The organism is Pseudomonas sp. MDV22-iso1, assembly GCF_058145095.1.
The window spans coordinates 88899-299781 of sequence record NZ_JBYVMF010000005.1 but is presented as its reverse complement, the minus strand read 5'-3'; the positions used below and the strand labels follow the sequence as shown (position 1 = coordinate 299781).

194 protein-coding genes, 8 tRNA genes and 3 pseudogenes (1 of these 205 running past the window's edge) are annotated in these 210883 nt (G+C 58.5%); 140 read left to right on the top strand and 65 right to left on the bottom strand.

Annotated features, from left to right (window positions below; translation table 11 throughout):
• The 3 genes and pseudogenes from AC3ZVB_RS09270 to AC3ZVB_RS09260 all read right to left on the bottom strand — a co-directional run.
• A partial coding sequence (locus AC3ZVB_RS09270; RefSeq protein WP_490146350.1) for a response regulator occupies positions 1-347 on the bottom strand: 347 nt, incomplete at its 3' end.
• 17 nt (positions 348-364) lie between these two features.
• Positions 365-733, bottom strand: coding sequence for a hypothetical protein (locus AC3ZVB_RS09265; RefSeq protein ID WP_490146349.1), 369 nt, complete (start codon positions 731-733; stop codon positions 365-367).
• Between the two features lie 81 nt (positions 734-814).
• Positions 815-1091: pseudogene (locus tag AC3ZVB_RS09260) on the bottom strand (chemotaxis protein CheB).
• 104 nt (positions 1092-1195) lie between these two features.
• Between AC3ZVB_RS09260 and AC3ZVB_RS09255 the strand changes: the two are divergent.
• The 4 genes from AC3ZVB_RS09255 (at position 1196) to AC3ZVB_RS09240 (ending at position 6412) form a co-directional block, all read left to right on the top strand.
• Positions 1196-2800, top strand: a complete 1605-nt coding sequence (locus tag AC3ZVB_RS09255) for a response regulator (RefSeq protein ID WP_490146348.1) — start codon at positions 1196-1198, stop codon at positions 2798-2800.
• Positions 2797-3489, top strand: a complete 693-nt coding sequence (locus AC3ZVB_RS09250; protein WP_490146347.1) for a sensor histidine kinase — start codon at positions 2797-2799, stop codon at positions 3487-3489. Before AC3ZVB_RS09255 ends, AC3ZVB_RS09250 begins: the two co-directional genes overlap by 4 nt.
• 228 nt (positions 3490-3717) lie before the next feature.
• The gene (locus tag AC3ZVB_RS09245; RefSeq protein ID WP_490146359.1) at positions 3718-4959 is read left to right on the top strand and encodes a glutamine synthetase family protein; all 1242 of its coding nucleotides are present in this window, start codon (positions 3718-3720) and stop codon (positions 4957-4959) included.
• Positions 4960-5029: 70 nt separating this feature from the next.
• On the top strand, positions 5030-6412 hold the full coding sequence (locus AC3ZVB_RS09240) for an MFS transporter (RefSeq protein ID WP_490146346.1): 1383 nt from the start codon (positions 5030-5032) through the stop codon (positions 6410-6412).
• Positions 6413-6477: 65 nt separating this feature from the next.
• On the opposite strand, the gene AC3ZVB_RS09235 is transcribed toward AC3ZVB_RS09240, so the two are convergent.
• From AC3ZVB_RS09235 to flgA, 4 genes are all read right to left on the bottom strand, one after another.
• Complete coding sequence (locus AC3ZVB_RS09235) at positions 6478-7224, bottom strand: flagellar brake protein (RefSeq protein ID WP_490146345.1); 747 nt, start codon at positions 7222-7224, stop codon at positions 6478-6480.
• A gap of 92 nt (positions 7225-7316) precedes the next feature.
• Complete coding sequence (locus AC3ZVB_RS09230; RefSeq protein ID WP_162437929.1) at positions 7317-7784, bottom strand: flagella synthesis protein FlgN; 468 nt, start codon at positions 7782-7784, stop codon at positions 7317-7319.
• A 48-nt stretch (positions 7785-7832) separates the two neighbouring features.
• Complete coding sequence (gene flgM, locus AC3ZVB_RS09225; RefSeq protein ID WP_162437930.1) at positions 7833-8159, bottom strand: flagellar biosynthesis anti-sigma factor FlgM; 327 nt, start codon at positions 8157-8159, stop codon at positions 7833-7835.
• A gap of 169 nt (positions 8160-8328) precedes the next feature.
• Positions 8329-9090 (bottom strand): flagellar basal body P-ring formation chaperone FlgA, encoded by a 762-nt coding sequence (gene flgA, locus AC3ZVB_RS09220; RefSeq protein ID WP_162437931.1) that lies wholly within the window; start codon positions 9088-9090, stop codon positions 8329-8331.
• 83 nt (positions 9091-9173) lie between these two features.
• Between flgA and AC3ZVB_RS09215 the strand changes: the two genes are divergently transcribed.
• The 6 genes from AC3ZVB_RS09215 (at position 9174) to flgE (ending at position 14194) form a co-directional block, all read left to right on the top strand.
• Positions 9174-10106: a chemotaxis protein CheV gene (locus AC3ZVB_RS09215; RefSeq protein WP_162437932.1), complete on the top strand. Its 933-nt coding sequence runs from the start codon at positions 9174-9176 to the stop codon at positions 10104-10106.
• 46 nt (positions 10107-10152) lie between these two features.
• Positions 10153-10980, top strand: coding sequence for a protein-glutamate O-methyltransferase CheR (gene cheR / locus AC3ZVB_RS09210; protein ID WP_490146344.1), 828 nt, complete (start codon positions 10153-10155; stop codon positions 10978-10980).
• Between the two features lie 258 nt (positions 10981-11238).
• A complete protein-coding gene (gene flgB / locus AC3ZVB_RS09205) occupies positions 11239-11649 on the top strand; it encodes a flagellar basal body rod protein FlgB (RefSeq protein ID WP_194693137.1) in 411 nt (136 codons plus the stop codon).
• Between the two features lie 3 nt (positions 11650-11652).
• Complete coding sequence (flgC, locus tag AC3ZVB_RS09200) at positions 11653-12096, top strand: flagellar basal body rod protein FlgC (protein ID WP_007937507.1); 444 nt, start codon at positions 11653-11655, stop codon at positions 12094-12096.
• 15 nt (positions 12097-12111) lie between these two features.
• Positions 12112-12837 (top strand): flagellar hook assembly protein FlgD, encoded by a 726-nt coding sequence (gene flgD, locus AC3ZVB_RS09195; RefSeq protein ID WP_162437934.1) that lies wholly within the window; start codon positions 12112-12114, stop codon positions 12835-12837.
• A gap of 31 nt (positions 12838-12868) precedes the next feature.
• The gene (gene flgE / locus AC3ZVB_RS09190; RefSeq protein ID WP_194693136.1) at positions 12869-14194 is read left to right on the top strand and encodes a flagellar hook protein FlgE; all 1326 of its coding nucleotides are present in this window, start codon (positions 12869-12871) and stop codon (positions 14192-14194) included.
• Positions 14195-14445: 251 nt separating this feature from the next.
• Here flgE and AC3ZVB_RS09185 read toward each other — a convergent pair whose 3' ends face one another.
• Positions 14446-17340: a ribonucleoside-diphosphate reductase subunit alpha gene (locus AC3ZVB_RS09185; protein WP_162437936.1), complete on the bottom strand. Its 2895-nt coding sequence runs from the start codon at positions 17338-17340 to the stop codon at positions 14446-14448.
• 737 nt (positions 17341-18077) lie between these two features.
• Between AC3ZVB_RS09185 and AC3ZVB_RS09180 the strand changes: the two genes are divergently transcribed.
• Both AC3ZVB_RS09180 and AC3ZVB_RS09175 read left to right on the top strand, forming a co-directional pair.
• The gene (locus AC3ZVB_RS09180; protein ID WP_162438007.1) at positions 18078-18791 is read left to right on the top strand and encodes a response regulator; all 714 of its coding nucleotides are present in this window, start codon (positions 18078-18080) and stop codon (positions 18789-18791) included.
• Positions 18788-20398 carry an ATP-binding protein gene (locus AC3ZVB_RS09175; RefSeq protein ID WP_490146343.1) on the top strand — a complete coding sequence of 537 codons (1611 nt, stop codon included), beginning with the start codon at positions 18788-18790 and terminating at the stop codon, positions 20396-20398. Before AC3ZVB_RS09180 ends, AC3ZVB_RS09175 begins: the two co-directional genes overlap by 4 nt.
• A 42-nt stretch (positions 20399-20440) precedes the next feature.
• Here the strand turns inward: AC3ZVB_RS09175 and AC3ZVB_RS09170 are convergent, their stop codons facing one another.
• Both AC3ZVB_RS09170 and AC3ZVB_RS09165 read right to left on the bottom strand, forming a co-directional pair.
• Entirely contained in the window at positions 20441-21166 is a 726-nt protein-coding gene (locus tag AC3ZVB_RS09170) for a 4'-phosphopantetheinyl transferase family protein (protein ID WP_490146358.1), read from the bottom strand.
• Positions 21167-21300: 134 nt separating this feature from the next.
• A complete protein-coding gene (locus AC3ZVB_RS09165) occupies positions 21301-22092 on the bottom strand; it encodes a dienelactone hydrolase family protein (protein WP_490146342.1) in 792 nt (263 codons plus the stop codon).
• Positions 22093-22238: 146 nt separating this feature from the next.
• Between AC3ZVB_RS09165 and AC3ZVB_RS09160 the strand changes: the two genes are divergently transcribed.
• From AC3ZVB_RS09160 to AC3ZVB_RS09150, 3 genes are all read left to right on the top strand, one after another.
• On the top strand, positions 22239-22841 hold the full coding sequence (locus AC3ZVB_RS09160; RefSeq protein WP_490146341.1) for a hypothetical protein: 603 nt from the start codon (positions 22239-22241) through the stop codon (positions 22839-22841).
• A gap of 120 nt (positions 22842-22961) precedes the next feature.
• A complete protein-coding gene (locus AC3ZVB_RS09155) occupies positions 22962-23639 on the top strand; it encodes a response regulator (protein WP_490146340.1) in 678 nt (225 codons plus the stop codon).
• Positions 23636-24982 (top strand): ATP-binding protein, encoded by a 1347-nt coding sequence (locus AC3ZVB_RS09150; RefSeq protein ID WP_490146339.1) that lies wholly within the window; start codon positions 23636-23638, stop codon positions 24980-24982. The genes AC3ZVB_RS09155 and AC3ZVB_RS09150 overlap by 4 nt, the downstream gene beginning before the upstream one ends.
• A gap of 47 nt (positions 24983-25029) precedes the next feature.
• On the opposite strand, the gene AC3ZVB_RS09145 is transcribed toward AC3ZVB_RS09150, so the two are convergent.
• Positions 25030-26028 carry an AraC family transcriptional regulator gene (locus AC3ZVB_RS09145; protein WP_194693129.1) on the bottom strand — a complete coding sequence of 333 codons (999 nt, stop codon included), beginning with the start codon at positions 26026-26028 and terminating at the stop codon, positions 25030-25032.
• Between the two features lie 339 nt (positions 26029-26367).
• Here AC3ZVB_RS09145 and AC3ZVB_RS09140 point away from each other — a divergent pair, with 339 nt between their 5' ends.
• Both AC3ZVB_RS09140 and AC3ZVB_RS09135 read left to right on the top strand, forming a co-directional pair.
• Complete coding sequence (locus tag AC3ZVB_RS09140; protein ID WP_194693128.1) at positions 26368-27702, top strand: dicarboxylate/amino acid:cation symporter; 1335 nt, start codon at positions 26368-26370, stop codon at positions 27700-27702.
• Positions 27703-27844: 142 nt separating this feature from the next.
• A complete protein-coding gene (locus AC3ZVB_RS09135) occupies positions 27845-29026 on the top strand; it encodes a CaiB/BaiF CoA transferase family protein (protein WP_490146338.1) in 1182 nt (393 codons plus the stop codon).
• A 120-nt stretch (positions 29027-29146) separates the two neighbouring features.
• Here the strand turns inward: AC3ZVB_RS09135 and AC3ZVB_RS09130 are convergent, their stop codons facing one another.
• The gene (locus tag AC3ZVB_RS09130) at positions 29147-29641 is read right to left on the bottom strand and encodes a SprT family zinc-dependent metalloprotease (protein ID WP_490146337.1); all 495 of its coding nucleotides are present in this window, start codon (positions 29639-29641) and stop codon (positions 29147-29149) included.
• A gap of 156 nt (positions 29642-29797) precedes the next feature.
• Positions 29798-30400: a Yip1 family protein gene (locus AC3ZVB_RS09125; RefSeq protein ID WP_162437947.1), complete on the bottom strand. Its 603-nt coding sequence runs from the start codon at positions 30398-30400 to the stop codon at positions 29798-29800.
• A 265-nt stretch (positions 30401-30665) separates the two neighbouring features.
• Here AC3ZVB_RS09125 and ttcA point away from each other — a divergent pair, with 265 nt between their 5' ends.
• Positions 30666-31490: a tRNA 2-thiocytidine(32) synthetase TtcA gene (ttcA, locus tag AC3ZVB_RS09120; protein ID WP_490146336.1), complete on the top strand. Its 825-nt coding sequence runs from the start codon at positions 30666-30668 to the stop codon at positions 31488-31490.
• A gap of 144 nt (positions 31491-31634) precedes the next feature.
• Positions 31635-32309, top strand: a complete 675-nt coding sequence (locus AC3ZVB_RS09115) for a DNA-3-methyladenine glycosylase I (RefSeq protein ID WP_162437949.1) — start codon at positions 31635-31637, stop codon at positions 32307-32309.
• Between the two features lie 100 nt (positions 32310-32409).
• Here AC3ZVB_RS09115 and AC3ZVB_RS09110 read toward each other — a convergent pair whose 3' ends face one another.
• Genes AC3ZVB_RS09110 through arsC form a run of 3 tightly spaced genes read right to left on the bottom strand, consistent with a single transcriptional unit; the run spans position 32410 to position 33783 of the window.
• Complete coding sequence (locus AC3ZVB_RS09110; RefSeq protein WP_162437950.1) at positions 32410-32835, bottom strand: DUF2069 domain-containing protein; 426 nt, start codon at positions 32833-32835, stop codon at positions 32410-32412.
• Position 32836: 1 nt separating this feature from the next.
• On the bottom strand, positions 32837-33433 hold the full coding sequence (gene wrbA / locus AC3ZVB_RS09105) for an NAD(P)H:quinone oxidoreductase (protein WP_027923973.1): 597 nt from the start codon (positions 33431-33433) through the stop codon (positions 32837-32839).
• Positions 33430-33783, bottom strand: coding sequence for an arsenate reductase (glutaredoxin) (arsC, locus tag AC3ZVB_RS09100; protein WP_162437951.1), 354 nt, complete (start codon positions 33781-33783; stop codon positions 33430-33432). Before arsC ends, wrbA begins: the two co-directional genes overlap by 4 nt.
• 114 nt (positions 33784-33897) lie before the next feature.
• On the opposite strand from arsC, the gene AC3ZVB_RS09095 reads away from it, so the two are divergent.
• Positions 33898-34365, top strand: coding sequence for a TlpA family protein disulfide reductase (locus AC3ZVB_RS09095; protein WP_162437952.1), 468 nt, complete (start codon positions 33898-33900; stop codon positions 34363-34365).
• Positions 34366-34556: 191 nt separating this feature from the next.
• On the opposite strand, the gene AC3ZVB_RS09090 is transcribed toward AC3ZVB_RS09095, so the two are convergent.
• The 4 genes from AC3ZVB_RS09090 to AC3ZVB_RS09075 all read right to left on the bottom strand — a co-directional run bounded on the left by AC3ZVB_RS09090 (position 34557) and on the right by AC3ZVB_RS09075 (position 39435).
• A complete protein-coding gene (locus tag AC3ZVB_RS09090; protein ID WP_162437953.1) occupies positions 34557-34961 on the bottom strand; it encodes an META domain-containing protein in 405 nt (134 codons plus the stop codon).
• Positions 34961-35395, bottom strand: coding sequence for a hypothetical protein (locus AC3ZVB_RS09085; protein ID WP_162437954.1), 435 nt, complete (start codon positions 35393-35395; stop codon positions 34961-34963). Before AC3ZVB_RS09085 ends, AC3ZVB_RS09090 begins: the two co-directional genes overlap by 1 nt.
• A gap of 77 nt (positions 35396-35472) precedes the next feature.
• On the bottom strand, positions 35473-36465 hold the full coding sequence (locus AC3ZVB_RS09080; protein WP_162437955.1) for a 2-hydroxyacid dehydrogenase: 993 nt from the start codon (positions 36463-36465) through the stop codon (positions 35473-35475).
• A gap of 216 nt (positions 36466-36681) precedes the next feature.
• Positions 36682-39435 carry a response regulator gene (locus AC3ZVB_RS09075; RefSeq protein WP_194693125.1) on the bottom strand — a complete coding sequence of 918 codons (2754 nt, stop codon included), beginning with the start codon at positions 39433-39435 and terminating at the stop codon, positions 36682-36684.
• A gap of 214 nt (positions 39436-39649) precedes the next feature.
• Here AC3ZVB_RS09075 and AC3ZVB_RS09070 point away from each other — a divergent pair, with 214 nt between their 5' ends.
• The 7 genes from AC3ZVB_RS09070 (at position 39650) to AC3ZVB_RS09040 (ending at position 48092) form a co-directional block, all read left to right on the top strand.
• Positions 39650-40372 carry a response regulator transcription factor gene (locus AC3ZVB_RS09070; protein WP_162437957.1) on the top strand — a complete coding sequence of 241 codons (723 nt, stop codon included), beginning with the start codon at positions 39650-39652 and terminating at the stop codon, positions 40370-40372.
• Positions 40359-41777 (top strand): histidine kinase sensor domain-containing protein, encoded by a 1419-nt coding sequence (locus tag AC3ZVB_RS09065; RefSeq protein ID WP_490146335.1) that lies wholly within the window; start codon positions 40359-40361, stop codon positions 41775-41777. The genes AC3ZVB_RS09070 and AC3ZVB_RS09065 overlap by 14 nt, the downstream gene beginning before the upstream one ends.
• A 167-nt stretch (positions 41778-41944) precedes the next feature.
• Entirely contained in the window at positions 41945-42847 is a 903-nt protein-coding gene (gene cysM / locus AC3ZVB_RS09060) for a cysteine synthase CysM (protein ID WP_162437959.1), read from the top strand.
• A complete protein-coding gene (gene rlmD / locus AC3ZVB_RS09055) occupies positions 42847-44199 on the top strand; it encodes a 23S rRNA (uracil(1939)-C(5))-methyltransferase RlmD (RefSeq protein WP_162437960.1) in 1353 nt (450 codons plus the stop codon). The genes cysM and rlmD overlap by 1 nt, the downstream gene beginning before the upstream one ends.
• 121 nt (positions 44200-44320) lie before the next feature.
• Positions 44321-46564 (top strand): GTP diphosphokinase, encoded by a 2244-nt coding sequence (gene relA, locus AC3ZVB_RS09050; RefSeq protein ID WP_162437961.1) that lies wholly within the window; start codon positions 44321-44323, stop codon positions 46562-46564.
• A gap of 123 nt (positions 46565-46687) precedes the next feature.
• The gene (gene mazG, locus AC3ZVB_RS09045; protein ID WP_162437962.1) at positions 46688-47521 is read left to right on the top strand and encodes a nucleoside triphosphate pyrophosphohydrolase; all 834 of its coding nucleotides are present in this window, start codon (positions 46688-46690) and stop codon (positions 47519-47521) included.
• 28 nt (positions 47522-47549) lie between these two features.
• A complete protein-coding gene (locus tag AC3ZVB_RS09040; RefSeq protein ID WP_162437963.1) occupies positions 47550-48092 on the top strand; it encodes a DUF2058 domain-containing protein in 543 nt (180 codons plus the stop codon).
• Positions 48093-48174: 82 nt separating this feature from the next.
• Here the strand turns inward: AC3ZVB_RS09040 and AC3ZVB_RS09035 are convergent, their stop codons facing one another.
• From AC3ZVB_RS09035 to AC3ZVB_RS09010, 6 genes are all read right to left on the bottom strand, one after another.
• A complete protein-coding gene (locus tag AC3ZVB_RS09035) occupies positions 48175-48363 on the bottom strand; it encodes a hypothetical protein (RefSeq protein ID WP_162437964.1) in 189 nt (62 codons plus the stop codon).
• Positions 48364-48805: 442 nt separating this feature from the next.
• Positions 48806-50026, bottom strand: coding sequence for a beta-ketoacyl-ACP synthase I (gene fabB / locus AC3ZVB_RS09030; RefSeq protein ID WP_054054895.1), 1221 nt, complete (start codon positions 50024-50026; stop codon positions 48806-48808).
• 11 nt (positions 50027-50037) lie between these two features.
• Positions 50038-50553: a 3-hydroxyacyl-[acyl-carrier-protein] dehydratase FabA gene (gene fabA, locus AC3ZVB_RS09025; protein WP_010211704.1), complete on the bottom strand. Its 516-nt coding sequence runs from the start codon at positions 50551-50553 to the stop codon at positions 50038-50040.
• 247 nt (positions 50554-50800) lie between these two features.
• The gene (locus AC3ZVB_RS09020) at positions 50801-52702 is read right to left on the bottom strand and encodes an ATP-binding protein (RefSeq protein WP_490146334.1); all 1902 of its coding nucleotides are present in this window, start codon (positions 52700-52702) and stop codon (positions 50801-50803) included.
• Complete coding sequence (locus tag AC3ZVB_RS09015; protein WP_162437967.1) at positions 52699-53631, bottom strand: ABC transporter substrate-binding protein; 933 nt, start codon at positions 53629-53631, stop codon at positions 52699-52701. The genes AC3ZVB_RS09020 and AC3ZVB_RS09015 overlap by 4 nt, the downstream gene beginning before the upstream one ends.
• A gap of 1 nt (position 53632) precedes the next feature.
• The gene (locus AC3ZVB_RS09010) at positions 53633-55756 is read right to left on the bottom strand and encodes a TonB-dependent receptor plug domain-containing protein (RefSeq protein ID WP_490146333.1); all 2124 of its coding nucleotides are present in this window, start codon (positions 55754-55756) and stop codon (positions 53633-53635) included.
• A 195-nt stretch (positions 55757-55951) separates the two neighbouring features.
• On the opposite strand from AC3ZVB_RS09010, the gene AC3ZVB_RS09005 reads away from it, so the two are divergent.
• The 10 genes and pseudogenes from AC3ZVB_RS09005 (at position 55952) to AC3ZVB_RS08960 (ending at position 64083) form a co-directional block, all read left to right on the top strand.
• The gene (locus tag AC3ZVB_RS09005) at positions 55952-56977 is read left to right on the top strand and encodes an NAD(P)H-dependent glycerol-3-phosphate dehydrogenase (RefSeq protein ID WP_162437969.1); all 1026 of its coding nucleotides are present in this window, start codon (positions 55952-55954) and stop codon (positions 56975-56977) included.
• 43 nt (positions 56978-57020) lie between these two features.
• On the top strand, positions 57021-57368 hold the full coding sequence (locus AC3ZVB_RS09000; protein WP_162437970.1) for a DUF4389 domain-containing protein: 348 nt from the start codon (positions 57021-57023) through the stop codon (positions 57366-57368).
• Positions 57365-57817 (top strand): phosphohistidine phosphatase SixA, encoded by a 453-nt coding sequence (sixA, locus tag AC3ZVB_RS08995; RefSeq protein ID WP_162437971.1) that lies wholly within the window; start codon positions 57365-57367, stop codon positions 57815-57817. Before AC3ZVB_RS09000 ends, sixA begins: the two co-directional genes overlap by 4 nt.
• Positions 57818-57974: 157 nt before the next feature.
• Complete coding sequence (locus AC3ZVB_RS08990) at positions 57975-59642, top strand: AMP-binding protein (RefSeq protein ID WP_490146332.1); 1668 nt, start codon at positions 57975-57977, stop codon at positions 59640-59642.
• Positions 59643-59674: 32 nt separating this feature from the next.
• The gene (locus AC3ZVB_RS08985; protein ID WP_162437973.1) at positions 59675-60118 is read left to right on the top strand and encodes a hotdog fold thioesterase; all 444 of its coding nucleotides are present in this window, start codon (positions 59675-59677) and stop codon (positions 60116-60118) included.
• Positions 60119-60267: 149 nt separating this feature from the next.
• Positions 60268-61074: an alpha/beta fold hydrolase gene (locus AC3ZVB_RS08980; RefSeq protein ID WP_162437974.1), complete on the top strand. Its 807-nt coding sequence runs from the start codon at positions 60268-60270 to the stop codon at positions 61072-61074.
• A complete protein-coding gene (locus tag AC3ZVB_RS08975; RefSeq protein ID WP_162437975.1) occupies positions 61071-61925 on the top strand; it encodes an alpha/beta hydrolase in 855 nt (284 codons plus the stop codon). The genes AC3ZVB_RS08980 and AC3ZVB_RS08975 overlap by 4 nt, the downstream gene beginning before the upstream one ends.
• 50 nt (positions 61926-61975) lie before the next feature.
• A pseudogene (locus tag AC3ZVB_RS08970) lies at positions 61976-62095 on the top strand (thioredoxin domain-containing protein); the annotation flags it as partial.
• Positions 62096-62157: 62 nt separating this feature from the next.
• On the top strand, positions 62158-62964 hold the full coding sequence (locus AC3ZVB_RS08965; RefSeq protein ID WP_490146331.1) for a DUF4892 domain-containing protein: 807 nt from the start codon (positions 62158-62160) through the stop codon (positions 62962-62964).
• Between the two features lie 66 nt (positions 62965-63030).
• A complete protein-coding gene (locus tag AC3ZVB_RS08960) occupies positions 63031-64083 on the top strand; it encodes an AI-2E family transporter (RefSeq protein ID WP_162437977.1) in 1053 nt (350 codons plus the stop codon).
• A gap of 22 nt (positions 64084-64105) precedes the next feature.
• Here AC3ZVB_RS08960 and AC3ZVB_RS08955 read toward each other — a convergent pair whose 3' ends face one another.
• Together AC3ZVB_RS08955 and AC3ZVB_RS08950 are read right to left on the bottom strand one after the other, a co-directional pair.
• A complete protein-coding gene (locus tag AC3ZVB_RS08955) occupies positions 64106-65119 on the bottom strand; it encodes a sensor histidine kinase (RefSeq protein ID WP_490146330.1) in 1014 nt (337 codons plus the stop codon).
• Positions 65119-65877: a response regulator gene (locus AC3ZVB_RS08950; protein WP_490146329.1), complete on the bottom strand. Its 759-nt coding sequence runs from the start codon at positions 65875-65877 to the stop codon at positions 65119-65121. Before AC3ZVB_RS08950 ends, AC3ZVB_RS08955 begins: the two co-directional genes overlap by 1 nt.
• 283 nt (positions 65878-66160) lie before the next feature.
• Here AC3ZVB_RS08950 and pyrF point away from each other — a divergent pair, with 283 nt between their 5' ends.
• On the top strand, positions 66161-66859 hold the full coding sequence (gene pyrF / locus AC3ZVB_RS08945) for an orotidine-5'-phosphate decarboxylase (protein WP_162437980.1): 699 nt from the start codon (positions 66161-66163) through the stop codon (positions 66857-66859).
• A gap of 85 nt (positions 66860-66944) precedes the next feature.
• On the opposite strand, the gene AC3ZVB_RS08940 is transcribed toward pyrF, so the two are convergent.
• A complete protein-coding gene (locus AC3ZVB_RS08940) occupies positions 66945-67949 on the bottom strand; it encodes an NADP-dependent oxidoreductase (RefSeq protein ID WP_490146328.1) in 1005 nt (334 codons plus the stop codon).
• Positions 67950-68185: 236 nt separating this feature from the next.
• Here AC3ZVB_RS08940 and AC3ZVB_RS08935 point away from each other — a divergent pair, with 236 nt between their 5' ends.
• From AC3ZVB_RS08935 to AC3ZVB_RS08925, 3 genes and pseudogenes are all read left to right on the top strand, one after another.
• On the top strand, positions 68186-68947 hold the full coding sequence (locus AC3ZVB_RS08935) for an SDR family oxidoreductase (RefSeq protein ID WP_194693114.1): 762 nt from the start codon (positions 68186-68188) through the stop codon (positions 68945-68947).
• A 397-nt stretch (positions 68948-69344) separates the two neighbouring features.
• A pseudogene (locus tag AC3ZVB_RS08930) lies at positions 69345-70610 on the top strand (HAMP domain-containing methyl-accepting chemotaxis protein); the annotation flags it as partial.
• Positions 70596-71309 (top strand): methyl-accepting chemotaxis protein, encoded by a 714-nt coding sequence (locus AC3ZVB_RS08925; protein WP_442966326.1) that lies wholly within the window; start codon positions 70596-70598, stop codon positions 71307-71309. The pseudogene AC3ZVB_RS08930 and the gene AC3ZVB_RS08925, both read left to right, overlap by 15 nt.
• Positions 71310-71382: 73 nt before the next feature.
• Here AC3ZVB_RS08925 and AC3ZVB_RS08920 read toward each other — a convergent pair whose 3' ends face one another.
• Positions 71383-72141 carry a hypothetical protein gene (locus tag AC3ZVB_RS08920; protein WP_490146327.1) on the bottom strand — a complete coding sequence of 253 codons (759 nt, stop codon included), beginning with the start codon at positions 72139-72141 and terminating at the stop codon, positions 71383-71385.
• Positions 72142-72534: 393 nt separating this feature from the next.
• Between AC3ZVB_RS08920 and AC3ZVB_RS08915 the strand changes: the two genes are divergently transcribed.
• The 5 genes from AC3ZVB_RS08915 to AC3ZVB_RS08895 all read left to right on the top strand — a co-directional run bounded on the left by AC3ZVB_RS08915 (position 72535) and on the right by AC3ZVB_RS08895 (position 74505).
• Positions 72535-72610 (top strand) — tRNA-Glu (locus tag AC3ZVB_RS08915).
• 3 nt (positions 72611-72613) lie between these two features.
• Positions 72614-72689: transfer RNA gene (locus tag AC3ZVB_RS08910), tRNA-Gly, on the top strand.
• A 104-nt stretch (positions 72690-72793) separates the two neighbouring features.
• Positions 72794-72869: transfer RNA gene (locus AC3ZVB_RS08905), tRNA-Glu, on the top strand.
• Between the two features lie 3 nt (positions 72870-72872).
• Positions 72873-72948, top strand: a tRNA-Gly gene (locus AC3ZVB_RS08900).
• A gap of 201 nt (positions 72949-73149) precedes the next feature.
• Positions 73150-74505, top strand: a complete 1356-nt coding sequence (locus AC3ZVB_RS08895; protein ID WP_218576857.1) for an MATE family efflux transporter — start codon at positions 73150-73152, stop codon at positions 74503-74505.
• A 107-nt stretch (positions 74506-74612) separates the two neighbouring features.
• Here AC3ZVB_RS08895 and AC3ZVB_RS08890 read toward each other — a convergent pair whose 3' ends face one another.
• On the bottom strand, positions 74613-75251 hold the full coding sequence (locus tag AC3ZVB_RS08890) for a LysE family translocator (protein ID WP_490146326.1): 639 nt from the start codon (positions 75249-75251) through the stop codon (positions 74613-74615).
• 167 nt (positions 75252-75418) lie between these two features.
• Entirely contained in the window at positions 75419-76045 is a 627-nt protein-coding gene (locus tag AC3ZVB_RS08885; RefSeq protein ID WP_490146325.1) for an alanyl-tRNA editing protein, read from the bottom strand.
• Positions 76046-76133: 88 nt separating this feature from the next.
• Between AC3ZVB_RS08885 and AC3ZVB_RS08880 the strand changes: the two genes are divergently transcribed.
• Positions 76134-77120: a LysR family transcriptional regulator gene (locus tag AC3ZVB_RS08880; RefSeq protein WP_490146324.1), complete on the top strand. Its 987-nt coding sequence runs from the start codon at positions 76134-76136 to the stop codon at positions 77118-77120.
• 184 nt (positions 77121-77304) lie between these two features.
• Here the strand turns inward: AC3ZVB_RS08880 and AC3ZVB_RS08875 are convergent, their stop codons facing one another.
• On the bottom strand, positions 77305-77712 hold the full coding sequence (locus tag AC3ZVB_RS08875; RefSeq protein WP_162437989.1) for a PA2817 family protein: 408 nt from the start codon (positions 77710-77712) through the stop codon (positions 77305-77307).
• Positions 77713-77786: 74 nt separating this feature from the next.
• Positions 77787-80234 carry an acyl-CoA dehydrogenase gene (locus AC3ZVB_RS08870; RefSeq protein ID WP_162437990.1) on the bottom strand — a complete coding sequence of 816 codons (2448 nt, stop codon included), beginning with the start codon at positions 80232-80234 and terminating at the stop codon, positions 77787-77789.
• 249 nt (positions 80235-80483) lie between these two features.
• On the opposite strand from AC3ZVB_RS08870, the gene AC3ZVB_RS08865 reads away from it, so the two are divergent.
• The 4 genes from AC3ZVB_RS08865 to AC3ZVB_RS08850 all read left to right on the top strand — a co-directional run bounded on the left by AC3ZVB_RS08865 (position 80484) and on the right by AC3ZVB_RS08850 (position 83651).
• On the top strand, positions 80484-81143 hold the full coding sequence (locus AC3ZVB_RS08865) for a transglutaminase-like domain-containing protein (protein ID WP_194693107.1): 660 nt from the start codon (positions 80484-80486) through the stop codon (positions 81141-81143).
• Between the two features lie 43 nt (positions 81144-81186).
• On the top strand, positions 81187-81810 hold the full coding sequence (locus AC3ZVB_RS08860; protein WP_490146323.1) for a glutathione S-transferase family protein: 624 nt from the start codon (positions 81187-81189) through the stop codon (positions 81808-81810).
• 132 nt (positions 81811-81942) lie between these two features.
• Complete coding sequence (locus AC3ZVB_RS08855; RefSeq protein ID WP_162437993.1) at positions 81943-82875, top strand: ABC transporter ATP-binding protein; 933 nt, start codon at positions 81943-81945, stop codon at positions 82873-82875.
• Positions 82872-83651, top strand: coding sequence for an ABC transporter permease (locus AC3ZVB_RS08850; RefSeq protein WP_162437994.1), 780 nt, complete (start codon positions 82872-82874; stop codon positions 83649-83651). Before AC3ZVB_RS08855 ends, AC3ZVB_RS08850 begins: the two co-directional genes overlap by 4 nt.
• Before the next feature lie 57 nt (positions 83652-83708).
• Here AC3ZVB_RS08850 and AC3ZVB_RS08845 read toward each other — a convergent pair whose 3' ends face one another.
• Positions 83709-84224, bottom strand: coding sequence for a DUF2062 domain-containing protein (locus AC3ZVB_RS08845; RefSeq protein ID WP_162437995.1), 516 nt, complete (start codon positions 84222-84224; stop codon positions 83709-83711).
• A 135-nt stretch (positions 84225-84359) separates the two neighbouring features.
• Here AC3ZVB_RS08845 and AC3ZVB_RS08840 point away from each other — a divergent pair, with 135 nt between their 5' ends.
• The 12 genes from AC3ZVB_RS08840 to AC3ZVB_RS08785 all read left to right on the top strand — a co-directional run bounded on the left by AC3ZVB_RS08840 (position 84360) and on the right by AC3ZVB_RS08785 (position 95832).
• The gene (locus AC3ZVB_RS08840; protein WP_490146322.1) at positions 84360-86594 is read left to right on the top strand and encodes a DNA internalization-related competence protein ComEC/Rec2; all 2235 of its coding nucleotides are present in this window, start codon (positions 84360-84362) and stop codon (positions 86592-86594) included.
• Between the two features lie 98 nt (positions 86595-86692).
• Entirely contained in the window at positions 86693-87328 is a 636-nt protein-coding gene (locus tag AC3ZVB_RS08835) for a MotA/TolQ/ExbB proton channel family protein (RefSeq protein WP_162437997.1), read from the top strand.
• On the top strand, positions 87325-87756 hold the full coding sequence (locus AC3ZVB_RS08830; protein WP_162437998.1) for an ExbD/TolR family protein: 432 nt from the start codon (positions 87325-87327) through the stop codon (positions 87754-87756). The genes AC3ZVB_RS08835 and AC3ZVB_RS08830 overlap by 4 nt, the downstream gene beginning before the upstream one ends.
• Positions 87756-88766 (top strand): tetraacyldisaccharide 4'-kinase, encoded by a 1011-nt coding sequence (gene lpxK, locus AC3ZVB_RS08825; protein WP_490146321.1) that lies wholly within the window; start codon positions 87756-87758, stop codon positions 88764-88766. The genes AC3ZVB_RS08830 and lpxK overlap by 1 nt, the downstream gene beginning before the upstream one ends.
• A 25-nt stretch (positions 88767-88791) precedes the next feature.
• The gene (locus AC3ZVB_RS08820) at positions 88792-88977 is read left to right on the top strand and encodes a Trm112 family protein (RefSeq protein ID WP_007945752.1); all 186 of its coding nucleotides are present in this window, start codon (positions 88792-88794) and stop codon (positions 88975-88977) included.
• Complete coding sequence (gene kdsB / locus AC3ZVB_RS08815; RefSeq protein ID WP_194693102.1) at positions 88974-89738, top strand: 3-deoxy-manno-octulosonate cytidylyltransferase; 765 nt, start codon at positions 88974-88976, stop codon at positions 89736-89738. Before AC3ZVB_RS08820 ends, kdsB begins: the two co-directional genes overlap by 4 nt.
• The gene (locus tag AC3ZVB_RS08810; RefSeq protein ID WP_490146320.1) at positions 89738-90202 is read left to right on the top strand and encodes a low molecular weight protein-tyrosine-phosphatase; all 465 of its coding nucleotides are present in this window, start codon (positions 89738-89740) and stop codon (positions 90200-90202) included. Before kdsB ends, AC3ZVB_RS08810 begins: the two co-directional genes overlap by 1 nt.
• Positions 90199-91218 (top strand): UDP-N-acetylmuramate dehydrogenase, encoded by a 1020-nt coding sequence (murB, locus tag AC3ZVB_RS08805; RefSeq protein WP_490146319.1) that lies wholly within the window; start codon positions 90199-90201, stop codon positions 91216-91218. The genes AC3ZVB_RS08810 and murB overlap by 4 nt, the downstream gene beginning before the upstream one ends.
• Positions 91219-91464: 246 nt before the next feature.
• Positions 91465-91935 carry a (2Fe-2S)-binding protein gene (locus AC3ZVB_RS08800; RefSeq protein WP_194693099.1) on the top strand — a complete coding sequence of 157 codons (471 nt, stop codon included), beginning with the start codon at positions 91465-91467 and terminating at the stop codon, positions 91933-91935.
• Complete coding sequence (locus AC3ZVB_RS08795) at positions 91932-94262, top strand: xanthine dehydrogenase family protein molybdopterin-binding subunit (protein WP_490146318.1); 2331 nt, start codon at positions 91932-91934, stop codon at positions 94260-94262. The genes AC3ZVB_RS08800 and AC3ZVB_RS08795 overlap by 4 nt, the downstream gene beginning before the upstream one ends.
• Positions 94262-95245, top strand: coding sequence for an XdhC family protein (locus AC3ZVB_RS08790; RefSeq protein WP_490146317.1), 984 nt, complete (start codon positions 94262-94264; stop codon positions 95243-95245). The genes AC3ZVB_RS08795 and AC3ZVB_RS08790 overlap by 1 nt, the downstream gene beginning before the upstream one ends.
• Positions 95242-95832, top strand: a complete 591-nt coding sequence (locus tag AC3ZVB_RS08785; RefSeq protein ID WP_490146316.1) for a nucleotidyltransferase family protein — start codon at positions 95242-95244, stop codon at positions 95830-95832. Before AC3ZVB_RS08790 ends, AC3ZVB_RS08785 begins: the two co-directional genes overlap by 4 nt.
• Before the next feature lie 96 nt (positions 95833-95928).
• On the opposite strand, the gene rne is transcribed toward AC3ZVB_RS08785, so the two are convergent.
• Complete coding sequence (gene rne, locus AC3ZVB_RS08780; RefSeq protein WP_490146315.1) at positions 95929-99153, bottom strand: ribonuclease E; 3225 nt, start codon at positions 99151-99153, stop codon at positions 95929-95931.
• Positions 99154-99852: 699 nt separating this feature from the next.
• On the opposite strand from rne, the gene rluC reads away from it, so the two are divergent.
• From rluC to sppA, 3 genes are read left to right on the top strand one after another with little or no spacing between them, the layout of a single operon-like run.
• Positions 99853-100815, top strand: coding sequence for a 23S rRNA pseudouridine(955/2504/2580) synthase RluC (rluC, locus tag AC3ZVB_RS08775; RefSeq protein ID WP_162436435.1), 963 nt, complete (start codon positions 99853-99855; stop codon positions 100813-100815).
• Complete coding sequence (locus AC3ZVB_RS08770) at positions 100802-101464, top strand: HAD-IA family hydrolase (protein WP_194693094.1); 663 nt, start codon at positions 100802-100804, stop codon at positions 101462-101464. The genes rluC and AC3ZVB_RS08770 overlap by 14 nt, the downstream gene beginning before the upstream one ends.
• Positions 101465-101488: 24 nt before the next feature.
• Positions 101489-102478, top strand: a complete 990-nt coding sequence (gene sppA, locus AC3ZVB_RS08765) for a signal peptide peptidase SppA (protein ID WP_490146314.1) — start codon at positions 101489-101491, stop codon at positions 102476-102478.
• Between the two features lie 48 nt (positions 102479-102526).
• On the opposite strand, the gene AC3ZVB_RS08760 is transcribed toward sppA, so the two are convergent.
• On the bottom strand, positions 102527-103105 hold the full coding sequence (locus tag AC3ZVB_RS08760) for a Maf family protein (RefSeq protein ID WP_490146313.1): 579 nt from the start codon (positions 103103-103105) through the stop codon (positions 102527-102529).
• A gap of 105 nt (positions 103106-103210) precedes the next feature.
• Between AC3ZVB_RS08760 and AC3ZVB_RS08755 the strand changes: the two genes are divergently transcribed.
• The 31 genes from AC3ZVB_RS08755 to AC3ZVB_RS08605 all read left to right on the top strand — a co-directional run bounded on the left by AC3ZVB_RS08755 (position 103211) and on the right by AC3ZVB_RS08605 (position 134540).
• Positions 103211-103738: a YceD family protein gene (locus tag AC3ZVB_RS08755; RefSeq protein WP_004371317.1), complete on the top strand. Its 528-nt coding sequence runs from the start codon at positions 103211-103213 to the stop codon at positions 103736-103738.
• A 13-nt stretch (positions 103739-103751) separates the two neighbouring features.
• Positions 103752-103934 (top strand): 50S ribosomal protein L32, encoded by a 183-nt coding sequence (gene rpmF, locus AC3ZVB_RS08750; RefSeq protein WP_008152339.1) that lies wholly within the window; start codon positions 103752-103754, stop codon positions 103932-103934.
• A 4-nt stretch (positions 103935-103938) separates the two neighbouring features.
• On the top strand, positions 103939-104949 hold the full coding sequence (plsX, locus tag AC3ZVB_RS08745; protein WP_162436431.1) for a phosphate acyltransferase PlsX: 1011 nt from the start codon (positions 103939-103941) through the stop codon (positions 104947-104949).
• A 125-nt stretch (positions 104950-105074) separates the two neighbouring features.
• Positions 105075-106013 carry an ACP S-malonyltransferase gene (gene fabD / locus AC3ZVB_RS08740; RefSeq protein WP_162436430.1) on the top strand — a complete coding sequence of 313 codons (939 nt, stop codon included), beginning with the start codon at positions 105075-105077 and terminating at the stop codon, positions 106011-106013.
• 16 nt (positions 106014-106029) lie between these two features.
• Positions 106030-106773 carry a 3-oxoacyl-ACP reductase FabG gene (gene fabG / locus AC3ZVB_RS08735; protein WP_162436429.1) on the top strand — a complete coding sequence of 248 codons (744 nt, stop codon included), beginning with the start codon at positions 106030-106032 and terminating at the stop codon, positions 106771-106773.
• A 191-nt stretch (positions 106774-106964) separates the two neighbouring features.
• Positions 106965-107201, top strand: coding sequence for an acyl carrier protein (gene acpP, locus AC3ZVB_RS08730; protein ID WP_003175607.1), 237 nt, complete (start codon positions 106965-106967; stop codon positions 107199-107201).
• 108 nt (positions 107202-107309) lie between these two features.
• Entirely contained in the window at positions 107310-108554 is a 1245-nt protein-coding gene (gene fabF / locus AC3ZVB_RS08725; RefSeq protein ID WP_162436428.1) for a beta-ketoacyl-ACP synthase II, read from the top strand.
• Complete coding sequence (gene pabC / locus AC3ZVB_RS08720) at positions 108554-109369, top strand: aminodeoxychorismate lyase (protein WP_490146357.1); 816 nt, start codon at positions 108554-108556, stop codon at positions 109367-109369. The genes fabF and pabC overlap by 1 nt, the downstream gene beginning before the upstream one ends.
• A gap of 3 nt (positions 109370-109372) precedes the next feature.
• Positions 109373-110587 (top strand): endolytic transglycosylase MltG, encoded by a 1215-nt coding sequence (gene mltG, locus AC3ZVB_RS08715; RefSeq protein ID WP_162436427.1) that lies wholly within the window; start codon positions 109373-109375, stop codon positions 110585-110587.
• Between the two features lie 19 nt (positions 110588-110606).
• A complete protein-coding gene (gene tmk / locus AC3ZVB_RS08710; RefSeq protein WP_162436426.1) occupies positions 110607-111239 on the top strand; it encodes a dTMP kinase in 633 nt (210 codons plus the stop codon).
• Positions 111232-112218 carry a DNA polymerase III subunit delta' gene (locus AC3ZVB_RS08705; RefSeq protein ID WP_490146312.1) on the top strand — a complete coding sequence of 329 codons (987 nt, stop codon included), beginning with the start codon at positions 111232-111234 and terminating at the stop codon, positions 112216-112218. Before tmk ends, AC3ZVB_RS08705 begins: the two co-directional genes overlap by 8 nt.
• Positions 112219-112260: 42 nt before the next feature.
• Positions 112261-112617, top strand: coding sequence for a PilZ domain-containing protein (locus tag AC3ZVB_RS08700; RefSeq protein WP_490146311.1), 357 nt, complete (start codon positions 112261-112263; stop codon positions 112615-112617).
• Positions 112618-112632: 15 nt separating this feature from the next.
• Positions 112633-113418 carry a TatD family hydrolase gene (locus AC3ZVB_RS08695; RefSeq protein WP_490146310.1) on the top strand — a complete coding sequence of 262 codons (786 nt, stop codon included), beginning with the start codon at positions 112633-112635 and terminating at the stop codon, positions 113416-113418.
• A 342-nt stretch (positions 113419-113760) separates the two neighbouring features.
• Positions 113761-114399 (top strand): TetR/AcrR family transcriptional regulator, encoded by a 639-nt coding sequence (locus AC3ZVB_RS08690; protein ID WP_162436422.1) that lies wholly within the window; start codon positions 113761-113763, stop codon positions 114397-114399.
• 139 nt (positions 114400-114538) lie between these two features.
• Entirely contained in the window at positions 114539-115507 is a 969-nt protein-coding gene (locus tag AC3ZVB_RS08685) for a GTP 3',8-cyclase MoaA (protein WP_162436421.1), read from the top strand.
• Between the two features lie 116 nt (positions 115508-115623).
• On the top strand, positions 115624-116232 hold the full coding sequence (locus AC3ZVB_RS08680; RefSeq protein ID WP_162436420.1) for a DUF4823 domain-containing protein: 609 nt from the start codon (positions 115624-115626) through the stop codon (positions 116230-116232).
• A 17-nt stretch (positions 116233-116249) separates the two neighbouring features.
• Positions 116250-116810 (top strand): DUF1285 domain-containing protein, encoded by a 561-nt coding sequence (locus AC3ZVB_RS08675; RefSeq protein WP_490146309.1) that lies wholly within the window; start codon positions 116250-116252, stop codon positions 116808-116810.
• Between the two features lie 101 nt (positions 116811-116911).
• Complete coding sequence (locus AC3ZVB_RS08670; protein WP_162436418.1) at positions 116912-117628, top strand: FadR/GntR family transcriptional regulator; 717 nt, start codon at positions 116912-116914, stop codon at positions 117626-117628.
• Between the two features lie 35 nt (positions 117629-117663).
• On the top strand, positions 117664-118539 hold the full coding sequence (locus AC3ZVB_RS08665) for an SMP-30/gluconolactonase/LRE family protein (RefSeq protein ID WP_490146308.1): 876 nt from the start codon (positions 117664-117666) through the stop codon (positions 118537-118539).
• Between the two features lie 196 nt (positions 118540-118735).
• The gene (locus AC3ZVB_RS08660) at positions 118736-119554 is read left to right on the top strand and encodes an SDR family oxidoreductase (RefSeq protein ID WP_490146307.1); all 819 of its coding nucleotides are present in this window, start codon (positions 118736-118738) and stop codon (positions 119552-119554) included.
• 105 nt (positions 119555-119659) lie between these two features.
• A complete protein-coding gene (locus AC3ZVB_RS08655; RefSeq protein WP_162436415.1) occupies positions 119660-120664 on the top strand; it encodes a substrate-binding domain-containing protein in 1005 nt (334 codons plus the stop codon).
• Positions 120665-120728: 64 nt separating this feature from the next.
• Positions 120729-122270: an L-arabinose ABC transporter ATP-binding protein AraG gene (gene araG, locus AC3ZVB_RS08650; protein ID WP_490146306.1), complete on the top strand. Its 1542-nt coding sequence runs from the start codon at positions 120729-120731 to the stop codon at positions 122268-122270.
• Positions 122271-122282: 12 nt separating this feature from the next.
• Entirely contained in the window at positions 122283-123251 is a 969-nt protein-coding gene (gene araH / locus AC3ZVB_RS08645) for an L-arabinose ABC transporter permease AraH (protein ID WP_162436413.1), read from the top strand.
• A gap of 148 nt (positions 123252-123399) precedes the next feature.
• Positions 123400-125961, top strand: a complete 2562-nt coding sequence (locus tag AC3ZVB_RS08640) for a type VI secretion system Vgr family protein (protein WP_490146356.1) — start codon at positions 123400-123402, stop codon at positions 125959-125961.
• Positions 125958-127991 carry a T6SS effector phospholipase Tle3 domain-containing protein gene (locus tag AC3ZVB_RS08635; protein WP_490146305.1) on the top strand — a complete coding sequence of 678 codons (2034 nt, stop codon included), beginning with the start codon at positions 125958-125960 and terminating at the stop codon, positions 127989-127991. Before AC3ZVB_RS08640 ends, AC3ZVB_RS08635 begins: the two co-directional genes overlap by 4 nt.
• Positions 127988-129664, top strand: coding sequence for a type VI lipase adapter Tla3 domain-containing protein (locus AC3ZVB_RS08630; protein ID WP_490146304.1), 1677 nt, complete (start codon positions 127988-127990; stop codon positions 129662-129664). The genes AC3ZVB_RS08635 and AC3ZVB_RS08630 overlap by 4 nt, the downstream gene beginning before the upstream one ends.
• Positions 129661-129930 (top strand): PAAR domain-containing protein, encoded by a 270-nt coding sequence (locus tag AC3ZVB_RS08625; protein ID WP_162436410.1) that lies wholly within the window; start codon positions 129661-129663, stop codon positions 129928-129930. Before AC3ZVB_RS08630 ends, AC3ZVB_RS08625 begins: the two co-directional genes overlap by 4 nt.
• Before the next feature lie 264 nt (positions 129931-130194).
• Positions 130195-130908 carry a GntR family transcriptional regulator gene (locus AC3ZVB_RS08620; RefSeq protein ID WP_490146303.1) on the top strand — a complete coding sequence of 238 codons (714 nt, stop codon included), beginning with the start codon at positions 130195-130197 and terminating at the stop codon, positions 130906-130908.
• The gene (locus tag AC3ZVB_RS08615; protein WP_490146302.1) at positions 130905-131912 is read left to right on the top strand and encodes an ADP-ribosylglycohydrolase family protein; all 1008 of its coding nucleotides are present in this window, start codon (positions 130905-130907) and stop codon (positions 131910-131912) included. The genes AC3ZVB_RS08620 and AC3ZVB_RS08615 overlap by 4 nt, the downstream gene beginning before the upstream one ends.
• Positions 131913-132151: 239 nt before the next feature.
• The gene (locus tag AC3ZVB_RS08610) at positions 132152-133618 is read left to right on the top strand and encodes a purine-cytosine permease family protein (protein ID WP_162436407.1); all 1467 of its coding nucleotides are present in this window, start codon (positions 132152-132154) and stop codon (positions 133616-133618) included.
• Positions 133611-134540 carry a PfkB family carbohydrate kinase gene (locus AC3ZVB_RS08605; protein ID WP_490146301.1) on the top strand — a complete coding sequence of 310 codons (930 nt, stop codon included), beginning with the start codon at positions 133611-133613 and terminating at the stop codon, positions 134538-134540. Before AC3ZVB_RS08610 ends, AC3ZVB_RS08605 begins: the two co-directional genes overlap by 8 nt.
• Positions 134541-134671: 131 nt before the next feature.
• Here the strand turns inward: AC3ZVB_RS08605 and AC3ZVB_RS08600 are convergent, their stop codons facing one another.
• The 3 genes from AC3ZVB_RS08600 to AC3ZVB_RS08590 all read right to left on the bottom strand — a co-directional run bounded on the left by AC3ZVB_RS08600 (position 134672) and on the right by AC3ZVB_RS08590 (position 136599).
• Positions 134672-134926: a hypothetical protein gene (locus AC3ZVB_RS08600; protein WP_162436405.1), complete on the bottom strand. Its 255-nt coding sequence runs from the start codon at positions 134924-134926 to the stop codon at positions 134672-134674.
• Positions 134927-134970: 44 nt separating this feature from the next.
• Positions 134971-135309 (bottom strand): hypothetical protein, encoded by a 339-nt coding sequence (locus AC3ZVB_RS08595; RefSeq protein WP_162436404.1) that lies wholly within the window; start codon positions 135307-135309, stop codon positions 134971-134973.
• Positions 135310-135393: 84 nt separating this feature from the next.
• A complete protein-coding gene (locus AC3ZVB_RS08590) occupies positions 135394-136599 on the bottom strand; it encodes an MFS transporter (protein WP_162436403.1) in 1206 nt (401 codons plus the stop codon).
• 178 nt (positions 136600-136777) lie between these two features.
• On the opposite strand from AC3ZVB_RS08590, the gene AC3ZVB_RS08585 reads away from it, so the two are divergent.
• The 6 genes from AC3ZVB_RS08585 to AC3ZVB_RS08560 all read left to right on the top strand — a co-directional run bounded on the left by AC3ZVB_RS08585 (position 136778) and on the right by AC3ZVB_RS08560 (position 142654).
• Complete coding sequence (locus tag AC3ZVB_RS08585; protein WP_162436402.1) at positions 136778-137260, top strand: GNAT family N-acetyltransferase; 483 nt, start codon at positions 136778-136780, stop codon at positions 137258-137260.
• A gap of 180 nt (positions 137261-137440) precedes the next feature.
• Positions 137441-138433, top strand: a complete 993-nt coding sequence (locus AC3ZVB_RS08580; RefSeq protein ID WP_490146300.1) for a 2-dehydro-3-deoxygalactonokinase — start codon at positions 137441-137443, stop codon at positions 138431-138433.
• Positions 138434-138452: 19 nt separating this feature from the next.
• Complete coding sequence (locus AC3ZVB_RS08575) at positions 138453-139073, top strand: 2-dehydro-3-deoxy-6-phosphogalactonate aldolase (RefSeq protein ID WP_162436400.1); 621 nt, start codon at positions 138453-138455, stop codon at positions 139071-139073.
• Positions 139074-139134: 61 nt separating this feature from the next.
• Positions 139135-140283 (top strand): galactonate dehydratase, encoded by a 1149-nt coding sequence (gene dgoD / locus AC3ZVB_RS08570; RefSeq protein ID WP_090186690.1) that lies wholly within the window; start codon positions 139135-139137, stop codon positions 140281-140283.
• 196 nt (positions 140284-140479) lie between these two features.
• A complete protein-coding gene (locus AC3ZVB_RS08565) occupies positions 140480-141790 on the top strand; it encodes an MFS transporter (protein ID WP_194692999.1) in 1311 nt (436 codons plus the stop codon).
• A 60-nt stretch (positions 141791-141850) separates the two neighbouring features.
• Positions 141851-142654 carry an IclR family transcriptional regulator gene (locus AC3ZVB_RS08560; protein ID WP_490146299.1) on the top strand — a complete coding sequence of 268 codons (804 nt, stop codon included), beginning with the start codon at positions 141851-141853 and terminating at the stop codon, positions 142652-142654.
• Here the strand turns inward: AC3ZVB_RS08560 and AC3ZVB_RS08555 are convergent.
• The gene (locus AC3ZVB_RS08555; protein ID WP_194692998.1) at positions 142651-143703 is read right to left on the bottom strand and encodes an NAD(P)-dependent alcohol dehydrogenase; all 1053 of its coding nucleotides are present in this window, start codon (positions 143701-143703) and stop codon (positions 142651-142653) included. The two genes, AC3ZVB_RS08560 and AC3ZVB_RS08555, sit on opposite strands and share 4 nt — an antisense overlap.
• A 192-nt stretch (positions 143704-143895) precedes the next feature.
• On the opposite strand from AC3ZVB_RS08555, the gene AC3ZVB_RS08550 reads away from it, so the two are divergent.
• On the top strand, positions 143896-144786 hold the full coding sequence (locus tag AC3ZVB_RS08550) for an AraC family transcriptional regulator (protein WP_162436396.1): 891 nt from the start codon (positions 143896-143898) through the stop codon (positions 144784-144786).
• A 90-nt stretch (positions 144787-144876) separates the two neighbouring features.
• On the opposite strand, the gene AC3ZVB_RS08545 is transcribed toward AC3ZVB_RS08550, so the two are convergent.
• Positions 144877-146541 (bottom strand): electron transfer flavoprotein-ubiquinone oxidoreductase, encoded by a 1665-nt coding sequence (locus tag AC3ZVB_RS08545; RefSeq protein ID WP_490146298.1) that lies wholly within the window; start codon positions 146539-146541, stop codon positions 144877-144879.
• Between the two features lie 546 nt (positions 146542-147087).
• Here AC3ZVB_RS08545 and AC3ZVB_RS08540 point away from each other — a divergent pair.
• The 10 genes from AC3ZVB_RS08540 to AC3ZVB_RS08495 all read left to right on the top strand — a co-directional run bounded on the left by AC3ZVB_RS08540 (position 147088) and on the right by AC3ZVB_RS08495 (position 156690).
• Complete coding sequence (locus AC3ZVB_RS08540) at positions 147088-147837, top strand: electron transfer flavoprotein subunit beta/FixA family protein (protein ID WP_162436394.1); 750 nt, start codon at positions 147088-147090, stop codon at positions 147835-147837.
• Positions 147838-148767: an electron transfer flavoprotein subunit alpha/FixB family protein gene (locus AC3ZVB_RS08535; protein ID WP_490146297.1), complete on the top strand. Its 930-nt coding sequence runs from the start codon at positions 147838-147840 to the stop codon at positions 148765-148767. It begins immediately after the preceding gene.
• A gap of 192 nt (positions 148768-148959) precedes the next feature.
• Positions 148960-149784: a substrate-binding periplasmic protein gene (locus AC3ZVB_RS08530; protein ID WP_490146296.1), complete on the top strand. Its 825-nt coding sequence runs from the start codon at positions 148960-148962 to the stop codon at positions 149782-149784.
• Between the two features lie 9 nt (positions 149785-149793).
• Positions 149794-150150: a DUF4398 domain-containing protein gene (locus AC3ZVB_RS08525; protein WP_490146295.1), complete on the top strand. Its 357-nt coding sequence runs from the start codon at positions 149794-149796 to the stop codon at positions 150148-150150.
• Positions 150147-150959 (top strand): OmpA family protein, encoded by an 813-nt coding sequence (locus AC3ZVB_RS08520; protein ID WP_490146294.1) that lies wholly within the window; start codon positions 150147-150149, stop codon positions 150957-150959. The genes AC3ZVB_RS08525 and AC3ZVB_RS08520 overlap by 4 nt, the downstream gene beginning before the upstream one ends.
• 199 nt (positions 150960-151158) lie before the next feature.
• The gene (locus AC3ZVB_RS08515) at positions 151159-152598 is read left to right on the top strand and encodes an aminotransferase-like domain-containing protein (protein WP_162436389.1); all 1440 of its coding nucleotides are present in this window, start codon (positions 151159-151161) and stop codon (positions 152596-152598) included.
• A gap of 102 nt (positions 152599-152700) precedes the next feature.
• Complete coding sequence (locus tag AC3ZVB_RS08510; RefSeq protein WP_162436388.1) at positions 152701-153171, top strand: translation initiation factor 2; 471 nt, start codon at positions 152701-152703, stop codon at positions 153169-153171.
• Positions 153172-153336: 165 nt separating this feature from the next.
• Positions 153337-153591 (top strand): YkgJ family cysteine cluster protein, encoded by a 255-nt coding sequence (locus AC3ZVB_RS08505; RefSeq protein ID WP_194692993.1) that lies wholly within the window; start codon positions 153337-153339, stop codon positions 153589-153591.
• 41 nt (positions 153592-153632) lie between these two features.
• Positions 153633-154235, top strand: a complete 603-nt coding sequence (locus tag AC3ZVB_RS08500; RefSeq protein ID WP_490146293.1) for an START domain-containing protein — start codon at positions 153633-153635, stop codon at positions 154233-154235.
• Positions 154236-154596: 361 nt separating this feature from the next.
• Positions 154597-156690 (top strand): LTA synthase family protein, encoded by a 2094-nt coding sequence (locus tag AC3ZVB_RS08495; RefSeq protein WP_490146292.1) that lies wholly within the window; start codon positions 154597-154599, stop codon positions 156688-156690.
• A gap of 61 nt (positions 156691-156751) precedes the next feature.
• Here AC3ZVB_RS08495 and AC3ZVB_RS08490 read toward each other — a convergent pair whose 3' ends face one another.
• A complete protein-coding gene (locus tag AC3ZVB_RS08490) occupies positions 156752-156904 on the bottom strand; it encodes a DUF3309 family protein (RefSeq protein WP_010461760.1) in 153 nt (50 codons plus the stop codon).
• Between the two features lie 286 nt (positions 156905-157190).
• Between AC3ZVB_RS08490 and AC3ZVB_RS08485 the strand changes: the two genes are divergently transcribed.
• The 3 genes from AC3ZVB_RS08485 to csrA all read left to right on the top strand — a co-directional run bounded on the left by AC3ZVB_RS08485 (position 157191) and on the right by csrA (position 158734).
• Positions 157191-158006 (top strand): SDR family oxidoreductase, encoded by an 816-nt coding sequence (locus tag AC3ZVB_RS08485; RefSeq protein WP_194692991.1) that lies wholly within the window; start codon positions 157191-157193, stop codon positions 158004-158006.
• A gap of 64 nt (positions 158007-158070) precedes the next feature.
• Positions 158071-158403 (top strand): YnfA family protein, encoded by a 333-nt coding sequence (locus tag AC3ZVB_RS08480; protein WP_162436383.1) that lies wholly within the window; start codon positions 158071-158073, stop codon positions 158401-158403.
• Positions 158404-158554: 151 nt separating this feature from the next.
• Entirely contained in the window at positions 158555-158734 is a 180-nt protein-coding gene (gene csrA, locus AC3ZVB_RS08475) for a carbon storage regulator CsrA (protein WP_194692990.1), read from the top strand.
• Between the two features lie 53 nt (positions 158735-158787).
• Here csrA and AC3ZVB_RS08470 read toward each other — a convergent pair whose 3' ends face one another.
• The 4 genes from AC3ZVB_RS08470 to AC3ZVB_RS08455 all read right to left on the bottom strand — a co-directional run bounded on the left by AC3ZVB_RS08470 (position 158788) and on the right by AC3ZVB_RS08455 (position 163969).
• Positions 158788-159015, bottom strand: coding sequence for a YheU family protein (locus AC3ZVB_RS08470; protein ID WP_007945785.1), 228 nt, complete (start codon positions 159013-159015; stop codon positions 158788-158790).
• 65 nt (positions 159016-159080) lie between these two features.
• Complete coding sequence (locus tag AC3ZVB_RS08465) at positions 159081-160271, bottom strand: osmoprotectant NAGGN system M42 family peptidase (RefSeq protein WP_162436381.1); 1191 nt, start codon at positions 160269-160271, stop codon at positions 159081-159083.
• A gap of 173 nt (positions 160272-160444) precedes the next feature.
• Positions 160445-162193, bottom strand: coding sequence for an N-acetylglutaminylglutamine synthetase (gene ngg, locus AC3ZVB_RS08460; protein WP_490146291.1), 1749 nt, complete (start codon positions 162191-162193; stop codon positions 160445-160447).
• 3 nt (positions 162194-162196) lie between these two features.
• Positions 162197-163969, bottom strand: a complete 1773-nt coding sequence (locus AC3ZVB_RS08455; RefSeq protein WP_162436379.1) for an N-acetylglutaminylglutamine amidotransferase — start codon at positions 163967-163969, stop codon at positions 162197-162199.
• Between the two features lie 296 nt (positions 163970-164265).
• Here AC3ZVB_RS08455 and AC3ZVB_RS08450 point away from each other — a divergent pair, with 296 nt between their 5' ends.
• Complete coding sequence (locus tag AC3ZVB_RS08450; protein WP_490146355.1) at positions 164266-169080, top strand: NEL-type E3 ubiquitin ligase domain-containing protein; 4815 nt, start codon at positions 164266-164268, stop codon at positions 169078-169080.
• A 5-nt stretch (positions 169081-169085) separates the two neighbouring features.
• Here the strand turns inward: AC3ZVB_RS08450 and mnmC are convergent, their stop codons facing one another.
• The gene (mnmC, locus tag AC3ZVB_RS08445) at positions 169086-171068 is read right to left on the bottom strand and encodes a bifunctional tRNA (5-methylaminomethyl-2-thiouridine)(34)-methyltransferase MnmC2/FAD-dependent 5-carboxymethylaminomethyl-2-thiouridine(34) oxidoreductase MnmC1 (RefSeq protein ID WP_490146290.1); all 1983 of its coding nucleotides are present in this window, start codon (positions 171066-171068) and stop codon (positions 169086-169088) included.
• A 213-nt stretch (positions 171069-171281) separates the two neighbouring features.
• Here mnmC and pap point away from each other — a divergent pair, with 213 nt between their 5' ends.
• On the top strand, positions 171282-172796 hold the full coding sequence (pap, locus tag AC3ZVB_RS08440) for a polyphosphate:AMP phosphotransferase (protein ID WP_490146289.1): 1515 nt from the start codon (positions 171282-171284) through the stop codon (positions 172794-172796).
• 102 nt (positions 172797-172898) lie between these two features.
• Positions 172899-174083 carry a thiolase family protein gene (locus AC3ZVB_RS08435; RefSeq protein ID WP_490146288.1) on the top strand — a complete coding sequence of 395 codons (1185 nt, stop codon included), beginning with the start codon at positions 172899-172901 and terminating at the stop codon, positions 174081-174083.
• Between the two features lie 138 nt (positions 174084-174221).
• On the opposite strand, the gene AC3ZVB_RS08430 is transcribed toward AC3ZVB_RS08435, so the two are convergent.
• Positions 174222-174416, bottom strand: coding sequence for a DUF6316 family protein (locus AC3ZVB_RS08430; protein WP_162436374.1), 195 nt, complete (start codon positions 174414-174416; stop codon positions 174222-174224).
• 209 nt (positions 174417-174625) lie between these two features.
• On the opposite strand from AC3ZVB_RS08430, the gene AC3ZVB_RS08425 reads away from it, so the two are divergent.
• Positions 174626-175588: a DMT family transporter gene (locus AC3ZVB_RS08425; protein ID WP_162436373.1), complete on the top strand. Its 963-nt coding sequence runs from the start codon at positions 174626-174628 to the stop codon at positions 175586-175588.
• Between the two features lie 105 nt (positions 175589-175693).
• Here the strand turns inward: AC3ZVB_RS08425 and AC3ZVB_RS08420 are convergent, their stop codons facing one another.
• Complete coding sequence (locus AC3ZVB_RS08420) at positions 175694-177088, bottom strand: class II fumarate hydratase (protein ID WP_490146287.1); 1395 nt, start codon at positions 177086-177088, stop codon at positions 175694-175696.
• Between the two features lie 192 nt (positions 177089-177280).
• On the opposite strand from AC3ZVB_RS08420, the gene AC3ZVB_RS08415 reads away from it, so the two are divergent.
• From AC3ZVB_RS08415 to AC3ZVB_RS08395, 5 genes are all read left to right on the top strand, one after another.
• A complete protein-coding gene (locus AC3ZVB_RS08415; RefSeq protein WP_064676461.1) occupies positions 177281-177802 on the top strand; it encodes a DUF2059 domain-containing protein in 522 nt (173 codons plus the stop codon).
• Positions 177803-177814: 12 nt separating this feature from the next.
• Complete coding sequence (locus AC3ZVB_RS08410) at positions 177815-178114, top strand: BolA family protein (RefSeq protein WP_014337210.1); 300 nt, start codon at positions 177815-177817, stop codon at positions 178112-178114.
• Positions 178115-178405: 291 nt separating this feature from the next.
• Positions 178406-179347 (top strand): oxygen-dependent tRNA uridine(34) hydroxylase TrhO, encoded by a 942-nt coding sequence (gene trhO, locus AC3ZVB_RS08405; RefSeq protein ID WP_162436371.1) that lies wholly within the window; start codon positions 178406-178408, stop codon positions 179345-179347.
• Positions 179348-179351: 4 nt separating this feature from the next.
• Entirely contained in the window at positions 179352-179990 is a 639-nt protein-coding gene (locus AC3ZVB_RS08400) for a DsbA family protein (RefSeq protein WP_162436370.1), read from the top strand.
• The gene (locus AC3ZVB_RS08395) at positions 179983-181800 is read left to right on the top strand and encodes an ABC transporter ATP-binding protein (protein WP_194692980.1); all 1818 of its coding nucleotides are present in this window, start codon (positions 179983-179985) and stop codon (positions 181798-181800) included. The genes AC3ZVB_RS08400 and AC3ZVB_RS08395 overlap by 8 nt, the downstream gene beginning before the upstream one ends.
• Position 181801: 1 nt before the next feature.
• Here the strand turns inward: AC3ZVB_RS08395 and AC3ZVB_RS08390 are convergent, their stop codons facing one another.
• Positions 181802-186382, bottom strand: a complete 4581-nt coding sequence (locus tag AC3ZVB_RS08390; protein WP_490146286.1) for a hypothetical protein — start codon at positions 186380-186382, stop codon at positions 181802-181804.
• A gap of 349 nt (positions 186383-186731) precedes the next feature.
• On the opposite strand from AC3ZVB_RS08390, the gene AC3ZVB_RS08385 reads away from it, so the two are divergent.
• Both AC3ZVB_RS08385 and AC3ZVB_RS08380 read left to right on the top strand, forming a co-directional pair.
• Positions 186732-189191 carry an EAL domain-containing protein gene (locus AC3ZVB_RS08385; protein ID WP_490146285.1) on the top strand — a complete coding sequence of 820 codons (2460 nt, stop codon included), beginning with the start codon at positions 186732-186734 and terminating at the stop codon, positions 189189-189191.
• A gap of 75 nt (positions 189192-189266) precedes the next feature.
• Entirely contained in the window at positions 189267-190028 is a 762-nt protein-coding gene (locus AC3ZVB_RS08380; RefSeq protein ID WP_208525847.1) for an iron-containing redox enzyme family protein, read from the top strand.
• Positions 190029-190105: 77 nt separating this feature from the next.
• On the opposite strand, the gene sugE is transcribed toward AC3ZVB_RS08380, so the two are convergent.
• From sugE to rdgC, 3 genes are all read right to left on the bottom strand, one after another.
• Entirely contained in the window at positions 190106-190420 is a 315-nt protein-coding gene (gene sugE / locus AC3ZVB_RS08375; protein ID WP_162436365.1) for a quaternary ammonium compound efflux SMR transporter SugE, read from the bottom strand.
• Positions 190421-190539: 119 nt separating this feature from the next.
• A complete protein-coding gene (locus AC3ZVB_RS08370) occupies positions 190540-191505 on the bottom strand; it encodes a bile acid:sodium symporter family protein (protein WP_490146284.1) in 966 nt (321 codons plus the stop codon).
• 177 nt (positions 191506-191682) lie between these two features.
• Positions 191683-192603 (bottom strand): recombination-associated protein RdgC, encoded by a 921-nt coding sequence (gene rdgC / locus AC3ZVB_RS08365; protein ID WP_045061665.1) that lies wholly within the window; start codon positions 192601-192603, stop codon positions 191683-191685.
• Positions 192604-192763: 160 nt separating this feature from the next.
• Here rdgC and AC3ZVB_RS08360 point away from each other — a divergent pair.
• The 9 genes from AC3ZVB_RS08360 (at position 192764) to AC3ZVB_RS08320 (ending at position 196302) form a co-directional block, all read left to right on the top strand.
• Positions 192764-192839 (top strand) — tRNA-Val (locus tag AC3ZVB_RS08360).
• 19 nt (positions 192840-192858) lie between these two features.
• Positions 192859-192935: transfer RNA gene (locus AC3ZVB_RS08355), tRNA-Asp, on the top strand.
• Between the two features lie 189 nt (positions 192936-193124).
• A tRNA-Val gene (locus AC3ZVB_RS08350) sits at positions 193125-193200 on the top strand.
• A gap of 19 nt (positions 193201-193219) precedes the next feature.
• Positions 193220-193296: transfer RNA gene (locus AC3ZVB_RS08345), tRNA-Asp, on the top strand.
• Between the two features lie 297 nt (positions 193297-193593).
• The gene (gene bamJ, locus AC3ZVB_RS08340) at positions 193594-194310 is read left to right on the top strand and encodes a BamJ family beta-barrel-assembly machinery protein (RefSeq protein WP_162436363.1); all 717 of its coding nucleotides are present in this window, start codon (positions 193594-193596) and stop codon (positions 194308-194310) included.
• Positions 194311-194602: 292 nt separating this feature from the next.
• Entirely contained in the window at positions 194603-195058 is a 456-nt protein-coding gene (locus AC3ZVB_RS08335; protein ID WP_162436362.1) for a YkvA family protein, read from the top strand.
• A 114-nt stretch (positions 195059-195172) separates the two neighbouring features.
• On the top strand, positions 195173-195514 hold the full coding sequence (locus AC3ZVB_RS08330; RefSeq protein WP_162436361.1) for a helix-turn-helix domain-containing protein: 342 nt from the start codon (positions 195173-195175) through the stop codon (positions 195512-195514).
• Complete coding sequence (locus AC3ZVB_RS08325; RefSeq protein ID WP_003223109.1) at positions 195511-195882, top strand: hypothetical protein; 372 nt, start codon at positions 195511-195513, stop codon at positions 195880-195882. Before AC3ZVB_RS08330 ends, AC3ZVB_RS08325 begins: the two co-directional genes overlap by 4 nt.
• A complete protein-coding gene (locus AC3ZVB_RS08320; RefSeq protein ID WP_162436360.1) occupies positions 195883-196302 on the top strand; it encodes a tetratricopeptide repeat protein in 420 nt (139 codons plus the stop codon). It abuts the gene before it with no gap.
• Positions 196303-196309: 7 nt separating this feature from the next.
• On the opposite strand, the gene AC3ZVB_RS08315 is transcribed toward AC3ZVB_RS08320, so the two are convergent.
• A complete protein-coding gene (locus AC3ZVB_RS08315) occupies positions 196310-198094 on the bottom strand; it encodes a bifunctional diguanylate cyclase/phosphodiesterase (protein WP_162436359.1) in 1785 nt (594 codons plus the stop codon).
• A 131-nt stretch (positions 198095-198225) separates the two neighbouring features.
• Positions 198226-200307: a carboxy terminal-processing peptidase gene (locus tag AC3ZVB_RS08310; RefSeq protein WP_178114274.1), complete on the bottom strand. Its 2082-nt coding sequence runs from the start codon at positions 200305-200307 to the stop codon at positions 198226-198228.
• Between the two features lie 140 nt (positions 200308-200447).
• On the opposite strand from AC3ZVB_RS08310, the gene AC3ZVB_RS08305 reads away from it, so the two are divergent.
• Entirely contained in the window at positions 200448-201410 is a 963-nt protein-coding gene (locus tag AC3ZVB_RS08305; protein ID WP_490146283.1) for a zinc-binding dehydrogenase, read from the top strand.
• Positions 201411-201532: 122 nt separating this feature from the next.
• Here AC3ZVB_RS08305 and AC3ZVB_RS08300 read toward each other — a convergent pair whose 3' ends face one another.
• From AC3ZVB_RS08300 to AC3ZVB_RS08275, 6 genes are all read right to left on the bottom strand, one after another.
• A complete protein-coding gene (locus tag AC3ZVB_RS08300) occupies positions 201533-202186 on the bottom strand; it encodes an HAD family hydrolase (RefSeq protein WP_162436356.1) in 654 nt (217 codons plus the stop codon).
• 34 nt (positions 202187-202220) lie between these two features.
• Positions 202221-203225, bottom strand: a complete 1005-nt coding sequence (locus tag AC3ZVB_RS08295) for an ABC transporter ATP-binding protein (protein ID WP_490146282.1) — start codon at positions 203223-203225, stop codon at positions 202221-202223.
• Positions 203222-204022 carry an ABC transporter permease gene (locus AC3ZVB_RS08290; protein WP_162436354.1) on the bottom strand — a complete coding sequence of 267 codons (801 nt, stop codon included), beginning with the start codon at positions 204020-204022 and terminating at the stop codon, positions 203222-203224. Before AC3ZVB_RS08290 ends, AC3ZVB_RS08295 begins: the two co-directional genes overlap by 4 nt.
• Complete coding sequence (locus AC3ZVB_RS08285; RefSeq protein WP_162436441.1) at positions 204009-204845, bottom strand: ABC transporter permease; 837 nt, start codon at positions 204843-204845, stop codon at positions 204009-204011. The genes AC3ZVB_RS08290 and AC3ZVB_RS08285 overlap by 14 nt, the downstream gene beginning before the upstream one ends.
• A 5-nt stretch (positions 204846-204850) precedes the next feature.
• The gene (locus AC3ZVB_RS08280) at positions 204851-205657 is read right to left on the bottom strand and encodes an alkaline phosphatase family protein (protein ID WP_162436353.1); all 807 of its coding nucleotides are present in this window, start codon (positions 205655-205657) and stop codon (positions 204851-204853) included.
• Between the two features lie 143 nt (positions 205658-205800).
• The gene (locus AC3ZVB_RS08275; RefSeq protein WP_194692974.1) at positions 205801-206865 is read right to left on the bottom strand and encodes an ABC transporter substrate-binding protein; all 1065 of its coding nucleotides are present in this window, start codon (positions 206863-206865) and stop codon (positions 205801-205803) included.
• A 348-nt stretch (positions 206866-207213) separates the two neighbouring features.
• Between AC3ZVB_RS08275 and AC3ZVB_RS08270 the strand changes: the two genes are divergently transcribed.
• On the top strand, positions 207214-207927 hold the full coding sequence (locus AC3ZVB_RS08270) for a UTRA domain-containing protein (protein WP_162436351.1): 714 nt from the start codon (positions 207214-207216) through the stop codon (positions 207925-207927).
• Positions 207928-207960: 33 nt separating this feature from the next.
• On the opposite strand, the gene AC3ZVB_RS08265 is transcribed toward AC3ZVB_RS08270, so the two are convergent.
• A complete protein-coding gene (locus AC3ZVB_RS08265; protein ID WP_490146281.1) occupies positions 207961-208728 on the bottom strand; it encodes a DODA-type extradiol aromatic ring-opening family dioxygenase in 768 nt (255 codons plus the stop codon).
• A gap of 102 nt (positions 208729-208830) precedes the next feature.
• Here AC3ZVB_RS08265 and AC3ZVB_RS08260 point away from each other — a divergent pair, with 102 nt between their 5' ends.
• Complete coding sequence (locus AC3ZVB_RS08260; RefSeq protein WP_490146280.1) at positions 208831-209487, top strand: thiopurine S-methyltransferase; 657 nt, start codon at positions 208831-208833, stop codon at positions 209485-209487.
• 87 nt (positions 209488-209574) lie between these two features.
• Here the strand turns inward: AC3ZVB_RS08260 and htpX are convergent, their stop codons facing one another.
• Together htpX and AC3ZVB_RS08250 are read right to left on the bottom strand one after the other, a co-directional pair.
• Entirely contained in the window at positions 209575-210462 is an 888-nt protein-coding gene (gene htpX / locus AC3ZVB_RS08255; protein WP_162436348.1) for a protease HtpX, read from the bottom strand.
• Between the two features lie 316 nt (positions 210463-210778).
• Positions 210779-210883, bottom strand: the final stretch of a protein-coding gene (locus tag AC3ZVB_RS08250) for a pyridoxal phosphate-dependent aminotransferase (protein WP_490146354.1). 1107 nt of this gene lie beyond the right edge of the window; 105 of the gene's 1212 nt are visible here — the last part of the coding sequence; its start codon lies beyond the right edge, outside the window — the gene reads right to left on this strand; the stop codon is at positions 210779-210781.

Here is a 210883-nt window from a genome sequence, read left to right as displayed (position 1 = left end):
CGAAACCCCTGTTTGCTAACGCGAACAGGGGTTTTGTTTTGTCCGCAGGAAAGTGCCAATACCACAATCATTTGCGCCGACGACCTACATTGGAAAGTCAGTAACCTCTGTGCCTTACTCCATAGACCATTCATGGAGCGAAAATGATGTGGCAGCTGACGCAAAGCGCTCATCAATTCGTGACCGTTCATAACCGGCATACCCAAGTCTGAAATGATGAAGTCGAAGCGGCTACTCTTGGCCGCGTCCAGCGCCGTCGCCGGACGATCGAACGCGGTCACCTGTGCATCTTCCATCTCCAGGAGCATCTTCAAGGTTTCCAGCACATCCGCAGAGTCATCGACCAACAGAGTCGTTAATCCGCTCAGTCTTCCAGAGACCTCTTCAACCTGCTCCGGCGCCTCAGCGTCATACCCAGTGCCCAACCCTGCTGAACTGACCTCAACCGTGCCTCGTTGCGCTCCAACGCCTCAAACGCTTCGCGATCACGGAAGAAGTTGGTCACGCCAATAAGCATATCCTCCAGCAGCGACTTGGTTTCCCTAGGATTGTCTTGAAGGTAGCGGTAGTAGCCACTCAGGTCCGGCTGGCCGGTGACCTGCATCCGTCGTTCGATCCGGCGTAACACCGCGGCACGCTTGTAATGTTTGAAGTCATGACCGGTGCCGGTGCGCAGTTGGATCAGGAAGTCGTGAAGCAGCTGCTCGGCCAGCGCCGCATCACGCTCGAACACAGTGGCAATAGCCTGAAGTTCCGGGTCGTTCGCCGTCGGCAGGCGAATTTCGCAAGAGTTGCAACACAGTTCCAGTAGTTTTTACGGCATCTCTACCACCGGCAGCACTAGATCGACCATCCGGGTTTCAACGGCGGCGCGAGGCATTCCATCGAATTCAGCGTCTTCCGGTGCTTGATCGAGCGTAACCCCCGTATTCCTTGATACGCGACAAACCGACGGCGCCATCAGTGCCCGTGCCCGACAAAACGATGCAGAACGCGCGCTCTCGGTGTACTTCGGCCAAATCGCGGAAGAACAGGTCGATCGACGCGTAGCAGAAACGCAGGATTAACCTGTTTGATCGTTGCACCTTCATATATTTAACCCGTAATTCAATGACTACCGTCTCAAGGGAATGGCACCTCAGGCCGATAACACTGACGGTCCCAGAAATATCCTTCAATTGCCTGGAAATCTTCGATGCTGTCGTATCACCAAAAGCGTTTCCTGATCGTTGATGATTTCTCGGATTTCCGCAGCTCCGTCAGGTCAATGCTGCGGGAGCTGGGCGTCAAGGATGTCGATACTGCGGACACTGGTGAGCAAGCGCTGCGCATGTGTTCGCAGAAGGCCTACGATTTTATCCTGCAGGATTTCCATCTGGGCGACGGCAAGAAGAACGGTCAACAGGTCCTCGAAGACCTCATGGTCGATAAGCTGATCAGCCATGAAAGCGTGTTCGTGATGGTCACTGCGGAAACCAGCCAGGCCATGGTGTTGAGCGCTCTGGAACACGAGCCTGACGCCTATCTGACCAAACCATTCAATCGTGCCGGACTGGCCCAGCGGCTGGAACGGCTGGTGCAGCGCAAGACCTTGCTCAAGCCGATCCTGCAAGCGCTCGATCGTGGGAAACCGATAGAAGTGCTCAACGCTTGCATCGCCTTGTGCAAGCAGGACATCCGTTACTCGCCGTTGTGCTTGCGCTATCGCGCCGACGCCCTGCGTGACCTCAATCAAAACGAAGCGCTGGAGCGTTTGTACGACGGCATCATCGCTGATCGGCCGCTGCCCTGGGCGTTTGCCGGGCTGGGCAAATTATTGTTCAAGCGCGGGCAAGTCTTACAAGCCAAGGGCGTTTATGAAAAAGCCCTAAAAGTGTTTCCGATGATGCCGGCGCTCTACGACGGCATGGCCGATGTTCTGGTTTCTGAAGGTGACACCAAGGCGGCTCAGCGGGTGCTGGAAGAGGCCGTTCGCATTTCGCCCCTGGCGGTGCGTAGGCAGGCGCAGCTGGGCAAGCTGGCGATGACCAACGAGGATTTCGATACCGCGTCCAAGGCTTACCGCCAGGCCGTGGCACAAGGTGCCCAATCGCGCTTCAAGGACGCAGAAAGCAATCTCGGCCTGGCCCACGCCTTGATCAGCAAAGGCAGTGAGAAGGGGCTTGATACGCGGACCCGTCTGGAGATCAACACAACATTGAGCGCCGTCGCCAAGGAAAACCCCTCTGATCCCGGTCTGCAGATCCGTGCGCGATTGATGAAAGCCACCAGCATGTTGATCAACGACGCGGAAACCGCCGAGAAGCTCACCGAACAAGCCATACAGCGGCTCGACGGCATGGAAAACTTCATGAGCGCCGAAGCCGCGCTGTTAGTGGCAAAGCAACTGCAAATGCTCGGGCAGCCCGAGGCCGGCGCATCCATGTTGAAAAACTGCGCGGAAATTTACGGTGACGACCCGACGGTAATGAAGGGCATCGCCAAGTTGACCGATGACCCGACCATTCTCAATGCCGGCAACGTCGCTGCTGATCTTAATCGCATAGGCGTGCGGATCTACAAAACCGGCAACCTGGTCGAAGCGCGTACGGTGTTCCGCAAGGCCCTGGCGCTGCAGCCGAAGAACATCAGCATCGCGCTGAACCTGGCGCAGTCATTGCTGCATGGCACCGATACCAGCGTGCCGTCGGCCGAACTGGACGAGTGCCAGACCTGCTTGAAGATGGTTGGCTTGATGCCTGACACGGACGTGCGTTCTGCGCGTTATCAGAAACTGAAATCAAAGGCGTTCGGCGGATGAACCAAGACGACCCGGCACTGGACTTTTCCACGGTGATTGCTTCAACCGTACACGACATGAAGAACTCACTGGCCTTGGTGATGCAGGCCCACAACCAATGGTTGGCCCGTTTTCCCGCCCCTGTTCGGCAGTCGCCGGAGCAGGGTGTGATCGAGTTCGAGTTTGCGCACCTCAACGCTATGCTGGTGCAGTTGCTGGGACTGTACAAACTCGGTGTCAACCAGATGCCGTTGCAGCCGGCTTACCATGAACTGGACGATTTCATCGAGGCGCAACTGGCGTGTCACCAGGACGTATTCGTCAGTCGCTCGATCATGGCGACCTATGAAGTCGACCCGTTGAGCCCGCTGGGTTTCTTTGACCGAGAGCTGATCGCCACAGTGCTTGGCAACTGCATCAACAATGTGATCCGTTACGCGCGGCATGCGGTGTTGATCAGCGCCAGCGATGTCGCCGGGCAGTTAGTCATCACCGTCAATGACGATGGCGAAGGTTATTCCGCTGAAATGCTCGAGCGTCAGGCGGATTACGTGCAGGGCATCAACCACACCACGGGCAGTACGGGGTTGGGCTTGTACTTCGCCGGTCGAATTGCCGCGCTGCATCAGCGCAATGGTGTGGGTGGTCGCACCGAAATCAGCAATGGCGGACCACTGGGCGGCGCGGTGTTCAGTCTTTATCTCCCGTGAGAAGTACGGCCCGGCAAGCGCCGCTGAAGCCTACATTTTTTTGAGCGCTGCTTGATATTCCGAACACGCGGAGCCTATTTTGTACGGGTCGCCGTTCGCGGCTCGCACAATAACAAGGATAGCGTCATGACAACCCAGGGCCAGGGCTCACTCGCACAGCGATTGACGGGCATTGATGAGATTGAGTGTGTCACACCGGATTTGAATGGCGTACCCCGTGGCAAGGTGATGACCGCCGAGGGTTTTCTCGAAGGCCGCCGTTTGCAACTGGCGCGCGGTGTGCTGCTGCAGTGCATCATGGGCGGATACCCGCCGGCACGCTTTTATGGCAGTGATGATGGCGATCTCGCGCTGGTGCCTGATTCTTCGCAGGTCTATCGCTTGCCGTGGAGCAAGCAACCACGAGCCTTCGCCATTTGCGATGCGGACGAACTCACCGGCGAAAGCTCGAATCTATCGACCCGCGGCCAGCTTAAAGCGGTCATTGCCCGCTACACCGCCCTCGGTCTGGCGCCCGTCGTGGCGACCGAGCTGGAATTTTTCATATTTGCGCCCAACACCGACCCCACTCAACCCTTCCAGCCACCCATTGGCCTGGACGGTCGACGTGAAGACGGGCAGTCGGCGTTCAGTGTCAGTTCCAACAACGGCTTGCGGCCCTTCTTCAATGAGGTCTATGAATGCATGGCAGCGCTTGGCCTGCCGCGCGATACGTTCATGCACGAAATGGGCGTCAGCCAGTTCGAGATCAACCTGCTGCATGGCGATCCGCTGCTGCTGGCCGACCAGACGTTCCTGTTCAAGCATCTGCTTAAAGAAGTGGCCCTCAAACATGGCCTGACCGCAGTCTGCATGGCCAAGCCGTTGGCGCACACGCCGGGTAGTTCGATGCATATTCACCAGAGCATCGTCGAGGTCGACACGGGAAATAACGTGTTCAGCGACAAGGCTGGCGAACCGACCCCGATCTTTCGTCATTTCATCGCCGGTCAGCAGGCAGGCATGGCCGATTTCACCGCGCTGTTCGCGCCAAATGTGAACTCCTACCAGCGCTTGTGCCATCCCTTCGCATCGCCGAACAATGCTTGCTGGTCCCACGACAACCGAGCCGCCGGGTTGCGCATCCCGGCCAGTTCGCCGGTCGCTCGTCGGGTTGAAAACCGTTTGCCAGGGGCTGACGCCAATCCCTATCTGGCGATTGCGGCCAGCCTGGCAGCCGGGTTATATGGCATTGAAAACACATTGGAGCCCAGTGAGCCAATACAGGGTGAATTCGAGGTGCCGGACAATCTTTCATTGCCGTGTACCTTGCATGCCGCTCTTGAGCGTCTGAAACGTAGCCAATTGGCGAAGGAACTGTTTGGCAAGGAGTTCATCGAAGGCTACATCGCTTCGAAGTCCATGGAGTTGACCAGCTTCTATGATGAAATTACTCCCTGGGAGCGACGTGTTCTGGCAGCCCAGGCCTGACGAATCATCGTCATCGGGCTATCTTTTCGGATAGTCCGACACTTACTGCAAGGAGCCGCTCGGAACGCCGATGCGCCAAATCTGGAAATCCTTTCGAGCGTTGTATTTCGCTTCGCTGATGATGTTGATCGGCTCGGGCTTGTTGAGTACCTACCTGGCCTTGCGCCTGGCAGCCGACAACGTCGACAGTTTGTGGGTCGGTGCCTTGATGGCGGCCAACTACTTCGGCCTGGTGCTGGGTGGGAAGATCGGTCACCGATTGATTGCCCGTGTCGGGCATATTCGGGCTTACGCAGCGTGTGCCGGTATCGTCGGCGCGGCCGTGTTGGGACACGGATTGGTCGACTGGCTGCCCGCCTGGCTGTTCCTGCGGGTCATCGTCGGTTTGGGCATGATGTGCCAGTACATGGTCATCGAAAGCTGGCTTAACGAACAGGCCGAAGCCAAGCAGCGCGGCCTGGTGTTTAGCGGCTACATGATCGCCTCGTACCTTGGCCTGGTATTGGGTCAGTTGATTCTGGTCATGCACCCGGCGCTCGGCCTCGAGCTGCTGATGCTGGTCGCCTTGTGTTTTGCGCTGTGCCTGGTGCCGGTGGCCTTGACCCGACGGATTCACCCTGCACCCTTGCACCCTGCGCCGATGGAACCACGGTTCTTTATCAAGCGCGTACCGCAGTCGTTAAGTACGGTGCTGGGGGCGGGGCTGATTGTGGGTTCGTTCTATGGTCTGGCGCCGCTGTATGCCTCCCAGCAAGGACTGTCTACCGAGCAAGTGGGCTTGTTCATGGGTAGCTGCATTTTTGCTGGCCTGCTGGTGCAGTGGCCGTTGGGATGGTTGTCCGACCGTTATGATCGGGCGCTATTGATCCGTTGCTTCGCGTTCAGCCTGGCGGTGGCTGCATTGCCGCTGGCGATCATGAAGCAGGTGCCGCTGGAAGTGCTGTTTATCACCGGTTTCTTCTGCTCCCTGGTGCAATTTTGCCTGTATCCCTTGGCAGTGGCTTTTTCCAACGACCACGTCGAAGGCGATCGCCGGGTGTCTCTGACAGCGATGCTACTGGTGACCTACGGCGTGGGTGCCAGTATCGGGCCGTTGGTTGCCGGGGTTCTGATGAAGCTGTTCGGCAGTCAGATGCTCTACGCGTTCTTCAGCTTCTTCGCGTTGGTACTGGTCTGGCGGATTCGTCCGAAAGCCGTCACCAACCTGCATCAGGTGGACGATGCGCCGCTGCATCACGTGGCCATGCCGGACAGCATGTCGAGTTCGCCATTGGTAGCGGCCCTTGACCCTCGAGTTGATGAGCAGGTGGTGCAGGATCAGATGCAGAACCCGATCACACCAGAGCCGGAACCGGAACCAGAATCAGAGCTGCAAGAAAAACCTGAGACCGACCCGTCGCCGCCAGACCCTGACGAAGGCCGCGAGCAGAGCTTCACCGAAGCTAGGCCCTGAGATTCACGCACAAAAAAAACGGGCAGTTCCCAAAAGGACTGCCCGTTTTTTATTGAAGCGTTAACTCAGAGGTCGTCTTTGTCGAAACGCCGTGCTTCGCGCTGAAGCTGATAGACGAATCTTTCGACCTGACGCTGCACCAGCCCGCTCATGTTATGAAAGCGAACACCGGCGAAGGTGGTGGAAATCTTTTCTTCGAAATGCAGGTAACGCAGTTCGACGGGGGCCGTCATTTTGCCGAAGGGCAGGGCGGCAGCAAATCGGTCGTAGACCTGCCCCAGTTGCAGGCTCGAGCTGATATCGCCGTCGAAGCGCAATTTGCAGCCAGTAGCAGAGATGTCCAGCAGCTTTCCGCTGATCGGTGCCTTGAGCTTTTCACCGTCCAGATCGACGCTAACCAGCTGTGCCAGTTTAAGAGCAGCGCGGAATGCGTTACGGCGCTGGTGATAAACCACTTCGTCGGGCATCGGACCGTGGTAGCAGCGAGTGCCAGCCGTTTCGTCGATGGTCAGCGCGCCATTGCTTTCCCAGGCGATGCGAACACCATCGTGGAAGCCTTCGACCTTGAACGGTTCGCCGGCGAGCAGGAAGCGTTCACCGTCCCGTGGAATCATTTCGTCAAGCGAGATCGTGCCGCTGTCACGGTCAATACCCACCAGATAGCTCTGGAAGCGCTGGCTGCGCTCATGGAACGTAATGATCAGAGGGTCGTGGCTGTCTTGCAGCTGACGTAGGGTGCCGGAGATCTCAAGGGGCGTTGCGAGCACCTTGGGTGGCTGCGGAGCATCTTCCGCGCTTGAGGCATTGAACACGGTTCATCAATCTCCAGACAAAATTTGACTGCGGCTAGCCAGCATTTTGCCAGCATGTTTCTCGTCTTGATAGTGCGGGCTCATCGGCGGGTTCAAGCCTGACTGAGAGGCCCCCGCTTCGCGAGTACAGAGGTCGATCCGCGGGCGTCATAAAGCGCTGGTGTGTCGCCGCCGTGGAGGATTTTCAGCTGGGTAGCCGTGGCAGCCTGTTGCATCATGATGGACTGGCCATTGCTGACGTTGGTGCTCTGGCACTGGGCCAGTAGATCGGTGAGAACATCACTCTGAGCCAGCAACTGATCGCCAATGCTCGATTGGGCGGCCAATTGCTCCAGACCCTGGCGATTGATCGGCAGGTTGAGGCTGGCGAGGATCGCACTGCGCTTGCGGCCATGCTGTTCAAGCAAAATGATCAATGCCTGCTTCTGCGCCAGAATGTCTTCGAGCAGTCGCATGTCGCGACCATGCAACGCGATGGCCTCGGTTTGCAATAACTCGAGCAATTGTTGCGCTGGAGCAAAGTCGTCGATGATCAGTTGCAGTAAATTAGTATCGTGCATGGCTGGCCTTGGGTTTTAAGCGTCCAAAAGCCTCGCGCAGACCGGAGCCTAGCGCTGGGCTTCGAAGTTGAGCAGTTTGCTGGCTACACGGTTGCTGTCGACTTTATAGCTGCCATCGGCAATCGCTGCTTTCAACTCTGCCACGCGGGCATTATCGACAGCGGGCTGATCGCGCAGCTTGTCAGTGACCTTTTGCAACTGCTGAGCCTCATTGCTGAGGTGTACCGATTCCCCGCTTTTGACGGTAGTGGCCTCTGCGGCCGGGGTATTCAGCGGCGCGGACTTGGCGGCTTCGGCCGTGTCCTTGCTGGCGCTGGTACGTGTACTGCCCGTAAGTGACGAGGAGCTGTTAAGACGGCTGAAATCGATGACCATGATCAAAAAACCTCTGGGTATTTGGACGCTTGCCATGTTTTCGGCCAAACCCTGGAAAACTTTAGACTCATTTATCAATGAGCTTGCGCGCGTCAGCACTTGCCCTGGATGAGTAACAGTTTAGGGAACAGTCGAGCGGCGCGCCATCTAAACACCAATACCCGAGGTACTACATGGCGACTTCCACCTGGCCGGGCGCGATAACTTGCGCCTTGATGACCCGCTGGGAATTCAGGTTTTTTACGCGTATCTGGTCTCGCAAACCACCGTTGGACAGCGCTTCTCCCGGCATGCGCACGCTGAGTGTGCCGCTACGGGCGGTAATCACCACCTGATCGCCCTTGGTGATGACTTCCGCCTGCTCGATGTTCACCAGCGTGATCAGTTGATCGGCGACCATTGGTCGGGTCAGTTTTTGCCCGATCGCCTGATCCAGCGAAGTCAGGTAGCCCTGGCTGATCAGGCTGATGTCACGCTCGCGCAGGATCACATCGTCGGGTTCGACAACACCGAGGCGACGCAGCGGTCGGGTGGTGGTAACGACGTCGCGGAACAGCCGGACTTGAGCGGGTACGAACACGGTCCAGGGGGCGGCGCCCTCGCAGCGAACCTTGACCGTAACACGCCCCAATGGCTTGGCCGGACTCTCCAGGCTCGCTGTCAATTCCTTGTCGCACATTGGCATGCGCAGACGCGGATCGAGCTGGCTGACCTGGATCTCATAACGACCTTCAGTTTGACTGGTCGCCAAATAGTCTTCTACGGTGAATTCAAGAAAGCCCTGGGTGACGCCGATAAGCATGTCAGGCAAGGTAACCGCATCAGCAAGGGCAGGGCTGCCAGCGTTGAACAGGCAAACGGCCGACATCGCGCAAAGCGATTTGCGAAAGTTTGAGGTCAGGCGTCGGAAAAATGTCGGTTCTGTGTTCATACGAGTTAAAAAGCAAGCGCCGTGCCGTTTAGCAATGAATGTGCGTCGCAACACACTGAAGCGTTGGTAGTAGGAGTCTGGGCATGGCTGGTGTAATGGATTCAGTAAACCAGCGCACGCAACTGGTAGGGCAGAATCGCCTGGAGCTGTTGTTGTTCCGTCTTGACGGCCCGCAGCTCTATGGGATCAATGTATTCAAGGTTCGCGAGGTGCTGCAATGCCCCAAGCTGACCGTGATGCCCAAGTCCAATCCTGTCGTGTGCGGTGTGGCGAGTATTCGGGGGGCGACCATTCCGATTATGGATCTGGCAATGGCGACCGGTTCAGGTCGATTGCTGGATCAGAGCAATCCGTTCGTGATCATCACGGAGTACAACACCAAGACCCAGGGTTTCCTGGTGCGCTCGGTGGAACGCATCGTCAACATGAACTGGGAGGAGATCCATCCGCCGCCCAAGGGCACTGGACGCGATCACTACCTCACGGCAGTGACCCGCGTTGACAATCAGCTAGTCGAAATCATCGACGTCGAGAAAGTCCTGGCGGAAGTGGCGCCGACACCGGAAGCGATTTCCGTGGGCGTAGTGGATGTCGAAACCCAGCACAAGGCGCTGTCCCTGCGCGTGCTGACGGTCGACGACTCGTCGGTGGCACGCAAGCAGGTCTCGCGTTGTCTACAAACGGTCGGCGTCGAAGTGGTGGCGCTGAACGACGGTCGGCAAGCGCTGGATTACCTGCGCAAGTTGGTCGATGAAGGTAAAAAGCCGGAAGAAGAGTTCCTGATGATGATTTCCGACATCGAGATGCCGGAAATGGACGGGTACACCCTCACCGCCGAGATCCGCAGTGACCCTCGCATGCAAAAGCTTCATATCATCCTGCATACTTCGTTGTCGGGGGTGTTCAATCAGGCGATGGTCAAGAAAGTCGGTGCCGATGACTTCCTTGCCAAATTCCGCCCTGATGACCTGGCATCCCGGGTAGTCGACCGGATCAAAGCAGCAGATATCAGCTAGGGGCCTTTTGTCCCTGGCGGTCAACACGAGTTAAGAGGCGGCATCATTGTCTACGGGTAATTTGGATTTCGAACAGTTCCGGGTATTCCTGGAAAAAGCCTGTGGCATTTTGCTTGGTGAAAACAAGCAGTACCTGGTATCGAGCCGTCTCAACAAACTGATGGAGCAGCAAGGTATCAAGTCCCTGGGTGAGCTGGTCCAGCGCATCCAGACCCAGCCGCGCAGTGGTTTGCGCGAGATGGTGGTGGATGCCATGACGACCAACGAAACCCTGTGGTTTCGTGACACCTATCCGTTTGAAGTCTTGAAGAACAAGGTACTGCCGGAAGCGATCAAGGCGGCGCCCGGCCAGCGCCTGCGAATCTGGTCGGCCGCGTGCTCGTCGGGTCAGGAACCGTATTCGCTGTCGATGTCGATCGATGAGTTCGAGCGGGTCAACCTGGGGCAATTGAAGATGGGTGTGCAGATCGTTGCCACTGATCTTTCCGGCACCATGCTGACCAACTGCAAGATTGGCGAGTACGATAGCCTGGCAATCGGTCGTGGTCTTTCGCCCGAGCGTCTGCAGCGTTATTTCGATCCCAAGGGACCGGGACGCTGGGCCATCAAGGCGCCGATCAAGAGTCGGGTGGAGTTTCGCTCGTTCAATCTGCTGGACAGTTACGCGGCGCTTGGCAAGTTCGACATCGTGTTCTGCCGCAACGTGTTGATCTACTTCTCCGCCGAGGTGAAGAAAGACATCCTGTTGCGCATCCATAGCACGTTGAAACCGGGGGGCTATCTGTTCCTCGGCGCTTCCGAAGCGCTGAATGGATTGCCGGATCATTACCAGATGGTCCAGTGCAGCCCGGGGATCATTTACCAGGCGAAGTGATGCAATTGCGGCAGACATAAAAAAGGAGTCCTCAGGGGCTCCTTTTTTTGTATGCCGCAATTGCAGCTCCTACACGGATAGGTGTTGTCCTTGGAAAGCGGCAGAAAAGCGGCAGGCGGCGGAAGTCGATTGCCGCTTTTCTGTCATTGCCACACTTGCCACTGCCCGCAAACCCACTGTTTGCGGGGTTTCTCCAATTGGCACGCGGCTTGCTAAGTTCACCGTACGAAAAATCAGGTCACCCGAAGGTTTCCCGACATGAGCATCAGCTTCGATAAAGCGCTCGGTATTCACCAACAGGCTCTCAACTTCCGCGCACAGCGTGCCGAAGTCCTGGCCAACAACATCGCCAACGCGGACACCCCGAACTACAAGGCTCGGGATCTGGACTTCTCGAAGGTGCTTGCCGAACAGAGCGAGAAAACCAAGAGCGGCGGCGGTTTCGCGCTGAACATGACCAACAGCCGTCATATCGAGGCCCAAGGCTTGGACAGCGGTGACGAGTCATTGCTGTATCGCACGCCGATGCAACCGTCGATTGATCAGAACACCGTGGACGCCCAGCTGGAACAGTCGAACTACGCGGAAAACTCCGTCAACTTCCAGGCCAGCTTCACCTTGCTCAACAGTAAATTCAAAGGGCTGATTTCAGCCCTGCGCGGAGAATAATTCATGTCCCTGTCCAGTGTTTTCAACATTGCCGGTAGCGGCATGAGTGCCCAGACCACTCGCCTGAACACCGTCGCCAGTAACATCGCCAACGCCGAGACCGTCTCGTCGAGCATCGATCAAACCTACCGCGCGCGTCATCCGGTGTTCGCCACCATGTTCCAGGGTGGCCAGAGCGGCGGCAGCGATTCGCTGTTCCAGAATCAGGACGCGGCGGGTCAGGGTGTGCAAGTGCTGGGTGTGGTCGAAGACCAGAGCAACCTGGAGGCTCGCTACGAGCCGAACCATCCGGCTGCTGATGCCAAGGGCTATGTCTACTACCCGAACGTCAACGTCGTGGAGGAAATGGCCGACATGATTTCCGCGAGCCGGTCCTTTCAGACCAACGCCGAAATGATGAACACGGCCAAAACCATGATGCAGAAGGTCCTGACTCTCGGTCAGTGATAAGGGGCGACTCAGATGAGTGTTACCGATACGACAAGCGGTTTGAGCCTCAACGACATCCTGGCCAACTCCTCGATCAAGAACACCTCCACCACCAGTGATGGCCTGGCGTCGGCAACCAATAGCGCTGCCGGCAAAAAAGCCCTGGGCAAAGACGCGTTCCTGCAGTTGCTGGTGACCCAGCTGAAAAACCAGAATCCGCTCGAACCGCAGGACAACGGCGAGTTCGTCGCCCAATTGGCGCAGTTCAGCAGTCTGGAAGGCATCACCACACTCAACGATACGGTGAGTGGCATTGCCGGTAACTACAACTCGTCGCAGGCTTTGCAGGCCTCGTCGCTGGTGGGGCGCTCCGTGATCGCGCCTAGCGATAAAGCGGTTGTCGATACCTCCAAGAGCATGACCGGTACCGTGGCCATTCCGGGCTCTGTCCCTGCTGTCGCGCTGAAGATTTCCGACAAGGACGGCAAGGTCGTCCGCACCATCGACATGGGCAGCCAGACTGCCGGCAATGCCAGCTTTATCTGGGACGGAAAAGACAGCGCGGGTAATACGGTCGAGTCGGGTACTTACACCTTCGCGGCGACGGCCACCATCGACAGCCAGGCTGTATCGCTGGTCACCAACCTGCCAGCGACGGTCAATAGCGTGACCATCAGCCAGACGGGCGGTGAGTTGATGCTCAACCTCGCCGGGCTGGGCAGCATCGCCCTGTCCAAAGTACAAACCATTGGTATGTAAAGCCGACTAACCCGGCATAAAGGAGTGAAACATGTCTTTCAATATCGGCCTTAGCGGTCTCTTTGCAGCCAACAAACAACTGGACGTGACCGGCAACAACATCGCCAACGTCGCGACCACCGGTTTCAAATCGTCCCGTGCGGAATTCGAAGACGTCTACTCGGCCACCAAGCTGGGTACCGGAAGCAAGGTCGTCGGCAGCGGTGTGCGCCTGGCCAACGTTTCCCAGCAATTCACCCAGGGCGATATCAGCAGCACCGGTAACGTACTGGACATGGGCATCAACGGCTCCGGTTTCTTCGTGCTCAATAACAGCGGTTCGCTGTCCTACACCCGCGCCGGTACGTTCAAGGTCGACAAGGACGGTTATGTCACCAACACCGACGGCACTTCCCGCCTGCAGGGCTACGGTGTGGATGCCAGCGGCAAGATCCAGAACGGTATGTTGACCGACCTGCGTATCGACACCTCCAACCTGGCTCCGAAGTCGAGTAGCGCGGTGTCGTCGACGATTAACCTGAACTCCACGGATAAGGTCATTGACCAGACCGTTGCCACCAACAAATTCGATCCAACCAAGTCTGAGACCTATAGCAAGCAATTCAATACGCCGATCTACGACAGCCAGGGCAATCAGCACGAGATGAATCAGTACATGGTGAAAACCAGTGCTAACACGTGGGATACCTACACGCTGATCGATGGACGCAACATGGACGGCAGCCTGCCGACCAACCCGGTTCCTTCGACCATGACATTTGACTCGGCTGGCAAACTAACCCAAATCAGTACGCCAGTGACTCCGCCGACGACTCCGCCGACTTCGACCATCAGCAATGAGCTGAAGGTGACCAACTGGGTTCCAGGTACTGTGACCGACGGCGTGTGGAAGGCCAACGGCGCCAGCTCCAACCCGGATGGCGTGACCATCGCCATGGGCAACACCACCCAATACAACGCCGACACCGCACGTTCGATTCCGGTACAGAACGGCTACGCCACTGGCCAGATCACCAACCTGACCATTGATGGCAGCGGCGTACTGCTGGCGAATTTCAGTAATTACCAAACCAAGCCGATCGGCCAGATATCGTTGGCCAGCTTTACCAATGAACAAGGCCTGCAAGCGGTCGGTGGCACTGCCTGGAAAGAAACCTACTCATCGGGTATTCCGGGCTACGACTCGCCGGAAACCGGTAGCCTGGGTACGATCCGCTCCAATTCCCTGGAAGAGTCCAACGTCAACGTGACCAATGAACTGGTCGACCTGATCAAGGCGCAGAGTAACTACCAGGCGAACGCGAAGACCATCTCCACCCAGAGCACCATCATGCAGACCATCATTCAGATGACCTGATGCTGGTTGGGTTGTAGCGTTAAACAAAAACCCCTCGGAAGAGGGGTTTTTTATATCTGTGTGTATATCAAGATCAAAAGATCGCAGCCTCGTTACACTCGACAACTCCTACAAGGAATCACGCTCCCGGCCTGACCCTGTAGGAGCTGTCGAGTGAAACGAGGCTGCGATCTTCTGATGTTTAAAGACCTGAAAAAGAAAACCCCCGACACGCCTGAGGCCTGTCGGGGGTTTCGTTTTACCGGCTCAGCTTATTGGCAAGCTTCGCAATCCGGCTCGTCGATGGCGCAAGCCTTCGGCACTGGAGCTGGACCGGCTGGAGCTGCCAGAACCGAATCTTCACCGTGGTTGCCGCCGCTCGAAACAGCGTTCAGCTTGCCCGTGTTGATGGTCGACTTCTCGGTGCTGGTCGCTGCCAGGGCACGGAGGTAGTAAGTGGTTTTCAGACCACGGTACCAAGCCATGCGGTAGGTGACGTCGAGCTTCTTGCCCGAAGCGCCAGCGATGTACAGGTTCAGCGACTGAGCCTGGTCGATCCACTTCTGACGACGGCTTGCCGCGTCAACGATCCACTTGGTGTCCACTTCGAACGCCGTTGCATAGAGCTCTTTGAGTTCTTGCGGGATACGCTCGATCTGCTGCACCGAACCATCGTAGTACTTCAGGTCGTTGATCATGACCGAGTCCCACAGACCGCGAGCCTTCAGGTCGCGAACCAGGTACGGGTTGATCACGGTGAATTCGCCCGACAGGTTCGATTTCACATAGAGGTTCTGGTAGGTCGGTTCGATCGACTGCGAGACGCCAGTGATGTTGGCGATGGTCGCGGTCGGTGCGATGGCCATGATGTTGGAGTTACGAATGCCTTTCTGTACACGGGCGCGAACCGGTGCCCAGTCCAGGGATTCGTTCAGGTCAACGTCGATGTACTTCTGGCCACGTTGCTCGATCAGGATCTGTTGCGAATCCAGCGGCAGGATGCCCTTGGACCACAGCGAACCCTGGAACGTCTCGTAGGCACCGCGCTCGTCAGCCAGGTCGCAGGAAGCCTGGATCGCGTAGTAGCTGACCGCTTCCATCGACTTGTCGGCGAACTCGACGGCAGCGTCGGAACCGTAAGGAATATGCTGCAGGTACAGCGCGTCCTGGAAGCCCATGATGCCCAGACCGACTGGACGGTGCCTGAAGTTGGAGTTCTTCGCTTGGGGCACCGAGTAGTAGTTGATGTCGATAACGTTATCGAGCATGCGAACCGCGGTGTTCACGGTGCGTTCCAGCTTGGCGGTGTCCAGCTTGCCGTTGACGATGTGGTTCGGCAGGTTGATCGAGCCCAGGTTGCAAACGGCGATCTCGTCCTTGTTGGTGTTCAAGGTGATCTCGGTGCACAGGTTCGAACTGTGAACCACGCCCACGTGCTGCTGCGGGCTGCGCAGGTTGCACGGGTCTTTGAAGGTCAGCCAAGGGTGGCCGGTTTCAAACAGCATGGACAGCATTTTGCGCCACAGGTCTTTGGCCTGAATGGTCTTGAACAGCTTGATCTTGCCCGGGTACTCGGATAGGGCTTCGTAGTACTCGTAACGCTCTTCGAAGGCCTTGCCAGTCAGGTCGTGCAGGTCCGGTACTTCGGACGGCGAGAACAGGGTCCATTTGCCGTCATCGAAGACGCGCTTCATGAACAGGTCAGGAATCCAGTTGGCAGTGTTCATGTCGTGGGTACGACGACGATCATCACCGGTGTTCTTGCGCAGCTCGATGAACTCTTCGATGTCCATGTGCCAGGTTTCCAGGTAGGCACAGACAGCGCCTTTGCGCTTGCCACCCTGGTTAACGGCAACGGCGGTGTCGTTCACGACTTTCAGGAACGGAACAACGCCCTGGGATTTGCCGTTGGTGCCCTTGATGTAAGAGCCCAGTGCACGAACCGGTGTCCAGTCGTTGCCCAGACCGCCTGCAAATTTCGACAACATGGCATTGTCGTGAATCGCGTGGTAGATGCCCGACAGGTCATCCGGCACGGTGGTCAGGTAGCAGCTCGACAGCTGTGGACGCAGGGTACCGGCGTTGAACAGGGTCGGAGTCGACGACATGTAGTCGAAGGACGACAACAGGTTGTAGAACTCGATCGCACGGTCTTCTTTGTTCTTTTCTTCGATGGCCAGGCCCATGGCCACGCGCATGAAGAAAATCTGCGGCAGTTCGAAGCGGATACCGTCCTTGTGGATGAAGTAACGGTCGTACAGGGTTTGCAGGCCCAGGTACGTGAACTGCTGATCGCGCTCGTGGTTGATTGCCTTGCCGAGTTTTTCCAGGTCAAAGGTGGCCAGGACCGGGTTCAGCAATTCGAATTCGATACCCTTGGCGATGTAGGCAGGCAGGGCCTTGGCGTACAGGTCGACCATCTCGTGGTGGGTCGCGCTTTCTGCAACGTTCAGGAAGCTCAGGCCTTCGGCACGCAGGGTGTCCATCAACAGGCGAGCGGTCACGAACGAGTAGTTCGGTTCACGCTCGACCAGCGTACGGGCGGTCATCACCAGGGCGGTGTTGACGTCGGTCAGGGCCACGCCGTCGTACAGGTTTTTCAGGGTTTCGCGCTGGATCAGGTCGCCGTCGACTTCTTCCAGGCCTTCGCACGCTTCGGTGACGATGGTGTTCAGACGGCCCATGTCCAACGGGGCAAAGGTGCCATCGGCGCGGGTGATGCGAATCGACGGGTGAGCGTTGACCGCTTCTTCGGCCGGAGCATGGGCAGCGCGTTCTTTCGAACGACCGTCACGGTAGATCACGTAGTCGCGGGCAACTTTCTGCTCGCCGGCACGCATCAGGGCCAGTTCAACCTGGTCCTGGATTTCTTCGATGTGGATCGTGCCGCCGGAAGGCATGCGACGCTTGAAGGTCGCGGTGACCTGCTCGGTCAGGCGGGCAACGGTGTCGTGAATTCGCGACGAAGCGGCAGCGGTACCGCCTTCAACTGCGAGAAACGCTTTGGTGATAGCGACGGTGATCTTGTCATCGGTATAAGGAACGACAGTGCCGTTACGCTTGATCACGCGCAGTTGGCCAGGCGCGGTGGCGGACAGATCCGAATTCGAATCAGCGGCCTGCGGCAAGGTGCCCTGCGGGTTCTCGCGAGTTGTGTCGGTTTGCATGGGGGGTTGTCTCCACATTCTCTATGTTTGTTTGGGCACCGTCTCGGTGCCCACCGTTCCGTCCTGAAGCACTACAACCGGCGGGGGCCGGGCATACCAACTTCGGGACAGATCAGGAAGGGGCAATTGGGGCGCCGCTTCCATGCCGAAGTCTTTGGTCGCAGGCCTGGAGCCTGAAACCGAATTCCTTTTGGGTGACAGCAATTGACTGCAACACCCGTACCGTTTCGCCGTTTACGGCCCAAAAACAGTAGCCATCCGCACGAGCGGTTTGGTCTTTCGAAAATACGTTTGGTTCAACCAGAAAGAGGCAATAAAAGCGCTTGAAATTGGTGTCTGGTTTGTGTTTGGTTTTTTGTGCAAAACCCTACATGTAGGGTTTTTTTCGCGCCGGGGTACAAGATAGTGCGTTTTGGAGGGTGTTGCAACGTACTACCTGTGGATAAGCCTGTGCGTAAATTGTGTGTGAAACCTGGAATCAGCGTGTAGCCCGCGACCCTGCTGGAGTAGACCGTTTGTCATGGGTTTTCAGCGGTCGGAAACTGTCCGGTGGTTTTTTAAGGGCGCGAACCCTACCACAAAAAATGCCCATGTCCGAACGCATTTGCCGCCTTGTGTTCTGGGCGAGCGACGTTTATACAATCGGCCCATGTGTACGCATTTTCTTATCCTCCCCAATCATTACAAAAAGACGGGTGGATCCTTCCTTATTAGTGTTTCGGCAAGCAGAGGTCACCGTGGAGCAAGAAGCCTGGCAGGTTTTGATTGTGGAGGACGACCAGCGTCTGGCCGAACTGACCCGCGATTACCTGGAGGCCAACGGCCTGCGCGTTTCAATCGAAGGTGACGGGGCACTGGCCGCGGCCCGCATCATCAAGGAGCAGCCAGACCTGGTGATCCTTGACTTGATGCTCCCCGGCGAAGATGGCTTGAGCATTTGCCGCAAGGTTCGCGACCGTTTCGACGGCCCGATTCTGATGCTCACCGCTCGTACCGACGACACCGATCAGATTCTGGGGCTGGACATGGGGGCAGACGACTATGTGTGCAAACCGGTTCGTCCTCGGCTCTTGCTGGCGCGTATCCAGGCTTTGCTGCGGCGCAGCGAGGCGCCTGAGGTCGCCCCTGAAAAACAACGGCGTCTGCAGTTCGGTCCGCTGGTGGTGGACAACGCTTTGCGCGAGGCCTGGCTGCGTGACGCCAGTATCGAATTGACCAGCGCCGAGTTTGATCTGCTCTGGCTGCTGGTGGCCAACGCCGGGCGCATACTTTCCCGCGAAGAGATCTTCACCGCACTGCGCGGCATTGGTTACGACGGGCAGGATCGTTCCATCGATGTGCGCATCTCGCGCATTCGCCCCAAGATCGGCGATGACCCGGAGCACCCTCGGCTGATCAAGACCATCCGAAGCAAAGGCTATTTGTTCGTTCCGGAAGCCTGCACCCTGTGAACTCGATCTTCCTGCGAATTTATGGCGGCATGTGCGCGGCGCTGATTCTGGTGGCGGTGCTCGGCGTGCTGGCCCTGCACTTGCTCAATCAGGTGCGCAGCGAGCAATACCGCGAGCGCCTGGCTCATGGCACGTTCTCGTTGATGGCCGACAACCTGCAACCCATGAACGAAACCGAACGCCACCGTGCCTTGCTGGTGTGGGAGCGCCTGCTGGGTATTCCGCTGGCGCTGAAGACCTTCACCCAGACCGACCTTGATCTCACCCAGCGCACTCGTGTGCTGCGCGGCCAGGCGCTGGTCGAACAAACCGGGCCGCACGCGGCGGTGGTCTATCGGTTGGTCAGCGACAAGGAACAGTTGGTGCTGACAGGGGAAGTGCAGCAGATCAGCGAGCAACTGGCCCGGGCGACCATTTACCTGCTGGCCGACGAACTGGTGCGCTTCCCGGTGGCCGACCAACCCAAGCGCCTGGCGCAATTGAAAGAAGACAAGGGCTTCGGTTTCGACTTGCGACTGGTCACGGTCGATGACGCGGACATGGATGAGGACCAGAGCCGGCGGGTTTCCGAAGGCGACACGGTGATGGCGCTGGGTAAGGGGGGCGATTCGATCCGGGTGTTTGCCGGGATGGTGGGTACGCCGTGGGTGCTGGAGATCGGCCCGCTGTACCAGATGAACCCTTATCCGCCGGAGTGGCTGGTGCTGATCGCGGCGCTGGGTTTGAGCCTGATTGGTTTGATCGTTTATTTGTTGGTGCGTCAGCTCGAGCGTCGTTTGCGCGGGTTGGAAGCGGCAGCCACGCGCATCGCCAAAGGCAGCCTGGAAACCCGAGTACCGGCACGGGGCGCGGATTCGGTGGGGCGTCTGGCGTCAGCATTCAACGGAATGGCCGAGCACTTGCAACAGTTGTTGGCGATTCAGCGGGAACTGGTGCGCGCCGTGTCGCACGAGCTGCGCACACCGGTGGCGCGCCTGCGTTTTGGCCTAGAGATGATCGGTTCCGCGTCCACACCGCAAGCGCTGCAAAAGTACTGTGAAGGCATGGATCACGACATCGAAGATCTCGATAAGCTGGTGGACGAGATGCTCACCTATGCGCGCCTGGAACAGGGCTCGCCGGCCCTGAATTTTCAGCGCATCGATCTCGATGCACTGGTCAATCAGGTGATCGAAGAGCTTGCGCCTCTGCGTTCGCAGGTGACGGTGCAACGTGGCTTGTGCCTGTCTGCGGCCGATTGCGACGATGCCTGGGTCGAAGCTGAACCCCGCTACCTGCATCGGGCACTGCAAAACCTGGTGAGCAACGCGATGCGCCACGCCACATCCAAGGTAACGGTCAGCTATCAGGTGGGGCAGCAACGTTGTCGGGTCGACGTCGAGGACGATGGACCGGGTGTGCCGGAAAACGCGTGGGAGAAAATCTTCACCCCGTTCCTGCGACTCGATGACAGCCGTACCCGTGCGTCGGGTGGGCATGGCCTGGGCCTGTCCATCGTGCGTCGGATCATCCATTGGCACGATGGACGAGCGTTGATTGGCAAGAGCAAAAGTCTGGGCGGCGCGTGCTTCAGCCTGAGCTGGCCGAGGAATCAGGAAAAGCGTTGAGCGCTCAGGTGTAAGTCAAGGCCTCTACATCCCCACAACGCTTCAAGCCTTGATGCTGACCAGACTCAACAACTGCCCATCCATGATCCCAAACTGTGCGTCCAGCTCAACCCCATTACGCCACTCATTCGACAGATCCGTCAGCAAGCGGATCCGCACATCCCCGGCCTCGCTCCATTCCAGCACTTCGGCGTGTTCAAAATAGAACCGCTGCTGCACGATCGGATACAGCGCCTTGAACAGGCTTTCCTTCACCGAAAATGTCAGCGTCACCAGCATCGCCAACTGATCTCGTCGACCCGCGGCCATTCTTTGCAACTCCGGGCCGGTGAGAATCTCACCCGCCAGACGCTCGGCCCGTTCCGGGTTGAGCAGGTTTTCCAGATCCATACCCAGACCGCGCCAATGGGTTTTCTTTGCGACAATCGCCGCGGCGCGTCCGGTGCTATGGGTAATCGAACCGGTGATATGCCCAGGCCATACCGGCGCTCGATCTTCGCCAATGGCCGGACTGAACCCCACGCCCTCCAACTGATGCAATGCGGCTCTGGCGCAAATCCGCCCGGCGAGAAACTCCGCCTGCCGCTTGGCAACGGAGCGTTGGATGCTGGAGGGCGGCTCGATCGAACTGCGGCGAAAATCATCACTGGTCAGCTGAGAACTGTCGAAGTGAGTGCTCAACAAAATCGTATCAGGTAGCGCGATTGGCAACGGCCAATGGGCGTCGAGTGGGGTGCAGCAGGCGGGTAGGGCGGGGTCGGGATTCATGTCAGGCATTTTGCCGGGTTGCCTTCGGACTGGGTAGTGTCGATAGATCGTTTGTGGCGAGGGAGCTCCCACCCAGCGCGAGCAAGCCCCCTCGCCACCGGGAGCTTTGCTGTGCTTTTGGGCGCTCGGTGTTCCTAGGAGAAAATTTTCTTGAGGAACGCCTGCATATCCGCCCACGATTTTTCATCCGCCGCCTTGTTGTAGCCGATGTCGGGTCCACCATGGTCGCCATGACTCAGCCGATCCGCATCTGGATTACTGAACCCATGCTTGGCGCCCTCCAGGCTGACAAATGTGTAGTCCGCCCCGGCCTTGTCCATTTCCGCCTTGAACGCCGTGACGTTTTCCGGCGTGACCATGCTGTCCATCGCCCCGTGTTCCACAAGGATTTTCGCCTTGACGTTGCCCGGTGCTGCCGGTGTGCTGGTTGCCAGCGCGCCGTGGAAACTCACCACACCTGCCAACGGCAATCCCTGCCGCGCCGCATTCAAAACAACACCACCGCCAAAGCAGTAACCAATCGCCGCAATTTTGTCAGGATCGGTGTGCGGTTGTTGCTTGAGCAGGTCCAGCCCTGCCTGAAAGCGTGCACTGGCTGCGGCGCTGTCCTTGAGTGCGGCTTGCATGAAGGCCATGGCGTCTTTCGGGTGTTCGGTGTTCTTGCCATCGCCATACATATCAATCGCCAGGGCGCTGTAACCCAGACCTGCCAAGTCCCGTGCGCGGCGCTTGGCATAGTCGTTGAGCCCCCACCATTCATGCACCACCACAACACCGGGCCGCGGTCCCTTGAGGGCATCGTCGTAGGCGTAATAACCGATCAGCTTCGTGCCGTCGGCGCTTTGATAGGGGATTTCCTGAGTCTTGACGGCTGCTTGGCCGAGCCCGCTCAAGGCCAGTAACACGAAGGCAAGGAACGCACGCATGGTCGGATCTCCTGCGAGAAAATCATCGGAAAAACCTGGGTGATCTGGTTCAGCTTAGGTTCAGAAGGCGTTCAGGGGGAGTTCAGGGCGGGCTCAGTAGTCTTGCCTCACACCCAACGAGCACACAGCACATAAGGAAACTCCCCATGACTGGATTCAAAAAACTGCTTCTGGCGTTCACTATTCTTGGCGCAAGCACTGCTGCATACGCCGCCGATGACACCTTCGCCAGCCTTACTCTTGGACAGACCAGCGACAAGGTCAAAAAGTCCCACGCCCTGAACGATAACCTCAACCACGTGAACGCCGACGGCGTGATCGGCAAGGACGGCACCTGGGGTGTGCGTCTGGGTAAGCAAAACACCCAGGGCCGCTACTACGCTACCTACGACAACGTGTCGGGTTCGCACAACGGCATTAAACTGCGCCAGGAAAACCTCCTCGGCAGCTATGACCTTTTCTACCCGGTAGGCGGCAGTACCAAGCTGTTTGGTGGGGTCACGGCCGGTATCACCAAGCTCACCCAGGAATCTTCAAGCTTCAGCCGCGACAGCAACATTGGTTACGCCGTTGGCGGACAATTGGGTGTCTTGCAACAGGTTTCGAAAAACACGTCGGTTGAACTGGGTTATCGTTACCTGCGAACCAACGCCAGCACCGAGATGAGCGAGCGTGGCGGCAGCAAGCAGGGATCGCTGGATTTGACCAGCAGTGCCCAGACGTATCTGTCGGCGAACTACGCTTTCTAAAAAGCACGTCGCGAAAAGTCTGCGCCGGATCAACTCAAAAGGGTGATCCGGCGTCGCCATGTTAGCCGTCGAGGCGCGCCGTTGCGTCTCTGGAGAAGTTGATTTGCCTGGGAGAGCATTATGAAACTGCTGGTCGTTGAAGATGAAGCGCTGTTGCGCCATCACCTGCATACCCGCCTGACGGATATCGGCCACGTGGTCGAGTCCGTCGCCAATGCCGAAGAGGCACTGTACCAGGCCGAGCAGTTCAATCATGACCTGGCGGTGATCGACCTCGGCCTGCCGGGTATGGGCGGGCTTGATCTGATCCGCCAACTTCGCTCGCGCGGAAAAACCTTTCCGATCCTGATTCTCACCGCACGCAGCAACTGGCAGGACAAGGTCGAAGGCCTGGCCGCCGGTGCCGACGATTTTGTGGTCAAGCCGTTCCAGTTCGAAGAGCTGGACGCTCGACTCAATGCCTTGTTACGTCGCTCCAGCGGATTCACCCAGTCAACCATTGTCGCCGGTCCGCTGCTGCTGGACCTCAATCGCAAACAGGCGTCACTCGATGAACAGCCGCTGGCGCTGACCGCCTATGAGTATCGGATTCTCGAGTACCTGATGCGCCATCATCAGCAGGTGGTCCCCAAGGATCGGCTGATGGAACAACTCTACCCGGACGACGATGAGCGCGATCCGAATGTCATTGAAGTGCTGGTCGGTCGCTTGCGCCGAAAGCTTGAAGGGCCGGCAGGCTTCAAGCCCATCGACACCGTGCGTGGTCTCGGTTACCTGTTCAATGAGCGTTGCACTTGATTCGTTCGCTACGTGTTCGCCTGATGCTCGCCGCCACCACCCTGGCGGTGTTGTTCATGCTGGCGTTGCTGCCGGCGATGCAGGGTGCGTTCAGTCTGGCGTTGCAGGACTCCATCGAACAGCGCCTGGCGTCGGACGTGACCACGCTGATCTCTGCCGCTCGGGTGGAAGACAATCGCTTGCAGATGCCGGCGCAGTTGCCCGATGAGCGTTTCAACCTGACCGAGGGCCGTTTACTCGGTTACATCTATGATCGCGACGGGCACCTGGTCTGGCGCTCCAAAGGTACTCAGGAAGAGCACATCAATTACACCCCTCGTTATGACGGGCGCGGTAACGAGTTCGCGAGAATTCGCGAGACCAATGGACAAGAGTTCTTCGTCTATGACGTCGAGATCAAACTGCTCGGCGGCAAAAGTGCAGCGTTCAGCATCGTTGCGTTGCAACCGGTGCGTGAATACGAAATCACCCTCGAAGGCTTACGGGAAAACCTCTATCTGGGCTTCGGCGCGGCCTTGCTGGTACTGCTGGCATTGCTGTGGATCGGCTTGACCTGGGGGTTGCGGGCGTTACGCCGGCTGAGCCAGGAGCTGGATGAAATCGAAGGCGGGACTCGAGGAAGCCTCAGCGAAGAACACCCGCGCGAACTGCTGCGCCTGACCGGTTCCCTTAACCGCTTGCTGCACAGCGAGCGTGAGCAACGCAGCCGCTATCGTGATTCCCTCGACGATCTGGCGCACAGCTTGAAAACTCCGTTGGCCGTCCTGCAAGGGGTCAGCGAAGACATGGCGCAACGCCCGGAAGATCGCGATCAGGCGTGGGTGCTGCAAACCCAGATCGAGCGCATGAGCCAGCAGATCAGCTATCAGCTGCAACGCGCCAGCCTGCGCAAGAGCGGTCTGGTGCGCCATCAGGTGCGCCTGCGTCCAGTGCTGCAGAGCCTTTGCGATACGCTGGACAAGGTGTATCGCGACAAGCGCGTACGGGTGGCCTTCGATCTTCCGGAACATTGTTATGTGCCGATCGAGCAGGGCGCGCTATTGGAAATGATGGGCAACCTGCTGGAGAACGCCTATCGCCTGTGCCTCGGTGAAGTGCGCATCAGCGTGCGTGATTCCCTGGGTGGCATCGAATTATGCGTTGAGGATGATGGGCCCGGTGTACCACCCAACCAGCGCGCGCGGATTCTTCAACGTGGTGAACGTCTGGATCGTCAGCATCCGGGGCAGGGGATCGGGTTGGCGGTGGTCAAGGACATCATCGAAAGCTACGCCGCCACGCTGACATTGGAGGACTCGCCAATGGGCGGAGCTGCGTTCAGGATTCATTTTTCGGCGGTTTGACCGGGAGATTTGCAGATGCTTTCACGGGCACCTTCATCCGAAAACGCTCAATTCTCCTGCGCCCGATAAGCCCCCGGCGTCAACCCCGTCCATTTCTTGAACGCCCGATGAAACGCCGAGGGCTCGGAGAACCCCAACTGTTCGGCGATCTGTTGCAACGACAGGTCCGCGCGGCTCAGGTGATAAATCGCAATGTCCCGGCGCAACTGATCCTTCAATTCCTGAAAACTCGAACCCTCTTCCCGCAGATGCCTGCGCAACGTCTGCGCGCTGATGTGCAGGTGCGTGGCCACCGCTTCCAGATCTGGCCAACGAGCACTATCGCGACTGAGCAAGCGCCGCAATTGACTGCTCAAACTGTCGCCGTCATCCGGGCGGGACAACAGGTCGGCGGGCGAGCGCTCAAGAAAGTGCTTGAGGGTTCGTTCATCCTGCAGCAGCGGCATATTCAGATAGCGACTGTGAAACACCAGGCTGCTCTGGGCCGCTGAAAACACGAGGGAGCACGGGAACAGCAAGTCGTATTCGGCGCCGTGTTCGGGCCTGGGGTAGCTGAACGTCGCCTGTTCCAGTCGGATGCGCTGGCCAATCAGCCAGCTGCCGAGGCGATGCCAAACCATCAACTGGCTCTCGGTGAGGAAATGGTCCGGGTCGCGAAACTGCGAGTCGTCCAGGCTCAGGCGGATCATTTCGTCTTCACGGCTCAGGGTCAGCCGCGGACCCTCAGGGAATAGGGAATAAAACAATAAGCCGCGATTGAGCGCCTTATCCAGGTTTCGGCAGTGGATCAAGGCATGGCACATCATCGCGAAACTGCCGGGTTTGCTGGTCGTAGGCCCGAAACCCAGGTACTCGTCATCCATCACCAGCCACAGGCCCTGAATCAACTGGGTGAACTGTTCCGGGGCAATACGTGCCCGAGGCTCGTCGAGCAACTCGTGGCTGATGTTCAGTTGGTGCAGCAGGCTTGAATAATCGTACCCGCAGCGACGCGCACCACCCAGGGCGGCGCGGGCGAAGTGACTGGCGATGGTGCGTTCACGCATAGAAGGCAAGTCCGTCCATTGAACGGCGGATAGTAGACGCGGATTCGGGTGATGGACAAGGCGGATATCCGCCAAATCCCATGAAGTGATTGAGCAGATGGGCGGAAATCCGCCACTGAAGTCATGATGCCCCGATGTAACAGAAAACCTGTAACCCTTGATGGCAAAAGGGCTCGCAGGTGATTTGGCGAAGGTGGCACGAGCCTTGCGATACAACGAGCAGATGCCTGCCGTCGCGCAGCTCGAAAAAACAAATCCCTCCAGTGCAGGAGGGTTCGCAATTCAGGTGCCATGACAACAGATGGATGTTGTTAGCCGGCACTCTTGAGGAACTTTGCAATGACGACTCGTCAGCCACTGTATAAATCCCTGTATTTCCAGGTGATCGTTGCCATCGCCATCGGCATTCTGCTCGGTCACTTCTACCCACAGACCGGTGTCGCCCTCAAGCCGCTGGGTGACGGGTTCATCAAGCTCATCAAAATGATCATTGCCCCGATCATCTTCTGCACCGTCGTCAGTGGTATCGCGGGCATGCAGAACATGAAGTCGGTTGGCAAGACCGGCGGCTACGCGCTGCTGTATTTTGAGATCGTTTCAACCATCGCCCTGCTGGTCGGTCTGGTCGTGGTGAACATTGTGCAACCGGGCGCCGGCATGCACATCGACGTCACCACGCTGGATGCATCCAAAGTGGCTCAATATGTAGCGGCCGGTGCTGATCAAAGCGTCGTTGGCTTCTTGCTCAACGTGATTCCGAACACCATCGTCGGCGCGTTTGCAACGGGCGACATCCTGCAAGTATTGATGTTCTCCGTGATCTTCGGTTTCGCCCTGCATCGCCTGGGTGCCTATGGCAAGCCGATCCTGGACTTCATCGATCGTTTCGCCCACGTCATGTTCAACATCATCAACATGATCATGAAGCTTGCCCCTATCGGTGCCTTTGGTGCCATGGCATTCACCATCGGAGCCTACGGTGTCGGGTCGCTGGTGCAGCTGGGTCAGTTGATGGCCTGCTTCTACATCACCTGCCTGCTGTTCATCCTGATCGTGCTGGGCGGTATCGCTCGCGCCCACGGTTTCAGCGTGCTTAAAGTGATTCGCTACATCCGTGAAGAGCTGCTGATCGTGCTGGGTACTTCTTCTTCGGAATCGGTCCTGCCGCGCATGCTAATCAAGATGGAGCGTCTGGGGGCGCAGAAATCCGTAGTAGGTCTGGTGATCCCGACAGGCTACTCGTTCAACCTCGACGGCACTGCGATCTACCTGACCATGGCTGCGGTGTTCATTGCCCAGGCGACCGACACCCAGATGGACATCACTCACCAGATCACGCTGCTGGTGGTGTTGCTGCTATCTTCCAAAGGCGCCGCAGGCGTGACCGGCAGTGGTTTCATTGTGTTGGCTGCGACACTGTCCGCGGTTGGCCACCTGCCCGTTGCTGGCCTGGCGCTGATCCTCGGTATCGACCGCTTCATGTCCGAAGCCCGTGCCCTGACCAACCTGGTGGGTAACGCCGTTGCCACGCTGGTTGTGGCCAAGTGGGTCAAGGAACTGGACGTCGACGTGATGCACGCCGAGCTGGCTTCCGGCGGTCGCGGTATCTCCGATGAGCGCGTTGAAGATGACCTGGGCGTCGCTGAAGGCCCAACCCCAAGCAACGTCAAATAAGACGGCTTGAAATGAAAAACCCGCTTCGGCGGGTTTTTTTTGGCTGCGATTTGAGCGCAACGGTCACTGCGGCTGACGCATCAGGTGATTGCTGCAATGCCGTTGGCTGCCTAGGCTTGAGAGATCGCACCGGAGGTTACTCATGCTTGGTCCACTGGCATCACTCAAGATTCTGGATTTCTCCACCTTGCTACCGGGGCCGTTTGCCTCGTTATTACTGGCCGACATGGGCGCTGAGGTGTTGCGCATTGAATCGCCCACACGGATGGACTTGCTGCGCGTGCTTCCACCTCATGACCAGGGCGTTTCCGCCAGCCACGCCTACCTCAACCGCAACAAACGCAGTCTGGCCCTGGACCTCAAGCAGCCTGAAGCGCTGGAGGTGATCAAGCAGCTTTTGCAAGACCACGACATCGTGCTGGAACAGTTCCGCCCCGGCGTGATGGAACGGCTGGGCCTGGGGTATGAAGCGCTGAAGGCGATCAATCCGCGGCTGATCTATGTGTCGATCACCGGCTACGGGCAGACAGGCCCCTATAAAGACCGCGCCGGGCACGACATCAATTACCTGGCGCTGGCGGGACTGGCCAGCCACACCGGCCGTGCGGACAGCGGGCCGCTGCCGTTGGGCATGCAAGTGGCTGATGTCGCCGGTGGTTCGTTGCATGGCGTCATCGGCTTGCTGGCGGCGGTGATTGCCCGGCAACGGGCGGGGCAGGGGCAGCATATCGACGTGAGCATGACCGATTGCGTATTCAGCTTGAACGCCATGGCCGGTGCAGGGTATCTGGCCTGTGGCGAAGAGCCGGGTCGTGAGAATCAGATGCTCAATGGCGGCAGTTTCTACGACTATTACCGCACCCGTGACGGACGCTGGCTGTCGGTGGGCAGCCTGGAGCCCCCGTTCATGAAGCAATTGTGCACAGCATTGGGTGTGGAGGATCTGGCGGCGTTGGGGCTGTCACCGAAGCCTGCGCAGCAAAAAGCGCTGAAAGATGCGCTAAAGATCGAATTCGAAAAACATGACTATGCCGAGTTATGTGCACTGTTTGCTGAACTCGATGCGTGCGTCGAGCCGGTTCTGAGCCTGGGCGAAGCGGTGCGGCATCCGCAGTTGCAGGCGCGGCAGTTGGTGGCGCAAGTGCCGCGAGCTGATGGGACGACTCAAGCGCAGATGGCCTGTCCGTTGAAGTTTTCAGAGGGCCTGCCTGAACCACGGCATATCGGTGCGGCGTTGGGGGCGCATACGGATGAGGTATTGGGGGAACTTGGTTTCAGCGTTCAACGGATCGAAGAATTGCGGCGTGCCAAGGTGGTTGTGTAGGGGGGCTGAAGGCTCTATCGCGAGCAGGCTCACTCGTACACTGGAAGTGTGGCGCGCCGAAGATCCAATGTGGGAGCGAGCTTGCTCGCGATGAGGCCAGTACAAACACCAAAAATCCAGCTACTCGACCCGCATCTCGCCACTGAACACCAACGTGCTGCGGCACCGTCGGCACAAATACCGCCGCCCCTGTCTCACCAATCCATGGCGCTGGGCGGAGAACGGGAAGTCGCTGTCCACGCACGGGCATTTGTAGATATAGCGGGTCACGCTTCGGCGTTTGACGTCATAGGTGTGGCAACGATTGGGTGGCAATTCGTACACGCCGCGCATGATCAGTTGCCACTCTTCGCCATGGGGCTGGATGCGGTCGCCAAATAACTGATGGGCGATCAGGTGCGCGACCTCGTGAGCCACGGTTTGCTTGAGGAAGTCTTCAGAGTTTTCCCGGTACAGCTGCGGATTGAAGCGCAACAGGTTCTCGTGCAAATGCGCGACACCGGCTTTTTGCCCGCGCAGCTTGAGGCTCACCACGGGGCGTTTGAATGGACGTTTGAAAAAGGATTCAGCGAGTAGGTAACAATCTTCGACGCGGGTATTGAGTTGCTCGGGCATGCTTGATGGGTCTCCAGAGAGGTCGAGTATGCCGCAACCCTGGGTGCTTGCGAATCGCCCAAGCGCCGAATGGTCGTCGCCGTTCTCCATCCAGGCACATCAAAAGGCCGCCTTGCGGCGGCCTGTATTGGCAGATCTTATAGTTTGTGTGCGCGGTCAGTTGGTATAGACGGGCCCCACGCCCAGTCCCCAGACAATCACAGTGAACGCCATGATGGCCACCAGGACCACCAACCCTACGGCGAGCACCGAACTTGAAAAAAGGAATCCCTCGTCAGATGGAATGTTCATGAACGTCGGTAGCCCCACGTACAGCAGGTACACCGTGTAGCAGATGGCCGCGGTGCCGACGATCATTCCGAGCCACATGTGTGGATACAGCGCCGCCAGCCCGCCAATGAACAGCGGTGTCGCGGTATAGGTCGCAAACGCTACGCAACGCGCCAGGCTCGGGTTGGCATCATAGGTGCGGGCCATCCAGTGGACGAACGCGCCCATCACGGCAACTCCGCCGAGCATCGCCAGATACGACATGACCGTCATCCATAGTGCGCTTTCCTGAGTCAGCATCACCGGCGCTCGATTGCCAATGACCCAGCCGACTTGCGTGGTGCCGATAAACGCCGACACGGCAGGAATCGCCGCCAGAATCAGGGTGTGGGTGAGATACATGTGGCTGATGCTTTCCTCCTGGTCGCCACGGATCTCCTTCCATTCTTGGTCAGGGTGGGTGAAGAGCCCCACTACGTGATGGATCATGCCAGTCACTCCTCTTGTTTTTACCGTCGCCCCCCAGTGGAGCGCCTACGGGCCAAGGTGGCCAAGTAAGTAAAGGTCTGGATATGTGTGCGACCTTATGTCGCAGTATAGAAAGGACTTACCCGTACATGTGGAAGGGGTTTAGAGCAAATCGCGCTGTAAACCCCAGTGGTAATCGCCGTTCCATCTTAGGTAGGAGCACTTCGCTCGCGCAGGGTTTTTGCGTAAAATGCCGGCCTTTCGTCACACCTCACGGATTCGCGTCATGGGCACTCTCACGGTCAACCAGAACAAACTGCAAAAGCGCCTTCGCCGTCAGGCCGGTGAGGCTGTTGCCGATTTCAACATGATTGAAGAGGGCGACAAGGTCATGGTCTGCCTGTCCGGTGGCAAGGACAGCTACACCCTGCTCGATGTGCTGCTGCATTTGCAGAAGGTTGCTCCGATCAAGTTCGAGATCGTGGCCGTGAACATGGACCAGAAGCAGCCGGGCTTTCCCGAGCACGTACTGCCGGCGTACCTGAAAGCATTGGGCATCGAGTACCACATCGTCGAGAAAGACACTTACTCGGTGGTCAAGGAGCTGATCCCGGAAGGCAAGACCACCTGTTCGCTGTGCTCGCGCCTGCGTCGCGGTACGCTCTACACGTTTGCCGATGAAATTGGCGCGACCAAGATGGCCCTCGGGCACCACCGCGATGACATTGTCGAAACCTTCTTCCTCAACATGTTCTTCAACGGCTCGCTCAAGGCCATGCCGCCGAAACTGCGCGCCGACGATGGCCGCAACGTCGTGATCCGCCCGCTGGCCTACTGCAACGAGAAAGACATCCAGGCCTACTCGGATTTCAAGCAGTTCCCGATCATTCCGTGCAACCTTTGCGGCTCTCAGGAGAATCTGCAGCGCCAGGTGGTCAAGGACATGCTGCAAGAGTGGGAGCGCAAGACTCCCGGCCGCACCGAGAGTATCTTCCGCAGCCTGCAGAACGTGATTCCGTCGCAATTGGCCGACCGTACCCTGTTTGACTTCACCAGCCTGAAGATCGACGAAACCGCGGCCTCGCGATTCGTCAACGTGGTCAACCTTTAAACACGATTAATGTGGGAGCTAGCCTTCTGGTGATGAAAGGGTGTCAGGAACATTTTTGACTGACACACCTCCCTCGCCAGCAGATTGGCGCCCACAGGTTTTGCCGCAAGTTGGCAGTTCATTTTTCATTCCTCAGGAGAGGGCATGCGCGATTACAAGTGGCTGCACGAATACTGTCTGAACCGCTTCGGTTCGGCAGCTGAACTGGAAGCCCATCTGCCCGTTCCCAAGACCCCCGCGCAATTGCGCAAGATCAGCGACGACCGCTACCTCTCCACCATGGCACTGCGCGTTTTCCGCGCCGGGCTCAAACACAGCCTGGTGGACGCCAAGTGGCCGGCCTTCGAAGAAGTGTTCTTCAAGTTCGACCCTGAGAAAGTCGTGCTGATGAGTGCTGAACATCTTGAGCGCCTGATGCAGGACGCGCGGATCATTCGCCATCTGGGCAAACTCAAGAGCGTGCCGCGCAATGCGCAGTTCATCCTCGACGTCGAGCATGAAAAAGGCAGTTTCGGTGCGCTGATCGCCGACTGGCCGGTGACCGATATTGTCGGTTTGTGGACCTACCTGAAAAAGCGCGGTCATCAATTGGGCGGGTTGTCGGCACCGCGCTTCTTGCGGATGGTCGGCAAGGACACGTTTGTGCCGAGCTACGACGTGGTGGCGGGGTTGAATGCGCAGAAGATCGTCGACAAAGTGCCGACCAGTCAGCGGGATCTGGCGTTGGTGCAGGATGTGTTCAATCAGTGGCATGAACAGAGCGGTGGGCGGCCGATGAGCCAGATATCGATGATGCTGGCGTATACCGTCAATCATTAAAGACCGAGTTGTTCCAATCGCCAGCAGGCTGGCTCCCACATTGGATCTGTGGAGCACACAAATCCCCTGTGGGAGCTAGCCTGCTAGCGATTGCAATCTGTCAGGCGGCAGAGATCTCGCCTTCGCCTGCGAGCTTGCGATTCAGCTGAAACCGCCACCGCACATACAGCAGCGCCGAGCAAAACACCGCCAGGCTCGCGCCCATCTCCAGCAAACCAAACAGCTGCCGGTTCGGGTCAAACGCCGCCAGTGCGCCCTTGATGAAATACAGGTTCACCACAAAGCACATCCAGGAATGCCCGCGCGCGCTGCCAACGATCATCCCCGGCGCCAGCAACAGCAGCGGTACCAGTTCGATCAGCAGGATCACCCATGGCCGCGCCCCGTGCAGATCGGCGACCGCCAGGTAATACACGCAGAGCAAACCCACCAAGCCCAGAAAACACAGCAGGCTGATGGCTCGCATCGCTTTGACCCGTGGTTCGAGCCATTCAATGGAAGGCAAAATCTTCGGCTTCTTGGCCACGTCAGTTCCCCAGCTTTTGCGCGGTCTTGGCCAGTCGCAAGCCCAAGGCCCGACACAGTGCGACCTCATGTTCATTCAAGCCGCTTTTGCCATCGGCGCCGGCGTGGTGACTGGCGCCATAGGGCGTGCCGCCGCCACGGGTTTCCAGCAATGCCGATTCGCTGTAAGGCAGGCCCGTAATCAGCATGCCGTGGTGCAGCAAGGGCAGCATCATCGACAGCAGCGTGGTTTCCTGACCACCGTGCAGGCTCGCGGTGGAGGTGAAAACGCCCGCCGGTTTGCCGACCAGCGCACCGGTCAGCCACAGGTTGCTGGTGCCGTCGAGGAAGTACTTCAGCGGCGCGGCCATGTTGCCAAAACGCGTCGGGCTGCCAAGGGCCAGGCCGGCGCAGTTTTTCAGGTCGTCGAGGCTGGCGTACAGCGCGCCTTCGTCCGGAATGTCCGGGGACACAGCTTCGCACTCGGTAGAGATCGCCGGCACGGTACGCAGACGCGCTTCCATTCCCGACTGTTCGACACCACGGGCAATCTGCCGGGCCATTTCGTTGGTCGAACCGCTACGGCTGTAATACAGCACCAGAATATACGGCGCGCTCACGGCAACAACTCCAGCACATTCTCCGGCGGACGCCCGATGACGGCTTTGTCGCCTGCTTCCAGAATCGGTCGCTCCATGAGTTTCGGGTGGGCAGCGATAGCGGCGATCAATTGCGCCTCGCTCAAGCTGCTGTCAGCCAGGTTGAGCGTTTTGTACTCGTCTTCACCGGTGCGCAGCAATTGCCGGGCACTGATGCCCAGTTTGCCCAGCAGGTTCTGGATTTGCGCGGCGTCCAGTGGCGTTTCCAGGTACCGGACCACGGTCGGGGTCAGGCCACGGGCTTGGAGCAGTTCGAGCGCACCGCGGGATTTCGAGCAGCGCGGGTTGTGATAAAGCGTCAGATCGGTCATGTGCGGGTCGCATCTTGCGTAAGGTGGCGGCTATTCTAACTGTGCAGCGCGTATTCCAGAACCTGGAGAGGCAATGGGTCGCGGCGGTATTCTTTTTTTGACAAGGATTACGACATGACTAGACGACTGGCAGCGGCATTGGCGATCTTCGGCACGTTACTGCTGGGGGGCTGTGGCAATGATTACGGAATCGACCAGAACGGCCAGAAAGTCGCCGCCGACCGTCTGGACAAGCAATGGCTGGTGCTCAATTACTGGGCGGAATGGTGCGGGCCTTGCCGAACCGAGATACCCGAGTTGAATACCTTGGCCGAGCAGCTCAAGGGCAAGAAGATCGATGTGTTCGGGGTCAACTTCGATAATGTGCAGGGCGAAGAGCTGAAAAGCGCCAGCGAGAAGCTGGGGATCAAGTTCACCGTACTGGCCCAGGATCCGGCCGAGCTGTTCGAAGTGCCGCGCAGCGAAGCGTTACCCGTGACCTACATCATCGATGACAAGGGCAAGGTGCGTGAGCAGTTGATGGGTGAGCAGACGGCGGCGGGTGTGATGGCGAAGCTTGAGGCGTTGCAGGCAACTAATTGATTGCGCAGATGGCAGGGGCTTTTTGTGGTACGGGGATTTTGTGGCGAGGGGATTCATCCCCGTTGGACTGCGCAGCGGTCCCTTTTTTGGGGTCGCTTCGCAACCCAACGGGGATGAATCCCCTCGCCACAAAAGCCGCTGAGCACAAAATCCCCTTGCCACAGTAAGTCAGCCGGGTTCAGCAGAGGTGATCAACCCTCTTCAAGCCACCAGCGCAGCGGCTTGCCTTCGGCGGGCCAGAAGCGCATCTGCTCGATGGGCGAAATGTCCCAACGCTGCACATTTTCCAGTGCCTGCAAAAAGCGTTTTTCCTGTTCCATCAGCGCAGGCGCACACAGTTTGCGCGTACTGCCAATCTTGCCGAAGCTCAGCTTGTCGCCTTCCAGCGTATAGGGCGCGAACCAATGGTTACAGCCGCCGTTGCCGTAGGCTCGACCATCTTCACCGAGGGTGATGGTCAAGTGGCTGTAATCCATCAGCGGACGTTCGCCAATCCATTCCAGAATGTAGCTGCGGTTCTGTTGCAGTTGCACCGGCTCGGCGGCGCAGCCCATCAGGCTGGCACCCACCATCGCGGTCATAGCGAGGCGTTTCATCACGCAGGCTCCTGGCATTTTGGGCACAGGTGCTTCTCGCCGACAGTGGTCCAGCCCAGCTCGGCAATCCGCGCGGTGGCGGCCGGTTTTTCAGCCTTGTTGCCCAGCTTGGCGTCGACGGCGAACTCAAAGCTCAGCTCTTTGGCGCAGCTGTCGCAATTGACTTTCCAGGTGTGGATGGCCAATTCGCCGAACACCGGACCACTCGCAACCGCGACCCATTGGCCCGGTGGATTGATCAAGTGGCGAACCGTTTCGACGGTCAGGCGCATGGACAGGTCCTTGCTGCCTTTGAGGGTCACGACCAGCACGTCGTTGTTGCGAATCGAACCACCGTTACCGGTGACCTGATAACGCCCAGGCACAAGGGCGCGGCATTCGGTGAGGGTGTGTTGCGGGTTCATCAGGGTATAGCGAAAATCGTGTTCGGCCATGGGTCCTCCAAATATGCGCGGCATGCTAGCACGGACATCGCCGCAGCATGGAGCGGGCAAGTGACCTTCGATCTGGTTCAGCCGGCAGCCACAAGATTCTGTGGCTTTCCATCCGCCCAGGCCGCGATGTTCTGCAGCGTGGTCGTGGCAATGGCGCCCAGTGCTTCGCGGGTCAGGAAGGCTTGATGCGCCGTGATGATCACGTTTGGAAAGGTCAGCAGGCGCGCCAGCACATCGTCTTGCAGTGGCAGGTCCGAGCGGTCTTCAAAAAACAGCTGGGCCTCTTCCTCATACACATCCAGCCCCAGATAGCCCAGTCGACCGTCCTTCAGTGCGTCGATCAGTGCAGGCGTGTCCACCAGACCGCCGCGTCCGGTGTTGATCAGCATCGCCCCAGGCTGCATGTGTGCCAGTGACTCGCTGTTGATCAAATACTTGCTCTGTTCGTTAAGCGGGCAGTGCAGGCTGATGATCTGCGCCTGGGCCAACAGTTCCGGCAAGCTCAGGTAGCGGGCGCCGAGGGCTTCGACGTCGGGATTGGGGTAGGGGTCGTAGGCCAGCAACTCGCAGCCAAACCCGTGCATGATTTTCGCGAAGGTTGCGCCGATCTGCCCTGTGCCCACCACGCCGACCGTCTTGCCCACCAGGTCGAAGCCCGTCAGCCCATGCAAACTGAAATCGCCTTCGCGGGTGCGGTTGTACGCGCGGTGCAAACGACGGTTGAGCGCAAGGATCAATGCCACCGCATGCTCGGCTACTGCATGCGGCGAATAGGCCGGGACCCGCACAATGGCCAGTCCCAGTCGCTTGGCGACGGCCAGATCGACATGGTTGTAACCCGCCGAGCGCAGGGCGATCAGTCGGGTACCACCGGCGGCCAGGCATTCGAGCACAGGCGCGCTCAAGTCATCATTGATGAAGGCGCAGACCACCTCGTGATGCTCCGCCAATGCCACGGTATCGACGCTCAATCGCGCCGATTGAAACTGCAACTCGATGCCGTCGGGCAGTTTTGCAGCGAGAAAACTCTCGCGGTCGTAGTTCTGGCTGCTGAAAAGAATGGTGCGCATGCTGTCCTCCTGGAAATTTTCAAGCTTTGACGCTTCACGCTTCGCGCTTTTGTAGCAGCTGGCGAAGCCTGCGTTCGGCGGCGAAGCCGTCGTAAAACTGGTGATCTCGGTGCTTCAGATGAACCGCATTTGACGAATTTACGACGGCTTCGCCGCCGAACGCAGGCTTCGCCAGCTGCTACAGGGAACGGCGTTAAGGCGAATACCTACGTTACATCAAGCATTGATACGCGCATGCGCGGCCAGACGGTTGATGGCCCGGTCAAGCTCCTCCAGTGCGCTATAGGCTTTCGGGTCCTGTTGCTTGAGCAGGGTTTCACTACGCTGGCAGGCGGCGCGCAATTGCGGGACGCCGCAATAACGTGTTGCGCCATGCAGGCGATGGACACGCTCGATCAAGGCATTATTGTCATCGGTATCCCGGGCAAAACGGATGGCTTCGCGGTCGGCTTCAAGCGAGGCGAGCAACATCGCCAGCATGTCAGCCGCCAGATCCGCCTTACCGGCGGCCAGACGCAGGCCCTCTTCGTGATCGAGCACCTGCAACTCGGGTGCACCAGCATGTCCGTCACCGGAACGCTCGGGCCCGTGGTTGCGCAGCGCCAGACCACTCCATTTCAAAACCACCTGGGCCAATTGCCGTTCACTGATGGGCTTGGTCAGGTAATCGTCCATGCCGCTTTGCAACAACGCACGCTTTTCGTTGGCCATGGCGTGAGCGGTCAGCGCGACGATCGGCAAGGGCGTGCAGTGCCGCTCGCTTTCCCACTGACGAATGGCCTCGGTGCTCTGGCGCCCATCCATGCCGGGCATCTGCACGTCCATCAGCACCAGGTCGAAGGTCTCGTTCTGCACGGCTTTGACTGCCGCGTATCCACTTTCCACGGCCAGCACCTTGGCGCCCATGTCTTCGAGCAAGGTTTGCACCAGCAGAAGGTTGGCGGGATTGTCGTCGACACACAGCACTTTCGGGGCGCGGCTGGACAGCGGTTCCCCCGGCTCGTTACGCACCTGGCGCGGGTTGACCAGGTCGGACAAGGCTCGGCGCAGTTTGCGGGTGCAGGCCGGCTTGGCCTGAAGCTGACTGTGCGGGTTGGGTACGGACAGATGGAACAGCGTCTGCTCGGTGGTCGGGCACAGCACGAGCACCTTGCAGCCCAGATGTTCCAGGTCCCAGATGTGTTGGTTGAGGCGTTCTGGCGGCATGTCGTTGCTGGTGATGCCAAGTACCGCCAGGTCGATCGCCTGATCGGTCTGATGCGCACCGGTAACGCCATTGGTCAGGCTTTCGAGGGTATTGAATGGCGTGACAGCGAGGCCGCAATCTTCCAGCTGATGCTGCAAGGCCTGGCGTGCCAATTCGTGATTCTCCAGGACCGCCACCCGACGCCCCAGCAGCGGTGGGCCTGGCAGGTCTTCGGCGTCGTCGCGGGTCTTGGGCAGGCTCAGGCTGATCCAGAATTCCGAACCTTCCCCCGGTGTGCTGTCGACCCCGATCTCGCCGCCCATTTGCTCGATCAGCCGTTTGGAAATTACCAGCCCCAGACCAGTACCACCGGGTTGGCGCGACAACGAGTTATCCGCCTGACTGAACGCCTGGAACAGGGCGCGCACGTCCTGGCTCGACAGGCCAATCCCTGTGTCTTGAATGCTGATGCGCAATTGCACGCTGTCTTCGTGTTCGTCCTCGAGCATGGCACGGGCGACGATGGTGCCTTCGCGGGTGAACTTGATCGCGTTGCTGACGAGGTTGGTCAGTATTTGCTTGAGCCGCAGCGGATCGCCCACCAGCGACAGCGGCGTATCCCGATACACCAGGCTCACCAGTTCCAGCTGCTTGGCGTGGGCGGCGGGGGCGAGGATCGTCAGCGTGTCCTGCAGCAGATCCCGCAGGTTGAACGGAATGTGGTCGAGCACCAGTTTGCCGGCCTCGATCTTCGAGAAGTCGAGAATCTCGTTGATGATCCCCAACAGGCTGTCTGCAGACTTTTCGATGGTGCCCAGGTAATCCAGCTGGCGCGGCGTCAGTTCGCTTTTTTGCAGCAGATGAGTGAAGCCGAGGATCCCGTTGAGCGGTGTGCGGATTTCATGGCTCATGTTGGCCAGGAACTCGGACTTGATCCGGCTTGCCTCCAGGGCTTCCTTGCGCGCCAGGTCCAGCTCGATGTTCTGAATTTCGATGGTTTCAAGGTTCTGGCGCACGTCTTCGGTGGCCTGGTCGACGCTGTGCTGCAATTCTTCCTGGGCGTTTTGCAGGGTGCCCGCCATGCGATTGATCCCGGACGCCAGTTCATCCAGTTCCTGACTGCCTAGGGGCGGCAGTCGGGTTTCCAGGTGACCGTCCTTGAGCTGGGAGACGGCTTGCTTGATCTGGCTCAACGGACGGTTGATGGTACGGCCCATGCGCAGCGCCAGCAGCGCGGCACCACCCAGCCCCGCAGCGATCAACAGCAGGCTGGCGAACAGGCTGCGGTAACCGCGCAACAGCATGCCGTTGTGTGACAGCTCCAGTTCTACCCAGCCGAGCAACCGTTCAGCTTCTGCAGGAATCACATCGCCGGCGAGGTTGCGGTGTTTGCCGAACACTGGCAGCAGGTAACGCGTCGCATCGTTGCCACTGCGGCGCAGCAATTGCGAACCGTTGCCCTGGGGCGCCTTGTTGAGCATGGTCGGGCCCGCATGGGCGAGCAGGGTACGGTCCGGCGCGAGGAAGGACACTGCGCGAACATCCGGTTGCTCCAGGGATTGCGTGGCGATGCGTTCCAGCAGTTCGTTGTTCTTGTGGCCCATGGCGGGTGCCACCAGCGGCGCCAGTTGCTCGGCGATCATTTCGCCACGCTGCATAAGCTGGGTCTGCAGGTCGGACTGCTGCATCCAGGTGAAATAGCCCCCCAGGACCAACGCCATCAGGCTGGTCGGCAACAGGGTCAGCAACAGCACGCGGCCTTTAATTCCGAGTTTCTTGAGCACGCATCTCTCCTGCATCCAGCTATTAAATGACCTGCGCTTACGTCCGGTAGGCGCCACCTGCGCAGTGTAGCGATTTGCAGGCAGCCCTTCTTCGTAAAATTGAACGGGTCAGTCGTCGGTCCGTACCGCCTGTTGGCGTCTTGGGCAAACCTTGGGTTGCCCAAGGCGAGGCAATCTTGAATAATCGCCAACTGAGAATTATTTGCAGATACTCATGACTCCCATCTCTATTGATCATCCACGCATCCTCGCCATTGAGGACGACCTCGTGCTCGGTGCATACGTGCATGAGCATTTGGGCCGCAACGGCTTCCAGGTGACCTGGTGCAAAAACGGTCAGGAAGGGCTGAACATGGCGCGCGCGCAAGCGTTCGATGTGGTGTTGATGGATATTCTGCTGCCGGGACTGGACGGATTGAAAGCGCTGACACAATTGCGCGAGAGCCACTCCACCCCGGTGTTGCTGATGTCTGCGCTTGGGGCCGAGGCGGATCGCATCAGCGGCTTTCAACTGGGCGCGGATGACTACCTGCCAAAACCCTTCAGCATGGTTGAGTTGCGGGTACGCATAGAAGCGATCCTGCGGCGTGTAGCGCTTGACCGCCGGCCCGCGCCCATCGTCGTTGCGCCTGCGACCGACAGCCTGCGTTTCGACGATCAGTGTTTTGAGGTCTTCTACTGCGACAAGGCGGCCGGTCTGACCCGTAGCGAGTTTCGGTTGCTGGAAACACTGAACCGCAACGGCGATGAAGTGTTGAGCAAAGCCTTCCTTTATCAGCAAGTCCTGCAACGTGGTTACGCGGCTCATGACCGCAGCCTGGACATGCATATCAGCCAGATCCGCCGCAAGCTCAAGGCCATCGGCTATACCGAGCGCGAAGTGCGCACGGTCTGGGGCAAAGGCTATGTATTGAGTGCCAGCGATGAAGTGGTCTGACCTGCCGGGCCGGCATTCCCTGTTCTGGAAACTGGCCTTCCTGCTGGTGGCCTTTTGTCTGCTGATGATCTGGCTCAGTTGGTCCTGGGGCCGGTACATGGAGGAGCGCAACCAATTCCTCTCGGACGACGCCCGGGGCACTTTGACGCGCTACGCCGCCGAGGCCGAGCAGGCCTGGCAGCAGGGCGGGCGGGCTGGCGTCGATAGCTTTCTGCAAAGCATGCCGCAGCGTGAATCGGGCTGGGTCGGCGTCATCAGTGGTGATTTGCAATCATTGAGCAGCCAGGAAATATCGGACAAGGACGTCCAGCACCTGACCTTTCTGCGCGGCCTCGACTGGCCGATCCACAAGAAAGGCCTGCCATGGATGCGCGTTCCCTTTCCAGAAAATTCTTCTGCCGGCAGCCTGGTGATCGAACTGCCCCAACGCTTTGTGCCCGGTCAATACCGGGTGTTTTGGCGGGTGATTACCAACGGCGTGATCCCGGGGCTGTTCACCCTGCTGCTGTGCGTCGGGTTGTATCGGCTATTGGTGGTTCCGCTGAATAACCTGCGCGAACAGGCCAATGCCTGGCGTGCCGATCAGTTGGGTGTACGCCTGTCGAGCCGCACGACCAATCGTCAGGATGAGCTGGGAGAATTGGGCAGGGCTTTCGACCACATGTCCGAGCGGCTGCAATCCACGGTGGCCTTGCAGCAACAATTGCTGCGCGACCTGTCCCACGAATTACGCACGCCGCTCAGCCGCCTGCGAGTAGCCAGCGAAAGCGAGCAAAGCCTGGCGCAATTGCGTGAGCGTATAGGCCGGGAGGTCGATGGCATGCAGCGCCTGGTGGACGACACGTTGCAATTGGCGTGGCTTGATACCGAACGCGCGCCGTTACCCGATGAGGCGATTCAAATCCAGGCGTTGTGGGAGATGCTCACGGAAAATGCCTGCTATGAAAGCTGTTGGTCGATGGCCCGGTTGCAGTGCACGGTGGACTCATCTTGCTGGGTCCGCGGCAATCTCAATACGTTGGCCCAGGCACTGGAAAATATTCTGCGCAACGCGGTGCGACACTCGCCCGTCGGCGGGGTAGTGACGCTGGGTGGTCGACGTGACGGCGAATTTTGGCTCCTGTGGCTGGAAGACGAGGGCGGCGGGGTGGCTGAAACCGATCTGGAACGAATCTTCTTGCCGTTTACCCGGCTCGACGGTTCGAGACCAGGGAATGGCGGGTTTGGGCTGGGGTTAAGCATTGCGAGAAATGCCGTGCAGCGGCAGGGCGGCGAAATCTGGGCGCAGAACAGCGGGACCGGGTTGCGGCTGAATGTGCGGCTGGTGGCTGATGCAGGGGAGGACAATGATGCCGCCTTCGCGAACAACCTCGCGGTGAACACCTGTCGATCACAGATTGTGTGATCCAGCCGACCTTGTGGGAGTGGGCTTGCCCGCGATGAGGCCCGCACATCCCGCACAAAACTTCGCCCTTATTCCTACAAGCCATAAGCACCGCACTTTGCGTGATATGGGGTTGCAAGGTTTGCCGGTATGATAGGCGCCCCCGCAGTCTGGATTGCGAATACGCCATGACCTTGCAGTACCCAACCATCGCCGATTGCGTCGGCAACACCCCGCTGGTTCGTTTGCAGCGCCTGCCTGGCGCCACCAGCAATACTCTTTTGCTCAAGCTTGAGGGGAATAACCCGGCGGGTTCGGTCAAGGACCGTCCTGCGCTGTCGATGATCACCCGTGCCGAGTTGCGCGGGCAGATTCACGCTGGCGATACGTTGATCGAAGCGACTTCGGGTAACACCGGGATTGCGCTGGCCATGGCCGCCGCGATCAAGGGTTACAAGATGATCCTGATCATGCCGGACAATTCCAGCGCCGAGCGCAAGGCCGCCATGACCGCCTATGGTGCCGAACTCATCCTGGTCACCCAGGAAGAAGGCATGGAAGGCGCTCGCGATCTGGCCCAGCGCATGGAGGCCGAAGGTCGTGGCAAGGTGCTGGATCAGTTCGCCAACGGTGACAACCCTGAAGCGCACTACACCACCACCGGCCCGGAAATCTGGCGGCAGACCGAGGGCACCATCACTCATTTCGTCAGCTCGATGGGCACCACCGGCACCATCATGGGCGTTTCGCGCTATCTGAAAGAGCAGAGCGACAGCGTGCAGATCGTCGGCCTGCAACCGATGGAAGGCTCGGCGATTCCGGGCATCCGTCGCTGGCCACAAGAGTATTTGCCGAAGATCTACCAGGCCGATCGAGTGGACCGGATCGTCGACATGGCCCAAAGCGAAGCCGAAGACGTGACCCGTCGCCTGGCTCGCGAAGAAGGGATCTTCTGCGGCGTGTCCTCGGGCGGTGCCGTGGCCGCGATGTTGCGCTTGTCCAAAGAAGTTGAAAACGCGGTGATCGTCGCGATCATCTGCGACCGTGGCGACCGTTACTTGTCGACCGGCATTTTCGACGCGCCCAACTGATGGCCAAGCACGAGAGAGGTCTGCGTTTCCAGCCGACTGGCGGCAGCAAGGCCCCACAAATCCCGACCGGCAAAAAGCAGCGCCTGACCATCGAGCGCCTGGCTAATGACGGTCGCGGAATCGCATTTTTCGAAGGTCGCACCTGGTTCGTCATCGGCGCACTGGCCGGTGAGGAAGTTGAAGCGCGCGTGTTGGGTGCCCACGGCAAAGTGGTCGAAGCACGCACCGAACGGGTTTTTCAAACCAGCGAACTGCGTCGTCCTGCTCCCTGCCCGCATGCCGGTCGCTGCGGCGGTTGCAGCGTGCAGCATCTGCCTCACGATGAACAACTCGCCCTGAAACAGCGCATGCTCGCCGAGCAATTATTGAAGGTTGCCGGTGTCGAACCTCAAGAGTGGGCAGCGCCGTTGAGCGGTCCGGAATTCGGTTACCGTCGTCGCGCGCGAGTGGCGGTGCGATGGGACATGAAAGCGAAAAAACTTGAAGTCGGTTTCCGTGCGGCTGGCAGTCAGGACATCGTTGCTATAAACGAATGCCCGGTGCTGGTACAGCCTTTGCAGCCGATCATGAACCGCTTGCCGGAAATGCTGCGGCGACTGAGCAAGCCACAGGCGCTTGGGCATGTGGAGTTGTTCAGCGGCACGAAGCTGGCGGTTCTGCTGCGGCACATGGCGCCGTTGTCCGACGCCGACATGACCATTCTCAAGGATTTCTGCGCTTTTCACGAAGCCCAGTTGTGGCTTCACGGTGAAGGCGAGCCTTACCCGGTCGAGGCTGATCAAGTCCTGGGCTATCGTCTTGAACAGTGGGATCTGGATCTGGCGTATCGGCCGGGAGACTTCATCCAGGTCAACGCGGCTGTCAACGAGGCCATGGTCGCCCAGGCGCTGAGTTGGCTTGAGCCGAAAGCAAATGAACGCGTTCTTGACCTGTTCTGTGGCTTGGGTAATTTTGCCTTGCCCTTGGCCAAGGCTGTCCGTGAAGTGGTGGCGGTAGAAGGTGTGCAGACGATGGTCGAGCGGGCAGCCGCCAACGCTGCCAGCAACAATCTGCATAACACTCGTTTTTTTCAGGCCGATTTATCCCAGCCTTTGACCGATGCCGAGTGGGCGGTCGAAGGCTTTTGTGCGGTACTCTTGGACCCACCGCGTGACGGTGCTTTTGAGGTTGTGCGCAAGCTCAAGTCCCTGGGCGCCGAGCGGTTGGTCTATGTATCGTGCAACCCGGCAACGCTGGCGCGCGATACGGTCGAATTGATCAAGCAGGGCTACCGGTTAAAACGTGCCGGGATTCTCGATATGTTTCCTCAGACGGCACATGTCGAGGCCATGGCGTTATTTGAAGCGAGCTAGGATGCTCGTCTGGTCCGACTGGTCCGCCCGTGTAGCCGCGCACCTGCCCCGACGCGGGCGCGCGGGCAACGAAGGTCAGCGATTGACGCATTGAATCTGCGTCGTAGGGAAGGTAAGCAAGATGGTACAGGTGAGAGCACACCAGCCGATCAACACCGACGGCAGTATCAATCTCGAGGCTTGGCTCGATCATGCGGTCAGTGTCGATCTGGCACTGGATCGCGAAGCCTTGAAAGAAGCGTGCGAGTTCGCTCGCGCGTCTGAACAACAGGCCAATGCGGCGAAGAATCTATGGTCCGAAGGGACCTCGAGTTTCCGTACGGGCCTTGAGATCGCCGAGATCCTCGCCGACCTCAAACTCGACCAGGATTCGTTGGTCGCAGCAATCTTGTACCGCGGCGTGCGCGAAGGCCAGATCCAGTTGCCGGCAGTCAGCCAGCGCTTCGGTCCGGTGGTCGCCAAACTCATCGACGGCGTTTTGCGCATGGCGGCAATCAGCGCCAGCTTGAGCCCTCGCCAGTCCCTGGTGCTGGGCACTCAAGGCCAGGTGGAAAACCTGCGCAAGATGCTCGTGGCGATGGTCGATGACGTGCGTGTCGCGCTGATCAAGCTGGCCGAACGCACCTGCGCGATCCGTGCGGTCAAAACCGCCGACGATGAAAAGCGCAACCGTGTGGCCCGTGAAGTCTTCGACATTTATGCGCCCCTGGCTCACCGTCTCGGTATCGGTCACATCAAGTGGGAGCTGGAGGACTTGTCCTTCCGTTACCTCGAACCCGACCAGTACAAGCAGATCGCCAAGCTGCTCCACGAGCGGCGCCTGGATCGCGAGCGCTTCATCGCCGATGTGATGAACCAGCTGAAAGTCGAATTGCAGGCCACCGGGGTCGATGCCGACATCAGCGGCCGGGCCAAACACATCTATTCGATCTGGCGCAAAATGCAGCGCAAGGGTCTGGAGTTCAGCCAGATCTATGACGTGCGCGCCGTTCGCGTGCTGGTACCGGAGATGCGCGATTGCTACACCGCGCTGGGCATCGTCCACACCTTGTGGCGGCACATCCCGAAAGAATTCGATGACTACATCGCCAATCCGAAAGAGAACGGCTACCGCTCGTTGCACACGGCGGTAATCGGTCCTGAAGGCAAGGTGCTGGAAGTGCAGATTCGCACCCACGCCATGCACGAAGAGGCCGAGTTGGGCGTGTGTGCGCACTGGAAGTACAAGGGCACCGACGTCAAATCCGGTTCCAACCACTACGAAGAGAAAATCTCGTGGTTGCGTCAGGTACTCGAGTGGCATGAAGAACTGGGTGATATCGGTGGGCTGGCGGAACAGCTGCGTGTCGATATCGAACCTGACCGGGTCTATATCTTCACCCCGGACGGCCACGCTATCGACTTGCCCAAAGGTGCAACGCCACTGGACTTCGCGTACCGGGTGCATACCGAAATCGGCCACAACTGCCGAGGCGCCAAGATCAACGGGCGCATCGTGCCGCTCAACTACAGCCTGCAGACCGGTGAGCAGGTCGAGATCATCACCAGCAAGCATGGCACGCCAAGCCGTGACTGGCTGAACCCTAACCTGGGTTACGTGACCACCTCGCGGGCCCGGGCGAAGATTGTCCACTGGTTCAAATTGCAGGCCCGTGACCAGAACGTCGCGGCCGGTAAAACCTTGCTCGAGCGCGAACTCAACCGTCTCGGTCTGCCCGCGGTGGACTTCGACAAGCTGGCTGACAAGGCCAACATGAAGACCGCCGAGGACATGTACGCCGCCCTGGGTGCCGGCGATTTGCGTCTGGCGCAGCTGGTCAATCTGGCGCAGCAACTGGTCGAGCCGGAACGTGGCAATGAACAGCTCGAGCTGATTCCGCGCAAGGCGACGGGTTACAAGCCAGGCAAGCGTGGCGATATCCAGATCCAGGGTGTCGGCAACCTCATGACCCAGATGGCAGGCTGCTGCCAGCCGTTGCCGGGGGATGCGATCGTCGGTTACATCACCCAGGGCCGCGGTGTGAGCATTCACCGTCAGGACTGCGCCTCGGTGCTGCAATTGGGCGGACGCGAGCCAGAGCGCATCATCCAGGTCAGCTGGGGCCCGGTGCCGGTGCTCACCTACCCGGTGGACATCATTATCCGCGCCTATGACCGGTCAGGTTTGCTGCGTGACGTTTCGCAGGTGCTGCTCAACGAGCGCATCAACGTACTGGCGGTCAACACCCGCTCGAACAAAGAGGACAACACTGCACTGATGTCCCTGACCATCGAGATTCCGGGGCTGGATGCGTTGGGACGGTTGCTGGGGCGCATTTCGCAGTTGCCGAACATCATCGAAACGCGGCGTAACCGCACTCCTTGAGATGATCAATGTAGGAGTGAGCCTGCTTGCGATAGCGGTATATCAGTCACGATTAATGCCGACTGACATGCCCCCATCGCGAGCAGACTCACTCCCACAGGTTTTTGTGGTGAGAGATAAATGATGTACAGCCTTGAAGACCTGCTCCACCTGATGAATCGCCTACGCGACCCGCAGTACGGTTGCCCGTGGGACATCAAGCAAACCTACGCGACCATCGTCCCGCACACCCTTGAAGAAGCCTACGAGGTGGCCGACGCCATCGAGCGCGGTGACTTCGATCACTTGCAGGGTGAATTGGGGGATTTGCTGTTCCAGGTGGTTTACTACAGCCAGTTGGCTCGGGAAGAAGGGCGCTTCGAGTTCGACGGTGTGGTCGACAGCATCACCCGCAAGCTGATTCGTCGTCACCCCCACGTTTTTCCTACCGGGGATCTGTACGCGCCGCTGGATGTTCCGCGGCTGAGCGAAGAACAGGTCAAGCAGCGCTGGGAAGAGATCAAGGCCCAGGAGCGGGCCGAGCAGTCATCAGCCCCCGAGCAGTTGTCCTTGCTCGACGACGTGCCCGCCGCACTGCCGGCCTTGTCGCGGTCGGCCAAATTGCAGAAGCGCGCCGGGCAGGTCGGTTTCGACTGGCCGGATGCTTTGCCGGTGCTGGATAAAGTCCGCGAAGAGCTTGATGAAGTGCTCGAAGCCATGGCCGACAACGACTCGGTAGCCATTGCCGATGAAGTGGGCGACCTGTTGTTTTCCGTGGTCAATCTGGCCCGTCATCTCAAGGTCGACCCGGAATCCGCACTGCGCGGTGCCAACAACAAGTTTGAAAGACGCTTCCGATTTATCGAACAGGCATTGCGCGACACCCACCGTCCCATGGAAGATTGCACCCTCGAAGAGTTGGACGCCTTGTGGGGCGAAGCCAAACGTCAGGAAAAGAATTTGCCCAGCTGCGGTTGAGCAGTTGCCTAAGTGAGTATTAAGCACCATGAGCATTTCCCTTCGCGACCAGTTGCTCAAAGCAGGGCTGGTCAATCAGAAGCAGGCCAAACAGGTCGGCAAAGAGAAGCAGAAACAGCAACGCCTGGCCCACAAAGGTCAGATCGAACTCGACGACTCGCAGCAACGTGCCGCCCAGGAAGCGTTGGCTGAAAAGGTCAAGCGCGACCAGGAGTTGAACCGTCAGCAGCAGGAAAAGGCCGAGGCGAAAGCCCGCGCCGCGCAGATCAAGCAATTGATCGAAGTCTCGCGCCTGCCCAAGCTGACGACTGAGGATTACTACAACTTCGTCGACGACAAGAAGGTCAAGCGCATCTCCGTCAACACGCTGATGCGCAACAAGCTCAGCAGCGGTTCGCTGGCAATCGTGCACCATGGCGGCGGTTACGAAGTGATCCCGCGTGAAGCCGCCCTGAAGATCCAGGAGCGCGATCCGCAGCGCATCGTGCAAATGAATGTGCAGACCGAAGAAGTCGCGACCGAAGACGATCCGTACGCGGCCTATCAGATCCCGGACGATCTGATGTGGTAAGCGCTTAAGGCTCTACAAAGACAAACCCCGCTCATTGGCGGGGTTTGTCGTTTTCAATGCTGTAATTGCTTATGAGCAGGTCCTAGGCGGACAGTTGTTCACGTTGCTGTTCCAGTGTTTCCAGTTCGCATTTGTAGTTGTGGGCATCGGTCTCGGAATGGAACATCCCCACGAGCAAGTCTTGTTGGTGCACATCCCAGATACGGATGCCGGCGGCTACGCCTTCATGAGACATATGTGAATCGTCGCGTTCAGTTACTTTTACAGTCATCTGCTAGCTCCAATCTCAGTTACCTGCACCAAGGCATGTGCAGGACTCTGTTATATGTTTGGATAGCTTGCTAAGTAAACGACCAGATTTCGTAACGGACAGTTGCAGATTTTGCAAAAGTCCTGCAATCCGCCAAATCCGCGACATTCGGTCGCAGGCCGTTAAGTTTCATGACAAAAGCTTCATGTTGGCAATGAGCAAAACTGTAGGTCACGCACGATTCTTGTAGCAGCTGGCGAAGCCTGCGTTCGGCGACGAAGTCGTCGTAAAACCAGTCGCCTCCATGAATCAAGCATACCGCGTGTACCGAATTGACGACGACTTCGTCGCCGAACGCAGGCTTCGCCAGCTGCTACAGGGGCCGTGGCGAATTTATCTGTTTGCAAAAAAAACGCCCCGAACCAGTCGGGGCGTTTTCATGTGCGGCGTAGCAGGGCGGGTATTACTTACCGGCCCAGCGCTTCAGTACCAAGGTAGCGTTAGTGCCACCGAAACCAAAGCTGTTGCTCATCACGGTGTTGATGGTGGCGTCTTCGCGAGTCTTGGTCAGGATTGGCATGTCAGCCACTTCCGGGTCCAGTTCGTCGATGTTGGCGGAACCCGCCATGAAGTTGCCTTCCATCATCAGCATGCAGTAGATCGCTTCGTGAACGCCGGCGGCGCCCAGGGAGTGACCCGACAGGCTCTTGGTGGAGCTGATGGCCGGAGCATTGGCACCGAATACTTCACGCACACCTTTCATCTCCGCGACATCGCCGACCGGAGTCGAAGTGCCGTGGGTGTTCAGGTAGTCGATCGGCGTATCGACGGTGGACATGGCCATCTGCATGCAGCGGATGGCACCTTCGCCGCTTGGAGCGACCATGTCGTAGCCGTCGGAGGTCGCGCCGTAGCCAACGATTTCCGCGTAGATCTTCGCGCCGCGAGCCAGAGCGTGTTCCAGCTCTTCGACAACGACCATGCCGCCACCGCCGGCAATGACGAAACCGTCACGCTTGGCGTCGTAGGCACGGGAAGCTTTTTCCGGGGTTTCGTTGTACTGGCTGGACAATGCGCCCATGGCGTCGAACAGGAACGACTGGCTCCAATGCTCTTCTTCACCGCCGCCGGCGAACACGATGTCCTGCTTGCCCATCTGGATCTGTTCCATGGCGGTACCGATGCAGTGAGCACTGGTGGCGCAGGCAGAAGCGATGGAGTAGTTCAGGCCCTTGATCTTGAACGGCGTGGCCAGGCAAGCGGAAACGGTGCTGCTCATGGTCCGTGTCACACGGTATGGGCCAACGCGTTTCACGCCTTTCTCGCGCAGGATGTCCAGTGCTTCCATCTGGTTCAGCGTGGAGGCACCACCGGAACCGGCGATCAAGCCAGTGCGCGGGTTGGAGACTTGCTCATCGGTCAGACCGGAGTCGGTGATGGCGTCTTTCATGGCCAGGTAGGCGTAAGCCGCCGCGTGGCCGACGAAGCGATAGATCTTGCGATCGATCAGCTCTTCGAGGGGAAGGTCAATGGAGCCGGAAACCTGGCTACGCAGACCCATTTCGGCATATTCCGGGTTGAACCGGATGCCAGGGCGACTTGCACGCAGGTTAGCGGAGACGGTCTCTTTGTCATTGCCCAGGCACGAAACGATGCCCAGACCAGTGATAACGACGCGGCGCATGCGGATAACCCTTAGAAGTTGTCAGTGGAGGTGAAAACGCCGACCCGAAGGCCTTCGGCGGTGTAGATCTCGCGGCCGTCGACACTGACCGAACCGTCGGCGATGGCCAGGTTCAGCTTGCCCTTCAGGACGCGTTTAATCTGAATGTTATACGTAACTTTTTTGGCGGTCGGCAGAACCTGACCAAAGAACTTCACTTCGCCCGAACCCAGGGCGCGACCGCGGCCCGGCAGACCTTGCCAACCGAGGAAGAAGCCGACCAGTTGCCACATGGCATCAAGGCCCAGGCAGCCTGGCATCACCGGATCGCCTTCGAAATGGCAAGCGAAGAACCACAGGTCCGGGGTGATATCCAGCTCGGCGACCAATTCACCTTTGCCGTACTTGCCGCCTTCTTCGCTGATATGGGTGATGCGATCCACCATCAGCATGTTCGGGGCGGGCAGTTGCGCGTTACCTGGGCCGAACAGCTCACCGCGACTGCAGCGCAGCAGGTCTTCCCGAGTAAAGGCGTTTTGTTTGGTCATGCGAGCTCCTCAATAATCCCATGCGGCAGGTGGGGCGAATCTTCCCGGCCGATCGAAGCGTTCATGCCTCGAATCAGCAGCCTACTCATAGACTATTGCGTTGTGGTGAAAGTCACAGCGCCAAGGACATGAATGTACACTTGTGCACTGAAATTATTTTTCAAGCCCCTTTTCGGGCCTGTTCGGGTGCCTAAGACTGCCGCACTTTCGCCTTTCACGCCAGTCGCAGATGGTCGAAAGGCCTGCACTACTGCAGCCAGCGTTGCAGAATTTGCTGTAGGTCAGTTCGTTTGAAGGGCTTGGCCAGGTAATCGTTCATGCCCGCCGATAAACAGGCTTCACGGTCGCCCTGCAGAGCGTTGGCTGTCAGGGCGATGATTGGCACGTCGCTGCAACCGGGTAATTGGCGAATCTGACGGGTCGCCTCGTAGCCGTCCATGATCGGCAACCGGCAATCCATCAGGATCGCTTCGAAGATCAGGCTCTCGGCGCTGCGCACGGCCTGCGCACCATCGGTCGCGACGCTGACGGTAAAACCCAGGCTGCGCAACATGGCTTCGATGACCGTCTGATTCACCGGGTTGTCTTCCACCAGCAGTACATTGCGGCCATTTCCGTTGTTGTTGGCCGCGGGTACTCGCGGCGCTGGCACTGGCATCTTCTGTTTGAACAGCGCCAGTGGAATTTCCAGCGTAAACACCGAACCCAAACCTTCTTCGCTCTGGGCCCGCAACGTGCCACCCATGCGTTCCGCCAGCGTTCGGGCAATCGACAGGCCTAGGCCGGTACCGCCATAGCGCCGTGAAATGGAACTGTCGGCTTGCTGAAACGCGTTGAACATCAGCTCCAGGCTTTCGGCCGAAATCCCGATGCCGCTGTCGCGAACGGTGCAGGTAAACCACAGCAGCTCATGATCCAGCGACTGCCATTGCGGCTCGATGCTGACGCGCCCGTGCTCGGTGAACTTCAGCGCGTTACCCATCAGGTTCACCAGAATCTGCCGGATGCGCGTCGGGTCGCCCTGGACCTGTAGCGTGTGCATGTCCTCGGGGATCTGCAGTGAGAGGTCGAGCCCGCGTTGCACGGCACTGTGCTGGAACGCTTGGGCGCAGCTGCTGATCAGGTCCGCGAGATTGAATGGAATATGTTCAAGGTCCAGCTCCGCACGCTCGATGCGCGAGAAGTCGAGGATGTCGTTGATCACCTTGAGCAGGTGCTCGGTGGACTCCGAGGCGAGCGCCGCATATTCGACCTGCTCCTCGGTCATTTGTGTGGTTTCCAGCAGCTGCAGCATGCCCAGAACACCGTTCATCGGGGTGCGCAATTCGTGGCTCATCATCGCGAGGAAGTCGGATTTTGCGTTGTTGGCTTTTTCCGCCTCCTCGCGGGTCTGGATCAGTTGCGCCATCGCCTGATGCTGTTCGCGGCTGGCTTGCTCGAGACCGTTTGCCAGGTTGTTGATGTGCTGTGACAGCGCGCCCAGTTCAGTGTCGTCGACAATGGGCAGCGGGGTTTTGTAGTCGCCGTCCTGAATCGCCTTCACGGCATGACCGATATCGCGAATGGGTTGGGAGAGGCTGCCCGCCAGTCGCCGGGCGATCAGGAAGGTAAACAGCAGCGCGAACAGCGCCAGGATGGCGGCCTTGAGCAGGATTTCCTGTTGGCGCTGGCTGAAGGCGTCATTGGACAGCCCCACGATGACCCGGCCCAGATAATCCTCGTTCGGGGCCAGGTTGGCGACGCGGCTGTTCTGGAAGAAATCGGTGCTCAGAGCGATCCGTTGCAACCGTACCGGCGCCTGGAACACTTCGACCTGTTGTGAGCGAGTGTGGGTTTCCGAAGGGTGCTCGACGTACACCAGAATCCGGTTGGCACTGTCCTGAACCTCCAGAAAGCGGACGTTGGGTGTGGCCAGGGTCGCCTTGAGCAGACTTTCGAGTACCTCATTGTTGCCCGAGATCACCCCGTACTCGGTGGCCGGCGCCAACTGGTTGGCGATCAACTGTCCGGTGTGGTTGAGCTCCTGGCGCAGGTCCTGGATTCGCACGAACGTGAAGAAGCTGATCAACAGCAACGTCAGCAACAGGGCAGGGCCGAGGCTGATGATCTGGGTTCGAGTGTTGATGTCCCAACGACGGTGGAATGTCACGGACGGCGTTCTCCTGCGGCCAACTGGGTTACGACAGAAGCTTCATCTATCTGTTCAACACCTAATGAACGAGCCACCTGCGGGTTACTCAATACCTTGAAGCGATTTGGATAGAGCGTGCGCGGCCACGTGGCGGGCGGGCGATCGAGCATTTGGTCGAGAATCGTCAGCCAGTCGTTCTGATCGCTGTAGGTGCTGGCAAGGCTGCCGGCCTTGACGAACGCGGCGTTGGGGCCAATCAGGGCGGTGTGCCGTGTGTAACTGCTGAGCAACAGGTTCTTCGCCGTTTTGGGGTTGTACAGGTCAGGATCGTCAAGCCCGAGTAGCACGTCGCTGTTTTTCAGCAAGGTTTGCAAGGGACGGCTGTCATTGGTGTCGTCCCAGTGCTCGGCCACAATCTCAAGGCCCAATGGCACGGCCGCCTGGCGGAGTTCTTTCAGTAGAAATGCGCTGTGCTGGTCGAAAAGGACACCAATGCGCCGGGCCTGAGGCAACAGGATTTGTGTGAGGCGCAGTTGCCGATCCAGCGGAGGATCACTCCATAACAGGCTCAGGTGCGAAGGCAGGGTGGTACCCAGTCGAAGACGCGCTTGCAGACGGCTGATCCGCAGCACCAGTGTTGGCGGCCCCTCGGTGTCTTGCAGGCGCCAGTCCAGGCTCGGCAGGTCGAGGAGGATCAAGCGCGTATTGACCGGCAGTTTGCCCGGCAGCGACAGGTTGGCCAGTGGTTCAAAACGCACAGTGTCGTGCGGGCGTGTCTCTTTCAGGGCCGTGGTGAAGGTCTGCATGCCGGGGCTGTCCTCTGCGCCGATCAGCAGAATGTCGGCAGAGTTCGCCGAAAAATGACTCAGCAGACCGGCAAACAGCAGGCACAACCCGACCAGCAGGCGGCCAAAGGTTGGCGTCTTGCGTGGCCGGCAGCGCGACATCTTAAAACTCCAGCTCCGCGCTGAAGTACATCACACGACGCTCGTCATAATTGTTATCGACGAAGGTGGTGGGTTGATGGTCGAGGCGCTGCTGCATCACGCCGGCCAGTTCCAGATGAGCCTTGCCGAACTGGATGCGCTTGGCGATACGGGCGTCGAACCTCTCGAAGCGGTAGCCGTTGAGCGCGTCATCGCCATAGTAAAAAAGTGCACTGCTCCAGCCTTTGCCCCAGTCACGCAACCAGCCGGCGGAACCACTGTTGCGCGCGGTCTGTTGCTCATCCAGCGGATTGCTCGTCTGGGCGTCGACATAGGCGTAGGTCAGGCGCAGGCGGTCGGCGCGGCTGATGTTCCAGTCGAACTGCGTTTCAGCCCCGGTAAAACGTGCCGTGTTAGCGTTGCTGGCAATGTACTGATTGTTGCGCAGGGGTTCGCTGATCATGCCGGTGATTTCGTCGTAGAAGAACTTCACATCAACGGCTAGCCCCTGTTCGGCGAAATAGCCGTTGTAGCCCAATTCTCTGGAGCGCATGTGTTCCTGGTCGAGATCACCGGGGCCGCGGGTCCTGACGAAATAGCGGGCGCTGGACTGTCCGTAGGCGCCTGGCTTCAGATTGGTCACCCGGTAGCTCCAGTTGACGTTGTTCTCGAACATGTCCGGCGATCGCACGGCTTCGGAATACACCGCCCGCAGGCCATGACGCGGATTGATCAGGTAATTGACCGCGACGCGCGGCGTCAGCGAACTGCCGCTCAACCGTGTGTCCTCGAACATCGCTCCACCCTGAAGCAGCCAGTGCTCGGTGGCGCGCCACTCGAGTTGGCCAAATGTCCGCCAGGTGGTGTCGTCGAGCGTGCCATTGAAGTAGGTATCGGAATCGGCCCGGTCGTAACGATAGTTCATGCCACTGACCAGACGCAGACTCTCGGACAGGCTAAGCGTGTCTTGCAGTTCGAGTTCGTAGCGCGATTCCCGGGAGCTTTGGTCGATGTCGCCACACAAGGTCTTGCGGGCCCCGTGCTTCCATTGATCCAGCACTTGATTGGCCAGGTCCCGTTCCTGAGCGGTCCCTGGCGCGGCGCCTTGACCGGTGAAGCGCTCGATATTGCGCGCCAGGCGTTCGGTGTAATTGGGGTTGAGCTGCCAGAGCCGGGTCAATTCCGGGCTGAAGGACAGTTCGGCATCGCAGGCGCGCCACGTCTGCTGTCGATCCCAGTGCTGGGCTGTGCCCTGGACATACAGGCTGTGATCGGGATTGATGTCCAGGTTCCAGCGCAACGAGCCCGCGTATGACTTGGCGATGGCATCGGCATTGTTACCGGCATCGGTAATCCCCGAGAACACCGGGCGGTAGGTGTAAGGCCGCTGGTTCGTCCCGTCCTTGGCATTCAATTGCCAATCGATGCTTTGTCGTTCGTCGAGTGCCTGACTGACGGCGAGATTGAATCGGTTCAGGCGACGACTGTCGCGATAATCGGCACCGTTGCGATCCGAGTCGAAGCCGTCGTCCTGCAGGCCTGACAGGGAAAGGCGCAAGTCTCCACCGTCCCAGCCGGTGCCCTGGCTGGCGTAAAAGTCGTTGATGCCGCGCTGACCCCGGGTGACTTTCATCCGTGTGCCATGGCTGTCGGCCGGGTTGCGCGTGATGATGTTGACCACGGCCATCAACGCATTGGCGCCATAGCTGACGGTGTTCGGGCCGCGGAATACTTCGATGCGTTCGATGTCCTCCATGGCGACCGCGATGTCGCTCCAGTCCACCGTAGCCAGGCCTGCGCGGTATACCGAACGGCCATCGATCAGCACCTGCATGCGTCGCGCTGCGGTAGCGTTGGTGCCGTGGTAATTCACCGCTGGCTGATTGCCGTTGATGTTACCGACCATCATCCCCGGCACCAGGCGCAGCAACTCACTGATGTCCCGCGCGCCGCTGGCATTGATCAGTTGGCTGTCGATCACCGTTATGCTGCCAGGTACCGCAGCTGGCGACTGTTTGAGCCGCGTCGCCGTCAGAATCTGCGGGAGCGGCTCGCTGTCGAGGAACAAGTCGTCAGCCATCAAGGGCGAGCTGAAGACCAGCGCCAGGACCAGCGGCGAGCGAGGTGACGTAGCGCCAATTGACACAACACATCCTTGATAGTGATTAACTGGCGCGCATGGTAACCGAGCCGATTGAATTATCCAGTCACAATGCCGGCATTTTCCCGGGTTTCATGGGTCTTCTTCCAACTGATGCGGGTAATTGTCGCGAGGGCTGGCCGCGACCCGGACGCTCCGTATAATGCCGGCATCGCCACTGTATGGATAAACGGATTACATATGACTGAACAGCGCCCAATCGCGGTACTGGGAGGCGGAAGTTTTGGTACCGCCGTGGCCAATCTTCTGGCCGAGAACGGGCACCAGGTCCGACAGTGGATGCGAGATCCCGACCAGGCCGAGGCCATTCGGGTCAATCGCGAGAACCCGCGTTACCTCAAAGGCATCAAGATCCTGCCGGCCGTGGAGCCTGTCACTGACTTGCAAGCCACGCTGGAAGCCTGCGACCTGTGCTTCGTCGCACTGCCGTCCAGCGCGTTGCGGTCGGTACTCGTCCCGCACGCCGAGCGCTTGAGCGGCAAGTTGTTGGTGAGCCTGACCAAAGGGATCGAAGCCCACACGTTCAAACTGATGAGCGAGATCCTCGAAGAGATCGCCCCGCAAGCCCGCATTGGCGTGCTTTCCGGGCCGAACCTGGCCCGCGAAATCGCCGAACATGCCCTGACCGCCACCGTCGTCGCCAGCGAAGATGAAGAGTTGTGCCAGCGCGTTCAGGCGGCCTTGCACGGCCGGACTTTCCGCGTGTACGCCAGCGCCGACCGCTTCGGCGTGGAACTGGGCGGGGCGTTGAAGAACGTCTACGCGATTATTGCCGGCATGGCCGTTGCGTTGGGCATGGGCGAAAACACCAAGAGCATGCTGATCACGCGGGCGCTGGCGGAAATGACCCGCTTTGCGGTGAATCAGGGCGCCAATCCGATGACCTTTCTTGGCCTGGCGGGCGTGGGCGATTTGATCGTTACTTGCTCATCGCCGAAAAGCCGCAACTATCAGGTCGGTTTCGCCTTGGGTCAGGGTTTGAGCCTGGAGGACGCGGTGACGCGTCTTGGGGAAGTCGCCGAAGGTGTGAACACGCTCAAAGTCCTCAAGGCCAAAGCCCAGGAAGTGGGGGTGTATATGCCGCTGGTCGCGGGGCTGCATGCGATCCTGTTTGAGGGGCGCACGCTGGAGCAGGTCATTGGGCTATTGATGCGCGGCGAACCGAAAACCGACGTCGACTTTATTTCCACCAGTGGTTTTAACTGAATTTTTCCGCAGCGACCCCATCTACAGAGTCAGGGAGCGAGACATGAACGATCCGAAAGTAGAAGCAAAATACGAGTCCATCCTGCTGCGCGTCTTGTGGATGCTCATTTACGTGCTGGTCTGGCAAGTGGCCCAGTTCATTTTGGGCGCCGTGGTGCTGGTCCAGCTGATCTATCGTTTGATCTATGGTGCCCCGAGCGCCAGCCTGATGAACTTCGGCGACAGCCTGAGCCAGTTTTTGGCGCAGATCGGTCGTTTCGGCAGCTTCCACAGCGACCAGAAACCCTGGCCGTTCGCCGACTGGCCAACGCCGCGTACTCCGGAAGGTGAAGCGCCGCACGCCGTGCCGCCAGCACCGCACCCGGTCCGAGATGAGGAACCCAAACTATGAAACTCTGGGTATTGCGTCATGGTGAAGCCGAGCCACATGGCACGCGGCCAGATTCCGAGCGAGCACTGACCGCTCATGGTCGTGAAGAAGTGCTGCGCAGCGCTGCCAAGTTGATTGGCCAGCCAATCTCAGCGATCTATGCCAGCCCTTACCTGCGAGCGCAGGAGACGGCAATGCTGGTTCGCGAAGCGTTGGGGTTCGAGCCTGAGATCCGTACTGTCGAATGGCTGACCCCCGACAACCGCCCTCAAGCGGTGGCCGAACAGTTGGTCTCCGTGGACTACGCATTGCTGGTCAGCCATAACCCGCTGGTGGGCAATCTGCTGGGTTATTTGCAGCACGGTCATGTTCAGGAACCCGAAGCGGTGAAAACCGCGGGCCTTGCAGAGCTTGAGGGTGATCTGCCAGTGGCGGGCGCAATGAAGCTCAATGGCATCAAGCACCCTTGAACGTTGAAAGATCCACCCTGCGGCAGCGCCTGGTATTTTCCCTGTAGGCGTTACCTCAGGCTGCAATCCGTTGATCCAGTTTTTGTCCTCAAATAGTTAACCAAGCAACCGCTTGGTTGACTACGCTTGCTCCAGAACAAAAACAGGAGCGAGTCGCATGTCTGCCGCTATTCGATTGCCACTGGACGTCTTCTACGAGCGTGAAGCCCATCATCCCCGCCAGCGTTTTCTGGTTCAGCCTGTGGGTGGAGGCCAGGTCGAAACACTGACCTGGGCCGACGTCGGCCATCAGGCCCGCTGTGCCGCCCATTGGCTGCGGGCGCGGGAATTGCCCCAAGGCAGCCATATCGCGCTGATCTCGAAGAACTGCGCGCACTGGATCATTGCCGACCTGGCGATCTGGATGGCCGGGCATGTATCCGTTCCGCTGTACCCCAACCTGACCGCTGAATCCGTGGCACAGGTACTGGAACACTCCGAAGCCGTGCTGGCGTTCATTGGCAAGCTCGATGACTGGCCAGGCATGTCCCGAGGTATCCAATCGGATCTGCCGACGATCAGTCTGCCGCTGCATCCTCCTGGAACCTTCGATTTCAGCTGGGCTGACTTGCAGGCAAGCTCACCGATCCAGGACGACCCCAAGCCTGCCGCCGATCAACTGGCAACCATCATCTACACCTCCGGCACCACGGGCATGCCCAAAGGTGTCATGCACAGCTTCGGCAATCTGGGGTTCGCCGCCACTCGTGGCACGCAGCTGTTTGGACTCAACGAGGCAGATCGACTGCTGTCCTATCTGCCGCTGTGCCACGTTGCCGAGCGGATGTTCGTCGAAATGGCGTCTATCTACACCGGACAAACAGTTTTCTTTGCTGAAAGCCTCGACACCTTCCTGACGGATCTGCAGCGCGCGCGACCGACTGCATTGTTTGGCGTGCCGCGAATCTGGACCAAATTCCAGATGGGCGTGTACAGCAAGATTCCGGCAAAGCGCCTCGACTTTTTGCTCGGCTTGCCAATCATCGGCAAGCGGGTAGGGCATAAAGTCCTCGCGGGGCTGGGGCTGGATGCATTGCGTATCGCGTTGTCCGGCGCCGCGCCCGTGCCCCAGAGTTTGCTGCTGTGGTACCGCAAACTCGGGCTGGATGTGCTGGAGGTCTACGGTATGACTGAAAGCTGTGGCTACTCGCACATCTGCCTTCCCGGTCAGAACAAACCCGGCTGGATCGGCAAGCCGTGCCCGGAGGTCGAGGTGCGGATAGAACCCTCGGGTGAGGTACTGGTTCGCAGCGGCGCCACCATGCTGGGCTATTTCAAGGAACCGGAAAAAACCGCTGACACCCTCACCGAGGATGGCTTCCTGCGCACCGGTGATAAAGGTGAGGAGGATGCTGAAGGCAATCTGCGCCTGACCGGGCGACTCAAGGAAATCTTCAAGACCAGCAAAGGTAAATACGTGGCCCCGGCCCCGATCGAAAATCGCCTGGCGGTGCATTCGCGGATCGAACAGGTGTGCGTGGTGGGCGACGGGCTGACCGCGCCGCTGGGGTTATGCGTGCTGTCCGCGGTTGGCCAGCAGGACGCGGGCAGTAATGCGCGTGCCGGCCTGCATTCGAGTCTGGAAAGGCTGCTGGAGGAGGTCAACGGCGCCCTCGATAAGCATGAACGCCTGCGCAGGCTGGTGGTGGTCAAGGACAGCTGGGCGGTGGAAAACGGCTTTCTGACGCCGACCCTCAAGATCAAGCGCAACGTGATCGAAGCGGCGTACGGTGCGCGGTTTGAAGAATGGAGCGAGCGCAGCGAGACCGTGCTGTGGCAGGATTGATTCACGAACAAAACCAACAAAGGATGTCAGCAATGAGCTTGTGGCGTACCACTCCCAATATCGAGCAGTTGAACGCGATCCAGAAAAACACCATTGGCGAAGTCCTGGATATTCGCTTTGAAGCGTTCGACGATGAGTCCCTGACCGCCAGCATGGTCATCGACCACCGTACTCACCAACCCTACGGTTTGCTGCATGGCGGCGCTTCTGTGGTGCTGGCTGAAAGCGTGGGATCGATGGCCAGTTACCTGTGCATCGACGCCAGCAAGTTTTACTGCGTGGGCCTGGAGATCAACGCGAACCATTTGCGCGGATTGCGCAGCGGCCGAGTGACCGCCGTGGCCAAGGCGATTCACATCGGCCGTACCACGCATGTGTGGGATATCCGCCTGAGCAGTGATGAGGGCAAGGCGAGTTGCGTTTCGCGGCTGACCATGGCGGTGGTGCCGCTGGGCGAAAATCCGCCGGCGCGCTAAGTTATTAACCGTCCCCCTGCAGCAGCGGGCGAACCTGTGGCTACACAGGGGCTGGCCGGACTGTCACTGATGCTGGCAGATACGGTCATTGCTGTAGGACGCAGTCTTACGGACAATCAACGCCTGATTTCGCTCATGGATTTGCCGGTATGTCGCAACAGATATTTTTCGCCCACGCCAACGGGTTTCCTTCCGGGACCTACGGCAAATTGTTCGCGGCCCTGGCGCCCGAGTATCAGGTGACGCATCTGGAGCAGCACGCCCACGATCCGCGTTTTCCCGCTGACGATAACTGGTACAACCTGGTGGATGAGTTGATCCACCATCTGGAGTTGCAGGCGGAACCCGTGTGGGGCGTCGGTCATTCCTTCGGTGGTGTCCTTCATCTGCACGCTGCATTGCGTCGTCCCGAGCTGTATCGCGGGGTCGTCATGCTTGATTCGCCGGTGCTGACCCGCGCCGATCAATGGGTAATTCGCGCGGCCAAGCGTTTCGGCTTTATCGATCGCCTGACACCCGCCGGCCGCACTTTGGGACGCCGGGAAGAATTCACCGATCTGGACAGCGCGCGTCGCTATTTTGCCGGCAAGACTCTTTTTCGCAGCTTCGATCCGGAATGCCTGGACGCGTACCTTCAGCATGGTTTGCACAGGGTCGGTGACACGCTGCGCCTGCGTTTCGACCCTGCGACGGAAATCAGCATCTACCGGGGTGTTCCGCACACCAGTCCCGGGCTGGCCCGGCAACTTAAAGTGCCGCTGGCGGTGGTTCGCGGGCACCGCAGTCGTGTGGTCATGCGCCATCACGCCAGCGCTGTCGGACGCATGCCATTGGGCGAGTCCCTGACGATGCCCGGAGGCCACATGTTTCCCCTCGAACGCCCTCAGGACACTGCCACACTGCTGAAAAACCTGTTCAGCCGCTGGGAAGGTCGACGTCAGCAGGATTGCGCATGAGTCATGTCGTCGAAGAAGTACGCCTGAGCCTGCCGCACATCGAGTTGGCGGCCCATCTGTTCGGTCCTGAAGACGGTTTGCCGGTCATTGCCTTGCACGGCTGGCTGGACAACGCCAACAGCTTTGCGCGGTTGGCGCCCAAGCTCAAAGGCTTGCGCATCATCGCGCTGGACATGGCCGGCCACGGCCACTCTGGTCATCGGCCACCCGGTGCGGGTTATGCCATGTGGGATTATGCCCACGATGTGCTGCAAGTCGCCGAGCAGTTGGGATTGAAGCGTTTCGCGTTGATGGGTCATTCCATGGGCGCCATCGCTTCGGTGATCATTGCAGGGTCGTTGCCTGAGCGCGTCACCCACCTGGCGTTGATCGACGGCCTCATTCCTCCTACAGACAAAAGCGAAAACGCCGCCGAGCGTATGGGCATGGCCCTGCAGGCGCAGCTGGACCTGCGGGAAAAACGCAAGCCGGTCTACAACACCCTGGACCGCGCCATAGAAGCCCGCATGAAAGGGCTGGTGGCGGTGAGTCGGGAAGCCGCAGAGTTGCTCGCTCAACGAGGGCTGATGCCGGTACCGGGGGGTTACACCTGGCGGACCGATAGCCGACTGACGCTGCCTTCGCCGTTGCGCCTGAGCCCGGAACAGGCGATGGCCTTCGTTCAGCGGGTCAGGTGTCCGGCAACGCTGGTGGTGGCTGCTGACGGCATGCTCGCCAAACACACTGAGCTCCTGGAGCGTCTACCCTTTAGCCGGGAACAGCTGCCGGGCGGTCATCATTTGCACCTGAACGATGAGGCCGGTGCCGATCTTGTCGCAGACTGTTTCAATCGGTTCTTCGCCGTTCCTTGACTTGCGCCGGGCAACTGTCGAGGCTGGGCGGGTTGAAATGGGAGACAACCATGATAGATCTCTACACCGCTGCGACCCCGAAAGGCCACAAGGTCTCTATCGTGCTCGAGAAACCCGGCATGCCCTGCTTGGCGCACGCCTTGAATATCGACAAAAAGGAAAAGAAGTCTGCGCGTTACCCTGCCAGCTTCTTCAAAGGCGCCCAGGCCATGCTGATCCGATGAGCCTTTCTATGCGTTCTTTCAGTTTTCTAGCGCTGTGCTGTTTCAGTCCTCTGTTATTTGCTGCTGATGTTCCAGGCAGTCAAGACCTGCCTATCCTGCCCCGGATGGGCGATGCGCAGATTGTCGATTATCGCCCGACAGTGGAGCTTGAACGGATCTACCCGTTGGGTTCGATCCGCAAGATCAGCGGGCAATTGCGCTTCGATGGTCAGGTCACTGCCCGGGGGCAAGCCACCTCGGTGACCTACGAGTTGCCACCGGAACATTCCTCTACTGATGCTTTTACCGCTGCACGGGAAACCTTGCAGAAACAGGGCGCCGAGCTGTTGTTCTGGTGCCAGGCACGAGATTGCGGTGAGAGCAGCCTGTGGGCCAATGAAGTCTTTGGCAATGCCAAGCTGTATGGCGCCGACGATCAGCAGGCGTACCTGCTGTTGCGCCTGGCGGCACCGCAGGACAATACGCTGGTAGCGCTCTACAGCATCACTCGCGGTAATCGTAAAGCCTATCTGCACGTCGAACAGTTCGACGCGGCGGCACCCTTGGGTGATGTATTGCCGACTTCGGCGACCTTGCTTCGTCAGCTTAAAAGCACCGGCGCGCTGGACTTCCCCAAACTGACGGAAGCGCCTGACGACACCTGGCTGCGTTTGCTGTCTCGCGGCTTGAACCTGGACACGAACCTGCGAGTCAGCATTTCCGGGAAAAATGCCGAAGCCTGGCGTCAGGCATTGGTGGGGCAGGGTGTGCGAGCGGCACGGATGGAAACCGGTAGCGTCGAAGGCTCTGGCCTGCACATCGAGCTATTGCGATAAGCTGCACCAGGCGAACGTGCAATGCGCGTTCGCCGACTCTTTCCTGACTGACTTTTCGAGACGTACATGATCAACAATGATCGGCTGTTGGTGCAGATCCTGCTCCTGGTGCTGTTTGGCGCGAGCTTATGGGTGATGGCGCCGTTTTGGTCGGCAATGTTCTGGGGCGCGGTGCTGGCTTTTGCCAGTTGGCCGTTGATGCGTTTGCTGACCCGCTGGCTCAATGGTCGCGAATCCCTGGCGGCGGCATTGCTGACCCTTGGCTGGATGTTGCTGGTGGCAGTACCGCTGGTGTGGCTGGGCTTCAACCTGGCTGATCATGTGCGTGATGCAACGGCGTTCATCAAGGATGTACAGGTCGATGGCCTGCCGGAAGCGCCGACCTGGCTGGGTTCGATTCCGTTGGTTGGCGAGCGTCTGGTCGGGATCTGGAACAGCATCGATGAGCAGGGCGCCGCCATGATGGTGGCGGTCAAGCCGTACCTGGGTCAGGTCGGCAACTGGTTGCTGGCGCGCAGTGCGCAGATCGGCGGCGGTATTCTCGAGCTGACCTTGAGTATTGTCTTCGTGTTCTTCTTTTATCGTGACGGTCCGCGATTGGCGGCGTTCGTTCATGGTCTGCTTGAGCGATTGATCGGCGATCGTGCCGGTTATTACATCGAACTGGTCGCGGGGACGGTTCAGCGCGTGGTGAACGGTGTGATTGGTACGGCGGCGGCTCAAGCCGTACTGGCGCTGACCGGGTTCCTGATCGCCGGGGTTCCCGGGGCCCTGGTGCTCGGAATTGTGACCTTCCTGTTGAGTCTGATTCCCATGGGGCCACCGCTTGTGTGGATACCCGCGACCGCGTGGCTGGCCTGGAAGGGTGAGTACGGCATGGCGGTCTTCCTCGGGATCTGGGGCACATTCGTCATCAGCGGTGTGGACAACGTGCTCAAGCCTTACCTGATCAGTCGAGGCGGGAACCTGCCGTTGGTGATTGTGCTGCTGGGTGTGTTCGGCGGGCTGATTGCGTTTGGCTTCATCGGCTTGTTCATCGGTCCGACATTGCTCGCCGTGGCTTACAGCCTGTTGACTGACTGGAGCAAGAGCCACGCCCGCGTAGACGATCGTCGCTGAGTCTTGTCTTCGGACCTGACGCTCAGGTCCGGGGCAAACGAATCACTGCGGTCAGACCGCCACCGACAGTTTCTTCCAGGTTCAATTGACCAGCCTGTCGCTCGGCCGCTTCCCGGGCGATGGTCATGCCCAGGCCGACGCCCCCCGAATTGCGGTTGCGCGAACCTTCCAGACGGAAAAACGGCTCGAATACCGCTTCTCGCTTGTCCGCCGCGATACCGGGGCCGTGGTCAACGACCCGGATCACCACGTGGTCTAGATGGTCTTCAAGGCTAATCAACGCTGCCCCTGCATAGCGCAGGGCGTTATCCAGCAGATTGTTGATGCATGAGCGCAATGCCATCGGCTGCACTTGCAGCGGAGCACAGTGGCCGCTGACTTCAACGTCGGCGCCCTGATCCTGAGCATTTTCGCTCAAGGACTCGACCAACGCCTGCACATCCATCCATTGAGGCGCCTCGCTGGTGCGTTGTTCGTGCAAGTAAGTCAGGGTGGCGTCGAGCATGCTGATCATGTCGTCCAGGTCCTGACGCATTTGCCCCTGCAGCTTCTCATCGACAATCTGTTCCAAACGCAGCTTGAGCCGGGACAGCGGCGTGCGCAGGTCATGGGACACCGCCCCAAGCATTCTCGAACGTTGATGAACCTGTTCGATGATCCGTTTTTGCATGAGGTTGAAGGTATAAGCAGCCTGCCGTGCTTCCCGGGGGCCGGACTCGTCCAGTGGCTGGCTGTCGAGGTTTTCGCTCAAGCGCTCGGCGGCCTCACTCAGACGCCGGATAGGTTGGCTCAGCAGCTTGGCGCCGTACCAGGCGGCAATGATCAGCGAGATGAACTGAAAGGTCAGGGGCACCAAAGGCCCACCAAACCAGGGTCGTGGTGGTGGCTTGTTCATCCCCTCGGAAAACGCTGGTGGCGGAGGAGGTGGGGGACCGTAATGGTGAAACCAGGCAAACGCCAACAGGTGAGCAAGGACAATGGCCAGCAACAACACGCCAAACAGACGGCCGAAGAGTGTGTCGAAGCGGGCTCGCATCAGCCGATGTCTCGTGCGTCGAAGAGGTAACCCTCACCACGAACGGTTTTGATCAATTGCGGGGCCTTGGGGTCATCCCCCAGTTTTTGGCGCAGACGGGATACCAGCAGATCAATGCTGCGATCGAACGCCTCGATCGAACGGCCGCGCGCAGCGTCCAGCAGTTGTTCGCGACTGAGTACACGGCGCGGACGTTCGATGAACACCCAGAGCAAGCGGAATTCAGCATTCGATAGCGGAACCACCAGGCCATCGGCGGCTACCAACTGGCGCAGGACACTGTTCAGGCGCCAGTTGTCGAAGCGAATGTTCGCACGCTGTTCGGTGCGATCATCGCGGACCCGGCGAAGAATGGTTTGAATCCGCGCTACCAGTTCTCGCGGTTCGAACGGCTTGGCCATGTAGTCATCGGCGCCGAGCTCGAGGCCGATGATGCGGTCGGTAGGCTCGCAGCGAGCGGTCAGCATCAGGATGGGAATGTCCGATTCGGCACGCAGCCAGCGGCACAGCGACAAACCGTCCTCACCGGGCAGCATCAGATCGAGCACCACCACATCGAAGTACTCAGCCTGCAGGGCCAGACGCATCGCGTCGCCATCGGTGACACCGCTGGCGTGAATGTTGAACCGGGCCAGGTAGTCGATCATCAGTTCGCGGATCGGGACGTCATCGTCGACGATCAGCGCGCGAATGTTCCAGCGTTTGCCATCGCCAGTCACTTTTTGATCGTCGTTCAATGGTGTCGGAGAAATGTGCATGCGTGCGTTCATCTGCCAGGAAGGCTGCCAATGGCGGCGAGATTGTGGCTTCAGCATAGGCGCCCGGCCCGGAGGCGGGAAGTGCTGGAAGGATCAGTAGCGGTGGGCGAGGGTAGCGATCAAGGATGTTGTGGGCATGTCGGCTGTGTATCGAACTCGACACAATGGGTGGACCGACTAGTCTTGCCAGAGTCTTCGGGACGATTTACCGATCATCGGGTCCCGCAGCGCCGTTGGTTCCGCTACAATGCGCGCCGATTTCGTCCTGCCTGAGAGCCCGCACATGTCCGTCTGCCAGACTCCTATCATCGTCGCCCTGGATTTCCCCACCCGTGACGCCGCACTGAAGCTGGCCGACCAGTTGGACCCGAAACTGTGCCGGGTCAAAGTCGGCAAGGAACTGTTCACCAGCTGCGCCGCAGAAATTGTCGGCACCCTGCGTGACAAGGGGTTCGAAGTGTTCCTGGACCTCAAGTTTCACGACATTCCGAACACCACGGCCATGGCGGTCAAGGCTGCTGCGGAAATGGGCGTCTGGATGGTCAACGTGCATTGCTCCGGCGGCCTGCGCATGATGGCTGCCTGCCGTGAAGTGCTCGATCAGCGCACCGGCTCCAAGCCGCTGTTGATCGGCGTGACCGTGCTCACCAGCATGGAACGTGAGGATCTGGCGGGCATCGGCCTGGACATTGAGCCACAGGAACAGGTACTGCGCCTGGCCGCACTGGCAGAGAAAGCCGGGATGGACGGTCTGGTGTGCTCGGCACTGGAAGCCCAGGCACTGAAATCGGCGCACCCGTCACTGCAATTGGTCACCCCGGGGATTCGTCCGGCGGGCAGCGCCCAGGATGATCAACGCCGCATCCTGACACCGCGTCAGGCACTGGATGCCGGTTCCGATTACCTGGTGATCGGCCGCCCGATCAGCCAGGCCGCAGATCCGGCCAAGGCATTGGCAGCAGTGGTTGCCGAACTGGCTTAAAAAAATCGCAGGCTGCGACAACGCCTACAGGGTGTACCCGATCCCGTGTAGGAGCTGCTGCAGGCTGCGATCTTTTGATGTGTAATTAGACCTTCAACACCAACTTCCCGAAATTCTCCCCGCTGAACAACTTCATCAGCGTCTCCGGGAACGTCTCCAGTCCTTCGACAATGTCTTCCTTGCTCTTGAGTTGCCCCTTGGCCATCCAGCCGGCCATTTCCTGCCCGGCAGCGGCGAACTGTGCGGCGTAGTCCATCACCACAAAGCCTTCCATTCGCGCGCGGTTGACCAGTAACGACAGGTAGTTGGCTGGGCCTTTCACGGCCTCTTTGTTGTTGTACTGGCTGATGGCGCCGCAAATAACCACCCGTGCCTTCATGTTCAGGCGGCTCAAAACCGCGTCAAGGATGTCGCCACCGACGTTGTCGAAATACACGTCGACGCCTTTGGGGCACTCGCGCTTGAGGCCAGCTTGAACGTCTTCGCTTTTGTAGTCGATGGCTCCGTCAAAACCCAGTTCGTCGATCAGGAACTTGCACTTGTCGGCACCGCCCGCGATTCCGATCACCCGGCAACCCTTGATCTTGGCGATCTGCCCGGCAATGCTCCCCACTGCGCCGGCAGCACCGGACAGCACCACGGTGTCGCCTTCCTTCGGGGCGCCTACATCGAGCAAGGCAAAGTAGGCCGTCATGCCGGTCATTCCCAACGCTGACAAATAGCGCGGCAGGGGGGCCAGTTTTGGATCAACCTTGTAGAAACCGCGTGGTTCGCCCAGGTAATAGTCCTGCACACCCAGGGCGCCATTGACGTAGTCACCGACAGCAAAGCCTGGATTGTTCGACGCTATGACCTTGCCCACGCCCAATGCGCGCATCACTTCGCCGATACCGACTGGCGGGATGTAGGACTTGCCCTCGTTCATCCAGCCACGCATCGCCGGGTCCAGGGACAGGTATTCGTTCTTGACCAGGATCTGACCCGCAGCCGGTTCGCCGACCGGTACTTCCTGAAAGGTGAAGGTCTCGCGGGTCGCCGGGCCCACCGGACGTTTGGCGAGCAGGAACTGGCGATTGGTCTGGGTAGTCATGACAGGCACTCAAGATGAATGAAGCCTTGTTGATAGACCTTCGCGGCGACTCCCGCAAGTTTGGCTGATGCGGCGAATGCACTTCGATCCAGAGCAGTGATAATTGAGTGCATGGTTCCATCACTGCAACTCATGGTCGCCCAACCGGCCTTTTGATAGTGCTGCCGTGCTGTCAGCTCCTGTGGCTAGACTGGGCCCACGCGATCTCCCGCATCCATCTCTTCGAGGACATAACAATGAGCATGACGTTTTCTGGCAAGGTCGCCGTTGTGACCGGTGCTGCCAATGGTATCGGCCGCGCGACTGCCCAGGCGTTTGCCGCAGAAGGCTTGAAGGTGGTGGTGGCTGACCTGGACACGGCGGGCGGAGAAGGCACGGTGGCGCTCATTCGCACGGCAGGCGGTGACGCGACCTTTGTGCGCTGTAACGTCACCCTGGAAAGCGATGTAAAGAATCTGATGGACGAGGTGATCACCACCTACGGCCGTCTCGACTACGCCTTCAACAACGCCGGGATCGAGATCGAGAAAGGCAAATTGGCTGAAGGCACCGTAGACGAGTTCGACGCGATCATGGGCGTCAACGTCAAGGGCGTCTGGCTGTGCATGAAGTACCAATTGCCGTTGCTGCTGGCTCAGGGCGGTGGGGCTATCGTCAACACAGCTTCGGTAGCAGGTCTTGGAGCGGCGCCGAAGATGAGTATCTACGCGGCATCGAAACACGCGGTGATCGGCCTGACGAAGTCGGCAGCCATCGAATACGCCAAGAAAAAAATCCGTGTGAACGCGGTGTGTCCTGCTGTCATTGACACTGACATGTTCCGTCGCGCCTATGAAGCGGACCCGAAGAAGGCCGAGTTTGCTAACGCCATGCACCCGGTCGGCCGCATCGGTAAAGTCGAGGAAATCGCCAGTGCAGTGCTGTACTTGTGCAGCGATGGTGCAGCGTTTACCACGGGGCATTCGTTGGCCGTGGACGGTGGGGTTACAGCATTTTAAAAAAGACCTTTCACGTATGAAAAAACCGCGCCCGTGCGTAAAGCTGTTCACTTGGACGATCTTCAGACGAGCACGATACTGTGGCGAGGGGATTTATCGGAATGCCGCACCACCCCGTCCGGCTGCGCAGCAGTCGTAAAACCCGCGACGCGGTGTATCTGATGCACCACGGATGTAGATTTTGGGGCTGCTTCGCAGCCCAGCGGCGATAAATCCCCTCGCCACAGTATTGTGCTCGCCTGAAATTTTTCTTAAGGCTACCAACCCGAATCGACCTCAAACGTTCTGAAAACGACGAGCCTGTAGCTTTTTGCCATTATTCCGACGCCAGAGACTTGTGCGGATCCTGGCCCGTTGCGAATCTGCGTCAATCGACTATGTCAGGGGACTCAGTGCAATGATTTCGGCCGCGCAAGGACGTTTTGCCAACCTCGGTATGGCGAAAAAACTGGGTATCGGGTTTGCCTTGGTGCTGGTATTGACCGCGTTGGTTGCGGCGATCGGTGTGTGGTCCCTGCAGACCATCAGCCAGCGCTTCGAAGGCCTCAAGCAGATGTCGACACTCAACAGCGGCTTGCTCAAGGTACGGCTGCTCGAGCAGGATTTTGCCTTGCACGCCAATCCGAAAACCGCCGATGCGCTGCGCGAAGGTGTGGACGCCTTGGTTGCGTTGGCGACGCAGCTCAAGTCCGAGTCTGCAAACAATGTTCCGGTGATGAACGACGTGGAGCAGTCCCTGGGGGCTTATCGCAAAGCCTTTGACGAGTTCGTCTCGCTCAGCCAGGCCAAGGACCTGTCATTGGAAATGGCCAGTTGGTCGGTGTCTAGCGTGGCGAACAATCTCGATGTGCTGCAAGCGGGCCTGGCTGATGACGGTGCTTACACATTGAAAGAAACCGAGGGCAAGGACGGCGCGCAGTTTATCGAGCAAGCCAATCAGGTCAGTCAGGTATCCCGTTTGATGTTGCAGGCCATGAACGAGGCGCGAGTGCGCCTGGACCTTAGCCGCAAAGGCGATGACAGCGCCGGTCAGGGCAAGATCGAACAGGCCGACCAGGCGTTGGTCCAGGCCGAACAGCTTAAGGCCACGGTCAAGGATGAGGGCTATCAGACCGTACTCAATGAAGTGACCGGTCACATCGGCGGTTTCAGTGAAAAGCTCGCCGAGTACACGGGGCTGCTGGCTCAGGAAAAGACGGTGTATGGGCAGTTGCACCAACGTGCGGCTGAGGTCGTGGAGCGCGTGGATCAGGCTTATGTCGCTGAAGATCAGTCGATGCAGACGGAACTGAAAAAGAATTCGCTGCTGATCATCGGGTCGTCCGCTTTGGCATTACTGGTCGGGTTGATTGCGGCGTGGGTGATCACCCGTCTGATCGTGTCGCCGTTGCGCAGTGTGATCCTTGTCGCTCGGCAAATCGCGGCGGGTGATCTGAGTGCGACGGTCGAGGTGACGCGGCGTGACGAGATCGGTCAGTTGATGCAGGCCATGCAGCAAATGGGTGCGGGCCTGAGCAGCATCGTCAGTGGCTTGCAGGCTGGCATTGAACAGTTGGCCAGTTCGGCGCAGTCGCTGTCGGCGGGGACTGAACAGACCAACCTTGAAGTCAGCAGCCAAAAGGAAGAAACCGATCAGGTCGCAACGGCAATGAATCAGATGACCGCTACCGTGCACGATGTCGCGCGTAATGCGGAGGAGGCTGCCCAAGCGGCGCAGACAGCTGATGGCAAGGTTGAAAGCGGTCAACAGGTGGTGCGTCAGAGCATGGTGCGGATCGAACAGTTGGCGGACTCCGCCACCGCAGCCAGCTCAAGTATTGAAAGCTTGAGCGCAGAGATCCAGAACATCGGTACGGTGCTCAGCGTGATCAAAAGCGTGGCTGAGCAAACCAATTTGCTGGCCCTGAATGCGGCCATCGAGGCGGCCCGGGCGGGAGAGCAGGGCAGGGGCTTTGCGGTCGTTGCCGATGAAGTCAGGGCGCTGGCCAAGCGCACCCAGCAATCCACCGAGGAAATCGAGCGTCTGGTCAGTGCCTTGCGTTCAGCGGCTCAGGCGTCGGTGCAACAGATTCAAAGCAGTGGCGAGCTGGTGAAGCTGGCGGTCAGTGATGCGCTGCAGACCGAGAGCGCGCTGGGCAGCATTGCGGCAGCGGTGTCGTTGATCCAGCAGATGAACCAGCAGATCGCGGCAGCGGCCGAGGAGCAGAGTTCAGTGGCCGAGGAGATCAATCGCAGTGTGACGAGCATCCGCGCCAGTGCGGATCAGTCTTCCCTGGCGATGCAGGGGAATGCGGCGTCGAGTATCGAGCTGGCGCAGTTGGGCGTTGAATTGAAGGGAATGGTGGGGCACTTCAGGTTGTGATATCCGCTGGGTGACAGGTTCGCGTCGAAACAAAAAAGCCACCTGATCCGGTGGCTTTTTGTTTTGCGTGGCATCAGTCGTAGATCACTTTCTTCTTCCAGTCCGCATCCGCCTCGACATCCTTGAGGCCTTCAGTCAACTGATTCACTTCGTCCTCAGCCGGTGCGGTTTTGTCCATCACCTGTGCGTTAGCGCGCGCCAGGAGCTTTTCCAGGTACTGAAGCTGCTCGGCATACACCTGCGGATCCTGCTGTTTACGCAAGTACTGCACGCCGCGTTCGAACGCCAGGCGGGCCTGCCCCGGCTGATTCTGTTGCAGGGAGTGCTGGCCAAGGTTGTTGAAGAACTCGATGTGCAACAGGACCAGGATGTGGCGAACTTCACAGATCCAGCGTTTGGCTTCATTGGTCGGCAAAAACCCGTCCTGGGAGGCGCGGGTGATCTGACCGTGAAGGGCTTCGAGCAGGAACCGTACATCTTTGGCTTTCGCTTCGGTCTGGATCGGTGCTGGCGGATTGTTGACCGGGATCGATTCGCCCTGGGCGACAAGGGTCGTCAGCTCGGCAATCCGCGTCTTGAGGCCGGCATTGGATTTTTCCAGGTTGAGCAGGCGCTGACAGACATTCAGTTCCAGTCGGGTCAACAGCAGCTTGAGCGCCGGTGTCATCAGCTGGCCGGGGAATGTCTCGGTGATTTCGCCGCAGCGACGCAGGCGATCGTTGAGCTCAACCTTGGTGCGGGCCTTTTCCAGCTTGTTGTTTTCCACCACATTGTTCATGTAACCAATGGCGATCAACAGTGCGATCCCGCCAACGACGAGCAGGGTGATCATGAGTGGCGTCAACGGTAAGACCTCTTTATGGGATTCGCGATCGAGTGTAGTGGCTTGGCATTGGACCGCATAGCGCTGTACGACCGGATGAATCGGACAGTGTTCTGCTTATATCGGCCGTCTGCGTACATATATAAGCGTTGCGCGGATGGAGTCACCTTGCCATCACCTGGAACGTGACTCGACTATAACGCCTTGATGCGAGTCAGAATATAGGTGCCAGAGACCGGACGGCGGAAACCCTGGATTGGCGCCTCAAAGCTGGGCGAAGTCATTGATTTAAATAAATTTATATCAGGGGGTTGACGACCCCTCAATCCATCCATAGAATGCGCGCCACTTACAGCGTAAAGCACACAGCGAAACGCGGTAGGGAGTGAATGTTGTACGTGTGTCCCCTTCGTCTAGTGGCCTAGGACACCGCCCTTTCACGGCGGTAACAGGGGTTCGAGTCCCCTAGGGGACGCCATTTGCGGGAATAGCTCAGTTGGTAGAGCACGACCTTGCCAAGGTCGGGGTCGCGAGTTCGAGTCTCGTTTCCCGCTCCAATTTTAAACAGCGTTGCTTTCGGGCAGGGCTGAGTGAAACCAGAACCAAGTCTCAGGATGCGGATCTGGGCACCGAAACACACACCATGTGTTCCGGGCAGCGTGTCCCCTTCGTCTAGTGGCCTAGGACACCGCCCTTTCACGGCGGTAACAGGGGTTCGAGTCCCCTAGGGGACGCCATTTGCGGGAATAGCTCAGTTGGTAGAGCACGACCTTGCCAAGGTCGGGGTCGCGAGTTCGAGTCTCGTTTCCCGCTCCATATTTAACAAAAACGCCGTTCAGCAATGAGCGGCGTTTTTGTTTGCGCGTTTTTTGTCTTCTTCCTTCCTGTTCGACAATTCCTACAGCGAAAAAGTGAAAATCGGAAGCGTCTGACATCACGATTCTGGAAGTTCTGGCATAACGATCAGCCCACCAGCCGTTGCGGCGAGTTTGCTAGGAGGTCGTTCCTGTGATGCCAATGAAGTTCCTGTCTTCAGTTTCGTTCCCGGAGGTCCGGGCAACGGCAATCTTGGCCCTGCCTCTCGTCGTGGGCCATGTTTGCGCCGGCCTGATAGCGCTTGTGGACAACCTGATTGCTGGCCATCACGGTACGGACACGCTGGCGGCAGTCACGCTGGGAACGGCGTTGTTATGGCTGCCGATGCTTGTGCCGATCGGCACCTTGATAGCGCTGACGGCCACCGTGGCACGTCTGCGTGGTGCAAATCGTCAGGAGGAAATAGGGCTGATATTTCGGCAAGCGTTGTGGTTGGCGCTTTTCATGGGCCTCCTGATGTTCGGCTTCCTCAGTCTGGCCCCCACGTTGCTCTCGCCTGCCGGCATCGCAGAGGAAATGATTCCGGGAGCGCAGGCGTTTTTGTATGCGGTGCGCTGGGGGAGTCCGGCGTTGACCCTGTTTTTTTGCATGCGCTATCTGTGCGAGGGGATGCACTGGATGCGGCCGACCATGCTGTTCGGTTTTGGTGGGCTGCTGGTGCTGGCGCCCTTGGGCTACATCCTGGCCAACGGCAAGTTGGGTTTCCCCAATCTCGGCGCCCAAGGCCTGGGAATCGCTTCGGCCACCATGATGTGGTTGCAAGCGCTCGTTTTCGCACTCTACCTGTGGCGCAGCAAACGTCTTGCGCACTTGCAGCTGTTTGCCCGCTTCGATCTTCCCTGCCGCGTACAAATCCTCAATCTGCTCAGAACGGGGATGCCCATAGGCATCGCCATATTGATGCAGGGCAGCCTCTTTATCGTGACTTCATTACTGATCGGGCGGCTGGGTTCAATCTATCTGTCGGCGCATCAGATTGCGGTCAACCTGGCCCAATTGTGTTTCATGATTCCGGTGGCTGTGGCGGAAGCGACGACGGTCAGGGTCGGCCATGCGCTGGGACGTGGAGATGCCAAGGGCGTCAGGCAGGCGGCCTGGGCGGGTTGCGTCATCGTCTTGCTGGCACAATCCGTCTCGGTCCTGGTCCTGTTGTTCGGGCATGAAGCCATCGCAAATCTCTACAGTCGGGACGTCGCTGTGACTGCGCTGGCATCGACGCTTTTGCTGTACACCGCTGCATTGCAGTTTCCAGATGGGTTACAGATGCTTTCAGCAGGGGCGTTGCGCGGATTACAGGACACGAAAGTGCCGATGTGGTTGGCGATTTTCTGTTACTGGGGCGTGGGCGTGCCGCTGGGGGCGGGGCTGGCGTTTGGATTGGGGTGGGGGCCTGAAGGTGTCTGGTCAGGATTGATTGTAGCCCTCACGTTGGCAACGGTATTGATGGGCTGGCGCTTTATTCATAGCAGTCGGCGGTCGCCAGTGGTGGTGAACTGAAACGAATAGGCCCGAGATCAACATTGTCGGGCCTTGTCCGAGGCATCGAGCCCCCAATTTCGGATGTTCAAAAACCTCGTATTTCTTCACGCGCTGCTGAAAAGTTTTTACATCGACAGAATCAATCGCCCCGCAAACAAAATCAAAATCACCCCCATCGTGCGCTCGAACCAATGCCCCATTCGCATGAACAGCAAGCGCACCCGGTTGCTCGAAAAGAACAGCGCGACGATGACAAACCAGAGCGCGTTGACGAAGCACATCCAGACGCCGTAAAGCGCCTGAACGTTCAACGGTGTGGTGGCGCTGATGAGCGTGGTAAATATCGCCAGGAAAAACAGCGTGGCCTTGGGGTTGGTGGCGTTGGTCAGGAAGCCTGTGGTGAAGGCTTTCAGCAGCGATTGTTCGATCGCGGGTTCGTCTGCAGTCTTTTCACCCTCCAACAGGGTTTTGGGTTTGCTGCGAACGAGGCTGATACCGAGGTACAAGATGTAAGCCCCGCCCACGACCTTGGCGACTGTCAGCAACCAGGGGATTGTGTGCATCAATGCACCGACGCCGAGCAAGGTATAGAGCACATGGACCGAAATGCCCGCACCTATACCGAGCGCCGTGCAGATCCCGACGAGTCGGCCAAAGCGCACGCTCTGGCGGATGGTGATCGCAAAATCCGGTCCGGGAGCGACCACCGCCAGAAAGTGAATAGTTGCCAGCGCAAGAAACTCGCCCAGGTAATTCGACAGCATTTTCAACTCCAAAAGATAAGGGGCGAGGCGATACCGCGGTGGGCGTTGGCCAGTTTTTTATGCAGGTCTCATCCAGACACTCGACGTCTGGCATCATGTCTTGGGTCCATCTGTCGGGGAGTCCAGGGAGCCCGGGATGAACGGGCTCCAGGCGATCATGCTGAGCTTCAGTCCACGCTGTAGTGCACTGAAAGCGTCCCTTTTTTCTGCGTGACGGAGGCGATCGTGACGCGACCCAGATCCTTCAGGCTGCGTACGTGGGTGCCGCCGCACCCGTAGGCGGGGAGTTCGCCGAAACCGATCTCGCGGACGCCTTCGCGCAACGATGTCAGGCGCGGCAAGTCATGGGCAATCCATTGTTCGATGCCATGCTGGACGGTTTGAACGTCGATTTCCTGTGCCGATTCGGCAGGTCGAAATTGCACGCGTCCTTCACCTGGCCAGTGATGCGCCTTGATCGGCATCCAGCCCATGGACTGGACAAGGTGACCGATCAAATGGCCGGCGGAATGCATGCGGGTATTGAATTGTCTGCGCTGCTCATCCACCCGAATCTGTGTCATGCCGGGGTTCACGGGGCGATCAACGAAATGGATGATCCGGTCCGGGTCCTGTACGACGCGCAAAACCTGGCTCTCGCCGATCCAGCCAGTATCAAAGGGTTGTCCGCCTCCTTGAGGGTGAAACAGCGTGGCCCTGAGCACCACGGCGAATTCGTTTTCTTGGGGGGTGCAGTCCAGGACCTCTACATTGGCTTTGAGGTCATCACTATGGAAAAAGAGGCGAAGCGTCATATTCCATGTCCGTCAGTATTCTGTTTTTCATTATATGAAGCGGGTAATTGCGTGATAATCCGTTCAAACATCAAAGGACTGTTGCGCCGTGAGCATAAATCTACCCCTGCCGCTACTCGGTGAAATGGCGATTTTCGTCAAGGTCGTCGAGACCGGAAGCTTCTCGGAAGCGGCTCGCCAATTGGGATCGTCGCCCTCGGCCGTCAGTCGCAGCATTTCGCGGTTGGAGAAGGCGCTGGCTACCCGCCTGTTGCAACGCACGACGCGCAAGTTGCGTTTGAGTGACGGGGGCGAGGAGGTGTTCAAGCGTTGCCAGGAGATGGTCAGTGCCGCCAAGTCGGTCATGGAAATCAGCGGCCAGTTCATCGATGAAGCTGAAGGATTAGTGCGTGTCAGCGTGCCCAAGGCGGTGGGCCGCTTCGTGATTCATCCGCACATGCCGGAGTTTTTGCGCCGTTATCCCAAGGTGGACGTGGAGCTGTTTCTCGAGGACCGCCAGGTGGATCTGATCGACGACAACGTCGACCTGGCCATCCGGATTACCGATCGCCCCCCCGCAGGGCTGGTCGGCCGTCAATTACTGACCATTGATCACATGCTGTGCGCGACGCCGCAGTACCTGGCCGAGCACGGTACGCCGACTCATCCTCATGACTTGCTTAACCACAGCTGCATCTATCTGGGAGAAACCCCGAGCGATGCGCGCTGGAAATTCAAGAAGGGCACCAAGTCGGTGACGGTGGGTGTGCGTGGGCGTTACGCCGCCAACCATACTGGCGTGCGTTTGGGCGCGGTGTTGCAGCATATCGGGATTGGCAGCCTGCCTTACTTTACTGCGCGTTATGCGCTGGAACAGGGGCTGATCGTGCAGGTCCTGCCCGACTGGACCTTCCTGGCGTCTTACCACGGTGGCGCGTGGCTGCTGCATTCGCCCACGCGCTACATGCCGCCGAAGTTGCGGGTGTTTATCGACTATCTGGTGGAGTGCCTGGAGAAAGAGCCGACCCTGGGCAAGCCGGGAAAGGCCACTGAACTGGCGGCGTATGAATTGCCCGAGAGTGACGGGTTGCTTTGACGGGCCCCATCGCGAGCAGGCTCACTCCCACAGGGATCCGCATACGACGCAAATCTTGTGTTTATCGCCGATTAAATGTGGGAGTGAGCCTGCTGCGATGGCGTCCGACCAGGCACTGCTCTATTTAGCCCAAAAAAAGGCCCGCAGGTTCAACCATGCGGGCCTTTTGTATTCTGAGCGTAGATCAGTGTTTGCTGTCGTCGTTCGACATCGCCAACAACTGCTTTTCCTGATTCCAGTCGAACGGTTCGTCGTTCTGTTCGGCTTCGAAGCGACGTTCTTCCAGCGCCTGGTACAAGGCGATTTCATCATCGGGCATGTAGTGCAGGCAGTCGCCGGCGAAGTACCACAGCAGGTCGCGCGGGACCAGGTGGGCGATTTGCGGATAACGGGTGATGACCTGGCAGAGGATGTCCTGGCCCAGGTACTGGCTTTCGATCGGATCGACGGGCAGCAATGCCCGCAGTTCGTCGAAACGCTCAAGGAACAAGGCATGGCTTTCTTCGGGTACCTGCTCGGCCTCACCCACGGCGACCAGGATGCTGCGCAAGTGGTCTAGCAAAACGAGATGATCGGCAACGATGTTGGACACGAGATAAGTCCTCAAGAGCAAAACGGGCGCGGGAGTATAAAGCTCCTGCGCCCGTTTTTATAGGTGGAACGGAATCAGCGGACCTTACCTTCGGCCAGCGCCAACTCCTCTTTGTCGAAATCATCGACGTCGATCACCTTGCGTCGCGCCGTTTCGGCATCACGCAGGGTTTGTGCTTCTACCGGCTGCAACGCACCCGCCTCCAGCGCTGCATCGATCGCGTGCTCCCCAGCGGCCGGTTTGACCTGGCCACTTTTGAGCGCCACATGCAGTTTTTTCTGCAGCGGCTGCGCTGCATTCAGCAGGTTGCACGCGTGTTGCAGAGCGCCGACGGCGTCATCGGCCGACTGCGGACGGTAGCACCCACCCAGCAGTTCCTCGAGGGTCGGATCGCCCTTGGCGCGACCAATCACAGCCGCCACTTGCGCACCGAGTTTGTCCGATGGTCCCTTGTGACGACGACCGAACGGAAAGACGATCACGCGCAGCAGACAGCCCAGCACCTTATTGGGGAAGTTGGTCAGCAGTTCATCCAGCGCCCGTTCCGACTGGCCGAGACTCTCTTCCATGGCCCAGGTAAACAGCGGGGCCATATGGTCGGGAGAATCGAGATCGTGATAACGCTTGAGCGCGGCGGAAGCGAGGTACATGTTGCTGAGCACATCCCCGAGGCGCGCCGACAAGCGTTCGCGACGTTTCAGTTCGCCACCCAGCAACATCATGCTGAGGTCGGCGAGCATGGCGAACGCGGCAGCCTGACGGTTCAGAGCGCGGAAGTAACCCTGGCTGAGCCCGTTGCCCGGCGCCCGCTCGAAATGGCCGAAACCAAGGTTCAACACCAGCGTGCTGGCGGCGTTGCTCACGGCAAAACCGATGTGCTGGAGCAGCAGACCATCAAATTCAATGAGGGCCTGATCCTTGTCCTCACGACCGGCAAGCGCCATTTCCTTGAGGACGAAAGGATGGCAGCGAATCGCGCCCTGACCGAAGATCATCAGGTTACGCGAAAGAATATTCGCGCCTTCCACCGTGATGAAGATCGGCGCGCCATTCCAGCTGCGACCCAGGTAATTGTTCGGTCCCATGATGATCGCTTTGCCGCCATGAACGTCCATGGCGTGACTGATGCATTCACGTCCGCGTTCGGTGAGGTGGTACTTGAGAATCGCCGACAGCACCGACGGTTTCTCACCCAGGTCCACGGCGTTGGCGGTCAGCATTCGCGCGGCGTCCATCATCCAGGCGTTACCGCCGATGCGCGCCATGGCTTCCTGAATGCCTTCGAAGGCTGAGAGTGGCACGTTGAACTGCTCGCGAACCTGCGCGTATTGCCCGGTCACCAGGCTGGTGAACTTCGCCGCGCCGGTACCCACTGCCGGGAGGGAAATCGAGCGCCCGACCGACAGGCAATTCATCAACATCATCCAGCCCTTGCCGAGCATTTCCTGGCCGCCGATGAGGAATTCCAGTGGCACGAACACGTCTTTGCCGGAGTTGGGACCGTTCATGAACGCGGCGCCCAGTGGCAGGTGACGGCGACCGATTTCAACGCCGGCAGTGTCGGTTGGAATCAGCGCCAGGCTGATGCCCAGGTCTTCCTTGTCACCCAGCAGATGGTCCGGGTCGTAGGCCTTGAATGCCAGGCCGAGAAGGGTAGCGACGGGTCCGAGGGTGATGTAGCGCTTTTCCCAGTTCAGGCGCAGGCCCAGTGTTTCCTTGCCTTCCCATTCACCTTTGCAGATAACGCCGGTATCGGGCATGGCCCCTGCATCCGAGCCCGCGAGCGGTCCGGTAAGGGCGAAGCACGGAATGTCGTCACCGCGCGCGAGGCGTGGCAGGTAGTGGTTGCGTTGTTCGTCGGTGCCGTAGTGCAACAGCAGTTCAGCAGGGCCGAGGGAGTTGGGCACCATCACGGTGGAGGCGAGGTCGCCGCTGCGAGTCGCCAGTTTCATTGCGACCTGTGAGTGGGCGTAGGCGGAGAAGCCCTTGCCACCAAATTCTTTTGGAATGATCAGGGCGAAAAAGCCGTTCTCCTTGATGTGGCTCCAGGCTTCTGGCGGCAAGTCCATGTCCTGGCCGATTTGCCAGTCGGTCACCATGGCGCAGAGTTCTTCGGTCGGACCGTCGATGAATGCCTGTTCTTCTTCGCTCAATTGCACTTTTGGATAGGACAGCAGTTTGTCCCAGTCCGGCCGGCCGCTGAACAGTTCACCATCCCACCAGACGGTGCCGGCATCGATGGCGTCGCGTTCTGTTTGCGACATTGGCGGCAGTGTTTTCTGAAACCAGCTGAACAGTGGCGCACTGAAAAATTTGCGACGCAGATCGGGCAGCAACAAAGGCGCCGCAACGGCTGCGATCAACACCCAGAGCACCAGCAATAACCATCCCGGCGCGTGACTGAATGCGCCCATCGCCACGACGTAGACGGCGACAATGCACAGTGCGGGGAGCGGGGCGGTTCGGCGGTGGGCCAGGTAGGCGATCCCGACAATCAGAACCAGTATCCACAATAACAGCATATTTAATCCTCCGTGAACCAGGGGCAAAACCAACCTTCAGAGCTTAGACGGCATCCGTAAAACAGGGTGATCAGAGCGAGGTGATTGAATTCGTGGGAAACCTTCAACGCGTTTTGCAGGATCAGTGGGCATCAGGGCGCGGCATTCGTTCGCTACCGGCGCGGCTATGCGTCCATGTTTGGCCGAAACGTCGTTATCTCTGTGCTGAAGCTGTCGCTAGACTCGTGGCTTCCCCAGGAGATTGTTCTCATGCACGAGTATCTGAGTCCCGGCCGCTTCATCGATAGTGACCATCCGTCCGTGGTGGAGTTCGCTGAAAAACATCGGGGCGCCAGTCGCGACCCGCTCGAGCAGGCGATCAATCTTTATTACGCGGTGCGCGAAGCCGTGCGCTACAACCCTTACACCTTCAGCCGCGACCCGCAAACCCTGCGCGGCAGTTATGCGCTGGCGGCCGGGGAGAGTTACTGCGTGCCCAAAGCCACGTTGCTGGCGGGTGCCGCACGACATTGCGGTATCCCTGCACGTATTGGTCTGGCGGATGTGCGCAATCACCTGTCGACGCCGCGGTTACTCGAGCTGCTCAAGAGTGATGTGTTCGCCATGCACGGCTATACCGAGTTGTTTTTGAACGGCCGCTGGGTCAAAGCCACGCCTGCGTTCAATCAAGGATTGTGTGAACTGTTCAATGTCGCGCCGCTGGAATTCGACGGGATCAACGACAGCGTTTTTCATCCCTTCAATCGCGATGGTGAGCAGTTGATGGAGTACCTGATCGATCACGGTCAGTTTACCGACGTGCCCGAAGCGTTCTTTTTCGAGCACCTGGAAAAATGCTATCCGCACCTTTTCAGCGATCAACTGCCGCCGTTGCTGGGTGATATGCAGGGCGATTTGAGTCGCTCCTGATCCGGCGTATGCTGCCTGCGCATTCATCCATAAAGAGGCGGTCATGCTGAAAATCTGGGGTCGGAAAAATTCGTCGAATGTCAGAAAGCCGTTATGGGCCGCCGAAGAGCTGGGCCTGGCCTATGAGGCGATTGATGCGGGCGGCGCGTTCGGGGTGGTCGATACGCCCGAGTATCGGGCGATGAACCCCAATGGCCGTGTGCCGGTTATTCAGGACGATGGTTTCGTACTTTGGGAGTCCAACGCCATCGTTCGTTACCTGATGGCCCGTCACGCCAACGACACCCATTGGTACAGGGCTGATCCGCAGGCCCGCGCGGCTGCCGACAAGTGGATGGACTGGACCACCTCAAGTTTTGCCGGCCCTTTCCGCACCGTGTTCTGGGGCGTGTTGCGCACCCCGGCAGATCAGCAGGACTGGTCCGCCATCAACGCCGCTATCAAAGAGTGCAACGGCTTACTGGCGATGGCCGATGCGGCACTGGCAACCCAGCCTTACCTGTCGGGTAACGAGATCGGCATGGGCGACATTCCGCTGGGCAGTTTTATTTATGCCTGGTTCGAGATGCCGATCGAGCGTGCGCCGCAACCCCATCTGCAAGCCTGGTACGCACGGCTCAAGCAGCGTCCGGCGTATCAGAAAGCCGTCATGACCGCGTTGACTTAATACTCACTATCGACACGCTTGACTGTACTTGTGTGGCGACGACAAGCACCATTGCCTCCATGCGCTGTGGTTGTGTTAGTCGCCGCCCGCCCTTATCTATCCCTTCCTTTCCTTCTTGGTGCGTAATCCGATATGAGTTCCGCTCTGTCCATCCGGCAGCTAACCAAAACCTACGGCAACGGTTTCCAGGCCCTGAGTGGTATCGATCTGGACGTCGCTGAAGGTGACTTTTTCGCCTTGCTTGGCCCTAACGGCGCTGGCAAATCCACGACCATCGGCATTCTTTCCACCCTGGTGAACAAGACCAGCGGCACGGTGAATATCTTCGGTCACGACCTGGACAAGAATCCTGCGCAACTCAAACGCTCCATCGGCGTGGTGCCCCAGGAATTCAACTTCAACCAGTTCGAGAAGACGTTCGACATCGTCGTCACCCAGGCCGGTTACTACGGCATCCCGCCGAAGATCGCCAAGGAACGTGCTGAGCAATACCTGACCCAGCTCGGGTTGTGGGACAAGCGTGACGTGCCATCGCGCTCGTTGTCCGGCGGCATGAAGCGTCGACTGATGATCGCCCGTGCGCTGGTTCATGAGCCGCGCCTGCTGATCCTCGACGAACCGACGGCAGGGGTGGATATCGAATTGCGTCGTTCGATGTGGACCTTCCTGACCGAGCTGAACCAGAAAGGCATCACCATCATTCTCACCACGCATTATCTGGAAGAGGCTGAGCAGTTGTGCCGCAATATCGGGATCATCGATCACGGCACCATCGTCGAGAACACCAGCATGAAACAGCTGCTCGGTCAGCTGCATGTGGAGACGTTCCTGCTCGATCTGAAGAACACGCTGAACGTGGCGCCGCAGTTGCTCGGTTATCCGACCAAGCTGCTGGACAGCCACACGCTGGAGGTCCAGGTCGACAAGGCGATGGGCATCACTGCGCTGTTCACTCAACTTGCTCAGCAAAATATCGAAGTGCTGAGCCTGCGTAACAAAACCAATCGCCTCGAGGAGTTGTTCGTGTCCCTGGTGGAGAAAAATCTGTCGAAGGTGGCGGTATGAGTTCCGAGCTGCAACCCAACCTCGTCGCCCTCAATACCATCGTTTATCGCGAGGTCAGACGCTTTACCCGGATCTGGCCGCAAACATTGCTACCGCCAGCGATCACCATGGTTCTGTACTTCGTGATCTTCGGCAATCTGATCGGTCGGCAGATCGGTGATATGGGTGGCTTCACCTACATGGAATACATCGTGCCGGGCCTGATCATGATGTCGGTGATCACCAACTCCTATGGCAACGTGGTGTCGAGTTTCTTCGGCAGTAAGTTCCAGCGTTCCATCGAAGAGTTGATGGTGTCGCCGGTGTCGCCGCACACGATTCTGATCGGCTACACCTTGGGCGGCGTGTTGCGCGGCTTGATGGTCGGGGTGATCGTGACGATGCTGTCGCTGTTTTTCACCAAGCTGCAGGTGCATCACCTGGGTGTGACCGTTCTGGTGGTGGTGCTGACGGCGACGATTTTTTCGCTGCTGGGCTTCATCAACGCAGTGTTTGCACGTAACTTCGATGACATCTCGATCATCCCGACGTTTGTGCTGACGCCGCTGACGTACCTGGGTGGGGTGTTCTACTCGATCTCGTTGCTGCCTCCGTTCTGGCAGACCGTGTCCCTGGCGAATCCGGTGTTGCACATGGTCAACGCGTTCCGCTACGGCATCCTTGGCGTTTCGGATATCAAGATCAGTGTCGCGATCACGTTCATGCTGGTGGCGACGGTTGTGTTGTATATCGGTTGTGCGCGATTGCTGGTGAGTGGGCGCGGGATGCGTACTTAACCTCAGTCCGGCACCGCAAAAACAAACGGCCTCCCAAGTGGAGGCCGTTGTGCATTCTTACATCCGTTTCTTCTTGCGCCGCTTCCACTGCCGACTGACCCACCAGCGCCAATACGTCATGGTCAGGCAGTAGGCCAGCGCGCCGAGCGCCAGTCCCGTCACTACCGAACCCAGCAAGAAGGGCTGCCACATCGTCGAAAGCTCGCCGCTGATCCATTCCCAGGTCAACTCGTCGGGCAAATGACGGGCAGGGATGTCCATGAGCCAGGCGCCTGTCTGGTAGGTGCAGAAAAATACCACCGGCATGGTGATCGGGTTGGTCAACCAGACCAGGCTGACGGCGATTGGAATGTTGCCGCGCACCATAATGGCGAGGGCCGCGGCAACCAGCATCTGCAACGGAATCGGCAGGAATGCCGCAAACAGCCCGACCGCCATCGCCCGGGCGACCGAGTGGCGGTTGAGGTGCCAAAGGTTCGGGTCATGCAGCAGGGTGCCAAGAAAGCGTAAGGACTTGTGTTCCCTGATGCTCGTCGGGTCTGGCATGTAACGTTTGAATAAGCGCCGGGGCATAGGGCTTCTCGGTCGGTTAAGGCGGCAAGTATGTCTGGATTCTATAAACCGCCCATTCAGACTTTGTGACAATTAATAACGATGACTGTGCGGTCGGCCAGCTAAGCCTAGGGGGGAACTCTCAAGGACGGGCTTATGCGCACAGGGATGTTAGCGCTGGCGTTGGGTCTGCTGACCCTGCGTTTTTTACCGGCTTTACCGCCGGTCTGGTTGTGGATGTTGTTGCCTGTGGCCGGTTTGATGGTGTTGCCCTTTCGGGCCTATCCATTGGCATTCTTTCTGTTCGGCCTGAGTTGGGCGGGGGCGAATGCGCAATGGGCGCTGAATGATCGCTTGGCACCCCGACTCGACGGCGAGACGCGTTGGGTAGAGGGGCGAGTGACAGGGTTGCCCCAAAACGCCGAGGGCGTGGTGCGCTTTGAGCTGACGGACAGCCATTCACGACGTTCGAAACTGCCAAAGCTGATGCGTTTGGCCTGGTACGACGGGCCGCCAGTCAACAGCGGTGAACGCTGGCGATTGGCAGTCAAATTGAAGCGTCCTGCCGGATTGCTCAACCCGCATGCCTTCGATTATGACGCCTGGCTGCTGGCTAGGGGCATCGGTGCAACGGGCACGGTCAAGGAGGGTGAAAGGCTCGCAGAGGCTCGCGGAGCCTGGCGCGACGGCATTCGCCAACGCCTGCAGAATGTCGACGCCCAAGGACGATCCGGGGCGTTGGCCGCACTGGTCCTGGGGGACGGTGCCGGGCTGAGCCGCGAAGATTGGCAAGTGCTGCAAGACACCGGAACCGTGCATTTGCTGGTCATATCCGGGCAGCACATTGGTCTGTTGGCGGGCGTCGTGTACCTGCTGATCGCCGGGTTGGCTCGCTTTGGCGCATGGCCGGGTCGTTTGCCCTGGCTGCCATGGGCGTGCGGCCTCGCGTTCGGTGCTGCGGTGGGTTATGGCCTGCTCGCCGGGTTCGATGTGCCGGTGCGGCGAGCGTGTGTGATGATCGGCCTGGTGCTGTTGTGGCGCCTGCGCTTTCGCCACCTCGGCGCCTGGTGGCCGCTGTTGCTGGCACTCAACGGTGTGTTGCTGATGGATCCGCTGGCGAGCCTGCAGCCGGGTTTCTGGCTGTCCTTTGCTGCTGTTGGCGTCCTGATTTTTACCTTCGGTGGTCGGTTGGGCCCGTGGAGCTGGTGGCAAACCTGGACGCGCGCCCAATGGCTGATCGCGATCGGCTTGTGCCCGTTTCTACTGATTCTAGGCCTGCCGATCAGTATCAGCGGTCCGCTGACGAATCTGCTGGCGGTGCCCTGGATCAGTCTGTTGGTACTGCCGCCCGCGTTGCTCGGTACGCTCTTATTGCCCATTCCCTATGTGGGCGAGGGTTTGTTGTGGCTGGCTGGAGGTCTGATCGACTGGCTATTCAAAGGCCTGGCGCTGATCGCCGGGCAGTTGCCGGCCTGGGTCCCGGTTGCGATCCCGTTGTGGACGTGGGCATTGGGCACTCTGGGGGCCTTGCTGCTGCTGATGCCACGTGGCGTGCCGCTGCGTCTGGCGGGTTGGCCGCTGTTTTTGTTGCTCATCTTTCCTCCCCGTCCGGAAATACCGGAAGGCGTAGCAGACGTCTGGCAACTGGATGTCGGCCAGGGACTGGCGATCCTTGTGCGCACGCGCCATCACACCTTGTTGTATGACGCCGGACCACGATCCGGTGATTCCGATCTGGGCGAGCGGGTAGTGCTGCCGACGTTGCGCAAACTGGGCGTCAACGCGATCGACCTGATGTTGATCAGCCACGCTCACGCCGATCACGCTGGCGGTGCGCGGGCGGTTGCCCGTGGCTTGCCCGTCAGGCAGATCGTCGGTGGCGAGCCTTTGCCTCTTGTGGATGGGCTGAGCGCTGAAGACTGCGAAAGTGGGCGGCAATGGAATTGGGATGGCGTGAACTTTCAACTCTGGCAGTGGGCATCGGCCCATGACAGCAACTCAAGGTCCTGTGTGCTGCAAATCGAGGCCGGGGGCGAGCGTTTGCTGCTAACCGGTGACATAGAAGGCGCCGCCGAAAGAGCACTGCTCGACAGCCCGCTGGCGGTCAGCACCGATTGGTTGCAGTCACCTCATCACGGCAGTCGCACGTCGTCTTCGATGGCCCTGCTGAACCGGTTGCAACCCAAGTCGGTGCTGATTTCCCGGGGTAACGGCAATTCCTTCGGTCATCCCCATCCAACGGTCATGGCACGCTATCGAAAAAGTGGCCTGAACATTTACGACAGCGCTGATCAAGGTGCCGTTCATCTGCAACTGGGCCGTTTCAAGCCACCCGTGACGATGCGTCAGGAACGGCGATTCTGGCGTGATCCGCCGCCGCTTCCGAAGTAACGGTGTGTGATTGACGCCCGACCGGATGCGACATCACGGTCTTCGGTGCGCGCACCCCCTATGTTAGAGTGGCGCACTTTTTCGAGGGGACTGACACTGTGTGGGAATTGGTCAAATCCGGTGGCTGGATGATGCTGCCGATCATTCTGAGTTCCATCGCGGCGATGGCGATTGTCGCCGAGCGTCTCTGGACCCTGCGAGCCAGCCGTGTGACCCCGGAGCACTTGCTCGGGCAGGTCTGGGTCTGGATCAAGGACAAGCAACTCAATAAAGACAAACTCAAGGAACTGCGCGCCAACTCTCCGTTGGGCGAGATCCTGGCCGCCGGCCTGGCGAACTCCAAACATGGTCGCGAGATCATGAAAGAGTGCATCGAAGAGGCGGCCGCCCGAGTCATCCATGAGCTCGAACGTTACATCAATGCGTTGGGCACCATCGCGGCCATGGCCCCGTTGCTGGGGTTGCTGGGGACGGTCCTGGGCATGATCGATATTTTCAGTGCATTCATGGGCACGGGCATGACCACCAACGCTTCCGTGCTGGCCGGTGGTATCTCCAAGGCGCTGATTACCACGGCGGCGGGCCTGATGGTCGGTATTCCTTCGGTCTTCTTCCACCGCTTCCTCCAGCGGCGGATCGATGAACTGGTGGTGGGCATGGAGCAGGAAGCAATCAAACTGGTTGAAGTGGTACAGGGTGATCGTGACGTGGACCTGGCTGAGGGCAAAGCGTGAAATTCCGCCGCAAGCAACGGGAAAACGTGGACATCAACCTCGCATCGTTGATCGACGTGGTGTTTATCCTGCTGCTGTTTTTCGTGGTCACGACCACGTTTACCCGTGAAACCCAATTGCGCGTCGAGTTGCCCGAGGCGGTCAGTGGTTCGCCTGCCGAAGATCAGCAGGCCAAGCAGCTGGACGTTGCCATCAGCGCCGAAGGCGTGTTTTCGGTCAACAATCAGATATTGCCCAAGAACGATCTGGCAACCCTGATGGACGCGCTGAAAAAAGAGTCCAACGGTGATACCAATCTGCCGCTGTCTATCAGCGCTGACGGCAAGACACAGCATCAGTCCGTCATCACCGCCATGGACGCCGCAGGCAAGCTGGGCTTCAGTCACCTGCGCATGACCACTGTCGAAGCGTCGGCGCCCGCGCCCTGATGGCTCTGTCCGATCGCTTGATTGCGGCCTGGTATGAAGGTCACCCGGCCCTGAAGTTGCTTCAGCCGCTGGAGTGGCTGTATCGGCGGGTCGTCACGAACAAGCGCAAGCGCTTTCTGGCAGGCGAGGGCGAGATCTATCAACCGCCCGTGCCACTGATCGTGGTCGGTAACATCACTGTCGGCGGCACCGGCAAGACGCCGCTGATTCTGTGGATGATCGAGCACTGCAAGCGTAGCGGGCTGCGAGTGGGCGTGGTCAGTCGCGGCTATGGTGCAAAACCTGCGCAATTGCCCTGGCGCGTCGAGGCGGATCAAAGCGCGGAAATGGCGGGTGACGAACCATTGTTGATCGTCCAGCGCACGGGTGTGCCCTTGATGATCGACCCGGACCGCAGTCGTGCCGTCAAAGCGTTGCTGGCGAGTGAGCCGCTGGACCTGATTCTGTCTGACGACGGCATGCAACATTATCGACTGGCCCGAGACCTCGAGCTGGTGCTTATCGACGCTGCTCGTGGCCTGGGTAACCAGCGTTGCCTGCCCGCCGGGCCATTGCGCGAACCGGTCGAGCGTCTGGAAAGTGTCGACGCGCTGCTCTACAACGGCGCGGCAGACGATCGTGAGGACGGTTTCGCCTTTCAGTTGCAACCCACGGCCCTGGTCAATCTGCACAGTGGCCAAAGGCAGCCCCTCGACCACTTTCCTGCCGGTCAGGCCCTGCATGCCGTGGCCGGGATCGGCAACCCGCAGCGTTTCTTCACGACGCTCGAAACGCTACACTGGCGAGCAGTCCCCCATGCTTTTGCCGACCACGCCGAATACAGCGCGCAGGCCTTGAATTTCACACCGTCATTGCCATTGGTGATGACTGAAAAGGACGCGGTGAAGTGCCGTGCCTTCGCCGCCGCCGATTGGTGGTACCTGGCGGTCGATGCTGTGCCATCGCCGGCCTTCGTGGCCTGGTTCGATACACAGCTGATGCGCCTGTTGCCGGCTCGTCTTTTGCCTTAACTCCGTTCTTATCCAGGGAATGCTCATGGACACCAAATTGCTCGACATCCTCGCTTGCCCGGTCTGCAAAGGCCCGCTCAAGCTCAGCGCCGACAAAACCGAGCTGATCAGCAAGGGCGCGGGTCTCGCGTACCCGATTCGTGACGGCATTCCGGTCATGCTCGAAACCGAAGCCCGCACCCTGACCACTGATGAGCGTCTGGATAAATGACCACAGCCTTTACCGTTGTCATTCCATCGCGTTTCGCTTCGACCCGTTTACCCGGCAAGCCCCTGCTGTTGATCGCCGGCAAACCGATGATCCAGCATGTCTGGGAACAGGCCAGCAAAAGCAGCGCCGAGCGTGTGGTGGTTGCCACTGACGACCCGCGCATCGTCGAGGCCTGCAAGGGTTTTGGCGCGCAAGTGGTGCTGACCCGTGAAGACCATAACTCGGGCACTGACCGCCTGGCGGAAGTTGCCACGAAACTGGGTCTGGCCCCGGACGCTATTGTGGTCAACGTGCAAGGTGACGAGCCGCTGATCCCTCCGAGTGTGATCGATCAGGTTGCCGCCAACCTCGCCGCGCATACCGAGGCGCGCATGGCCACCCTGGCCGAGCCGATCGAAGACGTTGAAACACTGTTCAATCCCAATGTCGTCAAGGTCGTCAGTGATATCAATGGCCTGGCGTTGACCTTCAGCCGTGCGACGTTGCCGTGGGCACGGGATGCTTTCGCCAAGAGTCGTGAGCAGTTGCCGGAAGGCGTACCGTATCGCCGGCACATTGGTATTTATGCTTACCGCGCCGGTTTCCTGCATGACTTCGTCAGCTGGGGCCCGTGCTGGCTGGAAAACACCGAATCCCTTGAGCAGCTGCGTGCCCTGTGGCACGGCGTGCGGATTCATGTGGCCGACGCGTTGATCGCCCCGCCGACCGGCGTGGATACCGCAGAAGACCTTGAACGCGTTCGTCGCCTGCTGGAGGCTTGATGCGGGTTTTGTTCGTCTGTCTGGGAAATATCTGCCGCTCGCCCACCGCGGAAGGCGTGCTACGGCATAAATTGCGTGAGGCCGGGTTGGCCGGTCAGGTGGAAGTTGCGTCCGCCGGTACCGGCGACTGGCATGTCGGCAAGGCGCCGGACAAGCGCAGCCAAGCGGCGGCCAAGCTGCGTGGTTACGACCTGTCGGCCCAGCGTGCCCAGCAGGTGAGCCGCGCTGATTTCGCCATGTACGACCTGATTCTGGCGATGGACAACAGCAACCTGCGCAACCTCAAGGCGCTGCAACCCGCCAAGGGCAAGGCCGAACTGGACCTGTTCCTGCGTCGCTACCAGAGCGAAATCGATGAAGTGCCAGACCCGTACTACGACGGTGACCAAGGGTTCGAGCAGGTGCTGGACCTGATCGAGCGCGCCAGTGATTTGCTGGTGATCGAATTGAAGGGGCGGTTATGAGTTTGCAAATACGGCCCCAGGTGTCGCTCAAGCCGTTCAACAGTTTTGGTGTGGATGTTCAGGCCCGCTTGTTTGCCGAAGCCCACAGCGATGCCGACGTGCGCGAAGCCCTGGCGTATGCCGCCGCGCATGACGTGCCGTTACTGGTGATCGGCGGAGGCAGCAACTTGCTGCTGACGGCGGATATCCAGTCACTGGTACTGCGCATGGCCACTCGCGGGATTCGTGTGCTGAGTGATGACGGCCGTCAGGTCGTGATTGAAGCCGAGGCTGGCGAGCCTTGGCATCCCTTTGTGCAGTCCACCCTGGCTCAAGGTCTGTCGGGACTGGAAAACCTCAGCCTGATTCCGGGCACGGTGGGCGCGGCACCGATGCAGAACATCGGCGCCTACGGTGTGGAGATCAAGGATGTGTTTGCCGGGCTCACGGCACTTGATCGACAGACCGGCGAATTGCGAGACTTCAGCTTGACTGAATGCAATTTCGCTTACCGCGACAGCGTGTTCAAACAGGAACCGGGTCGTTGGCTGATCCTGCGAGTGCGTTTCACACTGAACCGTACCGAACACCTGCACCTGGAATACGGGCCGGTGCGTCAACGCTTGACCGAACAAGGCATCGACCACCCGACCGCCACCGATGTCAGTCAGGCGATCTGCAGCATCCGCAGCGAAAAACTTCCGGACCCTGCGGTGCTCGGCAATGCGGGCAGTTTCTTCAAAAACCCGCTGGTGCCGGCGTCGCTGGTTACCCGACTCAAAGGCGAGTACCCGGACCTGGTGGCCTACGCGCAACCGGACGGGCAAATGAAACTCGCTGCGGGCTGGTTGATCGAGCGAGCAGGGTGGAAAGGGTTTCGCGAGGCCGATGCCGGCGTGCATAAGTTGCAGGCGCTGGTGCTGGTCAACTACGGCGATGCCACCGGCCTGCAGTTGCTGGCCCTGGCGCAACGCATCCAGAAAGACATATTGGAACGATTCCATGTCGAGCTGGAAATGGAGCCCAATCGGTATTGAGGCTACGCTTTCAAGACCCATACCAAAGCCCTGCACACTGATCAATGTGCAGGGCTTTTTTGTTAATACTGGGTTAACTTAGCCAGCTAACGATGCAAGTATTTGCACCACCAAAGGCCCGATGCAGACGCTGTTATCTGCGTAAGAGAGCCACATTAGCCTGAGTCAATCTGCGTGAACCCACCGCCATCCCCCCGGCGGCAGATTGCTCGACCCCATAACCGAAGCAACAATGCGGGCGTGCCCATGATTACCCTGAAGCTTAATGGCCAAGACCTACCACTCGACGTCACCGAGGATATGCCGCTGCTCTGGGCCATTCGTGACGTGGCCGGATACAACGGCACCAAATTCGGCTGCGGCATGGGCTTGTGTGGCGCCTGCACCATTCATATCGATGGCGCCCCGGCGCGCAGCTGCATCACGCCAATCGGGTCTGTGATCGGCCAGAACGTCAGCACTATCGATAACCTTCACGCTGATCCGGTCGGGCAAGTCGTTCAGCAAGCCTGGCTGGATACCGCCGTGGCTCAGTGCGGTTTCTGCCAAGGTGGACAGATCATGTCGGCAACAGCGCTGCTCAAGGTCCATCCAGACCCCAGCGAGGAACAGATCGAAGAGGCGATGGTGGGCAATATTTGCCGCTGCGGCACTTACAACCGCATCAAGACGGCTATCCGCCAGGCCTCCACGCACTTGAAGGAGGCCAAGGCATGAGCCAGCTTCCAAATGATTTCGCGCTGAGTAATCTCAGCAACCTCAGCCGTCGCGGCTTCCTCAAAGGTGTCGGTGTCACCAGCGCGCTGGTACTGGCGGCTAGCTGGGGCTGGCAGGACGCCTTAGCAGACGAAAAAGTGAAGCTGTTTGGCGCCGACGGCATGCCCAACGGCTGGATCGACGACCCCAAGGTGTACGTCAGCATCGCGGCTGATGGCACCGTGACCGTGGTGTGCAACCGTTCAGAAATGGGCCAGGGCGTGCGCACCAGTTTGAGCATGGTGGTGGCTGACGAGCTGGATGCCGACTGGGCGATGGTCAAGGTCCAGCAGGCGCCGGGAGACGAAGTCCGTTTCGGTAACCAGGACACTGACGGTTCACGCAGCATGCGTCACTGGTACGAGCCCATGCGCCGTTGTGGTGCCGCCGCTCGAACCATGCTGGAACAGGCCGCTGCCGAGCAGTGGAAGGTTCCGGTTGGCGAATGCCGTGCGCAGTTGCACAAAGTCATTCACAAACCGACCGGCCGGGAGCTGGGTTACGGCGCCCTGGCGGTCGCTGCCAGTGCATTGGCGGTGCCCGCTCGGGACAGCCTGAGGCTCAAGCAACCTTCGGAGTTTCGTTACATCGGCAAGGAAGGCGTAAAGGCGATCGACGGTGCCGACATCGTCAATGGTCGCGCCATCTACGGTGCCGATGTGCACTTCGACGGCATGCTCTACGCGACGATTGCACGGCCAGCGGTGTATGGCGGCAAGGTCAAATCCGTCAACTCCATCGCGGCGATGAAAGTCCCCGGGGTGATCAAGGTCATCCAGATCGAAGGCCGTCCGCTGCCCTCGGAGTTTCAGCCGTTGGGGGGTGTGGCAGTCGTGGCCAGCAATACCTGGGCGGCGATCAAGGGGCGCGAGGCGCTGGAGATCGAGTGGGACGATGGCCCGAATGCCAGTTACGACTCGATCGCTTACCGCAAGGAACTGGAAGCCGCGTCGCTCAAGCCCGGTAAAGTCGTGCGCAACACGGGCAGCATCGATGAAGCCATGGGCAAGGCCGACAGCACCTTGGAGGCGTCCTACTATCTGCCGCACCTGGCGCAATCGCCCATGGAGCCAATGGTTGCCATCGCCCGATTCAAGGACGGTGTTTGCCAAGCCTGGGCGCCAAGCCAGGCGCCCCAGGTCACTCGGGAGCGCATTGGCGAACGCCTCGGCATACCGTTCGATAATGTGACGGTCAACGTCACCCTGCTGGGCGGTGGTTTTGGTCGTAAGTCCAAACCGGATTTCGTCATCGAAGCTGCCATCCTCGCCAAGGAATTCCCCGGCAAGGCGGTGCGCGTGCAATGGACCCGTGAAGACGACATCCATTGCTCCTATTTCCACACCGTGTCGGCTGAGTACCTGAAGGCCAGCCTGAATGCTGACGGTCTGCCGTCCGGCTGGTTGCACCGCACCGTCGCCCCCAGCATCACCGCGCTGTTTGCGCCAGGCATGAACCACGAAGCGGCGTTCGAGTTGGGCATGGGCTTTACCAACATGGCGTACGCGATTCCTAACGTTCGTCTGGAAAACCCGGAAGCGATGGTCCATACGCGGGTGGGTTGGTATCGCTCGGTCTCGAACATTCCTCACGGCTTTGCCATTCAGAGTTTTGTCGATGAACTGGCGCACAAGGCCGGTCAGGACCCGCTCAAGTACCAGATAAAACTGCTTGGCCCGGATCGGCAGATCGATCCACGCACCTTGAGTGAAGAGTGGAACTACGGCGAATCCCCCGAGCGTTATCCAATCGATACCGCAAGGATGCGCACCGTTCTGGAGACCGCCGCCAAGGCTGCCGGCTGGGGCCGTGAAATGCCGAAGGGCCGAGGGCTGGGTTTGGCGGTGCACTACAGTTTCGTGACCTATGTGGCGGCGGTGATCGAAGTCGAAGTCAAAGACGATGGGACGCTGATCGTGCACAAGGCCGACATTGCGGTGGATTGCGGTCCGCAGATCAACCCGGAACGTATCCGGTCGCAGTTCGAAGGCGCCTGCGTGATGGGCTTGGGTAACGCGGTTCTGGGTGAAATCAGCTTCAAGGACGGCAAAGTCCAGCAAGACAACTTCCACATGTATGAAGTGGCGCGCATGTCCCTGGCACCGAAAGAAGTCGCCGTGCATCTGGTCACGCCTCCGGGTGACGTGCCGCTTGGTGGTGTTGGCGAACCTGGCGTGCCGCCGATTGCGCCGGCACTGTGCAATGCGATCTTTGCGGCTACCGGCAAGCGTATTCGCAACCTTCCCGTGCGTTATCAGCTGCAAGGCTGGCAGAAGGCTGAAGCCTGATGGACAGCGTCGACCTGAACGTGTTGCGCAGCGTGCTCGAATGGCGTCGCGCCGGTCAGCGGGTGGTGTTGTTCAGCGTGGTCCAGACCTGGGGCACAGCACCCAGGTCGCCGGGCGCCATGCTGGCCTTGCGTGAAGACGGCGTGGTGATGGGGTCGGTGTCCGGAGGTTGTGTTGAAGATGACCTGATTGCCCGCTTGCACGACGGCCGCATCCCGGCAGAGGGGCCGCCAGTGCAGTTGATCACCTACGGCGTCACCCGCGAGGAGGCGGCGCGCTTTGGTTTGCCCTGTGGCGGCACCCTGCGTCTGACGCAGGAGCATGTTGGTGATCCGACATGGGTGGCGCAGCTGCTGGCACGCTGTGAAGCCCATGAGATTGTGGCGCGCACGCTCAGTGTCGACACCGGGGAAGTCGTTCTGGAGGCAGCTGACAAAACGGACGTTCTGACATTCGATGGGACGACGCTGCGGGCCATTTACGGTCCGCGCTGGCGTTTGTTGATGATCGGGGCCGGCCAACTGTCCCGGTATGTCGCTGAAATGGCGCGGTTGCTGGATTTCGAAGTGCTGATCTGCGATCCGCGCAGCGAATTTGTCTACGGTTGGGAGGAGCAGCACGGGCGGTTTGTCTCGGGGATGCCGGACGAGGCCGTGTTGAACATCCAGACGGATGAACGCACGGCCATTGTTGCGCTGACCCACGATCCTCGTCTGGACGACATGGCGCTGCTCACGGCCCTCGACTCGAAAGCGTTTTATGTGGGGGCGCTGGGTTCCCGGATCAACAGCCTGAAGCGCCGTGACAATCTGGCTCAGCTAGGCTTGTCATCAGAGGCCATCGCGCGGCTGCATGGTCCGATCGGTCTGCACATCGGCAGTCACTCGCCCGCGGAAATCGCTTTGTCGCTGATGGCCGAGATTGTCGCGATCAAGAACGGTGTCGAGCTCAAGCAGAAGAAGTTGCTGGCGGAGGATGTATGAGTGAACCCATCGGCGTTGTCGTGCTGGCGGCAGGGCAGGGCAGTCGGTTTCAACAGTTGGCAGGTGCCGGCTCCGACAAGTTGCTGGCGGACTGTACCGGGCGCGACGGCGCCGTTCGTTCAGTGATTGAGCATGTGCTGCTGAATGTGCCTGAATCACTGGAGAAGCGCGTGCTGGTGACCACCGCGGATCGCCCACAGGTCATTCGCATGGCCCAGGCGTATGGGTTTGAAATTGTGCTGATCGAATCGACCGGGATGGGGGATAGCATCGCGGCGGGGGTCGCGGCGTGTCCGCAGCAAGGCGGGTGGTTGATTGTGTTGGGGGATATGCCGTTTATCCTCCCATCGAGCATTGAGCGGGTACTGGCGGGTATGGCTGATGACGCTATCAGCGTGCCGGTGCAGGACGGTGAATATGGCCACCCGGTAGGTTTTGCGGGCTCCTTCGGTCCAGGATTGTTGGCATTGGCAGGTGATCGTGGTGCCAAGCCGCTGTTTTCCCAGGCGCGAGTAGTTGAAGTGTCGGTGGAGGATCCCGGGGTGCTGTGGGATGTGGATGTGCCTGAGGCGTTGTTCTTCAAGTAGGTGTAGCGCGTATCCAATGGATCACGCGATGTATCAAATGCCATAAAAAAGCCCCGCACTGGATAACCAGGCGGGGCTTTTTAGTGGCTGATGGAATCAGACGAGTGGTTTAGGCTCGTGCTCTTTTTCCAGGGCCTCGTGTTGCTCTACCGCTTGTTGAACGGAGCGCGGAGCTTCGTTGAATGCGGTGTCAGCTGGTTCAGCGGCAACTTCAGCAACCGGGGCAGCCGCCTCGGTGACTTCAGCAACAACCGGAGTTTCCTCTACCGCAGCCGGGGCAGCAGCGGCAGCCAACTCGGCTTCCTTCTGCAGACGCTCGGCTTCACGCTTGCGACGACGCACTTCACGCGGGTCGTTTGGTGCGCGACCATTTTCGGTCAAGGCGCTGACAGGAGCCGCCTCGACCACCGGTGCGGCCACTTCGGCAACCACTGGCGCTTCAACGACCGGTGCAGGCTCCGCTGCAGCGACTACTGGCTCGGAAACCACGATTTCTGCCACAGGTGCAGGCGCTTCAGCAGCGACTGGTTCGGCAACCCAGTTGAACGCGGTTTGTTCTTCGCGAGCTTCACGCACCGATTCGGTCACTGTCTCAGTGACGGTTTCGACGACTGGCTCTGCAACCACTGCCGGTGTCTGGGCGACGACGACAGGATCAGCGAACGCTTCGACCTGAGGCTGTGCTTCAACCACTGGAGCCACTTCGATTTCCGGAGCGGAAGTTGCTTCTACCGGAGTAGTCGCTTCAACCACTGGCGCTTCCACTGGAGCAGTTTCCAGCGTAGCGGTGGTAGCGCGTTCGGCCTGCTCGTTGGCTTGTGCTTCAGCTGGAGCGCTGATCACGGTGCTGGCAACGGCTGCAGTAACAGCCAGGCCTGCGGCCAGTTCGTCAGTGCTTGGCGCTTCGCGGCCTTCGGCACCCTCGTTACCTTCGGCGGACTCGGATTCTTCCGAACCTTCGATCACATTGCCGTTGGCATCGCGTTGACGCTCACGACGATTGCTGCGACGACGCTGACCACGGGAGCGGCGGCGAGGACGATCACCTTCGGCGCCTTCCTGACCGTCTTCCTGCAATTGCTCTTCGTTGGACAGCAGCTCTTCTTCAGCGACCGCAGCAACCGCTTGCTCGGCACGCGGCTGGCGTTCTTCACGCGGTGGGCGTGGAGCACGCTCTTCGCGTGGCTGACGGGCTGGACGCTCTTCAGCGGTGGCAGCCACTGCGGCGGCGGCTGCAGCAACAGGTGCGGCATCCAGCGGCTCGCGCAGTTCACGAACCGGACGCTCTTCGCGATCACCACGTGGCTTGCGGTCTTCACGAGGAGCGCGCGGTGCACGTTCTTCACGAGGCGCGCGTGGAGCACGTTCTTCACGGGCTACGGCTGGAGTCTCTTCACGGGCTTCGCGTGGTTGACGCTCTTCGCGCGGTTCACGTGGTGCGCGTTCTTCACGCGGTGCACGTTCTTCGCGAGGCTTGCGCTCTTCATCGCGGCGACCGTTACGGTTGCGGCTTTGCTGGCGACCATTGCGACGTTCTTCGTTGCGGGCTGGACGCTCGGTGGTGGCTGGCTTTTCAACCACGACCGGTGCAGCAGGCTCTTCCTTGGTGGCGAACAGGCTGACCAGCGACTTCACCAGGCCTTTGAACAGACTTGGCTCAGGCACGGCGGCCGGTGCAGCAACCGGTGCGGCGACGACTTCGGTCGGGACCGGAGCGTTGGCGCGGGCCGGCGCAGTCTTGACCGCGGCTTCCTGGCGAACCAGGGTGCGGGTCGCAGCGGCTGGCTGGACTTCTTCGACTTCGGCAGCGGCAGCGGCGATTTCATAGCTGGACTGGCCTACTGCGGCTTCCGGGCTGTCATCGCGCAAACGCTGAACTTCGAAGTGCGGCGTTTCGAGGTGATCGTTCGGCAGGATGACGATGCGGGCGCGGGTGCGCAGTTCGATCTTGGTGATCGAGTTGCGTTTTTCGTTAAGCAGGAAAGCAGCCACCGGGATCGGCACTTGTGCACGAACTTCGGCGGTACGGTCTTTCAGGGCTTCTTCTTCGATCAGGCGCAGGATCGCCAGGGATAGCGATTCAACGTCACGGATGATGCCGGTGCCGTTGCAACGCGGGCAGACGATGCCGCTGCTTTCGCCCAGGGACGGACGCAGGCGCTGACGGGACATTTCCAGCAGGCCGAAGCGCGAGATGCGACCGACTTGCACGCGAGCGCGGTCGGCTTCCAGGCATTCGCGGACTTTCTCTTCCACGGCGCGCTGGTTCTTGGCAGGGGTCATGTCGATGAAGTCGATGACGATCAGGCCGCCGATGTCGCGCAGGCGCAACTGACGGGCGATTTCTTCAGCGGCTTCAAGGTTGGTCTGCAGGGCGGTTTCTTCGATGTCGCTGCCTTTGGTGGCGCGCGCCGAGTTGATGTCGATGGACACCAGGGCTTCGGTCGGATCGATAACGATGGAGCCGCCGGAAGGCAGTTCAACGACGCGCTGAAAAGCGGTCTCGATCTGGCTTTCGATCTGGAAGCGGTTGAACAGTGGAACGCTATCTTCGTACAGCTTGATCTTGCTGGCGTACTGCGGCATCACCTGGCGGATAAAGGTCAGGGCTTCGTCCTGGGCTTCAACGCTGTCGATCAGCACTTCGCCGATGTCCTGGCGCAGGTAATCGCGGATGGCGCGGATGATCACGTTGCTTTCCTGATAGATCAGGAAAGGCGCGGAGCGATCCAGCGAGGCTTCTTTGATGGCGGTCCAGAGTTGCAGCAGGTAATCGAGGTCCCACTGCATTTCTTCGCTGCTGCGGCCCAGGCCGGCAGTGCGAACGATCAGTCCCATGTCAGCCGGGGCAACCAGGCCGTTCAGGGCTTCACGCAGTTCGTTGCGCTCTTCACCTTCGATGCGGCGGGAGATACCACCGGCACGCGGGTTGTTCGGCATCAGCACCAGGTAACGACCGGCCAGGCTGATGAACGTGGTCAGGGCAGCGCCCTTGTTGCCGCGTTCTTCTTTTTCGACCTGAACGATGACTTCCTGGCCTTCGCTCAGGACGTCCTTGATGTTGACGCGACCTTCCGGGGCTTTCTTGAAGTATTCGCGGGAGATTTCTTTAAGGGGCAGGAAGCCGTGGCGCTCGGAGCCGAAATCGACAAAGGCAGCCTCAAGGCTTGGTTCGATGCGAGTAATCCGGCCTTTATAGATGTTGGCCTTCTTCTGCTCGCGTGCACCGGATTCGATGTCCAGGTCGTAGAGGCGTTGGCCATCTACCAGTGCAACACGCAACTCTTCGGGTTGAGTTGCGTTAATCAGCATTCTTTTCATGTAGTACCGTCGGTTTCCGGGCTGCCGGAAACGGCGTTCGGCACACACGACTTCTCACGGTCGGTGTCAGGTGCGTCAGGAGTGGTTGGACACTCCAGTGTCTAGCGAACCCGGCCAATTGGGCCGATGTCGCGACGTACGCGTCCTGCTTGCTGTGGCTACTTAAGCACTCAGTCAGGAGGAGGAATCAACCAGTGGCTGTGGACGAGATGAAGCGTCTTGATAAAGCCTATTGCTACACAGTCCAGCGGTTGTGCATCTCCACCCTACACGTATCCCTGATAATTCGGGTGCTGCCGCGCGCAGAATCCGCAGCGGGTTGGCATTTACCGTGAGCTCCAAAAGGGGAGGTCACGCATCATGGCTAATTTAGGCGGTGTTTCCGAAGCGTTCGCTCGGGGTCATTCGCAGCTGACTGCACTTTGTGAACTGGCCATGAATATTGGCTCGCAAGGGGGAGTGAAAACTCGGCTTTGCGGCTTGATTCAGGCCTCATGTCACCTGCGCTCGTTACACCTGCAAACTCCACCGTTACGTAGCGAAAGCTCCGTAGGACGGCCTCGCGTCCTGGTGAATTGCGTTGGTCAGGGCCGGTTTTTGACCGTTGGTCCACTGTCCAGGCCGCTTTTGGCGGCGTTCGCGACTATAGCAGTAATGATTAAGTGCTTCAATTCCATAAAAATTGTTATCATCCGCGGCATGACGACTACTGCCCCTTCGACCCCAGCCGTACAACTGCTGGAGGTCTCGCCGGAATATGCCGGCCAACGTATTGATAACTTCCTTCTCGCTCGGCTCAAAGGCGTGCCCAAGACCTTGATTTATCGCATTTTGCGCAAGGGCGAAGTGCGGGTGAACAAAGGTCGGATCAAGCCCGAATACAAGCTGCAGGCGGGTGACATCGTGCGCGTTCCGCCCGTTCGCGTGCCTGAGCGCGATGAACCGGTACCGCTGGCACAAGGCCTGCTCCAGCGTCTCGAAGCCTCGATCGTGTTCGAGGACAAGGCGCTGATCGTGATCAACAAGCCCGCCGGCATTGCCGTTCACGGTGGCAGCGGTCTGAATTACGGCGTGATCGAAGCCTTTCGTCAGTTGCGTCCCGATTGCAAGGAGCTTGAGCTGGTTCATCGGCTCGATCGTGATACCTCGGGACTGCTGATGATCGCCAAGAAGCGCAGCATGCTGCGTCACTTGCACACGGCGTTGCGCGGTGATGGCGTCGATAAGCGCTATATGGCGCTGGTCCGCGGTAACTGGGCCGCCTCGATCAAGCAGGTCCGTGCGTCGCTGGGCAAGAGCAATCTGCGTTCCGGCGAGCGCATGGTCGAGGTCGACGAGGAGGAGGGCAAGGAGTCGGTGACCGTGTTCAAGGTCCTGCGTCGTTTCGGCGACTTTGCCACCATGATCGAAGCCAAGCCAATCACCGGCCGCACTCACCAGATCCGCGTCCACACCTTGCACGCCGGGCATTGCATCGCCGGCGACACCAAGTACGGCGATGACGATTTCAGCAAGGAAATTCGTGATCTGGGCGGCAAGCGACTCTTCCTGCACGCCTACATGTTGACAGTACCGCTTCCAGATGGCGGTGAGCTGAAGCTGCAGGCGCCGGTGGATGAAATGTGGGCCAAGACCGTGGAGCGCCTGAGTGCACCCCTCTGATTACAAGCTGCTGATATTTGATTGGGATGGCACTCTCGCTGACTCCATTGGCCGGATTGTCGAAGCGATGCATGTGGCGTCCGAGCGGTCCCGGTTCGAGTTGCGCGATGATTTTGCCGTCAAGGGCATCATCGGCCTCGGGTTGCCTGAAGCGATTCGCACCCTATACCCCGACATTACTGACGCCGAGCTGATTGCGTTCCGCGAGCATTATGCGGATCACTATATTGCGGCGGAGGCCGTGCCTTCGCCGTTGTTCGAGGGTGTGGTCGAGTCGATGGAGGCGTTTCGCGCCCAGGGCTATCGCCTCGCGGTCGCCACCGGAAAAGCCCGTCGCGGGCTGGATCGGGTGCTGAAGGCTCACGGTTGGGAGGATTATTTCGATATCACTCGCGCGGCCGACGAAACCGCCAGCAAGCCCCATCCGCTGATGCTCGAACAGATTCTCGCGCATTGCGAGGTTCGTCCAGAGCAAGCGCTGATGGTCGGCGATTCGTCCTTTGATCTGCAAATGGCGCGTAACGCCGGCATGGATTCGGTGGCGGTCAGCTATGGCGCTCAATCGATCGAAGCGCTGAAAGTGTTTGAGCCGAGACTGGCGATTGACCGTTTTTCACAATTGCATGCCTGGCTGAATCAGCAGGCTTAATAGTTTTTTGCTGGGGTGGTGGTCATGACCGACGAATGGAAAGCGCCCGAAAAGTCGAGCGCAGAGAGCGGTGACGAAAAAAGCTGGAAGCTGCTGGAAAAGACCCTGCTGGCAAGTGTCCAGGAGCAGCGTCGGTCCCGTCGCTGGGGGATTTTCTTCAAGCTGCTGACCTTCGTGTATCTGTTTGGCGCGTTGATTCTGTTTACGCCGCTGATGGACATGGAAAAAAGCGCGACGCGCGGTTCTCATTACACGGCGCTGATCGACGTGACCGGCGTGATCGCCGACAAGGAGCCCGCCAGCGCCGACAACATCGTGGGCAGCCTGCGTGCAGCCTTCGAGGATGAAAAGGTCAAGGGTGTGATCCTGCGAATCAACAGCCCGGGTGGCAGTCCGGTGCAGTCGGGTTACGTCTATGACGAGATCGGTCGTTTGCGTGCGCTGCATCCGGACACCAAGGTTTACGCGGTGATATCCGATCTTGGCGCTTCTGGTGCGTATTACATCGCCAGTGCTGCGGATCAGATTTATGCCGACAAGGCGAGTCTGGTGGGCTCCATTGGTGTTACGGCGGCCGGGTATGGCTTTGTCGGCACCATGGAGAAGCTGGGTGTCGAGCGGCGTACCTACACGTCCGGCGAGCACAAATCTTTCCTTGATCCGTTCCAGCCCCAGAAGCCTGAGGAAACTCAATTCTGGCAGGGTGTGCTTGATACGACGCACCAGCAATTCATTGGTAGCGTGAAGAAGGGGCGGGGCGATCGTCTGAAAGACAAGGATCATCCGGAGTTGTTCTCCGGGTTGGTCTGGTCTGGTGAGCAGGCTTTGCCGCTCGGCTTGATTGATGGTCTGGGCAGCGCCAGTTCGGTTGCGCGTGATGTGATCGGTGAGAAAGAACTGGTCGACTTTACCGTTCAGGAGTCACCGTTCGATCGCTTCTCGAAAAAGCTCGGTGCCAGCGTGGCTGAGCAATTGGCAATGTGGATGGGTTTTCAGGGTCCGTCGCTGCGCTGATTGTTTGAGTGCATAAAAAAACCGGCCCAAGTGGCCGGTTTTTTTAAGTCAGGGAATCTGCACACTTTCAGCGAGCAGCATGTCGATCAGGCGAATCAGTGGCAGGCCGATCAGGCTGGTGGCGTCCGGGCCTTCAGTGCTTCTGAACAGGCTCACCCCCAATCCTTCCGCTTTGAAGCTGCCAGCGCAGTCGTAGGGCTGCTCGGCGTGCAGATAACGCTCGACGCGTTCGCTGTCGAGTGTGCGCATGTGGACGGTGAAAGGCACGCAGTCGACCTGGCAAACCCCGGTTTGACTGTTGAGCAGGGCCACGCCCGTCAGGAAGGTCACGCTTTTACCGCTGCAGGCCAGCAGTTGTTCCCGGGCCTTATCAAAGGTATGGGGCTTGCCGATAATGTGTTCGCCGAGGACGGCTACCTGGTCGGAGCCGATAATCAGATGAGCGGGATGGCTCTGCGCAAGTGCCTGGGCTTTCTCCGTGGCGAGTCGCTTCACCAGCGCTATGGCGGACTCACCCGAACGATGGCTTTCGTCGATATCCGGCGAGCTGCAGGTGAAGGGCAGCTGCAAGCGGGTCAGCAATTCCCGGCGATAAACCGAGCTGGAAGCGAGTAATAAAGGCAGCATGCGCAACTCCAAAAGTCAGGCGCGAATTCTAGCGAGGCTTCCAAGTGACGGACAGGGCTGAATTTCCTTTGACATGGCTGGGTGCATCCCTATAATGCTGCGCCTATGTTGAATGACCCGATTCCACCTCACGTTGACCCGCGCAAATTGGCTGACCGTGGCACCACCCTTCAAGGTGAACTGCTGCTGGCCGATTTGGAGAGACTCTGCGACCCGCTTTCCGATACTGTCGGTACGGTGCAGGCTAAATTCGTTTTTGAACGAGATGAACGTAAATCTGTGGTAATTCACAGCTTTATCGACACCGAGGTCAAAATGGTTTGCCAGCGTTGTCTTGAGCTGGTCACCCTGCCGATCCATAGCGAATGCAGTTATGCTGTGGTGAAGGAGGGTGCGAATACCCAGTCGTTGCCGAAAGGTTATGACGTGCTGGAACTGGGCGAAGATCCATTGGATCTGCAGTCACTGATCGAGGAGGAGCTTTTGCTCGCCTTGCCCATTGTGCCTGCTCATCATCCGGAAGAATGCCAGCAGCCGGCGGGTCTCGATGAGCCCGAACCGAGCGAGGACGAGGTAACGCGGTCCAACCCGTTCAGTGTATTGGCGCAGTTAAAGCGTGACCCAAACGTTTAGGAGTTAATCAATTATGGCTGTTCAGCAGAACAAAAAATCCCGCTCTGCCCGTGACATGCGTCGTTCGCACGATGCCCTGACGGCAAGCACTCTGTCTGTAGAAAAAACCACCGGTGAAATTCACCTGCGTCACCACGTATCGCCAGAAGGCGTATACCGTGGCCGTAAAGTGATCGACAAGGGCGCTGACGAGTAATCACTTGTCTGCTCAAGTCATCGCGATTGACGCAATGGGCGGGGACTTCGGTCCCCGCAGCATTGTTCAGGCCAGCCTTGCTTGCCTGTCTGCTACACCCTCGCTGCACCTGACCCTCGTCGGTCAACCCTCCCTCTTAGAAGAGTTGCTCTCCGGTCATTCGGCTGTGGATCGCGCGCGCCTGTCAATTACACCGGCCTCCGAAGTCATCACCATGGACGAGAAGCCCGCCCAGGCATTGCGCGGCAAGCCGGACTCGTCGATGCGCGTGGCGCTGGAACTGTTGCGGGATGGCAAGGTGCAGGCTTGCGTCAGTGCGGGTAATACCGGTGCGCTGATGGCGTTGTCGCGCTTTGTGCTGAAAACGTTGCCGGGTATCGATCGACCGGCGATGGTGGCGGCAATTCCGACGCAGAAAGGTTATTGCCAGTTGCTCGATCTGGGGGCTAACGTCGATTGCAGCGCCGAGCATCTGTTGCAGTTCGCTGTGATGGGGTCGGTTGCGGCGCAAGCCCTGGGTATTGTTCGTCCACGTGTTGCGCTGTTGAACATCGGCACCGAGGACATCAAGGGCAATCAGCAGGTCAAGCTGGCAGCGACCTTGCTGCAGGCTGCCCGTGGCATCAACTACATCGGCTTTATCGAGGGTGACGGCTTGTACCGTGGCGAAGCGGATGTGGTCGTGTGTGACGGATTTGTCGGCAATATCCTGCTCAAGTCGAGCGAAGGCCTCGCGACCATGATTTCGGGGCGCATCGAAGCCCTGTTCAAGAAAAATATCGCGTCACGAATGGTCGGCGCACTGGCGTTGCCCCTGATGAGGCGCCTGCAGGCCGACCTGGCTCCGGCGCGACATAACGGTGCCAGTTTTCTGGGACTGCAGGGGATCGTGGTGAAAAGCCATGGGTCGGCGGGGGTTCAAGGTTTTCAAAGTGCGATTTCCCGAGCGCTGATTGAAATCCAGGAAAATCTCCCTGAACGCATACACGGTCGTCTGGAGGATTTGTTGCTTTAGGCGTTTTCGTCGGACAATGCTTAAATGTGACCGCTCAGTTCAATTGGCCATCCAACTGTCAGTTTCTTGCGTCCCCCAGGCGGGACGTCAATTCTTCGACGACAAGATCATTAGGGGCTTGTTACATGTCTGCTTCCCTCGCATTCGTCTTTCCAGGACAGGGTTCGCAGTCCCTCGGCATGCTGGCCGAGTTGGGCGCACAACATCCAGTTGTCCTTGAAACATTCAAAGAAGCTTCCGATGCTCTGGGTTACGACCTATGGGTGCTGACCCAGCAAGGGCCGGAAGAGCAACTCAATCAAACCGATAAAACCCAGCCGGCCATCCTGACCGCCTCGATCGCCTTGTGGCGTCTCTGGCTGGCAGAAGGCGGCGCGCGTCCGTCTTATGTGGCCGGTCACAGCCTTGGCGAATACAGCGCCTTGGTGGCGGCCGGCAGCCTGAGCCTCGGTGATGCGGTCAAACTGGTCGAAACCCGTGGCAAGCTGATGCAGGAAGCCGTTCCGGCCGGGCAGGGCGGCATGGCTGCGATCCTTGGTCTGGAAGATGCCGATGTACTGGCGGCCTGTGCCGAAGCGGCGCAAGGCGACGTAGTCAGCGCGGTCAACTTCAACTCCCCTGGCCAAGTGGTCATCGCGGGCGCCAAGGCGGCGGTTGAGCGTGCCATTGAAGGATGCAAGGCGCGTGGTGCCAAGCGCGCCATGCCATTGCCGGTCAGTGTGCCGTCCCATTGCGAGTTGATGCGTCCGGCAGCCGAACGTTTCGCCGAGTCAATCGCAGCGATCGACTGGCAAGCGCCCCAGATTCCTGTGGTTCAGAACGTCAGCGCCAGCGTGCCGGCCGATCTGGAAACACTGAAACGCGATCTGCTGGAACAACTCTACAAGCCTGTGCGCTGGGTCGAATCGGTCCAGGCACTCGCCGCCCAAGGCGCAACCCAGCTGGTCGAATGCGGGCCTGGCAAAGTGCTGGCCGGTCTGAACAAGCGTTGCGCAGAAGGCGTGTCGACATCCAACCTCAATACCCCAGATGCTTTCGCTGCCGCCCGTGCAGCGCTGGCCTGAATCAGGAGAAACTTGCATGAGTCTGCAAGGTAAAGTTGCATTGGTCACCGGCGCAAGCCGCGGTATCGGCCAGGCTATCGCCCTGGAACTGGGTCGTCAGGGCGCCATCGTTGTTGGCACCGCGACCTCCGCGTCGGGTGCTGAACGCATTGCCGCTACCCTGAAAGAAAACGGTGTTCAAGGCACTGGACTGGAGCTCAATGTCACGAGCGACGAATCTGTCGCGGCAGTGTTGGCAAGCATTCAGGCGCAATTCGGTGCGCCGGCGATCCTGGTCAATAATGCCGGTATCACCCGCGATAATTTGATGATGCGCATGAAAGATGACGAATGGCATGACGTCGTCGATACCAACCTGAACAGTCTGTTCCGCCTGTCCAAGGGTGTTTTGCGCGGTATGACCAAGGCCCGTTGGGGACGAATTATCAGTATTGGCTCGGTTGTGGGTGCCATGGGCAACGCAGGCCAAGTAAACTACGCCGCAGCCAAGGCCGGTCTGGAAGGTTTCAGCCGTGCACTGGCCCGTGAGGTCGGTTCGCGTTCGATTACGGTAAACTCGGTGGCCCCTGGGTTCATCGACACCGATATGACGCGCGAGCTGCCCGAGGCACAGCGTGAAAGCCTGGTAACACAAATTCCGCTGGGCCGTCTGGGACAAGCACAAGAGATCGCGTCTGTGGTCGCTTTTCTTGCATCCGACGGTGCGGCTTACGTTACTGGGGCTACAATCCCGGTGAACGGCGGGATGTACATGAGTTAAATGTGACGGGTTGCTTCAAAAAAATGTCATACGAGCTGTCTAAAATCCGTTATAAAGCTGCAATCTATTTATAGGCAGAGGGCTACCGGGTTTGAGGAGTGAAGCTTTCAGTTGAAAAACTGAAAAGTCTTTCTATACACTTACCCACTGGCCAGCTGCCTGAATTTGTCCATTAGGAGTGAAAACAAGGTATGAGCACCATCGAAGAGCGCGTCAAGAAAATCGTTGCTGAGCAACTGGGCGTTAAAGAAGAAGAAGTGGTCAACACTGCTTCCTTCGTTGAAGACCTGGGTGCCGACTCCCTTGACACCGTTGAGCTGGTGATGGCTCTGGAAGAGGAATTCGAGACCGAAATCCCTGACGAAGAAGCTGAGAAGATCACTACCGTACAAGCTGCAATCGACTACGTTACTAGCCACCAGGCGTAATAGTTTGTAATCGTTGCTTGCTGTCATGGAAAAACCGCACTGCCATCATGGCGTGCGGTTTTTTCTTTAGGCCTCATGCAAAGTCGTCATTTGAAAAAGGAGAGTGCTGTGTCGCGTAGACGCGTCGTAGTCACCGGTATGGGTATGTTGTCGCCACTGGGCACGGATGTGCCGAGCAGTTGGCAGGGCATTCTGGCTGGCCGCAGTGGCATTGGTCTGATCGAACACACCGACCTTTCTGCCTATTCCACCCGTTTTGGCGGCTCGGTAAAGGGCTTCAATGTCGAGGAATACCTTTCGGTCAAGGAAGCACGCAAGCTCGACCTGTTCATTCAATACGGCCTGGCTGCAGGGTTTCAGGCGGTACGCAACGCCGGCCTGGAAGTGACTGATGCCAATCGTGAACGCATCGGCGTAGCCATGGGTTCGGGTATTGGCGGCCTGACCAATATCGAAGAAACCAGCCGCACACTGCATGATTCCGGCCCACGACGGATTTCTCCGTTTTTCGTGCCTGGCTCGATCATCAATATGATTTCCGGCTTCCTGTCCATCCACCTTGGAGCACAGGGGCCTAACTACGCTATTGCCACGGCCTGTACCACCGGTACTCACTGTATTGGCATGGCGGCGCGCAACATCATGTACGACGAAGCTGATGTGATGATTGCCGGCGGCGCCGAGATGGCCGCGTGCGGTCTGGGCATGGGCGGTTTCGGTGCCTCTCGTGCGCTGTCGACTCGCAACGACGAGCCGACCCGTGCCAGCCGTCCGTGGGACAAGGGCCGTGACGGCTTCGTGCTGTCTGACGGTGCCGGTGCTCTGGTTCTGGAAGAACTGGAACACGCCAAGGCCCGTGGTGCGACGATCTACGCCGAGCTGATCGGTTTCGGCACCAGTGGCGATGCCTACCACATGACGTCGCCACCGGCTGACGGCGCGGGTGCTGCCCGTTGCATCACCAATGCGCTGCGCGATGCCAAGATCAATGGCGATCAGGTTCAGTACATCAACGCCCATGGTACCTCGACCTCGGCCGGTGACCTGGCGGAAGCTTGTGCCATCAAGTCGGTGTTCGGCGATCACGCCTACAAGCTGGCCGTCAGTTCGACCAAGTCCATGACAGGTCACCTGTTGGGCGCCGCGGGTGCGGTCGAGGCGATCTTCAGCGTCCTGGCAATCAACAGCCAGGTAGCGCCGCCGACCATCAACCTCGATGAGCCGGACGAAGGTTGCGACCTCGATTTTGTGCCGCACACGGCGCGCAATATGGATATCGATGTTGTCCTGTCCAACTCCTTCGGGTTTGGCGGTACCAACGGCTCGCTGGTGTTCCGCCGGTTCGCTGAATGATGGACAGCTGGGTCGACGGTCAGCCGGCTGACGCTCTGTCGCTGAAGGATCGCGGCCTGGCTTACGGCGATGGTCTGTTTGAGACCATTGCCGTGCGACGCGGACAACCTCTGTTACTGGATCGGCATCTGTCGCGCCTGATGGACGGTTGTTCGCGTCTGCGCATCGCTACCGACCATGATCTGGTTCGCGAGGAGCTGGTGGCCTTTGCCGCGATGCTGGGCGAGGGCGTGCTCAAGTTTATCCTCACCCGGGGCGACGGTTTGCGCGGTTACGCCGCTGATCCCTTGGCCCAAGGCCGACGCATTCTGCAAGGCAGCGCTGCGCCAGCTTATCCGGTCGACAATGCCGAGCAGGGCATTCGTCTATTCCCTTGTGTGACTCGCCTCTCCAGACAACCTTTGCTCGCCGGTCTCAAGCACCTGAATCGCCTTGAGCAGGTGATTGCGCGATCAGAATGGCAAGACACCGGGCATGCCGAAGGCCTGATGCTCGATCATGCCGGACGTGTCATCGAGGGTGTGTTCAGCAACCTGTTCCTGGTGCGTGATGGTGTACTGATTACCGCTGATCTCAAGCGTTGTGGTGTCGCCGGCGTGATGCGTGCCGAATTATTGTTTCAAGCCGAGTCATTGGGGATGCCTACGCAAGTCACCGATATCACCCTCGAACAGCTGCAATGGGCTGACGAAGTCTTTGTTTGCAACAGCGTTTATGGCATTTGGCCGGTGTGTGCCTACGCTGCACTGAGCTGGCCGGTTGGGCCGCTCACCCGTAAACTCCAAACCATTGCCCGCGCGCTACTGGATGCTTGATTCGTGAGACGTAAATTCTTGCTACTGCTGGAAACCGGATTGGTTCTGGCAGGGCTGCTGTTGGGCGCTTCTGCCTGGAAAATCCATTCGGCGCTGGAACAGCCGCTGAACATCACCCAGGAAGAAATGCTGGAAGTGCCAAAAGGCACGACACCTACCCGTACCCTTTACCGACTCGAAGCCGATGGCGTTATCAAAGACGCGTTCTGGCTTCGCGTCTATTGGCGCTTCAATCTCGCTCGACAACCCCTGCACAGTGGCGAATACCGCATGTTGCCCGGCATGACCGTAGAAGGGTTGATCGACCTGTGGAAGCGCGGCGAAGTTGTCCAGTACAGCGTGACGCTGGTTGAAGGCTGGAACTTCCATCAGGTTCGCGCGGCATTGGCCAAGGATGAAAAACTCGAGCAGACCCTCGATGGTTTGAGCGACGCCCAGGTGATGGAAAAACTCGGCCACGCCGGGATCTTTCCGGAGGGGCGCTTTTTCCCTGATACCTATCGTTTCGTTCGAGGAATGTCCGACGCCGAGCTGCTGAAGACGGCCTATGAACGCCTGGACGAAGTGCTCGCCAAGGAGTGGGAGCAGCGCGCCGCTGACGTGCCTTACACCGAACCTTATCAGGCGCTGATCATGGCCTCCCTGGTGGAAAAGGAAACCGGTGTGCCACAAGAGCGTGGGCAGATCGCCGGCGTATTTGTCCGGCGCATGGCCATGGGCATGCTGTTGCAGACGGACCCGACGGTGATCTACGGGCTTGGCGACCGCTACAGTGGCAAGTTGACCCGCGCCCATCTCAAGGAAGCGACGCCTTACAATACGTACGTGATCTCGGGTCTGCCGCCGACTCCGATTGCAATGGTCGGACGCGAAGCGATCCATGCGGCGTTGAATCCGGTGGCCGGCAACAGTCTGTATTTCGTTGCGCGTGGCGATGGCAGCCATGTGTTCTCTGACGATCTGGATGCGCACAACACCGCGGTGCGTGAGTTCCAGATCAAGCGCCGCGCAGATTACCGTTCAAGTCCGGCGCCAGCTTCAGGGCCAGAAACGCAGAGTGCTGAAACGCCAGCGGGTGAAGCTCCGATCCCCGCCGCTTCACCCAATCCCGATCCCGAGGCATTGCCGCCAGAAGCGCCACAGCAGGTAGAACCGAATGAACCGGTACCTGCTCCCGCTTCCGAGCCGGATGCAACTGCGCCGCAAAGCCCGCAATGACACTGATTAAGGACTGCCTGTGACTGGCTTGTTTATCACCCTGGAAGGCCCCGAAGGCGCTGGTAAAAGCACGAATCGTGAATACCTGGCCGAGCGCTTGCGCGCCGCCGGCATTGAGGTCTTACTGACCCGCGAGCCGGGCGGTACACCGCTGGCTGAACGAATCCGCGACGTGTTGCTGGCGCCGGTCGACGAAGTCATGCACCCGGATACAGAGTTGCTGTTGGTGTTCGCCGCGCGAGCCCAGCATCTGGCTGAGGTGATACGTCCAGCGTTGGCACGTGGCGCGGTGGTGTTGTGTGACCGCTTTACTGATTCCACCTATGCCTACCAGGGCGGCGGGCGCGGCTTGTCGCTTGAGCGTATCGCGGCACTGGAAACGTTCGTTCAAGGTGATCTGCGCCCGGACATCACGTTGATTTTCGATCTGCCCGTGGAAATCGGCCTGGCGCGTGCAACTGCTCGAGGACGCCTCGACCGCTTCGAGCTCGAAGGCCGCACATTTTTCGATGCCGTGCGCGGTGCGTTTCTCAAGCGCGCGGAAGCCGACCCGGCGCGTTACGTGCTCGTCGATGCTGCCCAGCCGCTGGCGCAGGTTCAGCAGTCTCTGGACGCCTTGCTGCCGCGCTTGCTGGAGTTGACCCGTGGCTGAAGCCTATCCGTGGCAGGACGCACTCTGGCAGCAATTGGCCGGTCGCAAGCAACATGCGCACGCCTACTTGCTGCATGGTCCGGCGGGAATCGGCAAGCGCGCCCTGGCGGAACGTTTGATGGCCAGTTTGCTGTGCCAGCGTCCCAGTGCTCAGGACGCTTGCGGCGAATGCAAATCCTGCCTGTTGCTGAAGGCCGGCAGTCATCCCGACAACTACATCCTGGAACCGGAAGAAGCCGATAAGGCGATCAAGGTCGATCAGGTTCGTGATCTCGTCAGCTTCGTGGTGCAGACCGCGCAAATGGGCGGGCGCAAAGTGGTGTTGATCGAGCCGGTAGAGGCGATGAACATCAACGCCGCCAACGCCTTGCTCAAAAGCCTCGAAGAGCCTTCGGGCGATACCGTGTTGCTGCTCGTCAGCCACCAGACCAGTCGGCTGTTGCCCACCATCAAAAGTCGCTGCGTACAGCAGGCGTGCCCATTGCCCAGTGAGGCCATGAGCCTTGCATGGCTGGCAAAGACATTACCGGACTGTTCCGAAGAAGTGCGCGTCGAACTGCTGACCCTGGCCGCGGGTTCGCCCCTGGCGGCGGTCAACTTGCAGGCGCAAGGCGTGCGTGAGCAGCGGGCGCTGGTGGTCGATGGCGTGAAGAAGCTCCTCAAGCAACAGCAATCGCCGACCCAACTGGCGGAAGGCTGGAATGCGATTCCTTTGCTGCTGTTGTTCGACTGGTTCTGCGACTGGTCGAGCCTCATATTGCGCTACCAGTTGACCCAGGATGAAGAAGGGTTAGGGCTGGTGGACATGCGTAAGGTGATTCAGTACCTCGCGCAAAAGTCCGCTCAGGATAAAGTGCTGAATATTCAGGACTGGATCCTTGCCCAGCGCCAGAAGGTCATGAGCAAAGCTAACCTCAACCGGGTGTTGCTCCTCGAGGCGCTGTTGGTGCAATGGGCGTCTTTGCCTACCCAGAAGTGATCGAGTGTGCCTAGACTCTGAACATCAGCAGTGGAGGTCAGCATGAATGAACCCATCAACTCTGGACCGCGAAACGGCATCCTGTCCCTGACCATCAAGGACAAGTCGGTGCTGTACGCCGCCTACATGCCCTTCATCAAGAATGGTGGACTGTTTATCCCGACCAACAAAAGCTACAAGTTGGGCGATGAGGTATTCATGTTGCTCAACCTGATGGATGAGGCCGAGAAAATCCCCGTCGCCGGCAAGGTCACCTGGATCACGCCCAAAGGTGCCCAGGGCAACCGGGCTGCCGGTGTTGGCGTGCAGTTCAACGACGGCGACAACACGGCGCGAAATCGAATCGAAACCCACCTGGCCGGAGCCCTGAAATCCGACCGTCCCACCCATACGATGTAAGTTGCAGCCTTTTTTATGCTCGTAGATTCCCATTGCCACCTTGATCGCCTTGACCTCGCCGCTCACAACGGCTCCCTGGATGCAGCACTCGATGCGGCCCGCGAGCGCGGAGTCGGACACTTTTTGTGTATCGGTGTCAGCGTCGACAACGCCGCCGACGTCAAAGCGCTCGCTGAGCGCTATGACGACGTCGATTGTTCGGTAGGCGTGCACCCGCTGGATGTACAGCCGGATGCCGCGCCAGCGCTCGATTGGCTGTTGCGCGAGCTCAATCATCCACGTGTGGTCGCGATCGGGGAAACCGGTCTGGACTATCACTACGAGCCGGAAGCGGCAGAACTGCAGCAAGCGTCGTTCCGCCTGCACCTGCAGGCGGCGCAGCAAACCGGCAAGCCGGTCATCATCCATACCCGGGGTGCACGCGCCGACACCTTGAACCTGCTGCGAGAAGCCGCGCTGCCGCAAGCGGGCGTCCTGCATTGTTTCACCGAAGACTGGGACATGGCGAAAGCCGCATTGGACATGGGCTATTACATTTCCTTGTCCGGTATTGTCACTTTTCGCAATGCCGACGCGCTGCGCGCTGTGGCCAGTAAGGTCCCGGCAGACCGTTTGCTGGTGGAAACCGATTCTCCCTACCTTGCGCCGATCCCGCATCGCGGCAAGCCGAACCTGCCGCAATACGTGCGTGAGGTAGCGGAATTTCTGGCAATGTTGCGTGGTGAGACTTACGAGCGATTTGCCGAGCAAACGACCGAAAATTTCAAGCGGCTGTTTCCGCTGGCGCACGTGAAAGGTTAAATCGCAGGCAAAAAAAACCCGGGTTCTGGGGGGTGAATCCGGGTTAAGACCATTAGGAGTAAAACAAAGATACGCGGTCCGTTGGTACCTTTATCAGCGCGACACTTGGGGGAGATGTCCCGCCGACAGTTGAAGTATTGATCAGTATTGCGCCGAGTCCAGTTTAGCCCGTCGGGTTTTTAAACAATTTTGGAATACGGGCGCTTCGGAAGAGTTCTCATCAACGTACGACCCTGCAGGAAATCTACAAGAAACATAGATATGGTCGGATGATCCGTGCATTTTTGCGCAAGTTAGGCATAATACGCGGCTTCGAATTTTGACCCCTACAGACCTTTTCTTATGCATAAAGAACCTCGTAAGGTCCGTGAGTTTCGTCGCCGCGAGCAAGAAATTCTCGATACCGCGCTCAAGCTGTTCCTCGAACAAGGTGAAGACAGTGTCACCGTCGAGATGATTGCTGATGCCGTCGGTATCGGCAAAGGCACGATCTACAAGCACTTCAAATCCAAGGCCGAGATTTACCTGCGCCTTATGCTCGATTACGAGCGTGATTTGAACGAGCTGTTGCATTCGGCTGATGTCGACAAGGACAAGGAAGCGCTGTCTCGCGCCTACTTCGAATTCCGCATGCGCGATCCGCAACGCTATCGATTGTTCGATCGCCTGGAAGAAAAGGTGGTCAAGGGCAATCAGGTGCCTGAGATGGTCGAGGAGTTGCACAAGATCCGCGCCTCGAACTTCGAACGTCTGACCCTGCTGATCAAGGGCCGGATCAGCGAAGGCAAGCTCGAAGACGTGCCGCCTTACTTCCATTACTGCGCCTCCTGGGCGCTGGTGCATGGCGCGGTGGCGCTGTATCACTCGCCGTTCTGGAGCAATGTCCTGGAAGATCAGGAGGGTTTCTTCCAGTTCCTGATGGACATCGGTGTGCGCATGGGTAACAAACGCAAGCGCGACCCCGACACTTCTGGTAGCTGAGCCATTCATTCGCCTTATTGCGCCATGATTTTGCTACATGGCGCAGTACCGCAGGAATATACTCAGGTTTGGGACTTGCTAAAACTTGATTTGTGAGTCAAGTTTTACGCGTTCTAATATCCCATTGCCGGAGTGATCCATGATCGTTGACCGTCAAGGCAGGCGTTTTCGCAATTTGCGGATCAGCCTGACCTCAGCCTGCAACTACGCGTGTACTTACTGTGTGCCAAACGGCAAGCGGCTGGTCGCTGCGCAGGATGAGCTGTCGGCAGAGGCCATGGCACGCGGCGTGGCGTATTTGATCGAGGCCGCCGGAATCGAGCGGTTACGGATCACCGGCGGCGAACCACTGGTCAGTCCCAAGCTCGAAGCCTTCATGACAGCCGTAGGGCAGATGGGGCTGGACGATATCAGCCTGACCACCAATGGCCAGTTGCTCGCGAAAAAACTCCCGCTTTTGGTTGATGCCGGAATCCGGCGCATCAACGTGTCACTCGATACCCTCGATGCCAGCGCATTCCGCAGTATTGCTCGCGGTGGTGATCTGGCGACCGTGCTCGACGGCATGGATCAGGCCAGTTCAGCCGGCATCAAGATCAAGGTCAACATGGTGCCCCTGCGTGGACAGAATCTTGACCAGGTAATGCCGCTGCTCGATTACTGCCTTGAGCGCGGGTATGAGCTGCGGTTTATCGAACTGATGCGCATGGGACATCTGGCCAGCGACTCCAACGCCTTTCTGCAACAATTCGTCAGCCTGCAACAGTTGCTCAGCCTGATTGGTGAGCGCTACGAATACCTGCAAGCCGATGCGCCCGTTGATGCCACTGCGGTGCGCTATGAGGTTCCGGGGCTGGGCCACTTCGGCGTCATCGCCAACGAAAGCGTACCGTTCTGCCGCACCTGTTCGCGACTACGTCTGTCGTCGACGGGGTGGCTGCATGGCTGCCTGTCGTCGAGCAACCGTCACTATGTCGGCGACCTGCTGGATAAACCTCGTCATCAAGCGCTCCCAGCCTTGCAGCGACTTCTGGTGAAAGCCTTGGGCGACAAGCAGGAGGTGGCATTCTCAGGTGGTGCGACCGTCATGAAGATTATTGGTGGCTGATCTGCCTCAGGTCCGCATTTTATTTGAAAGACCCGTCATGGCCTCTTCGTGCTGGCGCGGAAGCTGCATCCAACGCCCATTCGCCGGTTTTCCGTCACCGGCCTCTGGAGGATAGGATGCGTAGCCTGGTTTTGCTGCTGGCCATTTTGGCGCTTGGTGGCTGCATGAACGTCAGCGATATGGCCGAAGGGACTCGCTACCACATGAGCGACGCCGGTCTGCTTGACCATAGCGACAGTCGCCGCGTGAATAATCTGCGTATTCAGCCGGACTCCTTCATCTACATCGCCCAGGGCGCCTTCGCGCCGCCTGGCAGCACCACCTACCCACGACCTAACGTGATTGCCGAGGTCGCCTTCGATGGCTTCATCGAGTATTTCCCCATGGTTCGCCGTGCCCGCATGCCTGAAGGTCTTGATGAAGCCATGGGCGAAGCCCGGGCTGTCGGCGCGCACTATCTTCTGTACACGCGTTTCGCCAAGTCCGATGACCGTATCGGCAACTCGGACGAATGGCTCGATCAAGAGGCCGTGGATCGGCTGGGCGTGGACACTGGCGTCATTCAGATCATGTTGATCGAGACCAGCACCCAGTATTTGATTGATACTGCACGCATCAAGAGTCGTGGCGGTTTGCTGACATTCCACGACACCAAGCCGGAAGACCTGATGGGCCCGCCACTGGAGCAATACGCGCGCAGCCTGCTGGGTCTAAGTGACCAATAATTCATAAGGAGATCGCCATGAGCGGCCCGCAAAAAGCCAACGACCTGTTGGGGCAAATCCCCAAGACCAAAGGCTTACCGCCGGTCCACCTGTGGAATCCCGACTTCTGCGGCGATATCGACATGCGCATCGCCCGGGACGGCACCTGGTATTACCTGGGCACGCCGATCGGACGTAAGCCGATGGTCAAGCTGTTCTCCACCATCATTCGCCGCGACGGCGATGATTACTTCCTGATTACCCCCGTCGAAAAGGTCGGTATCAAGGTCGACGATGCGCCGTTCGTGGCCATCGCCGTAGAGATAGAAGGCGAGGGCGAGTCCCAGGTGCTGCGCTTTACCACCAACGTCGATGAGTTCGCCGAAGCGGGCGCCGAACACCCGATTCGCGTTGTCACAGACCCCGTCACCCAAGAGCCGGCGCCTTACGTGCACGTGCGCACCAACCTTGAAGCACTCATCCATCGCAATGTGTTTTACCAACTGGTGGAGCTGGCCGTGACCCGCGAAATCGATGGGCAACATTGGTTGGGCGTGTGGAGCGGCGGAGAATTTTTCCCTATCGGTCTCGAACCCTGATCGCTCCTGTAAGGCGCTCTGCGATTTCGAAAAAATCGAATTGACACCCAATCATGTGATGATTAGCGTAGACCTCCTTAGCGAACGGTTCCGGGGTCCCCATGTCCAGCAGCTTTCACGCATCGACGGTCGACTGGCTGGGTAGCTGGATCGCCGCTGGCCAGGTCAAGCCCGGTGAAACCCTCAAGGTAGAAGCCGACCTTGGCGAGCAGCTCGGTGTCAGCCGTACCGTCATCCGCGAGGCCATCAAAACCCTGGTCGCCAAAGGCCTGCTCGAAGTCGGGCCCAAGGTGGGGACGCGGGTTCTGCCAGTGCGGCGCTGGAACCTGTTTGATCCGCAAGTCGTAGGGTGGCTTTCGCGGAACGGGTTACCGGAAAACTTTGTCGACGATCTCCTCGACCTGCGCCGAACCATCGAGCCAATGGCCGTGCGTTGGGCGTGCGAAAGGGCCACGGTCGACCAGGTGCAAGCCATCCTGCAGGCCTACAACGCGCTGGAACGTGCGGTGGAAAGCGGCATCGATTACAACCGCGCAGACCAGTTCTTTCACGAATGCATCCTCGCCGCGAGCCACAACCAGTTCATCGAACAGATGGTCCCCGCGCTCGGCGCATTATTGGCTGTCTCGTTCGAGGTGTCCGCAGCCGACCCCGACGAATTGCGCCGCACCCTGCCGATCCATAAAGACATGGCCGACGCTATCGCCGCGCGGGATGCGGCGCGCGGTGTCTGGGCCTGCATGACCCTCATCGACAATGCCGATCTGGCTATCAAGCGGTTCTACCCACAAGTCATGGCTGACCGAAAAGCCAGCTGAACGTATCGCCTAAAAACATGCATGCAGGAGGTTTCATGACGTGGACCGCAGTGACCGGACACCGCGCGCAGCTCGGCGAAGGCCCATTCTGGGACGTCCCCACCCAAGCGCTTTACTGGGTGGATATTGCTGGCAAGCAAGCGCTGCGGTTGATCGGCGCCAATGTGCAGATCTGGGAGATGCCGGAACACGTATCCGCCTTCATTCCCTGTGAAAGCGGCGATGCGCTGGTGGCATTGAGCAGTGGCGTGTATCGACTGGACCTTGACTCCCCGGGCCTTGAGCCGCGTCTGACCTTGTTCTGTGTCGCTGATCCGCAGCCGGGTAATCGTCCCAACGAAGCGCGTTGCGATGCTCAGGGCAGACTCTGGCTCAGCACGATGCAAAACAACATCGGCGAGCAGGGCGAGGACTTGCCCGTCGTGCGACGTTCCGGTGGCCTGTTTCGTATCGACCGTGATGCGCGGGTCATGCCGTTGCTCCGCGGACTGGGCATTCCCAACACCTTGCTGTGGAGCGATGACGCAACCACCGTGTATTTCGGCGACAGCCTCGACAGCACGCTCTACCGGCATTTCATCCGCACCGATGGCAACCTCGATGCCGCGCAGGTCTGGCTCGGTCCCCATGAGCGCGGCGGCCCTGACGGCTCGGCGATGGATGCCGAGGGATTCATCTGGAACGCCCGATGGGACGGCAGTTGCCTGCTCAGATTGACGCCGGACGGCACAGTCGACCGCGTGATCGAACTGCCAGTCAGCCGCCCGACCAGTTGCGTGTTTGGCGGTGCAGACTTGAAAACCCTCTACATCACCAGCGCAGCCAGCCCGCTAAAGCATCCCCTTGACGGCGCTGTTCTTTCCATTGAGGTCGAAATCCCCGGAAAATCTTGCCAGCGTTTTGTGGGATAGATCCCAAAATATGGGATGTAAAATTATATATTGAGATTGTTGGGTCGTCAGGTTTATAGTCGGCCATCAGTTACACGCACTCACACTTAAAAAAATAAAACAGGTGAAGTGATGCAGCGATTTTCCAGAAAAGCTTTCGGCCGGACATCCACAGATGCCCGGTTTTTGTCGTGCCTGCGAAAAGGAGTCTTGATCCATGGCTGAACCTTTATCCCTGCCGCCAGTTCCCGAGCCGCCAACGGGCGAGCGACTGAAAAACAAGGTCGTGCTGTTGACTGGCGCCGCCCAGGGCATTGGCGAAGCCATTGTCGCGACCTTCGCCTCGCAGCAGGCCAGGCTGGTCATCAGCGACATCCAGGTGGAGAAAGTCGAAAAAGTCGCGGCGCACTGGCGTGAAAAGGGCTTCGATGTCCAGGCCATCAAGGCCGACGTTTCACGCCAGGACGATCTGCACGCCATGGCCAGATTGGCCATCGAGCTGCACGGCCGAATCGACGTGCTGGTCAATTGTGCCGGGGTCAACGTATTCCGCGATCCGCTGGAAATGACCGAAGAGGATTGGCGCCGCTGCTTCGCCATCGATCTGGATGGCGCCTGGTACGGCTGTAAAGCGGTGCTGCCGCAAATGATCGAGCAGGGCATCGGCAGCATCATCAATATTGCCTCGACCCATTCCACCCACATCATCCCGGGCTGCTTCCCGTACCCGGTCGCCAAACATGGCCTGCTCGGCCTGACCCGAGCGCTGGGCATCGAATACGCGCCGAAGGGTATCCGCGTCAACGCGATCGCGCCGGGCTACATCGAAACCCAACTGAATGTCGACTACTGGAACGGTTTCGCCGATCCCCACGCCGAGCGTCAGCGCGCTTTCGATCTGCATCCACCGCGCCGCATCGGGCAGCCGATGGAGGTGGCGATGACGGCTGTTTTCCTGGCCAGCGATGAAGCACCGTTCATCAATGCTTCCTGCATCACCATCGATGGTGGCCGCTCGGTCATGTATCACGACTGAGTAAAACAGGTCTCAGGCGCACGACTTCGCCTGTAATCCAATCATCATACGATATGACTATTTCTCGCTTTATCGAACTCTACAAAAATAACAAGGAGTCAGCTTATGAATCGTCGTCGTGGGATCCGTTCCCTGTGCTGTGCCGCCTTGGCGGTCACTGCATTCAGTCTCGGCAGTACGTTAATGGCGGCCGAGGAAGTGAAGATCGGTTTTCTGGTCAAGCAAGCGGAAGAGCCCTGGTTCCAGACTGAATGGGCGTTCGCCGAGAAGGCGGGTAAAGAAAAAGGTTTCACGGTCATCAAGATCGCCGTGCCCGACGGCGAGAAAACCCTCTCGGCTATCGACAGCCTGGCTGCCAATGGCGCCAAAGGCTTCGTGATTTGCCCGCCAGATGTCTCCCTGGGCCCTGCGATCATGGCCAAGGCCAAACTCAACGGCTTGAAAGTGATCGCCGTCGATGACCGTTTCGTCGATGCCAGTGGCAAGTTCATGGAAGACGTTCCGTACCTGGGCATGGCGGCATTCGAAGTCGGCCAGAAACAGGGTAACGCGATGGCCGCCGAAGCCAAAAAACGCGGCTGGGACTGGAAAGACACCTACGCGGTGATCAACACCTACAACGAACTCGACACCGGCAAGAAACGCACCGATGGCTCAGCCAAAGCCCTGGAAGATGCCGGTCTGCCGAAAGACCACATCCTGTTCTCGGCACTGAAAACCCTCGACGTGCCGGGCAGCATGGACGCCACCAACTCGGCGTTGGTCAAACTGCCAGGCGCAGCAAAAAACCTGATCATCGGCGGCATGAACGACAACACCGTGCTGGGCGGCGTGCGTGCTACCGAAAGCGCCGGGTTTGCAGCGGCCAATGTCATCGGCATTGGCATCAACGGCACCGACGCCATTGGCGAACTGAAGAAAGCCAACAGTGGTTTCTTCGGCTCGATGCTGCCTAGCCCCCACATCGAGGGCTACAACACCGCCAGCATGATGTTCGAGTGGGTCACCACTGGCAAAGAGCCGCCCAAGTACACCGCGATGGACGACGTCACCCTGATCACTCGCGAGAACTTCAAGCAGGAACTGGAAAAGATCGGCCTCTGGAATTGAGGGTTGATTGATTTCGCTGGTGGCCCTGGCGACAGGGCTGCCTGATCTGTGTGATGAGGTGGTTATGCACGCGCAAACACAACTGCAACACAGTGCCGGCGGCAGCTTGCGCTTCAACGGGATCGGCAAGACCTTTCCGGGGGTGAAGGCGCTGGACGGCATCAGCTTCGTCGCCCATCCGGGACAGGTTCACGCCTTGATGGGTGAGAACGGTGCCGGCAAATCCACGCTGTTGAAAATTCTCGGTGGCGCATACACGCCAAGCAGCGGCGACCTGCAAATCGGCGATCAGACGCACGTCTTCAAGTCGACGGCTGACAGCATCGGCAGTGGCGTCGCGGTGATCCATCAGGAGCTGCACCTGGTGCCGGAAATGACAGTCGCGGAAAACCTGTTCCTAGGTCATCTGCCTGCAAGCTTCGGCCTGATCAATCGCTCGGCATTACGGCAACAGGCGCTGGCTTGTCTCAAGGGGCTGGCCGACGAAATCGATCCGCAAGAGAAAGTAGGGCGCCTGTCCCTCGGTCAGCGGCAACTGGTGGAAATCGCCAAGGCGTTGTCACGCGGCGCACATGTGATCGCGTTCGACGAGCCCACCAGCAGCCTGTCGGCACGAGAAATCGATCGCTTGATGGCGATCATCGGCCGCCTGCGGGACGAGGGAAAAGTGGTGCTGTACGTCTCCCATCGCATGGAAGAAGTCTTCCGCATCTGCAATGCCGTCACCGTGTTCAAGGATGGTCGCTACGTGCGCACCTTCGAGGACATGAGCGCGCTCAGCCACGACCAACTGGTGACGTGCATGGTCGGTCGCGATATTCAAGACATCTACGATTACCGCCCTCGGCAGCGCGGCGCCGTGGCGCTCAAAGTGCATGGCTTGCTCGGCCCTGGCTTGCGCGACCCCGTGAGTTTTGACGTGCACAAGGGCGAGATTCTCGGGCTGTTCGGTCTGGTCGGCGCCGGTCGTACGGAGTTGTTGCGCATGCTCAGCGGGCTCGAACGCAACACCGCCGGACGCCTGGAACTTCGCGGCCACGAACTGAACCTGCGCTCGCCCCGGGACGCCATCGCGGCAGGCATTTTGCTCTGCCCCGAAGACCGCAAGAAGGAAGGCATCATGCCGCTGTCCAGCGTCGCCGAGAACATCAATATCAGTGCTCGCGGCGCGCATTCCACGTTCGGTTGCCTGCTGCGAGGGTTGTGGGAAAAGGGCAACGCCGACAAACAGATCAAGGCCCTGAAAGTAAAAACCCCCGATGCGGCGCAGAAGATCATGTACCTGTCCGGAGGCAATCAGCAGAAGGCCATTCTCGGTCGCTGGTTGTCGATGCCGATGAAAGTACTGCTGCTTGACGAGCCCACACGCGGCATCGACATCGGCGCGAAAGCCGAGATCTACCAGATCATCCACAACCTGGCTGCCAGTGGCATCGCAGTGATCGTGGTGTCCAGCGACCTGATGGAAGTGATGGGGATTTCCGACCGCATTCTGGTGCTGTGTGAAGGCGCGATGCGCGGCGAACTCACCCGCGAACAGGCCAATGAATCCAACCTGCTGCAACTGGCTTTGCCACGCCACCGCGCTGACGGCGTGGCGAACTGAGAGGTGACTATGATGACAACCCAAAATAACGCTTTGCCTACCGAGCGCAAGCCTTTGGACCTGCGCCGGTTTCTCGATGACTGGGTCATGTTGCTCGCGGCCGTCGGGATCTTCGTGCTTTGCACACTGTTGATCGACAACTTCCTTTCACCGTTGAACATGCGCGGCCTCGGGCTGGCAATTTCGACGACCGGGATCGCGGCCTGCACCATGTTGTACTGCCTGGCGTCGGGGCATTTTGACTTGTCGGTGGGCTCGGTGATTGCCTGTGCCGGTGTCGTGGCGGCGGTGGTGATGCGCGACACCGACAGTGTATTTCTCGGGGTCAGCGCAGCGCTGCTGATGGGCCTGATAGTCGGGCTGATCAACGGCATCGTCATCGCCAAACTGCGGGTCAATGCGTTGATTACCACGCTGGCGACCATGCAGATTGTTCGCGGCCTGGCCTACATTTTCGCCAACGGCAAAGCGGTCGGCGTCTCCCAGGAGCAGTTCTTCGTGTTCGGCAACGGTCAGTTGTTTGGTGTGCCGGTCCCCATCCTGATCACCATCGTGTGCTTTCTGTTTTTCGGCTGGCTGCTCAACTACACCACCTACGGACGCAACACCATGGCCATCGGCGGTAACCAGGAAGCGGCGCTGCTGGCCGGGGTGAATGTCGATCGCACCAAGATCATCATCTTTGCCGTGCACGGCGTGATCGGTGCGTTGGCCGGGGTGATCCTGGCGTCGCGAATGACCTCCGGGCAACCCATGATCGGCCAGGGTTTCGAGCTGACGGTCATCTCGGCGTGCGTGCTGGGTGGCGTGTCGCTGAGCGGTGGGATTGGCATGATTAGGCATGTGATTGCCGGGGTCTTGATTTTGGCGATCATCGAGAATGCGATGAACCTGAAGAACATCGATACGTTTTATCAGTATGTGATTCGGGGTTCGATTTTGTTGTTGGCCGTTGTGATTGACCGGCTGAAACAACGCTAAAACTGATGTCTGTTTCTTCTTTAATTTCAGTAAAAAAGGAAGCGTCCTACATACAAACTATTTCATACGCGCCTTAATTCGCCGTGTTTGGATTCCGCCCAGAGCAGAAGCTCTCGGTGGAATCCCGGTCGTTTATGCCGTAGGAAATCTGTTAATGGAACTAACAAAAATATTTTCGCCACAGAACCGGCGTCTGATCAGGTTCACGTCGGCAAATAAGGGGGCGCAGGAACTGCTCCTTGAACAACTCTCCGGCACTGAAGGGTTGTCGACATTATTCAGTTTCGAGTTATCGCTGATCAGCCAGGATGCGCGACTGGAACTCAAATCGTTAATAGGGCAACCCGCGCTACTCGACGTCGAACTGGCCACCGGAGACGCCCGATACATTCATGGCTATATCAGTCGTTTCAGCCTGACGAACAGTGACGGGGGGCTTGCACACTATTCGGCCACATTGAGTCCCTGGTTGTGGATGCTGTCGCGCCGTTTCGACTCACGGATCTTTCAAGAACAAACGATTGAGGACGTCATTCGTACTGTGTTTGCACACTACGGTGCGTTGCCCTGTTTCGAGTTCCGTCTGGGTCAGCCGCTTAAATCCCGTAGTTACATCACGCAGTACCGCGAGAGCGATCTGGATTTCGTTTTGCGCCTGCTGGAGTGTGAAGGGTTGTTCTTTTACTTCGATCATACGAAGCAAGGGCATCAGCTGATCATCACCGATCACTCTCGTCATCTGGAACCGCTGGCGCAGCAACCGCAGATCCGCTATCACAGCGCCTCGGTCACGGAGACGGCCGACTCGATCACGCACTGGAGCAGCTACCGTTCTTTGCAGTCCGGCAGCATGGCGATCCAGACATTCGACTACCGGCAACCGCGCAATCCGCTGCCGGTCAGCATGCCCAGCCTCAATGATCAGGGTGAGGTCTCGCGTTACGAAATCTACGACGTTGCCGGTCATTACAGCCACGGTCTGCCCGAGGGCGGCGAGACGCTGGTTCGTCATCGGCTCGAAGCACTGGAAGTGCAGGGCAAGACGTTTCACGGCGCCAGCAACTGTCGCGCGATGTTGCCCGGCTACACCTTCGAATTGACCCAGCATTTCGATCACGACCGCGACCTGATCGACGATCGCCGTTTCCTGCTGATGAGGGTCGAGCACCACGCGCGTAACAACTACCTGTCGGATCAACCGGCAGGTTATCGAAACAGTTTTGTCTGCATCCGCCAAAAGATTCCCTATCGCCCCCCGATCACTACACCGCGCCCGTCGCTGGCGGGTTCGCTCACTGCCATTGTGGTGGGTCCCGAAGGCGAAGAGGTGTTTACGGATGCGCTGGCGCGGGTGCAAGTACGCTTCCACTGGCAGCGCGAGCAAGATCCCGCGGGCGCAACCACGTGGCTGAGGGTGGCCATGCCCAGTGCGGGGGCCGGTTTTGGTCATCAGTTTTTGCCGCGGGTGGGGCAGGAAGTGCTGGTGACTTTTCTGGGCGGTGACATCGACCGACCGCTTGTGACCTCGGTGCTCTACAACGCCGACCATTTGCCTCCGCGCTTCAGCAATGCCACGGGTTTGCCGGGTAACCGGGCGCTATCGGGCATCCAGACCCAGGAGCACAAAGGCAACGGCTTCAACGAACTGCTGTTCGACGACACGCCCGGTGCGCTGCGCGCCCGAATGGCCACGACCCATCACGCCACGGCGCTGAACCTTGGCAAACTCACCACGCCCCGAACCGATGGGCAAGCCCAGCCGAGAGGCAACGGTGCCGAACTGCGTACCGACGCTGCGATTGCCCTTCGAGCGGCCCAGGGCATGTTGTTGACCACCTATGCCCGTCACGGTGCGCAGGGTTCGCAGCTGGACCGCGATGAACTGCTCAAGCTGCTGGGCGAGTGCGGTGAACTGTTCCAGTCCCTCGGCCAGACCGCCGCGGCCCGAGGCAGTCAGCAGGTCGACACCCAAGGCATTGAAGCGCTGCGCCAGTCCCTGAATGAATGGCCTGATCCTGGCAGCAACAGTTCAGGAGCGCCGGTTGTCGCAGTGGCCGCCGAGGCGGGCATCGCCAGCGCGACACCGCGTTCACAAGTGCACTACGCCGGCGAAAACCACGACACCACGGCTCAGGACCACCTGCAATTAACCAGCGGAGCGGCGATGCGCTTGAACGCTGGCCAAGGGATTTGCGCTTTTGCGCAAGATCAAGGCATCAGCGCCATCGCCAATCGCGGCAAGGTGCTCGTGCAGGCCCAGGAGGATGACATCGCGCTCAACGCGCAAAAGTACCTGCATTTGTCAGCCGCTGAAGGTGAGGTGGTCATCACCGCGCCGACTATCCGCCTGGTGGCCGATGACGGCAGCTTCATCAAGATCGGTGGCGGCGTCGAGATCGGCACCCAGGACAAAGTCAGGGTGCATGCCAGCGACCACGACTGGGTGGGACCGAAAACCGACAGCGTTGCCATCCCGACCTTCAGCCGTGATCCATCGGCAAAACGCCTGGCTTTTCACTACCCCGGACACGTCAGCGACAGCCCTCGGATGGCGGCTGACCAGGCGTATCAGATTGAACTGGGGGATGGCAGCGTGGTGCAAGGTCTGACAAGCGCGACGGGACTGACGGAGCAAGTAACGCGAGAGGCGATGCATCGTGCGCTGGTAACGGCGACCCGTAAACCGGACCCGGCAGGAGGGGAACAATGACGGACTCAAGCGTGTACACGGTGGCACAGACGACCACACGATTAATTCCCAACTGCTCCGCTGACCACCTGTTGGAAGTACCTGGGGATCTGCCCGGCGTGGTGATTTTCTTGCATGGGGTCAATGATCCGGGGGCGTCGTATGAGTCGGTAGAGACGGGGCTGTGCCAAGGGGTGAATGAACGGCTGGATCGGCCTGATCTGAAGGCGGGGCGGTATGGGGCTGAATTCAGTGCGGCCAAAAACGCATCGCCTGAAAGTTGGCTTGGAACCGAAAAGGAGATACTCGATGACCCAGATACATACCTTTATCGCCGTGATGATGATGACCCCAAGATCCGCAGTCTGTTTATCCCATTTTATTGGGGCTACAGAGCCGAGCCCGGTGAAATCAAGCGCGACGTAAATGGTGATCCAGCAAGACTGCGGGATCAGTTCCAGGACATATTCAACAACCGGCTGGACCGTCACTTCGCAAAGGGCGGTGGGTTCTTTGCAAATGCCACGAACAATTTGCTGGATATGTATGAGGCGGGGTTCGCAGATAAGGTGCGCCATGTGGCTCAAGTGGCATTACCCAACTCCCTGTACATGGGTAAAAGTCCCCATCGACGTTATTTCGTCTTGGCCGCGACCCGGTTAGCAATGTTGGTTAGCGAAATTCGCCGCGTCTCACCGGATGAAACCATCACCATCATGGGCCACAGCCAGGGCACGCTGATCACCTTGCTCGCTCAAGCCATGCTGGTGGATCGGGGCGAACGCTGTGCGGACTGCGCAATTATGGTCGCCTCGCCCTATTCAGTAATGCCCGGGAAAACACCGAAAGATTCCAACACCCTTAAAGTGCTGATCGACCTCGTGCAACAAATCACCCAATCGCCCCATACGCAGCCGCCCCTGAGCGACGTAAGTTGTGGCGTGCCGGGCTATGGCGGACGCACCGGGCCAAGCTGGTCACCTGAACAGGGGCATCGTTTGGGGGCTGACGGCCAAACCGTGGTTTTCCCCGAGCGCGACAATCGCGGCAAGGTTTATCTGTACTTCTGCCCGGACGACACCACGGTGGCGCTGAGGGATGTGCACGGTATCGGTACTTACGGCGTACCGGACATGCTCCCTGATGGCCGGCCAGCCATGAACGCTTTGCAATCCTTGCGCTTCTATCAGCGTTTATGGACCAAGCGTGTGCGCGAAGGTGAACCCGTGCTGGTCGGCAAGGCTCCGCAACAGGATTTTATTAGAGCAAAAGGCGAAGCGCGTTATCCCGGTGGTTGGTCTGCCGCAGCAGTTGCCTCGCGAGCACCGATTCAGGACGGCCAGGAGCGCAACATCAACGCAGAGCAACTGCACCCGCCTCATGAGCCGCAGATGTTCGGTGGCGAAGCACTGACAGGCCCGACTCACAAGGCGGGCATGGATCGCCCTGATGCTGTGTCGCAAAACGCTGCACTGGGCAACCCAAGCGCAACCTTCAAATGGATATTCGTCCAAAACCTCTCCGATCGAATCGACGTGGAAGGCGTGCGCGACCGCTGGAACCATGGCAAAGAGCCGGACGATCAGACCCACGCCTTCCGCCGCACTGCTGTGTCCGGTATTGCATTGCTCGACACCAAGGACCACTACCGCTACGAACGTGAGGAAACGCCAAACGAAATTCGTGCGCGCATGGAAGTCGACCCTAAGGAGTGGAGTGACAACAGCTATCACTCGGCGGTGTTACGCAGCCCGGAAAACCATCGCTGGGTAACAGCGATGGATATCGCGATTGGGCAGGCGAAGTGTCTGGATGATCCGGTGATGCGCGAGGTGTTGGTGGCGATTGCGGATTGGAAGATGGATAAAAAAATATATTTCGAAGAAGTCGAAAAAATGAAGGGATGGTCGCGACTGACCGAGCAATCGCGGACCTTGGTGAAGGCCGGCTATCTGTATTATCAAGAGGGCCGGTTCCCTTCAAGCGATCTAGTCTCGTTAACCCCGCCAAATCTTATTTCACCCTTATCTAAAAAAGGAGCGGGTCAATGAGGGAGTGTGAACAAAGCAAATCACAGCGACCAAACCTCAAGGGCTATCTCTGGGGAGCAATGATACTCATAGCAATATGTATGTTCTTTTTATTGATCTTCATTTACTTGACACCAGCTGAAGATTTGAAGCCAAAGGAAATGGGTGCTTTTATGCGCTGGGGAATCGTGAGTGTTTTGATTGGCTTTGTGCTGGCCTACGGAGGGCATTGGTTTACCAAGCAAGTAGTGTATGAAAAGGAAAAACTTTCAGCCTACAGAATTAAAGTCTTCGCAGACTCAGCCGAGAAAAATGCGACGATTGAGCGCACTTATTCTCTGGAGATAAGGGGAGTGGGACTGGCTGTAGGTGGAGGCCACCAATCACTAATTTGGGAGCAAATCCAAAAAATAAAAAGTAATTTTACCTCCGTGTATTCGCGAAATTTTGAAGACTACAAACCCTCTGTTTCGTATCGCAGGATAGTAAGAGACATTAATACGAGGGTGGCATTCAGGCATTCAGCAAGTGACTCGGTAGCTTATTGGCCAATACCCGTTTTTGCTATCGCACCGCCCAAGCAACCTGAAGACACAGGTGCAGCGGCCAATATACTAAGCGGACGCAATGCCGCCACCTTGGGCGTGACGTTGTTTTTATGGCAGGACGCGGATAACACCACTCACGCCCAAAGAATGATTGAGCGCTTATTTATATTCTTCGACGACAATCCCATGGTGCCGCAAGCATTGATCGCGAGTGAGGATGGCGATGTCACACTAAGCGGTTATCGCGTTGCAGGTACACTAGGTTTGCAAAACATACAGGTTGTTCCAACGGTATTCGAGAGCATGACCGGCCTGCTGGTTACCCGTTCAGATCGCATAGACCGCTTTATACGTCCGTTTGCCACCAACGAATCCGAGGACAACCAAAACAAGAACTCCGACATGGGTAAGTTGTGGGCATTTTATTGGAAGCAGTCACCGTTGTTTGGAGATGTGTATGAAAATGCCAAACGCGCGGAGGGAATCAAGCACCCGAATGGCCCCGGCACCATGTCTTCCACTTACTGGCAATCGCAACTCCCCACCCTCTGGAAAACGCTGAGCAACCGAGGCCCCGGCCACTTCGAACCCTCTCCATGGCTCCCTGTACGCTGGGCCAACCATCAAGTCAAAGAGTTCGACAAAGCCCCTATCCTGGGCTATCTGCACCGCCCAATCAAAGTCCCAATGCAGGACGAAAACGGCAAACTGCTCAAGCCGGCACTTCAGGCAAAAGCCCTTCAAACCGGCTGGCAACTGGCGCTGGAAACCTTACCTGAGGGTGAAAAGCCGGTCCGCGTTTTTTACGACAGCACCGACAACACCCACGGCGAAATCGCCCTGACCCTCGCGCTGCACAGTCTCAACAACGACGGAACGGGGCTCGAAATCGGCAACGTCGAAGAGGGGTACGACATCGGCCGTCGCCTGGGTAACACCGGCGTCAGTAGCGCCCTGGTCGAGATCAACCTGGCTACCATTGCCAGTTACAAGGACGGCGGCGTCAGCGCGGTGGTCTATACGGGAGATGACGGCAGCGTCACGATACAAATGGTCCGCCCGCCGGACGAAGCGCGCAAACTAAAAAACCAGCAAACCCACGGCGTCGACCCCTTCACATTTCGCATGCCGGGGCGAACGCCATGACTCATCCCATCTGTCTAGGCGATTCCACCAGCAGCGGCGGCACGGTCGTGTTCTGCCAGTTTGAAAGTACTCATTGCATTAACGGCAAAACACCGGCGGTGGTGGGGGACAAGGCTACATGCCCACTGCATAAGGGCGAATTCGCTTTCATCGAAGGGCATTCGCACCGGCGTATGAAGGGCATACCTGTCGTATTGCAGGGGCATCTCCTGGCTTGTGGCTGTCATGGCGTGGCGAGTAATGCGCTGAACGTGAGAGTGACTTGAGCGGTAATCACGGCGTTTCGGCCCAACAAAATAAACGCGAATAATTTTGTTGTTTAGGCTGGCGTCATCGCGGGCAAGCCTTGCTCCCACAGGTTTCATGTCGGCCGCATAAATTGGCGTTCGACGCATGACCTGTGGGAGCAAGGCTTGCCCGCGATGGCGGCTGATCTGACCCATCCCGCCATCATGAAAAACTCCAACCTCCCGTCACCTCCCTGAAATACTCCTTGCTGATCCCGACCCGTTTCGGTTATCACTTTGTACATGATTAGACAGGTACGATTTGACAAGAAACAACGGGTGGTCGACGAACTCATTCGGCGGATCGAAAGTGGCCTCATGGAGGACGGCTTTCTGTTGCCGGGCGAGCATCAGTTGGCTCAGGAATTCAAGGTCAGCCGAGGGACGCTGCGCGAAGCCCTGGCCGAGCTGAAACGGCGCAACTACATCGCGACCCAAAGCGGTGTCGGCTCCATCGTCACATTCGACGGTGTAGTGCTCGATCAGCAGAGTGGCTGGGCGCAGGCATTGGCCGACAGCGGGGCGCTGGTCAATACCGAAGTGCTGCGGCTGGAGGCGGTGGACCGGCCTGATTTGTTGTCGCGTTTCGGCACTGAGAAGTTCATCACGCTTGACCGTCGCCGTCGCACCAACGATGGCACAGTGGTTTCTCTCGAACGCTCGTTGATGCCCGCCACCGGAGGCCTGGAAAGCCTGCCGCGGGTCGGCCTGATCGACAATTCCCTGACCATTACCCTGGCCGCCTATGGCTACATCGGTGACCGCGGTGATCAATGGATCGGCGCCGAACCCTTGAACGTCGAGGACGCCGAGTTGTTGGGTCGTCCGGTTGGCACCGTCTTTCTCAAGGCGCTACGCACCACGTACGACCGGCAAAATCGCTTGATGGAACAGGTCGAAAGCCTGCTCGATCCCGTGCACTTTCGCCTGCACCTGCAATTTGGAACTTCAAAATGACCACGCTCAATCGTGCCCTCGGCGCGTTTTATGGACTGGCCTTGGGCGATGCACTGGGCATGCCCACGCAATCCTTGAGCCGGTCTGAGATCAAGGCACGCTTCGGCCAGATCTCCGACCTGCAAGACGCTGGTCCGGATCAACCGATTGCGGCCAACATGCCTAAAGGGTCGATCACCGACGATACCGAGCAAGCGATCCTGGTCGGCCAGTTGATGATCGAGGGGCGGGGCACTATCGAGCCGTCGATGCTCGCTCAGCGGCTGATCGAGTGGGAAGCCGAGATGCAGGCCAAGGGCTCCCAGGATTTGCTCGGCCCTTCGACCAAGCGTGCCATCGAGATGATTCTTGCCGGCCATTCGCCGGAAGAGGCGGGGCGCTATGGCACCACAAACGGTGCGGCGATGCGCATTACCCCTGTCGGGATCGCGGCAAACGTTGCTGATCCTGAACGCTTCATCAACGCAGTGGTGCAGGCCTGTCAGGTCACCCACAACACCACACTGGGCATCTCCAGCGCGGCGGCAGTGGCGGCGGTGGTTTCCGCCGGGATCAACGGCATGGACCTGGGCGAAGCCTTGAACCTCGGCCAGCAGATGGCTCAGCAATCCGAAGGTCGTGGCCACTGGGTGGCGGGTGGGCGTATTGCTTCGCGTATCAGTTGGGCGCGGAGCATCAGCGTCGACAGCGACAAGGCCCTGCTGGCTGACCTGCTGTACGACGTCATCGGCACCTCCGTGGCTTCGCAGGAGTCGGTGGTCGTGTCGTTTGCCCTGGCCCAACAGGTGGCGATCGGCGAAATGAGCGCCTTTGAGTCGCTGTGCATGGCGGCCAGTCTGGGGGGCGACACCGACACCATCGCGGCTATCCTCGGCGCGATGCTGGGGGCCTGCCTGGGCCTTGAGAGCTGGCCGGTGGCGATGATCGATCAGGTCAAAGCCGTCAACGGGCTGGAGCTTGAGCCGTTGGTGCAGGGTCTGTTGGCTCTGCGAAGACAGGACTGACGCCATCGTCGGAGTGTCGCCCAGACCAAGCCCGCTCCCACAAGTACAGCGTGGAACCTAAGGTTTGCATCGTTCCTGTGGGAGCGGGCTTGGTCTGGGCGGCACTCCGAAGATAGGCGCGCCGTCTATTCGAATCATTCACCCGCAATGGATCGCGCAAACACGGCCCGGATGGCTGGATGTTATGTCGACTTCCGTCATTGCCGACAACCACAAAAATGGCAACAGGAGTATTTCACATGAGTTCATCAACCGCCGGGCAAAGCGCCGGCCAGCTGGAAACCCGGGGCATCGAACCGGTGCCGGAAGCGGAATGTAACGGTCATCCGCTGCAACTGTTCTGGGTCTGGTTCGCGGCCAACATTTCCATTCTCGGCCTGCCGCTGGGCGCCACGCTGGTGGCGTTTCGCGGCCTGGCGATCTGGCAGGCAATCATCGTCGCCATCCTCGGCGCTGCCGGCTCCTTTGCGGTGGTTGGCATCATTTCCATCGCCGGTCGGCGTGGCCGCGCACCGAGCCTGACACTGTCGAGGGCAATCTTCGGCGTGCGCGGCAACATCGGCCCGACGCTGGTCTCGCTGATGTCGCGCCTGGGATGGGAAACCGTCAACACCACCACCGCAGCGTTCGTCTTGCTGTCGCTGTGCTCGATCCTCTTCGGCTCGCCGGTGGAAGCCAAAAGCGCCCCCGTGCTGACCCTGATCTTCATTGCGATTTTCGTGCTGCTGACCTTGTCGGTCTCCGGCCTCGGTCACGCCACGCTGCTGGTGATCCAAAAGTGGGCCACCTACGTGTTCGGCGCGTTGAACATTGTGGTGGGCGGTTTTCTCTGCGCCACCATCGACTGGAGCGCAGTGTTCAACGCCACGCCGGCCCCGCTGAGCGCAATGATCATCGGCGTCGGCACCATGGCCGCCGGTACCGGGATCGGCTGGGCGAACGCGGGTGCGGACATGTCGCGCTATCAGCATCGCAGTGTCAAAGCCGTACGGCTGGTGGCTTCGGCCGCCTTCGGTGCGGGGATTCCGTTGGTGTTGCTGATCACCCTCGGCGGACTGCTGTCGGTGGGCAACAACGACCTGGCCTCGGCCACTGACCCGATCGTTGCGATCCGCGACATGTTGCCGACCTGGATGGCCGTGCCCTACCTGATCACTGCGTTCGGCGGTCTGCTGCTGTCGAACAACCTGTCGGTCTACTCTGCTGGCTTGACGACCCTGACCCTTGGCCTGAAGGTCAAACGGGTCTACGCCGTGGTCGTCGATATCGTCGCGATCTTCGCGGGTTCGATCTATTTCATGCTGATTGCCGACAGTTTCTACGGCCCGTTCATTACCTTCATTTCGCTGTTGGCGGTGCCGATCACTGCGTGGGTCGGGATCTTCGTAGTCGATCTGATTCACCGTCATTACTACAGCCCCAAGGACTTGCTGGACGTCAGCCCGAGCAGCGCCTATTGGTATGCCGGCGGCGTAGAGTGGCGCGCATTCGGCGCCTGGGCGCTGGCGATCGTGTTGGGCTTCAGCTTCACCACCATCGGCACCACCGAGCAAACGCTCTGGTTTCGCGGGTTCCTTTCCGACTCCTGGCTGGGACATAACGGTCTCGGCTGGATCGTGACGTTCCTGGTGGCGGGCGGAATCTACTGTGTATTGGGCGGTGCGAAAGATCGTCGCCCTGGTTTGGTCGAGAACGCTCATGCCTAGATTGCTGCATACCGGCCAGGTCATGATCGACCTGGTCATGTCCGTCGACGCGTTGCCTCTATCGGGTGGTGATGTACTGGCGCAGTCCGCCAGTTTCGAAGCAGGCGGTGGCTTCAACGTCATGGCGGCGGCCCAGCGCAATGGTTTGCCGGTGGTGTACCTCGGTCGTCATGGCATCGGTCGATTCGGCGATCTGGCGCGGGAGGCCATGAACGCCGAAGGCATTCGCATCGGCATTGCACACCCTGCCGAGCGCGACACCGGCCTGTGCGTCGCAGTGACCGAAGCGTCCGCCGAACGCAGTTTCATCTCTTATATCGGTGCCGAGGGCGAACTGACGGCCGAAGACCTGGCCAGTGTGCCGGCCGAGGCGGGGGACTATGTCTACGTCAGCGGCTACAGCCTGCTGCATGGCGGCAAGGCACAGGCGCTGGTGGATTGGGTGCTGGCGTTACCGAAAGGCATCAATGTGGTCTTCGATCCAGGGCCGCTGGTGGATTCGCCGGAGGCTCCGTTGATGCAGTCGTTGTTGCCGCGCATTGATCTATGGACCAGTAACAGCGTCGAAGCGCTGCGGTTCGCCGGAGTGTCGGAGATTGGCGAGGCGCTGACTTCGCTGGCCGACCATCTGCCACCCGATGTGCTGATGGTGGTGCGCGATGGTCCGCAAGGGTGCTGGGTCGAACAGCGTGGCGAGCGTCGGCATGTCCCGGGCTTCAAGGTCGAGGCGGTGGACAGTAACGGTGCTGGCGATGCCCATGCCGGGGTGTTTGTGGCGGGGTTGGCACAGGGATTGTCAGTGGATGACGCGGCGCGGCGCGCCAATGCTGCAGCCGCACTCGCAGTGACTCGATGGGGGCCGGCGACTTCACCTGGTGCCACTGAAGTGGATGCGTTAATCCGAGAGACTTTCGGCTGTTGATCTGGCCCTTCGCGGGCAAGTCGCTCCCACAGTGATTTGTGTTGAAAAGATCGCAGTGGCGGCAAACCCTGAATCAGCTGTAACCCGCTGCGGGCACCGACCCAGCCTGCGATCTTTTGATTTTCAGCGAATTAAACGTCCAGCTTTCGCGCCTCTTCCACGCCCGCAGCGCTGAGTTTGATCGGCAGGTGCAAAGAGTGTTCGCCGGCCTCGTTACAGGTCACATGCCCGTGGTGAATCAGGCCACGTTCCTGCAAGGCGGCGAGGGTACTGGCCACGACTTTTTCCCCTCGGTAATTGTCCAGGACCTCTTTGCCCAGCCCACTCGGGTGGGCGTGCAGCAGGCGGGTCAAGACTTCTTTTTCAAGGTTTTTATCGACGTTCATGCTTACCTCTTCATGGATGTGGATAGGTCGCTCGCGTCGGCGAACTATTGGCTGGCGCCCCCTTCGGAACCTGAACCTCCTGTGGTGGTTTTCGAACCGGTGCCAGTGTCTGCGTTGTCAGGTGTTTGAGTGTCCGGCATGTTCATTCCCCCTTGACGGCCCGCGTCGCTGCCCTGAGTCCGAGGGTCGGTGCCCGTGGAAGGCGGCAGACTGCTGTCCACGCCCGTGCCGTTGGTATTGATACCTGGGGCGCTTTGGATGGCGGGGGATTTTGGGCTTTCAACCGGGTTGGTCGGCCCCGTGCCGGTGGCGACGGTGGCGGCAAAAGCAGTAGAAGACAGCAGCGTAGCGAGTGTGAGGGCGGTCAATTTGGACATGATCATGGTGTCGTCTCCATTTGTTTAGAGTCCTTACCTGATATTGGTCCGCCCTCGATTTGGATTGGTGCCTGATGAACGACGAACGGTCTACGCGCGCTCCAGGGCTTGTGCGCTGACGAACCGGCGCCAGAGCAGGCGTCCCGCGGTGATCAGCCAGTTCAGCAAGGCCACACCCAGAACTGTGTATAAAAGTGTCGTCATCCCGTGTTCGACGATGATCTTCCCGGCGAGCAGGGGAAAACCAAACACGCCGATGAAGTACGACAGGCTGAACAGCAACAAAGCCTGCGAAGTGGTGCCGGCCGGTGCTTCGTTCGCTGCCAGACCGTTGATCACTGAATACGTCAGCCCATAGCCGATGCCGAGTATCGCCGCTGCCAGGAGGTAGCTGAAGGCGTCGTCGACGACAAAGCTGAACAGTCCGATCGAAATCAACGTCAGCGCTGATAACAGGCAGGACGCGATCAGCGGGTCGCGCTTGACCACGAAACCGGCGATCAACATTCGGCCGCTGATCGCCGCGCTCATGAACCCGAGGAAAAACAGCGAATAGTCCAGTGACCGCGCGGCTGCGTAGCTGGTTTGAAAGCTCGAAAGACCGCCGAAGATGCAACCGCCCAACCCGACCATGATGATCGGCAACACCGCGCTGGACGACAGCACTCGAGAAGTGGTGCGCCACGAGATACGCGCGGCGGGCGCTGAGGTAGCGTGAGCATTTTCGAGCTGTGCGCTCAGTCGCCAAAACATCAAGACCCCAATCAGACTCGCCAGCGCCGCGAGGTAAAAAGCAGTGGTCACGGGGTAACCCAGGGCACTGGCGGCACGACCCAACAACGGACCGCTGCCGATGCCGCTCAGCATGCTCCCCGACAACAGCGCAAAGTATTTGGCCCGTTGGGACGGTGTGACCAGGCTCGCCACGATGATCGGTCCCAGGGTGTAAAACACACCCCAGCCCAACCCCAGCAACAACCCGAAAAACAGCAACAGATTGCCAAACCCCGGCGTCAGCGCAAAGCCCAGGCTCGCAGCGACCAGCAGTACGCCGAACAGCGCAATCGAGCGGGCCGCGCCGAGCAGATCGGACAGGTGCCCGGAAACAATCACCGCCGCAAAGGTACTGAGCATTGCCGCCGAAATCACACTGCCGGCGTCATGCTCATTGCCACCGCGGGCACTGATCAGCAGCGACAGTAAAAAGGTCGAGCCGTAGGAGAGCGACAGCAGGTAACTGGCGACGCAGAACAGGCCGAATGACTTGCTGGAGACCGATGGTGTTGCCGTAGACATGTGGCTGTTCCTTGTACTTATAAACGCACTGCTCGACGTTCTACCACGCAAGGGGTTTGCGTTAGGTCCGAGGTTCACGATTTCAGCGTTAGTGCTGGCCGGAGTAACGCGATTCCCATGTGACGCGCGCGTCGAGCCGACTTAGTATGGCGTTTTCAACTTTTGACAAGGCACGTCCATGACGATCGAAATCCGCCCGGCGACCCCCAGCGATGCTCCGCAAATCCTCGCGTTCATCACTGAGCTGGCCGACTACGAACGTGCCCGGCACGAAGTCATTGCCAGCGTCGCCGACATCGAACGCAGCCTGTTCAGCGAAGGCGCCACCGCCCATGGCCTGATCTGTTTGCGTGAAGGTTCGCCGATCGGTTTCGCGGTGTTCTTCTTCAGCTATTCCACGTGGCTCGGCAGCAACTGCCTGTACCTCGAAGACCTCTACATCACCCCCGAACAGCGCGGTGGCGGGGCAGGCAAGACGTTGTTGCGCCACCTGGCAAAAATCGCCTGCGCCAATGACTGCGGACGTTTTGAGTGGAGTGTCCTGGACTGGAACAAACAGGCCATCGAGTTCTACAAATCCTTGGGCGCACAGCCACAGGAAGAGTGGGTCCGGTATCGGATGGACGGGGCGGTGTTGCGGGAGTTTGCTGGCGGTAATTAACACCGTCTAAATGATCGCACCGTTCGGCAGCACCTGCACCCCATGTAGGAGCTGACGAAGGCTGCGATCTTTTTTTACATCAATCCCTATATATGGGAGTGATATTTATATATTGAGATTTGTGCCCATCCAGGTTTATAGTCACCGCACTCACTGCCAATAAACAAAACAGGTGAAGCGATGCTGGCGCAATTGATCGCGCTCGATTGGGGGACGACCTCATTACGTGCTTACAAACTTGCCGAAGGTGGCGTGGTGCTCGAACAGCGTTCGCTGTCATCGGGGATCATGCAGTTGCCCAAAACCCCTCGAGTCATTGCCGGTCAGACATGCAACGACGGTTTTGAACTGGCGTTCGATGAGGCCTGCGGCGACTGGCTCGACGCGCAACCAGGGTTACCGGTGATTGCCTGTGGCATGGTCGGCAGCGCCCAGGGCTGGCGCGAAGCAGCCTACCGCGATACGCCGGCAAACGTCGCCACGCTCGGCACTTCCCTGCAAGTGATTCGCAGTCTTCGCGGCGTTGATGTGCACATCGTTCCGGGGGTGATTCAGCGTTCTCGTTTACCGAATGTGATGCGCGGCGAAGAAACCCAGGTCCTCGGTGTCCTGCAAAACCTGGTGGAAGGGACGAGCGGCGATCTGCTGATCGGCCTGCCTGGCAGTCATTCGAAATGGGTTGAAGTCACCGACGGCTGCATTGTGCATTTCGATACGTTCATGACTGGCGAAGTCTTCGCAGTACTCAGTGAACACAGCATTCTGGGGCGCACCCAGCAACGTGGTGCGTCTTTTGATGGCGAGGCGTTTGACCGTGGCGTGCAAGTGGCCCTGTCGACTGACGGCGAAATCGGGCCTTTGTCGACACTGTTCAGTGCCCGCAGCCTGGGCCTGACCGGTGAACTCAGCGCCACCGCACAACCGGATTACCTGTCCGGCCTGCTGATCGGCCATGAGTTGTCGGCGCTGGCAACCGTTCAGCGCCGCCGGCGTAACAGCGTTCACCTGCCGTCCATCATCCTCATCGGCAATTCCCAACTGTGTGCCCGCTACAGCCGGGCCCTCGATGCCTGCGGTTTCGCTCGCGTGACGCAGGCGGAGCAAGCCACCGAACGCGGTTTGTGGCAGCTGGCGCTGGCCGCCGGACTCGTGACGCAAAACCCATCCCGTTAAACCTGACTGGAGGTCTGACATGCTCAAGCAAGCACTGGCGCAAAACGGTCTGATCGCAATCCTGCGTGGCCTGCGCCCACAGGAAGCGGCCGCTATCGGCGAGGTCCTGTATGCCGCCGGATTTCGTGTCATTGAAGTGCCGCTCAATTCCCCCGAGCCGTACGAAAGTATCCGCATCCTTCGCAGTACCTTGCCCGCCGATTGCCTGATCGGTGCGGGCACGGTGCTGACGCCGGAACAGGTCGAACAGGTAAAAGCCGCGGGCGGCCAGGTGATCGTCATGCCTCACAGCGATGCCAAGGTCTTGCGTGCGGCCAAAGCGGCAGGGTTGTTCCTGTCGCCGGGTGTGGCGACGCCGACCGAGGCGTTCGCTGCGCTCGCCGAAGGTGCTGACGTATTGAAGATGTTCCCCGCCGAGCAAATGGGCCCGGCCGTGGTGAAAGCCTGGCTCGCCGTGCTGCCGGTTGGAACGATCCTGGCACCGGTCGGCGGCATCACGCCGGACAACATGCAGGTGTTCATCGACGCCGGCGTCAAAGGATTCGGCCTCGGTTCGGGGCTGTTCAAGCCGGGCATGACGCCCGAGGACGTGGCGCTGAACGCCAAGGCCTACGTGGCTGCCTGGAAAGCCCTTCGCTAAGACGGCATGGCGCTGCGAGCGCTGCATCTATAAGAGCTGCATCTACAAAAAGAGAGCACAGATGAAAATCACCAAACTCACCACCTTCATCGTTCCGCCGCGCTGGTGCTTCCTCAAGATCGAAACCGACGAGGGCGTGACCGGTTGGGGCGAGCCCGTGGTTGAAGGCCGCGCCCATACGGTTGCCGCAGCGGTTGAGGAATTGTCCGACTACCTGATCGGCAAAGACCCACGCAATATCGAAGATATCTGGACGGTGCTCTACCGTGGCGGTTTCTACCGGGGTGGTGCGATCCACATGAGCGCGCTGGCCGGTATTGATCAGGCGCTGTGGGACATCAAGGGCAAGGCGCTGGGTGTGTCTGTCAGCGATCTGCTCGGTGGCCAGGTGCGGGACAAGATTCGTGTTTACTCATGGATTGGCGGCGACCGTCCAGCGGACACCGCGCGCGCTGCGAAAGAAGCGGTCGAGCGTGGTTTCACCGCCGTGAAAATGAACGGCACTGAAGAACTGCAATTCCTCGATTCCTTCGAGAAAGTCGACCTGGCCTTGGCCAACGTCGCTGCCGTACGCGATGCGGTGGGGCCGAACGTCGGTATCGGCGTGGACTTCCATGGCCGGGTGCACAAACCCATGGCCAAGGTCCTGATGAAGGAACTCGACCCCTACAAACTGATGTTCATCGAAGAGCCGGTGCTCAGCGAAAACTACGAAGCGCTGAAGGAACTGGCACCGCTGACCAGCACGCCGATTGCCCTGGGTGAGCGGTTGTTCTCCCGTTGGGATTTCAAGCGTGTACTCAGCGAGGGCTATGTCGACATCATCCAGCCCGACGCCTCCCACGCCGGCGGCATCACCGAAACCCGCAAGATCGCCAACATGGCCGAAGCCTACGACGTAGCGCTGGCGTTGCATTGCCCGCTGGGCCCGATTGCGCTGGCCGCCTGCCTGCAACTGGATGCGGTTTGCTACAACGCGTTCATCCAGGAACAGAGCCTGGGCATCCACTACAACGAAAGCAACGACCTGCTGGACTACGTCAAGGACCCTCGGGTGTTCGACTACGACAAAGGCTTCGTGAAAATCCCGAACGGCCCGGGCCTGGGCATCGAGATCAACGAGGAATACGTGATCGAACGCGCGGCCGTCGGCCACCGCTGGCGCAACCCGATCTGGCGCCATGCCGATGGCAGTTTTGCCGAGTGGTGATCGTCCTCTGACCCACCGCAAATCCCCTGTAGGAGCCAGCCTGCTGGCGATATGGTCAGCACAGCCAGCATTTATGGCGACTGACACGCCGCTATCGCCAGCAGGCTGGCTCCCACAGTTTGATCTCCATGGACAGGAGATCCGCGAACACCAGTCTTCAATTCGACCTCAATAAACATAATAAGAGGCACTCCCCATGCAACCGCAAACCCTTACCGGGCAGGCGTCGTTGGTGGCACCCAGCCGCAAGCGCTTTTTCATCATGGTGCTGCTGTTCATCACGGTGGTGATCAACTACCTGGACCGCAGCAACCTGTCGATTGCCGCCCCGGCGCTGACCAGCGAACTGGGCATCGATCCGATTCATGTCGGGCTGATCTTCTCCGCCTTCGGCTGGACCTACGCGGCCATGCAGATCCCCGGCGGCTGGCTGGTGGATCGTGTGCCGCCGCGCATTCTTTACAGCGTCGCGCTGTTGTTGTGGTCGATCGCCACGGTGATGCTCGGTTTCGCCGCCAGCTTCATTGCGCTTTTCGTCCTGCGCATGGCCGTTGGTGCACTGGAAGCGCCGGCGTATCCCATCAACAGCCGTGTGGTGACCACCTGGTTTCCGGAGCGCGAGCGCGCCACGGCTATCGGTTTCTACACCTCGGGGCAGTTCGTGGGGTTGGCCTTTCTGACGCCGGTACTGGCCTGGCTGCAGCATCAATATGGCTGGCACATGGTGTTTGTCAGCACGGGTGCGGTGGGCATTCTGTGGGCCGTGATCTGGTACGCCGTGTATCGCGAACCTCGGGACTTCAAAGGCGCCAACGCAGCCGAAATCGACCTGATCCGCGAGGGCGGCGGGCTGGTGGATATCCAGGCTGAGCAAGCCAAGGTCAAGGCGAAATTCAGTTGGGTCGACCTCGGCATTGTCCTGACCAAACGCAAGCTCTGGGGCATTTACCTCGGTCAGTTCTGCCTCAACTCGACGCTGTGGTTTTTCCTGACCTGGTTCCCGACGTACCTGGTGAAGTATCGCGGCATGGACTTCATCAAGTCCGGCCTGTTGGCGTCGCTGCCGTTTCTCGCCGCCTTCGTGGGTGTGCTGTGTTCCGGGTTCTTTTCCGACTTTCTGATCCGTCGTGGCTACACGGTCGGGTTCGCCCGCAAGTTGCCGATCATCGGTGGGCTGCTGATCTCCACCTCGATCATCGGCGCCAACTTCGTCGAGTCCACACCGCTGGTGATTGCCTTCCTGGCGCTCGCGTTTTTCGGTAACGGACTGGCGTCGATCACCTGGTCGCTGGTGTCGACATTGGCCCCGGCGCGGTTACTTGGATTGACCGGAGGGGTGTTCAATTTCATCGGCAATCTGTCGGCGATTACCACGCCGATCGTCATCGGTTTCCTGGCGACGGGTGACTCATTTGCGCCGGCCATTACCTACATCTCGGTGCTGGCATTGATCGGGGCGCTTTCCTACGTGCTGCTGGTGGGTAAGGTCGAGCGTATCGAGTTGTAGTCCCAAGCATGGGGCGACCATAATGCCACCCGTTCACTCGCTCAACGGTAAAGGCTGGATATGCAGGAAGACGCCCCAAAAATCGCCAAGGACGCCGCACCGACCGGCACCCAGACCCTGCTTCGTGGTTTGGGTGTGGTTCAGGCCGTGGCCAGCGGTGCCCGTGATCTCAAGGAAATTGCCCGGTTGATCGGCACGACGCGAAGCACCACTCACCGCCTGGCCAGTTGCCTGGTGGACGAGCGCTATCTGCGCGTGGTGCCGCAAGTCGGTTATCTGTTGGGGCCGAAGCTCATCGAACTGGGCTTTCAGGCGCGTGAGGAATTGCCGCTGGTAACCCTGGCGGGGCCTTATCTGGATGAGTTGTCGGCGCTGACGGGCGACACCATTCACCTGGCGATTCGCGAAGGTGACGAGGTGCTGTACCTGCACAAGAATCCGGGGCGCAACGGCCCGGAAATGCGCTCACGGGTCGGCCACCGAATGCCGTTGGCACGCACCGGGATTGGCAAGGCGCTGATGCTCGATGACACGCAGCAGGAATGGCAGCGGCTGTACGAAGTCAGCTTGCCGGCGGGTGGGAAGAATCTGTTTTGGCCGCAGCACCCCGAGCAGTCCTGGGAGCAGTTTCAGCAGCGCATGGTCGAGTACGTGGCGGGCGGTTACGCCTTTGACCTGGAAGACAACGAACCGTCGATTCGCTGCGTGGCGGCACCGATCCGTGATGCCAGCCGGCGCATCGTCGCCGGTATCAGCATCGCCAGCACCGTGCCATACATGCCGCTGGAAAAAATGGCCGAGCTGATTCCCCTGATCAAAGGGGTCACAGCAAGGCTTTCGGCAGAACTTGGCGCGAAGGTTTAGACCTTCAAGGTCGCCATGTCGATGACGAACCGGTACTTCACATCACCGGCAATCATGCGGGCGTATGCCTCGTTGATCTGACGGATGTCGAGCATTTCGATGTCGCAGGTGATGTTGTGCTCGGCGCAGAAATCCAGCACTTCCTGGGTTTCTGCGATGCCACCGATCAGGGAACCGGCCAACACACGGCGGCTCATCACCAACTTGCCCGCATGAACCGGTGGATCGACCGGTTCGATCAAGCCCACCAGGATGTGCACGCCGTCGAAACGCAGGGTGTCGAGGTAGGGATTGAGGTCGTGCTGGACCGGAATGGTGTCGAGCAGGAAGTCGAAATGTCCGGCTGCGGCCTTCATCTGTTCAGCATCGGTGGACACGATCACATGGTCCGCGCCTTGGCGACGACCTTCCTCGGCCTTGCTCGCCGAGCGTGTGAACAGCGTCACTTCGGCGCCCATGGCCTTGGCGAACTTGATGCCCATGTGGCCGAGCCCGCCCATGCCGAGGATACCCACCTTGTCGCCCGCCTTGACGCCGTAGTGCTTGAGCGGCGAGTAGGTGGTGATACCGGCACAGAGAATTGGCGCGGCGCTGGCCAGATCGAGTTTTTCCGGGATGCGCACGACGAAGTGTTCGCTGACCACGATGCTGTCCGAATAGCCGCCCATGGTGTTGCTGCCATCGACACGGTCAGGCGTGGCGTAGGTCATGGTCGGGCCTTCGAGGCAATACTGCTCGAGGTTCGACTGACAGGCTTCGCAAGTGCGGCACGAATCGACCATGCAGCCGACACCGACCAGGTCGCCGATTTTGTGCCGGGTGACGTTTGCACCTATGGCAGTGACTTTGCCCACGATCTCGTGGCCGGGCATCAGCGGGTAAACCGCAATGCCCCATTCGTTGCGGGCCTGGTGGATGTCTGAATGGCACACGCCGCAGTAAAGAATATCGATGGCAACGTCATCAGCGCGGGGGCTGCGGCGTTCGAATTTCACGGGGGCGAGGGGAGTGGTGGCCGATTGGGCGGCATAACCGATGGCGGTGTACATAAGAAACCTCGCAGAAGCAGTGACGGGTGAGGTGGCGCATTTTGGGCGTCCTCTGTTCGCCCGGCCATGGCGATTCCTCCGCGTGTCATGCCTAATCCTCCGACATGCGCCGTTGATTGGTCATATTGGTTTGCAGACCTGCGATGATGGTTTCATCCCGTTTTCCGCCACTTTTTCTGTGAAGAGCTTTCCATGTTGTTGACCCGCCATCTCGATGCCAATGCCACGCTGGTTTCTCTGGTCCAGCCACTGACGACCCGCGACGGCTTCGCACCGACAGCGTTGCCCGGCGTGCAGGTGCTGCGTGCCAGCTGCGATGTCGCCCGTGGTCCACAGATTTATGAACCCAGCCTGGTCATCATCGCTCAGGGCAGCAAACTGGCGTATCTGGGGCCGCGGCGGCTGGAGTACGGCGCCGGCCATTATCTGATTCAGGCTCTGCCGGTACCTTTCGAATGCGAAACCTTTGCGGCGCCAGATGGGCCGATGTTGGGCGTGTCCATCGCGATTGACCGCGTGTTGCTGGGTGAGTTGGTGTTGGCCATGGGATTGGCACCGGGGCGTCATATTCCGGCGCAAACACCAGAATCCATGACCTCGGCGGTACTGGACGACGCGATGCGCGGCTGCGTGGAACGGTTGTTGCGCTGCCTGCACGATCCGCTGGAATGCCAGATCATGGGCCAGGCCCGTTTGCGTGAGTTGTTGTTCGTTGCCTTGCGTGGACCGCAGGCCGATGTGTTGCGGGCATTGGTGGAGCAGCAAGGTCAGTTCGCGCGGATTGCCGCCTCGCTTAACCACCTGCATGGTCATTACACCGAGCCATTGAATGTGGAGACGCTGGCGAGTTGCGCGAACATGAGTGCGTCGACTTTTCATGAGCATTTCAAACGCAGCACGTTGTTATCGCCGGTGCAGTACCTGAAGCGCTTGCGGTTGCTCAAGGCGCAGGCGTTGCTGGTGACCGAGGGGTTGGGCGTGGCGCAGGTCGCGCATCGTGTGGGTTATCAGAGCACGTCGCAGTTCAGCCGCGAGTACAAGCGCTACTTCGAGCGCAGTCCCGGCGACGAACGCGCCGCCTGAGTGGCAATGGTTTCTCTGTAGGCGTGTGGCTTGAATCCCGGGCAACAAAAAGGCCCCCGTTTCGGGAGCCTTGATGTTCAGGCGTTCGACTTACATGTTCGGGTAAGTCGGGCCGCCAGCGCCTTCCGGCGCCACCCAGGTGATGTTCTGCGCAGGGTCCTTGATGTCGCAGGTCTTGCAGTGAACGCAGTTCTGGGCGTTGATCTGGAAGCGCTTCTCGCCGTCTTCCTTGGTCACCACTTCGTACACGCCGGCCGGGCAGTAACGCTGGGCAGGCTCATCGTACAGCGGCAGGTTCTTGGCGATCGGGATGCTCGGATCGGTCAGCTTCAGATGGCAAGGCTGTTCTTCTTCGTGGTTGGTACCCGAGATGAACACCGAGCTCAATTTGTCGAAGCTGATCTTGCCGTCCGGTTTCGGGTAGTCGATCTTCTTGCAGTCAGCCGCGAGCTTGAGGCAAGCGTAGTCCGGCTTGGTGTCGTGCAAGGTGAACGGCAGTTTGCCGCCAAAGATGTTCTGGTCCAGCCAGTTGAAACCACCGCCGACGATCGCGCCGAACTTGTGGATCGCTGGGCCGAAGTTGCGGCTGGCGAACAATTCGTCGTAGAGCCAGCTCTTCTTGAACGCGTCCACATAAGTGGTCAGTTCTTCGGTGCCATCCTTCTCGGCGAACAGCGCTTCGGCCACGGATTCAGCGGCGAGCATGCCGGACTTCATCGCGGTGTGGCTGCCTTTGATCTTGGCGAAGTTCAGGGTGCCGAGGTCGCAACCGATCAGCGCGCCGCCCTTGAAGACCATTTTCGGCAGTGAGTTCAGGCCGCCTTTGCAGATAGCGCGGGCGCCGTAGCTGATGCGCTTGCCGCCTTCCAGGTACTGTTTGAGTACCGGGTGATGCTTGAGGCGCTGGAATTCGTCGAACGGCGACAGGTAGGTGTTGCTGTAGGACAGGTCGACGATCAGGCCGACAACCACCTGGTTGTTTTCCAGGTGATAAAGGAACGAGCCGCCGGTGTTCTCGCTGCCCATGATATCTAGTGGCCAGCCGGCGGTGTGGACCACCAGGCCTGGCTGATGTTTGGCCGGGTCGATTTCCCAGATTTCCTTCAGGCCGATGCCGTAGTGCTGGGCGTCGGCATCGCTGTCGAGGTTGAAGCGCTTGATCAACTGCTTGCCAATGTGACCACGGCAGCCTTCGGCGAACAGCGTGTACTTGCCACGCAGTTCCATGCCCGGCGTGTACAAGCCTTCTTTAGGGTGACCTTCGCGGTCGACACCCAGGTCACCAGTGATGATCCCGCGGACCACACCGTTTTCGTCGATCAATGCTTCTTGAGCCGCGAAGCCCGGGTAGATTTCCACGCCCAGGTTCTCCGCCTGCTGGGCGAGCCAGCGGCACAGGTTGCCCAGGGAGATGATGTAGTTGCCTTCGTTGTGCATGGTCTTGGGCACAAAGAGGTCAGGAATTTTCTGCGCGCTGTCGGCGTTCTTGAGGACGAAAATGTCATCGCGAGTCACCGGTGTGTTCAGCGGAGCGCCCAGTTCTTTCCAGTCCGGGAACAATTCGTTCAGGGCGCGTGGTTCGAACACGGCACCGGAGAGGATGTGAGCACCGACTTCGGAGCCTTTTTCGACCACGCAGACGCTGATTTCCTTACCGGCTTCAGCGGCCTTCTGCTTCAATCGGCAGGCAGCGGAAAGACCAGCGGGGCCGGCACCGACGATGACGACGTCGAATTCCATGTATTCGCGTTCCACAGGTTATCTCCTACTCAAGGCTCAACAGTTTTTTTTCTAATTGGAGTTTTGGTGTCGCATCCACAAATTCCTCGCAACGCGCGGAACGGACAATCGATTGACCACCTTTCTCTCTGGGTGGCGCATTATATCTACACCACTCCTAGCGTCCAATACAAACGTTTGTTTGAATTGGCTCAAAGCCAGAGAAATCAAAGTCACGCGCCGCATGAACGGCAGTTTTGGCGTATTGACCGGAATAGGTGTTCCGGTCAAGATACGGTCGGTTTTGCGCTCGCCGTAGGCTGACTGTTGGTTTCAAGAGCACCTCTAAAGACAGGGCGATGGCAGTAGAAGGTGATGCGCAGCGCTGCTTTGGCGCGCAGTTTACACGCCGCGATAATGAATGACTCGTCGGTCACCGCTGACGAACGGTCATCTTCATCATGAGCGATGGTCACTTGCTACTTTTGCCGGCGTTTTTGGAGGTGCCCTTGCGCCCGATGAGCATCAACCGCCAGGTTCGCCTAGGCGACTTTCTTTTCACCGGAGAGTAACGAGGAATCCATGAAGGTTCTTGTAGCTGTCAAACGCGTTGTTGATTACAACGTCAAGGTTCGCGTCAAGGCGGACAATTCCGGCGTCGATCTTGCCAACGTCAAGATGTCGATGAACCCGTTCTGCGAGATCGCCGTTGAAGAAGCCGTACGCCTGAAAGAGAAAGGTGTTGCGACTGAAATCGTCGTTGTCTCCGTCGGCCCGTCCACCGCTCAAGAGCAACTGCGCACCGCGCTGGCTCTGGGTGCCGACCGCGCCATCCTCGTCGAATCCGCCGAAGATCTGACTTCCCTGGCCGTTGCCAAACTGTTGAAAGCTGTTGTCGACAAGGAACAGCCTCAGCTGGTGATCCTTGGCAAACAAGCCATCGACAGCGACAACAACCAGACTGGCCAGATGCTCGCTGCATTGAGCGGCTACGGTCAGGGCACGTTCGCGTCGAAAGTCGAAATCAGCGGCGACACCGTGGCTGTAACTCGCGAAATCGACGGCGGCGCGCAGACAGTTTCCCTGAAGCTGCCGGCCATCGTCACCACCGACCTGCGTTTGAACGAGCCGCGCTACGCGTCTCTGCCAAACATCATGAAAGCCAAGAAGAAGCCTCTCGAAGTGCTGACTCCGGACGCTTTGGGCGTTTCCACCGCCTCCACCAACAAGACCGTGAAAGTCGAAGCGCCTGCTGCACGCAGCGCGGGTATCAAGGTCAAGTCGGTGGCTGAACTGGTCGAGAAACTGAAAAACGAAGCGAAGGTAATCTAAATGACTATCTTGGTTATTGCTGAACACGACAACAAAGTGCTGGCTCCGGCCACGCTGAACACCGTTGCTGCTGCTGCCAAAATCGGCGGCGACATCCACGTGCTGGTTGCAGGTCAGGGCGCTGGCGCCGTGGCTGAAGCCGCTGCACAAGTGGCTGGCGTGGCGAAAGTGCTGGTAGCCGACAACGCTGCCTACGCTCACCAGCTGCCGGAAAACGTCGCTCCTCTGGTCGCAGAGTTGGGCAAGGGCTACAGCCACATCCTGGCTGCCGCCACTTCCAACGGCAAAAACATCCTGCCGCGCGTTGCCGCTGCACTGGACGTTGACCAGATCTCCGAGATCATCTCGGTAGAAAGCGCCGACACCTTCAAGCGTCCGATCTACGCCGGTAACGCCATTGCTACCGTTCAATCGAACGCTGCGGTCAAAGTGATCACTGTGCGTGCCACCGGTTTCGACCCGGTAGCTGCGACCGGTGGTTCGGCTGCCGTTGAAGCCGTTGCTGCTGCTCACGACGCTGGCCTCTCCAGCTTCGTTGGCGAAGAGCTGGCTAAATCGGATCGTCCGGAACTGACCGCTGCCAAGATCGTCGTTTCCGGCGGCCGCGGCATGCAGAACGGCGACAACTTCAAACACCTGTACACCCTGGCCGACAAGCTGGGCGCTGCCGTGGGTGCTTCCCGCGCCGCGGTCGACGCAGGTTTTGTGCCGAACGACATGCAGGTCGGTCAGACCGGCAAGATCGTTGCTCCACAGCTGTACATCGCCGTCGGTATCTCCGGCGCGATTCAGCACCTGGCTGGCATGAAAGACTCCAAAGTGATCGTTGCGATCAACAAGGACGAAGAAGCACCGATCTTCCAGGTTGCCGATTACGGCCTGGTAGCGGACTTGTTCGAAGCCATCCCGGAGTTGGAGAAGCTGGTCTAATCCAGCCGCTTCACTTATAAAGAGCCCGACCTTTTGGTCGGGTTTTTTTTTGTTTTTTTGTAGGAGCGAGCTTGCTCGCGATGGACGTTAACGATGACGCGTGCGTTCTGGCTAAACGCGGTGCAGTTGAGATCATCGCGAGCAAGCTCGCTCCTACAGGTTATGTAACCGGGTTCAGGGGAGTGTACCGTCATGGATTTACGCCGCATGTGCAGTTGGTCAATGCTGTTGGGCCTGATGGCGTTGCCGACGCTGTCCTTGGCGGCAGGCAAGTGCGAGCGCCTGGTGGTGACCGGTAGCCCCGACGCGCCCCCGTACCTGTGGCAGGACCCGCAAAACCCCAAGCACCTGATCGGCGCCAGTGCGGACCTGTTACAGCACGTAGCCGCAGAACTGGGGATCAAGGTCGACCTGCTGTACGCCGGTAAACGCTCCCAAGCCCTGGACGAAGTGCGCAGCGGGCGCATGGATATGTTGGCCGATGCTCCGTTGACGCTCAGCGAGCTGGAATCGCTGGATTACATTCATCCTCCGCTGCTGGAAAACGATTACCTCGTCTGGACCCGAAAAGACTCGGTACTGGTCTACAACGAAGCGCAAGACCTGCACGGGCATCCCGGCGCACTGTCTGAAAAGTCGCGTCTGACACCGCAGTTCGGCACCTTCGCCGAACAGCAATTAAGCCTCACACGCACGCCCAACCTGACCCAGGCTTTTCAAAAACTGCTGTTGGGTGAAGTGGAGTTCGTGCTGGCGGGACGTTACTCGGGCATGGCCGCCGCGCAGTCGTTAAGCATGGCCAATGACCTCATCGCGCGTGCGCAGCCGGTCGACAAACCGGGGCTGTATCTGGCGGTTTCCCATAACTCCGCCTGCAACGATCCGTGGTTGCGCGGACAGTTGGCCAAAAAGATGACAGAATTGCCCGCGTCCGGACTGACGGAAGCCGCGTTGCAACGCAATATCGAGCGTTGGAAACAGCAGCAGCAACAACCCGCCAGTACCCCAAAACAGTAGGGATTTTTAGTGAGTATTCGACCTATTTTCGCTGCCCTGGCCGTTCTGGCTCTGGCGGGTTGTGCAGCCGATCCTGCGCCGAATGAACAACTGCGTCTGACGGAACAAGCGCTTGAACAAGCCAAGGCTGTGGGTGCTACCGCCGACGATGTGCCGGAAATGAAATTGGCCGAAGACAAGTACAACCGTGCCAAGGGCAGCATGAACGACCAATCCTTCAAGAATGCGCGCATGCGAGCCGAGCAGGCTGAGCTGGACGCACGTCTGGCCGAAGCACGTGTGCTGACCCTCAAGAGCGAGGAGCAGTTGAACGTCCTCAATACCCGCATCACTCGACTGCGCAAGCAACTGGGAGATGCCCAATGAGCCTTAAATCCAAAGCCTTTGGTGGCGTGATCCTGGCAAGTTGTGCAGGTCTCTTTGGGTGTGCCGGTCAGCACAGCGACGCTGCGTTGCAGCAGGCGGGGACCGACTTTCAGAAGGTGAAGGAAGATTCCAACGTGTTGCGCATCGCGCCCAAGGACGTGATCCGTGCGGGCGAGTCGCTGGCGCGCGCTGACCGTCTTTCCAGCTATTGGGGGAGCGGTTCGGATGTGCTGCATTACGCCTACCTGAGTCAGCGCTACAGCGAAATCGCTCGTGAGCACACCAATAAAGTGCTCAATGAAGAGAGTGCCGCGAAGCTGGAGCTCGAGCGTCAGCGCCTGCAGTTGGCCCTGCGCGAATCCAAGTTGCTCAGCGTGCAGCAGCAGGGCAAGTGGCTGGAAGAACAGATTGTTGCGCTGGCAACCACCCAGACCGACCGTGGTCTGGTGATGACCTTGGGTGACGTACTGTTCGACACGGGTGAAGCGGAATTGAAGAGTTCGGCAAACCGGGTGGTGTTGAAGATTGTGCAGTTTCTGCAGCTCAATCCGAAGCGCGTAGTACGCATCGAAGGCTATACCGACAGCACCGGCGGCAAGCAGGAAAATCTCAAGTTGTCCCGTGACCGCGCGCAATCGGTGGCGGACGTGCTGATGGACCTGGGCATCGACGACAAGCGAATTCAGGTCGAGGGCTATGGCGATGAATACCCGGTGGACGTGAATGCCACCGAACGGGGCCGTGCACAGAACCGTCGGGTGGAAATTGTGTTCTCCGACGAAAAAGGCCAACTCGGCGCCGCCCGATAGGGTTGCGTAGTTGGAAAGCCCGGCCTGCTCGACAGTGCCGGGTTTTTTTATGCCTGCCAACCAGCCCTCAAAACAGTACAGTTTTTGCTGACACTGCACTGTATGGTCGACTATTGTGGCAACTGTCCCAGTACACTTCTAAACTGTTCCGGTATGTTTCACACAAGAATAAAATGCCCGTGAAATCGAGTGTCGCGTCATGACCAATCTCCTGCTTTACCAACGTATTGCTCAACAGCTGGCCGAGGACATCCGCCGCGGTGTCTATCAACCGGGGGAGCGCGTGCCTTCGGTGCGCAAGATGAGCTCGCAGCTCAACGTCAGCCACGCCACGGTGTTGCAGGCCTACGCCAATCTCGAAGACCAGGGGCTGATTCGTGCCCGGCCGCAGTCTGGCTACTACGTGCACCAGACTCCCGCCCTGACCGCGCCGACACCAGACATCGCCCGGGTCGAGCGCCCCGGACTGGTGACGCGCAGCAGCATCATTCAGCAGGTCTTGGTCGAGTCGCGTCGTGAAGGCGTTTTTCCCTTGGGCGCCGCCGTGCCGAGTGTCGATTACCTGCCTGTGCGTGCGCTGCATCAGCAACTGGCCAAGGTCACTCGCTTCCATAGCCCGCGCGCCTTCAGCTACATGTTCAGCCCGGGTTTCGAACCGTTGCGCCGGCAAGTCGCGATTCGCATGCGTGATGCGGGTGTGGTGGTCGATCCATCTGAAGTGGTCATTACTCACGGCTGCGTCGATGCCCTGCAGATGTCCTTGCGCGTTCTGACCCGACCGGGCGATCTGATCGCCGCCGAATCGCCGACTTACTACGGTTTGCTCCAACTGGCCGATCTTCTGGGCCTCAAGGTCATCGAGATTCCCAGCGATCCGGCCACCGGAATGAGCCTCGAAGCCTTGCAACTGGCGGCCAACCAGTGGTCGATCAAGGCATTGGTATTGACCACTCGTCTGAGCAATCCCTTGGGCGGCACCATGCCCGAAGAGCGCCAGAAGCAATTGCTGCGCCTGGCATCGGACTTCGATATCCAGATCGTCGAAGACGATATTTACGGCGAACTGATGTTCGAACAAGGTCGCACCAAATCGCTCAAGGCCTATGACCGGCTGGACCGGGTGATCTATTGCTCAAGCTTCTCCAAAACCTTGTCGCCCGGCGTGCGGATCGGCTGGATGATTGCGGGCAAGTATCAGCAGGAAATCCAGCGTTTGCAGACCTTCAGCACCCATTCAGCGTGCAGTGTCACGCAAATGGGCATTGCTGCTTATCTGGAAAACGGCGGCTACGACAGGCATCTGCGTTACATCCGCCAGGAGTACCGCAAGAACCTCAGCGCTTTCCAACTGGCGGTTCAGCAGCATTTCCCCGAAGGCACACAGATGACCCGGCCTACCGGTGGTTTCATCCTGTGGGTGAGTCTGCCGGGACGCGTCAACACCCAGGAACTGCATGTGCGAGCGTTGCAGCAAGGTATCAGCATTGCTCCGGGGCTGATTTTCAGTAACACCGAGCAGTTCAACCACTGCATTCGACTGAACTGCGGAATCCCCTGGAACCGTGAGGCCGAGCGTGCCCTGATGACGCTGGGCATGCTTGCCACCCAGCTTTGCCAGGAAATGGGCGCCGGTATTTGACGGGGAAATTTGACGGGGAGGGCAGGTAATTCCTGCCCGTGCTTGTCTTGTGGTCTTCAACAGGCGAGCATATGGCCCTCTGCCCTGAGTGCCGTTGGGTCCATGAAACAGTTTTTCCCCGCTGCCTGTCTTTCGATCTTCCTGCTGATGACTGTTCAAGAAAGCGTCATGGCGGCTTCCGTTCAGGAAAACCCGACGGCAAGCGCTCGCGAGAAGAAAACGACACCCGCGAAAAAAACAGCGGCGGCCCAAAGCAAACAGGCGGTAGTAAAAAAACGCCCGCCGGTTGCTTCCAAGTCGAAATCCGCCAGTGAGATCGCAAAAACCCCACTACCGGCGGCCAAGCTCGATTTAAGCTTGCCCAAAGACATGGTCGAAGAGCTTGACCCGATCGGTACGGTGCCATTGCCCCGGCACGATGAACTGCTGCCACAAATGTTCGGGGACAAGGCCGGTAGCAGTCCTTTTCAGCTTAACGGACGTCTGCTCAACAATGAAATGCAGTTGCAACTGCGCAATGAAGAGCGCCGCGACGTCGAAGGCGCTGCCCTGGACTTCGAGTTCAAACAGTAAAATCCCTGATACGTGACTCACAAGCCGGACGCTTTGTCGGAGACTGGTCAGTCACACCTGTCTCATCGTAAAAACCTGCGCCCGTGTAATTTAAAACAACTGTTTAAGCGGTTACTCTGTGTCCCGTCCTTTTCATACATCGCCCGTCGCGAGGAGCTTGTCGTCATGAAATGCCGTGAGGGCTGTGGCGCCTGTTGCATTGCCCCTTCAATCAGCTCACCGATTCCCGGTATGCCCAATGGCAAACCCGCGGGAGAACGTTGCCTGCAACTGTCGGTCGAAAACCTGTGCAACATTTTCGGCAAACCGGAGCGTCCTGCGGTTTGTTCGGCGTTTGATGCCGACCCCGAGATCTGTGGCAACAGCAGCGAAGAAGCGATCAACCTGATTGGCTGGTGGGAGCAAATGACGGCGGCGTGATGTGTTTGACGAACGGAACTTCAACAATAAGGAATAAGACTATGGGTTCGCTGCATCGTATGGCTGTGCTGTGTGGGTTAACGGTTTTTCTGGCGACATCGGCACACGCCGAGGACTGGAAAGTTGCCAAGAACGAGGACGGGATCAAGGTGTCCCTCAGTGAAGTGGCCGGTTCCGACTACAAGGCCTACCAGGGTGTGACCCTGATGAAGACCACCATGGCCAAACTGCGCGCATTGCAGGAAGACGTACCGGGTGCCTGTGCCTGGATTCATGAATGCAAGATGCAGAAATTGCTCAAGCACGAAGGCGATCAAAGCTGGACCTACACGCAATTCAATACGCCATGGCCTGTCACCCCGCGTGATTCGGTCATGCATGTCACCACGACCCAAGGCGCTGATGGCAGCCTGACCCGCAAGCTTGAGAGCGTGCCGACGTACCTGCCTGAAGAGAAAGGTTTTGTGCGGGTCGCCAAGGTTGAAGGCTTCTGGAAATTCGTGCCCAAGGGCGATCAGATCGAAGTGATCTACCAGGTTCACACCGAGCCGGGCGGCAGCGTGCCGTCAATGGTGGCTAACAAGTTTGTGGTGGATGCGCCGTTCAATACGTTGAAAGCCCTGAAAGAACGCGCCGAGAAGTAATTGCATCGCTCGTGAAAAAACGCCCCGACTGGTTTGGGGCGTTTTTTATCAAGCCACAGCGCAGCCGAACGCAGGCTTCGCCAGCTGCTACAGAGTTTGCGTTGTCGATGAGGCGGCTCAGCTCGACGGTATTACCACAAAGAGCCTTTATTTTGTTTCCGGATATGCGTTGCACGAAATTTTCACAAAGCCTCCAAGACAATCCGCCCGCGCCAATACCGAACAGTAATCAATGGCAATGCTGCGGGTGATCGTGCAACATTTGCGCACCGCGCAAGCCCCGGGGCCAGTTCCTGGCCAACAGAGGGCAAGGCGCCGCTGTATTTTTGAAACTTCAACTTCCAATGGGTCCTAAAACGACATGGCAAACCCGGACGCCCTGAAACAGCAGCGAGCTTCTAGTCGCCTGCTGCAACCGACCGTCAAATCGCATCTGGCCTACACGCTGCTGTGCGCTTTGATCATGATGGTCATGTTCAGCCTGCTGCGCCTCGCGCTGCTGGTCTACAACAGCGAGATGATCCTCGATACCCCGGCCTCGACCTTCGTGGAAGCGTTCGTCAATGGCCTGCGTTTCGACCTGCGCCTCGTGGTCTACCTCAGCATTCCGCTGGTGCTGGCGCTGTTCAGTGTCCGTGCCATGGCCGCCCGCGGCTTCTTCCGTTTCTGGCTGACCGTTGCTTCGAGCATCGCGTTGTTCCTCGGCCTGATGGAGATGGATTTCTACCGCGAGTTTCACCAGCGCCTCAACGGTTTGGTGTTCCAATACGTGAAAGAAGACCCGAAAACCGTGACGAGCATGCTCTGGTACGGTTTCCCGGTCGTTCGTTACCTGTTGGCGTGGGTCGCAGGCACCATCATCCTGACCCTCGCGTTCAAGGGTGCCGACCGTGCCACTCGTCCACGTGGGCCGTTCAGCGGTGGCACCATCAGCACTCGCCAGGTCGCTCCGTGGTACACGCGCATTGCCGTGTTCGTGTTTTGCCTGCTGATCTGCGTGGTCGCAGCGCGTGGCACGCTGCGCCAAGGGCCGCCGCTGCGCTGGGGTGATGTCTACACCACCGACTCGAACTTCGCCAACCAGCTGGGCATTAACGGCACACTGTCGCTGATCGCTGCAGCCAAGAGCCGCATGTCCGAAGACCGCGACAACATCTGGAAGGCCACGCTGCCACAGCCTGAAGCCCAGAAGATTGTGCGTGACATGCTGGTGATGCAGGACGACAAACTGGTCGATGCCGACACCGCCGCCGTGCGTCGTGATTACACGCCGCCCGCTGACAAGACCTTGCCGATCAAGAACGTCGTCGTGATCCTGATGGAAAGCATGGCCGGTCACTCGGTCGGCGCATTGGGCGCCTCGGGCAACATTACGCCGTACCTCGACAAACTGTCGAAGGAAGGCCTGTTGTTCGATCGCTTCTTCTCCAACGGCACGCACACCCACCAGGGTATGTTCGCCACGATGGCCTGCTTCCCGAACCTGCCAGGCTTCGAATACCTGATGCAGACGCCTGAAGGCAGCCACAAATTGTCCGGCCTGCCGCAATTGCTCAGTGCCCGTGACTATGACGATGTCTATGTCTACAACGGCGACTTCGCCTGGGATAACCAGTCGGGCTTCTTCAGCAGCCAGGGCATGACCAACTTCATCGGTCGCAATGATTACGTGAACCCGGTGTTCTCCGATCCGACCTGGGGCGTGTCCGACCAGGACATGTTCGACCGTGGTCTGATCGAGCTCAAGGGCCGGGAAAACGGCAAGCCGTTCTATGCATTGCTGCAAACCCTGTCCAACCACACGCCTTACGCTTTGCCGACGCCATTGCCGGTGGAGCGTGTGACCGATCGTGGCAGCCTGAACGAGCATTTGACGGCCATGCGATATGCCGATTGGGCACTGGGTCAATTCTTTGAGAAAGCGCGTAAAGAGCCTTACTTCAAGGAAACCCTGTTCGTCATCGTGGGCGACCACGGCTTTGGTAACGAGCGTCAGATCACCGAAATGGACCTGGGCCGCTTCAACGTGCCGATGCTGCTGATCGCACCGGGCATCCAGGAAAAATTCGGCGAGCGCGACCACACCGTGGGCACCCAGATCGATATCGTGCCGACCATCATGGGGCGGATCGGCGGCGAAGTACGCCATCAGTGCTGGGGACGTGACTTGCTGAACCTACCTGCAGGCGACACCGGTTTCGGTGTGATCAAGCCGTCGGGTAGTGAGCAGACCACCGCCATCATCACGGCCGATCAGATCCTGGTCCTGCCGAAGGAGAAGGAAATGGCGCCGAAGGTTTACCGGTACGAGCTGGGCGCATCGCCTCGTGCGGAAGTAATTCCGGACGCACCGCGTACCGCTGAACTCAAGCAGAAACTGGAAGCATTCCTGCAGACGGCGACCAAAAGCCTGATCGACAACACCGCCGGTGTCGTTGACGGCAAGCCGGACTAACTGTTCAGGCAATAAAAAAGAGGCCCTTTTTCAAGGGCCTCTTTTTTTGTTCGCTAATTCTTTATATCTTGCCAAGTAACAGCAGGATCAACAGCACCACCAACACCACGCCGATGATACCCGACGGGCCATAACCCCAACTTCTGGAGTGTGGGAAGACCGGTAAACCGCCTACCAGCAGAAGGATCAGAATAACGATAAGAATAGTGCCCATTGTCTATTTCCTTGTTGGAAGTGTTCCGGAATGACCTAGCTTTAACTGTCAGCTGGAATGCAATAAATCCGAGCTGCTTAAAAGATCCGACTCTGGCGTGTGAGAGAAAATTCCAACTTTTTTTAATGTTTTTCGAAGACAGGCTTATTTCTTTTTATGCAGCACTAGTTGATGCGCCCACGGTCGCGGTTTGAGCAGCCCATTCAGCAATCTGATGGAGCGTGGGTCGGCCCGGGTCCTTCGCTACACTCGACAGATCTTTCCCGGAACAACAAGGCTGTTTGCTATGCAAAATCGCATGATGATCACTGGTGCAGGCTCGGGCTTGGGTCGCGAAATCGCGCTGCGCTGGGCGCGTGAAGGCTGGCAACTGGCCTTGTCGGATGTCAGCGAGCCCGGCCTGCAGGAAACGTTGAAGCTGGTTCGTGAAGCCGGTGGCGATGGGTTTACCCAGCGCTGTGATGTGCGCGACTACAGTCAGCTGACGGCATTCGCCCAGGCCTGTGAAGAGAAGCTCGGCGGTATCGACGTCATCGTCAACAACGCTGGCGTGGCGTCGGGCGGGTTCTTCAACGAGCTGTCCCTTGAGGACTGGGACTGGCAGATCGCGATCAATCTGATGGGCGTGGTCAAAGGCTGCAAGGCATTCCTGCCGTTGCTGGAAGTCAGCAAAGGCAAGATTATCAACATCGCCTCGATGGCCGCGCTGATGCAAGGCCCTGCCATGAGCAACTACAACGTGGCAAAGGCCGGCGTCGTGGCGTTGTCGGAGAGCCTGCTGATCGAACTGGCACAGCAGGAGATAGGGGTTCACGTGGTATGCCCGTCGTTTTTCCAGACCAACCTGCTGGATTCGTTCCGTGGCCCGACGCCTGCCATGAAAGCGCAGGTCGGCAAGCTGCTGGAAAGTTCGCCGATCACGGCTGCCGACATTGCTGACTACATCTATCAGCAGGTCGCGGCCGGCGAATTCATGATTCTGCCCCACGAACAAGGCCGTATGGCGTGGGCGATCAAGCAGAAAAACCCGCAACTGCTCTACAACGAAATGACCGTGATGGCCGATAAAATGCGCGCCAAGGCCAAGCAAACCGCAGGCTGAACTTGCCCGAATGCTATGCCGTCGCTAGGGTGGCCGCCATCGGTCATCCTCGCGAGACATGCACATGCTCAATTATTTGTGGTTCTTTCTCGCCGCGCTGTTCGAAATCGCAGGCTGCTTTGCTTTCTGGATGTGGCTGCGCCAAGGCAAAAGCGCTTGGTGGGTGGTACCGGCACTGCTCAGCTTGACGCTGTTCGCGCTTTTACTGACCCGTGTCGAAGCGACCTACGCCGGCCGCGCCTATGCCGCCTACGGTGGCATCTACATCATTGCTTCGATTGGCTGGCTCGCCGTGGTCGAACGGATTCGTCCACTGAGCTCGGACTGGATCGGCGTGGCGCTGTGCGTCATCGGCGCGACCGTCATCCTTTTCGGGCCGCGCTTCTCCGCTTCCTGAAGGAATAATCCTGCATTTTTCCGTTTTGTAAGAATTTTCTGAAGGTGTGGTTCGCTTGAGGTTGTAGGGCATGACTGTATTTCCTACACCGCATTGAAGACCTGTCGCGGGCGGGGCATCTTCGAGGTCCAGTCATTTTGAAGGCCCCCCCATGCTAGTGCTCAGTCGCGTTGTCCCCGAGTTGATCGCCATTGGCGACACCATTTCCATACGCATACTGGCCGTCAATGGCGACAGCGTACGAATCGGGGTCGAGGCACCCAGGTGCGTGACGGTCCATCGCGCCGAAATCTACGAGCGTATTCAATCTGAAAAAAGAGACAAGAAGTGATCATCGCCGCGGCACGGGCCGCGGGATGATGATCGTTCTTGCTCCCCTGCATTTCAGTCGAACAAATGCTTGGGCACATCATGCTTGAGCATCAACTGGCACTGCTCGCTCTCAGGGTCGAAAACAATCAGTGCCTGGCCCTTGGTCAGCGCCTGCCTGACACGTAAAACCCGTGTTTCCAGTGGGGTGTCGTCACCGTTATCGGTGCCGTCGCGGGTCACGAAGTCTTCGATCAGGCGAGTCAGGGTGTCGACTTCAAGTTGGTCGTAGGGAATCAGCATAGTCACCTCGGCAAAAACAATGTCGCGATGCTACGGCTGTTATCAACACACCACCAGCGTTCGCGCTAGCTATCGTTACGCTGCCCCACCAGGCTGTCCACCGACGGCACCCGCGTGTCGCTTTCCATCTGCGTCTCGTGTTCGATCTGATGACTGAACCGGTCCAGCGAACCCTTGGCCGGTTGCGCATCGCTGGCGAACACCGGCGGGCTGAGGATGTAGGCACCGAGCAGGCGGCTGAGGGCGGCCAGGCTGTCGATGTGGGTCCGTTCGTAGCCATGGGTGGCGTCGCAGCCGAAGGCGAGCAGGGCGGTGCGAATGTCGTGACCGGCAGTGACGGCCGAGTGGGCATCGCTGAAGTAATAGCGAAACAGGTCGCGCCGCGCGGGCAGTTCGTTGTCACTGGCCAATCGCAACAGATGTCGGGACAAGTGATAGTCATACGGCCCGCCCGAATCCTGCATCGCCACACTGACAGCGTGTTCGCTGGAGTGCTGCCCGGGAGCGACGGGCGCGATGTCGATGCCGACGAATTCACTGACGTCCCACGGCAATGCCGCCGCAGCACCGCTGCCGGTTTCTTCGGTGATGGTGAACAGCGGATGGCAGTCGATCATCAGCTCTTCGCCACTGTCGACAATAGCCTTGAGTGCCGCCAGCAGCGCGGCAACGCCGGCTTTATCGTCGAGATGACGGGCGCTGATGTGCCCGCTTTCAGTGAATTCAGGCAACGGGTCGAAGGCCACGAAATCACCGACACTGATGCCCAGCGAATCGCAATCGGCACGGGTGGCGCAGTAGGCGTCGAGGCGTAATTCGATGTGGTCCCAGCTAATCGGCATTTCATCGACCGCGGTGTTGAAGGCGTGCCCGGAAGCCATCAGCGGCAACACACTGCCACGGATCACTCCGTTGTCGGTAAACAGGCTGACCCGACTACCCTCGGCAAATCGGCTGGACCAGCAGCCGACCGGCGCCAGAGTCAGGCGCCCGTTATCTTTCACCGCACGGACGGCCGCGCCAATGGTGTCCAGGTGCGCGGAGACCGCTCGGTCCGGGCTGTTTTTCCTGCCCTTGAGCGTGGCGCGAATGGTCCCGCGGCGAGTCATTTCAAAGGGAATGCCCAGCTCTTCAAGGCGCTCGGCGACGTAGCGCACGATGGTGTCGGTAAAACCGGTGGGGCTTGGAATGGCGAGCATTTCAAGCAGGACTTTTTGCAGGTAGTTGAGATCTGGTTCGGGGATTTTGCTGGTCATGGAAACTCCTGATGAGTAAAGAACATCGATGGTTTCGATGAAGTGATTGGAAGGGACCAAGCCCGGTGTAGCAGCTGCCGAGGCACGAGGCTGCGTTGGGCTGCGCAGCGGCCCCAAAGGGCGGTCCTGCGGACACGCAACGCAGCCTCGTGCCTCGGCAGCTGCTACACCTGCTAAGACGCAGCGGGCTGGCTGTGCGGAAAAAGCAAATCCACAAACCGCTCTGCCGTCGGCTGCGGCTCATGGTTGGCCAGCCCGGCACGCTCATTGGCTTCAATGAACACATACTCAGGCTGATCCGCCGCCGTCACCATCAGGTCCAGCCCTACCATCGGGATGTCCAGCGCTCGTGCAGCCCGCACGGCGGCATCAACCAGTGTCGGGTGAAGGATCGCCGTGACGTCCTCAAGAACGCCGCCTGTATGAAGATTCGCCGTACGCCGTACGAACAGATGTTCGCCCGCCGGCAGAATGCTGCTGTAGTCGTAACCCGCCGCTTGCAACGTGCGTTCGGTTTCATGATCCAGCGGGATTTTGCTTTCGCCGCTGGTCGCTGCCTGACGTCGCCGACTCTGGGCTTCGATCAACGCACCGATGGAATGCTGACCGTCACCCACCACTTCGGCCGGGCGCCGAATTGCGGCCGCAACGACCTCAAAACCGATCACCAGGATCCGCAGGTCAAGGCCTTCGTGGAAGCTTTCCAGCAACACCCGACTGTCAAACTGGCGCGCCGATTCGATGGCTTGCTGTACGTCCTCAATGCTTTGCAAATCTACCGCCACGCCTTGACCCTGCTCGCCATCCAGCGGCTTGACGACCACCCGTGAGTGCTCGTCAAGGAACGCCAGATTGTCATCCGCGTTGCCGGCCAGTTGTTGGGAGGGCAAGTTCAGTCCGGCAGCTTTAAGCACCTTGTGGGTGAGGCTTTTATCCTGGCAAAGGCTCATGCTGATGGCGCTGGTAAGGTCGCTCAGGGACTCGCGGCAACGCACTCGACGACCACCATGAATGAGCGTGAACATCCCGGCGTCGGCGTCATCGACCTGTACTTCGATGCCACGGCGATGAGCTTCCTCGACGATGATTCGCGCATACGGATTGAAGTCGGCTTCAGGGCCCGGGCCCAGAAACAGCGGCTGATTGATGCCGTTCTTGCGTTTGATGGCGAAGGTCGAGAGGTTGCGAAAACCGAGCTTGGCGTAAAGACTTTTCGCCTGCCGATTGTCATGCAACACCGACAAGTCCAGGTAACTCAGCCCACGACTCATGAAGTGCTCGATCAAGTGCCGCACCAGCACTTCACCTACACCGGGCCGCGAGCATTGCGGGTCCACGGCGAGGCACCACAGGCTGCTGCCATTTTCCGGATCGTTGAATGCCTTGTGATGATTGAGGCCCATGACACTGCCGATGATCGCGCCGCTGTCTTCATCTTCGGCCAGCCAGTACACCGGGCCGCCCAGATGTCGCGGGGTCAGCAAACTGGCATCGATCGGCAGCATTCCGCGCGCCTGGTACAGATGATTGATCGCCTGCCAGTCCGAGTCGCTCTGGGCCCGACGGATGCGAAAACCGCGAAATACGCGCGTGGACGGGCGGTAATCGCTGAACCACAGGCGCAGGGTGTCGGAGGGATCCAGAAACAGCTGCGCAGGCTCCAACCCCAATATCTGCTGAGGCGCGGCAACGTACAGCGCAATATCGCGCTCACCGGGCTTTTCGTTGAGCAGTTCCTGAGCAAGGCTCGCCGGGTCCGCAAAGGTGTGGCCGATCAGCAGTCGGCCCCAGCCGCAATGCACCGCGATCGGCGCAGCGCCGAGCTCACTGCCGTCTTCGGCCAGGCGCGCTTGCAAACGTTCATAGGAAGGAGCCTGACCGCGCAACAAGCGTTGGCTATAAGCCGTGGCGTGGGGTTTCATCGATCAGATTCCTTGTTCACTGAGCCACAGGTTCAGCGCCGCCAGTTGCCACAGCTTGGAGCCGCGTAACGGGGTCAGCTGGCCTTGCGGATCGGTCAGCAGGCGGTCAAGCATCGCCGGGTTGAACAGGCCGCGATCCTGGCTTGGATCAAGCAGCAACTCACGCACCCAGTTCAACGTATCGCCCTGCAGATGCTTGAGGCCGGGCACCGGGAAATAACCTTTCTTGCGGTCGATGACTTCACTTGGAATGACCAGTCGCGCCGCTTCTTTCAAGACTTGCTTGCCACCGTCCGGCAGTTTGAATTTGCCCGGCACACGTGCCGACAATTCCACCAGTCGATAGTCCAGGAAGGGGGTTCGTGCTTCCAGGCCCCACGCCATGGTCATGTTGTCGACGCGTTTGACCGGGTCATCCACCAGCATCACGGTGCTGTCCAGACGCAGCGCTTTGTCCACCGCTGCGTCGGCGCCCGGCTGTGCGAAATGTTCCTTCACGAAGTCGCCGGCAGCGTCATTCGCCGTCAGCCATTTCGGTTGCACGGTGGCGGCGTAGTCGTCGTAACTGCGGTCGAAGAACGCGTCGCGATAAGCGGCGTACGGATCGGCTGCACCGTCGACCTGCGGGTACCAGTGATAACCGGCGAACAGTTCGTCCGCACCCTGGCCGCTTTGCACCACCTTGCAGTGCTTGGCGACTTCCCGGGACAGCAGGTAAAAGGCGATGCAATCGTGGCTGACCATCGGCTCGCTCATGGCACGAAATGCCGCTGGCAATTGCTCGATGATCTCTTTTTCGTCAATTCGCAGTTGGTGATGTTGGGTGCCGTAATGCTTGGCGATCAGGTCCGAATACTGAAACTCGTCACCACGCTCGCCGCCGGCATCCTGGAACCCGATGGAAAAGGTCGACAGGTTTTCCACGCCGACTTCACGCAGCAGGCCCACGAGCATGCTCGAATCCACACCACCGGACAGCAGGACACCCACGTCAACCGCCGCACGCTGGCGAATGGCGACAGCATCACGCGTGCTGTCCAGCACTCGGTCGCGCCAGTCTTCGAGCGTCAGGTTCATCTCATCGGCGTGTGGGCCGTAGGGCAGGGTCCACCAGGTTTTCTGCTCGGTGGTGCCATCGGCTTCAACGCGCATCCAGGTGGCTGGTGGCAGTTTTTCGATGCCCGCCAGCAGGGTACGCGGCGCTGGAACCACCGCGTGGAAGTTCAAGTAGTGATTGAGCGCCACCGGATCAAGGATCGGATTGATATCACCACCTTTGAGCAGTGCCGGCAGTGCCGAGGCGAAGCGCAGGCGCTGGCCGGTGCGCGACAGGTACAACGGCTTCACGCCCAGACGGTCGCGGGCGATGAACAAGCGTTTAGCGTCGCGTTCCCAGATGGCGAAGGCGAACATGCCGTTGAGTTTCGGTAGCAGCGCTTCACCCCAGGCGTGATAGCCCTTGAGCAACACCTCGGTATCACCGCCGGAATAAAAGGCGTAGCCGAGGCCTTCGAGTTCGGTGCGCAGCTCGGGAAAATTGTAAATCGCGCCATTAAAGGCCAGGGACAAGCCCAACTGGTTGTCGATCATCGGCTGCGCCGAGCCGTCGGACAGGTCCATGATTTTCAGGCGACGGTGGCCCAGGGCAATCGGCCCCTGGCTGTGAAAGCCCCACGCGTCAGGGCCGCGAGGTGCCAGGTGATGGGTGATTCGTTCAACGGCTGCAAGGTCCGCAGGTTGATGATCAAAGCGTAACTCGCCAGCTAATCCGCACATAAAGTCCTTACCGGTTTTTCCGTTGGGGAGGGTCTATCGATACCGCAACAAAAGTGCGGGTACTCAGAAACTGACCCGAGCGATTCGCGGGAGTTTTAGATCGATAAGTTATAAGCGGGTATTGGCTGACGAATGGTGCGCGCTGCACGAGTGTGCATTGGCGGGGCGGTAATTATTGATCTGATGCATAGGAGTAGTTGCTTGAAAGCCCGGAAATTCAACCCGGTATTCGCGTTTTTAATTGCCTGACGAGCTTAATAGACTGAAGCCTTCTCAATGCAATAAGGATATTGCACATGCTGTCTACATCCGACGTGACGCTTGCGGCCACGACGTTTACCCCCGCGCAACGCAGCGCTGCTTTTGTCGATCATACTGCCGATCTGGACAAGGCCGAGGTACTGCAAAAAAACATCCCGACCTGGCTGGCCAATGCCGACCTTGCGGTGGTGCAGGGTCTGAAAGCGGCGGTTGAGCAAAGTGATTTCACTTATACCAGGGCCGCAGCGGTGCTCGAGAGGCTCAAGCCGCTGGACGTGTTCTGCAAGGAGCAATTGACCCTTTTTCTCAAGAGCAAATGGACTGTCGATTTCGATGTTGAGCGGGACACCCTGGAGATCGTTAAAAGATCGATAATAGGCATTGGTGCGCCGTTCCCTGTCAGCTTCCAGGAAAAATTCAGCACCACTTCTCGCAGCCTGCTGCACGCGGCCATGGAGAACTTCACCCTTGAGGAATCCAGCAGCGGCGGCATCCCAAAAGACTCGTTGATACGAATCAATGGACAAGCCCAGACCGGTGCGGCGATTACCCCGACCAAATTCGCGCTGATTTGTCGCGAGCTTGACCTCGGTGCGCGTTATCAGCGCCATATCGCCGAGGTATTGGCATTGCCGGCCACGTCTGCAAGCAGTGCAAACGCCTCAGCGGCCGACATCCGGCAGTTGAAGCTGCTTGATCTGAAAATCGCCGTTCATATCGCCTACCTGAAAAAGCACATCACCGAAGCCGTTTACACAATGATGCTGAGCGTCATTGCACAAAAACTCCCTGCGGCACAAACCAAAGGCGCCGTCTTCGACGGTGCGTCGGTAATCTGGCAAGGCTTGATGATCGATGATGCATGCATCTGCGGGGCGCTCGTGTTCACCAAAGCCTCGATCGACACCGCGCCGAAGGCGAAATGCGTGGTGTACCTGCCGAACGACCCCGAGCGACCGCTGTATGAATACGCCTCGCTGGATGACTTCAAGGCTTACCTCTCTCGTCAGTTGAAAACCAAAGCCTACAGGGCGTACTTCGCCAGCCAATTCCTTCCCGGGCACGATAAATCCGATTTTTTTACTGCATTTGACGAAGACAAAGTACTGGGCACGCTTGTCGCGACACCCGCGGACTGTGTTGCTGATTTCTTCTTCGGCGCATTCATCAGCAAGACCCAGCGAGATGCCCGGGTTCTCGCGGTCACGACCGAAGAAGTGGACGAGGTACAACGGGAAAAAACCGTTCAGAGGCTGATCGATGGCGGTCTTCTGTTCTTGAACGCAGCCTCTTTTTTCGTACCGGTACTGGGCGAATTGATGATGGCTGTGGCAGTCATCGACATTGTCAGCGAGGTCTATGAAGGTGTGCAGGACTGGGCGCACGGCGAGCCGCACAAAGCGTTGTCGCATTTGCTGAATGTTGTCGAGAACATTGCGCAGATGGCGGCGTTCGCGGCGGCCGGCAAAGTGGCGTCAGCCGCCTTGCGTCGGGTGGCGAAAGAGCAAGCGGCGTTCTTTGATGGGTTCGAAGCAGTGACGCGCGCCGATGGTAAACAAAGGCTGTGGAAGCCAGATCTTGAGCCTTATCAGCAGACATTGGCGCTACCGGAAACAGTGCAGCCGGATGCGAAGGGCATTTACAAGCACGGCGGGCACACCTCTGTCGTCATGGAGGATAAGGTCTATCGTGTCACTCATAACGCTGAGAAATATGCGTGGCAGGTAAACCACCCAGTACGCCATGACGCATTCGCGCCAGCCATTGAACGAAGCGTCGAAGGCGGCTGGCGGCATGTGCATGAGCACGCGCTTGAGTGGCCGAGCAGTGGGTATGCGTTGAAACGTACAGATCCCCGTTTAAATGGTTTTTCCGACAGTGACCTGACAAAAATCGCCGATGTTGTAGGTTTGTCGCCTGCCGAGCTTCACCGATTGCATCTGGGCAATCTGGATTTGCCACCACGGCTATATGATTGCGTCGAACGCTTCAAACTGAATCGGCGCATCACTGCAGTGGTGTTGGCCATGGAACGTGGCGATACCGCGAGCACCGATTTTCTGCAGGCGCAGCTGCATACATTGCCAAGGCTGTCCGGCTGGCCTGAAGAAAGATTCATCCAGGTGCTCGATGCGGACGGCGCAGTCGTTTCTCGCTTTCCTGAGGGGGCTGCAAAAAGTAGCGACGACGTTAACAGCGTGGACGTTACCCAAGCGCAACTGAATGCAGGGAAGTTGTTGGATACTGTGATCGATGGTCTTTATTCGAAACAAGTTGAGGCCATTGTCGGCAAAGGGACGACCGATTCGCAATCAACGTTGCTGGCCAGAAAGATTGCGTCATCCGTTAAAAGTAATCGCCAACCACTGTTCGAGTGGCTCTACAAAGCCTATGACGGCGAAGCCACGGGAGATGTTGCGACATTGCGTGAGCACGCTGCCGACATTCCCACCCGGGTAGCTCGCAAGTTGCTTGACGAAGCGAGTCAACGAGATCGTGTGTTTTTTCGCGACCGCAAGTTCCCGGGATTTGATTTATCGGAGCAGGTCAGCGAGGCACAGCGTTCGCTCAGGCTGGACCGTGCACTCACCGGACTGCATTTTCCAGAGCTGGCCAATGCCGATACGAACACGCTGAGCCTCAGGCTGCTGGATCGCGTGCAAGGTTGGGAGACGGGTTATCGACTGGAGTTGCGAGAAGGGTCAACCACCGGAAAGTTGCTGGACAGTGTCGGTTCCGCAGATGCGCCGTTGAGCGGGGTCATCATCAAAACGCCGACGGGCTATCAGGTCAACCGGGGGACCGGCACGTTGATAGCCGACAAAGCAAGCGCCACGCTCGGCGAATCGATATTCCACGCACTGCCTGCAGCCCGACGCATCCGCATGGGGCTTACAGGTGCCGATGACGTTAATGTGACCTTACTGCGCGAGCGCCTGGGCTCGGCTGCCACGGCGGACCGCGCACGCACCGCTCGGGTATTGCGAGGTGAGCACAGCGAGGTCCCCGAACACCTTTCTTCCTGTGGGATCCAGGCTGACCCTGCCGAGGCGACCGTCTACGAAAAAGCCTTGATTCGTAAAGTTCGAAAGCTGTACCCGCTGTTCACCGATGCCCAGGTTTCAGCCTTTCTTGATGACGCGGGCACTACCCACACGTTGCGGTTAAATCGAATCAAGGCACTGGAGCAGCAGTTGGAGAAATTGCGTGGAGTGCTGCAGACCTGGAGCAACGACCAGGTGGAGATGAAGAAGCTACCGGGACAGTTCAATGATGTGCGCGTCAGCCGTCGCCAGATAGCTCAAACCATCGAAAACTGCTGGCGTCGGGTAACTGCGCCGCGAACACCGCGGGATCAGCCTGTAACGCTCAAAATCGAGCGCAACTTCGCTGGTCAACTGCCGGCGCTGACCGAACACGACGTCGCTCATGTGCGCAGCCTCATCATCAGAGACATGAACGCAGGTGATGAGCTGGCGTACTTCCTGAGGCCCTTCAAAAATCTTGTCAGGTTGGAACTGGATGGCAATCAACTGACACGACTGCCTGAAGCAGTGTCACACATGCCCGACCTTGAGCATTTGATCTTGAACCGCAACAAATTGGCATTGACCGAACATACCCTCAAAAAACTAGGCGATATGCGCAAGTTGCGTTCGCTCGGGTTGAGCGGTAACCGGTTGGGAGCCACGGTGGATGTCAGCAAAATGCTGGATCTGCAAGCCCTGTTCCTCGGCGACACCCATGCCACGGAGTTACCTGTGGGGCTTGCCCGATTGCCTTACCTGGACATGGTGGATTTGCGCGGTAACGACATTCAAGAACTGCCCGCGTGGTTGTTCGATGTTCCGCGGCGATTCGCCCGAAGGATCAATTTGCGGCACAACCCATTGTCCGCAGCGAGCCGTACGAAGCTTGAAACTTATCGTGGCAATACCGGCATCGGGATGGGCTTTCTTGAAGATGATCATGCGGTGATCAACGAGCAAAAAGCTCGAGAACTGTGGATGCCTGATAGTCGCGAAGAACTTTACGCCAGTCGTAATCGCACATGGGTTGCACTGAAGAACGAACCCGGGTCCGACGGTTTTTTCAGATTGCTGGCCGAGGTGGGAAGCACCGCCGATAATCGCTATGTGCATGAGGACATGAGTGATCGGGTCTGGAGAGTTATCGAGGCGGCCAAGGCTGACTCGATGTTGCGCGATCAGCTATTACCGATGGCGGTCAAAAGTAATTGCGTTGATTCGGCGGCGACCATTTTCAGTAACCTTGAAGTCACCGTCGACATCGACACGTTGGTTCGCCAGTCCGCCAATACTCATGATCAGGCTGCCCGGCTACTCAAATTGGGACGGCGCCTGTTTCGCCAGGATTATCTCGCCAAGCTCGCCCGGGATAATGTGTTGGCCAACCCCAAACGCGATCCCGTGGAAGTGGAATTGGCCTATCGCACCGGCCTGGCCGACAAGCTCGAGCTTATCGGCCAGCCCAGGCATATGCGCTATGCATCGCTGAGTGGCGTTAACACGGCGGACCTGAATGCTGCCTACAACAAGGTCATTGCTGCCGAAGCGACTTCCGAACTGTCAGCTGACTTGAGCAACCGCGAGTTCTGGGGGAAATTTTTGCGTGAGCAACATGGCAAGAAATTCACCGACCTTGCCGCTCCCTTTCAGGAGCGAGTACAGACGGCCTTTGAAAACGAGGCGACGTTGGGAACAGGGCTTCGTGCGCATGTCGACGGCATCGCCGATGAGCTGAAGCTGGCTGAAACAGGTCTGTTGAAACGCCTCACCGAGCAAGCCATGGAAGCAGAAAAAATGAAGACCTGTTTCATTCTGGATTAAGCGCCTCAAGCCTTGCCGCGGATCAATCGCCGCAAGGCAAAGCGGTTTGGATGACAGGCTTCGGCCACGGTTCTGGGCAATGGCAGGGGTTCAGCGTCGAGCCAGGCCGCTAGTAATTCGCCTGAAATCGGTGCAGTGATCAACCCTCTTGAGCCGTGGCCGCTGTTGACATACAAGCCGTTCAGCCAGGGGCAAGGGATGTCCGGGATTTTCCGGGCGTCCTTGCTCAAGGCACTGTAGGCGTCGGTGAACGCCTCGGCATCCGCCAGCGGGCCGACAATCGGCAGGTAATCCGGGCTGGTGCAGCGAAAGGCGGCGCGACCTTCGAGCGCTTCTGGTTGCAGGGTGTCCGCGCCGAGACGTGTAATCAGGTCTGGCGAAATTTCTTCGAGCATCTTCAGGTTGCCGGCATGCTCGGCGGCGGTAGGTGTCAGGTCATCGTTGTGGAAATCGAAACTGGCCCCCAGCGTGTGTTCACCCAGGCGAGCGGGTGCGACGTAGCCTTCGGCGCAGACCACCGTGCTCAAACTGCTGCTTGCAGAGGTCTGGGATAAACGGGTGATCTGTCCGCGAATCCGTTTGAGGGGCAGGTCGGCGCTGTAGGGGAAACGCTTGATCTCGGCGGCGCCGGCCAGCACCACCACCGGTGCCTCGGCCAACAAGGTATCGCCATCCCAGGCTTGCCACTGGCCGTCTGTGCGGCGCAGCTCCAGTACATCGTTATGGGTCTGGACCTGTATGTTCGGATGCGCGGCTTGCCATTCGCACAGGGCGGGTGGGTGCACCCAACCTCCTTCGGGGTAAAACAGGCCTCCGGATTGCAACGCGATGCCGGCGCGAAGCTCACAGTGCTCCCGATCCAGCGTGTGCAATAAATTGTCAGGAAAGGCAGCAGCCAGCTGCGCTTGTCGTTCTGCTTCCTTGGCATTGAACGCCAGCTGCAGTACCCCGCAGTCATCCCAATCGACGCCCCGTTGCAAATGTTCAAGCAGACGTCGGGTGTGGCCGAAGCCGCTCAATATCAATTGCGACAGTGCGGTGCCGTGGGCGGAAAGCTTGAGGTACAACACGCCTTGGGGATTGCCCGAGGCCTCTCGAGCCAGCGCATCGTGGCGCTCCAAAAGGCTGACCTGCCAACCCCTCGCCGCGAGGCTGGCGGCGCTGGCACAACCGGCCAGGCCGGCGCCGATCACCAGGGCACGACGCTCGCCAGTCGGCGGCGCCGGACGAGCAAACCAGGGCTTGGCGGTCTCCGGTGCCGGAGCATCTTGCGGCCAACCGAGGAAGGTGCCCCGCAGGATTTCCCACTTGTGTCCAATGCCAGGGGTGCGCTTCATTTTGAAGCCTGCGGCATTTAACAGCCGACGTACCCAACCGGTGCTGGTGAAGGTGCTGATGGTCGAGTCAGGCGCTGCCAGGCGGGCCAATTGTGCAAACAGTTCGGCGGTCCACATGTCGGGGTTTTTCGCCGGAGCAAAGCCGTCGAGAAACCAGGCATCGATCTGTGCGTCCAGTTGTGGCAGTTGCTCCAGGGCATCGCCGATCAGCAGGGTCAGGGTGACGCGGCCGTTATCCAGCACCAGACGCTGGAACCCTTGATGGATCGCCACGTACTGGGCCAGCAATTGATCGGCAAAGGGCTTGAGCTGCGGCCATAACGCCAGTGCGCGTTGCAGATCGGGCAAGCTCAAGGGGTACTTTTCGACGCTGACAAAATGCAACCGCGCACCCGCCACCGCGTGCTGCTCGAACAGTTGCCAGGCACATAAAAAATTCAGCCCGGTGCCGAAACCGGTCTCACCGATCACTAATCGACCGCCAACCGGCAGCGCGGCAAAACGCTCTTGCAGACGGTTTTGCTCGAGGAATACGTAACGTGTTTCGTCCAGTCCCGACAGATCGGAAAAATACACATCATCGAACACCCGCGAACGCGGGAGTCCCTGGTCGTCCCAATCGAGCTGGGCGTGGGGCAATACAGGTTTCATGGCAGGCTCGGCAACGGCAAGGCGGCCATTCTAACTGATCGTCAGCGCACTGCCTGATGCATGACAATGGAGCTGCGCAAGAGCTGCCAAGCGAAGCGGAGGCTGCGATCTCTTGATCTCGTTTTAAAGATCAAGATCAAAAGATCGCAGCCTCTGCTTCGCTTGGCAGCTCTTACTCCGCTAGTCTTGCTCAATCTGGAAAGGGAGCCATCCATGTTCGAATCTGCCGAAATTGGTCACGCCATCGATAAAGAAACCTATGACGCCGAAGTGCCGGCCTTGCGTGAAGCCTTGCTCGACGCTCAGTTCGAACTTCAACAGCAATGCCGGTTTCCGGTCATCGTCCTGATCAACGGCATCGAAGGGGCCGGCAAGGGGGAGACCGTCAAGCTGCTGAACGAATGGATGGACCCGCGCCTGATCGAGGTCCGTACCTTTGATCAGCAAACCGACGAGGAACTGGCACGCCCGCCCGCCTGGCGTTACTGGCGGATGCTTCCGGCCAAAGGCCGCATGGGGGTTTTTTTCGGCAACTGGTACAGCCAGATGTTGCAGGACCGTGTTCACGGGCTGATTAAAGACCCAAGGCTCGACCAAGGCATCAACGCTGTCGAACGACTGGAGCAGATGCTCTGCGATGAAGGCGCGCTGATCTTCAAATTCTGGTTTCACCTGTCCAAAAAACAAATGAACGCGCGCCTCAAAGCCCTGGCGGATGATCCGCTGCACAGCTGGCGCATCAGCCCGCTGGATTGGCAGCAATCGAAGACGTACGACAAATTCGTAAAATACGGCGAGCGCGTGTTGCGTCGCACCAGTCGTGACTACGCGCCCTGGCATGTGATCGAAGGCGTTGACCCGCATTACCGCAGCTTGACGGTGGGCAGGATTCTGCTTGAGGGCCTGCAAAACGCTCTGAAACGTCAGACGATTCACCCCGATAAAGTCAGCGCCGCACCGTTGCCGCTGAGTGTCGATCATTTGAACCTGCTCGACAGCCTGGATTTGACGCAGCATCTGGAAAAGGACGATTACGAGGAGCAGCTGATTACCGAGCAAGCCCGATTCTCCGGGCTGATGCGTGACAAACGCATGCGCCGCCATGCCTTGGTGGCTGTGTTCGAAGGCAATGATGCGGCGGGCAAGGGCGGTGCGATTCGCCGCGTTGCGGCAGCGCTCGATCCACGTCAATACAGCATCGTGCCGATTGCCGCGCCAACTGAAGAGGAGCGGGCACAACCCTATTTGTGGCGTTTCTGGCGGCACATCCCGGCCAAGGGCAAGTTCACCGTATTTGATCGTTCGTGGTACGGCCGAGTACTGGTGGAGCGTGTCGAAGAGTTCTGCCCGCCGGCGGACTGGTTGCGGGCCTACAGCGAAATCAATGATTTCGAAGAGCAGCTCACCGACGCCGGAGTGATCGTGGTCAAATTCTGGCTGTCCATCGACAAGCAGACGCAACTGGAGCGCTTTCAGGCCCGGGAAGAGATTCCATTCAAACGCTTCAAGATCACCGAAGACGACTGGCGCAACCGCGAAAAATGGGACGCCTACCGCGCGGCAGTTGGCGACATGGTCGACCGCACCAGCACCGAGATCGCGCCCTGGACCTTGGTGGAAGCCAATGACAAGCGCTGGGCCCGGGTCAAAGTCTTGCGCACGATCAATCTGGCGCTGGAAGAAGCCTTCGAAAAGTCGGACAAGAAGGCAAAGAAACACAAGGATTGAGTCGATGGCTGCGCATACGCGAGGTGAATGATTGTCGCAGTCGGTGAAGGGGTGGACTTATGCTCAGTCCACTCTCAACCGACAACAACAATGAGGTATGCCATGCGTGAAGTGGTGATCGTCGACAGCGTGCGGACCGGCCTGGCCAAATCCTTTCGCGGAAAATTCAACCAGACCCGTCCCGACGACATGGCGGCCCATTGCGTCAATGCGCTGCTGGCCCGCTCAGGCATTGATCCGGCCAGTGTCGAGGACTGTATTGTCGGCGCCGGATCAAACGAAGGTGCCCAAGGGTTCAATATTGGACGCAACGTCGCCGTGCTGTCCCGTCTGGGCATAGGCACTGCCGGCATGACCCTCAATCGCTTCTGTTCGTCTGGCTTGCAGGCGATCGCCATCGCCGCCAACCAGATCGCTTCGGGTTGCAGCGACATCATCGTCGCCGGTGGTGTCGAGTCGATCAGCCTGACCATGAAAAGTGTCAACACCGACAACCTGATCAATCCGCTACTGAAAGAGCAGGTACCGGGGATTTATTTTCCGATGGGCCAAACCGCCGAGATCGTCGCTCGTCGATACAACGTCAGCCGCGAAGAGCAGGACCGGTATGCGTTGCAGAGCCAGCTGCGCACCGCCCAGGCTCAGGCTGCGGGATTGTTCGATGACGAAATCGTGTCGATGGCGGTGAAATACCGCGTTGAAGACAAGGCGACCGGCCAGGTGCAGATACTCGACGGCATCGTCGATCGTGACGATTGCAATCGCCCGGATACCACGCTGGAAAGCCTGGCCGGGCTGAAGCCGGTATTTGCCGAAGACGGTTCGGTAACCGCGGGCAATTCTTCACAGCTCTCCGACGGCGCTTCGATGACTCTGGTGATGAGCCTGGAAAAAGCGCTGGAACTTGGGCTCAAACCCAAAGCCTTCTTCCGTGGTTTTACCGTCGCCGGGTGCGAGCCTGACGAGATGGGCATCGGCCCGGTTTTTTCGGTGCCTAAATTGCTCAAGGCCAAGGGTTTGCAGATCGCCGACATTGATCTGTGGGAACTCAACGAAGCGTTTGCGTCACAGTGCCTGTACAGCCGTAACCGGCTGGAAATCGACAACGAAAAATACAACGTCAACGGCGGCTCGATTTCCATCGGCCATCCTTTCGGTATGACCGGGTCGCGTCAGGTCGGGCATGTGGTGCGTGAGTTGCAGCGGCGTAAACTGCGTTACGGCGTTGTGACCATGTGCGTGGGTGGCGGGATGGGCGCGACGGGGTTGTTTGAGGCGGTGCTTTGAGTCTCGAAAGATTTGTGTTGCCTGCTCAATAGCCATCGCGAGCAGGCTCACTCCTACAGGGATTTGGTGTGCGCCGATGATCCAGTGTGGGAGCCGAGCTTGGTCTGGGCGGCATTCCGACGATGGCAGCGCCCCGGTCTACCGCCTGGCACTTAAATTCTGCATCCGCTCGATATACGCCTGAATCTCCCGCGCCGCTTGCTCGGGGTTTTCGAACGGCCCTTCCTGGGTGTTTTCCCGGGTACTGAAATACAACTCCCCATTGATTCGACATATCCGGTCGCTGCGAAAGTGCGTAGCGGGGGCGTTGTCCTGGGCGCGCATGCCGTACATGGAGTTCTCCTGACGCTGTATTCCTGTGGGCGGATCCAATCAGCTTATGTCTGAACCTGTTGAAGCGCCCGACCATCTGATCGACGGCTTAGGCCCGTCAAACGAAACGACCTGCACAGTTGCATTCGCGGCCGGGGGGTAACTGTCCCTGTGTGCGGTCAGGCGTTGCGCCTAGAATGACGGTCTCGCCAATTGGCTTCGGGGTTCGCATGCACATTTCATCGGGTCGCTGGGTATACGGTCTGTTTCTCGCCTTGCTGACCGCAGTGCTGTGGGGAATCCTGCCGATCAAGCTCAAGCAAGTGCTGCAGGTGATGGATCCGGTCACAGTCACCTGGTTTCGCCTGGCGGTTTCCGGCGGATGCCTGTTCATTTATCTCGCGGCAACCAGACGCCTGCCGAGCTACAAAGTGCTCGGTCCCCGCGGTGGGTGGTTGGTGTTAATGGCCGTGCTCGGCCTCGTCGGCAACTATGTGCTGTATTTGATGGGGCTTAACCTGCTCAGCCCGGGCACTGCGCAGTTGGTCGTACAGATGGGGCCAATCATGTTGTTGATCGCCAGCCTGTTTGTGTTCAAGGAACGCTTTAGCGTGGGGCAGGGGATTGGCCTGCTGGTACTGCTGATCGGTTTTGCATTGTTTTTTAACCAGCGTTTGAGTGAATTGCTCACTTCCCTGACGGATTACACGGCCGGCGTACTACTGGTGTTGTTGGCGTCCACGGTCTGGACGTTTTATGCCTTGGGGCAAAAACAGCTGCTGACGGTGTGGAATTCGTTGCAGGTGATGATGGTGATCTACCTGTTTTGCGCGGCATTGCTGACACCCTGGGTGCATCCGCTGGAAGTAATGCAACTGACGCCGCTGCAAGGATGGCTGTTGCTGGCGTGCTGCATGAATACCCTGATTGCCTATGGCGCATTTGCCGAGGCGTTGGCCCATTGGGAAGCGTCGCGGGTCAGTGCGACCCTGGCGATTACACCCCTGGTGACCTTTGTCGCGGTGGCGTTCGCGGCCTGGATGTGGCCGGAGTATGTGCACGCTGAAACGATCAATGGCCTGGGGTATGGCGGGGCGGTGCTGGTAGTGCTGGGCTCGGCGCTGGTGGCGTTGGGACCTTCGTTGATCGCAGGACTGAAAGCGCGGCGGGTGCGGATGGCGGTGGATCGTTAGACCGCGTCATCGTTCATCGCGGGCAAGCCTTGCTCCCACAGAGATATGCGATCACCTGTGGGAGCGGGCTTGCCCGCGATGACTGACCGTCAGACGCCTGAAATCTTACCCCTTGGCACCCGCCTCCAGCATATTCTCCGGCCGCACCCAGGCATCAAACTCTTCATCCGTTAGATAACCCAGCTGCAGCGCTGCCTCACGCAAGGTCAGGCCCTCGCTGTAAGCCTTCTTGGCAATTTCCGCCGATTTGTCATAGCCGATGTGCGGATTGAGCGCCGTCACCAACATCAAACCACGCTCCAGATGTTCAGCCATTTTCGCCGCATCCGGCTCAAGGCCCGCAATGCAGTGCTGCTGGAAGTTGCTGCAGCCATCGCCCAGCAGGCGAATCGATTGCAGCAGGTTGTGGATGATCACCGGTTTAAACACGTTTAGCTGCAAGTGGCCCTGGCTCGCGGCGAAACCGATCGCCACGTCGTTGCCCATGACCTGACACGCCAGCATCGACAACGCTTCGCACTGGGTCGGATTGACCTTGCCGGGCATGATCGAGCTCCCGGGTTCGTTGGCGGGCAGTTTGACTTCGGCAAAACCGGCTCTCGGCCCTGAACTCAGGAGGCGCAAGTCGTTGGCGATTTTCATCAGGGTGACCGCGAGGGTCTTCAGCGCGCCGGACAGCGTGGTCAGCGGCTCATGGCCGGCCAGTGCGGCAAATTTATTGGGAGCGGTGACGAACGGCAAACCGGAGAGGGCCGCAAGTTCAGCGGCGATGGCTTCGCCGAAACCGTGCGGCGAATTCAAACCGGTGCCGACGGCCGTGCCGCCCTGTGCCAGTTCGCAGACGGCCGGCAGCGCGCCGCGGATCGCTCGTTCGGCGTAATCCAGCTGGGCGATGAATGCCGAGATTTCCTGGCCGAAGGTGATCGGCGTGGCGTCCATCATGTGTGTCCGGCCAGTCTTGACCAGCTTCATGTGGCGCGCGGCCAGCTCGGCCAGACCGCCAGACAGTTCACTGATGGCTGGTAACAAATGCTGCTGCACGGCCTGGGCTGCCGCAATGTGCATGGCCGTAGGGAAGCAATCGTTGGAACTCTGGGAGCGGTTAACGTGATCGTTGGGATGCACGGGGGATTTGCCACCGCGCGGATTGCCGGCCAGCTCATTGGCACGTCCGGCGATCACTTCGTTGACGTTCATGTTGCTCTGGGTGCCACTGCCGGTCTGCCAGACCACCAGGGGAAATTGATCATCATGGCTACCATCGAGCACTTCGTCGGCGGCCTGTTCGATCAGGCGGGCAATGTCGGCAGGCACGTCGCCATTACGGTCATTGACCCGAGAAGCGGCTTTCTTGATCAGGGCCAGGGCGTGCAGCACCGCCAGCGGCATGCGTTCAGTGCCAATGGCAAAGTTGATCAGCGAGCGTTGCGTCTGAGCGCCCCAATAGGCTTCATCCGGGACTTCAACCTGGCCAAGGCTGTCGGTTTCGATACGGCTCATCATGCACACTCCTGTAGGTCTGATAGCGCAGTTTAGGCCGTGATCGTCCGCCGTGGTTCCATCCGTCTCGAATTTGCCTGTTAAACCCCTCTAAATAAGGCCCCACAAGGCTTGGGGTTGAGTGACACACTTTTTTAGGCGCAGAATGGACGCCCTTGGGGTTTTACCTCGCCTGCTAGAAAAGGAAACTCGATGACTCGTCTTCGTGCCATCTGTACCGCGGTTGCACTGGTTTGCGCCAGCGGCCCTGTTTTTGCCGATACCGCCAGCCACAACGCCAGTGCCGAGGCTTTCCTGACCCTGGCGCACGCTGACAAATTGGGCACTCCGGTGTACATGCAAGTGCAGCAAATGTTCGCTCAGCGCTTTGAACAAACCAAAGCACCTGAATCGAAAAAAGCGCTGCTGGAAACCTATCAGGCCAAGGCCAACGCTGCGCTTGACCAAGCCATTGGCTGGAACAAGCTGAAGCCGGACATGGTCAAGCTCTACACCACCAACTTCAGTGAATCCGAGCTCAAGGACCTGGTAGCGTTCTACAAGTCCCCACTGGGCAAGAAAGTCCTGGAAAAAATGCCTCAGCTGACTCAGCAATCGGCTCAGATGACTCAGGCCAAGCTGGAAAGCGCGGTGCCTGTGGTCAACAAGCTGCTGGCTGACATGACGGCCGAGCTGGAGCCTAAAGGCGCCGCTCCTGCCAAGAAAAAGCCGTAAGCGGAGTTCGGTATGAGCATGCAACAACGCATTGAGTCGACGCTGGGCCTGTTACAGCCCGAGCACTTGCAGGTGCTGGATGAAAGCCACATGCACAGTCGCGGGTTGCAAACCCACTTCAAGGCAGTGGTGGTCAGTCAGCAGTTCGAAGGGCTCAACAGAGTCAAGCGTCACCAGAAGGTCTACGGCACGCTCGGCGAGCTGATGGGCGAATTTCATGCGTTGGCGCTGCATACCTATACGCCTGAAGAATGGGCACAGATCGACGCGGCCCCGGCTTCGCCGACCTGTGCGGGCGGCAGCAAGCATTGAAGTGAGGGCTGAGGGACGTTGTGATGAAGGCTTTTGTGGCGAGGGGATTCATCCCCGATAGGCTGCGAAGCAGTCGAAAGATCGCAGCATTCGGTGTTTCGGAACTGTTGTGATATCGAAATTCAGGACTGCTTCGCAGCCCAACGGGGATAAATCCCCCCGCCACAGAGATTGATGACAGTCCTAAAACCACACCTTTTTTGCTAGAATCCGCAACGCGCCGCTAACCCGGCGCGTTTTTTTTCGCATCCGGTTCACCCTTTACGAGGGTAGCCACCTGGAGAAACACCCATGACACAACAGATTGTCGTGGCGGCACTGTATAAGTTCGTCACGCTCGAAGATTACGTCGCCCTGCGCGAGCCCTTGCTGCAGGCGATGGTCGACAACGGCATCAAAGGCACGTTGCTGATCGCCGAAGAAGGCATCAATGGCACCGTCTCCGGTAGCCGCGAAGGCATCGACGGGCTGATGGCCTGGCTCAAGAACGACCCGCGCATGGACGATATCGATCACAAGGAATCGTACTGCGACGATCAGCCGTTCTATCGCACCAAGGTCAAACTCAAGAAAGAAATCGTCACCCTCGGCGTCGAAGGCGTGGACCCGAACAAAAAGGTTGGCACCTACGTCGATCCAGAGAACTGGAACGCCCTGATCAGCGACCCTGAGGTGCTGCTGATCGACACGCGCAACGACTACGAAGTCGCGATTGGCACCTTTGAAGGCGCCATCGATCCGAAGACCACCAGTTTTCGCGAGTTCCCCGACTACATCAAAGAGCACTTCGACCCGGCGGTACACAAGAAGGTCGCGATGTTCTGCACCGGTGGCATTCGCTGCGAAAAAGCCTCGAGCTACATGCTTAGCCAGGGTTTCGATGAGGTCTACCACCTCAAGGGTGGCATCTTGAAGTACCTCGAAGAGGTGCCGCAGGAAGAAACCAAATGGCAGGGTGACTGCTTTGTATTCGACAACCGCGTCACCGTGCGCCACGACCTCAGTGAAGGCGACTACGATCAATGTCATGCCTGCCGCACGCCGATCAGCGTGGAAGACCGCGCATCCGAGCATTACGTCGCCGGCATCAGCTGCCCGCATTGCTGGGATAAGCTGAGCGAGAAGACCCGTCGAAGTGCCATCGACCGGCAAAAGCAGATCGAACTGGCCAAGGCGCGCAACATGCCTCATCCGATCGGCTACAACTACAAGCAAACACCTTCCGAGGCTTGAACCCATGTCTGCGTGCCGCTTGCTCTATGTGATGGATCCGATGTGTTCCTGGTGCTGGGGCTTCGCGCCGGTGGCCGAATCACTGGTAGAACAGGCGCAAGCAGCGGGGGTTGAAGTGCATCTGGTGGTGGGCGGATTGCGTACCGGTAGCGGATCGGCCCTGGAACCGACTACGCGGCGCTACATCCTTGAACATTGGCAGGCGGTCACCGAGGCCACCGGCCAGCCTTTCAAGGTTGAAGGCGCGTTGCCCGAAGGGTTTGTCTACGACACCGAACCTGCCTGCCGGGCGCTGGTCACGGCGCGTAGCCTGGCACCGGATTGTGCGTGGAAACTGCTGGGGTTGATTCAGCACGCGTTCTACGCCGAGGGCCGCGACGTCACCCACGCCAGTGTCCTGGTGGAGCTGGCGGAGCAGGCGGGTGTACCGCGTATCGAATTCGCCGCAGCCTTTGACCGGGCCGATCAGCACGCCGCCACGGCGGCCGATTTCACCTGGGTTCAGGACCTGGGGATTGCCGGCTTTCCTACGCTGTTGGCCGAGCGTGATGGTCAACTGGCTTTGTTGACGAATGGTTATCAACCCTTGAGTGAATTGTCGCCGCTGCTCAGTCGCTGGCTGGAGCGCGCCGCCTGTGCATGACTTGCCCGATGACGCGCCAGCGCCCAAGCGTGTCGATCGGCTGAGCTGGGCCGAAATCCGCCGACTGGCCCTGCAACATAAAAAATCGCTGTGGATCGCTAACGGCGTAGCCGTATTGGCGACGCTGTGCAGCGTACCTATTCCATTGCTTCTGCCATTACTGGTGGATGAAGTACTGCTGGGGCATGGCGACACGGCACTGAAGATCATGAACCATGCACTGCCCGAAGGCTGGCAGAAAGCCGCCGGTTATATCGGTCTGATGCTGGCGGTGACCTTGACCCTGCGTTGTGGTGCATTGCTGTTCAACGTCGTACAGGCCAAATTGTTCGCTGCGCTGGCCAAGGACATCGTGTACCGCATTCGCTTACGGTTGATCGAACGGCTCAAGCGCATTTCCCTCGGCGAATACGAAAGCCTGGGCAGTGGCACGGTCACCACGCACCTGGTCACTGATCTCGATACCCTCGACAAATTTGTCGGTGAAACCCTCAGTCGTTTTCTGGTGGCCATGCTGACGCTGGTGGGCACCGCCAGCATTCTGGTGTGGATGCACTGGAAGCTCGCGCTGCTGATCATGCTGTTCAACCCGTTGGTGATCTATGCCACGGTGCTGCTGGGCAAGCGGGTCAAACACCTGAAGAAACTCGAGAATGACAGCACGTCGCGCTTTACCCAGGCACTGACCGAAACCCTCGATTCAATTCAGGAAGTGCGCGCCGGCAACCGCCAGGGCTTTTTCCTCGGACGCCTTGGCCAGCGAGCCCGGGAAGTGCGCGATTACGCGATCACCTCCCAGTGGAAAACCGATGCCTCCAACCGGGCCAGCGGCTTGCTGTTCCAGTTCGGTATCGATATTTTTCGCGCCGCCGCCATGCTCACGGTGCTGTTTTCCGACCTGTCCATCGGCCAGATGCTCGCGGTCTTCAGTTACCTGTGGTTCATGATCGGTCCGGTCGAACAGTTGTTGAACCTGCAATATGCCTACTACGCTGCCGGCGGCGCCTTGTCGCGGATCAACGAGTTGCTGGCCCGGGCTGACGAGCCGCAATACGCAGGCGGTGTCGACCCGTTCCAGGGTCGCGACACGGTCGGCATCGAAGTTCAGGGGTTGAGCTTCAGCTATGGCGATGAACTGGTGCTGAACCAAATGAACCTGTCCATCGCGCCGGGTGAAAAAGTCGCAATTGTGGGCGCCAGCGGAGGCGGCAAAAGTACGTTGGTGCAGTTGCTGCTGGGGTTGTACACGCCGCTGGCCGGGACGATTCGCTTCGGCGGTTCGACACAGCAGGAGATCGGCCTGGAAACGGTTCGGGAAAACGTCGCCGTGGTCCTGCAGCACCCCGCGCTGTTCAACGACACCATACGCGCCAACCTGACCATGGGGCGCGAACGCAGTGACGAGGCCTGTTGGCAAGCGCTGGAAATTGCACAGCTGCATGCCACGGTTCGTGAGTTGCCCAATGGTCTGGACAGCATCGTCGGGCGTTCTGGTGTGCGGTTGTCGGGTGGGCAACGCCAACGCCTGGCCATTGCCCGGATGGTGCTGGCGGACCCTAAAGTAGTCATTCTTGACGAAGCAACCTCTGCCCTTGACGCCGCGACTGAATACAACCTGCATCAGGCGCTGACGCGTTTCCTGAGTCAGCGCACTACCTTGATCATTGCGCACCGGTTGTCTGCGGTGAAGCAGGCCGACCGGGTGCTGGTGTTCGATGGCGGGCAGATTGCCGAAGATGGCGACCATCAGCAACTGATTGCCGATGGTGGTTTATACGCCAAGCTATATGGGCATTTGCAGCAAATGTAGGTCAGTTCCAGAGCACTTGCAGTGCGTCAGTTCCTCCATCATGTCCGAACTGTTTCATGACCACTGAGCACGACTCGCAAGGGCGCATGGTCGTCGCAATATCAACGGAGTGAATGTCTGCAGAGTCGGGATACTTTTCACGAATAATGCCGATCAACTTGCTTTCGCTGTCGAGTGACGTCGGCCGTGTCACCTGCCTTGGCGTATAGGTGCCGATGTCTTTAATAGTGAGCGGAACGGCCAATATCTTACCCTCGGGCGTCACGTTGAGGCCCGTTTTAGGGTAAATCTGATCGAAGTCGACGTTGATGTATGTCGTTTTGCCAATCCGTACGTGACTGGCGCCCAGATGCCGGAACAACGGTAAACGAGTGGTGCTGCCCTGAGCTCCGGAAACGCTGACGTAGATTTCTCTATGCCCCGTAGTCGTCGTCACTTCGGCGAACGCAATGTTTCTGGCATTGGCCGGGCGCTCACTTGCGGGCAGCAGTCTTTGCAGCTTGTCCATTGAATCTTGTATTTGCAATGCAGTGTTGGGCGAGGAGGGCTTGATGGTGGGTGACAGAAACAGCGTATCGAATATTTCTACTGTTTTTCGCCGAAAAACTTCGGATGCTTCTTTGCTGCGAGTCCAGCTAGTCGCACCTACTGGTAGTTGGGTAACAATCATTCGGGTCGAATGATCGAACATCAAGGCCTCTCCCGGACTGGTATCCACCTTCAGCCATCGCATGTTGCCAGCAGGGTTAGACGTTGTGCCGAGCGGGATCGCGATAGCTTCCATGGTTCTCATGGCGCGCTCGACGGCCTCTATTCCGTGGATACGGGTCGTGTTGTTCGCATGCAGCGAGCCAGTGTAGACCCGTAATAGTTCGTTTCCGAGTGTACCTTGGGCCATTTGGGCTGACGTCAGCCGATTGAAGACCAAGGGTCCACTCAGACTGCCGCCTTTGGGCAGCGTCGCGAGATAGTACTTGTCGGTGTTAACCCGGGTAAAAATATGAACGGCCGTTTCATCAAAGGAGGGAATCATGATAGCTCCGACCCGCTGTGTATCGGTGGCGTCCTGATAGGTACCGGGAATGTTAATGCGAGCGTAAATACCTTTTCGAAACTCTATGGTCGCGGTGAAGTTCCTGCGCGGTACCAGAGTGTGTTCGGCAAAACCCATATTTCTGAGATCACCATGAAAGCGGCGAGGTTTATTGTTGATCACCTCGTAAAGCCCGCCGTCGCGTGTGATGTATTTCTTGTTTTGCCAGATTTCCTCTACCGAGTGAATGTCGCCAAACCAAGGTGCGTAACCCTTGGTTTCGTCGACCGAACCCATTGCGGGGGTCGGAGCGGCAGTTGCGCCGACGAAACTGTTGAGGCAGACGGTTTCCGGTATCACTCCACGGATACGGCAAGGGACAAGTTTCAGGGCTTCGCTGTCATCGATCAGGTTGGCGCGGCGCAAGATGCCGTCGTCCAGTCGATAGGCGACGTCATCGAGATACACCGTTGTTCGACCATCCACTTCAGGCATGTCACGGACGCGTATTTTTTCCGGGATGGAGAACAAGGCATCGTCGCTGTTTTTTCCAACGGCTGGATACAAAGAAGGCCCAATGGACAGTCCATTCTCAGAGATTTTTAGTACAGGCCCGCAAGGTTTGGCGGAAAAAGGATCGATTAGATGGTGGATCGGTTTGGTGGTCGAACCGATATTGCGTACCGGAACGTCTTCGAGCCCCCGCCAGGTAGCCAGTCGGTCAGTAGGAGAGGAAGGAATCCAGCTACCAGGATGAGTGACTTGAGGTAAGCCGCTGATAATGCCGTAGTTGTTTAATCTTGGAACTATGTTCTTTATGCCATTTAACGATGTTCTCACCAGAATCCTGACCCCCGCATATAGGCCCCTTATAAGCCCACCTGAGAGCCGTAGTGCTAACGTCGGGAGGCCATAGAAGGGAATCATGTTCTGTATTGATGAAATAAGCAGCTTTTGGGAAAGTTTGCCAAATTGCGGAAGGGCCGTCCGGATACCGGATCGGACCGTTGTTGAGATCAGCTTCACCGAACCCGATACAAACTTGCCAAGTGGTAGGGCAAATGAGAGCACATCGAAAATCAAGCCAAAAATTGCCGACACTCTCTTTTCCGGGCTATCCGAAAGCAGATCGCTGATACTTCCCCAAAATGGAATAAACCCTTTGATTTTATCTGTCCAGTGTGGGCGTGCGGCTTTTTGTTCTATCTCTGTGTCGCCTCTGGCCTGGGCGGTTAACAATTCTTCATCGTAATAGAAAAAATTGTTGGCAATGTACTGGGCAATGCCCGCGGCCCGAGAATATGTTTGCGGTGCGAGCGATGAGTATTCACTGTTTAAACGATGCAGAGGCGCTGGGAAGGTCTCGCCGAACTGATCAATGATGGCTTCGCACGTTGCATTATCTTTCGGGATACTGCCTTGTTCATGCGCTTGAAAATCAAAAGGGACTTCTTTTCCGACGCGCATGATGAAGTCCGGATCCCGGGTGGAGTGGTTCTTGCCAAGTCCCCGTGCGCGATCCGCGGGACAGTCCTGACCATTAAACATGTCAGATGAAACGTCAGCACGTTTTCGAATAGTTCCTGCGCGAGGTAAACATTCGTAGTAAAAAGTATTTGCATTGCAGGTGATCTGCAATAAAAAACCCATGCGAAGGCGAAGCGGTAGCGTTATTGCAGGTGTCTCTTGTCTCAGTTCAACCCCATCGGTCGATTTCCTCAACGTATAGATCTTCACTTCACCTTGCTCGATGGCCTGCCGGTCGTCGTAGGGAAGTGACGCGAACAGGTTTTTCAATACTGTTTCATAGGCGGTTTTGGTTTTTTTCAGGTAACTATCGAACTCCAGTCGGAACAATTCGTTCGTGTCGGGCAAGGGCTTTCGCGTCGTAGCACCATCAAGCCAGGTTGCCGTGGTGGTTATCGTTCTATCAGCATTGATGCAGAGGGTGTAGCTGGTTTTGCGAATGCCATCCTTCATCGTGATGTGCCAGGATTTCTTTTGGGTCAGCCTGTGCGACATGTAGACATCCCGAAAAGAATAGATCTTGTCTGCTAGCGGTGGTCCCTTTATTAATCCACCTGTCCTGACGTGCGAGAAATCCTCAATCAATTTTCGCCCATCCCCCATGAAGGGTGTCGGGTTTCCATACACGGTTCTCCACTCCCCATTGATCCGCACTTGACTCCCCTTGAAATACTTTTCCATTTCCCGTTCAGCGATAGCTGATCGTTGCGGAGGATCGGCGTCCAGTTGAAGGATTGCGTTACTCAATGCATCTGCTTGCTCGTCGAGCGCGTTTATGGCGCGATCTACTTCCTCTTGTGAGTAGTCCGAATCGGCACTCGCAGGAATGATGCCATTGGTAATGGCCCACTCAAGGGTTGGGGGTATTCTGCTTAGCCCGATAAGCTCCAGTTGTTTTTGAGTCGCTTGCATAGCCAGCTTGATTGGAAAGTCCACCAGTTGTTGGAAAGTCATCCGCTGGGGCAATCCGGGTTCTATTGCATCGGCGAGCGAGACACCGTGGGCAAAGTTCACCCAAACCATTGAGCTTCTGTACGGAAGGCCAGAAGGAATGTTGCAAATTTGAAAGTCGCTCGGAAATTGGGGTTGGTACAAACGAGCCAGCAGGATGGCTTCAGTTGGTGACGAGGCTCGATTTGTATCGACCAGGTGCTGCTCAAACGCGGCCCAAATGTTCTGATAGCTCTTCCCCCAATTTGACTGCTGGTACCAGGCATATCCACCGATATCATTGGGCATGCTGCTTTTGGCTGCATCTGCCTGTAGAAGAATGGCCTTACTGATGAGCTTGATACTAACCGCTGGAGAGGCATTTTCATCAGGTTGCCCGCCGTACCAGTTCAAGCCTTTAAGTAGTGCGTTTCCCAGTCTTTGCGCTTCGGGGGAACGCAGGATTTTTTCGAGGACGATCATAGGCGTTAACGAAAACTGATCGGTTTGCAACGGTGTAGAAGTATTATTCGCGAGGTAAGAGAGAAGAGAGGTTTCTGTTTGTGGCAAGAATCGGTTTACGATATCAACCATGTCGCGAGTTGTAAGTTGGGCAACAATATCTTTCAAAGTTGTGGAGTCGTTGGGGCGGGTGCTCTTGATCTTTTTTAGTGCACTCCTATCGCTTCTAGTGGGTGAGCGGTATAAGGCAACAATGTCGATGCCGCCGTCCAGTTGAAGGGAGTGGCGTGCGCGTTTCTCTTTTATCGTCTTAATGGCCGTGCGGTGTTGGCTGAGGATGTCCGGATCCCAGGGAGCAATGCCATAATAATTAATCATATCGAGAAGCTGGATCTTGCTATCCGTGCGGGCTTCACCGTCCACGCTTATCGTAGAGTTAATAGTGAGCGGGGAGTGAGCATGAGGCGGTAGGAAAGTGCTGGATAAATCGGTTGATGAAATGCCGGGTCTGTTCAGATGGCTGATCATCGCGTCATAGTCCGATAGTATGCCTTCATGCTCCATTGCAACAGAACCAAGTGCGACTTGGTCATTGCGTGAAACGTCAAGTGTCGATGTCGGTGAGTTCATGTTGATGTCTGTCTCATGGTGTGAGTTCTGGTTGTTTATCGGTAAGTCTGGAGACTTGGAGAGATAAATTATTTTGCTGATGGCGAGGTTGGAGAGTGCAATAAATATTGCTTTGAGTGAGTTGGGGTTAATGCGATGGAAATTCTTAGTGTGTGGCTGTCAGGCATTGCTGAACTTTCTTTTACAGGTTGTGCAATGCTTTTTTGTGCACATAACTACGCCGTGCGTGAGGGGCGCAGAAAAAAACCGGAAATTTTTACGCTGACTTGCCGGAAGAGTGAACGCACCCTAGTCTAGCTGTAGCGATCACGTTGGATGATGATCTGGCAGTGCTAATGCAAGGGACCTCATGAATCAAACGCGGACTCTCGGAACGCCACGGTTGTTGGGCATCGTATGGCCTTTTATTGCCGTCGTATTATTTCAAGCGTTGCTGGGAGGCGTGAGTCTGTACGTTCTTTCCGCTGTGCGGGGATACGTGGCGGGTGAAAGCCTGTGGTCCAAGGGCCAGAAGGACGCCATCTATTACCTCAACCTCTACGCCGACAGTCGCGACGAAACGATTTTTCTCAAGTACCAGAACGCAATTGCCGTACCCCAAGGCGGCCATGAGTTGCGTGTTGCGCTGGATGCCAGACCACCGAAACTGGAAGAGGCGAGAAGGGCCATCCTCAAAGGTGGAAATCACCCCGACGACGTTTCAAGCGTGATCTGGCTGTACCTCAATTTCCGCCATTTCAGTTACCTGGAGAAGGCTATCGACCTGTGGACCGTCGGCGATTCCTACCTGGTGCAACTCGATAATGTCGCCCGGGAAATGCACCAGTACATTAAGGAAAATCGAGCGACCAGCGACGACGTTACTCGCTGGAAAGAGCGGATCTTTGCCATCAACGATGGCGTGACACCGGCGGCCAGAGCGTTCAGTGATGCATTGGGTGAGGGATCGAGGGTCATCCTGCGGCTATTGTTGGTCATTAACCTGGCGACCGCGCTCGGCCTTATAGCACTGGCATTGATGCGTACCCATAAACTTCTCAAGCAGCGCCACGCGTTCGCCGATGCGCTTCAGCTGGAGAAGGAGCGGGCGCAAATCACCCTGCAATCGATTGGCGATGGGGTGATCACCACTAACGTCGACGGCGAAATTGCCTTTATGAACCCGGCTGCCGAGGCTTTGACCCACTGGAAGGCTGAGCAGGCAGCGGGTGTGCCGTTGGCAGCCCTGTTCAATTTGCTGGACGAAAATGCCCAGGCTGACGGTTTTACCCTCATCGAGCATATTTTAAGTGGCCAGTTGGGTGGTGGCAGCGAGCATTCCAAGCTGATCCAGCGCCTGGATGGCAGCACCGTTTCAGTGACCCTGGTCGGGGCGCCGATTCGTAACGCCGGCAAGGTCAGTGGCGCGGTCCTGGTGTTGCACGACATGACTCAGGAGCGGCAGTACATTGCCAACCTGTCATGGCAGGCGACCCACGATGCCTTGACCGGCCTGGCCAACCGCCGTGAATTCGAGTTCCGCCTGGATCAGGCTTTGCACAATCTGACGCGGCAGTCGGGTCGTCATGCGCTGATGTTTCTCGATCTGGACCAGTTCAAGCTGGTCAATGACACGTGCGGTCATGCGGCGGGTGACGAACTGTTGCGGCACATCTGCGCCTTGTTGCAATCAGGTTTGCGTGAAGGCGACACCTTGGCCAGGCTCGGCGGTGACGAATTTGGCATCCTCCTGGAAAACTGCTCGCCCGATGCGGCGGAAAAGATTGCCGACAGTCTGCGCCAGACCGTGCAGAACCTGCACTTTGTCTGGAAGGGCCGGCCGTTTGTCACCACTGTGAGCATCGGCCTGGTGCATATCGCGCAAAACCCGACCTCCCTCGAAGTCTCCCTGCGCGCCGCTGATATGGCCTGCTACATGGCCAAGGAAAAGGGCCGTAACCGGGTTCAGGTCTATCACGCCGACGATTCGGAACTGTCCCTGCGCTTTGGAGAGATGGCCTGGGTTCAGCGTCTGCACATGGCACTCGAAGATAACCGTTTTTGTTTATATGCCCAGCAAATCGCGCCGCTGGGGCATATCGAACAGGGTGGCGGACATATTGAAATCCTGTTGCGTCTGCACGATGAAGCAGGTCGCATGATTCTTCCGGACAGTTTCATTCCGGCAGCAGAACGATACGGTCTTATGACTGCGTTAGATCGCTGGGTAGTGGAGAACGTTTTTAAGATCATTGCTCAGTGCATATCGGAGAAACACAAAGGTCCGTTGGCGATGTGTGCGATTAATCTGTCAGGCATTACTATAGGAGATGACGCATTCCTGGACTTCCTGCGTCAACAGTTTGTTGTTTACGACATACCACCTGAAATGATTTGTTTTGAAATTACTGAAACCAGTGCGATATCAAATTTAGGCAGTGCAATCAGATTTATTAATGAACTCAAAGGCTTAGGTTGTCATTTTTCATTAGATGACTTTTGTGCCGGTATGTCCTCGTTCGCCTACTTGAAACATTTACCTGTAGACTTCCTGAAGATCGACGGGAGTTTCGTTAAGGATATGCTGGACGACCCGATTAACCTCGCCATGGTCGAAGTGATTAATCACATTGGTCATGTAATGGGTAAGCGCACGATTGCCGAGTTTGTAGAAACACCCCAGATCGAGCAGGCACTGCTGGAGATTGGGGTCGATTACGCTCAAGGGTATGTCATAGAACGCCCGCATCTGTTTACTTGCGAAAGTTTACAAAGTCGTCCTGCGAGGCCTCAGCCTTTGTTGTTCAAGGCGCCAGGCACGTTCCGCTGAAACTCTTGCTGATCCTTAATCACAATCAAAAGGAGCTCGACAGTGATCGACACATTTATTCGAACCGGCCCACTCATGGAAGCTGCAAGTTATCCTGACTGGGCCCAACGCCTGATCCATGATTGCAGCGAGAGCAAACGCAGGGTCGTCGAACATGAGCTGTATCAACGGCTGCGCGATAACAAGCTCAGTGCAAAGACCATGCGCCATTACCTTATTGGTGGCTGGCCGGTGGTTGAACAGTTTGCGTTGTATATGGCGCAGAACTTGACCAAGACCCGTTTCGCCCGTCATCCCGGAGAAGACATGGCGCGTCGCTGGTTGATGCGCAATATTCGCGTTGAACTCAATCACGCCGACTATTGGGTGCACTGGAGTCGGGCTCATGGTGTCAGCCTGGAAGATCTGCAAGCGCAGCCTGTTGCGCCAGAACTTCACGCCCTCAGCCATTGGTGCTGGCACACCAGTTCGTCGGACTCGCTGATCGTCGCCATTGCCGCGACCAACTACGCCATTGAGGGCGCAACGGGGGAGTGGTCCGCGGTGGTTTGCTCCAATGGCATCTACGCAGCATCGTTCCCCGAGGAAGATCGCAAGCGGGCAATGAAGTGGCTGAAGATGCACGCGCAATATGATGATGCGCATCCCTGGGAAGCGCTGGAAATCATCTGCACATTAGCGGGGATGAATCCGAGCAAAGCGTTGCAGGTAGAGTTGCGCCAGGCCGTTTGTAAAAGTTACGACTACATGTACCTCTTCCTGGAGCGTTGCATGCAGTTGGAACACGCTGAAAAGGCTCAAGTCCCGCGTGAGCGCATGGCTTTCGCTGAAAGCTGAGTCGTTATTACGCAGCAATGAAAAAGCCCGCACCTCCTGTTCAGGGAGGGCGGGCTTTTTTGGTTCCGGCAGCGAATTCAGGCGCTGATCTTGAGGCCAACGAGGCCGGCAATGATCAGTGCGACACTGGCGAGTCTGAATAGCGCCATGGACTCACCAAACAGAATGATCCCGGCGATGACGGTTCCGACCGCACCCACGCCTGTCCAGATGGCGTAGGCGGTGCCCAGCGGCAATTCCTTCATGGCCAGGCCCAGCAGGCCCAGGCTGATGGCCATCGCGGTAATGGTTAGAGCGGTGGGGAGAGGGCGACTGAAGCCATCGGTGTATTTCAGGCCAACAGCCCAGCCGACTTCGAACAGACCGGCGAAAAACAGAATGATCCAGGACATTGAAGACCTCCATCGATTGACGGGGTCGTCCCCAGATTAATGACTCGATCGAGCCGCGAGGTCGTCCTCGCGTTGCGCCATAGAGTGCCCATCATTAACCCGGGGATCAAGTTTTCAGATCAGTCGATTGCCTGCTGAGTGGCTGTTTCCCGGTCCTCTTTTTCACTCATTCGGCGGAACCAGGTCGAGAGCAGTGCCCCGGAGATGTTGTGCCACACGCTGAACAAGGCGCTCGGCACCGCCGCCAGAGGCGAGAAGTGCGCACTGGCCAGCGCCGCACCCAGACCTGAGTTTTGCATACCCACTTCCAGTGCCAGCGATTTACGCTGGGCCAATGGCAGCTTGAACAGGCGGCCAGTGAAATAGCCCAGCAGATAGCCAAAGCTGTTGTGCAACATGACGACGGCCATGATCAACAGGCCCGATTCGGCGATTTTTGCCTGACTGGCCGCCACCACTGCCGTAACTATGATCACGATGCTCACCACGGAGATCAAAGGCAGCACTTCCACGGCGTGGCGCACCCGGTGACCGAGCACGCGTTGGGCCGCTACCCCAAGCACGATCGGTAACAGCACCACTTGCAGGATCGACCAGAACAGCTCCATGAAGGACACCGGCAACCAGGCCGAAGCCAACAGCCAGATCAGTGCGGGTGTCAGCAGCGGAGCGAGGAGGGTGGTGACAGCCGCGATGGCGACTGACAACGCCAGGTCGCCACGCGCGAGCCAGGTCATCACGTTCGACGAGGTGCCGCTTGGGCAGCAACCGACCAGGATCACGCCGACGGCAATTTCCGGGGGTAAGTGGAACGCCTGGCAGAGCAACCACGCCACACCGGGCATGATCACGAAATGGGCGACGACGCCCAACGCTACACGCCAGGGATGGCGTGCGACTTCCGCAAAATCTTCCAGCTTGAGCGTCAGCCCCATGCCGAACATCACCAGGCCCAGCAGTGGCACGATGGCGCCCTTGAGGCCGATGAACCACGCGGGTTGCAGGAACGCCACGACGGCGAAAATCAAAACCCAGTAGGCGAAGGTGTTGCCGACAAAGCGGCTCAATGCAGCCAGTGCACGCATGGCCTGATCCTTATTGTATGAAAGCGTTAGGGACCTAAGCATACGTTGCCTGTAAAAAGATCGCAGCGTTCGGCGGCTCCTGCGGGGAATGAATTCCACACTGCAGGGGCTGCCGAAGGCGGCGATCTCTTTATTGGCTGATTGGCGCCGCCCATCAGGGTCGGCGCCCGGCAGGGATTAGATGCCCTGCGGAGTCTCTTCCCCACCCAGCGCTTCCACCAGCGCTGGAAGGAAATCACCGAAGGTCAGCATCATCAGGGTGAAACTGGCGTCCAGTTGGCCGAGGGCTTCTTCGCCACCGTCCTGTTCCGCCTGATCCTGCAGCAGGTCTTCGAACTTCAGGCGCTTGACCACCATCTTGTCGTCAAGGACGAAAGACAGTTTGTCTTGCCATGCCAGCGACAGCTGAGTGACTACTTTACCGGTGCTCAGGTGGAGCTGGATTTCTTCGCTGGTCAGGTCCTGACGCTTGCAGCGCACGATGCCGCCATCTTCGTGGGTATCACGCAGCTCGCATTCGTCCAGGACGAAGAAATCGTCCGCAGCTTTCTGGGTGGTGACCCATTCGGTCATGGTCGCGGTCGGCGACATTTTAACGGTCAGCGGACGCACTGGCAGTGTGCCGATCACTTCACGCAGGGTGGACAGCAGGTCTTCGGCGCGTTTCGGGCTGGCCGAATTCACCAGGATCAGACCCTGTTTCGGTGCGATGGCCGCGAAGGTCGACGAGCGACGGATAAAGGCGCGCGGCAGGAAGGCCTGGATGATTTCATCCTTGATCTGATCGCGTTCCTTCTTATAGACCTTGCGCATTTGCTCGGCTTCGATCTCTTCGACTTTTTCCTTCACCGCGTCACGAACGACGCTGCCCGGAAGAATGCGTTCTTCCTTGCGAGCCGAGATCAGCAGGAAGTCTCCACTGACGTGAACCAGAGGGGCATCTTCGCCCTTGCCGAACGGCGCGACGAAACCGTAGGTGGTCAACTCCTGGCTTGCACATGGACGCGCCTGTTTAGTGGCCAGTGCAGTTTCCAACGCCTCGGCATCAAAAGGCAGATCTTGGGTCAGGCGATAGATAAGCAGGTTTTTGAACCACATGGTGTGAGTCTCTCCTTTATACAAAGGGGGGCATTATTCTCTTCGCGGCGCCATAGGCCAACCCTTCCCTAAGCCTTTGGAAGGCCTGCAAAAATTATTTAAAAAAGTGCTTGCCAGAGGTTGGGTCGCTCCGTAGAATGCGCGCCACACCGAACGTGAAGGGTGATTAGCTCAGCTGGGAGAGCGTCTGCCTTACAAGCAGAATGTCGGCGGTTCGATCCCGTCATCACCCACCATTCGCATTCAGTGTTACGCGCAGCGGTAGTTCAGTCGGTTAGAATACCGGCCTGTCACGCCGGGGGTCGCGGGTTCGAGTCCCGTCCGCTGCGCCATATTCGGTAACCTGGAACGCTGAACGCCAGGTCACCACGGAAAAGCCCGCTTACGCGGGTTTTTTTCTGTCCGTAGTTCCTGCAGGGTGTGTGAAGTTTCAGGTTTTCAGATTTTATTTGAAAAATATTTCAATTAAATCAACACATTATGAAAATCTGTGGCATAATGCGCCCCGCAACGAAGGTAAAGGGTGATTAGCTCAGCTGGGAGAGCGTCTGCCTTACAAGCAGAATGTCGGCGGTTCGATCCCGTCATCACCCACCATTCGCATTCAGTGTTACGCGCAGCGGTAGTTCAGTCGGTTAGAATACCGGCCTGTCACGCCGGGGGTCGCGGGTTCGAGTCCCGTCCGCTGCGCCATATTCGGTAACCTGGAACGCTGAACGCCAGGTCACCACGGAAAAGCCCGCTTAAAGCGGGCTTTTTTTCGTCCGGAATATGGCATTTCAACCGCCAACTTTAATACCTCAGCGTGTGTCATCCGCTTCTATCGGAAGCAGATGACAGAAGCTTCATCCTCAGAATCCCGAAATGCGTTAAAACACCTGAACTTATCAGATGTTTCCTGCTCTCATGCCGGTAGCCATTGGTCGTGGCCGCCTGATAAGCTCGCGGCTTTACTCGATTGCCCTTTAGGCGCATGAACAAGGAAATAGCATGAAACAGCATCGGTTGGCGGCGGCGGTGGCCCTGGTTAGCCTGGTACTTGCGGGTTGTGACTCGCAAACCAGCGTAGAGCTGAAAACCCCGGCGCAAAAAGCTTCCTACGGGATTGGCCTGAACATGGGCAAAAGCCTGGCTCAGGAAGGCATGGATGATCTGGATTCCAAAGCCGTAGCTCAAGGCATCGAAGATGCCGTCGGCAAGAAAGAGCAAAAGCTGAAGGATGACGAACTGGTCGAAGCTTTTGCCGCACTGCAAAAGCGTGCTGAAGAGCGCATGGCCAAGATGAGCGAAGAGTCGGCAGCCGCTGGCAAGAAATTCCTCGAAGACAATGCCAAGAAAGCCGGCGTAACCACCACCGCTTCGGGTCTGCAGTACGAAGTGGTCAAGAAGGCCGATGGCGCACAGCCTAAGCCGACCGACGTAGTGACCGTTCACTACACCGGTACCCTGACTAACGGCACCGTTTTCGACAGCTCCGTCGAGCGTGGCAGCCCGATCGATCTGCCGGTTAGCGGTGTGATTCCAGGCTGGGTTGAAGGTCTGCAGCTGATGCATGTTGGCGAGAAGTACAAACTGTACATCCCTAGCGAACTGGCATACGGCGCGCAAAGCCCAAGCCCGGCGATTCCAGCCAATTCGGTGCTGGTATTCGACCTGGAACTGCTGGCGATCAAGGATCCAGCCAAGCAAGAAGACGCTGCCAAGTAATTTGCGTCTGCCTTGAAACAACGCCTCGCTCATGCGGGGCGTTGTTGCATCTGGCATTTGGCAAGGGTAAACAAAGCGAACGGATGCTGTAGGCTGAAGTCATAGGCTGTAAGGGCGTACGCGCTAGCCGCGCGAACTCGCCAAGTCAATGAAATATTGGGTTTTTTTATGTGAGTAAAAAACGCCCGATCTGAGTTCAGCCCTTATAAAACGGGGCTCTCAGCCGTGAAATGCAGCTCTGTTCACAAGGTTATCCACAATTTGTGTGGATAACATTTCAGCGGGAGGAATGATGAAAGCACCCTGGAATTTTGCTCGTTTCCTGCCACTGGCCGGGCGTTTGCTCGCACGAGGGCGTTTGCCGACCTTGTTGTTCGCTGTCGCCAGTAAAGGCGCGAGCCAAGGCAACCGGCTCGGCAAGCTCAAAGACGATCTCCGCCTGTTGCAGGCACTCTGTCTGGCCTACTGGCGCGGGGAGTACCGTGCCATCAGCCCGAAAGCATTGATTTCGGTGGTGGCGGGGTTGATGTATTTCCTCAGTCCGGTGGATGCGATTCCCGATTTCATACCGGTTTTCGGCATGCTCGATGACATTGCTGTGCTGGCCTGGTTAATGAAAGTCCTCGATGACGAGCTCAATGCCTTCCGCGCGTGGCGCAAGCGTCAATTGCCGGAAAAACTTGCTGTAGTCGAGCGGCTTCCGGATAACCCTGAACAACTTCAACTGCAAGGTCCGAAGAAAACCTGAGCCGATTCAAGTTCATCCTTATATTCAAACCCCCCGCGACCTTGGCCGCTGTTAGGATTACACTTCTAGGGAAAAGTGCCGACTCGCTAAGTGTCGTTGTCCTACGGGGAAGTCATGGATATTCAGATAATCACACGCGAAGGCGAGCCCGAGTATGCGGTTGTACCATGGGCTCAGTATCAGGCTTTATTGAAAGCAGCAGGCATTGATCAACAACCAAAGCGAGTCGCTCCGGAGCGTCCCGCGACAACGCCAGACCAGATTCTTCCCGGTCTGGATCAACTACGCAGTTTGCGCGAAGGAAAGGGCATCGCCATTGAGGCGCTGGCCCGCACGGTAGGCATCAGTCCGTCTTATCTGGCCTTGATCGAAAGTGGCGAGCGTCTACCCGACGCGGCGATTCGCCGAAGCCTGGCCTGGGAATTGACGGTGCCAGGTTGGAGGGATGAATCGTGAGCGTACGCATCAGTCGTCAACATTGGGACGGATTGTTGGGTGAACTGGATCAGGCACGCCGACAGCGACATCTGCTGACTTACCGCGCGTTGCTGGAGCGATTGCAGCTACCCACGCCGGCCATGCAAACCCTGACGGCTGCTCTTGAGCATCTGGCCGCGCTGGACGCCAAGGCCGAACAGCCTTTGCGCAGTTCGCTGGTGATCAGCCAGGGCGCCAGCCGCCTGCCCCGTACCGGTTTTTTCGAATGTGTGGAACGACTGGGACGTTTTTCCGGACCGTCCGATGGTGTCGCCGCTGCGTCTTGGCACGCGTCAGAAGTGGTTCGTGTGTTCGAATACGAATACCCCGAATCGGCGGAAGCCTGAGTGTTTTTAAAACTCAAGGCGCGGGCCGGATATTGGCTGGCCCGTCGGTTGTTTCACTGGTCATGGTTTGTTCGCCAACCTCGAGGCTGGAGCTGGCTTGAAGGCCAGTTTGCGCGCATGGCCAATCTCGGCGACGTTGGCGCTCAGAGCTTCTATGGCCACATTCTGACGTTCCGTGGTGTGGGCCTTGGGGCTCGTGAAGAAGGTGTGAGATTGTTGCGCCTGGCAGCGCTGGCGGGCGATGGCAAGGCGGCGTATCAGGTGGGTGTGATCAGTCTGGCCGGAACGCTGGGCAAGGCGCCAGATCCAGTCGAGGCGGCACGATGGTGGAACCTGGCGGCAAAGGCGGGGCATCCGTTGGCAGAGATGAAGCTAAAAGAGCTGGCGTCCCGCGACTCCGGGGTTCCACCCTCGATCTGAGCTGAACTCAGCGCTGGCCTACGCGCGCATCCTCAACCGGCACCGCCAGGCTATCAATCACATGCAAGCTATACCCCGGCACATTTTTCGCGTGATGCTTGGCTTGCGATGCCATCTCGGCCAACTGGCTGGCATCGAGTTGCTCGCAAGCCTCTGGGTACAAATGCACCACGCCAATCGACAGTGACAGCAATGCGAACTCCTGGCGTAAACCCTGACGGTTCGGGCCGATGAAACAACCGGCTTCCAGGTGTTCGCTACGGTAAAAGCGGCGGCACTGACTCTGGAAATCGTCCAGCAACTGGTTCAAACGCTTGCGCCAGTCCTCCGGCCCGAGCACCAGCAGGAAGTCGTCACCGCCGATATGCCCGACAAAGTCGCGGGATGGGTCGACGCGATCATTCAGGCATTGCGCCAGGCACAGCAGTACTTCGTCGCCACGCCCGTAGCCGTAAATGTCGTTGAACGGTTTGAAGCTGTCGATATCGACGTAGCAGATCACCGATTCCCGTTTCTGTTGCAGCAGGCGTGTCAGGCATTGCTGGATCGGCACGTTCCCCGGTAACAGTGTAAGAGGATTGGCGTAGCGGGCCTGCTGGATCTTCAGTTCGGTAATCAGCTTGAGCACATCGATCACCCGTCCCAGTCCCAGGTATTCGCCGTTGAGGGTGATGATGAAGTCCTCTTCGATTCGCTGCCGCGCACGGCTGGTGATGAGGCGACTGACCTGCTGCAAGGATTGGCTCATCTCGACCGCGAGAAAATCGTCACTCATCAAGCGGCTGATCGGCTTGCGGGCAAAAAGATCGGTGGCGAACGGCTTGAGGAGCACGTCCGACAGCGAATGCCGATGGACGATGCCGCAAGGCTGGCCTCGCTCGTCCAGCACCGCCAGGGAGTTCAGGTTGGCCTGGCGACGAAACGCTTCCAGTACGGTAGCGGTCGGCGTTTCCCGGGGCACGGCCGCCTGATCATTGAGCAGGGCGCTCAGGTCACTGCCTTCTTCACTCAGCACCAATGCATTGCTGTCGTGCCTGGGCATCAGATTTCGGGCTTCCCGTGGGGGATGTTCTTGAGGACGGCAGAGCAAATACCCCTGCACCAGATCAACGCCCATTTCGGTGAGCACCGCCAGCTCTTCCGGTAGCTCAATCCCTTCGGCAATAACCTGGGCACGTGAGGCCTTGGCGATTTGCAGGATCGAACCGACGAACTCACGTTTGAGCGCATCCTGATGGATACCATCGATGAAATGTCGGTCGATCTTCACGTAATCCGGTCGCAATTCCGACCAGAGCCGCAAGCTCGAATAACCCGCTCCCAAATCGTCCAGCGCAATGGAAAACCCCATTGCACGGTAGTGATGGAGCGCGGTTTGCAGCAGCTGAAAATCATCGGTCGGGGTTTGTTCAGTGAGTTCAATCACTACCTGGCTGGGGGCAATCCCGAAATCCTCCAGCAGCTGTAACGTCCGTCCGGGCTGGTGGGCGGCTTCGAGCAAGGATTCCGGCGAGACGTTCAGGAATAGTTTGCCGGGCAGTTGCTGTTCGTTGAAACGACGGCAAGCACTTTTGCGGCAGGCCATTTCCAGTTCACTCAGGCGAGCGGCCTGGCGGGCAACGGCGAACAGTGCGATCGGGGAGTGCAGCGGACTGTTGGAGGGGCCACGGCTGAGGGCTTCGTAGCCGATGATGCGTCGTTCCGAGAGCGAGATGATCGGCTGGAACAGGCTGTGTAACCCGCCTTGAGTCAGTATTGAGCTCAGTGCGGTCAGCTGTTCTGTCGTGGTCATGGCAATCTCTGGCGATAAAAAAAGGACCGGGCGGGCTCTTGGTACAGAGCCCGCCCGGTCCTTTATTTCACGACAGAATGATGACTGTTTGATGACGCTCCGTAGAGCGTCGCCGTTAAATTGCCATCATCTTAGTGCTTGGCCACCGCCGTGTTGAGCTTCAGGTAGTCCAAAAGAATACGACCCGTCTCGCTCAGGTAAGCATCGTCTTCCGGTTTGGTCTTGTCCGGCTCAGCCGCAATGGCGTCTTCGTCTTCTTTCTTCAGCTCTTTGAGCGGTTCTTCGCCTTTGGCCTTGCGACGGATATTCTCCATCACCAGCTGTTTGGCTTCGATGTCCGCATGTTGCGCACGACGCTCGGCTTCGTTCAGGCTGACGGTTTTTTCTTCCATCAGCTTCTGGGCCAGAGCCAGCTTGTCGCGGATGAAGACAAATTCAGCATCCTTGGCCGTACGCACGTCATGCTCGGACTTGAGCTGCGTAATGTAAGGTTTGAAGGGGTCAACCGCAGGCTTGATGGCGGCCTTGATGGTGTCCCATGGCATGGCTTCAGGCAGCGCGCTTTCGCCGATTTCCTTGGTGTCGATGATCGACGGGTAATCGATGTCCGGCAGTACGCCCTGATGCTGGGTGCTCTGGCCGGAAACCCGATAGAACTTGGCCAGGGTCAATTTCAACTCGCCGTGATTCAGAGGCTGAATGGTCTGTACCGTGCCTTTGCCGAACGTCTGGCCGCCAATGATCAGCGCGCGATGGTAGTCCTGCATGGCGCCGGCAAAAATCTCCGAAGCCGAAGCAGACAAACGGTTGACCAACAGCGCCATCGGGCCTTTGTAGAACGCGCCCGGGTTTTCATCTTCCAGCACATCGACGCGGCCATCGGCGTTACGCACGAGAACGGTCGGACCTTTGTCGATAAACAGACTCGTCAGCTCGGTGGCTTCCTGCAGGGAACCGCCGCCGTTGTTGCGCAAGTCGATGACCACGCCGTCGACCTTCTCTTTCTGCAACTCGGTCAGCAGCTTCTTGACGTCGCGAGTGGTGCTCTTGTAGTCAGGATCGCCGGCACGGAAGGCCTTGAAGTCCAGATAGAAGGCCGGGATCTCGATGACGCCGAGCTTGTAGTCCTTGCCATCCTGCTTGAGGTTGAGGACCGACTTCTTGACCGCCTGGTCTTCAAGTTTCACCGCTTCGCGAGTAATCGGGACAATCTTGCTGGTCTGGTCGTTTGGCGCATTGCTGGCCGGGATCACTTCCAGGCGCACGATAGTGCCCTTCGGACCGCGGATCAGCTTGACCACTTCATCCAGACGCCAGCCAACCACGTCAACTATCTCTTTGTTGCCTTGGGCAACGCCGATGATCTTGTCGGCCGGCGCGACCATTTTGGTTTTGTCGGCAGGGCCTGCTGGCACCAGACGCACGACTTTCACCTGGTCGTTGTCGCTCTGCAACACGGCGCCGATGCCCTCAAGGGACAGACTCATGTTGATATCGAAGTTCTCCGCATTATCTGGCGACAGATAGTTGGTGTGCGGGTCGTAGGACATGGCGAAGGTATTGATGTACGCCTGGAAGATGTCTTCCGCGCGGGTCTGGTCAAGTCGGGCCAGTTGATTCTTGTAGCGCTTGGTCAGGGTCTCCTGAATCTGCTTGGAGTCCTTGCCCGCGATCTTCTGCCGCAATACTTCGTCCTTGACGCGTTTGCGCCACAGGTCGTCGAGCTCTGCGGTGGATTTGAGCCAAGGCGCATCCTTGCGATCGATCAGCAAGGTTTCCTTGGTATTGAAGTCGATCTTGTCGACGCCCTTGTTCAACTCGGCAAGGGCGAAGTCCAGACGCGATTTGACGCGGTCCAGGTAGCGCTTGTAGATGGTGAACCCGGCGTTGAGGTCGCCGCTTTTCAGGAAGTCGTCGAATTGTGTTTTCCACTTGTCGAATTCGGCGATGTCGCTGGCCATGAAGTAGCTGCGCGACGGATCCAGCAGCTTGAGGTAGCTGTCGTAGATAATCACCGAGCGCGCGTCATCGAGCGGCGGCTTGCTGTAGTGATGGCGCTTGAGCAATTCGACAACGTTCAGGCTCGCGATCACTTCGTCACGATCTGGCTGAAGCTTGTCCCAGCTGTTGGCTGCGAATGTATTGCTCGACATCGGCATCAAGCCGATCCCGATAAATAGGGCTAGGGCGGTGCTGGGGAACAGATGCTTCATGCTGATTCGACGCGGGGACAATTGATCACGCATATTAGGCCGTCTTTGAAGTCGCCGGTTCCACAAAGGGCCGGTCACATAATGCAAGAAAGCCCGACGCTACAGCTACGGGCTCAGTCCAGACTCACTATGGAGGCACTGTGAAAGCATTGCAAGGCGTTGAAGGTCAAGTGGAGTGGGCGCATGAGCCGAGTCCTACGTGTGATGTAGGACAAGTTCGCATCCGAGTGGCGGCAGCGGGCCTCAATCGCGCCGATTTGTTGCAGAAGGCGGGTCTGTATCCGCCACCACCGGGAGCCAGTCAGGTGCTGGGTCTGGAGTGTTCCGGAGTGATCAGCGAGGTGGGCCCGGGCTCGTCCTGGCAGGTGGGAGATCGCGTTTGCGCCTTGCTGGCCGGGGGTGGCATGGCCGAGGAGGTGGTAGTCGACGGACGGCATGTGCTGCCGGTTCCTGAAGGTCTGTCCCTGGTCGAAGCCGCAGCGTTGCCCGAAGTCTATGCGACCGTTTGGCTGAATTTGTTTCAGCTGGCCGGGCTAAAACCCGGTGAGAAAGTTCTGCTGCACGCCGGCGCAAGTGGAATCGGTTCAGCCGCTATTCAGCTTTGCAAGGCGTTTGGTAATCCGTGTTGGGTCAGCGTCGGTTCTGCCGAGCGCTTGGCTTACTGCGAAGCGCTGGGTGCGCAGGGCGGCGTCGTACGCACGGGGGAACTGGACAGTTTGAATGACCTGGGGCCGTTCGACGTGATTCTTGATCCGGTCGGGGGCAACTATGCCGCGCTGAACCTCAAGCTGCTGGCCCGGGATGGTCGTTGGGTGCTGATCGGCTTGATGGGTGGCCGCGAGGCGAAGCTTGATCTGGCGCAGGTGCTGGCCAAGCGCGTGCAATTACTGGGTTCGACCTTGCGTGCCCGGGACGATCAGTTCAAGGCTGATCTGTTCAGTGATCTCAGCCAGCATGTCTGGCCGCTATTCGCCGAAGGTCGGTTGAGCCCGCAGCTGGCGAAGACGTTCAAGATCAGGGATGCCGAAGCGGCGTTTGCCGAATTGGCGACCAATAAGGTGGCGGGGAAGCTGGTGTTGGTCATCGACGAAAGTCTGGCGTGAAGCCTGGTCCGGCGCAATCCTTGTGGGAGCGTGGCTTGCCCGCGATTCAGGCGGCGCGGTGTGTCAGGCAAACCGCGTTATCGTTCATCGCGGGCAAGCCACGCTCCCACAGGGGATCTCGGTTACTTCCAGTTATGGATTGGCCAGCCAGCCTTCTCGGCATGTTCGAGCAGTACCGGGTCCGGATTCACAACGTGTGGGAAATCTACCTTCAGCAGCAACGGCAAATCGTTGCGTGAGTCCGAATAGAAACTCGCGCCTTCGAGATTTTCTTCCTCTGCATCCAGCCATTCCAGCAAGCGCGTGATTTTGCCTTCGCGGTAGGTCAGGGTGCCGACGGTTTGGCCGCTGTACACCCCGTGTACCACTTCCAGCTCGATGCCAAGTATCTCGTCGATGCCCAGGCGATCGGCAATCGGTCTGACCAGGTGCGTGCCCGAGGCCGAGATCACCAGAATCCGGTCGCCAGCCTTGCGATGGGCGGCGATGGTTTTGGTGGCGTCACTGAAGATGATCGGCTCGATAAAGTCTTCCACCCACGGCCCGACCAAATGATCGATCTCTTCAGGTGTACGCCCGATCATGGGTTCCAGGCTGAAGGTCATGTAGTCCTCCATCCGTAATTTCCCGTGACTGTAGGCGTCCATCAGTTCGTTGTTCTGACGCATGAACGACTCGGGATCGACCCATCCCAGGCGGCCCATTTGCTCGCTCCAGAGGGTGGCGCAGTCGCCATGGATCAGGGTTTCGTCCAGATCAAAAATTGCCAGGGCCATCAGTGCAGTTCTCTCTTCAACGTCAGCAAAGGCATCAGGCTACCTCACACAGGGCCGTCGGATCGATGGAAAGCGCCAGGCGCTGACCGTCGGGATGCAGATCGGCCGCCGAGCGGTTCAGCACATCGACCACCAGTTCCACGCCCCGGGCTTCAACCCGGTAGCGAATCACGTTACCCAACAGGCTATGGCTTCTAACCTGCGCATCGAGTTCGCCGTTGAGGCTCAGCTCGATGGCTTCCGGGCGAATCGCGATGCGTCCGGTCACCGGCCGTTGCAGCAGCTTCGAAGCATTGTCGGCATCCAGCAGGTTGTAGTTGCCGATGAAGCCGGCGGCGAAGGCATCGACCGGGGCGGTATACAGCGTTTCGGCGTCGCCGCTTTGTACGATTTTTCCCTGATTCATCAGGAAAATGCGGTCAGACATCGTCAGTGCTTCTTCCTGATCGTGTGTGACAAAAATGGTGGTCAAGCCGAGCTCACGCTGAATCTGACGGATCTGTTCGCGCAGGTGTTTGCGGATCCGCGCATCCAGGGCTGATAACGGTTCATCCAGCAACAACAGGCGTGGCCGTGTAACGAGGGATCGGGCGAGGGCGACACGCTGGCACTGTCCGCCGGACAGCTGATGCGGATAGCGCGCGGCGAATTCGTTGAGCTCCACCAGCTTGAGCACTTCGGCCACCCGCTTGTGGCTGTCATCGGAATTGACTTTCTGCATGCGCAAACCGAACGCCACGTTTTGCTCGACAGTCATGTTCGGAAACAGCGCATAACTCTGGAATACCATGCCGATCCCGCGCTTTTGCGGGCTCAACGGCACAAGATCCTGGCCATCGAGAAAGATCTTGCCGCCATCGACCGAGGTCAGTCCCGCAATGCAGCGCAGCAACGTGGACTTGCCGCAGCCGGAAGGGCCGAGGAGGGTGACGAATTCACCTTTGTGGATCTCGCAGTTGATGTCGCTGAACACTGGGGTGCCGGCTTGCTTTAATGAGGGGTAGCTTTTCTGAAGATGTTGGACGCTCACATAGCTCATTCGCTTTTGTCCCTGTTCAAAATGTTGGCCGCCCAGGTCAGAACCAGCACGAAGAAAAAGTAGGAAATTACCAGCGCACTGGTGAAGTGGCCGCTGCTGTTACGCATGTTGTTGAGGTAAACCTGCAGGGTTTCATAGCGGGTGCCGACGAGGATGTTGGCAAACACGAACTCACCGAACAGGAATGAGAACGACAGCAGCAGCGCTACCATCAGCCCTTTACGCAAATTCGGCAGCACCACCAGAAAAGCGGCTTGCCATGTGCTGGCGCCCAGCAGTTGGGCCGCGTCCATCAAGTCGCGCAGATTGATCGCTTGCAGGTTGTTGGTGATCGCGCGGTACATGAAAGGCAATGCCACGGTGAAGTAACAGCCAATCAGAATCCACGGCGTACCGACCATGGCGAACGGTCCGGAACCGTAGAGCTGCAACAGTCCTACCGAGGACACCACAGGCGGCACCGCAAAGGGCAGCAGGATCAGAATGTTCATCAGCGCGTCGAGCTTCGGGAAGTGGTAATGCACCACGAACAGCAGCGGCAGAATCAGTACCACCGACAGAATCAACGCCCCGACGCACACCAGCAGCGACTGCCCGAACGCATTCAGGAATCGTGGGTCGCTCCACAGTTGCACATACCATTTGAACGTGAAACCGCTGGGCAAAATCGTTGCCGACCAACTGCTGGCGATCGAGTAGATCAGCGTTCCGAGCAGCGGCAGCAGCAGAATGGCAAACAACAGGTACACCACGACGCGGTGATAGACACCGACGGGCCCCAATTCAGCGCGAGACATGGTAGCTCCTCTTCAACAGCAGCTGATGCACGATGGTCACCAGGGTCATCAACGCGACGAGCACGACGGCCAACGCACTGGCCATGTTCGGGTCGAGGGAAATGTCGCCGGAAACCATTGCCGCGATGCGGATCGGCAGCACGTTGAAGTTGCCGGTCGTCAGTGCATACACCGTGGCGTAGGCGCCGAGCGCGTTAGCCAACAGGATGACGAAGGTGCCGAGTAGCGCGGGGGTCAGCACCGGCAAACCGATGTGGCGCCAGAATTGCCAACCGTTGGCGCCGAGCAACGCGGCGGATTCTCGCCAGTCTTCGCGCAGGGCATCAAACGCCGGGTACAGCAGCAACACCCCCAGCGGAATCTGGAAGTAGGTGTAAAGGATGATCAGCCCGGTTTTCGAGTACAGGTTGAAATCCTGAATGATCCCTGCTTGTTTCAGCATGATGGTGAAGCTGCCGTTGAAACCGAGCAGGATGATGAAAGCAAAGGCCAGGGGCACACCGGCAAAGTTGCTGGTCATGTTGGCAAAGGCATTCACGAAGTTGCGCAGTTTCGAATCGACCCGACGCAGGGAATAGGCCCCGAGCACCGCGATGATGATGCCGAATACGCTGGACCAGAAACTGATCTCGAGGCTGTACTGGATCGCTTGTAAATAAAACTTCGAATTGAAGATTTTTGTGAAGTTGGCCAGGCCCCAACCGAACTCTTCCGACTGCAGGCTGTTGATCATCACCCAGAACAGCGGGGCGATCTGAAAGACGATAAAGAACAAGGCGAAAGGGATAAGGCACAACGCTGCCAACCATTTGCCGCGGGTCATGGCGTTCACTTGAACAGCTCCCGGCAAACAGGTTTGTCGTGGGCTACGCCGAGCAGTTCGCAAACAGTGCCGCAGATGTCCGTCTGTTTAGGCGTGGCGTCGGCATTCAAACTGAAGGCATCACCGAGGACGAACAGTGGCACTTCACGCTCTTGCGGCAGCAGGCCATTGTGGGATCGGTCGTTGTTCATGCCGTGGTCGGCGGTCACCAGCACCTGGTAATCGGCATCGAGCCAGCCTTGCAGGTAATCAGCCAGGATGATGTCGGCGGAGCGAGCGCTGTTTCGGTATTGCGGGGTGTCGAGGCCGTGTTTGTGCCCGGCGTCATCAATGTTCATGGGGTGCACCAGAAGGAAGTTTGGCGCATGACGCAGGCGCAGGTTTTCGGCGTCTGCGAACAGGTGCGAATCCGGATAATGATCGCTCCAGTAGAAGTGACCGTGCTGGATCGGCAGATCGGCGTCGTCAGTGTGACGGTCCCGTGCGGCCACGAAGGGCGAGCGGTTATAGAGCTCGCTGACCCAGTGATACGCCGCGGCGGCGGTTTTAAGACCCGCGTCGGTGGCGTAGTGATAGATGCTGCGCTGATTGGACAGGCGCGAAACGTTGTTGTGGACGATGCCACTGTCGATCGGGGTAACGCCGGTCAGGATGCATTCGTAAAGTGGTCGGGACAGGGCTGGCAATTCGCACTCCAGCTTGTAGAGCGCTGCGCGTCCCGCGCCGACATAGGCCTGCAGGTGCCCCATCGCATGGCGTGCGACTTCATAGTTGAGGCCGTCAAGCACGACAAGGATGACGTTGTGCTTCATAGGGGGCGAAGCTCCTGTGGTTTCGTCGAAAACCTGTAGCAGCAAGGCTTGCCCGCGATGGCATCACTTTGGTCATCAAACAGACCGAGTTGCAGACCGTGTTGGCTGCATCGCGAGCAAGCTTTGCTCCTGCAGATGCAGGATTACTGCATATTGATAATGACTTCTTCCTGCCACTTCTGCGGCAAGCCTTTGGAGGTCTTCTCCCAGGCATCCGCGTCCTTGATTGGTGTCACGCCTTTGTACTGCTCGTTTGGCAGCAGCTGGGCTTTGACGTCGTCAGGCAGTTTCACGTGCTCGGCGCGGATCGGACGGGCGTTGCCGCGGGCCAGGTTGATCTGGCCCGCATCGCTGAAGATGTATTCGCGGGTCAGCTTGGCGGCGTTCGGATTCTTGGCGTACTTGTTGATGATGGTGGTGTAGCCGGAAATGACCGAGCCATCCGACGGAATCAACACGATGTAGTCATCCGGGTTGGCCATCTTGGCCTTGTAGCTCAAGCCGTTGAAATCCCAGACCACGCCCACTTCGACTTCACCCTTTTCCATGGTGGCAATCGTCGGGTTGGCCATCGACAAACGACCTTGCTTGGCGATGTCCGAGAACAGCAACAGGGCAGGCTGGATATTTTTTTCATCACCACCGTTGGCCAGTGCTGCGGCCAGAACACCGTTGGCAGCCTGGGCAGCGGTACTCACGTCACCGATGGATACTTTGTATTTGCCCGTCTTGAGGTCGGCCCACTTGGTCGGTGCCTCAGAACCATGCAGCAGCTTCTTGTTGACGATAAAAGCAATGGTGCCGGTGTAGGCCAATGCCCAGTTACCGTCTTTGTCCTTGGCCCAATCCGGAACCTGATCCCAAGTACTTGGCTTGTAGGGTTGCACTACACCTTGCTTCACGGCGATAGGGCCGAAGGCAGCACCGACGTCGCCGATATCCGCGCTGGCGTTGTCTTTTTCCGCAGCAAACTTGGCAATTTCCTGCGCCGAGCTCATGTCGGTGTCGATGTGTTTCAGTCCGTAGTTTTTGGCCAGGTCATCCCAAGTGCCTTTCCAGTTTGCCCAGTTGTCGGGCATGCCTACGCTATTGACCGCACCTTCCGCTTTCGCTGCGGCTTCCAGGGTTTTCAAATCATCAGCTGCCATGGCAGCGGTGCACATGGCAATGGTCGAGCCTAACAGTGATGCCAGGAAAAGCTTTTTCATCCGAAGCTCCTTTGGGCGTTTTCAACGCTGCGATTGCGGTTATGTTGGTCTAGGTCAGCAATACCTGAGCCAATCTAGGCGTCCTGGATGACATTTTGATGTCGACGAGCCAGCGGCCTGATTTTGGTGCGAGGTAATACTCTGGGTGCGAGATAAGCGTAGACCATGGCTAAAGGGCTGATATGAAAGGACTTGGCCATGATTTTGCACGCCGCTGATCCAACCGTTCGGCGGCTTTGTCATCTGCCAGTCATCTGCAGTGCCTAGGCTTGTCAGGAAAATAATGAGCCGATTTGATCGTGGTTCTGCCCCGAGACAGTGCTGGTCTAGTCCAGATAGGTAACGTTGATGCGCATCGAGACAACAAAGGCGGTGACAGCCATCGGCCAGGTGCTTCAGGATCAACTCGATCATGGGTTGCTGGCGCAAGGCAGCAAGCTACCGGCCGAGCGCAAGCTCAGTGAGCTGTTCGGGACTACGCGAATCACTGTGCGTGAAGCGTTGTTGCAGCTGGAGGCTCAAGGCCAGATCTATCGGGAAGAGCGCCGGGGCTGGTTCGTCTCGCCTCCGCGGCTGGCCTATAACCTGATGCAGCGCAGTCATTTTCACGCGATGGTGAGTGCCCAAGGGCGAGTGCCGTCAACCGAAGTGATTTCTGCAAGGCTGCAGCCGGCCTCTGCGGCGGTCTGTGCCTGGTTACAGTTGCCGGCGCTGTCGAGCGTGATTCAGATTTGCCGGGCGCGACGAATTGATGAGCGTCTGGTGCTGTATGTCGAACACTATTTGAACCCGCAGTTCTTTCCGGGGATTCTTGATTTCGATCTGAACCAGTCAATTACTGAGCTCTACGCGCGTCATTACGACCTGCACTACGGCCGGGTACGCTTCGAGATCGTGCCGACAGCGTTGTCGGTGGATGCGGCGGCTGCCTTAAGGGTGTCGGTGGGCAGTCCGGGCTTGCGCATTGCCAGGGTCAACTATGACCAGCATGGGCGGCTGATCGATTGTGACCTGGAGTTCTGGCGGCATGACGCGATTCATGTCGGCGTCGATGTGGTTTAAATGGGGCAGCCTCCTTGCTGCGTCCTTCAAGTCTTACCCGAAGCGATAAATGTCCATGCCCAGGGCGCCCATGGTGAAACCTTTATGGCTCACGCTGAAGTCACCGCCGGCGCCGCGGGCGAAGAACAGCGGTAACAAATGTTCATCACTCGGATGGTTGCGCGCAGCATTTGGCGCTTGCTGGCGATAGTCGTGCAGCGCGGTTTCATCGTTCGTCTCGAGCTTCTCGATCATCCAGTCACGAAAAGCCCTGGCCCACGGCTCGACACTGTCCGGACCGGCATGCCAGTCCAGCTCACGCAAGTTATGGGTAATGCTGCCTGATCCAATCAGCAGCACGCCGTGTTCGCGCAGGCTGGAGAGGGCGTGACCGACTCGGGTTTGCAGGGCGGGGCCGCCACGGGTGGGTAACGAGACCTGGATCACCGGAATATCCGCCTGTGGGTACATCAACGACAGTGGTACCCAGACGCCATGGTCGAATGGCCGCTCAGCATCGATGCGTGCGGGGAGGCTATGGGACACCAGTAATTGGGCGACCTCTTGCGCCAGTTGCGGATCCCCGGGAGCCGGATATTGCACTTCGAACAAGGCCTTGGGGAAGCCGCCGAAGTCATGCCAGGTCTCAGGCTGAGCAGCGCCACCCACCAGCAACTCGTTGCTTTCCCAATGCGCCGATACAATCACGATGGCTTTTGGCCTTGGCATCTCAGCGGCAAGCCGCGCCAGGGCCGGGCCGCTAGCGCCTGGTTCCAACGCCAACATGGGAGAACCATGGGATATATAGAGGCTGGGGAACATGGATGAGCTCCTGAGAGTTAAGATGGGCCATCTTCAGTCAGATCATCGATCTAAATCTAATATAAGTTTTAGGGTCTTTTGATCGAATAATCAGGATTATTTATGCAGCCGGATTTTTGGCACAAGCGGTGGCAGGCGAATCAGATCGGCTTCCATTTGCCCGAGGTTAATCCCTATCTGCAACGGTTCTGGCCACAACTGGGTGTGGAAGATGGCGCGCGCGTGCTGGTGCCGTTGTGTGGGAAAAGTCTGGATTTGTTGTGGCTTGCTCACCAAGGTCATGAGGTCCTCGGTATCGAACTGTCGGAAAAAGCGGTAGAGGATTTCTTCGACGAGCATCATTTCGACCCGAACGTCAGTGAACAGGGGCCGTTCAAAGTCTATCGCGCTGGCTCGATAGAGCTGTGGTGTGGTGACTTCTTCGAGCTGACGGCAGGCGATGTTGCCGATTGCACCGCACTGTACGACCGAGCTGCCTTGATTGCCTTGCCGCCGCCGATGCGTCAGCAATACGCTGCGCACCTGAACCGGATTTTGCCCAAAGATTCCATGGGCCTGCTGATCTCTCTGGATTACGATCAGGCACAGATGGACGGACCGCCATTTGCTGTGCTGGATGATGAAGTGCAGCAATTGTTCGGGAATTTCTGGGCGCTGAAAATTCTGGAAGACCAGGATGTACTGAGCGAGAGCGGGAGGTTTCTGGAGGCAGGTGTTACGCGGCTTGAAGAACGTGTTTACAGGATTTCCAGCCGTTAGGGTGTGAACAACACACCTATCAGCCAGACAAAAAAAGGCCCGCATCGCTGCGGGCCTTTTCTTTTATTGCGCGTATTGCGAAGCCTTTCAGCCCCGACGACGCAATGCGTCGATACGCTCTTCCAGCGGCGGGTGGCTCATGAACATGCGAGCGAACCCTTGTTTGATGCCACCGTTGATGCCGAAGGCGTTCAGTGTGTCGGGCATGTGTACCGGCAACCCTTGCTCGGCACGCAGGCGCTGCAGGGCACCAATCATCGCGGCGGTACCGGCCAGGCGGGCACCGGCTTCATCGGCACGGAATTCACGTTTGCGCGAGAACCACATGACGATGGAGCTGGCCAGAATGCCCAGGACCAGTTCAGCAAAGATGGTCGCGATGTAGTAGGCAATGCCCTGGCCTTCTTCGTTCTTGAAAATCACTTTGTCGACGAAGTTGCCAATGATCCGTGCAAAGAACATCACGAAGGTGTTTACCACGCCCTGGATCAGCGCCAGCGTGACCATGTCACCGTTGGCCACGTGACCGATTTCGTGGGCCAGCACCGCCTTGACTTCATCGGGCGAAAAGCGCTCGAGCAAACCCTGGCTGACCGCGACCAGTGCGTCGTTCTTGTTCCAGCCAGTGGCAAAGGCGTTTGCCTCGTAAGCCGGGAAAATACCGACTTCGGGCATCTTGATGCCGGCCTCGCGGGACAGTTGCTCAACGGTTTGCAGCAGCCATTGCTCGTGACGTGTGCGCGGCTGGGTGATGATTTGGGTGCTGGTGCTCATCTTCGCCATCCACTTGGAGATGAACAGCGAGAACAACGAGCCGGCGAAACCAAAGACCGCACAGAAAATCAGCAGCTGATTGAGGTTGAGATCAACCCCATTGGCCGCCATGAACCCGTTAAAGCCGAAAAGGCTCAGGGTGATGCTGGCAATCAGCACGACCGCCAGGTTAGTGGCCAAGAACAGCAGGATGCGCATCATGGTTGTAGAAATCTCCTCAAGCTAAAGATGTAGCGTACTGCGGGGTATATAAGGTGCTGCACCGGGCTATTCAACCGGGTGACTATTTCAAACTGTGTCCTACAGCAAAAGAGTAGCTGCTTGCAGGACATTTCCGAGGACGACAGGGGAAGTGGTTGTCCGTCATTTTGCATGTCGCGGCCCCGTCGTTATTAGACGCGAGCCCGAAATCGGACGTCAGTCAGCGAAGTAGATACCGGCGCAGGGCGGGAAGCAAAGATATGTTGCTGAATTGATCACCGTGCGATCTCGACCAGCATCGCACGGTGAAGTCCCATTACTGGCGATAAGACTTGAGGAAGTTGCCGATGCGGCCGATGGCCATGTCCAGGTCATCAACTCGCGGCAGTGTCACCACACGGAAATGATCAGGCCATGGCCA

Coding starts and splice junctions, on each gene's coding strand:
- AC3ZVB_RS09255 (WP_490146348.1), top strand. CDS start 1,196: ATGCTGTCGTATCACCAAAAGCGTTTCCTGATCGTTGATGATTTCTCG.
- AC3ZVB_RS09250 (WP_490146347.1), top strand. CDS start 2,797: ATGAACCAAGACGACCCGGCACTGGACTTTTCCACGGTGATTGCTTCA.
- AC3ZVB_RS09245 (WP_490146359.1), top strand. CDS start 3,718: ATGACCGCCGAGGGTTTTCTCGAAGGCCGCCGTTTGCAACTGGCGCGC.
- AC3ZVB_RS09240 (WP_490146346.1), top strand. CDS start 5,030: ATGCGCCAAATCTGGAAATCCTTTCGAGCGTTGTATTTCGCTTCGCTG.
- AC3ZVB_RS09230 (WP_162437929.1), bottom strand. CDS start 7,784: ATGCACGATACTAATTTACTGCAACTGATCATCGACGACTTTGCTCCA.
- flgM (WP_162437930.1), bottom strand. CDS start 8,159: ATGGTCATCGATTTCAGCCGTCTTAACAGCTCCTCGTCACTTACGGGC.
- flgA (WP_162437931.1), bottom strand. CDS start 9,090: ATGAACACAGAACCGACATTTTTCCGACGCCTGACCTCAAACTTTCGC.
- AC3ZVB_RS09215 (WP_162437932.1), top strand. CDS start 9,174: ATGGCTGGTGTAATGGATTCAGTAAACCAGCGCACGCAACTGGTAGGG.
- flgB (WP_194693137.1), top strand. CDS start 11,239: ATGAGCATCAGCTTCGATAAAGCGCTCGGTATTCACCAACAGGCTCTC.
- flgC (WP_007937507.1), top strand. CDS start 11,653: ATGTCCCTGTCCAGTGTTTTCAACATTGCCGGTAGCGGCATGAGTGCC.
- flgD (WP_162437934.1), top strand. CDS start 12,112: ATGAGTGTTACCGATACGACAAGCGGTTTGAGCCTCAACGACATCCTG.
- flgE (WP_194693136.1), top strand. CDS start 12,869: ATGTCTTTCAATATCGGCCTTAGCGGTCTCTTTGCAGCCAACAAACAA.
- AC3ZVB_RS09185 (WP_162437936.1), bottom strand. CDS start 17,340: ATGCAAACCGACACAACTCGCGAGAACCCGCAGGGCACCTTGCCGCAG.
- AC3ZVB_RS09170 (WP_490146358.1), bottom strand. CDS start 21,166: ATGAATCCCGACCCCGCCCTACCCGCCTGCTGCACCCCACTCGACGCC.
- AC3ZVB_RS09165 (WP_490146342.1), bottom strand. CDS start 22,092: ATGCGTGCGTTCCTTGCCTTCGTGTTACTGGCCTTGAGCGGGCTCGGC.
- AC3ZVB_RS09160 (WP_490146341.1), top strand. CDS start 22,239: ATGACTGGATTCAAAAAACTGCTTCTGGCGTTCACTATTCTTGGCGCA.
- AC3ZVB_RS09155 (WP_490146340.1), top strand. CDS start 22,962: ATGAAACTGCTGGTCGTTGAAGATGAAGCGCTGTTGCGCCATCACCTG.
- AC3ZVB_RS09145 (WP_194693129.1), bottom strand. CDS start 26,028: ATGCGTGAACGCACCATCGCCAGTCACTTCGCCCGCGCCGCCCTGGGT.
- AC3ZVB_RS09140 (WP_194693128.1), top strand. CDS start 26,368: ATGACGACTCGTCAGCCACTGTATAAATCCCTGTATTTCCAGGTGATC.
- AC3ZVB_RS09135 (WP_490146338.1), top strand. CDS start 27,845: ATGCTTGGTCCACTGGCATCACTCAAGATTCTGGATTTCTCCACCTTG.
- AC3ZVB_RS09130 (WP_490146337.1), bottom strand. CDS start 29,641: ATGCCCGAGCAACTCAATACCCGCGTCGAAGATTGTTACCTACTCGCT.
- AC3ZVB_RS09125 (WP_162437947.1), bottom strand. CDS start 30,400: ATGATCCATCACGTAGTGGGGCTCTTCACCCACCCTGACCAAGAATGG.
- ttcA (WP_490146336.1), top strand. CDS start 30,666: ATGGGCACTCTCACGGTCAACCAGAACAAACTGCAAAAGCGCCTTCGC.
- AC3ZVB_RS09115 (WP_162437949.1), top strand. CDS start 31,635: ATGCGCGATTACAAGTGGCTGCACGAATACTGTCTGAACCGCTTCGGT.
- arsC (WP_162437951.1), bottom strand. CDS start 33,783: ATGACCGATCTGACGCTTTATCACAACCCGCGCTGCTCGAAATCCCGC.
- AC3ZVB_RS09095 (WP_162437952.1), top strand. CDS start 33,898: ATGACTAGACGACTGGCAGCGGCATTGGCGATCTTCGGCACGTTACTG.
- AC3ZVB_RS09090 (WP_162437953.1), bottom strand. CDS start 34,961: ATGAAACGCCTCGCTATGACCGCGATGGTGGGTGCCAGCCTGATGGGC.
- AC3ZVB_RS09085 (WP_162437954.1), bottom strand. CDS start 35,395: ATGGCCGAACACGATTTTCGCTATACCCTGATGAACCCGCAACACACC.
- AC3ZVB_RS09080 (WP_162437955.1), bottom strand. CDS start 36,465: ATGCGCACCATTCTTTTCAGCAGCCAGAACTACGACCGCGAGAGTTTT.
- AC3ZVB_RS09070 (WP_162437957.1), top strand. CDS start 39,650: ATGACTCCCATCTCTATTGATCATCCACGCATCCTCGCCATTGAGGAC.
- AC3ZVB_RS09065 (WP_490146335.1), top strand. CDS start 40,359: ATGAAGTGGTCTGACCTGCCGGGCCGGCATTCCCTGTTCTGGAAACTG.
- cysM (WP_162437959.1), top strand. CDS start 41,945: ATGACCTTGCAGTACCCAACCATCGCCGATTGCGTCGGCAACACCCCG.
- rlmD (WP_162437960.1), top strand. CDS start 42,847: ATGGCCAAGCACGAGAGAGGTCTGCGTTTCCAGCCGACTGGCGGCAGC.
- relA (WP_162437961.1), top strand. CDS start 44,321: ATGGTACAGGTGAGAGCACACCAGCCGATCAACACCGACGGCAGTATC.
- mazG (WP_162437962.1), top strand. CDS start 46,688: ATGTACAGCCTTGAAGACCTGCTCCACCTGATGAATCGCCTACGCGAC.
- AC3ZVB_RS09040 (WP_162437963.1), top strand. CDS start 47,550: ATGAGCATTTCCCTTCGCGACCAGTTGCTCAAAGCAGGGCTGGTCAAT.
- AC3ZVB_RS09035 (WP_162437964.1), bottom strand. CDS start 48,363: ATGACTGTAAAAGTAACTGAACGCGACGATTCACATATGTCTCATGAA.
- fabB (WP_054054895.1), bottom strand. CDS start 50,026: ATGCGCCGCGTCGTTATCACTGGTCTGGGCATCGTTTCGTGCCTGGGC.
- fabA (WP_010211704.1), bottom strand. CDS start 50,553: ATGACCAAACAAAACGCCTTTACTCGGGAAGACCTGCTGCGCTGCAGT.
- AC3ZVB_RS09015 (WP_162437967.1), bottom strand. CDS start 53,631: ATGTCGCGCTGCCGGCCACGCAAGACGCCAACCTTTGGCCGCCTGCTG.
- AC3ZVB_RS09005 (WP_162437969.1), top strand. CDS start 55,952: ATGACTGAACAGCGCCCAATCGCGGTACTGGGAGGCGGAAGTTTTGGT.
- AC3ZVB_RS09000 (WP_162437970.1), top strand. CDS start 57,021: ATGAACGATCCGAAAGTAGAAGCAAAATACGAGTCCATCCTGCTGCGC.
- sixA (WP_162437971.1), top strand. CDS start 57,365: ATGAAACTCTGGGTATTGCGTCATGGTGAAGCCGAGCCACATGGCACG.
- AC3ZVB_RS08990 (WP_490146332.1), top strand. CDS start 57,975: ATGTCTGCCGCTATTCGATTGCCACTGGACGTCTTCTACGAGCGTGAA.
- AC3ZVB_RS08985 (WP_162437973.1), top strand. CDS start 59,675: ATGAGCTTGTGGCGTACCACTCCCAATATCGAGCAGTTGAACGCGATC.
- AC3ZVB_RS08980 (WP_162437974.1), top strand. CDS start 60,268: ATGTCGCAACAGATATTTTTCGCCCACGCCAACGGGTTTCCTTCCGGG.
- AC3ZVB_RS08975 (WP_162437975.1), top strand. CDS start 61,071: ATGAGTCATGTCGTCGAAGAAGTACGCCTGAGCCTGCCGCACATCGAG.
- AC3ZVB_RS08965 (WP_490146331.1), top strand. CDS start 62,158: ATGCGTTCTTTCAGTTTTCTAGCGCTGTGCTGTTTCAGTCCTCTGTTA.
- AC3ZVB_RS08960 (WP_162437977.1), top strand. CDS start 63,031: ATGATCAACAATGATCGGCTGTTGGTGCAGATCCTGCTCCTGGTGCTG.
- AC3ZVB_RS08955 (WP_490146330.1), bottom strand. CDS start 65,119: ATGCGAGCCCGCTTCGACACACTCTTCGGCCGTCTGTTTGGCGTGTTG.
- AC3ZVB_RS08950 (WP_490146329.1), bottom strand. CDS start 65,877: ATGCACATTTCTCCGACACCATTGAACGACGATCAAAAAGTGACTGGC.
- pyrF (WP_162437980.1), top strand. CDS start 66,161: ATGTCCGTCTGCCAGACTCCTATCATCGTCGCCCTGGATTTCCCCACC.
- AC3ZVB_RS08940 (WP_490146328.1), bottom strand. CDS start 67,949: ATGACTACCCAGACCAATCGCCAGTTCCTGCTCGCCAAACGTCCGGTG.
- AC3ZVB_RS08935 (WP_194693114.1), top strand. CDS start 68,186: ATGAGCATGACGTTTTCTGGCAAGGTCGCCGTTGTGACCGGTGCTGCC.
- AC3ZVB_RS08925 (WP_442966326.1), top strand. CDS start 70,596: ATGAATCAGATGACCGCTACCGTGCACGATGTCGCGCGTAATGCGGAG.
- AC3ZVB_RS08920 (WP_490146327.1), bottom strand. CDS start 72,141: ATGATCACCCTGCTCGTCGTTGGCGGGATCGCACTGTTGATCGCCATT.
- AC3ZVB_RS08895 (WP_218576857.1), top strand. CDS start 73,150: ATGAAGTTCCTGTCTTCAGTTTCGTTCCCGGAGGTCCGGGCAACGGCA.
- AC3ZVB_RS08890 (WP_490146326.1), bottom strand. CDS start 75,251: ATGCTGTCGAATTACCTGGGCGAGTTTCTTGCGCTGGCAACTATTCAC.
- AC3ZVB_RS08885 (WP_490146325.1), bottom strand. CDS start 76,045: ATGACGCTTCGCCTCTTTTTCCATAGTGATGACCTCAAAGCCAATGTA.
- AC3ZVB_RS08870 (WP_162437990.1), bottom strand. CDS start 80,234: ATGCTGTTATTGTGGATACTGGTTCTGATTGTCGGGATCGCCTACCTG.
- AC3ZVB_RS08865 (WP_194693107.1), top strand. CDS start 80,484: ATGCACGAGTATCTGAGTCCCGGCCGCTTCATCGATAGTGACCATCCG.
- AC3ZVB_RS08860 (WP_490146323.1), top strand. CDS start 81,187: ATGCTGAAAATCTGGGGTCGGAAAAATTCGTCGAATGTCAGAAAGCCG.
- AC3ZVB_RS08855 (WP_162437993.1), top strand. CDS start 81,943: ATGAGTTCCGCTCTGTCCATCCGGCAGCTAACCAAAACCTACGGCAAC.
- AC3ZVB_RS08850 (WP_162437994.1), top strand. CDS start 82,872: ATGAGTTCCGAGCTGCAACCCAACCTCGTCGCCCTCAATACCATCGTT.
- AC3ZVB_RS08845 (WP_162437995.1), bottom strand. CDS start 84,224: ATGCCCCGGCGCTTATTCAAACGTTACATGCCAGACCCGACGAGCATC.
- AC3ZVB_RS08840 (WP_490146322.1), top strand. CDS start 84,360: ATGCGCACAGGGATGTTAGCGCTGGCGTTGGGTCTGCTGACCCTGCGT.
- lpxK (WP_490146321.1), top strand. CDS start 87,756: ATGGCTCTGTCCGATCGCTTGATTGCGGCCTGGTATGAAGGTCACCCG.
- AC3ZVB_RS08820 (WP_007945752.1), top strand. CDS start 88,792: ATGGACACCAAATTGCTCGACATCCTCGCTTGCCCGGTCTGCAAAGGC.
- kdsB (WP_194693102.1), top strand. CDS start 88,974: ATGACCACAGCCTTTACCGTTGTCATTCCATCGCGTTTCGCTTCGACC.
- AC3ZVB_RS08810 (WP_490146320.1), top strand. CDS start 89,738: ATGCGGGTTTTGTTCGTCTGTCTGGGAAATATCTGCCGCTCGCCCACC.
- murB (WP_490146319.1), top strand. CDS start 90,199: ATGAGTTTGCAAATACGGCCCCAGGTGTCGCTCAAGCCGTTCAACAGT.
- AC3ZVB_RS08800 (WP_194693099.1), top strand. CDS start 91,465: ATGATTACCCTGAAGCTTAATGGCCAAGACCTACCACTCGACGTCACC.
- AC3ZVB_RS08795 (WP_490146318.1), top strand. CDS start 91,932: ATGAGCCAGCTTCCAAATGATTTCGCGCTGAGTAATCTCAGCAACCTC.
- AC3ZVB_RS08790 (WP_490146317.1), top strand. CDS start 94,262: ATGGACAGCGTCGACCTGAACGTGTTGCGCAGCGTGCTCGAATGGCGT.
- AC3ZVB_RS08785 (WP_490146316.1), top strand. CDS start 95,242: ATGAGTGAACCCATCGGCGTTGTCGTGCTGGCGGCAGGGCAGGGCAGT.
- rne (WP_490146315.1), bottom strand. CDS start 99,153: ATGAAAAGAATGCTGATTAACGCAACTCAACCCGAAGAGTTGCGTGTT.
- rluC (WP_162436435.1), top strand. CDS start 99,853: ATGACGACTACTGCCCCTTCGACCCCAGCCGTACAACTGCTGGAGGTC.
- sppA (WP_490146314.1), top strand. CDS start 101,489: ATGACCGACGAATGGAAAGCGCCCGAAAAGTCGAGCGCAGAGAGCGGT.
- AC3ZVB_RS08760 (WP_490146313.1), bottom strand. CDS start 103,105: ATGCTGCCTTTATTACTCGCTTCCAGCTCGGTTTATCGCCGGGAATTG.
- AC3ZVB_RS08755 (WP_004371317.1), top strand. CDS start 103,211: ATGTTGAATGACCCGATTCCACCTCACGTTGACCCGCGCAAATTGGCT.
- rpmF (WP_008152339.1), top strand. CDS start 103,752: ATGGCTGTTCAGCAGAACAAAAAATCCCGCTCTGCCCGTGACATGCGT.
- fabD (WP_162436430.1), top strand. CDS start 105,075: ATGTCTGCTTCCCTCGCATTCGTCTTTCCAGGACAGGGTTCGCAGTCC.
- fabG (WP_162436429.1), top strand. CDS start 106,030: ATGAGTCTGCAAGGTAAAGTTGCATTGGTCACCGGCGCAAGCCGCGGT.
- acpP (WP_003175607.1), top strand. CDS start 106,965: ATGAGCACCATCGAAGAGCGCGTCAAGAAAATCGTTGCTGAGCAACTG.
- pabC (WP_490146357.1), top strand. CDS start 108,554: ATGGACAGCTGGGTCGACGGTCAGCCGGCTGACGCTCTGTCGCTGAAG.
- AC3ZVB_RS08700 (WP_490146311.1), top strand. CDS start 112,261: ATGAATGAACCCATCAACTCTGGACCGCGAAACGGCATCCTGTCCCTG.
- AC3ZVB_RS08695 (WP_490146310.1), top strand. CDS start 112,633: ATGCTCGTAGATTCCCATTGCCACCTTGATCGCCTTGACCTCGCCGCT.
- AC3ZVB_RS08690 (WP_162436422.1), top strand. CDS start 113,761: ATGCATAAAGAACCTCGTAAGGTCCGTGAGTTTCGTCGCCGCGAGCAA.
- AC3ZVB_RS08685 (WP_162436421.1), top strand. CDS start 114,539: ATGATCGTTGACCGTCAAGGCAGGCGTTTTCGCAATTTGCGGATCAGC.
- AC3ZVB_RS08680 (WP_162436420.1), top strand. CDS start 115,624: ATGCGTAGCCTGGTTTTGCTGCTGGCCATTTTGGCGCTTGGTGGCTGC.
- AC3ZVB_RS08675 (WP_490146309.1), top strand. CDS start 116,250: ATGAGCGGCCCGCAAAAAGCCAACGACCTGTTGGGGCAAATCCCCAAG.
- AC3ZVB_RS08670 (WP_162436418.1), top strand. CDS start 116,912: ATGTCCAGCAGCTTTCACGCATCGACGGTCGACTGGCTGGGTAGCTGG.
- AC3ZVB_RS08665 (WP_490146308.1), top strand. CDS start 117,664: ATGACGTGGACCGCAGTGACCGGACACCGCGCGCAGCTCGGCGAAGGC.
- AC3ZVB_RS08660 (WP_490146307.1), top strand. CDS start 118,736: ATGGCTGAACCTTTATCCCTGCCGCCAGTTCCCGAGCCGCCAACGGGC.
- AC3ZVB_RS08655 (WP_162436415.1), top strand. CDS start 119,660: ATGAATCGTCGTCGTGGGATCCGTTCCCTGTGCTGTGCCGCCTTGGCG.
- araG (WP_490146306.1), top strand. CDS start 120,729: ATGCACGCGCAAACACAACTGCAACACAGTGCCGGCGGCAGCTTGCGC.
- araH (WP_162436413.1), top strand. CDS start 122,283: ATGACAACCCAAAATAACGCTTTGCCTACCGAGCGCAAGCCTTTGGAC.
- AC3ZVB_RS08635 (WP_490146305.1), top strand. CDS start 125,958: ATGACGGACTCAAGCGTGTACACGGTGGCACAGACGACCACACGATTA.
- AC3ZVB_RS08630 (WP_490146304.1), top strand. CDS start 127,988: ATGAGGGAGTGTGAACAAAGCAAATCACAGCGACCAAACCTCAAGGGC.
- AC3ZVB_RS08625 (WP_162436410.1), top strand. CDS start 129,661: ATGACTCATCCCATCTGTCTAGGCGATTCCACCAGCAGCGGCGGCACG.
- AC3ZVB_RS08620 (WP_490146303.1), top strand. CDS start 130,195: ATGATTAGACAGGTACGATTTGACAAGAAACAACGGGTGGTCGACGAA.
- AC3ZVB_RS08615 (WP_490146302.1), top strand. CDS start 130,905: ATGACCACGCTCAATCGTGCCCTCGGCGCGTTTTATGGACTGGCCTTG.
- AC3ZVB_RS08610 (WP_162436407.1), top strand. CDS start 132,152: ATGAGTTCATCAACCGCCGGGCAAAGCGCCGGCCAGCTGGAAACCCGG.
- AC3ZVB_RS08605 (WP_490146301.1), top strand. CDS start 133,611: ATGCCTAGATTGCTGCATACCGGCCAGGTCATGATCGACCTGGTCATG.
- AC3ZVB_RS08600 (WP_162436405.1), bottom strand. CDS start 134,926: ATGAACGTCGATAAAAACCTTGAAAAAGAAGTCTTGACCCGCCTGCTG.
- AC3ZVB_RS08595 (WP_162436404.1), bottom strand. CDS start 135,309: ATGATCATGTCCAAATTGACCGCCCTCACACTCGCTACGCTGCTGTCT.
- AC3ZVB_RS08590 (WP_162436403.1), bottom strand. CDS start 136,599: ATGTCTACGGCAACACCATCGGTCTCCAGCAAGTCATTCGGCCTGTTC.
- AC3ZVB_RS08585 (WP_162436402.1), top strand. CDS start 136,778: ATGACGATCGAAATCCGCCCGGCGACCCCCAGCGATGCTCCGCAAATC.
- AC3ZVB_RS08580 (WP_490146300.1), top strand. CDS start 137,441: ATGCTGGCGCAATTGATCGCGCTCGATTGGGGGACGACCTCATTACGT.
- AC3ZVB_RS08575 (WP_162436400.1), top strand. CDS start 138,453: ATGCTCAAGCAAGCACTGGCGCAAAACGGTCTGATCGCAATCCTGCGT.
- dgoD (WP_090186690.1), top strand. CDS start 139,135: ATGAAAATCACCAAACTCACCACCTTCATCGTTCCGCCGCGCTGGTGC.
- AC3ZVB_RS08565 (WP_194692999.1), top strand. CDS start 140,480: ATGCAACCGCAAACCCTTACCGGGCAGGCGTCGTTGGTGGCACCCAGC.
- AC3ZVB_RS08560 (WP_490146299.1), top strand. CDS start 141,851: ATGCAGGAAGACGCCCCAAAAATCGCCAAGGACGCCGCACCGACCGGC.
- AC3ZVB_RS08555 (WP_194692998.1), bottom strand. CDS start 143,703: ATGTACACCGCCATCGGTTATGCCGCCCAATCGGCCACCACTCCCCTC.
- AC3ZVB_RS08550 (WP_162436396.1), top strand. CDS start 143,896: ATGTTGTTGACCCGCCATCTCGATGCCAATGCCACGCTGGTTTCTCTG.
- AC3ZVB_RS08540 (WP_162436394.1), top strand. CDS start 147,088: ATGAAGGTTCTTGTAGCTGTCAAACGCGTTGTTGATTACAACGTCAAG.
- AC3ZVB_RS08535 (WP_490146297.1), top strand. CDS start 147,838: ATGACTATCTTGGTTATTGCTGAACACGACAACAAAGTGCTGGCTCCG.
- AC3ZVB_RS08530 (WP_490146296.1), top strand. CDS start 148,960: ATGGATTTACGCCGCATGTGCAGTTGGTCAATGCTGTTGGGCCTGATG.
- AC3ZVB_RS08520 (WP_490146294.1), top strand. CDS start 150,147: ATGAGCCTTAAATCCAAAGCCTTTGGTGGCGTGATCCTGGCAAGTTGT.
- AC3ZVB_RS08515 (WP_162436389.1), top strand. CDS start 151,159: ATGACCAATCTCCTGCTTTACCAACGTATTGCTCAACAGCTGGCCGAG.
- AC3ZVB_RS08510 (WP_162436388.1), top strand. CDS start 152,701: ATGAAACAGTTTTTCCCCGCTGCCTGTCTTTCGATCTTCCTGCTGATG.
- AC3ZVB_RS08505 (WP_194692993.1), top strand. CDS start 153,337: ATGAAATGCCGTGAGGGCTGTGGCGCCTGTTGCATTGCCCCTTCAATC.
- AC3ZVB_RS08500 (WP_490146293.1), top strand. CDS start 153,633: ATGGGTTCGCTGCATCGTATGGCTGTGCTGTGTGGGTTAACGGTTTTT.
- AC3ZVB_RS08495 (WP_490146292.1), top strand. CDS start 154,597: ATGGCAAACCCGGACGCCCTGAAACAGCAGCGAGCTTCTAGTCGCCTG.
- AC3ZVB_RS08490 (WP_010461760.1), bottom strand. CDS start 156,904: ATGGGCACTATTCTTATCGTTATTCTGATCCTTCTGCTGGTAGGCGGT.
- AC3ZVB_RS08485 (WP_194692991.1), top strand. CDS start 157,191: ATGCAAAATCGCATGATGATCACTGGTGCAGGCTCGGGCTTGGGTCGC.
- AC3ZVB_RS08480 (WP_162436383.1), top strand. CDS start 158,071: ATGCTCAATTATTTGTGGTTCTTTCTCGCCGCGCTGTTCGAAATCGCA.
- csrA (WP_194692990.1), top strand. CDS start 158,555: ATGCTAGTGCTCAGTCGCGTTGTCCCCGAGTTGATCGCCATTGGCGAC.
- AC3ZVB_RS08470 (WP_007945785.1), bottom strand. CDS start 159,015: ATGCTGATTCCCTACGACCAACTTGAAGTCGACACCCTGACTCGCCTG.
- AC3ZVB_RS08465 (WP_162436381.1), bottom strand. CDS start 160,271: ATGACCAGCAAAATCCCCGAACCAGATCTCAACTACCTGCAAAAAGTC.
- ngg (WP_490146291.1), bottom strand. CDS start 162,193: ATGAAACCCCACGCCACGGCTTATAGCCAACGCTTGTTGCGCGGTCAG.
- AC3ZVB_RS08455 (WP_162436379.1), bottom strand. CDS start 163,969: ATGTGCGGATTAGCTGGCGAGTTACGCTTTGATCATCAACCTGCGGAC.
- AC3ZVB_RS08450 (WP_490146355.1), top strand. CDS start 164,266: ATGCTGTCTACATCCGACGTGACGCTTGCGGCCACGACGTTTACCCCC.
- mnmC (WP_490146290.1), bottom strand. CDS start 171,068: ATGAAACCTGTATTGCCCCACGCCCAGCTCGATTGGGACGACCAGGGA.
- pap (WP_490146289.1), top strand. CDS start 171,282: ATGTTCGAATCTGCCGAAATTGGTCACGCCATCGATAAAGAAACCTAT.
- AC3ZVB_RS08435 (WP_490146288.1), top strand. CDS start 172,899: ATGCGTGAAGTGGTGATCGTCGACAGCGTGCGGACCGGCCTGGCCAAA.
- AC3ZVB_RS08430 (WP_162436374.1), bottom strand. CDS start 174,416: ATGTACGGCATGCGCGCCCAGGACAACGCCCCCGCTACGCACTTTCGC.
- AC3ZVB_RS08425 (WP_162436373.1), top strand. CDS start 174,626: ATGCACATTTCATCGGGTCGCTGGGTATACGGTCTGTTTCTCGCCTTG.
- AC3ZVB_RS08420 (WP_490146287.1), bottom strand. CDS start 177,088: ATGAGCCGTATCGAAACCGACAGCCTTGGCCAGGTTGAAGTCCCGGAT.
- AC3ZVB_RS08415 (WP_064676461.1), top strand. CDS start 177,281: ATGACTCGTCTTCGTGCCATCTGTACCGCGGTTGCACTGGTTTGCGCC.
- AC3ZVB_RS08410 (WP_014337210.1), top strand. CDS start 177,815: ATGAGCATGCAACAACGCATTGAGTCGACGCTGGGCCTGTTACAGCCC.
- trhO (WP_162436371.1), top strand. CDS start 178,406: ATGACACAACAGATTGTCGTGGCGGCACTGTATAAGTTCGTCACGCTC.
- AC3ZVB_RS08400 (WP_162436370.1), top strand. CDS start 179,352: ATGTCTGCGTGCCGCTTGCTCTATGTGATGGATCCGATGTGTTCCTGG.
- AC3ZVB_RS08390 (WP_490146286.1), bottom strand. CDS start 186,382: ATGAACTCACCGACATCGACACTTGACGTTTCACGCAATGACCAAGTC.
- AC3ZVB_RS08385 (WP_490146285.1), top strand. CDS start 186,732: ATGAATCAAACGCGGACTCTCGGAACGCCACGGTTGTTGGGCATCGTA.
- AC3ZVB_RS08380 (WP_208525847.1), top strand. CDS start 189,267: ATGGAAGCTGCAAGTTATCCTGACTGGGCCCAACGCCTGATCCATGAT.
- sugE (WP_162436365.1), bottom strand. CDS start 190,420: ATGTCCTGGATCATTCTGTTTTTCGCCGGTCTGTTCGAAGTCGGCTGG.
- AC3ZVB_RS08370 (WP_490146284.1), bottom strand. CDS start 191,505: ATGCGTGCACTGGCTGCATTGAGCCGCTTTGTCGGCAACACCTTCGCC.
- rdgC (WP_045061665.1), bottom strand. CDS start 192,603: ATGTGGTTCAAAAACCTGCTTATCTATCGCCTGACCCAAGATCTGCCT.
- bamJ (WP_162436363.1), top strand. CDS start 193,594: ATGAAACAGCATCGGTTGGCGGCGGCGGTGGCCCTGGTTAGCCTGGTA.
- AC3ZVB_RS08335 (WP_162436362.1), top strand. CDS start 194,603: ATGAAAGCACCCTGGAATTTTGCTCGTTTCCTGCCACTGGCCGGGCGT.
- AC3ZVB_RS08330 (WP_162436361.1), top strand. CDS start 195,173: ATGGATATTCAGATAATCACACGCGAAGGCGAGCCCGAGTATGCGGTT.
- AC3ZVB_RS08315 (WP_162436359.1), bottom strand. CDS start 198,094: ATGACCACGACAGAACAGCTGACCGCACTGAGCTCAATACTGACTCAA.
- AC3ZVB_RS08310 (WP_178114274.1), bottom strand. CDS start 200,307: ATGAAGCATCTGTTCCCCAGCACCGCCCTAGCCCTATTTATCGGGATC.
- AC3ZVB_RS08300 (WP_162436356.1), bottom strand. CDS start 202,186: ATGGCCCTGGCAATTTTTGATCTGGACGAAACCCTGATCCATGGCGAC.
- AC3ZVB_RS08295 (WP_490146282.1), bottom strand. CDS start 203,225: ATGAGCTATGTGAGCGTCCAACATCTTCAGAAAAGCTACCCCTCATTA.
- AC3ZVB_RS08290 (WP_162436354.1), bottom strand. CDS start 204,022: ATGTCTCGCGCTGAATTGGGGCCCGTCGGTGTCTATCACCGCGTCGTG.
- AC3ZVB_RS08285 (WP_162436441.1), bottom strand. CDS start 204,845: ATGACCCGCGGCAAATGGTTGGCAGCGTTGTGCCTTATCCCTTTCGCC.
- AC3ZVB_RS08280 (WP_162436353.1), bottom strand. CDS start 205,657: ATGAAGCACAACGTCATCCTTGTCGTGCTTGACGGCCTCAACTATGAA.
- AC3ZVB_RS08275 (WP_194692974.1), bottom strand. CDS start 206,865: ATGAAAAAGCTTTTCCTGGCATCACTGTTAGGCTCGACCATTGCCATG.
- AC3ZVB_RS08270 (WP_162436351.1), top strand. CDS start 207,214: ATGCGCATCGAGACAACAAAGGCGGTGACAGCCATCGGCCAGGTGCTT.
- AC3ZVB_RS08265 (WP_490146281.1), bottom strand. CDS start 208,728: ATGTTCCCCAGCCTCTATATATCCCATGGTTCTCCCATGTTGGCGTTG.
- AC3ZVB_RS08260 (WP_490146280.1), top strand. CDS start 208,831: ATGCAGCCGGATTTTTGGCACAAGCGGTGGCAGGCGAATCAGATCGGC.
- htpX (WP_162436348.1), bottom strand. CDS start 210,462: ATGATGCGCATCCTGCTGTTCTTGGCCACTAACCTGGCGGTCGTGCTG.